The sequence below is a fragment of the Microcoleus sp. T3_B1 genome, assembly GCF_036700445.1.
Taxonomy (GTDB): Bacteria; Cyanobacteriota; Cyanobacteriia; order Cyanobacteriales; family Microcoleaceae; genus Microcoleus.
The window spans coordinates 57,672-268,777 of sequence record NZ_JAUBOX010000002.1 but is presented as its reverse complement, the minus strand read 5'-3'; the positions used below and the strand labels follow the sequence as shown (position 1 = coordinate 268,777).

Below are 211,106 nucleotides of genomic sequence, written 5' to 3'. Positions count from 1 at the left end.
TCTGGTGGCTGTGGGCTTTTTCATTCCTTTATTTTACCAGATGCCGCCACTTAAGTTTTTTTGACCTGAATCCTTACGTTTGAGCTGATATTTATACAGTAGCGAGTTGTTATTGTACGGTCGATATAGATAACCTAAGTTGTTAAAATTCAATCCAAAAACAAAAAAACTGAGGCAACCTCAGTTTAAATAAGTAAACCTCAGTAAACTTCAGGTTATACTCAAGATCCAATGAAAAATTTTTAACGTTATGAATTTTGAAGAAGGGCTGAAACTCGCAGATACGGCCGTATTTGCCAAAACAAACAGACACTTAAAAGATATAGAAGTAATAATTCTGAGGGGAGCTTGGCAAGGGCAGGAGTATCATAAGATTGCAGAGGCTTACGGATATGCTGCCGAATACCTGATGCAAGATGTTGGCCCCAAGTTATGGAAGCTGCTTTCGGAAGCTTTAGGGGAAAGAGTCAGTAAAAGAAACTTTCAAACGGCATTGGAAAGGCGATCGCACTTCCAGTCAGAGATAGCCGCACAGCCAATTGCACCAGAAATAGCGGAACAATTGGTCAACATCGAGGATTTTGGCGATGTTTCAGGAGTTACAAGCACTCCTTTATGCCAAGATTGGGGTGAAGCGCCGGAAGTCTCAAATTTTTTCGGCCGCGCCGCAGAATTAAATACCCTCAGTCAATGGGTACTCCGCGATCGCTGTCGCTTGGTGGCGCTGTTGGGTATGGGAGGTATTGGTAAAACGGCTTTGACTGCTAAACTGGGAGAACAACTTCAGGGTGAATTTGAATATCTAATTTGGCGCAGTCTCCGTCATGCACCTCCCTTACTCACAATTTTGAGTGAGTTGAATTCATTTGCCAGCAGTTCCCCAGAAACGCAACTGCCAACTACTGTAGACGAGCAAATTTCTTCCCTGCTCAAGAATTTGCGCGATCGCCGTTGTTTGCTGATCCTAGATGATTGGGAAATGATTTTGCGAAGTGGAGACATCGCTGGCTACTACCGAGACGGTTATGAAAGCTACGGTCAACTACTGCGGCGAATAGGAGAAGAACGGCATAAAAGCTGCTTATTACTCCTATCGCGAGAAAAGCCTGTAGAGGTTGCATCTTTAGCAGGCGAAACCTTACCTGTACGTGCATTACAAGTTAAAGGCTTAAAACAAACAGAGGCAAAAATGCTTTTGGCTGCCAAAGGTTTTTCTGACTCAGAAAACGGCTTAGATGAACTGATACAAATATACCGAGGTCATCCTGCTGCACTGAAAATTACTGCTACCACAATTCAAGAGTTGTTTAATGGAAATATTAGTCAATTTATGGGTCAGAGTTCCTTAGTTATTGGCGATATATTTGCCAATTTACTTAACGAACATTTTCAGCGGTTATCAGATGTAGGAAAAGCTGTGATGTACTGGCTGGCCATTGAACAGCAGCCGATTTCCTTGAGCCAATTGAAAGCAAAATTATCAGCAGCCGTTTCTAGTTCCGAATTACTAACAGTATTAGAATCCTTGGTAAGACGTTCCTTAATCGAAAAAGAGCTTTCCCCTTCTAGTGCTGAATCCAAATTCACTCTCGAACCTGTGATGATGAAATATGTTACTCAGAAACTTGTCGAACAAATATGTCAAAATGTTCGAGAAGCAATGCAAGCGCCATCCATCGAACAAATAGGTTTAATCGGAAGTCATGCTTTCGAGCGATCGCCAGAACTCAAGGACACTAAAATTACTCAGCTACACCCGATCTTAACCAAAGTTCGAGAACGCTTAGATTTAACTCGAATAAATAATTATCAAATGCAGCTAAAAGAACTTTTGTCAAAATTGCGCGAGTGTCCTTCCCCAAAGCTTCAATATGCAGAGAAAAATCTTCTCAAACTGCTAGGAGAAACTGAAATATAGAGTGGGGAGGGCGGGTTTATGTAACCGATCTGCAAGCTTTAAATCAGTTGGCGAACCCGCCCCTACAGGTTCTTAAGAGGTTCTATGGTTCCAAATAAGTTAATTCATCCAGGATTCATATTGCAAAATCGCTATCGAGTTATCGATCGCATTGGTGGCGGTGGCTTTGGCGAGATTTTTGAAGTAGACGATGGTGGCATTATCAAAGTATTAAAAGTTTTGAATTTAGATAACTTTAATAACCCAGATATTAAGCAAAAAGCCACCATTTTATTTCAGCGAGAAGCAGAGTTCTTAATGAGCCAAAGGCATCCTGGCATTCCTCATGTAGAAAAAGACGGATATTTTAATTGGCCTGAAGGTAGTAGCAAACCGTTACCATGTTTGGTAATGGAGAAAATACCGGGGCAAAATTTACAAGAGTGGATGTTAGCAAGAGCGAATCAACCAATAAATACAGAAACAGCCATTGAGTGGTTGACACAACTCACACAAATTCTCAATTTACTGCACGATCAGCAGTATTTTCACCGAGATATTAAACCGTCCAATATCATGTTAAAACCGGATGGCAAATTGGTATTAGTTGATTTTGGTGCGGTGCGAGAAGTAACAGAAACTTACTTGCGGCAACAAAAAGAAAATTATACGGGAACTGCGATTATTTCCGCTGGTTATACGCCAAGCGAACAAGCAGAGGGTCATGCAGTACCGCAATCTGATTTTTTTGCTTTAGGACGTACTTTTGTTTATTTACTGACAGGAAAAGTGCCGATCGATTTACCTAAAAATCCTGACAATGGTGAATTAATATGGCGAGATAAAGCAACGCAAGTTTCACCGGATCTGGCAAATTTGCTTGACCGAATGATGGCGATTTTCCCCGGAAAGCGACCGCAAATTTGCCAGGAAATATTGCAGATTTTGGCACGAGGAGACGCGCGCTCGCCCTTGGAAAGATTGGCGAAACCGTTGCCAGAAATTAAACAATCGATCGAGCCCAGTAAAACGAATCCTATCAAAAATAGGATTCGTTTTAACTGGGTAGGCAAACTAGCTCTAGCTAGCTTTTTTTTGGTAGGTGGTTGGTGGACTTTCTCACCCCAAATAGTATATTTTCTTAAGAAAGAAGGTTTTTTAAGTTACAAGAATAAACGTTTAGAGACTGCGGAAATCTCTTATAAAACAGCTCTCTTTTTTAAACCAAATGATGGTCAGACTAACTATAATTTAGGCGTCCTTCATGAAGACAAACAAGAGTACGATCGGGCTCGCGCTGCCTATCAAATTGCTGTCAATGCAGGTTTTAATCAAGCTTTAAATAATTTGGCACGGTTAGAAATTTTAGATAAACAATATGCAAAAGCTATACCGCTGTTAGAAAAAGCTTTACCACTTGCTAAAGATCGCAAAATTAAGTATGCCGTTTACAAAAATTTAGGTTGGGCGCAGTTGGAGTTAGGGCGATATGAAGAGGCTAACAATAACCTGACGAAAGCGATTAATATTTCCAGCGATCGCTCTGTTGCTTACTGTTTGCAAGCGGTTCTTTTAGAACGTCAAGGCAATAAACAAGCATCTATATCTAATTGGAAAAAGTGCTATGATAATTTGCAGTCGGAGTCTTCTGAAGAACAGAGATGGATACGGCAAGAATTTAGCAAAAATTTTCAAAATTTAAAGTTATAGCGTATCTCCGATAGTCCGGCAGGGGTTTAAACCCCTGCCTCAAAGCACAAGTCCTCTTTTAGAGGACTAATGAAGATTTCCAAAGTTTATGCGATCGCGAACAATGAAAAATAATTTAGGTCATGAAAAATAATCATCCATCCAAGCTGACACCAATCAATCTCAAAGGCAAAACATTTACTTACTTTGCTATTTTTGGGCTGACGCCTTTAATCCCGATCGTCACAGCGTCAAGAGTTTATCCGATAATTAATGGATTGCATCCTCAAGTTTCAGGTATCCATCGACGGGAAATGCTAGCGCTCGACTGTGAGGATTATACTGCCGATCCTCGCGGGCCTCTTGATGTCTTAATTCCTTATATTATCAGTCCCCGACGCACTTTATTGCTGAACGATCGACCGAAATTGCGTTGGAATAAAGTTCCCGGTGTTAATAATTATACTGTTAGTTTAGTGAAGGGCGATCGGGCAATTTGGGAAACAAAAGTTAATGGAAATGAAGTAGTGTATCCGGGAACACCACAACTGGAACCGGGATTTGTGTATTTACTGGTGGTAAAAGCAGAAAACGGTAGGACATCTGACGAGGAAAAACTGCCCGATCGAAGCTTCCGAATGCTACCAACGAAGGAAAAGCAACTGGTGAAAGGGGCGATCGAGCAAATTAACAGTCAAAAAATTGCCGAGAAAACCAAAGCTTTGCAACGTGCTTATTTTTACATCGGTTCGGATTTGAAATCTGAGGCGATCGAGACATTGGAAGCATTGGTAGCAACGGGTTTTCGAGAAGCTATTGCATATCGCAAGCTAGGCGATTTATACTGGCAAGAAGGGGTGACATTGCTGGCAGAGAGCAATTATCTAAAAGCACAGGAATTAGCTAGTGCAGCCAAAGACATCGGGGAGCAAGCACAGTTAGAGGAGGCTTTGGGGGAGTTGTACGGGGCGATCGGCGAGAAGCAAGAAGCACTTCGCTGGTTGACGCAAGCCATAAACAGTCACAAAGCTTTAGGAAATACGCCAAGAGTCAAGGAAATTGAAAGGCAGATTGCCAAACTCAAGGCAAGTTTGGCAAAACCGCAACGCTTTGCCGGAGGATTGGGGAGTTAATTTAGAGAAAATTTTGATTTTTTCCGGAGAACAGTTTTTAGAGGGAGTATGAAATTGGAAATCATGAGGTGAGAGGCAAGAAGGAAAATGAGTAATGAAAAATCTGCCAGTCAGGTAGCTGAGGAATTAGTTTCTGTACCAAACGGGTTGAGGCCTGGTGCTGGAGAAACTATTTTAATTTCTCATGTAGCAGATAGCACTCCGGACACACGACCAATCACAGAGCCTCCTAGTGTCAGACCACCCACTCCAGGTAATATAGTCGATCGTACAGGTTAGGAATTTCTTGTTCTTAAGGCAAATGACCTATTGAGGTAAACTTGTTTGGGGTTAGCTAAAAGTGAGGGAATTATCTTTGATATCAACTTTTATTTTTTGCTACCTGCTTTTGCTCGGCTCCCCCCTGTTACAAAGATCGAATGCTTTAGCGCTGGAAGTGCCAGAACAAGCACAAAATGCCCAAAATACTAAAACTGAAGCAGATAGACTGTTTCAACAGGGGAACGAGCAATTAAATAGCGGCGACCTACAAAAAGCACTGGAAACCTACCAACAAGTTTTGGAGATTAGGAGAAAAATCGGCGATCGCCCAGGTGAGGGGGAAGTTCTTCACAAAATAGGCGTTGTTTACCACTATCTCAATCAGTATCATCAAGCAGTAGAGTTTTATCAAAAAGCATTAGAAGTGCGTCGAAATTTAGGCAATCGTACTGGGGAAGCAGCTACTCTCCACAATCTTGGAGACGTATATCGATTATTAGGCGAATACCAACCAGCCCTAGAAGTTTTGCAGCAAGCTCTTGCTATTCGTCAGGAGTTTAACGATCTAACAGGAGTTGGTAACACTCTCAATCATCTTGGTGCTGTTTATCAAGAAATGGGGGATTATTATCGTGCTTTAGAGTTCTATCAAAAAGCTCTTACTATTAGTAGAGAAGAGAGAGATCGAGCTGGTGAAGGACGTGCCTTAACCAATCTGGGAATAATTTACGGAAATTTGGGGCAGTATGTTCGTGCTTTAGAGTTTTATCAGCAAGCGTTAGCGATATTTGAAATTTTAAATAATCCTACTTATAAAGCTCATATTCTCGATCGGACGGGTTCAACCTATAGCGAACTGGGTCAATACTCGCAAGCACTAAACTTATATCAACAAGCTTTAGCTACTTATCAAGCAACAAATAATAAAGGAGGCATGGCAACAACTCTTCATAACATTGGTTTAGTTTATGTTAAAATGAGTCAGTATGCCCAAGCATTAAACTTTTATCAGCAAGCTTTAATTATTAGTAAGGAGATAGGCTACATTACAGGAGTTGGAAATACTCTTAACAATTTAGGCGTAGTTTACCAGCAGTTAGGTCAGTATTCTCAAGCCATAGATGTCCTCAAACAATCATTGTCAATTTTCCAAAATCTTGGCAATCGTAAGGATCTAGGTGATACTTTGGATAGTTTAGGTACAGTTCATCAAAGAATTGGTCAATATTCCCAGGCTTTGCAATTATATCAGGAATCTTTAGCAATCCGTAAAGAAGTAGGCGATCGCCCTGGAGAAAGAATTACTCTCAGTAACATTGCTGACGTAATTTTCAAACAAAATCAACCAGAATTAGCCATAATTTTCTATAAAGAATCTGTCAACGTTACCGAATCAATTCGCAGCGAATTGCGCTCTCTACCCACCGAACAACAGCGCTCTTACACTACTACTGTCGCCGATACCTATCGCCATCTTGCCGATTTATTACTGCAACAAGACCGAGTTTTAGAAGCACAACAAGTCCTCGATTTACTCAAAATTCAAGAAATAGAAGATTATCTCCGTTCCGTTCGGGGAAACGAACAAACGGCACAAGGCATTCCCTTAACTCCTCAAGAACAGCAAATTCGCAACAGGCACAATGAAATTTTAAATAGAGAAATTCAACTAGGCAGAAAGCTTGCTGAATTAGAAAAAATTCCCGTAGCTAACCGCACGCCCCTGCAGCAACAAGAAATTGCCAATTTCAGGCAAATGCAGCAGGAAATGCGCGGCACATTCAATGAATTTATTAACTCCCCTGAAATTGTTGCTATTGTCCAACAACTCAGCCCTAATGCTAGAGTACAAACTGTGAATCTAGCTCAACTCAATACCATACGGGGAGACCTATTGCAGCGGTTAGAAAAAAAAGCCGTATTGATTCAGCCTTTAATTTTAGAAGACCGTTTAGAATTGGTAATAACAACTGCTGACTCTCCCCCATTCCGACGTACTGTAGCAGTTAAAAAACAAGAACTCAATCAAGCAATTGTGGAATTTCGCATGGCTTTGGAAGATCCCAAATCCGATGCCAAAATCCCAGCTAAGAAACTTTATAATTGGTTAATCAAACCCGTCGAACACGATCTGACTGAAGCACAAGCTAAAAGCATTATTTATGCTCCTGATGGACAGTTGCGCTACATTCCTCTAGCAGCTTTATATGATGGTAAACAATGGTTGGGGCAGCGGTTTGCCATTAATAATATTACTGCTATGAGCCTGACAAAATTCAATGTAGAAACTGCAGCTAAACCTCGCATTTTAGCTGGTGCTTTTGCTGCGGGTCGTCATAATTTTGAACGGGGGTCTACTCGATTTGGTTTTTCTGGTTTGGAATTTGCGGGGCTAGAAGTGGAAAATTTAGCTGCGATGATGCCAGGAACTACAAAATTAATCGATCGGGAATTCAATCGTGCCACGATGATTCCGCGTTTGCCAGATTATACAATTATACATTTGGCAACTCATGCTATGTTTGTTACGGGAAAACCCGAAGATTCGTTTATTTTGCTGGGTGATGGGGGTCTAATTACCCTGCCCGATATTCAAACTTTAAACCTACTAAATGTAGACTTGGTAGTATTGAGTGCTTGCCAGACGGGGATAGGTGGTAAACTAGGTAATGGAGAAGAAATTTTAGGTTTTGGCTACCAGATACAGGAAACAGGAGCAAAAGCTGCGATCGCTTCTTTATGGAAAGTAGATGATGGCGGCACTCAAGCTTTGATGGTTGCTTTTTATACGGCGTTGCTGTCGGGAAATAAGAAGGCAGAAGCTTTGCAAAAAGCGCAAATAGCCTTAATTACAGGTGATGATTCAGTGTTGGGTCCATCGACCAATTTATCAATTTTATCTCAAACTCGCAGCGGTTTGAAACGGTCAGTGGCCAGTCGTTTGCATCATCCATACTACTGGGCACCGTTTATTCTAATTGGTAATGGTCTTTAGATAGTTGACAGTTGACAGTTGACTGTTAACTGTTGACAGTTGACAGTTGACTGTTGACTGTTGACTGTTGACTGTTGACTGTTGACTGTTGACTGTTGACAGCGAGGCTTTTAGATCGAACTGTTAATAGATTCCGGGAATTAGTTTTTTGACTTTTTGGCGGTACTCTGAATAGTCTGGATATTTTTTGGTTAACCAGGTTTCTTCTCGGTTGGCTTTGATCTCGAAAAGTATTATTAATAGTGCGCTGGCTATTAAGTGGGATATGCTCATTTGAAAAAGTGTCCAGCCGAGGGCTGCTAAAATTAAGCCGCTGTATAATGGATGCCGCACTATTCCGTAAATGCCTGTTTGGACTAATTCTCCGTCTTCTCTGGGATAGGGTAAAGGTGTCAGGTTTTTTCCTAAGTCTATCAATCCTTTGATGATGAAAATTAATCCGGTTAAGCCGAGAATACTGGCCATAAACCAGATAATATAAAGTAAGTGGGTTGATTGAATTTTTAATCCTGGCAGTTGATAAACTGGTAAGATTACAAATCCTGTGAGCAATCCTCCTTGAAGCAAAACTAAATATTCGCCACGGCTGTTGTTGCGCCAGCCTTCGCGCGTGAAGCCCCAGTCAGTTAAGATTTTCATAGTAAGACGAAGTTCGGCAACGGATTTTGTAACGGATGTAACGGATACAAGGAAGAGGGGTGGAAGGAAGAAGGAAGAGGGAAGAGGGAAGAGGGAAGAAAGAAGAAGGAAATGAACTGTTGTTTCTACTCGTTATTAGGCTCGGCTTGGTAATGCCTAACCGTCGGCTATGCCTCCAATTTTATTTTCGGAAGCGAGGCATAATTTTCGTCCATAAGTGAGGCAGAGCCTCTGGACATGGGTTCCCAGGCAGAGCCGGGGAACCAGCTAACCTACGGCGAACAGCGAACAGCGAACAGTCAACTGTCAACAATTAACAAATTTATTCTCGCCAGGGACGTGTCATTAATTCTAATTGATTGACTTCTTCTTGGCTCAAATTCCAGCCTAACGCGCCTGCATTTTCTTGGGCTTGTTTGGCGGTTTTGGCGCCGGGAATGGGGATGACTCCGTTTTGGCATATCAACCAGTTTAGGGCAACTTGGGCGGGCGTTCGATCGCGCTTTCTGCCCATTTTTCGCAGGGTAGACATGACTAATTCAATTTTTTCGAGGCCACTTTTGCTGAAGCGGGAGTCCATTTTTCTGGCTCCTGTAGGTGGTTCTTGGGCTGTGTATTTGTCGGTAAGCAATCCTTGGGCTAAGGGACTGTAAGCTAAAATTGTGACGCCCAATTCGCGGGCTGCACTCACAATTCCTTGTTTTTCTACTTGCCGCGACAGCAAGGAGTAACGGACTTGATTTGTTGCTAGGGGAACGCCTCTGGCTGCTAGTATTTTGTGGGCTTGGCGCATCTGTTCTGCTGAATAGTTGCTGACTCCTACTGCTTGAATTCTGCCTTGTTTTACTTCATCCGCTAAGGCGTTCATCAGGGTTTCTTGACTGAGTAAAAAAGTGAAGGGCCAGTGCACTTGGTAGAGGGCTATTTGTTCTACTTGCAAGCGTTTTAAGCTGGCACTCAAGGCTTCGGAAACTGATTTTCCTGTAATCCGCCAAGGTACGGGGCCGAATTTGGTGGCTATTTGCACGGGTTGGGTGGTTTTTTTGATAAACTGCCCCAGCAATTCTTCTGACAAGCCGTTACCGTAGACTTCGGCTGTGTCGAAGAAGTTGACTCCGCTGTCTAGGGATGTTTTGAATGCTGCTTCGACTTCGGCGGCGCCGTAGTTGCTGCCGTAGTTCCAAAATAGTTTGTCGCCCCAAGCCCAAGTTCCGACGCACAGGGGAATGACGGCGGGGCCGTTTTGTCCTAGGGTAATGGTTGTCACGGTTGGTAAATCCACAGTTATTGATTCTCTTTATTTTTATATGAATTTATACGAATAATCGCGATCGAGCTTCTAGCCGGGGGAGGAAAGGCGGCTGGTGGCGATATCTCAGTTACTATAAGTGCAAATGATGTGTTTATTTGAGTAGTTATGTCGATCGACCGTTTGCCAGATTCAAGATTAACAGATTCCGCGACTCCTGCTATCAAGAGAGTTACCCTGCTGACTATGTTCCGGTTGGGTTTGTTTCAGATGGGATTGGGCATGATGTCGATTTTGACCCTGGGGGTGCTCAATCGCGTGATGATTAAGGAGTTGGCGATTCCGGCTACTGTGGTGGCTGGTACGCTGGCTATGCACCAGTTTGTGGCGCCGGCTAGAGTGTGGTTCGGGCAAATGTCTGATGCTAGGCCTTTGTTTGGCCATCACCGCACGGGTTATGTGTGGATGGGCGGGGTTTTGTTTGTGATTTCTGCTTTTTTGGCGGTACAAGTGATGTGGCGCTTGGGCAGCAGTTTGGAGGCTGTGGGGTGGACTACTCCTACTTACGGCTGGGTGGGTTTGTTGGGTTTGATTTTTGCACTTTACGGTATTGCTATTTGTTCGAGTTCGACTCCTTTTGCTGCTTTGTTGGTGGATGTTTCGGATGAGGAAGATCGATCGAAGTTGGTGGGTGTGGTGTGGTCGATGCTGATGGTTGGTATTATTATCGGGGCGATTGTTAGCAGTGGTTTGCTGAAGCAAATTGATGGGGATGTGCCACGGGAAGTGTTGCAGGCTTCGATTAACGGTTTGTTTGTGAAGGTGCCGGCGCTTGTTTTGCTGTTGGTGGGGATTGCAACTTTTGGCGTTGAGAAAAAGTATTCGCGGTACAAAGCTCGATCGTCGGCAGTGAATCGAGAAGATAAAATTACTCTGGGAAGTGCGCTGCGGATTTTGACTGCTAGCCGCCAAACCGGTTTGTTTTTTACTTTCCTGCTGATTATGACAATTTGCTTGTTTATGCAGGATGCGGTTTTGGAACCTTACGGCGGGGAAATTTTTAAGATGTCGATTTCGGAAACTACGCAGTTGAATGCTATTTATGGTACTGGTGTGCTTTTTGGTTTGAGCGCAACTGGTTTTTTAATTGTGCCGCGCATTGGCAAGCAAAATACGATTAGGTTGGGCTGTTTGTCGGTGGCGACTTGTTTTGGTTTAATTATTTTATCTGGATTTACTGGTAATCCAATTGTGTTTAAGTCGGCTTTAATGTTTTTTGGTTTGGCTTCGGGAATTACGACGACTGGTGCATTGAGTTTGATGTTGGATTTGACTGCTGCAGAAACTGCTGGGACTTTTATTGGTGCTTGGGGTTTGTCGCAGGCGATGGCGCGGGGTGTGGCGACGATTAGTGGCGGTGCTATTTTGGATTTGGGCAGAAGTTTGTTTGGGGTGCCGATGTTGGCTTATGGGTTGGTTTTTGCTGTGCCTGCGGTGGGTATGATTCTGGCTGTTTGGTTGTTGGGTAGGGTGGATGTTCGGGAGTTTCAGGATAATGCTAAAAGTGCGATCGCGACTATTCTGGAAAATGACTTAGACTGATATTTTGTCAGTTGGCAGTTGGCAGTTGTCAGTTGGCAGTTGTTAGTTGTCAGTTGTTATTGCAATAACGAATAACGAATCAGGAACCAATAACCAATAACTAATGACTAATTTTTGGAATTCAATTTTAACTTTTTCTCAGACTACTGTCCAGACAGTCGGCGAGCAGTTTTTGAAAGATTTCGGTTCTGCACAAGCAGATGAGAAGGATGATGGGAGTTTGGTTACGCAGTCTGACAATTGGGCGGATGCAGAAATTAGAAATGCGATCGCATCTACTTTTCCCAGTCACGGAATTTTGAGCGAGGAAGGAGAACACGTTTTCCCAGATACGGAATGGTGTTGGGTTGTAGATCCTCTGGATGCTACGACTAATTTTGCTCGGGGAGTTCCGATTTGGGGGATTTCTTTGGGCTTATTGTATCGCGGAACTCCGGTTTTTGGCTGCGTGCATTTGCCACCAGTTAATCAATCTTTTCACGGTTTTTATGCAGGGGATTTGGCGGGCCACAACGTATTGGCAAATATGCCTCAAGGTGCGTTTTTGAACAATCGACCGATTTGTCCCACTGCTGATAAAATGAGCGGAAATCATATTTTTAATTTGTGTTCGCGGAGTGTGGGAATCGGGCCTCATCTTCCGAGTAAAATTCGGATGTTGGGCATGGCTAGTTACAATTTTTTGACTGTGGCTTCGGGTGTGGCTATGGGAGGGGTGGAAGCGACTCCGAAAATTTGGGATATTGCCGGGAGTTGGGTAATTGTGAAGGCTGCTGGTGCAGTTTGGTTGCCGCTGGAATCCCAGGGGATTTTTCCGCTGGAAGTGGGGAAGAATTACGGGAGAGTTTCTTATCCGACTTTGGTGATGAATCGGCAGGAGTTGGTGTCGGTGTTTTTGCCGTTTGTGGAGGCTTGGAAGAAGAAAAAAATGGGGTAATTTAGGTGAAGCAAAGCTATCCCGTAGGAAATCGAACAATTATTAAATAAAACTGCAGGGCAGGCGTGACGGAGGAGTCTCCCACGTCTGCCGTGCTGTTTGGAAGAAATATACCGACCGATGACCGATGGTTCAAGTATGCCTACCCTCGTCTATTTCTGCCAATCTGCGATCGGGTGGTTTTATTTTACGTCGATAGGGTGATGCGGTTTCGGTACAATTTGTGGTAATGTTTTCACGAGCTATTATCTGTCGGAAATAAAATTATACCCGTTTTCAAGTAGAGGCACAAGGGTAAATAGATTTACTGCGGTGTGGGAAAAAGTAGATGAGTGGTATCTTGGCTATGCCGAAGAGTTAGCCTGGGGGAAGATACAAGAATAAACCTGGGAAGAAACTCAGAAAATTATGCGGTTGGCGATCGCACTTGATGCAGCCAGCAAAATAACAGATACTGGGATTGGGACACAACATTGCTGTGTCCCAACTCCAAAATGAATTTATTGCCTCATGCGATTAATTTCGACAGCACATTAGACAACTTAGCACCGAGATTCTCAACAGCGTCCTGCAGTTTTGCATCTTTCATCGTACCGTCAGCATTAAATGCTTCAAAAGCTTGGGGAATTGCTTTCTGATCCGGGAGCACCAATACGTTAATATTCCCCAGGATCGATCGCAAATGCACTAATCCCCGCAAACCGCCCATTCCGCCTGGGGAAGCACTCATAATTACCGCTACTTTGCCCGTAAATGCCACCAATCCCGGTTCACCCGGTGCTGGGCGCGATACCCAATCGATCGCATTTTTCAACACAGGCGTAATTGAACTGTTATACTCAGGAGAAGCTATCAAAAACCCGTCATGCGCTACCATCAATTCCTTCAATTTACGGGCATTTTCTGGCACTCCCTCTTTTGCTTCTAAATCTTCGTCAAATAGCGGCATCGGCAAATCGCGCAAATCTACATAAGTAACTTCTGCACCCGCCGCCTTAGCCCCAGCCGCCGCAACTTTAACCAGCAGTTTGTTATAGGATGCTTCGCGGGTACTTCCGGCAAATGCAAGTATTTTTGGTCTGTTTGTCATTGATTTTTTCCTGCTTATTGTTTCCGCGTATAATTGTACTATTTCGAGTCATTCCAAACAAAGTCAGCAATGGGTTTATCTGCCGGCAAAACAGGATTGTCACTGGAATTGAGTAAAACCGATCGCATTTTTACATTCCCGACTCCCAAACGCCTCTCCACGCGACTGGGAATGCCGTAACCGTAAATAATGTGTCCTTTCCCCGCCAACACCACAACTTGATAGTCGGGGTTTGCTTGGACAAAATCTGCTATTTTTTCCGCCATAGTTTCGTCCCACAAAACTTGGGCTTGCAAGAATCTTTCAAAAGCCGTACTATTTCCCTGTGCTGTCTTTTGGTGTTGCTGGAAAACTTCTAGCAGCAGTTGCCGATATTCGGCGTTGTCAGTGCGAATTTCGGATATTGGCGGAATGTGCTTTTTTTCCTCCGCAGTGAGGCTTTCTAAACCTTGACGGGCAACTTTTCTCGTTACTTCGGATGGTGTATTTAAGGCGAGGACGGGTAGTTGATTTTCTTTGGCAAACCGCAAAATGGGGGCGTAAGATTCCCAGGGAAAGCGCCATCTGCGATCGTACTCTGTTTGCTCGACTAATTGCTCCTCAGTTAGTTTACCTGCTAAGTAGTTGTCGATCGCGCTTTGAAAGGGACGCTGAAACATTTCCATCGCGATCGCAATTTTCCGATTTTGCCGCTGCATTTCTCGGATAATCGCCAGTTGAGCTTGGTGATCTTCCGCGCTATCGTGGGTTTCTCCCAGATACACGACTTTTGCCTTCACCAACTGTTGCAGAATCTCTTGGTTCGTGTAAGTCTGCTGAGGTTGAGGGTTCGCCGTCGTTTGCGCTGTGACTGCGCTGCTGCACAGCAGAAAGATACTCAGCGATAAGGCGCACAGTTTGATGAGTTTGGTTGTTTTCATACAGATATTATGCCGTTTCTCGCAGCAGCAAGCACAGCCGAACTCTACTATTTTACCTGAGCAGCTAGAAAGCTCAATCCTTAATTTAACTTCATAATTATCCGCCGTTACTTCTAAAAATGTAAAGTTTAGTTGCAGGTACTTGCGCTTCTAGAAGAAGGTGCTAAATTAATAATATGAAGCGAACAAAAAGCTTCTCTGACAGATACCAAATCTAGATACCGCAGCGAAGTTCACAATAGAATCTAAGGAGTAAAAACGCTGTTTAATCTCACATCTGTCTCATTAAAAACCAATAGCAGCACCCACCAACAAAGCTGATACTTCCTCAACTAATTAGAGGGGAGCAATGCAACTGAATCCGAGGATTATTGCAACTCCACATCGAAGTTGAAAAAAGAGGAAATCACTCGGTACATATGGCTGGGTGCTGTTGTTGTTAAAGTTGTTATTAAAAGAGATTTTCGGTTTGTGATGTTTTTTGCAGTAGAGGCAGAGCCTCTAGATATGCGTTACCGGGCAGAGCCTGGTAACAAGCATACAAGGAGAAAAACTCGAAAATTACGGGAAAATTGTCTCGTCTTCCTTCCGCCACGCGGGATCGACGATACAAATAAATATTAGTGGCTTTGTGCCACAGTTGTAAATAAATTGCTTGGCGTTTGGCGGAATGTAAACTGCATCTCCGGCTTCCACGAATTGATTTTCGTCGTCAATGTGCATTTGTCCAACGCCACTGAGGATGTAGTAAACTTCAGAAGTTGTCAGGGAGTGCAGCGCAGAAGTTTGTCCCGGTGGCAAAGCGGCGTGGGCTAAACTGTAACGCAAATCCACAGCTTGTTTGTCTGGATGCAGCAATTCTCGCAGTTGAGTACCGTCGCCAGCAATAAACTCATCGCAGGCATTTAGCTTTTGAATTAGCATTCTTTCCCCTCTCCTGAAAATCTCTTTACCACAACTTAAGTTTAATTGAAAGAGCAAGAGATGTTAAGAAATATGTAAAGCGGCGATCGGATTTTTTAACCGTAAATTCCCGAATGCCCTCGATAATCAGGACAGTCGATCGCATCTTCAGATAAAGCTATAGTAGGCTGAACGGGACACTTGAGGTGGTAGTCGCCCGTGAAAAATACGCAGTTAGCACAAGGGATTTGGTGCATCCGCTGAGCTCGGCGCATGGAGTCGGTGACAGTACGCCCGACACTCAAACACAGCAAAAAAACTATGCCCCAGGCGGACACAAAACACAGCGGGACTAAAATAGGCTGTATTGCCTTAAGCAAAAAGTAAAGCATAGCAAGAAAATTTAGCGGTATAAGCCACACATACATTACAGTAGTGGAATTGCCGATCGATCGACCAAAAAGTTTAGAATCCTTTACAGCTCGATCGAGAAACCGGGCAATTATGGGATGATAAGGAACAGTCCTTAAATAAAATTAGAGGAAATCCGTTATGACTCTGCGATTAGGCGATACAGTTCCCAACTTTACCCAAGCTTCCTCTGAAGGCGAAATCAATTTCTACGACTGGGCTGGCGATAGCTGGGTCGTGTTGTTTTCCCACCCGAAAGACTATACTCCAGTGTGCACCACAGAACTCGGTGCAGTGGCCCGTCTAAAGTCGGAATTTGAAAAGCGGGGCGTCAAAACCATTGCCCTCAGCGTCGATGATGTGGATTCTCACATGGGCTGGATTAAAGATATTGAGGAAACTCAAAAAGTCACCCTCAATTATCCGATTTTAGCAGATGGCGATCGTAAAGTCTCCGACATTTACGACATGATCCATCCCAACTCGCTAAACAACTTAACAATCCGCACAGTTTTTGTGATTGACCCGCAAAAGAAATTGCGTTTGAGCATTACTTATCCGGCGAGCACGGGTCGGAATTTTAATGAAATTTTGCGAGTAATTGATTCCTTGCAACTTACGGACAAATACAGCGTTGCGACTCCGGTTGATTGGAAAGACGGCGACGATTGCGTCATCGTACCTTCGATTACCGACCCCGCAGAATTGGCAGAGAAATTTCCTAAAGGTTATACGCCGATTAAGCCTTATTTGCGGATGACTCCTCAGCCGAATAAATAGGTTTAGCATTCCTGGACGCAGAACCTAATTAGGTAAGGTGTGCACTGCACACCTTACCTCTATAATTCGCACGTAATATCAAATCCGTTGACATCGGAATTATTATCTCTCTCTTCTCTTTCTCTGTGTCCTCTGTGCCCTCTGTGGTTTAATCATTCCGATACAACTGGAATTTATCACACACCAGCTTGTAGCTAGGACTTGAGTCCTTAATCCTGATTTTTGAGCACTCAAGTGCTAACTACAAACAAAGAAATTGTGCAATCTTGTGTAAACACTTTAGATTGGAGGAAAGGCCAAATGCTGTCATCAACAATTGTGTTGCGAATACCGCCAAAATTGCAAATGACAGACGACGAGTTTTTCGAGTTCTGTCAAATCAATAGTGAGTTACGAATTGAACGCAACAAATCGGGAGAATTGCTAATTATGCCCCCTACTGGTTCGGAGACGGGAAACCGAGAAGGTAATATATTTGGGCCGCTGTGGGTTTGGGCAGAACAAAATGGTACTGGTTTAGCGTTTACTTCGAGTACAGGATTTACTCTGTCCACAGGTGCCCAAAAGTCGCCGGATGCTGCTTGGATAAAATTGGAAAGATGGAATGCTTTGTCACCCGAACAAAAGCAAAAATTTGCCCCTATTTGCCCGGATTTTGTAGTAGAACTCAGGTCGGCTTCTGACAATCTCAAGCCCTTGCAAGAAAAAATGCAAGAATATATGAGAGAACCCGGAGTGCAGTTAGGCTGGTTGATTGACCGAAAAAATCGCAGAGTTTATATTTACCGTCCTGGTTTGCCAGAGGAATGTTTGGAGAATCCTGCTACCGTTAGCAGCGACCCCGTTTTGCCGGGATTCATACTCAATATGAGCAAGATTTGGTAGAACTGGTAGCAATAAATATCAACTTCTTGTAAAAATTAATAATATAGCAATCCTAAATGATTCAGATAAATTTGTAGGGGTAGTGCTACCCCTACTCCCCGTGCCTACCCCCTATCTATCGGGCAACCACGGGGAGTAGGGGTCGGATTGCCCCTACAATAATTATGAGAATGATTTAGGATTGCTATAGGATACACACACGCAAAAAATATGGATATTAAAAACGGCTTTGTAGGCACAATCGGCAACACACCACTAATTCGGTTAAACAGCTTCAGCGATGAAACTGGCTGCGAAATTCTCGGTAAAGCAGAGTTTCTCAATCCCGGCGGTTCTGTTAAAGATAGGGCTGCTTTATACATCATCAAAGATGCAGAAGAAAAAGGCTTGCTGAAACCGGGCGGCACCGTTGTTGAAGGCACTGCCGGCAATACTGGCATCGGTTTGGCCCACATTTGCAACGCTAAAGGTTACAAATGTATGATTGTGATTCCCGATAACCAATCTCAAGAAAAAATCGATGCTTTGAAAACCTTGGGCGCTGAAGTTCGGACTGTTCCCGCTGTCCCTTACAAAGACCCGAATAATTATGTCAAATTGTCGGGAAGATTGGCGGAGGAAATGGAGAATGCAGTCTGGGCAAATCAGTTTGACAATTTAGCCAACCGCCGAGCTCATTACGAGACAACTGGCCCGGAAATTTGGGAACAAACAAATGGGAAAATTGATGCTTGGGTAACTGCTACTGGTACTGGCGGCACTTTTGCTGGGGTAGGAATGTTTTTGAAAGAAAAAAATCCTGCTGTGAGAATTGTCTTGGCAGACCCGATGGGCAGCGGGCTTTACAGTTATTTCAAAACTGGGGAAATTAAGACTGAAGGCAGTTCGATTACTGAGGGAATTGGCACCACTCGCGTCACGGCAAATATGGAGAATGCCCCGGTAGATGACGCCATCCAAATTCACGATACGGAAGCTGTCCGCGTGATTTACCAACTGCTGAGGAAAGAAGGGCTGTTTATGGGCGGTTCTGTGGGGATTAATGTGGGGGCGGCTGTGGCTTTAGCGAAGCAAATGGGGCCTGGACATACGATTGTTACGGTACTCTGCGACGGCGGGGCTCGGTATCAGTCGCGTTTGTTCGATCGACAATGGTTGGCTTCCAAAGGTTTGTCACCAGATTAACCGTAGGGTGCGCTGCGGCGCACCTTAAAATCGGGGCATATAGCCTTTCTCAGAAAGATGAGGTACTATCCGGCATAGGGCATAGGGCATAGGGCATAGGGCATAGGGCATAGGGCATACCTCACTTTTTTGAGAACCGCTATATATAAAATTTGGGCAAAATCTGGGCGTATATGCGCGCACCTATTCCCATGATAAAAAAATAGCATATATGTAGCAGAATGTCAAGTGAAAAAACATGAAAATCACAGAATCTTCTAGGCAAGTTCTTGTTTGCCAAAACCGCACTTGTCGCAAGCAAAATTCAGCAAAGGTACTGGCAGCTTTTCAGCAATTGTCGCCCTCAGAAGTTGAAGTTGTTGCTAGCAGTTGTTTGGGACAGTGCGGCAACGGGCCGATGGTGTTGGTGCTGCCAGAAGAGGTTTGGTACAATGGTGTTTGCCCTGAAGAAGTTGCGACCATAACTGAGCAACATTTGCGGGGAGGAAAGCCAGTGGAAAGGATGCTTTATCGCAAGTTTCACCGACTTTCTAATTAGTCGATCGCCCGCGTTTAAAATTCTTCCGCAAACAACCGGCGGAGAATTTCCGTGACTTCGGCGCAAAATCTGGCGTCGAGTTCGATCGCTAGGCGATCGACACTAGTGGAACCGCCTACAGGTTTTTCTGCCCGCAAACTCATGGCTAAAGTTCTGAGTTTTGCCGGCTTTCCCGCCGCTTTCGGCCGCTCGTCAACAAACCGCACTAAAGCCACATAAACTGTTTCTAGGGTTCCCCTGATCGAGCTCAGTCCGTAACCCAATTTTGAGATAATTACTGGAGAAGTGATCAGGCTATCCATCCCCAAAGTTTTAATTGCTACATCTACATATCGAGCGCTGTCATGTCCCATTGCTCTGACAATGCTTTCTAAGCTGTTCCACTGAGATGCTTTCATGCGCGATCGCTGTTCGATGTGGAAGTGCCATCCTAACATGGAAATTAGCCTGGTCAAATCATAAGCAGATACGGTATTACTTTGTTTGGTACTGTTTAATGCCGCACTTAGCAGCACTTGTTTTTTGGTGAGATCGAAGATTTTGGGGTTGTTGTGATAAGGATTTTCGCCGTAATCGCCACGAAAAATTATGTCATTATTGCCAGTAGCGCTTTTCAGCCATTGCTCTAGTCCTATGCGAGTATCGAAGCGTTTGAACATCGCAGCTAAGGAGTTTGAACTTGCTATATTTGAGGCATAGTTAACCATGTCTTTTGCTACATCGTAAAAGTAAAAATCGTGTCTTAGCCCGTTACCATCTCTTACAACGCAGTTGTCAATGTCGCAGTCGGGATATTTGCTATTTACTTGGCTGACGATATTAAGGAGTGCAATAATTTTAGTGGCACTCCACTGCTCAGCATTGGTAAGCGCGTTTTTTCCCAGCCACTGTGCCTGAATTTTGCCGTCTACAAAAGTACCAATGCAAACGCAGGCTTCCTTAATTTCTGCGTGCAAAAAATTTAAACCTTGAGAGTTAATTTGAGGTAGTTCTCCCAGGCTGGGAAACGGAGTAGGTTTGAGGGGATTATTGGGGCCGGGAATAGAGCTAATTACTTTTAAGCCGTCGGGTTTCTGTTTGAGATAATCGGGATAGTTTTTAATGTGTTGTTGGTAAGGAGATTTTTCAATGCCCCGGTCTAAAAAAGCTAGTTTGTTGATGTTAGCTTGGGCATCTATTTGCATTTGGAGGTAGTTTTTGTAGATGCGCGATCGGTCTTTTGCGAGTTCGAGGGAGGTGAGGTTCATGATAATAGTTGGCAGCTTGTTACGAATCAGTAAATCACTATACTAGGATTTACGCAAACAAACCGGGCTGCGCTGCAAAATTTTGGGTTGGGAAACTAAAAATTAATGAAGAAACCGGGCTTCAGAGAGTAACTGCGTCCAGGACTATATATATGAGTTGTGGCCCTGCGATCAAGCTTTTTTGCTGCGTACTTGAATGCGTTTGTCGGTTTTTTGTTTCTTAATCCAAGAGACAAATTTCTGGAGTTCAGGGTCATTTTTGAGCTTTTCCAGGGTGTTGAGCTCTTGGGCGAGGTGTTTGTTCTCAAATAGAGAGTGAATCTGGCGGTGACAGGCTGAGCAAATGTCGATTGTCGGGCTTGGATCTTCGTTTTTCCGCTTGGTGTTTTGTTTGGGGATGAGGTGATGGGCGGTTAATGCTTCCATTTGTCGATCGCACAATTCGCACTGCATAATTTTCTCAATGCTGCTGGATAGGAGAATTGCTACTTTTAGTTTATAGCCTTTCTCAGTAACATGGGGCATGGGGCATAGGGCATAGGGCATAGGGCATAGGGCATACCTCACCACGCTTGAGAACCGCTATAGCGCGATCCGCTTTGATTCATGTGAATGAAGGTCGAGCCTACTTCTGCACAAAAAAAACCCCCTAAAAAAGGGGGCATCCAAGCAGAACCTAGGCGTCACAAAATATACAGTAACAGAAACAAAACAATCCAAATCACATCGACAAAGTGCCAGTAAATCTCAGTCGCTTCGATTCCGAAGTGGTGCTCGCTAGAATAGTGACCTTGCGCGCGCGATCGCCACACCACACCGGCCATCAGGAGCACTCCAAACGTAACGTGCAAGCCGTGAAAAGCAGTCAAAACGTAAAAGCAACTGGCATACAAATTCGTCGTCAAGCCAAACTCTAAATGAGTGTATTCGTAAACCTGACCTGCCAAGAAAACTGTGCCCATAGCAATAGTTACGAGCAACCAATTCCGCATTCCGGTGGCATCATTCTTTTTGATTGCACTATCAGCATTGTGAATCACAAAACTGCTAGCAATCAAAATCACCGTATTGATTCCCGGCAGCAATAACTCTCGCGCGGGCGTACCTTCAGGAGGCCACACGGGGGCCATCGCCCGATAAATCAAATACGCGGCAAACATACCGAAAAATATCATGCCTTCAGCGCACAGGAACACAATTACCCCTAACATCCGGTGGTCGGGATGCTCGACGCCGTGTGCTTCTACTTCGCCCTCGTGGTGGTAATTTAGGGCTGTTTTTGTCGGATCGATCGCTGGAATTTGCATAAGAAATTGGTAATGAAGAAGTCAGTTGTCAGTTGTCAGTTGTCAGTTGTCAGTTGGCATTAGTCATCAGTCATTAGTTAACAGTCAACAGTCAACAGTCAACCGTCAACAATGCCCAATGACTAATGCCTGATGACTAATAACTATTCGCCATCTTGACTTTCATCAGCAGGAGAATCAACATTTATCTCTGATTCAGGAGCGACCAAAGTTGCAGTACCGCCAAAGAAAGTTGAAGCTTGAGCCTCCGCAATAGGAATACCTGTTTTCTGGGCGTTGCGGGTGGCATTTTCCCTCAACTTAAGTCTGAGACGTTCCCCTGTATTCTGAATTTTTTCCATGCCGTAATCGTAAGGCCCTGTTGCCAATACCGGCACTCCTTCAAAATTTTCGATCGGGGGCGGCGAAGTCGTCATCCATTCCAAACTCAAAGCTTGCCAAGGATTGTCACCTGCTTTGGGGCCGTACATCCAGCTCCAAATCACATTAATGATAAACGGGATTGTAGACACTGCCAGCATATAAGAACCGACAGTACAAATGACATTAATTGTGGTAAATTTCGGGTCGTACATTGCCACCCGCCGAGGCATTCCTTGCATCCCCAAAGCGTGCATCGGCAGGAAAGTTACAGTAAAGCCAACATAGGTTAAAACAAAGTGAACTCTACCCCAAAATTCATTAATCATCCGCCCCGTCATTTTGGGGAACCAGTGGTAAAAAGCAGCGTAAATGCCAAACACTGAGCCGCCAAACAGCACGTAGTGTAGGTGAGCGACGACAAAGTAAGTGTCGTGAACGTGAATGTCGAAAGGTACGGAAGCTACCATGATCCCGGTGATGCCGCCGAGGACAAATGTTGAGATAAAACCCATCCCAAATAGCATCGCGCTGACAAGCCGGAGTTTGCCTCCCCAAATAGTTGCCAACCAGCTAAATATTTTAATCCCTGTTGGTACGGCGATGATCATAGTCGTGATCATAAAAAACATCCGCAGCCAGCCGGGAGTACCGCTGGTAAACATATGGTGCGCCCACACGATCAAGCCCAAAAAGCTGATCGCGAGACTGGAATAGGCGATCGCCAAATAACCAAAAATTGGCTTGCGGGAATGCACCGGCAAAACTTCTGAAATCACCCCGAAAAAGGGCAGAATCATAATGTAAACTGCGGGGTGCGAATAAAACCAGAATAAATGCTGGTAGACGATCGGATCGCCGTTGCCGGTCGGGTTAAAAAATGCCGTCCCCGCTAACAAGTCAAACGACAGCAAAATCAAAGCTGCGGCTAAGACTGGAGTAGCAATCAAACTCAGCGCTGAAGTCGCAATCATCGCCCAGCAAAACAAGGGCATATCATTGAGACCCATGCTCGGAACCCGCATGGTAAAGATGGTAACGGCAAAATTCAGCGCCCCCAAAATCGAAGAAGTTCCCAGAATCAAAACGCTGAGAATCCAAATTTCTTCCCCGGCTTGAGCAGTAACTAAACTCAAAGGCGGATAGGAAGTCCAACCCGCCTGCGGAGCTCCTACAAAAAAACTGCTCAATAGCAAGACGCCACCTACGGGAATCATCCAAAAGGCAACGGCATTCAGGCGGGGAAATGCCATGTCTTTGGCCCCGATCATTAAGGGGATCAAAAAGTTAGCAAACCCGGCTCCGGCGGGTACGATCCACAGGAAGATCATCACCGTCGCGTGAACAGTAAATAAACTGTTGTAGAGTTCGGGGGTGACAAAATCGGAGTCGGGGGTGGCGAGTTCTGTTCGCACCAAAGTTGCCATCACGCCGCCGATTAGATAGAAAATAAATGTTGTTACCAGGTATTGAATACCGATGACTTTGTGGTCGGTATTAAAAGTGAAGTAGTCGCGCCAATGTCTATCGGCGGGCGCTGTTCCGCGAGCCTCAGTGTTTGCACTTTCTTGGAACTGTGCTTGTGTCATAGTTATTAGTCATTAGTTATTAGTCATTAGTTATTAGCTCAGGATCGAAGACCCAGTGCCAGGAACTAATGACTATTTTTAGTGATGAGTTGGGTGAAGTTGTTCGAGGGTTTCGGAATTAATTTTTATTTCCCTGACGTAGGGAGCCAAAAATTCACCGTCTGACAATTCCCCTGGATTGACTGCAACTGCTTGCTCTAAGTTTTGACTGCTAGCAACTTGCTGGCTTTGCAGCCAACCGTCGAATTCTTCGGGCGTGTGAACGACTGCTACAGCTTTCATCGCTCCGTGATAAGCGCCGCACAATTCAGCACAAACAACCCGGTATTCGCCGGTTTTAGTTGGTGTAAATCTCAGTTCGCTCGGCCGCCCGGGAATTGCATCTTGTTTGAGGCGAAATTCCGGCAGCCAAAATGCGTGCAGCACGTCTTGGGCTGAGATATTTAGCTGTACGTCGCGGTTGACTGGCATATGCAGTTCGCCAGAACTAACGCCGCTTTCTGGATAGCTAAAAATCCAGGCGTACTGCAAACCAGTGACATTGACAACTAAGTCTGCTGGTTTGTCTTCATTTTCTGGGGAAGCGCCTACCCCTAAAGCAACGAGTTTTTGAGACGGAATTTGAGGGGCGTTTTGGGGTGTATCTGAGAGTGTGGCTGCGATCGCACTTCCCCGCATTTTAGAGTGCGCTTGCATGGTGCCGTGGTCATGATTGCCCATCGGATCGAGGCCCCCCATTGAGTTGTAAATCTCAAAACTGTAGACTCCGATTCCTAAAATAATCACCGCCGGCACGGCTGTCCAAAGAATTTCTAAGGGAAAGTTGTCATGCCAAGGCGGCCCGTCTGTATTGTCTCCTTGACGGCGGCGATATTTAATTGCAGCAAAGATGAGAATTCCCTGCACCATGATAAATAGTCCAGTGGAAATGGTCATCATTGTATTGAAAAGTGCGTCTATGTCGGATGCTTCGTCAGAGGCGGCGATCGGCATCAAACCGTGATTCTGCCCGTACCAGAGACTGATCAGAGTCACTCCGATGCCGGCGAGCATGGTGAGGATGGAACTTGGAATGTTCACGCTGGTACTTCTTAATAGCGACACTTCTTCGCTTGAAAAATGAAGGAAGCGCCTCTGGGTTATCAATTTTTAATTGTAAATGGTATTTTTAGTAAAATGTCTCTCTTAAGGGTTACTTAAGGCTTAGAATTTTTGACCGATCGCCCGCGCGCCTCAAAAATACGTCTTTTGTACCTTGACAAAAATGAGTAAAAATGGTAAACAATCGCTCTATTTGGCTGCTAAATTTGAGATTTTTTCTCAAACACCATCAAATGCTGCTGGGGCAAGATATCTTTTGTCTCTTTCCATACTAAACCGACGGCGGCCATTTCTTTTTTCACCTGCTTCTGCGTCATTTTGTGCAAACCTTTAATGGGAATCAGCGGGTTTTCGCCCCGATACTCGATCGATACCGTGCGGCCTCCCGGTTTGAGTGCTTTCACAATTCCTTGCATCATTTCTCTGGGATATGCAAATTCGTGATAAGCATCGACCATCAAAACTAAATCTACGCTGTTTTCCGGTAAATTCGGATTGTCGATACTTCCCAAAACTGGCTCAACGTTAGCGATATTTTTTTCTTGTTTATTCAATTCTAGAAAATTCATCATTTCCTGCTGCACGTCAACTGCTAAAACCTTTCCTTCTGGAACTAAGGGAGCGATGCGAAAGCTAAAATATCCTGTTCCTGCTCCAATGTCGGCGACAATATCGGTGGGTTTTAAATCGAGATTATTGACTAATCGAGCTGATTTTTCTTCCATGCCGCGAGACGGTCTTTCTAGCCAACTAGCGCCTTGATATCCCATGACTTGGGCAATTTCTCGACCCATGTAAAATTTGCCGATGCCGTCGGGATTGTGGACTGTTCGCTGCTGATAAATGGAGTCGCTGTTGGCGGTTTTACTTGCTGCCGCACAGGCATTGAGCGGCAACAGGCAAATTATTGCTAAGATAATTGCTGCTAGCGGTTTAATGAATTGTCGGTTTTTCACGATCGTCCTAATTGTATATTTAATTTTTTCATGATCGGCATCGGCCCGTTGGTGACGATTTAACGTTAAACGTAATACCGGTCTGCTGGTTGATGATTAGGCCCAGATCCCCCCTAACCCCCCTTAACAAGGGGGGAACCGGAAATGGATCAAAGTCCCCCTTCTTAAGGGGGATTTAGGGGGATCTAGACTCGGCTGTGAACGAGAGATACAACGGTTTTTAGTCTTAAGTTGTCATTAATGGTCAGAGCCCGGTAATGCAGAACCAGAGGAAGAGCCGAGCGAATATCCAGAACAGTTCAAGATTTAATTGACAGCGGATTCTAACAATTTAATTGTACCAGAGTCAGCGTCGATTTCGACTTCTTGACCGATCGGCAAAGTGAACTGTTCCCGGATGTGTCCCACCATTGAACCGTACCACGCGGGAATCTTCAAAGGGCGAATGTGGTCGGACAAGACTTGAGGTAAGGTTAGGGACTCTTGGGGTTTTTCAGCTTCGCACTTGGTACACTGTCCGAAAATAAAACCTGATATTTTATCAAGAATGCCCGCTAATTTGAGCTGCGTCAACATTCTATCGATGCGATAAACTTCTTCGCCAACTTCCTCGACAAACAAAATACTGTTTTCCCACTGCGGTAAATATGCAGAACCCACCATTGCTGCTATTACTGATAAATTTCCACCGATTAGTTTTCCCCTAGCTGTTCCGCGCCCGATTGTTTGAACTTGCACGGTGTGGGAGTTTTGCATCATCACAGAACCTCCGTCAAACAAAACTTTTTTGACGTAATTTACTGTGAATGGACTCCAAGTTGACACACCTAAAGGGCCGTGAAAAGTAACTATATTAGTTTTAGCATAAATCGCCAATAACAGCGCAGTAATATCGCTGAATCCCATAATAATTTTGGGATTGTTGCGGATAATATTGTAATCCAGGATCGGCAATATCCGAGCACAGCCCCAGCCGCCCATCCCGGTAAAAATAGCTTGCACTGAGTCATCGGCAAAGGCTGCGTTGACATCGGCGGCGCGATCGGCATCCTTGCCTGCTAAATACCCGTAGCGATCGTAAAAATGCTCTCCCAATTTAACTTTTAAACCCAGGTTATCGAGAACTTTAAAAAATGGCTGCACTTCTTTTTCGTAGTTGAAAGCGGCAGGATTGATTAAGGCTACAGTATCGCCGACTTGCAGGCGGCGCGGATTAGCGATCGCACTTTGGGGAGATAGGCTAGTTTGGGCGAGCGGCAAAAGCTGAGTACCAATAGCAGTCAGCCCAAAAGTTCTGAGCAGAGCACGGCGGCGGAGAGTCATAGGTGTTAGGTAATTTTTGCTATAATTGTATAGGAAAATTTCTGTCATATCAGTTTAAAATTGCCAGTTTCAAATGAAAACAGACACTAAAATCTCCGCTAAAAAATCTTGGGCTAAATCTTTAGCGCGTCCGGCTGCAGAGTTTCCGCTGACTCAGCTATCGGTTAAAAGCGGTAAAATTCCCGAAGGATTGCGCGGCACTCTTTACCGCAACGGGCCCGCACGTTTGGAACGCGGCGGTGTTCCTGCCGGACATTGGTTTGACGGCGACGGTGCAATTTTGGCAGTACATTTTACCGATGTCGGTGCTACGGCTGTTTATCGCTACGTGAAAACAGCGGGATATCTAGCTGAAGAAAAAGCTGATAAATTTCTCTACAGTAATTATGGCATGACAGCACCGGGCCCTGTGTGGTTGCGGTGGACTAAAACTGTTAAAAATGCTGCCAATACTTCTGTTTTAGCTTTGCCCGATCGCCTTTTGGCATTGTGGGAAGGTGGCCCGCCTCACCGCCTCGATTTGCAAACCCTGGAAACTCAGGGAACGGACGATTTAGGAAGTTTAGAGAGTGGATCTTCTTATGCCGCTCACTGCAAGCGCGACCCGATTACTGGCAATATTTTTAACTTTGGAACTACACCGGGTGCCAGTACAAAGTTGAATCTGTATAAAAGCGATCCTACAGGCAAAATTGTGCAACAAGCAACTGTTGCTTTAGATGGAATTCCCCTGATTCACGATTTTGTTCTGGCTGGGAAGTATCTAATATTTTTTGTGCCGCCAGTACGAGTAAAATTTTTGCCCGTGTTAGCTGGAATTAGCAGTTTCGGCGACTCTTTTGAATGGAAACCGGAGTTAGGAACGCAGATATTAGTTATTGACTCGGAAACTCTATCTTTAGTTAGTCGCGGCGAAACCGAACCTTGGTATCAGTGGCATTTCGCTAACGGTTTTGTCAAGGAAGATGGTTCGGTAGCGGTAGATTTTGTGCGCTTCGCTGACTTTCAAACTAATCAGCGACTGAAAGAAGTACCGACTGGTGAAACTAGCACCGATGCGGAGGGTACTCTTTGCCGAGTGCATCTCAATCCTCTGACGGCGAAAGTGACAGGAATAGAAGAATTGTTGGATAAACCTTGTGAGTTTCCGATCGTACCTGCTGCCGAAATAGGGCAAGACGCACGATATATTTATCTGGCAATGTATCGGCCTGACGTTGATATTGTACCGGAACGTTTCGGTGCGATCGCCCGTTTGGACACGCAAACCCGCAATCTCACAATTGCCGACTGTGGCGAAAATCGCTATCCCGCCGAGCCCATCTACGTTCCAGATATTTCGTCGGAGAAAGGTTGGATAGTAACAGTTATTTATGACGGCAATTCTGACAGCAGCGAAGTCTGGATATTTGACAGCGACGGACTTTCCCGCGAACCTATTTGCAAGCTAGAATTGCCTGGTGTCATACCTTTGGGCTTTCACGGCACTTGGAAAGCGGCAGTCTGAGAAAATTGTAAAGAAGTGTTGCGGAAGATTTATTAAAAATTGTTGCCGCTTCTCTGTCAAGTTGTTAAGGTGTGTGTAGATAGGAAATTCTCATATCTAGGAGGTGTGGAATTGATAATCTGCATTGCTCAATTATCCTGTGCCAATTCGCACGAATCCCCGGCGATTGTAAGTCGCGGCGGCACAGGATATCGTCTGCCTCTGCGGACTAAAAAAAGAGGGGTAATTAAGCCCTGGCGAATAACCCATCCGGGCGAATATTCCCGGCCAGTTTATTCGCAGCTACACAGGCAAAGTCCGCCTCTGCAGACTGAAGGAAACCAATACCCGGCGAATAAATTCGCGGCTACACAGGCAAAGTCCGCCTCTGCAGACTGAAGAAAAAGCGGTAATAAAGCCCGCTTTGACATGATTCTCGACTAGGTTGGCCCATCTCAGGTTTGTCTGCTTGAATGAGGTTAAATGACCAGATAATTGACTGATTTCTGGCGAACCCAAAGTTTAGTTCAACTCACGCGCACGTTAGCGATTCAACAGTTTTTAGTTTTGAGTTAACCCCACGAATAAATTAGGCTTATCGGAACAAGATAGCCTTTTAAACCATTATGAATTATGAGTTGTTACCGCCAAAAAAATCAACTCATAACTAATAATTCACAACTCACAACTCATAACTCCGTGCCGCAGTGAGCATCTACCAAAAGGTTTAATCTATGCAACTTCAAGGAAAAACAGCTCTTGTTACAGGAGCTTCGCGCGGAATTGGGCGATCGATCGCCCTGGCATTAGCGAGACAAGGAGTCAAACGCTTGTTGATTGTGGCGCGCAACCGCAAGCAATTAATTGAACTGGCAGAGGAAATCGATGTTTTTGGCACAGAAGTAGTGCCGTTAGCTTTGGATTTAACTCAGTCAGTTGCGGTGAATATTGCGATCGCCCAAGCTTGGCGAGATTGCGGCCCGATTCACCTGCTAGTCAACTGTGCAGGCGTCGCCCACCAAGCATCTTTCTTGCGTTCCCCGCTGCCATTAATCGAGGAAGAAATCGCCTTAAATTTGCTCGGAACCTACACAATTACCCGCTTGATAGCTCGGCGAATGGCGACTCAAAAAGAGGGAACAATCGTCAATGTTTCTAGCTTAATGGGCAAAATTGCCGCTCCCACAATGGCGACTTATTCTGCTACCAAATTTGCCATTTTGGGATTCACCCAAGCTTTGCGTAGCGAGTTAACTCAGTACAATGTTCGAGTCACAGCTTTGCTGCCATCCCTAACAGATACCGACATGGTGCGAGACTTGGAACAATTCCGGTGGGTAGTGCCCACAACTCCCGAAAAAGTGGCCCTAGCACTTGTCGCGGGATTGCAGAAAGATGCGCCGGAAATCTTGGTAGGATGGCAAAGTCATCTAGCAGTTTGGTGTCACCGAATTGCGCCTTGGTTGCTGGATTTTGTGTTGCGGATGGCGACTCCAGAACTTCGGGATAAATCGCGGGGCCGCAAATTGCGGGAGGCTTTAGCTAGCGGGCGATAAACCCTTTTATGGGCGGGCTCTCCGGCCCAACCCCTACTCCCCACAAAAAATTGGATGTGTTGTGGAACGGGCCGGAGAGCCCGTTCCGGGATCTTCGGCTTATTGGTGTCAACTTAAGCTGTCAGCCCGCCCACCCGGTAGTCCGCCCACCCGGTAGTCCGCCAGGGATTGAAATCCCTGTCTCATAGCGAAAGTCCTCTCAAAGAGGACTGAGAAGAAGAATTTTTGACGTTGCTGATTCACGCCGCCCACCCGTTAGTCCGCCAATCCGGCAGGGATTGAAATCCCTGTCTCATAGCGAAAGTCCTCGCTATGAGGACTGGGAAAAAGAATTTTTGACGTTGCTGATTCACGGTAGGAATCAACTTTTTGCTTGATGTTAAAAAACTCACCATAGTTGTCTTATAGCAATTGGGAAATCTAAATTCCTACCTGTATTTAGCAACAGCAACGCCGAATTTTTAAACTCATTAGTCCTCATAGCGAGGACTTTAGCTATAAGCCCCGTGGAATTAATTCCCTGTCGGACTATCTAATTCTAGCTCAGTTACAGGAAACTATGCCTGTTCATTTCTTGACTAACAGCAACGGGCTGATGAATGATAGAAACTTCTATTTGGCAAGTCGCTCTTTTGCTAGCGACTTTCCCAATATTGTTAAAATAGTGATGGGAGAAACGCGACAGATGGCTACTTGGATAACTAAGAATCCCGAGCCAGCAGCGAAATTTATCAGCGCTCGAACGGGAATGAAAATAACCACAGCTATCATGTTAACAAAAAGCCGCCGCTACGATTTGCTGCCAATTCAGGACAGGGCAGTTGAAGAACAGCAGCGGATTGCTGAAATTTTATTTCGGTTGGGACTGCTTCCCTATCGCATTTGGATTGAAGATGTTATCTGGAAACAAAAATTAGATTTATAGTGAATATTCAGGTATTGGCTAACAATTTACTTCTCGAAAAATATGCGCTCGCCCACGCTAGCAGCGGTAGAGAAGCTTTAGCCATTCTAGACAGAGGCTACAAGCCGGCTCTAATTTTGCTATATCTCATGAGGCCACGGATGACTGGTTACGAAGTTGGCGAGAAAATCCGGGATAAATTCACGGGTATCGAAGGGCAAATTGTGATGCTAACCGCCAAAATTCAAGTAGCTGACTTAGTGCAAGGTTTCAATGCAGGGGCTAATGATTTTTTAACTAAACCGTTTGTCAAAAATGAATTGCTAGCCAGAATCAAACTCACATCAGTCTGGCAAAAATCAATGCAGCTTACGGTAAATTTGTCCCCCACGACTTTCTGCGATTTTTGGGACACGAAAGTATTGTTGATGTCCGACTAGGCGATCAAATTCAGAAAGAAATGACAGTTTTATTTTCTGAAATTCGCTCTTTTACGACTATCTCAGAAGCGATGACTCCCTAAGAAAACTTTAGTTTTATCAACAGCTACCTCCGCCGAGTGAGTCCTGTAATTCGCGCTCACCAAGGTTTTATCGATAAATATATTGGCGATGCGATTATGGCACTATTTCCTGAGTCGGCAGATGATGCTGTTCGCGCGGCGGTGGAAATGCAAAAACAAGTTATTATTTACAACCAGGAGCGACAACGGAGCAATTACCCACCGATTACTAGTGGCATCGGTTTGCACGTGGGTAGTTTAATGTTGGGTACGATTGGGGAGGAGGAACGGATGGAAAGTACAAGGATTGCTTATGCGGTGAATCTCGCGTCTCGTTTGGAAGGATTGACTAAGGTTTACGGGGCGGGCATTCTAGTTAGTGACTCCATTTTAGAGCGTTTGGGCGATCGAGAAAAATATATGTGCCGATTTGTCGAGCGAGTCACAGTAAAAGGGAAAAAATCTGCCGTATCGGTGTTTGAAATTTATGATGCAGAAACAGAACAAAGCATTCAACTAAAACAGGCAAGTGCTGCTGAGTTCCAAAAAGGTCTGGAGCTTTATTTCGAGCAAAATTTTACTGAAGCGCAAAAATTATTCAGTAAGATTTGCGCCATAAATCCTCAAGATAAGTTGGCAGCAATTTACTGCCAGCGCTCTCTAAAGAAGGGAATGTATGGAGTGCCTGGAGGATGGTCGGGGATAGAAGCTTTGGATGAAAAGTAGTACAAGTAACCTCTATTATGGAAAGTAGTGATACAGATATATTGTATGTGAACATCGGTAGGGACAGGGCAATGCCTTGTCCGCCGCCGGGAGTAGGACACGGAAATGCCGTGTCCCTAGGGTTCTCTTTGACTTTTAATAATTTGGTATAAGATTGAGGATTGTAGAAACAATACCAGGTCTTCCGGGCGTAAGTTGTGTTTAAGTACAAAATGGTTTATAATACTTACCAGCGGTAAGCCTTGGCTCCAAGTATTAACTGGTTGTTCAACCTAAACTAATGTTATGTCCACTCTTTCTCTCAAGCGCTTAGTGGCAAAACTTTCAAGAAAAGCAACGCTGCAAACTGTACTCATAGTTCCCTTTGTCTTGCAAGTATTTGCAGCGGTAGGAATTGTGGGGTATTTATCATTTAAAAATAGTCAAAGAGCAGTTAATGACCTGGCGGATCAGTTGATGGGCGAGGTGAGCAATCGCATTGAGCAAAATTTGAGAACTTATCTGCAAACTCCGCACCAAATCAATCAAAGCAAGCTGGATGCAGTGAAACTGGGTTTTGTGAACATGAAAGACTTGTCAGCTTGGGAAAAGTATCTGTGGCGACAAGTGCAATTATATCCTTATATCAATTTTACATCCATCGCTAATTCAGATGGAGAATATCGCACTGGCGAAAAGATGTCTAACGGCACTTTATTGATTAACGCATCGGGCCCATCTACAGGTTTTGATTTTTATTCTTACAATACTAATGATAGGGGCGATCGCGCGACATTAGCAGCCACCGTCAAAAACTTCGACATCCGACAGCACCCTTCCTACACCTATGCGGCTCTCGAAGCCAAACCAACTTGGAGTTCAGTTTATATATCCTTCCTAGAACCCACCTTGCTCCTCAGCGCGCTGCAACCAGTTTACAACAGCCAGAAACAGCTAGAAGGAGTATTAATTGCTGCTTTGCGTCTCGACAGTATCGGTCAATTTTTAAACAGCCTCAAAATAGGTAAATCTGGTCAAACTTTTATTATCGAAAGAAACGGCACGCTGCTGGCAACTTCCACACCCGAAAAACCTTTCCGCACCCAAAACGGTCAAAAAGAACTGTTTAAAGTTACAGAAAGCAGCGATGCAGTAACGCAAACTACAGCAAAATATTTAGAAACTCACTTTCAAAACTTGAACAAGATTACAAAAGCACAGCAACTAAATGTTGAGATAAACGGTCAGCATAAATTTTTAAAAGTCCTGCCCTTCCAAGACGACAAGGGTTTAGATTTGCTGATTGTCGTCGTCGTTCCGGAAGCCGACTTTATGGAACAAATTAATGCGGGCAACCGAACTACAGTGTTACTATGTCTGGCAGCTTTGGGCATGGCAACTGTGTTAGGAATTCTCACTTCTCGCTGGATTATCAAACCTCTTATAAAATTAAAAAATGCAGCAATAGCTTTATCAGAAGGACAATTTGACCAAACTGTAAAGCTCGATCGCTCCGACGAGTTGGGCGTACTTGCCGCTGCTTTTAACAGCATGGCAGCACAACTGCAAGCATCTTTTACTGCCTTAGAAACTAAAAATACCGAATTGCAGCGACTCGACAAACTAAAAGACGAATTTTTAGCCAATACTTCCCACGAACTCCGCACTCCCCTCAACGGCATTATTGGGATTGCAGAATCTTTAATAGACGGTGCTACAGGACAACTACCAGAACCAACAAATTTTAACTTAGCTTTGATTTCATCCTCTGGCAAAAGATTGTCTTCTTTAATTAACGATCTTCTGGACTTTTCTCAGCTCAAACACAAAACGATTGAACTGCAAATTAAGTCCGTCGGTATTCGAGAAATAGTCTCTGTAATTCTCACTTTGTCTCAGCCATTAGTAGGCAAAAAACACTTGCAGTTGATTAACTCAGTAGCTCCGGAATTGCCGCCAATAGCAGCCGACGAGAATCGCTTGCAGCAAATACTTTATAACTTAATCGGCAATGCGATTAAATTTACCGAAAGCGGCAGAGTTGAAATTTCAGCAGAATTGGTAACGGGCAACGCACAATCACCGTCTAACTCACAATTAGCCATTAGTGTATCTGACACGGGTATTGGCATCCCCGAAGATAAATTAGAGCGAATTTTTGAATCCTTTGAACAAGCTGACGGTTCCACTGGTAGAGAATATGGTGGCACGGGTTTAGGGTTAACGGTTGCCAAGCAATTAGTGGAATTGCACGGAGGTAAAATTTCGGTATCTTCAACTGTAGGTGTCGGTTCCCAATTCACCTTTACTTTGCCCGTATCTGAGAGTCAGCCGGAATTTAGCAGCACACAGCCGCATTTAATCGAGGGTTATCGCATTTTAATCACTCCTGAACTAGCCCGCCAATCCTCTATAATAAATTCTCCTCTATCAGACAATAGCGACTTGCTAGAAAGTGAAAAATTAAAAATTTTGGTAGTTGATGATGAGCCGATTAATATTCATGTCATCATCAACAGTCTTTCTGTAGAAAACTACGAGATTACTCAAGCGAGCAACGGCTTAGAAGCTTTAAATCTGATTGAATCAGGATTTAAGCCCGACTTAATTTTACTCGATGTAATGATGCCGCAGATGACCGGTTATGAAGTGTGTCGAGAAGTTCGCAAAAAATACTCGCCTTTAGAAATGCCGATTCTGATGCTGACGGCAAAAAATCTAACTACCGACTTGGTAGAAGCTTTTAACTTAGAAGCAAATGATTATGTAACTAAACCTTTTATCAAAAAGGAATTGTTGGCGAGAATTAACACGCAAATTCGCCTAGCAAAACTGAATGCAGCCTACGGTAGGTTTGTGCCGCACGATTTTCTAAACTTGCTGGAAAAGCCGAGTATTATTGAAGTAAAATTAGGGGAACATCAGGAAAGAGATATGACAGTGCTGTTTGCTGATATTCGCTCGTTTACGGCGCTTTCGGAAAAGATGACACCGGATGAAAATTTTGCATTTATTAATACTTATTTGGGAAGGGTTAGCCCTGCAATCAGGAAAAATAACGGGTTTATTGACAAATACATTGGAGATGCGGTCATGGCACTGTTTCCTACATCTCCTGAAGATGGTGTGCGAGCAGCAATTGATATGCAGAAAGAAGTAAATATCTATAACCAGCAGCGACAAAAAAATGGCTTGTTTCAGATCGCGATCGGCGTCGGTTTGCACGCGGGCAATTTGATGTTGGGTACAATTGGCGAGCGAGAACGGATGGAAAGTACGGTGATTGCTGATGCGGTGAATCTCGCGTCTCGTTTGGAAGGATTGACTAAGGTTTACGGCGCGGGCATTCTAGTTAGCGGTGCAATTATCGATCGCCTAGACGATCCTGAAAAATATAAGTACCGATTTGTCGATCGAGTAACGGTGAAAGGAAAGACAAATGCTGTGTCAGTGTTTGAAATTTACGATACAGAAACAGAGCAGAGCATTGTACTCAAGCAGCAAACTGCGGAGGTTTTTCAAGAAGCTCTCAATTTTTACTACGAGCAAAAATTTGTGGCCGCCCAAAAAGTATTTCAGAATATTTTACAAATCAATCCGGACGATCGGGTAGCAATGCTGTATTTCCAACGCTCTCGCAAGTATCGAATGTACGGCGCCCCGGATGGGTGGTGTGGGGTGGAAACTTCGACGGAGAAATAGGGCGCACAATGCACGCCCTACTATTTTTAAAATATGGTTGTACAAACTTTAAAATATAGTTGTACAAACGCCTAATTTATTCCAAGTTTTAGGGCCGACAATGCCATCAGCAACGAGTTGTTGTTGCTTTTGAAAATTGATTACTGCTTGTTGGGTTTTCGGGCCGAATCCTCCATCAGTAGTTACGGAAAATCCGCTGGCGTTCAAGAGCCGCTGGAGGTAGCGAACGTCCTCATTTTGGGTGACGCCATCGTTGCGTTTGAGTAGGGGAAAATAACGGCAGGAAGGTAATTCCATGTGAATTGCGTTTGTGGTTTGCATAGTTTGAGTCTCCATTGGTTGTTTGCAAGTTGTTTGAAAGCAGAGAAGTGCGGAAATGATGTTAATAGTCCTGGATGCACTTTTGACGGGCAGAAACGGGGTTTTGGCTTCGCTCAACCACCAGTTTTTTTAGCGTTTCTGGGGGCTGAAACGAAGTATTGTTGTGAAAAAACCCAGTTTCTTGCTAGCCGTGCGCCTAGGATTAGTTAACTTGGATTTAACATCCGGGTTCATCTGTATAACAAGCGCCTAATAGACTCCAAGTTTGAGGGCCGACAATGCCATCAACAGCAATCTTATTTTCCTTTTGAAATTTGATGACTGCTTGTTCGGTTTTTGGGCCGAAGAATCCATCAGTTGCGACGGAATATCCCTTTTTAACTAAGGATTGTTGGAGATAGCGCACGTTTTGATTGGCAGTGGTGCTATTATTTCGTTTCAGTGTGGGCAGTGAAGAGCAAAGAGGCAATTGAGCGTAAATTGAATTTGTGGTTTGCATGGTTTGATTGGGGATTAGTGGTTGGCAAGTCGTTTGAACTTGCTATTCCCCAGTTGTAGCTGTGGGGGGAAGTGCTTTAACAGTCGCTTTTTATAGTGACGCTTATCTGGGGTAGCTCAGATGAGTGACAGCCAGCTATCAAATCCGTTTTGTACAGAGTAATTGTCAAAGGCAAACAGCAGCGAATTGGGAGCATCTCACCTTTGCAGCCCTCCGCTAGAAATTGGAGCTTTGAGGCAGGAGGCAGGAGGCAGGAGGCAGAAGGAAAGAAGAAGAAGGAAGGAGCCAGAAGAAGGAAGGAGCCAGAAGAAGTATTTTTACAAATATGAGATGCTCCCAGCGAATTTCCATTTTTTATCAACTTTTAGCATCTTGGCCGGAAGCCCCACACCATATCTGTAGGGCTGTTGGTGTCGGGATGGATAGCCAGATTGACGTAGGTTGGCTAGGCAATCAATCCTGTCACGGTGTAATCGCTGCACTCTTGTATAAGGTGAGTAATAGTTTTTTATCTAGAGGAGGCAAAAATACTGTATTTAAAGCTCGTTAACCATGTGAGCGAAAAGGGCGATCGGGAAAATTGCTCTGGGGTTGCGACTTTAACTTAGAAGTGATATCGTAGTATCGGTAGATAGTAGATTTCCGGCTGTCAAACAACTTGAGAATTGAATCTATGACAATTTCTGTAACTATCGGGTTAAAGTCGGAAATAAAGTCGTCGGCGTTGAGATTTTCTCGAAAAAATTCCTTAGCTCGATCGCACTGATAGCGCATTTCGTCAAAGCCAACAATTTTTACCACAAACGTTGTCAGGGGCGAACTCTCCAAATCCGTATTAGAAGTGCTTTTAGCCCGCCCATTTTCTAATAAATTCAATACTTCCGCTTCTAAACTAATTTTAGGTTTATAAGGTTTCTCTATTTCGGGAAAAAAGCTTTCCAGGCGCACGCAGTTAGGAGCTCGATCCGGAATTCCTCCCGTCATCATCGCCAGAGAAACCTCAATCCCCACATCCGAAGAAAGAGCTTCTAGCAGGGCTAGGGCAGCCAGTTTGCACCCCAAATAAAGCTTCGCAATTTCGAGATTGTACTTAGCAGTAGTTTCCCAGCGCTGATAGGTGCGATCGTCTGGATATCCTTCAAACTGCCGGAAAATCATCTCTGGCTTGAGATAATTGAGAAAACCTTCCATCTTCACCAAAGCAACTCGGTAGTCGCGAACCGTGTAAAAACCGCAGGAGATGAGATTGTGATTGGTTTCCGGCAGTAAATTCCAGGTATTTGCCAAAAAATGGGCTGAACTATGGTGAGCAAAACTCATCACATCCCGGTTAGAGATTCGCACAGCTTTTTTGACCGTTTCCCGCATTTCATCGTCAGTCAAACTAAGGTTAAACAGGCTATTTATGGCTTGCAATCGCTCATAAAGGCGCTGGCTTACCGTTACTCCAGAATCGGCGACGCGAAAAGGAATTGTTGCTTCAATGCAGCCTGCAATTTGAAGCAATTGCTCGCGTTTGAGAAAGGGTTCTAGAGCTTTTGCTGCTACCACAGCGCTGAGAAATTCGTTTTGTCCGGAGAAAGGATTGAGGACTTCGCCCGGTACAAAATTGAATACCAGCATTACCATCTCGAAAATAGCATCCGCCGGCAGTTCAGATCGATCTCGAATTTGTAGTTGTTTGTTAACCTCTTTTGCAACAGGAGTGATGTAGTAGCTGACGTTAAAGTTAATGCTGCGATCGACTTGCACGTAGACGGTATCGTGAAATAAAGCTGCCAAAACCTCGATCGCGTCTTCATCTCCCCCCACATCAAAAATATGTTCGGGAGTGTGAAAAAACCGCCAGGGCCCCATCATCGGCTGAACAATCAGTTCGGCAATCCGAGCGAGTTCACTTGGTTCGACTTTTGCTTCCAGGCGATCGATCGCCCAAATCAGCCTTTCTAAGCACTGTAAGTAGGCTTGTTTGCTATCCATCACAGTCTTTCCCAATAACATTGCTGTCAGTCGATTTTAGATTTTAAATTTTAGACTTTAGATTTACTCCACAGATGAATCTGGAAGCTGGAACCTTCGTCTAAAATTTTTAGATATCCACGACTGGAGTCCACGGCTTGTATCCGTTTTTGGGCTGGTCACGTCAGCCAACCTGCTGTTACAGCATATTCCATATATGTGTAGTACAGAGAAACCGGGTTTCTTGAACAGAATCAGTTTAAAGGCTAGAACTGTAAAGAAACCCGGTTTCTGAGGTGTACTTCACAAACCTGGAATATGCTGTACTTTGATTGTCCTAGATGCGCCCCGGCTGTTTTTATTTGGGATTTATGAGCTTTTTGTGAAATACTTTAGCTGCAATTTAGGAGGGAAATACTAACTTCAAATAAACTTAATTTCCGGTAGCTGACCTCCCCTGTTTTCCTAGTCTAATTAGCACAAAATATGACAAGTAAAGTACATAAATTGCTAAACCGATCATACCCAACAATCCCAAAAATTGAGGGTTTGCCGTAGGGTGAAACATTTGTTTGTACAGCCAAGGTGGATCTAACCAAACGCGGCAAAAAGGTTCATCAATTATCTGAATTTGAGATTTAAAGGCACAGCTTAAGAAGAAAAGTTGAGCTAGAGCGCCCAAACCGCTGTAAACAGTAATCGCCCACCGCCAAGCTGTAAAAGCCAGTTTCATGGGCGACTGCGGTCGATCGGCAATTTCTTCGTTTAAATCCTCCCAAAACCACAGACTAGCAGGAATTAAGGCCCTGGCAATCACCGACGACACAAAGCTCACAGGCAGCGCAGCCATCATCAGGTAAAGTGTAATTGCCAGCAAACTCGCCACCCGCCAATAAATAATTGACAAACGGACGATCGGCTCAGCTTTTGCCACAACAGCCCAAATCAGCACTACCAGCGGGATCGAAATTGTTAATAACACAGACAACCGGTAATCCATCCAGACTAAGGTTAATAACGTTTTTTCCATACTTTCAGCCTTTAAGTACCTGATTTCTATCAACACTCTAGCAAAACAGCCATTTTAGGGGCTTTTTGGGCCTCATTTTTGGCTGTTCACCTGTCCCAGTGTCCCTTATCCGATAGTCACTTACAAGCAAGCTCTTCTATCAATCTTCTAGCCTACCCCTTAGCGATATTTGCGATCGGCTTAGGATACACGGGTGAGGTAGTGCTTTTGTGTGTATTTCCTAAAGTAGCCGCCTACAGTTGGCGGCTACTGCTTTAGAATGCTATCCCGTCCCGGTCAGAACCCAAAAACCTACAATCACAACATACACATAGCGTGAGTGATGCGATCGCACTCCCCGTGCCAGTCGTTCGCTTGGTTAAGGCAGTCTTCATGCTAGAAGTCACCCAGCATATCCAAAATCGCTTCTACGTCCGCTAGGTCGCATTTAGACTTTTTGCGCTTAGCTTTCAATTGGTTGAGTAAGACAGCAGCATCAGGTAAATCACTTGTGTAAAATGATTCTCCATTATCTAGCTGTCGAGCTATAGTCAGCACCCGATCTGCTAGGGCGATCGGTACTCGGATAGTGCGGGTTTTCCCGTGTTCCCATTTACCCTCATAGTGCTTGAGGTTGGCTAGGCTAGCGTCATTAATGTTTTTAGTCATTTCACTTGTGTCAGGTGATTTACTATTAACAGGTTGACACGAATGCTTTAGTTCTGTCAAGTATTTAGTCACGTGACACAAGTGACTAGAGGGAGAAAGTTAGACTTTAGGGAGCCAAAACCAAAAACTACTAGTACAGCTCGGCGTAAATACACAGACTATTATACCGCCAAGACTTTACCCTTATATGTCCACTTAAAAGGCTTTGCCATTGTTTGATTAAAGTAGTTAATAAAATTGAGGATGCGATTTTTCAGATCGTACTGACTGGTGAAACTTGCTATGCTTGAGTAATTTCCGCACTAAAATGCTGAACCAAATCTCTATTTGATTAAGCCACGAAGAATGTTTTGGCGTGTAGTGGAAAACAATTTGATGTGTTGGGTCACTTAAAAAAACAGCACGAGATTTCATGGATTGAAGTATGCCGCTTTTTCCCTTAATACCGAGGTCGATATCTAAGCCTTCTTTTTCGGCGACCAAACGCACCAATGATTCAGATTGGTGAGTATTCAGACAATCCATAATCAGATGCCATTTTTGGGCATCGGGGTCAGTTTCAATGATGTGACGAATATTCAGTACAAAATCGGATTCTTTTCTCGAATCTCCGCAAGTTGGCTCGATTATCTTACCATTCGCAATATTGAAATTAGCGATCAAGGTCTGCGTACCATGACGAATATATTCAAACTCTCTTCTTGCAACTTTCCCTGGTCGCATTGGTAAGTCTTTTTCGAGACGCTCAATGGCTTGAATTCCTGTCATCTCATCAACCGATATAGTGTGTTCTCCATTTTGACTGCGTTCAATCGCAGTCAGATATAAGCCTGTAATATCTTTAACTTTTGCATCAAATTCTTCATCCACAGGGGGGGGTTAACCAGTAGCGCGAGGCGTGTGGTTTAATTTCTGCTTCTTCTAATAATCTGCCAACATGGCGGAATGATATACTTTCAATAATGCCTTGAAACATGATTTCCTCCGCCAGTTCTCTAGCTGTCCAGTGACTTATTGGTCGTCCATAATCGGACGGTGAGGAACAGGCAAGTGCAAATAACTCAGTTACTTGTTCCATGGTAAATTTTACTGGTGCGCCAACACGCTCTTGATCTTGCAATCTTTGCAAAATCGATAAGTCTTTTCCCTCGCTTTCCAACCATCGGTTTCGCCATAAGCGAGCCATCTGTCGGTTAATCTCTAGGCTTCGGGCTATTTCACGATGGTTTTGACCATCTGATGCCATGAGAATTATTTTGGCTCGTAGCACTAGCTGTTGGGGCGTTTTGTGTTTGTCGATCAACTTCTGAAGTTGATGACGCTCGCCATCGCTTAAATTTAATATTTTAGGCATTAATAAGGCCATCTCTGACTCCTCGATCACCCACCTAAACGGGTCTCAGCTAACTATGTTCTTCTACCACAAATATAGTCTGTGTACTTACGCCGAGCTGTACTAGAGCTTGCGTAAGTCCTCCGGCTTCAACCAAGTTGTGTATCCGCCACTATCCGGGAGGGAGCAACAAAGTTCGTTCTGGGCGTTAGCTCCCTCAACTGTTAGCACGACCCCTTTATACTGTTCCGCAAACTTAGCCCCGACATATTGAACCGATGTGCCTTTAGTCAGGTCAAAATCCCTTAAGAGACGGATATTGAGACTTTCCTCCTTAGTAAAAGCTTTAGCAAAAAAGCCCCTTACTTGCAGCCCCGACGCAGCGACACGCTCCATAACTTCTTTTGCATCTTCCCGGCTGCCTTTAGCTATTGCCTCTCGCATCTGGTCTGCTAGTTTTTCGCCACGAAATTTACTTTGTGCGGTTGCAGGACTTTGGGGGGGGTTTGCAGGACTTGATGCAGGACTTGATGCAGGACTTAAATCCTTGTCTTGTATAGGGTTTGCAGGACTTGCAGGACTTAAAGGGGTAACTTTCTTTACTTCTACTTTTTCCTGGTTGTCCTGGTTTTGACTTTCCGGTTCACCTTGCTTTTTCTCGGTGTTTTCACAATTTCCCAAAATGTTTGGAGGTAAGTCCTGCAAGTCCTGCAAATCTATATCCTGTATGGGCGGAAGTCCTGCAACAAGTCCTGCAGAAGTGCTGCTAGTGCTGTCAGAAGTCCTGCAAAGCGGTGCTAGTTGTTGGGAGTAAGTAGGGTGATAATCATTTTTACCCCTCAACCTTAAACCGACAAAAGTAACGTGACGACCGCTCCGATCGCGAACGACTGGCAGGTGCAGTTCAGTGCAAAGTTTCTCTAGACCCGGCGAAAAAGTTGTCAGGCTCATCGCAGGTTTTTTAATTTCCTCACAAAAATCTTTATAACTGTCAAACAGATCGCCCGCACGGGTTTGTGCGCCGTCCTCAACAATTAGCTCCATCTCGAAGAACGCGGCCAAGCTATCCATCCGTACTTTCATATCCCATTCAGCAGCCTTGAAATCTGCAATCTCAGCATCACCGATACCCTGAATTGCCTGCTTTACCTCACTACTGGGGAGTGAAAGTGCGATCGCGATTAGCGCCCCTATTTCCGGATCGAAGCTGGCTTCCATCTCTGAATTCCGCAAGTGTTTGGGAATGGCGTTTTCAAAATTAACCAGACACAAGCGCCGCTCTAGCCCGGTGGTATTTCCCATGAAGATAGGGTCATTGCTACAGATAAGGAGTAGTCCATAAAAGTGTGCGCTTGCCACTGGCTGGTACACTTCCCGGTAGTTGACGCTATCCCCACCAGTTAGCCGGAGAATGCTATCAACTCCCACGGGTTTACGTTCATCGCCAAAAACTACTAATTGCTTGTCAATAATGCTGGCAATAGTTGAGCCGTCTTTTAGGCTGTCAAGACTGCAAGGTTGGGTATTATCCTTCCCTACTACCTTCTCTATTAACCGAGCGCAAGTACCCTTGCCGGAACCAGGAACCCCGATAAAGTGAACAAACTGCTGATATCCGTGAAAGCTAAACCGGAGACAACTATTGATGATTGCCAGTAGCTTGAATATTTTCTTGGCGTCACCCTGCATCGCCGTCCGGAAAAATTTGTGGATACTAGGGCAGTTCACCCGTAGTGCTTCCAAGGGGTCACTTAGATCGCCTGTTAGTGGCTGGTAGGGAAAGGGTAAATAGGAAGTAAACCCCATGCCGGGTGAGTGTGGCAAGGTTCCAAGGGTATCGCCGTCGAGTACGCAATTCTCGAAATTGATGTATCGGGACTTATCCCATGTTTGCCAGTAAACCTCTCGCAGGTAACACTTGAGCATCTCAATGACGTTATTAACGTACTCAATCCCGCTGTAGTTTACGCCCTTTGCGTCCAACGTAGTGACAATCAGGCTTTTAAACGGCCCTGGTTTTATCTTTTCCCAACACTTGCCAGTCCATCCCCGCCATGTTTGCTGTTCTTCGTGGTATTTCCACTGGGGGCGATATTCTTCGGCCAGTTGTGCTGCAATCTCGCGCGGTGTCGGTGTTTTTTTACTCCGAGTTGTCGAGCTGGTGTCACTTGTGTCAAGCGATTAAACTACATTGCTAGCTTTCATCAACACCGCCCTGAAGGCCTCAATCCCTTGATTATTGATGAAATCATCCATCCCCTTGCCGTCCTCGTGGTTCCAATTGCCTGTAACCGATAGTACCTCGCAGCCATAGGCTTTCAGGTGTTTAGTGAGGGTTTTTTCGGCACGGCGGACATTTTTTACGGTTTCCACCTTCTCAGGTGGATCGGAATCGTAAGCGATGATAAAGTTAAGACCCGCTTCAGCTAATCGTTTCAGCCCTGGTATCAAGTCGGGTGTACCCTTTGCCGCTGGTGTTAGGGCTATGTCAACTCCCATTACCGCTACCGTAGGGATATCCCACATACAGCCTTTTATTGCCTTTATGCACCCCTCGGTAATGAGGAGGTACGGTTTGCCGTTAATGGTGAAGCATCGGGCTTTAAGGGCTTCTAAATCAGTCCAGTACGTTTCGATTTCTGGATGCTTGGCAAGGAAAGCATCATATTCACCTTTAGGGAACTGTCCACCCCGTTCGTAGTGGGTAAGCAACCGACTGTAGGTGATGCCCGACTTCAAGTCCCCAAAGTGTTTGGCGTAAGCGTAAAGCCCTAGCTCTTGCGCTTCTTGTACCATTACCAATTTATCCTTTGGGGCGGTTCGCCGTTCGACTACCTTGTAGTGTTGCGTCATCCTCACCGGTTCCGGTAGTGGCTCATATGCCTTTTTTGCGATCGCTTCGAGGCACGTTAGTACCCGCAGCACCTCGGTAGTTGCTGGCATCCAACAGGCCAGCTTAAGTACGGCCCGTGGGGGCAACAGGTAGTTGAGGTGGGGTTTACCGATCCAGCAGATACCGAGTACGGGTTCCGAGTGTTCAATGAAGGTTTCGGGACAACTGAACAAGCCATCCCCTACCAGTTGTGGTTCAAAGTTGCGGATTAGGCGATCGGTAGTTTTTGGCTCAACGCCATAAAGGGCATCTACCTGTTCCGGTAATAGCACGGGAGCCTGGTAGTAGTGCAACCACGGCTTAACGCCAGTACCGATATCAATGCAGGCAAAAGCCTCGGTGTGGCGGATACCATCAAACACGGCATCTCGATACCAACGGAGTGCAAGGGGCTTATCCCACGAATAGTTAAGACAAGTCGATCGTGGGGCGCGCGAAGCGGACTGTTGTGACATAATAAAGTTCTCAATTGGTGACACAATTGAGAAAACAGCAGTCATCGGGGCCAACCCGGTGGCTGTGTTGCTTTCTCTTACTTTTGACGATCGCAGTATTCAGGCTAAAGTGTCAATACTGCAACTGTTAAGTTTTGTTGCCAACAGAACGGGACTACTTACCGTCACTCACGTGACACAAGTGAATATTTGATATTAGGTTCACTGCCTATTCATCTCTATTTTGAATAGTAGCCGCCAACTGTAGGCGGCTACGCCAAGAAATGTAAGCAGATACAGAGGCAAGCTCCCCTACTCTCAGTCACACTATGCAGATAGTTCGAGCAAGGGTTTCCTTTTTCCGTTCCGTGCGATCGCCAATAAAAAACCGCCCTTTTTAGGGGGCGGTCAGTAGGGGCGGTAGGTTAGATGTTTAACGGTGTAGCCGACTTATCGTGTTCTAAGTAATGTTGATGGATTTTATCGACACCCGTGCTACATATACTTGCCAACAAAGTCAAATCAACGCCCGCACGAGCTTGCAAGGTTATAAATGTATGCCTTGTATGGTAGGGACTCAAATAGCAGCTAATGAGTCCCGAATTGACCAATTGAGTAACAACACCAGGGTAGTAATGTTGACTACTGTTTGGTGATGCGTTGTGCATCCAAACACGCCCTAAGCCATCTGTATTATATGGGTTGCCATTCATTTGCCTAAAAACTAAATCGCTCATCTTAGTATTTTTAGTTTTTAGGCTCAACAACAGTTCACGTAATTTTGGATACATGACAAACAATCGAGCGTCATTATTTTTGGTAGCCTTAACCCCTTTAATACTGGTAGCGTAAGACTTGTAAATCACAATTTGATTACTTTCAAATTTGATGTTATTCCAAGTCAACGCGAAAGCTTCCCCGCTACGGCATCCAGTTAAAAACAAAAATTCAATTAGAGGGGCTGCATGAGAAAAACTAGGAGTAGCAGATTCATAAAAAGCCTTGATAATAATGTCTCGCTCTTCCTTAGTGAAAGCACGTCTATCACGTTCATTAGGGTTAGATTCTAAATCCTGTATCTCATACCACGGACGGATAGTACCATCAACGTCAACTGTTGATTTATACTTTTCAGTTTTGTTCTCTGCACCTTTACTGCCATTGGCAAACGGATTGACCGTAAGTTTTGTTTTCCCTTGAGACTGTAAACGATCGAAAGCCTCGGAGAGAGCCGTTAAAAGTTTATCTTTTGTACGTTTACTTACAGGATGGGTAAGTAGTATTTCCGTACACAAAGCAGATATAGGCATCAAATAAATGCCATCTTGAACTTTATCGAAACATTGACAATGGTTATTCCACAACAGTCCTTTTAAAGTATTTGTGTAGGTTCCAGCAGTTCTGACCTTACTACTGGGTTTATATTTACCGCCCATTTACGCACGCTATCACATTTAAGTCAAGGATTTAAGATTAATAGCATCGCGCTCTACCGATTGAGCTACCCCCCTGCGTTTGGTAGAGGGGGCTGGATATGAGCCAGCAACCTCGATGATGTTATTTTTTCCTGACATTCGTTTTTGTGATCGGCGGTGAATGCTGAGTTTAGAGTATTGACACTCCCCAACCTAAAGGTGTGGGGATTCTTAATTCAGCGACTGACCTTTAAGTGCTACGTCCTTGCGGCAATACTCAGACCTTTTAACCGTAGAAATCCTACCCATTAACGAGCCTGATTCGCAGTCACCCGCCTAGGGTCTATCTCCAAAAGCGTACTAGGATATTGACAAGCGAGTTCGGGTATGCCCTACCCTACCTAACAAAAAGTGAATTGTTTGTTTTTCTGGTTATGAGGCTGTATTAAGCCCCTAGCTGTATGGCGAGTTTTCGCCGCTCTTTGTCCCCCGGTTTACGCCTAAAAGTGTGTCTGAGTCCCTGTTTCACGAGGGCGTTTCGAGTTTAACCTTGACTTTTATAGTCAACCACAAAAACCAGCAATTCCCTAAATTTTTGGAATGGGTTTAAGGAATTCAAGCCGTCCTAGAAGGACGGGGTTTTAAAGCCAATTTCCCGATAACTTGCTGTTGAATTTGTACGCAATGCTGCCTCTGCCAATTGGGCTACCCCCCTATTTTGGGTAGAAGGGACAGGAGTCGAACCTGCACTATCACATTTGTACGGTTTAAGTTGAAGTTTGAGTTTGAACTTGTACTCTGTTTATATCTTAAAGCATAACTATCAAAAAAGCAAGCACTTAGCGGAAAATAAACTGAAAAATTCGCTCTCCCACTCTCTGTTCCTCAACTTCAGAATTGTTAGCTTCTTCGCGGGCGAACATAACAGCTTGCTGCAAGATTTCCACCCTTTGCAGCAACTCATTGATCCGCCGCGCAGCAGGCAAAGCTCCAGAAAACTTGACAGTCCGCCAATAGCCGATCGTAATATCTTCGTAATAAACATCGACTTGCGCCAGGTGGTGTTCGGTAGCTTCAGCTTTAACGTGATTGCGCGGAGTTTTAAAAGTCTTGAGAGTTTGCACCGGTTCAGTTGCCCAACAGTCTGCCGAAGCATCAAAGTTCCACGTCTCGGAAGCATCTAAGACTGGAAGTTTTTTGATGAATGTTTGCAAATCTGCTAACTGCTTTTCAATGAATAGCAAATAGCTGACAGGAACTTGGCTCAAAAGCACGTTTCCGTCTACAGTTACGTCAGCACGAGCGCTACAATTTGTCCAATCTTTGGTTGCGGTTACGTCGAAGAGTTTGGTCAAAACTTCAGTCGTTTTGCGGATAATCTCTTCTGCTTTGACTTCAACTTTTTTGGACTCTGGCGGCAGTTGTTCGCCTTCTTCGTCTTTGGGACGGTAAGTGCGGGAGATTCCAGAAAGCACAGCGGGCTTCTGGAGCGCTTTTTGAGCTTCTGCTAGTTCTTGGACGGAGCGGCTTTTGATGCCTTTTTCGATCGCAATAATCTGATTTAAGCGTGGCATTGTTCGATTTTATTGACGCTGAACTCATATCAAGCCTGGTTAATACTGATAATCGAATTGTTTGTCCTGTGGCTTTTAGGGCTTTGATAACTTTCCCTCCTCAGTACAAACCTCACGATCGTTCTTGAACCAAACTTGCTCGTTATGTAGTATGACACACTTCAAAATAAATTACAAGCTTTCTTTTCTAGGCGCGGTGCCAAGAGAGCCTGCCACTACCGTACTCAGCAATTTACCCCTCAAAAACTCGGCAAAATCTCTAGCGTGGCTACCAAAGTGTAGCAAATATCACTCTTTTTTAGCGCTGGGGCTACCTCTTGAGATAGATGCGGAAATCCCTCCCAGGGCGCGTTGTCAGATCGGGAAACATTTCTTAACATATAGATAACAAAGGGAATCCGAGGAGACACCAAAAATCCTTAAGCCCTTGGGGTGCCCCCGTTAATCAGATTCTTCGCAAACAAGGGCTAAATCAATGAAGAAGCAGCAAAACTCCGAAGTTTCAGCATTTTTGCCCATGCTCCAAAAAGGCATTTGGCTGTTTGGGATTCTCTCTTGGATATTCGGGCTGACAGATAGAACTATTGCACTATTATCTGACGGATATTTGTCGGCGATCGATATTGTCCAGCTATTTACAGCATCCTTTTTCTTCATTAGCTGGCTGTTGTTAAGCCCGTTTTGGGGTATTAACTCCCAGAGTCAGCCGAAGGAAGAAGCATCTCCCTAGTTTTTAAGTTGTAATGTTAGTTTCTCGATCGCTATGAGTTTCTTCTGGGGCAAAGCGGGCCGGCCAAATGCGATCGCAAAAAAACAAAGTTCCCGCCGTCACGCACAGCGGAATCGCCAACAGATTCAACAGCGGAATGCTCACCAAACCCAAACAAACCAAACCAAAACTCCCGCTGGCCGGCAAACTCGCCCAAATTATCTCCAACTTCTCCTGAAAAGGTCGCCTCCGTCTCTCCAAAGGTGCATCTAAAAAGTCCAAACAGACAATAGTCGCGCCCAAAGCTACGCCACCCAAACTGCTAAGAATAGAGCCGACACCAGGGATAAAATTTAGCAGCAGCAGGGGTATACCGACGCTCAACAAAATTTGTAGTTTTCGCAGTTCAAAGGCGATCGCCCTTTGAATATCCCCAAAACTACTCGCCAGATTCATTGGTGCTTCTGCGGGCAATTGACCGTTCCGCAGCAGTTCCAATTGTTCGGAAAGTTTGCCGTACCACGGCGAACCTAAAATCACGCCAAACTGCACTAACAAAAATCCAATTATCAGCAAAAGTCCTGACACTAGGAGTAAGCGCAGCAGCCAGCCGAAAGCAACTGTTAACACACCGAGAAAGCTCAGCCAAGCGGGAAAACTCGCAATTAGAGCGTTAAATCGGACGGATAAATCGGCAACTAAAACGTCTATCCCTGCCAAACTGGGAAATAGCAAGCTTAAATAAAGACCAATACCAATTATAAAATTTAGCACCACGGGAACTAATACATAACTCCACAGCTTGGGAGTTTGCAAAATCAGCGTGAAAGCTCGCAAAGGATAGGTGAAGCCTGCCAGGAGTCGAATTGGTGCGGTAATGGCGGCGTGGGCGGGGTTTGAATTTAGCTGTTTTGACATATAGGTGAAGGAAGAAGGAAGAAGGAAGCAGGAAGAAGGAAGAAGGAAGAAGGAAGAAGGAAGAAAGCCCTTCGACTACGCTCAGGGTACAAATTCTATTATTATTGCTGATGAGGATTTATCGCAGGTAGCCCAAAAGTGAAGCTTTTTATTTACCATACCCCGGAACTTACGCCAGCCGACAAAATGCCGGCTTGCGCGATCGCAGTTGATGTGCTGCGGGCGACTACGACAATGGCAACAGCCCTGAATAATGGGGCGGAAGCTGTCCAAGTTTTCAGCGACTTAGATAAGCTGATGGCCGAGAGCGAAAAATGGCCTGCAGATAAGCGGATTCGCGCTGGAGAGCGCGGCGGCGGCAAAGTTGACGGATTTGACATGGGGAATTCCCCCTTCGACTGCACGCCAGAAAAGGTGACTGGGAAGAGAATTTTTATCAGCACAACTAACGGTACTCGGGCTCTGCAGCGAGTGCAAGCTGCTGCAACTGTGTTAACGGCGGCTTTGATTAACCGCAAATCTGTGGTGCAGTTTTTGTTAAATAAACGGCCGGAAACTATTTGGATTGTGGGTTCTGGTTGGGAAGGGAGTTATTCGTTGGAAGATACGGTTTGTGCTGGTGCGATCGCCCAAAGTCTCCTAGCAGAAAGCGGTATTCCTGCGAGCGATTTTGCTGGTAACGATGAAGTATTTGGGGCTATTGCTCTTTATTTGCACTGGCAAGATAGGTTGCACGAATTGTTGGAAAGAGCCAGCCACGGCCAGCGCCTCCTCGGTTTAGGTGTTATTGAAGATTTAAAATATTGCGCGCAAACGGATACTTTAGATGTGCTGCCAGTGCAGCGAGAACCGGGAGTTTTGGTTAAGTCGGATTTTAAAATTCCTCAAGCTAATTTCTGGGATCAATCTTCGGAACAAACGGCGAATTAAATTTTTATTCCAGTGGTGTATTAGTAAGGTGCGCGGCCCAGCACACCCTACTCGAACAACCACAATAAAATTGGTTGGCAGTATTGGAATGCAAGTCCTCATAAAAATCAGAGGACTTGCATTCCTCACTATAGCAATCCTAAATGATTCGTGTAATTCTTGTAGGGGCAAACCCACGCCCGGTTGCCCCGCCTTGGCTGGGGTAGGCACGGGGAGTAGGGGTAGCACTACCCCTACATATTTTTACAAATGATTTAGGATTGCTATACATACAACGGAAGTTAGTAGTTATATCATGTCCGGTCGATTACCCGGATTCCTGTAGGGGCGGGTTCACCAATAATATTGGCCAAAAACGGACAATCTCACAAACCCGCCCCGGCTTATGTATTATGGGCGATCCATCGGACATGATATTAGCGAACAAGATTTTTTTTAACTACCTGCCGGGAAGTCCCGGGCGTATATTTAGAGGGGATTAATCTGAGCGCAGCGCCCCGTACCCCGTTGGGAATTACGCCCGCGTGATGAAAGGCTCGTCGGGTGTAGGTACCGAAACCGACAATTATTCTTTTATACCCCAAGATGCTCTGGAAATACTCTGATACTATATTAGCAAGTGGGGGTGGAACTACCTCACTATAAAAAGCATGAGAAAAAAAAGGAAAAAGAAGCCTGCGGTCTAACTGTACTCAGTTGACCGTCAGGTTTGTTCACAGAAAGTAGAATTAAACATACTTGGTAGGGACAAAACATTGTTTTTTCCCTAGTCTATTGGAGGCAATTGAGAATTGCTGGATTCACCGCCGAACCGCTGAATTAAACACTCGGCAATTCTGGCTGCAGCACCGGGTTCTCCCATGCGCCGCCAGCCATTTTCAGCGATTAGCTGCAACCTGTCGGGGTCGCGGAGCAAAGACTGCACGGCGCCGGCAACTTCGGCGGGATGTTTGACTAAAATTAATGACGGGCCTAACAGGCGACTTTGAGCTTCTGCAAAGGCGGGAGTAAATTGCGGGCCGTTTCCGGGAATGGCGATCGCCGGTTTTCCTAAACCTACAAATTGTTCTGTAGCCGTTCCGGCCATTGCTATTGCTAAATCGGCTTCGTACAAACAATCGTTAAAACTTTGCTGAGTCAAAATCATCGTGGCGTTTCTCTGCACAAATGTCAAGGGCAATAGCAAATTAGGAGATTCTTTCCGAATTTCTTGAGCACTAGAAACAGGAGGTCGCAAAATACTTCCTTCACGCCGCTGCGTTCTAATTTCGCCGTCTTGTCGCCAGCCGAAAAAATCTAAACTCGGTCGCAAAGCTTCTAAGTTTAACTCTGGAGAAATGGCTCCGAAAAATAACAATTTGCGATCGGCAAACAGCGATAAAATTCCGGCTACAGCCTCTACTATTAGCAGCCAATTAGCATAGGCTTCCGGCGCTCTAGAACCGGGGAGTAAGGTGATGATGAGCGATCGCTCGATTTCCCGAAACTCTGCGTCAGGCCCGTAAAAACCGGCTGGGTTTTCCGGTTCGAGTCCGTCCATCATCGGATTTCCGAGATTGTAAGCGGGAATTCCCAGCTTTTGTAAAGTCTCGGCGGTCAGCGCGTCCCTGGCAAAAACGGCTCGACAGCGCGATCGAGTCATCAACCAGCGCTCCCAAGGGAAATAAATCGATCGCGACCAACCCCACCCACCAAAGACCCTGGATTTGCGAGCCAGAGGCCCGTCCTCGTCCCGCAAATAATACTCGGACTTGGCAGTACCGACAAAGGCATAGGGGGCGCCGCTGAGCCAAGCAAACAGCAGCGGTACAATATCCCCGCAGGCTAAAATAACGCTGTCTTGATTCCCAGACTGTTTTTGGGCTCGCACCCAAGCGCGGATGGCTTTCAACTGAGCGATTGTCAACTGAAGCAGGCCGCCTTTGACATCGCGCAAAAATTCTCTCCCGTCCATGTAAATAAAGCCGCCCGAAGGCATCCGCTGCACCGGGCCGATGATGCGGGCGTTTTCTAGTTGAGCGAAAGCTTGCCCTTCACCCACTAGCGGAAACACGGCTAATTCTGGCGGATGCGGGTGCTGTTGCAGTTCCTGCAAGATGCGAAGGGCGATCGCGTCTTCTCCGTGGCCGTTACTGAGGCAAAGTAATTTCAATCCCAACTCTCTCAAAAACTCTCTTGTCAAAAAATAGCCGGCAAACCCTGGGACTTCAGTCTAGGGATGGAAAGCAACTTTCCACTTTAGTTTACCAGAAAAATCTTGTTTGAAAGAGTACAAAACACGGTAGGATCGAACCCGATCCGGCGCTACTCAAAATCTCTGGTTTACCCAAAGATATCTGGCATTTAACAGCAGTTGCTCGGACTCTGGGATACAACTTCTGAAGCGGTAAAATAACTTGTTTAATGTTGGGAGTTACAGCGGCCTGCACTGACAATTGCGCGATCGACAATTGCCAGATATCCGGCTCAATAACGCGGCGGTAAGTTGCTGCACATCTAAATTATATGTATCCAGCCAAGCTCTCAACCATGATAGTCATACTATTTTTCGTCGATATATTGGTTTAAAGTATTCCGAATTTGTTTGAGCTGAAATCCCTTAGCAAGTTGGCGCAGCTTCGAGACAAACGGCACTAAATTAGGTTCTAAACTCTCCAGCTTAGCACTCTCCTCAAAAATTTCTTCAATGTCGCCCATAGCTGCGAGTTTCAAAAGTTTTGCTACTGACTCAGAAGCTGCTGGTAACAGAGAAGAATAAGCAGGCAAATCAGAGGCTGGTGACAAACTGGGAGTTTTGCGCTTTTTGTTTTCCGAAGATTCCCCATAAATCCATTCTAGTCCCAAATGCACGCGCAACTGTTCCAAAAAGTGATTTGCTTCGATCGGTTTGGGAAGAAAAGCATCGTACCCTGCGAGGATGCTATCTTGCTGCGTAGCCTCGAAAACGCTAGCTGACATAGCGATTAACACAACATCTTTTACTTCCGGCAACTGCCGCAGTTTTCTGGCACTTTCTAAGCCATCCATTACAGGCATCCGCAAGTCCATTAAAATCACATCCGGTTGAAATTCAACTGTTTTGCAGAGGCATTCTTGACCGTTTTGGGCCTCTGCAACCTCAAATCCCAAACGCCGCAGCAGCCTGCACAACAAATCGCGATCCAGTTGATTGTCATCCACGATTAGCACTTTCCGCTTGTTGCCGATAAAACCGACAAGCCAGCGTTTTTCCTGCAAAGGAGACACCTCCAAGTACCGTTTAGCTGCTGGTAATTCTAAATCTACCCAAAAAGTGCTGCCTTTTCCCAAAGTGCTGTGGACGCGAATTTCGGCACCCATTAGTTTCGCTAATTTCTGGCTAATCGAGAGTCCGAGACCTGTACCTTCAACAAATGTATTGCCTCCTACTTGGTGGAAAGGCAAAAATATTTCTTCTAACTTGCTTTGGTCTATGCCCGTGCCGGTATCCTCGACTTGAAAGCGGATTTTTAAAGCGTGTTTGGCTGCGATCGCATTGTGGGCGAAGCGCATATAATTTTCTTTCAGTTCCGAACTCAAAGTCGAGAACTCATAATTTTCTCCTTGCCCTCGACTCCAGGCCCCTGTGCCGACATAGCCGACTTTGAAAGTCACACCACCACTGTTAGTAAATTTAACGGCATTGCTGAGTAAATTTATGAGAATTTGGCGCAATCTTTTGGGATCGACACGAACGCAGCTAGGCAGGGGAGAGACTTGTTCGTAATTGAATAAAATTTCTTTTTGAGAGGCCCGCATCTGAAAGAGATCGGCAATGTTTTTGATAAAATTTATAAAATTTAACTCTTCCGGGTAGAGTTCCATTTTTCTAGCTTCAATTTTGGAAAGATCTAAAACATCGTCGATTAACATCAGCAGGTGTTGACCGCACTGTTGAATATTGCTGAGACTTTCTTGGTGATCTGAGCTTAAGTCTTTGTCGGTTTTGAGGATTTGAGTGTAACCTAAAACCCCGTTTAAAGGGGTGCGTAGTTCGTGGCTCATATTGGCAAGAAATTCGCTTTTGGCGCGGTTGGCGCTTTCTGCGGCTAATGCAGCTTGTTGGAGGGCAGATTCTGCAAGTTTGCGATCGACAATTTCCGTTTGTGCTTGTTGAAATAGCGTCGATTGCTGGATCGCGATCGCCAATTGCACGCACAATTGCCGGAGGGATTCTATTTCTGAGGAATCCCAGGAACGGGGGCCGCTGCAATCGTGGGCGATCAGGAGTCCCCAGAGCTGATTTTCTGCCGTCTGCTGGACCTGGGAAATGCTTTCTCTGGCTTGTAAAATCGGCACTATTAAGTTAGCTTTAACTCCAAATTGTTCTAGAAATTTAATGTGACATTCGCTCATATTTTCCGCGTAAATATTTTCTATAGCGCGAATATAGCCTTGCTGGTAAACATCAACAAATTTTTCTCCAAAACACGGATCGAAATTGTCAAAGTTTTGCAGCAAACTTATATCTTTTGCTACAGATTCGACAACTACAAGACCGCTCCAGTCGGGATTGAATCGGTAAATAACTGTGCGATCTGTTTGCAAAAATTGCCGCACTTGTTCGACAGCAGTTGTCAGGACTTCTTCTAAATTTAGGGAGGAGCGAATGCGATCGAGCATGGCAACTACCAGCCGTTCTCGCCTTAATTGCTGCTGCAGTGCCATCTCCGCTTGTTTGCGTTCGGTGATGTCGGTAATTACTCCCACTAACCCGATTAAATGACCAGTTTCATCTTTAATGCCGTCTGCGCGAAATAAAGTTGTTACCAGTTTGTTGTTTTTAGTGTTGATTTTGAGTTCGCCTTGCCAAGATTTGCCTTTACGGATCGTTTTAAACATTTCTAGCAGCACTTTAGTTTGGGGGTAAATTGCTGTTAATCCGCCTGCTGTGTTTAGTTCTTCTGCGGTGTAGCCGTACTGTTGAACAAAGGCTTGATTGTGGTATAGCGATCGCCCTGTCAAGTCAGCAATGCCGATCGCATCGCTGGTGCTTTCCACCGCTTGAGTAACTCGCAGCAAATCTAATTCTGCTTGTTTGCGATCGCTAATATCAGTAATAGTGCCGATATAGCCTTTAATTTCCTGCTTGTCTCCGATTTCTGCAATTGCCTGACCGATCACCCAAATTACCCGACCGTCTGGGCGCTGAAAGCGGTATTCTGATTTAAAAGGAATTTTCTCACTAATTGCTCGATGCCATTCATTTTTCACCCGATCCACATCATCGGGATGTATGGCATTCATCCAGCCAATTTCTGCTGCTAATTCGGCGTTTAATCCCGTAATTTCGCTCCACCGTTGATTGACATAAAGGCAATTTCCCAAAGTGTCGGTGTGAAATATGCAAACTGGCGATGCTTCTGCTAAAGTTTGGTAGCGGCGCTGGCTCGCTCGCAGGGCTGATTCTACCTGTTTTCTATTAGTTATATCGCGGACTATAGAAATTATTTCGCCACCCGAAAGCATTGTTAGCGACAATTCTTGCGGGAACTTAGTACCGTCCCGGCGCTGACCGGTAGCTTCTATATTGCAGTACCCTTTTTGCAGGAGCCTCGGCATTATTTGTAGTTCAAAAAATAGATTTTCTGCTTTGCTGTAGAGCATTTCCCATTTCTTACCATACAGTTCGCTAGGGCTAGCCAAGCCGTACATTTTGAGATAAGCCTCGTTGGAATAAATACATTGTTTATTATTATTAAAAATGGCGATTCCGTCATAAGCAGCGGCCATTGCTACTGCTTGTCGCTGGAGTTGGGACTCTGCTTGTTTACGAGAGGTAATGTCGTGACCGACTGAGTAGATTAAACCTTCTTCGCTAAATGGCGATGCCGTCCACAGGAAGTATTTGTAAGAACCGTCTTTGCAGATGTAGCGGTTTTCAAAGGAGATACTGGACGTACCCGCTATTAGTTTTGCTCCTTCGGCTGCGGTGGCTTTTCGATCGTCTGGATGAACAAATTCGATCATTGGCTTGGCAAACAATTCACTAATACTGTAGCCTAAAGCTGTTGACCAAGCTGGGTTTAAACGTTTAAAATAACCGTCAAAACCTACAATACAAAGCAAGTCTAAGGAGATGGTAAAAAAACGATCTCGCTCTGTTTGTGCCTGCTTTAATTCAGTGATATCCATCACTAAACCGTCCCAGATAATATCGCCTTCGCTGCCAGATTTGCTTTCATTAGTGAGCCTTTCTGGTCTCGCAGCTCCTTGCAGCCACTTAACTTTTCCAGATGGCAAAGTCTGTCGCCACTGCTGCTGCCAAGGTTCCAGCGTAGTAGCTGAAATTGCCATCGATGCTTTTAAATCTAAGAGGTCGTCTGGGTGAATTCCATTGGAAATTAGTTCCGCATTTTCCTCTATGGCTTCGGCCTCTAATTCGTAGAGTTGCCGGCTGCCTGAAGAGATGTAGGGGAAAGACATTTTTCCATTGGCTGACCTTCGTAATTGATAAATTGTTCCCGGCAGGTTAGCTACCAATTTTTGAAAGCGAGCTTCGCTTTGTTCCAGGGCTTTTTGTTGCTGTCTGTATTCGGTAAAATCTCTAATTGTACCCACTATTACTTTACTGCCGTCTGCTATTTTGAAGACGCTTTTTTTTGTAGAAATTATGTGTTCTTTCCCGGCCGAGTCTGTGAATTGTTCTTCGGTTTCCCAGCAGATCCCCGTTGTCAATACTTCTTCATCTTTTGTCCAAAAAACAGCAGCTTCTGATTGGGGAAAAAAGTCATAATCGGATTTGCCGATCAGTTCTTGGCGCGATTTGCCGACCAACTGACAAAAAGCATCATTTAATATCATCCAGCGGTGTTGCTCGTCTTTGACAAAAATTGGGTCGGGCGTAGCATTTATGGTGTGGTTTAAAAATTCTTCTGACGCTTTCAGTTTTGCTTCGTATCGGTAGCGATCGCTCACGTCCAACACTACTTCGATGATCCGGTCGATAGACCCGTCCTGGCGGCGGATGCAGCGCAGGGAAACTCGCGTGTGAACTATTTCGCCGTTTTTTCTGAGCCACCTTTTGTCTAAGATGTAACCGTCGAGCCTACCTGCTAACATCTGAGAAAAATTTTCACAATTAGCCTCCAAATCCTCTGGATGAGTCAACTCTAGCCAATTCTTTTGCAAGAGTTCGTAGCGCTCATAGCCCAGCAAACTGCACAGGGCATCGTTAACTTCTATCCAGTGGCCATTGAGAGGAATTTCGCTGTCAATAATTGGAGCGATGATGGCAATGCCGATCAGGGAATTTGCCACCACCGAGCGATATTTTTCTTCACTTTTTCGCAAAGCATCTTGACTGTTCTGGCGTTCTATGGCGTAACGGAGCGATCGAATTAACAGTTCGCTGTCGATTTTTCTTTTTACCAAATAATCCTGTACGCCCACCGAAATCAACCGCAGGGCAAGTTCTTCGTCGTTTTGGGCGGTCAGAACTACGATCGGCACATTTACCCCGTACTCTTGTACCCGAGCCACCGTCTCGATTCCCAGACTATCTGGCAGTGAAAGGTCTAATAAAATTATGTCAAAAGTTTCTTCATTCAATCGCTGCTGCGCTTCGCTGAGGCGCTCTACTTTCGTCAGCACTATACGCTGCGCGCCGCCAATTTCTGACAGCAAATCTTCAATCAGCTCAGCTTCGTGATGGTTGTCTTCTACTAAGAGAACTTTAAAGCAGATAGGAGGCAAAGCTAAGTTAAAAACTGCTTTCATAATATTTTTTCACCCAGAAAATATTAAACTAACTTGAATTTTACCTTTTATTTTTAGGGCAGTCATTCAATTGCCCGTACACATACATCTATCCTCAGATTGGGGAGAGTAAGCAAGCGTTACAAAAATCATGTTTAATAATTAAAATTATATCACGCACGAACTAGACTGTCAACGGAAAATAATTTTTATTATAACTGGTAATTTATACCACTAAAAAAAGCAATGCAACTGTAGCCCCTCTCCCCACCCCAATACTCACAATCCTTCCCAATTATTCAAGGCTTTCCTCTCCCATATTAAATATTATTAACTTCGAGATTATATCATCTCGTTTAGGGTTTATAAGAGAGAAAGTAATTAATTTTTTCTACCTTATAGCTGATACATTTTACCGAAATTACGCCTCAATTAAGCGAGAGTAAAGTGAAACGTAGAACCTTGCTCCGGTTCCGATTCCACCCAGATACATCCGCCGTGAAGTTCCACAATTTTTTGACAAATTGCTAAACCAATACCTGTCCCAGAATATTCTCTTTGAGTGTGCAAGCGCTGGAAAATTTGAAAGATACGTGTTTGATGCTGGGGAGCAATCCCAATTCCATTATCTGAGATAGAAATTAACCAGTTTTCCTCCTGTTTGCCAGCGGTAATATGAACCACAGGCGGTGCATCGTGGCGATATTTAATCGCATTGCTGACTAAATTTTGAAATAGCTGTACGAGTTGAGAAATATCCCCCATTACCGTTGGTAATTCGCTGTAGGTGACAACGGCTTTATTCTCGCGGATCGCCCCTTGCAGGTTCGCGAGTGCTTGCTCGACTGCGTGATTGCAATCTGTCAGTTCAAAAGGTTTCCGACTCCTGCCAACGCGCGAATATTCGAGTAAATCGTCAATTAAAGTTTGCATTCGGGTGCAGCCCTGAACGATATTGCCGATAAACTTACTACCTTGGCTGTCGAGTTGGTCTTTGTAGCGTTTTTCTAAAAGTTGAGCGTAACTAGCAATGGTTGCTAAAGGCGCTTGCAAGTCATGAGAAGCCACATAAGCAAATTGTTCTAGTTCTGCATTTGAACGCGCCAATTCTTGGTTAGATTTTAAGAGAGCAGATTCGGCGCGCTGGCGGTGGGATATCTCTTGTTGGAGTACCAAATTTTGCTCTTGCAAAGCTTTTTCAACGGCGCAACGCGTGCGGATTTCTTGTTGCAAAATTTGGTTTTTTTCCTGAAGAGTTTTTTCGACTGCTAAGCGGCTAGTGATTTCTTCTTGCAGCAGCATATTTTGTTCTTTTAGCTGCTTTTGTAAATTCCGTAGGCTGAGGTGACTTTCGATACGGGCGAGCACTTCTTCAAACTGAAATGGCTTGCTGATATAGTCAACAGCTCCCACAGTAAATGCGTTTACTTTGTCAAATACTTCATCTTTAGCGCTGATAAAAATTACCGGGATTTCGCGAGTTTTTGCTTCTAGTTTCAAGTGCTGACAGACTTCGTAGCCGTTCATTTCCGGCATCATTATGTCGAGCAAAATTAAATCTGGTGGATTAGAATTGCAGGCTCTCAAAGCCATTTTTCCGTTAATCACGCAGCGGGGGGTGTACCCCCTCTGAGTCAACATTGTAGACAAGAGACGCAGGTTTTCTGGTGTATCGTCTACTACTAAAATGTTTCCTAGCGGCGTCCCTGGTTGGTGATTGTTCATTGATTATTTCCCAGTTCCTGTTTTCTACACAAAAAATGTTGGCAGCTATTGTATTTAGGACTTACGGAAAACACCCGGTTTCTAGTAGGAATATTGGGAAAAGAAAACGAGGAATCCGCTCATAAACCGGGTGTTTAGCCGTTTGTGCATAAGCAAGTCCTGTTATTGTTCGTTTACCAATCCTCAAACCCCCAGCAGCAGAGTCAGAGCATTATTGTTCCAAGTCAATCCTTTATCTAAAACCTTAAATCCCGCGACTTCGCACATAGCTTCTAAAGCAGTAGCTGTAGGTAGCCACCAGCACGGCGCAAAATCGTTCATGTCAAAAACTGCTTTCTCAGTTATCCCTATAAGTTGGTTGTTGTTGATGTATGGTCGCCAGTAAGCTGTTAAAAGAGCTCGTTCAGCGTCGTCCAAAGCTGGAATAAACATTACTCCAGAAGCGGGAATTTCATAGCGTCCCAACTCATTTTCTATTACTTCTTGGGTAATAACTGAAGTGAAAACTAAATGCTCGCGAGTTATCTGACGCAAGGCAACTAAAATCTGCAACGGATGGGGGTGATGGTACAAAACTCCTGCACAGTGAGTTACATCGTAAGGCTCGCCAATGTCGGCAAGCTGAATCTGAGTGATATCTTGATTGATACAGTGATAATTAGCAATATTTAAACTTGTCATGCGATCGTGAAAATCTTGCCACCACTGGAGGGAGGCCGGCATGGCATCAATCATTGTCAGAGAAACAGCACCGTATTTGCTAGCTACAGATACTTTTTCGCTGACAGTTCCCCACAAGCCGCCGACTTCTGCAAAAGTCTTGCCTTTGGCGACTCGGGCGATATAGCGATCGCGAATATCCTTAGCCTCTAACTCTAATAATATACTAGATTCCCCTGTTTGACGCTGTTTTTCTAAAATATCCTCTAATTTTTTGGATATTTCTGGATCTTTGGGTCTAATTTCTAATGCCATCAAGTACAACATTATGGCTTCGTTAAGCCGATCGCTATCAGCAAACTTTTGGGCTATTTCGCAGTAAAATTCAGGAGCGTGCTGCGGCTGCATTTGGTGGTGATAGTAGCTAGTTGCTACATCTGAATCTACCGGAGTTCTTTTAATTAGAGCCTCACCTAACTTTAGGTAAATTCCCGGTAGAGACGGCTCGATTTGAATCGCACAAAGGTAGGCGGAAACAGCATCGTTCCATGCGTGACTTCCACTCAAAGCATCGCCTAAATTGTAATAAGACCACGAAATAGTGGGATTAAGTTCAATAGCACGTTGGTAAGCGGTAGCTGCGGCTTTCCACTGTTGGGTTTTTAACAGCGCTGCTCCTAAATTGTGGTAAGTCCAAGAGAATTCTGGATTGAGTGCGATCGCCCGCCGATAAGCGAGTGTTGCGGCTTCAAACTTTTGAAGTTTAACTAAAGTCAAAGCTAAGTTATAATGAGACCAAAATAAATCCGCATTTAGTGCGATCGCCCGTTCGTATGCAGCCTCAGCTTCTGACCACTTTTCTAGTTTAACAAGAGCATCCCCTAACTGGTGAAAAGCTGAGAAAAAATTCGGATCTAATTCAGTAGCGCGCTGGTAAGCTGCGGCGGATTCAGACCATTCTTCTAATCGATCGCAAGCTGCACCGATGCTGTAGTAAGACCAAGAATAATCCGGGTTAATTTCAACAGCCGTGCGGTAGGCGATCGCAGCTTCTTGCCATTTTTCTAACTTGAGCAGCACGCTGCCTAAGTTGTAGTAGGACAAAAAAGAATTGGGATTTAAATCAATACTTTTTCGGTAGGCAGCCTCCGCTTCGCGCCAGAGTTCCTTAGCTTGCAAAACATTGCCTAATTTGTAATGAAAATCCGAAATATCCGGCTGGAGTTGAATAGCTTTGCGGTAGTGAACAATAGCTTCGTCCCACTGCTTTAGCTCGCTAGCCGCTTCTGCTAATTGGCAGTAAGCTTCGCAAAAACTCGGGTTTAAATAAATCGTGCGGTGGTAACAAGTCAGCGCTTTTTCTGGCTTGTTTTGCGCCAATAAAGTATTACCTAAATCGAGATATTCTTCCGCTATCTCTATCGGTTCCACCATGAGTGCTTGATACCAACAGTCTGCTGCTTCTTCAGCTTTACCGACTTGGGTAAATATCCGGCTCAAGTTACGGTAAAATCCTGCAAAGTTTGGTTGCAGGGAGATGGCTTTTTGGTAACAGGCGATCGCCTCTTGCCACTGTTCCAAAGTAGCGCAGAGAGTGCCGAGGTTAGCAAAAGCTTCGGCCAAATCTGGTTGCAGAGCGATCGCAACTTTATACCAATACCTTGCGTCTTCTAGTTTACCCTGAGCTTGCAGCGCCTTTCCCAAGGTCTTGCAAGTCTCTGCTGAATTGGGTTCAGATGCCAAAACTTGTTGGCAAAGTGCGATCGCCCGATCGAAGTTCCCTGTAGCCAAATAAATTTCTGCCTGCTGCTGGAAATTCACTTGCACTGTTTCTGAATTCATTTTTTATTTTCCTTTTGAGTAATCATTCCATGTAAAATTATATGCTACAATTTCCCAATGTTCAAGTTTTTGTAAGTAGAGCTACCGAACACAGAATAATGCTGAATGTCCGCGACATTAATATAAACTAGATAATCATAGGTTAACAGCGAGCTAAATAATGTCAACACCTACTCGAACACCGCTAGTAAGCGTAATTATACCTGTATATAATGGATCTCGCTACATCGTACAAGCGGTGGAGAGCGCGCTGTCCCAAACTTTTACTAATTTGGAGATTATAGTTGTAGATGACGGTTCTAGCGATCGCACGCAGGAAGTATTGCAGCCTTATTTTGACAGAATTCGCTACATATACCAGGAAAATCAAGGAGTAGCAGCCGCCAGAAATATTGCTTGCCAACTAGCGCAAGGGGAGTTTTTAGCCTTTCTAGATGCCGATGACTATTTCCTACCATCCAAGCTAGAGAAACAACTAGCTTGCTTTGACGCTGACCCCACCTTAGATATGGTGCAAACAGGTTGGCTGATGGTCGATGAAACAGGGAAAGATATTTTTGAAATTAAGCCTTGGCAGCAAGCGTCTAAATTAGATTTAGAAAGCTTTATTATATTTAAATGTGTGCGTCCTAGTGCGATGATGCTGCGCCGAAAGTGCTGGGAAGATTTGGGCGGTTTCGACGATCACTTTCCGCTAGCAGAAGATTTAGATTTTGCCTTGCGTTTGACTTTAAAGGGGTACAAAGCAGTTTGGTTAGAAGAGATTCTTACCTGTTATCGCCAGCATAAGTCTAATATCATGTCAAGCGGTTTGCCGCTAATGAAGAATACAGAAATTTTGATGAAAGAATTCTTTAATCGACCTGATTTGCCTGAGTCAATCCGCCAGTTAAAAAACCAGGAACGCTATCTATGCTTCAAGTGGCTGGCCTGGCGTATGTACCGCGACGGTCATCTAGCAGAGATGGCCCAGTGTTTGGAAAAATCATTGCAATATACGCCTTTTTCGCCCACAAAAACAGTGGTGAGTTGGCTGGAAACTTTTAAGATAGCTTCTGAAGAATACGGTGAAAATTTTGATGCTTATTCGCTGAGTAAGTTAGTGGAATGGCAAGAGATAATTCTGATGGTGATGACTAATCCGCCCCAATCTCAACAGAGTTCTATTCCCACACCTTCAAAACCGCGTGAAGCGAAGCTATTCCGTAGGGAAACGCACATTCTACTCTACAACGCCGACGATCCGGGCGTGGGAGGATTAGCGCAGTACAACCATGCCATTCTCTGTCAGTTAGCCTTGTTGGGCTATCAAGTCACTTGCGTGCAAACCAAACATTCTAGCCCCTTGCTTGAGCGAGAACGAGAGTTAGGTATAGAGCACTTGTGGCTGGATTTTAGCAGCCATAGAGATTTAGCGCGGGTGTTAAGAAATACTGAGGATGCACAAGAGATTTTTTCTACTAATAAACCTGATCTGATTATTTTTAGCGATGGCTGGCCCTATTCCAATTTTGCAGTTAAACAGGTAGTTATTCAGATGGGAATACCATACATGATGGTAATCGGGTTAGTCATGCCAGATCACGCAAATTTTGCCTACGGGGATGTAGTGCCTTATCGAGAGGGAGTGCTGTATCAGTGCCTGCAAGCTAGAGCGGTGATTGTTGGCGCTTATGAACATTTGAATTTATTGCGCGATGACTTTGATTTACCCAAAGATAAGGGGCAAGTGATTTACTTGGGGCGCTCTCCTGAATATTTTGCACCTCCTAATCCTTCGGCTCGCCAACGCCTGCGGCAAGAGTTAGAAATTCCTGAAGATGCGATTGTCTGTTTCACATCTGCTCGATTGGCACCCGTTAAGGGGCATCGGTATCAGATCGAAGCAATCAAGCAGTTGAAACAATCTCCCGTGTGGTCTAAACTGTATTTTGTATGGGCCGGGAATGGTGAGGGAAGCTATTGCGATGTAGAAAGAGAATTGAGGGAAGCTGTTAGAGAGTTAGGAGTGAGCGATCGCGTGAAGTTGATCGGACAGCGCTGGGATATCCTAGATTGGCTGGATGCTAGCGACATATTCATTTTGACATCTCTCGGCGATGCAGCACCTTCTTTTGCAGTCATGGAAGCGATGGCTAAAGGATTGCCCGTAGTTGCTTCGGCAGCGGGCGGGATTCCAGAAGGACTCGGCGATACTGGGAAGTTGTTGCCCGATCCGAATACCGATCCGGAGGGAACAGCGAGGGAATTGGCGGAAACTGTAGAAGCTTGGGCGATGAATCCACAATTGCGGCATCAAATCGGTCAAGCTTGCAAGCAGCGGGCCGAGAAACTGTTTAAAGAGGAACGGATGTTGGCAGAGTCGATTGAGGCGATCGAAAAAGCTTTACTTTCCGATTGCGAAAGAAATCAATTTGTTACTCAACCACAGGTGCAGGGGTGGATGGCTAAGGTAGAAAGCCGGGTGCGCTACAACTTTTTAGTGTGGAAAGCGTGGCACGCTTACTGTCAAGAAGATCTAATCGGGATGCAAAATAGCCTTCAAGAATCTTTGCAGTGTACGCCTTTTTTGAGTACAGAAACGATGTTAAACTGGATAGAATGTTTTGGCAATTTTTCATCTGCAAAAGGGCATCATTTAGATACATATTCTCTGACTAACTCAGCAGAATGGCAACAATTGGTACAGGGGTTACAGGGCATTGAATCTGTATTTTTTCTCCCCTAAAACACCCGAGGAACATTTTAAATTTAGGTTGCTGTCAGCAGTATAGCCACAAATATCAGTAAAATTGTATTTTACAGGCCCAACAACGATCAAAAATCTGTGTATCGGCGTCTAAATCTGTGTTGTGTTCCCAAACCATTCGTTATCACCGAGCAAACTCATGTCAATAGCAAATCCGACACCGCGAGTAAGTGTAATTATTCCAGCATATAATGGAGCTCGCTACATCGCGCAAGCGGTAGAAAGCGTCATCAGCCAAACCTATAAAAACTGGGAAATTATCGTCGTAGACGACGGCTCAACCGACGACACCCGCCAAGCATTGCAGCCTTATGTTGAAAAAATTCGCTATGTTTATCAGGAAAACCAAGGAGTAGCTGCCGCCCGCAACCGAGGAATTCAGGAATCCCGAGGTGAATTAATTGCTTTTTTAGATCAAGATGACTTTTTCTTGTCCGATAAGTTAGCTGGACAAGTTGCGTTATTTGACGCTCAGCCATCACTAGGCATTGTTAATAGTGGCTGGCGAATTGTTAAAGAGCAAGGCGAAAGTATTTGCGATATAAAACCCTGGGAATACTTTCCTCAGCTCGACTTAAAAACCTGGATTGTTTATATGCCCCTACTTCCCAGCGCCATGATGTTTTCGCGGGCGTGGCTGGAACGAGTCGGTGGCTTTGATTCTCAGTATGATTCAGTAGATGATGCCGACTTAATTGTGCGTTTATCACTATCTGGGTGCGAAGCTGTTTGGTTGCCTCAAGTGACAGTATGCTACCGCCAGCACGGGCAAAATGTGTCCATCCAGAGAGCGATAAAACAGGCAAACCTTTGTATTAAATTAAAGCAAAATTTCTTCAGTAGAGCCGACTTACCAGAGGACATCCGCCAATTAGAAAAGCTTGCTTTTTATGAGGCTCTGACATGGATGGCGTGGCAACTCTACTACAGTGGCTATCCGGCAGAAATGACTGACTATTTGCAAAAATCTTTGGATTATACCCCGTACTCCCTGACAGCAACTATAGCAGATTGGGTAAAGCGCATCACCGGAATTGCTAAGACCTACGGCTGCCAAATCGAGGCTATTGCTATGGGAAAATTACCAGAATGGAAACAGTTAATAGCTAGTATCATCACTCCCAAAAAAGTACGCGTCAGTGTCATTATCCCGACTTATAACTGCGAGCGCTACATTCTCAAAGCCGTAGAGAGCGTTCTCAGTCAGAGTTATGAAAACTGGGAAATTATCGTCGTAGATGACGGTTCAACAGACAATACCAGCCAAGTTTTAGCACCTTACCTCGATTTAATTCAATACATCTATCAAGATAACCAAGGATCAGCAATTGCTCGAAATAATGCTTGCAAATTAGCCAAAGGGGAATTTTTAGCTTTTTTAGATGCTGACGACTTCTTCTTAGCAGAAAAACTAGAAAAACAAGTAGCTTGCTTTGACGCTGACCCCACATTAGATTTGGTGCAAACAGGTTGGCTGATCGTTGGCAAAAACGACGAAGGCATCTATGGAGTAAAGCCTTGGGAAGAATCACCAAAATTAGATTTAGAAACTTTTGTTTTGTACAAATCAGCGCGTCCCAGCGCCATGATGCTGCGGCGAGAGTGGTGGGAACGCTTGGGGGGTTTCGATCATCGCTTGCCGCCAACCGAAGATTTAGATTTTGTTCTACGTTTAGCTTTAAAAGGCTGCAAGTCAGTTTGGTTAAAAGAGATATTAACCTGCTATCGCCAGCACGACAGTAATCTCATGTCCAGCGGCTCCAAACTAATGAAAAATATGGAAATTGTGATGGAGCAATTTTTCGCGCGGCTAGACTTACCTCAGTACATCCGCGACTTGAAACGCGAGGAACGTTACAGGTCTTTAGTATGGCTAGCGTGGCGGATGTACCGTGATGGATATTTGGCAGAGATGGTCGAGTGTTTGGAGAAATCTCTTCATTACACTCCTTTTACAGGTACGGAAACAGTATTTAGATGGTTAGAAACTTTTAGGGGTGTTTCGCAAGAATACGGGTTCGACTTTGATACTTATGCCTTAACCAATTTAAAAGAATGGCAAGATATCGTAGTGGTTGCTGCTAACAATACTCCTCAGTTTCAACCTGCACATATTTCGATTTCCCAACCGCAAAAAGCCCGCCTACTACTGTACGCGGAAGACCACGGAGTGGGAGGTTTAGCTCAGTTCAACCACTCGCTGATGTGTAAATTAGTAGCCGAAGGCTACCAAGTTATTAGCGTTCAAACTAAAGCTTCTCACCCTTTAATTGCCGAACAAAAACAGTTAGGTATAGAACATATTTGGCTGGATTTTGACACAATAAAAGAGTTTTTGCGAGGTACTTACAATTTAGGCGATGCTGAAAAAATTTACGCGCAGGCTCAACCGGATTTAATTATATTTAGCGACGGCTCGCCGATAGCCAATTTTGCGGCCAAACAAGTTGCTATTAAGCAGAATATACCGTACATAGTTACTCTCGGTTATATCGATCGCAATTATGAAACTTTCGATCGGGGCGATCAAATTCCCTATTTGGAGGCTGTCTCCTATCAGTACGGTTTAGCCAAAGCAGTAGTAGCAGTGTCCCAGGAAAATTTAAACTTGTTCAAAAGAATTTTTAAAGTGCCTCTAAAACGAGGCAAACTTATTTATTATGGGAGACCTAACAGTTATTTTGAACCGCCGAATCTTTCAACACGCCAACGCCTGCGTCAAGAACAAGGAATCCCTGAAAATGCTGTCGTTTGTTTTACAGCGGCGAGATTGACTCCACTTAAAGGATATCAGTATCAATTGCAGGCGATCGCCCAATTGAAAAATCGTCCAATTTGGTCCAAAATTTACTTTGTTTGGGCCGGGCCTGGGTCTACTACTCACGACAATCTGGAACCTGAATTAAGAGCAACTGTGAGCAAATTGGGAGTAGAAGAACAGGTTAAATTCTTAGGACAGCGCTGGGATATTGCTGATTGGCTCGACGCCAGCGACATCTTTATTTTATCTTCCCAAGCAGAAGGAATGCCGCTAGCAATTATGGAAGCAATGGCAAAAGGATTGCCTGTAATTGCCACAGCAGTCAGCGGGATTCCTGAAGAATTGGGAGATACAGGAAAGTTGCTCCCCGATCCTACAATCGACCCAGAAGGAACAGTAAAAGAGTTAGTAGAAACGCTGGAAATATGGGCCGAAAATCCCGAATCGCGTAGACTTGCAGGACAAGCGTGCAAAGCGCGAGCCCAAGAACTATTCAAAGAAGAACGGATGCTTCGGGAATATGGAGAAATAATTGAACAGGCATTGGTAAGTGACGATGAGAACGACAGTTTCTCTATTAGTCCGAAACTCAAAAAGCAGCTACAGCAAGTGGATAGCCTGCTGAAACACTATTATTTAGTGTGGAAAGCTTGGGAGGCTTACGATCGGGGAGATATGTCCGAGATGGTGAACAATTTGCAATCTGCTTGGGCCTGCACACCTTATTTGACCACAGAAACTATCTTTCATTGGGTGCAAAATTTTAGTGTTTTTGCTGCGGAAAAAGGAGTTAATTTCGATATCAACGAGCTGATCAACTCCCCATCGTGGCAACAAGTGATAGAATCAATACAGGGTTTTGAAGTGTTTTCATCGGTTCGTTAAAACTGAGCTCTTGCAGCATTCTTAGGAACGGGCTCTCCGGCCCCTTCCACAAAACATCAACCAAAGAAAAGATATGCAATTTACATTCAAGTTCCCACGTATTAATAAACTGCTGCCAATTTGTTTAGCTATTGTCACTGTTCTGTTAATAGCCTATTTGGGACAGCCAAGAGCGATCGCCCAACTGCGATCGAACGTTACAGTAGATTTTGGACAGCCAGCCACCGGTACAATTTCCATGAGCGGCATCCTGCACGGAATCGATACCGCAAAACCCCCGGATAGTTCTATCAAACCCTTGCAGCCCAAACTTTGGCGGGCGGGGAGACTCGATATCTACGATCGCATAATCGCCAGCGGAGCCGAGTTTCAGTTAGTAGTTAGCGACTTGTGGGGCTACGGTAGCAATCCCAATGGCTGGCCCTATCAAAACTACCCCGCCTGGGAAGCATTCGTGCGGCAATTAGCTCAGCAAAATAAAGGCAAAAAAATTATTTGGGATGTATGGAATGAGCCAGATTGGAAAGATCCATTTTGGAACGGAAGCAGAGAACAATTCTTTGAAACTTACAAAAGAGCTTACAAAATCTTGCGGGAAGAATTGGGGCCGTCAGCAATGATTGGCGGGCCGAGCCTCGGCCGCTACAGCAAAGAATATCTCGCCGCTTTTTTGGATTACTGCAAGGCTAACAAACTTGAAGTTAATTTCCTCTCATGGCACGAACTTAACGACACGATGATTTTATTTGTTGACGATCACGTAATTGAGGCTAAACGCAATTTTCAGCAAAGTCCCTCTTACAAGGAACTGAAATTGCAAAAAATTTACGTCAACGAAATTGTCGGGAACTTAGCGCAGTACCAGCCGGGGGAAATCTTAGGTTATTTGTATAACTTAGAGTATGCAAAAGCTGACGGTGCTTGCAGAGCTTGTTGGGATACTAAAGGGCCAAATAAAGTTAGCAATTGCTTCAATAATACGCTGAGTGGGATGGTCACGCCTAATACTTTTGAGCCAAGAGCAGCTTGGTGGGCTTACAAAGCTTATGCTGACGGAGTTAATTCGCGGGTGCGGAGTTGGTCAAATAACAATCGCCTTGTCGCTTTAGCCAGCAAGTCAAATCCTGAAGGTAAAGCACAGGTACTTTTAGGTTATTTCGACCCCAATTTTTCCTCAGCAACAACGGTAACATTAACCCTCGGCAATTTGGAGCAGCTAGGTATTCAAAGGGGTCAGAAAATAACTCTAAAGTTAGAAAAGATTCCCAACAATCAAGAAGGATCCGTGCCAAAGCTTGTCACCGTTAAAGAAGAAAGTTTTTCCGTGGGTAGCGGCAGCTTGGCTTATGTTATCCCTAATTTCAACGTCCACGAAGGCTACTTATTGACGGTTAGCAAGTGAGCTAGCTATCCTATTAGATTGTGAACAACTTGTAGAGACACTCCAAAAGCCCATTGGTGTCTACTTAACGTTAAACCGATAGTCCGACAGGGGTTGAAACCCCTGCCTCAAAGCTGAAGTCCTCTAAAAGAGGACTAATGAATTATTCAGTCCTCTTTTAGAGGACTTTGGCTATAAGCCCCGTGGAATTCATTCCCTGGCGGACTGGCGGGTAGGCGCGAGGACTAGCGGACGAAAAGCTTAATTTGACACGCATTGGGCACGGCGCCGTGTCCTTACAAATATATAGACAAATTGTGGGACAGGGCACTACCGCGTCCTTACAAATATATAGATTTTAGCTGGGATTATTCAAAGATTTTTGCACCGATTCCAACCATTCTCGGACTGTTTGATTTTCGGATTGTGGGTCGTAGTAACACCCTAATTCATCGAGGATGAATGCTTCTAAATCGGCGGGGGCGATCGGCATTTCTAGCAGTTTGCTGATCTCTTGCGATGCAGCTTCAACACTTGGGCGCGGTTCGCTGCTGCGGTAGTTGTTCACTACATCGCTGGGAGTGTCAGCTTCTAACGGCCAGTCTTGGTGAAAGTAGGAACTGAAAAATTGGGTTAAATGAGGAAATTGATCGATCATTGGGGATAAGCTGTGAGAATAAAGTATCCGGGAGGTAATTTGGCGCGGCGCTGGAGGACGATTCTCAGGCGAGATGTTGAAGTTGCTTTGGAGGCGCGGCGACGCACAGTAATGCCAATTATTCTGTTGGCATTGTAGTCGATCGTATAACGATTGCCTCGACTTTTCACCCAAGAGTCGATCGCACTTTGATTTCTGTTCATTGCTTCTGCAATAGCCGCTTCGGCGACGGAACGATCAGTAAAAGAAGATGCGGCAGGAATTCTCGTTTCGCTTGCGAGTCGCTGTGCTAGTTGTGCTTCTGTTTTACCAACGTGTCTCTCTAAAGTGTGTCCTCCTGCTGATTCGTGAAAGTCTAATCCGCCGCCCGGTATGTTGGGTACAAAAGCTACGGTGGTTTGTGGTATGGTTGAGATTTTCGGTGCAACAACCGTGGCGTAAACACCAGGTATAGCCGATTGGAATAATATAATTATTGAGGCGATCGCACACAGGATACCTAAAAACTTTTTTAGGCGATCGAGTTGAGTTTTCATTGCTGTTGAATCTCTTCCTTATATTTAGTAGAGGTGTTGGCTTTGTTTGTCTATTTCCTAATCTACCATTCGTAATACCAATTTAATGTGAAGTTGCACATATCTCGATCCCCCTCGCATACCCCCTACTCCCCCTTAATAAGGGGGACGAAAGAGAAGAATCTTGTCCCCCCCTCCGGCGGGGGGCTAGGGGGAATCGGATTCTATGCAACCTCATAAAAAATTGGTATAAGTTAGAAATAGCGCGCCGCATTTAAATATACGGTGTGCAGTGCGCGACCTACGGTTAAGTAGAAATTGCCCGCAATATTTAAATACATGGTTCTCCGCGCGCACCCTAGGATTATTCATAAATAGACGCAAATAGAGGGGGCTGGGCACCCAGCATACGATTATTGAGAATAGTTTGTGATTTCTGTGGTTTACAAAGCTTCACTCACTATGAGAAAAAGTTAATAATTCTTTGACTAAATCACTGATTATTGATGATAAATTAATTGATCATCTTTAAAAAATTGAAAAAATGCAAGTAGTTATCCTAGCAGGTGGTCTCGGTACTCGTCTCAGAGAAGAAACAGAATTTCGTCCCAAACCCTTAGTTGAGGTGGGGGGGCATCCAATTATTTGGCACATCATGAAGATATATGCACACTACGGTTTCCAAGACTTTATTGTGTGCTTGGGCTATCGCGGCAACATGATTAAAGAATATTTCCTCAATTATGAAGCCATGAACAATGACTTTACTATCTGTCTGGGACGCCAAAATATCATCACTTATCACGAGGAACATCTCGAACAAGATTTTAAGGTGACACTGGCTGAAACTGGCGCGGAAAGCATGACGGGAGGGCGGGTAAAACGGATCGAAAAATATATCGATCGCGAGAATTTCATGGTGACATACGGGGATGGAGTTGCTGATGTCGATATTGACGCCTTGATGGATTTTCACAAGTCTCACGGGAAGCTGGCAACTGTCACTACATTTCGCCCGATTTCTCGCTTTGGAATTTTGGATGTAGACAGCGATAGCCGCGTAGTACAGTTTTCTGAGAAACCTCAAATAGATGGCTGGATCAGTGTTGGATATATGATATTTAACCGCCGGGTATTTGACTATTTGGGGGGAGATGATTGTATTTTAGAACAGGAGCCGATGCAGCGTTTGGCTGCAGACGGACAGTTGATGGCTTACCGTCATGACGGCTTTTTCTTTGCGATGGATACTTTTCGAGAGTACAAGTATTTAAACGAACTTTGGGATGAAGGGAAGGCTCCTTGGAAAGTGTGGCAATGAGTTAGTTTTGGCATTCTCAGTCAGCCTTTTATGAACAGGCAAGATGCCCGTTCCACAATAGATAGAATTTATTTCTTGTGGAACAGGCATCTTGCCTGTTCTTGATAAGGGTGCACAATGTGAGGAAATAAGTAGGGACACGGCACTGCCGCGTCCCTACCTCTGCTATAAAATAATTATAAAACATGGATTTTCAAGATATTCTAAACAGCACAGAAACTTACCTGCAAAAGTGCGTTTCACCCCACGCGGAAATTATCGACAGCGACTCGGAAGCGCTAAAAACAGCAATTGCTGGATTGGAAGCTCGATCGCTCTTAGCATTGCGAGTTCCCCAAAAATGGGGCGGTGCCGAAATTGCACCGGAGATTTTTTACCAATATCAGGAATTGACGGCTCGATATTCCGGCGCTTTGTCTTTCCTGCAAACTCAGCACCACAGCGCAACTGCGATGATTGCCAACAGCGACAATGAAATGCTAAAAAGCAGATACTTGCCCGCGATCGCCCAAAAAGAGTTACGCTTGGGTATTGGGTTTTCGCATTTAAGGCGATCGGGCAATCCGGCCGTCACCGCAACTCCCACAAAAGCGGGCTATTTACTGTCAGGAAAAGTTCCTTGGGTAACAGGTTTTGGCTTGTTTCAAAAGTTTATTGTAGCGGCGGTGCTTCCTGACAAACGCGCTGTTTTCGGTTTAGTGCCTTTTGCCAATATTGAACGCGAATATGGTAAAATAGTTTGTAGCGAAATCATGCAGTTAATTGCCATGAACTCGACTAATACTGTGACAGCAACTTTCGATAATTGGTTGCTGCATGAATCGGAAATAATTTCAGTTAAACCTGTCGGGTGGATTTCGGAAAACGACAGCAAAAATATACTGAATTTTGTTCCGGGTACTTTTGGCTGTATTCGAGCGGGATTGGATGTAATTGCAGCAGCGGCGGCTGCTAAGAATTCACCTTTTATAACGGCGGCTTGTCAAAAACTAGAGCAAAAGCTCGATCGGCTAAAAGAGAATTTCCCACAATCTCAACATAGCTCCAAAGCAGAACAATTAGCGCTGCGAGCTCAAGCCATTGATTTAGCGGTGCGTTGCGGGCACGCTGCGGTTGCAGTTTCTAGCGGCGCTGCTAACGGTGCGGTACACCCAGCCGGGAGAGTTTATCGAGAAGCTTTGGTGTATACTGTTTCCGGGCAAACAAAGGATGTGATGGAAGCAACGCTCCATCGACTAATCCAATTTTAGATTTTAGATTTTAGATTTTAGATTGAGATCGCAAACGGTCAAAAAATCAACCAGGTTTAATAAATAATCAATCTACTTTACCTAATGATATCAAATCCATTCGTATCCGAATTATCCATCCCTCTCTTCTCTAACTCTGCGCCCTCTGCGCCCTCTGCGGTTAAATACTTCAAAAACAATCGCCAACGATATGACAAACCAATTAAACTTAAATAATCTCAAAACGATCGCCTACAGCAAAATTGTAGACTTAACCCATTCAATTCACCCAAATATTCCCATTTGGCCAGGAGATCCAGCGACAGAAATTGCCACAGTATCTCAAATAGAAACAGACGGGTATTTCCTGCGAAAATTTTCGATGGGTGAACACAGTGGCACTCACATCAACGCACCCAACAGCTTTTATGCAGGAGGCGCCAGCATTGATAATTATTCCCCGCAGTCGCTCGTTGTGCCCGCAATTGCGATCAACATCCGAGAGCAAAGTCTTGCCAATCCCGACTACACTTTAACAATTGATGATATATTGACTTGGGAACGGCAGCACAAACTTATAGAACCGGCAAATCTAGTTTTATTGTATACTGGGTGGCAAGAAAAATGGGAGGACGAGAAAGCATTTTTCAACCGAGACGATCGCGGAATTTGCCACTTTCCGGGATTTGGCAAAGCAGCCACTCAATTTTTGCTAGAAGAACGCTCTATCGCGGGAGTTGGAACCGACACTCACGGAGTCGATACCGGGCGAGATGAAAGTTTTGCGGTTAACAAATTGGTATTGGAAAAGCAGCGAATAGTGCTGGAAAATCTAGCAAATCTAGACTTGTTACCTGCGGCTGAAATGACTTTAGTTATCGGAATATTGCGCCTTTTGGGAGGTTCCGGTTCACCCGTGTCGGTGTTAGCTTTTGTTGCTTGAGGCGGTAAAACTTAGATATTGCATTATGCTCCAGAACGGGCAAGATGCCCGTTCCACAAAGAGTCAATTTTTTTTGTGGAACAGGCCGAAAAGCCTGTTCCTAAACGGAAAGCCGGATGCCCTTTCCACAAAGAGTGAATTTTCTTGTGGAACGGGCATCTTGCCCCTTCATAAATAGGTAATTGAGAATGGTGCAATATCTCAGGTAAAATTAGATTGAGAGAAGTCGAGTAAAAACAATAAGATTAATGACAGAACTGCCCAAGGATCTCAACGAGGCGATCGCCCAATCCCGCATTGCAACCGCCGCTGCCCTCTCGGACGGCAAAACTCTACTGCAAGTCGAATTAGTATTTCCAGAAATCGCCCTGCAAGCACAGTCTATCACCCTACAATTCCTCCCAGAATTTGAGGAAATCTACCCCGGAGTAAAAGTATTTTTTCCCGACACCGGTGCGGCAGCCCTCGCGCGCCGTGACTGGGGAGAAACACCGTTTAAAGTCACTGATTTAGGCAGCAGTCGCACTCCTGTTGAAGATAAAATAGCGCCGGAAGATCAACTTTTCATTTTGATCAATCCAGCAGCCGTAGAAGTTGCCCAAGTCGAAAAACTTTACATAGCTGCGGCCGGTCGCCCAGTAATTCTACTCAACCCGCGCCTCGAAGATGTTGCCACCATAGGTATAGGCTATGCGGGCCGCCAATTGCGCGATCGATTCCTCAGCAAAATCGAATCCTGCTACTATATCAGACCCCTAGACACTGCTGCTTTATTCCGCTGCTACCCCCAATCCTGGCAAGTGTGGTTGGAAACAAACGACGAATACAAACTAATTTCTGAAACCGCCCAAAAACCTGTCGGAGACGATTTAGAGCGGATTTTAGCCGCTTCTCTCCCAAGCGCCGATCCTGACTCCACCGCACCTGCAAAACCTCTAAAAAAGAAAGGTTTTTTGGCAGAACTCCAGACATTCCTCAAAGCTTTGACTCAGTAACAATAGTTAAGGCTCGATCGTATTTTAGGGGGTATCAGCTAGGATTATTTTCGACTTAATCGGTCGGCTAATCGCTGATGCACCCTACACCCTAGCGCGTGAAATAACTCAAAGCTTTGCCTCAGTAACAGCAGTTGCAGAAGCACAATTAACAGCTTGCCTGTGTTTCTACCAGTAGCTACGCAAACAGAGACTGGCGAGCTTTACAGAATCTTTATACAAAGCAGTATAATGGGTGACACCCCTCCACCGTAAAAGAGGGGAGGCAAATAGCAGCAAAATCAGATGCTATAAGCTAGAGATGGGGCTTTTGAGTCAGGGAAGCGGATAAACACAATGGAGCATCGGCGCATTGTTATCGGGGACGTACACGGGCATTACGACGGCTTAATGACCCTGCTAGAGGCACTTGCCCCCAGCTCGAACGATCGCGTCTATTTTTTGGGAGACTTAATCGATCGTGGCCCCAAAAGCGCTCAGGTATTAGATTTTGTGCAGCAAAGCCCCTACCAAACTCTGTTGGGCAACCACGAACAACTGATGCTGGAGGCTTTGTCGGGGACGCCTATGGATATGCGAGCGTGGCAATCTTGGCTATACAGTGGTGGCGATGCGACAGTAGCGAGCTACAGAGATACAGGGATGATGCCGTATAAACACTTAGAGTGGCTGCGATCGCTCCCCACGCACCTGGACTTAGGGGACATCTGGCTGGTTCACGCCGGCGTTGACCCCCATCTGTCGATCGATGAACAGTCGATCGAACAACTGTGTTGGATTCGCAGGGAATTTCACACCATGTCGAAACCCTATTTTCCCAATAAATTAATTATTACCGGTCACACGATCACCTTTACCTTTCATGGGGTCAGACCGGGCGAATTAGTCAGGGGCGAAGGGTGGTTGGATATTGACACGGGTGCTTATCATCCCAAAAGCGGCTGGCTGACAGGATTTGACCTCAGCTACCGCAGAGTTTATCAAGTAAATGTATTTAACAATCAAGTCCGAATTTTGCCGTTTGACGAAGTTGTCAGGCAATTGAAGCCGCAGCCGATTGCACCCCCCCAAGCTGCGATCGATTCTATTGTTCAACAGCAGTGTTAAATCAATTTGTAGTTTTAGGGTATGTCAGTTTAAGTCGGATCTATCTTATATCTTGCACCATTGTCAATAATTCTTTTATGAACAGGCTTTCCGGCCTGTTCCACAAGAAAATTTATCTCTTGTGGAACGGGCCGGAGAGCCCGTTCTTGAGAATGGTGCAAGATGTGATATCTATTAAATCGCAATTAACTTGCTGCTGACTTACCCTAGTAACTGGATTTGTTTTTTAATCAACCGCGAAGACGCGAAGATCGCGAAGTAAGAAAAGAGAAGAGAAGAGAAGAGATTGCCTGACTGATTTACATTTCTACGAGCCCAAAAGCCTGCGGATTTCTAGCCTGTAATCCTCATTATTCAAACCTTCACCGCTAGCAAGATCCGGATCTATAGCCTGTGAAATAGCAGCAATGCGATCGCCAGTTGCCGGGTGAGTGCTCAAAATGCTAGGAGGAGAAGGCTTGTTGAGCAACTTTTTCATAAAATCAACCATCCCAGATTGAGCGTAGCCCGCTCGCCCCATAGTTTGCAATCCCAACTGATCGGCTTCATACTCAGCTTGGCGACTGTGGGGGCGCCGCAAGGCCAATTCCACCCCAATCTGAACCGCCTGAGAGCGATCGAGTCCAGTCGCCGAAGCTACACCTGAAGCTATGGCCATTTGACGCATTTGTTTAATCGCGTGGCGAGCATTAATGTGAGCGATTTCGTGGGCGATCACACTGGCCAATTCTGCCTCATTGTCCGCCGCCGTCATCAAACCTTTATTCACATAAACAAAACCGCCCATAGTTGCAAAAGCATTAATCGCGTCGTCGTCAATGACTTGAAAAGTATAAGGAATATTCGGGCGAGTGCTTTCTTGAGCGAGTCGTTGACCGATGCGGTTGATATATTCTGTAGTGTCCCGATCGCGGTCAATCTTAAACTCGCTGTTGGTTAACTGCTGATTAATTTGTCGGCCAATAGTCACCTCTTGGCGATCGGACATATTCGACAATTGAATAACTTGAATGCCTCGGAAAATCAGTTCAGGCAAAGAAAATGCTTGAGTCGGTTCCGGGGAAACCACCCAGATACCCGCAGCCACCATCAGGGACAGAAACAGATAAATCCCCCGGCCACAAGTACGCCGGCAAGTCAACCAAAAATTTTTTAACATGAGTGATACGTGCCAGAAGTTAGATAAAATTGTAGGAAAAACTCGAAAAGTCACTAAATAGGCAGACGCAATTTGAGGCTGCTTAGTTGCTATTCTAGCTTTTTGCCAATTTTTCACCCCCCCACCAGCTTCTGGGCGATCGGCCCGCAGCCCAACCAACCGCCGTCAACTGCCTTCTGGGTTAAGTGCCCCAGTCATGCGGATTTGGGGCGATCGTTGTGGTAATATCTTTTAGCTTCAGGACTTACGCATCAATAAAGTATGTCATTGCCAGCGGTAGCTCAGCAATAGCAGCATCTGTTTTTCATCGATGTCTGTGTAAGTCCTGAGCTTGTAAACATACTCCTGTCGCTATCAGTATAATAGGCGATTTATGAAAATTTTGGATTCTCAAGGCCGACTGTTCGGCAAACTCAGCATCCTAGACGTAGCTGCAGCTCTAATCGTACTGCTAGTTGCAGTCGGAATCTTCTTCTTTCCCGGCACTTCTGGCGGTTCCGTCGCCCAAGTCGGCACCAGTGTCAAACCTGTAGAAATTGATGCAATTGCGATCGGTCTCAAAGGAACAAACGTTCAAGATTTGTTCAAAGCTGGCGATAAAATCAATGTAGTGATCCGCAATCAACCCTCCGGTCAGATTACCATTAAATCTGTCAAAACTCTCACCAGAACCCTAGCAGTTCCTCAGCCCAACGGCACTCTGAAAGCTCTCCCCGATCCCAGAGAAGAAGAATCCTTCAGCAAAAATATGATGTTTACCTTAGAGGGAAAAGGTCAACTTACTGAAAATGGCCCGGTTTTAGGTAATACGAAAGTCAAAATTGGCACTACGCTAGAGCTTGAAGGCAACAAGTACATTTTCAACGCCAGCGTTATCGACGTGCGAGTAAAAGAGTAGTCAGTAGTCAGTAGTCAGTAGTCAGTAGTCAGTAGTCAGTAGTCAGTAGTCAGTAGTCAGTAGTCAGTAGTCATTGCTAATGGGAAGAGGGAATTCATATTCCTTCTTCCTTCTATCCTTTACATCCTTTACATCCGTTACATCCGTTACATCCGTTACATCCGTTACAAAATCCGTTGCCGAACTTCTTTACCCTTCCGAAAGCAATTTTAAGTATTGCTTAATTAAGCCAATCGTGACAGCGGGAATTTCTAACTGCGGAGTCAAACCTACGTTTTCCAGACGTTGAAAAACTTTGATTACTTCGGGGTTGAGATTTGCCAACCGCTGGCCGATATCGGGCCCGGTAAACTGCGATTTTTCTCCCCAAATAATCGCTGTCGGCGTTGTTAGCTGAGTGATGTACAGCGACAAATCAAAGCACAAATCTCCCCGCACAAAAGACAGGGCTGCGTATTCTGCATTTGGTTCCAAAGCAGATTCGAGGTAAGCATCAACAATTTCTTGGTAAACGCGACGCGAATCGGCAAATTGGCGTTGTTCTAGGAAGCTACGGATGCCGCCGTCTGTGGCGATTCCGGTACTGTAGAGCAAGCGATCTAAAATCGGCGTGTTGACTAGCTTAGCGAAGAAACTGCTGCCGTAATCTTGTCCGAAGTCCGACAAACCGCTGGGTATGGTCAAAATTAGGGATTTGAAGAGATCCGGCCGTGCGATCGCAGCTCGAATCGCGATCGCCCCTGTTAGCGAAGAAGCAATCACCTCTGTCGGACTACCGCAAGTTTTTTCGATAAATTCGATCAACGTTGTGATATAATCTTCAACCTGATAATTTCTTGCCGGATGTTCCGATCGCCCCCAACCGATTAAATCCGGTGCTAAAATTCGATATTCTGTCGCAAAAGCCGGATAAACTTTCGACCATTCGTAGGCACTCGACCCGCCGCCAAAACCGTGAAAAAATACTAAGTTGGGCTTATTTTCCGAAGTTGAGGTCGGCAACCCCATCCAAGGCATTTTTTCAGCAGTGTAGTAGACCATTCTGCCGAGAGAAGTAACTATCGAGCGCTGACCGAAGCCGAGGGGTACAAGCATAAACTAACCTTAATCGCTGTTATATTTTAGATTCTTTTCCGTCGCCCCGTCTTTATTTAAAAAACTTGCAAAGCTGGTGGCGTTTTTGTAAAGATTGAGTAATGATTTAAATCTATTTTAGTACAGGTGAAGCGTGAAACTACAGACAGCAAGTAAGTTTTGCGATTTGGGCAATTCGGCTGTGTAGTTATCCTTACCCTTGCAAACTACCGCCGATCGGAGATAATAGCAAAATGATGGGTAAGACCCCTCAACAAAATAGAGTCGGTTCGCCAACCCCGAAAGCAAGCGCTCGGAAAGGAGGACTATTAGAACTCGCTTTCAGGCAGGCGGCAGGTTTGCCGACGCTCGCCAATCACAAATCATTAATCACGATATTTTGCGGAGCAGTGGCTTTTGAGGTCGAAAGTCTTTGTTGGAGGGCGGGTGATGGGGTTTCGATTCCTAATTGCAGGTTTGGCAATCACGGGCCTCGCCGTTATCAATTCCAAAACAGAAGAAACAACTAATCTCAGGGAGGTCTACTAAAATGCAACTGCTCAGAAAAAGGGATCGCGAGGGTTTTATGGTTGATGCGAAAAGTCTTCAATCAGACGGGTTTGCAGAATTTGATACAGCCTATCGAAGCATGGATTTAAACAGCAAAAAGTCTTTTGTCGCCACTCCAGAACGCTCAGCCGCCGGGTCAGAGGTGCGATCGCGCGCCACGGTACCTGCGATCGTCCGGGTAGCTTTAGAAGACTTGAAATGCTTTGAAGTAGTAGAACACCAGTTTGCACATTGGGGGGTTACTTTTAGCAATGCCGTCGCCATCCAACCTTCAAACCCAGCATTTTTCACAGGTTCTGGGGCAACAGTGTTAATGGGAGCCCCCAAAAGCGGACTGATAGAAGTAACTTTTAAGTATCCAGTTCGCTGGGTGTCAGGACTTGTCACCAGTTCGCGACGAACTGTTTTATCTGCTTGTGATATTGACGGCAACCCAATTGTTCAGGATGAAATGCCGGCGCCCAATCTGATCGGGTCTAATTCTCCGATCGACCCTAGGGCTCCCCTGCGCGTAAAAGCTCCGAATATTCATCGAATTAGTTTTTACGCTTTTGATGGTCAGCTAATAGTCGATGACTTGACTTTTGGATTTTAAAGCCATGCCATAAGTAGCGTCCCAAGTCTGCAAACCTTCGAGAAGGGCATTGCGGACTAAAGCTTCTGGTTCCCGACTCAGCATCAGGCGAAAGCACTCGGCAGCGCGGGAACAGGCGATCCTCTGCGAGGGCTTCGCTAACGAACTTTTGACAGAGCTCACAGGGCCAAACCCACCCTGATTCACCAAATCGGTCATTTGCCGCACGGCAATCAAACGCTTCACGGGGTCAGCATCAGTCAAATCCGCCAAGATGCGATCGAGCGCCACTTCATCTTTGGCGGCCCCCAGACTCAACCCTTGCCGCAGCAACAGCCAGGGAATCGCGATCGTGCCCAAATTCTGCAAAATTAGGCTCAAAGCCATCCAGTGGCTCTCGGATTCCGCCCAAATCGCCAAACTCATGTAAGCGCCCAAGGTAGCAATACCACCGGTGCCGACGGCTAAAACGAATCGGCGGTTCGGGCCCTCCCAAAATTGTTCGCCTTTTGCTCGCAGCAATTGCCAGTCCCACGACTGCCCTCGGTAAACCAGCATCATCGCTGCTATCCCCAGGCCTGTGGAAAACAGTAACTGACTGTTCCACCACCCCCAAACTGCTGCCAGGGTGACAACTGCCAGCCAACCTTTCGATCGAGTCAAACTCTCTAGCAGCCACTTGAGAAACGCAGTAGAAACCACAGGCGATCGGGCCCACTCGCTCTTGCCATCTGCCCCCCAGCGCATTGTTTCGGCAGTCCGACCTGTGGCTGTTGGGGTTCCCGGCGGGCGATCGTCCGAACTAAATTTCCTCAAAGCTTGGCCATCCGTCATTTCTACAGACAGGTCGCTCAAGGGGAGATTACCGAGTTCCAAAGTGCGATCGGACACTTTCACAGGCGATCTATTCAGCTTGCTTGTAGTTTTTTTAACTTGATTCATACTGACTTTTTTGAAAAAAAACTTAAAGTTATCCAGGCGTTTTTAGCAGTGATTTAGATTCTCGGCAAACAAGAGTCTAAGACTCTATGATACCCGAAATTCAAACCCGTGGCCAGTACCGCAACTGCGCCGAATTCCGAGAAATCCTTACCAAAAATAGAGCTATTGAAGATAGTTGAGAAAAGCACCACAGGTTAACAGGGAATATTTCTGCATCACTCTTGAGACAGAATGCCGATCGGAGTTGGCATGATGGCAAAAACTCGAAATTTTTTAATTTCCGAAAATAGGGGAATTTTGAGTGATTCAATTCGTCCGCCAAGAAATGCAGGACGAAAATTTAGCCTTTTGCCCGCAGGCTGGGGATGTCGCTGCTACCCGGTGTCAGATGAGGCTGGGTTCAGCTTGACCGCTAGCGGGACGAACCGCCGCCTCTGGGCGGGCAGACAATCCAGACAGTATTGCTTGATAATTAATAGCAGAAGCATTCCTAAACTGCTAAGATTTTGGAATTAATGGGAGTTGAGTTAGTTAAACCGGGTTCTGCTAAAAAGGAGTCCCTGATGCTCATGGGCAGGGGTTAAATGGCGGGACCATCTCAAGTCGGGTAAATTAACCGTCATTCTTGTAGAGGCGCCTTTAGGCCCGATCGGCAACATCAGCCAGATATCGGCGCAAAACAGCCCCGACACCTGCATATTATGGTCGCTAAACCGGACTAGATAGCAGGAAAGCCATCATCCGCGTTCCAACCCGTAAAGCAGCAGGGCAAACAAGCAACCGCGCGATCAGGTTCGGCAAGTGCGGAGGCTGGAACAAACAGCGGCTTTTGACCAAACTCAGACAGAACTGCTGCCCCAAAGTGTGTCTGCGGAGGTTAGGCTAGTGAAGAGAGGAAAAGAATAGTTACGATCGAGACTTGATTAGTCTACCTTGTAATTTATTGCTCAGTTGTCAAGCCCAACAGTTTTGCATTCTCGCGATGAGCGAGACTCTTGGCACTTCCAACAAGTGGGGAACTCGACCGTCAAAGAGCTTGGGTTTGATGGTAAAGCCCTTAGTAATATGTAAACACCTTATCGATAACTCGCCGGAACAATCTTGCAAGAAAACCCATGTCTAGTATGCACAACCAATTCACGGTTCACTTCTGGGGCGTTAGAGGTAGCATAGCGTCTCCCGGAGCAGAAACAGTACGTTACGGGGGCAACACGCCCTGTGTAGAAATGCGAGTGGGTGACAGTCGCCTAATTTTCGATGGCGGTACTGGATTGCGGGTTTTGGGACAAACTCTCCTGTCCCAGATGCCCGTAAAAGCTCATATGTTTTTTACTCACTCTCACTGGGATCACATTCAAGGATTCCCATTTTTTGTCCCAGCTTTTATTCCTGGGAACTGCTTTCACATCTATGGGGCTATTGCTCCTAATAAGGCTACTATCCAGCAGCGCCTCCACGACCAGATGCTGCACCCCAATTTTCCGGTACCCCTGCAAATTATGGGGGCAGACCTGAAATTTAACGATATAGAAGTGGGCAAACCGCTGGAAATCGGAGAGATTAAGGTGGAAACTGCTTTGCTCAACCATCCGGGCGAAGCTATAGGCTACCGCGTAAACTGGCGGGGGTATTCGGCTGCTTACGTGACTGATACCGAACATTTTCCCGATCGTTTAGACGACAATGTGCTGTATTTAGCTCAGGATGCTGATGTGCTGATCTACGACGCTACTTATACCGATGAGGAGTATTATGCCCCGAAGAGCAGCAAGGTCGGCTGGGGACATTCGACTTGGCAGGAAGCGGTGAAGGTGGCAAAGGCTGCTAATGTCAAAAAGTTGGTGATTTTTCACCACGACCCGCTGCACAATGACGAGTTTTTAGACAGGGTGGGAGAAGAAGTGGCTCAAAGGTTCCCGAATAGTTTGATGGCGCGGGAAGGTTTGTCGTTACAATTGCTGCCTCCTGATAACGATTTGTCTGAAGCGTTGGTGCAAGCGCCTCAAGTGTCTGTCTGATGGATTTGAGATTGTCAGATGGTTCTGAAATCTAGATCTGTGAAATCTGACATTTAAGCGAGGGCTGACCGAAAGCATCCAGGATACAAGCCCCCGGATTCATTCCGAAAGCAGACTCAGGACCGGTGAAATAAAAAACCTGTATCCCATGAAACTTGCCCCCCGAATTTATCCGTGGGGTCAATGCTTCAATCGAAAATCTAAAATCTAAAATCTAAAATCGATTGACCTCAGTCAAAGACGGATACCGTGCCACGTACTCCTGTCGTGGAAAACCAAAAAGTTTAGACCCTAGTTCAACCTTCCAGATTTATCTGTGGAGTAAAATCTAAAATCTAACATCTAACATCTAACATCGACTGGCGATCGCAATCTGGCTAAGTATGTCAAAATTTTAAGCGTGTGGGTAACTTCTTCTTGTACCGCTGCTCTGACTCCAACTTCTGTTGCCTTGGGAAACTTTGATGGTTTGCACCTAGGGCATCGACAAGTCGTGCAGCCAATTTTAAATCGATCGCCAGGGCAAAATTCTGCGACGGTTTTTGCGTCGGGGCAAAACTTGCTCTCCAACGCTGGCAAAGATCAAAATTGGGAAACAGAACATCCGGCGACCTGCGAAAATGACTCAGCAGCACCGCCCGATCGAGCCGACAGCCGCCATAATTTCGATGGTTTGATAGGCCCTAGGGCAGAGGGCAACAGCCTCTCTGGGATCGATTCTGATAGGGTCGATCGGCTTTACGGCACTGTGGTGACATTCGATCCGCACCCGCAAGAATTTTTTACGGGTCAACCGAAAAAACTGCTGACACCTCTGGCAGAAAAGGTAGAATTGCTCGCAGCAATGGGCGTCGAGCAACTTGTGCTGCTGCCGTTCGATCGAGAATTGGCGGCTTTGACTGCTTCTGAGTTTGTCGAGGAAATTTTGGTGCGGCAACTAAAAGCGAGTCGAATTAGTGTGGGGGTTGATTTTCGGTTTGGACGGGGACGCGCTGGGACGGCTGTGGATTTGCAGTCGATCGCCTCTGGTTACGGTATTGATGTTGCTCTTGTACCGCTGCATAATTGCGGTGAGGGCGATCGGATCAGCAGTTCTGCAATCCGCGAAGGTCTGGCATCCGGCGACCTCACAAGAGCGAATCAGTTGTTGGGGCGACCTTACAGTTTAGTCGGAACTGTGGTTGGCGGACAGCGGCTGGGTAGGACGATCGGATTTCCTACTGCTAATATCGAACTGCCGCCGGAAAAATTTTTGCCACGTTTTGGCGTGTATGCAGTGCGAGTCTCGGTGAAGCAGGGAGGGGAAAAGATGAAAGAGGAAAGTTCTTCTGATCAGCGGGAAAATCCCAAATCTCTAATTCCCCGCACAGCATCAAATTTATCTTTTGTCAATGGGGTGATGAATGTTGGTTGCCGCCCGACAGTAGACGGCCTGCAACCCACTGTGGAAGTTCACCTGTTAGATTGGTCTGGGGATTTGTACGGTCAAACCTTGAGCGCGAGTTTGGTAGAGTTTTTGCGACCCGAACAAAAATTCGCTTCTCTGGATGCTCTCAAAACTCAAATTCAGGCAGATTGTGATATTGCTAGAAGCGTATTATAGCCTAGGGCATAGGGCATAGGGCATAGGGCATAGGGCATAGGGCATAGGGCATAGGGCATAGGGCATAGGGCATAGGGCATAGGACTCGTCCCCATACCTCACCACGCTTGAGAACCGCTATAGCTGCTAAAGTCTAATAATTATGTGATCTAGAACAGGCGATCGGTTTTAAAAATGGTGCAAGATGAGTCAGACTAAATTCTAGTTGTACAAATCCGAAGTCCGCAAGGCAAAGACTCAAGATTTTGGCATTTTGATGTTCGATAAAAAATTAGCAATTAGCAATTAGAAATCAGGGATATGAGACAACATATTGAGCGACTCAAACAAAATCTAGGCAAAACTATGGTCGGCAAAGCCGATGCTATTCGCTTGGTATTGGTAGCGGTGCTATCGGGCGGGCACGCGCTGCTGGAAGACGTGCCTGGTGTGGGAAAAACGCTGCTGGCGAAGTCTTTGGCGCGATCGATCGATGGGAAGTTTCAGCGGATTCAGTGCACTCCCGATTTGTTACCGACAGATATCACGGGTACTAATATTTGGAATCCGCGCAGCGGAGAGTTTGAGTTTTTGCCAGGGCCAGTTTTTGCTAATGTTTTGCTTGCTGATGAAATCAATCGGGCGACGCCACGAACTCAGTCAGCTTTGCTGGAAGTGATGGAAGAAAAGCAGGTGACAGTAGATGGAGTTTCTCGAAATGTTCCGACGCCGTTTTTTGTGATTGCGACTCAGAACCCGATAGAATATCAAGGCACTTTTCCGCTGCCGGAAGCCCAGATGGATCGGTTTACTTTGTCTTTGACTTTGGGCTATCCCGCTGCGTTGGAAGAGTTGCAAATGTTGGAACGGCTTTCTGATAGTTTTGCTGTTGAAGATTTGCAGCCTTGTATTTCTTTGGAAGAAGTGCAGGAATTGCGCCGTTTGTGCGCTGCTGTGAAGGTGGAAGGCTCTTTGAAACAGTATATTGTAGATTTGGTGCGATCGACGCGGGAGGATGAGGAGATTACTCTGGGGGTGAGTCCCCGGGGTGCGGTGGCTTTGCACCGGGCGTTGCAGGCTTTGGCGTTTATGGAGGGCCGGGATTATGGGACTCCTGATGATGTGAAATATTTGGCGCCGCACGTACTTTCTCACCGATTGATTCCGGCAGGCGGAAAGAGGGCTAAGACGATTGTTGACAAGTTGTTGCGATCAGTTCCTATTCCTTAAAAAGTTTGTAAGTAGGTTGCTTTAATTATAGGAACAGGCAAGATGCCTGTTCCACAAACAATTACAGCTTAATTAAAGGAACAGGCAAGATGCCTGTTCCACAAACAATTAATTTTCATGTGGAGTGGACAGGAGATCCAGCCATTGAAAGACTTATTAATCATGGTGCAAGATGTCATATCAAATCCTGTTAGCATCGGAATTGTAAAATCCAGTCAACAGTCAACAATCACGGACGCTGCAACCGGAATCGATATAATTCATCTGCGTTAATCTGTGTTTATCTGCCTCTATCTGCGGTTAAAAAAAGAAAATTTTTGAACAGCAGATGACAATGGATTGACGTTGATTCACGCAGAGGTCGAGAAGAGATATATGAATAATTCCGATGCTAATACCAATTTAAGGTGAAGTTGCACATATCTCGATCCCCCTAAATCCCCCTGATTGTTGGGGGACGAAAGAGAAGAATCTTGTCCCCCCCTTCTTAAGGGGGGTTAGGGGGGATCAGATTCTACGGGGCCTCATAAAAAATTGGTATAACAGATTTGATGTCAGTTAATCAATAGGTTTTGCACCCTTCTCAAGCACTCTCAAACAGCGCCACTAATTTTTTTGCCTCTAAATCAACATTGTGTTGTTGAGCAACTCTCTCGGCTCCTGTTTTCCCCATTTGTTCTAGCTTTTCTAGAGGTGCTTCCACTGCCGCACGCATCGCTAGGGCTAATGCTTCTGCGGAACCGGGAGGAACTAACCAACCGCAAACACCGGGTTCTACGAGCTCCGGGATGCCAGCAACATAAGTGCTAATTACGGGTCGATTGAGAGCGAGGGCTTCCATAATTACGACGGGCAAACCTTCAGCAAAACTCGGCAATACCATTGCCCGTGAAGCTAAAATCTCTTGCTGAACTCGATCGCCACTGGCCCAGCCGGTAATTTCTATATGGTTTTGCAGGCCGAGTTGCTGAATCTGCTTTTCAATATCCGATCGCAGCGGCCCGTCTCCTACGAGTACCAACTTAAACTCTAAGCCTTGAACTGCTAGCAAGTTAGCAGCTTCTAGCAATAACAAATGACCTTTTTGTTCGCTGAGACGGCCAATGCAAGCTAAGCGGGGTGCTGCGGGTATGGGGACGTAGGGTGCAGCTAAAAATGCAGCATCTACGCCGCAGTGTATGACGTGAATTTTTGACCAACAAGTGCGATCGCACCACCGAAAAAGCTGACTTTTACCGAAGGAACTAACTGCTGCTACAAAGGTCGATCGCTTAATTTTTTCGTTTAAGGAAAGAAGTGTCGCTTTATCAAATTCTTCAGGGCCGTGAACGGTGAAACTGTAAGTCGGGCCGCCAAGCACGCGGCACAGCATTGCGACTGTTGTGGAATTTGTCCCGAAGTGAGCGTGAACGTGTGCTGTACCCGATTCTGCAAACCAATTTAAAAGAATGCAAGCTTCTGCTAAATAAGCTAGATGCAGCAAAATCCCCCGTTCCGAGTGCCAGCCAACTTTGAACATTAACCTCACAGCTTCGATGAATCGAATGGGCCTAGTTGCGGCAACGCGCAGCAAAGCCCACGCTAACCCCTGTACACCAACTCCTAAGATTACTTTAGTCAATTCTTGCTCTAGTTTGTCGGCCTCATCAACGAGTTCTGACTCGCACGATCGGATCGAAAAACGTGCGACTTTCAGGCCGCAATTTTCAACGGCTATAACTTCTCTGCGGACAAAGCTGTGGCTGACTTTGGGATATAGGTTGACTAGATAAGCGATGTTCATGAACGGGGAGAAACTTTTATAGTAAAACTTAGATTAGTTTAGCCTTTAATCGATCGAAGTCAAGACAGGATTTTGGGTGGGGTTATTTATTCTGTTATGTTTTGATGGATTGGTTCGCGATTTAAGATAAGGGCATCAATGGTTTTATAAACACTGAAAGGCATAGCGACTTCCCAAGCAAAAAAATCTGTTTTTTGTCAGGGATTGTCTCAGCTTAATTATAGGGGGCTAAATTCTAGCCACCTACTTTGTCAGGTGGCTAGAAAAAAATGCAAGATTACGAATTGGCTAAGCAAAGTTGTTGCCGAAGTTCTGGGGGAATCGCTTCAAAATGCTCTAACAGAAAATTCATCAAGGCGAGGTGACGCAAGTCGTGCAGTTGGGGATGGCGGTGCTTGCGTCCCCTGGTAAACCAGCGACGCACAGTAGAAAGCGATCGACAGCAAATGAGAGCTAGAGCTTCTTGCGGGACATCCCATTTTGCGTAGAATTGCTGCGGAGTCATCGCCAGTTGACAGTCAGCGTAAAGCTGAATGATTCGTTTTTCCCGATCGGTAATCGGGCGAGGCGTCAAAGAATGGTGTATCATAGAGGTGATTTTTTAATTTTGAATCGGCCAGTGCCCAATTTGCGGCGCTGGCTTTTGTTTTTGGGGGCTTTGTTTTTTGGCGCGATCGCACTTGACAATCGCCTAGCTAAGCCTTACTCTAACAATATACAACTTAGAATAGTAAAATGTCAACAACTTAATCTGTGTTTTTAGATTCTGCCCTAAAGCTGAAACCAGCTACTTCGGCGACTAAATTCAGATGTTTTAGCGTGGAACGAGCTGGTGACTGTCCGTTCTCCCATTTACTTACAGTCCTCTGGTCAACCCCCAACCGTTCTGCAAATTCTGCTTGTGTCAACCCCATATGGAGACGCAATGCGTTGATGAGTTCGCCATTCCACTGCACCCGATCGCCCGCCTGCTGAACCTGAATTTTCTGGATTAACTTGCGAAATGTTACCCGTTGTGCGTCGAAATCGACTGTTTCCACCCGATATCCTGCCTCCATCCAAGCGGTAGCTTGCAGAGCGCCCTTTTTGCGGTTGCTCCACCAAGCTTGTTGAGTGCGTGCGGAAGGGGGGAGTGCGTCGTTTAGCAATGCCTCTATTTCGGCGAAGTTGAGGGTTACTTCGTCGAGATGGCGATTTTCGCGCAGATAATCTAAGAGCGACTGGTACTTGCTGCCCTCCTTCATGCGGTGTTTTGTGAGGTTTTCAGATATAGAATGCCACAAATCGGGTGAAGGGCAAAATAGCAGCGCGCGATCGCTTTTTTATTTAGGCGCTCGCTTGCGACAGAGGAATCGGAGCAAAAAGAGCGGGTTGGCGATCGTTTCGCGGAATGAGAGCAATTTGGACATCATAGCCTAACTCATTGGCATATTCCGCCAGAGTTTTCAACTCTATGCGATCGCGCGTTCCCTCAATTTGAGATATCCTTCCAGGGCTTTTTTGCACTTCGCGAGCCATTTCTCTAACTGTCAATCCGCGAGAGTTGCGAATTTTTTGCAGCAATTCTCCCAAACTATCTAAAATGAGAAAATATTCTAATTTTTGTTGTAATTCCTCTGCCGTAGTAGGTTTGAGAGTTTCAGGAGGATTGACATCTACCATTGCTTCTGGTTCGGCTAGGAGTGCCGCCAATAAATCGCTTGCTTTGCCATCAATTTTTGTCATATTTTTTACCTCGGTTAGTTTATACTAACACTTGTATGCCATTCCGCGCTGCTTGGATAACTTCGGCTGTCCAATTTAGGAATGCAGCACTAGCAGCATCTTCTGTTTTGCACTCAGCGCGACAGAGAGCAAATTCTGTGTGAGAAATTTGGAAAAAATAAACTCGTGCGCCACCTTCTTCTGCCCGATATTTGAGTTCGTAAATCGGCCCTCCTAAATGCTTTTTGTATCTGCAATTCATACCGTTGGCTTGTAAATCCGAAATCATTTCGATGGCTTTTTTCAAGCAGCTATGCTTGCTGAGTTTCGCCAACTCCAGCAAGTCTGTCAGAATTTGGGGTCGTATTCCTGGTGGATCGTTGGGATGGATGGTGTTATAAGTTTTATAGGACATTGGTTTAGTCTAAGCTAAACGCTTTGTTTAGTCAAGGCTAAACAAATGTGTCGTGAAAATGCAAGATTACGAATTGGGCAAGCAAAGTTGTTGCCGAAGTTCCGGGGGAATAGCTTCATCATGCTCTCAGAGAAAATTCATTAAAGCCAAGTGACGCAAGTCTTGCGGTTGGGGATGGCGGTGGTTGCTTCCTCTGGTAAACCAGCGACGGACGGTAGAGACCGATCGACAGCAAATTAGGGAGATCCTGCGAGATCCTTTGGTGCTGAGTTCCCCAAATCGCACATTCTTCCTAAGCTGACGCGATCGCCCTTGACCGAATGGAGGATTGGGAAAGGGCGATCGCGCGTCTGAAAAAGTACGGGAAGTAATTAGCTCGATCGATTAAAGTCCCCTTGCGGGGAAGAGGTGAAAACTGAAACAACTGTTCAATCACCATACTAGAGGCGTGTTTCCATCCTCTTGCGGGGTAAGTTGAAAGACTTGTTGAAGTCTTTGGAAAATTTTCACTCTCCAGTCTTCTAAAGAATAGCTGTCATTTTGATAAAAGTCAAGCCCTTCTCAGCGAAAAAAGAGCCGGATGATTATAATCTCCCGAACTCTTTTTTCTTCTCGATACTATTGAGTATTGCTTACTCGAACTGAGCAAGAACGATTTCCTGGTCAGGGAAATTAGCGACTAATTTTAGACTCCCACCAAGAGCATGGATGTAGCGAGAGAGGGCAGAGAGTTGAATATCCTCTGCGTTATCCAAGTCAGAAAAAGCAGACTCAAAAGTGCTAAGTTCTTTTTCCAGATCCTCATCTGTATAACCCAACGACTTTAGCTGTTCCAAAAAGGTAAGATGAAGTAAGGCGAGTTGAACTCGCGTTTCATTTTTTGCTCTTCGCTCTGGCGTCATCCGCTCTCGTAATACACTAAAAGGCTTTGTTCTCATGTCTTATATCAACGTGTGTCCACTTTGGTGTTCTGATGGTGGTGAAGAGTTGGCAATTTACAGCCATGCTTTATTCTCGTATCAACGCTTCTTATACCCCAAAATCATCAGACCTTCAGCAACGCTCAATATTCTTATTCACAGTATTTGACTTTTCTAAGACTGCCATCTTCCTTAAGGTCTAAAACCTCAACTTTCACCACTTGATTTTCAGAAAGAGATTGTGCTTTTTTCGGTTCTTTTTCAGTTAGCCTGATAGTTCCCAGAATTTCATATGTCACCTTGTTTCCTTTTACAGCAGTAACTTTGGCTTCGACAATTTGACCCATTGCAAACTCATGACTGCCGATCGCCTTAGCAATTTCAACTTGCCTCGCTGACTCTACAACTGGAGTCACAACTTCTCCAATCGGCCCTGCTTCTTTGTAGTAACGCATCAAACGAGATGCCCAACCTAAAATTTGCAGCAAAGTGCTAGCATCCCCTTGAAATCCTTTGAGACAATCGCTACAAGCTTTATCGATGCTGCGGTAATAATCTGTGGTTTTGCCACTGTGTCCGATTTGTCTGCCATTACCGACTAGGGTTTTAAGATACTTGAAAAACCTGGAATTGGCATCAGCTCGATCTTGATTAACTGCATTGCGGAGATAGGCGATCGCCTTTCCCAATTCATTTACATCGGTTTGTTCTTTAACTAAAGTTTGAGCGATTGCGTGGGCAATTCCCCACTGGTTTTCGGTCAAAGATTCTGTCACTAATTCAGTATTCGACATCTTTAATACATTCCTGTTGGAGGTTCGCGATCGGTCGGATATTTCAACACTTTAGCTAGTTGTTGCAGTTGAGTTGCTTGCACTAAACTAGAATGAGCAGCTTGAATATTTTTTTGCATAAATTGTTGCAATTTTGTGCCAGTCATGCTGTCAGATTCTGGAGGATTGTAGGAGGAATAGCGATCGCGCAAATCTCCCTTGTTCTGCAACACCCTCGCCGCTGTCACCTCCACAGTCATTGTTCCCATGCCGATCGGCTTCCCGCCGCCTACCTTGAGGGCGATCGGATACTTTGGATCTTGCCCCAACACAATCAAAAGCGTTCCTAACTCTGCTGCTGTTAAGTTTTTGAATTGTATCTGTGTTTGGAAAGTATACTCTTTAGCCGCTTGCTGAACGGTAATTCCTTGATTTTGACCTTTGTCGATCGCCCGAATTGTGTGATAGTAAAACTTGCGCCCTGCTACGTTGCCTCTTGCGTCAAAATATGCTCGTCTTTGATCGGGACGGGGACGATATAAAGATGGCATAAATCCCGTAGCAAAGCCTGTATTTTCGCATTTAGCATCGCTGAATTCAATTAGCCCTTGCCAATCTAAGGCACCGAATACTTGACTTGCCGGACAGAGTTCTTGTTTATTTTTACATGGCAAGCGTTCTTGCGGAATTTTATCTCTGTATCTTGATGTAATTACTGCTAAAGTGCTGTTAGTAATGGCTTCGTATGCTGACCGGATGCAGCCTTTGAGAGAACTACCTTGAATTGATAACTTTTGGTCAATATTTTGAACCATTGTTTTGATTAAAGGGACGCGACTGCCTATGTCGCTACCCATGACAACTACGCCTGTAGAGACGTGCAAAGTAGTCTGAACTTTCAGAGTTAGAAACAAAGTTCCGTGCAGGCGATCGCCCAAATATTGGTGATGTCCGGCCGGAGGTTTTTTTGGCGGTCGTTCCTTGGGGAAACTAATTAATTCATAAGGTTTAGGTTCTCCAGTTTCAGCGGGATTATTATTAGAAACCGGACTACTTGGCGGCGGTGTAGAACGTCGGGGCTTGGGTGGGAGATTTGTAGTCATGTTAACTCCTGACTGTGAGGGCGACAAAATGAACCGTAGCAGTTCTTTTTTCTTGAAAGTATCGCTGACCTATGCTAATATTGTTAGAGAGAATTTTTTCATCATTTTCTCCTTTATAGACAAAAGTTTTAGGGAATTTTGGTTCGTCAAGGGGGTGAAAGTAAGCCGTGCGATCGCACCATTCCCAATTTTCACCGATCGGCTCAAATCCTTCTAAATCGGCTTCAACTCGACTCAGCAGTAAGGCTTGATATGCACTTCCCTGCTTTTTCCAGCGCAATTCGCGATCGGCATTAAACATTTGCCCTTCAAAACCGGGGAAAAACTCTTCGGGCAATTTCATGCAAATGCCGCTGACTGCGTGGGGCGATCGCACAAAATAATAACTTTCCTCAGTTGCTAACTTTTCTAACAACTCTTTAACTTCATCTTGTGACAAACCCGATCGAACATATACAAAACCTTTCTTCATGCTGCGGCACCTGTTAAAAGCTTACTCCAAGCACAAACTGCACATTTAAATAAATTCGGTACACCAGTCTCACCGTCGCCTTGCCATTTTAGCTGCACTCCAAAACCTAAATCCATCGCTTCAGCAGCAATAGGGGTTTGTTCGCGATCGGGTTTAGAAAAGCCATAATTTGCGGCTTCTTCAGTGTCTAAAAATTCTCCTGCACCCAGCAAGAAAGCCTGTCCCCATCGACCGGGTTTGACTATTTGTTGAATTTGGCGATTATCTTCATCTAATTTACAACCAGGATATTGAACTACGGCTTCGTTATATTTGACTGTCACCGTCCCCAAACCGCGAGATTTAGCAAAACCGATTCCAAACCAGCCCTCATTTAAGTCTCGCAAAACTAAGCCAATCAAGCCTAATTGTGCTAATGAAAAGTTTTTGAGATGTATTTTAGTGCGAAATTCTCCGGCGGTGCAGACTTGGTAGTTAAAGGGGCCAACGGCTACGGAACCGAAAACGCGATCGATCGCGACTCCATTGCGTTCTTGAATTTTGAGCTGTTTCTTATCAATTGGGTGAGCATCTTGGATTCTAAGTCTGCTAGCAATTGAAGTATTTCCAAACATTTGGTCTGTAAAAGAAGATAACCGATAAATATCTTGGGAATCAGGGATACTCTCAAGATACTTTAATTCATCCCGATTAAGAGGATTGCTCGCCCATAAAGTATCTCCATTAGTAGGACGTTTGTCTGTACCTACTGTCCTGACAATTCTCTCAGCATGAGCGCGAATAGCACCTTTTAAACTGCTTCCCGGTAGATAAATTGACTTTCCTCCTGCATGGTAAGTCTCGACAAATTCCATATCTGGTTTAGTTGGGTCGGCTCCTTCTTTGCCGGATTTGATGAGAATTGGGCCGTCGGGAATGAGAGTTAAGTCAATTGTACAGTGGTTGACAAGTCGTTTGTGCATAGTTTAGTAGGTCTAGGGATAGTTTAAGATTAAGCCGTTACTAACTGATTTAGCTGAACTTCACACTGTTGGAAAACATAGTTAACGGCAGCAAAGAGTGGATCTAGCTGTTCTATTAAATAGCGGTTAACATTTTTGGTAAAAACTGTTTCTTCCAATTTGCCAAACTCCCAATCTTTGCCGTTGGAAACAATACCAAAAATTATTACCTGAAGTTCATTGTTAAGTTGCTGTGCTGCAACCATTTCAGCTAGGCACTGCGCCCAACCTTCATCGAACTTGTCTTGCTTGGCCTCAACTAATAGAAAATAAGGCTTGCCAAACACAAATTTTCCTAAAGGGGAGCGTTTAGTCAAAATATATTCAGGAAAACCACACAGATTCTGGTCGTAAGTAAGAGACTTATGGCTCCATAAAACAAACTTAGTATAATAAGATTTCCAAACTTCTTTGAGAACTGGATAGATCAAATTTTCGCACACAGCAAACTCTGAATTGTCCACAACTGCTTCCCGCATCATAAATGCTAAGTCTTCCCGAAAATAGTCAGGGATACTAAATGCAGTTTCTCCCATAAAATTAGCTTCAGTGTAAGTAATCTGAAACTCTTGGAGAACTTCACCGATATCTTTATAATTGCTGAAACTCATATTGACCTCCTGTGTGGGATGTTTAGTTTTAGCCTTGAACTATTTGAGTTGGAGATGATTGAGAAGTTTTATTTTTCAGGAGTTTATCGATCAGCTTTTGTACCCAGTCATCTTTATAATCGGCTGCATCTTCATAAGCCGTTTCATCTCCCATCACTAACTTTTTTAAGTATTCTAACAAAAATTCGGGATGGTCTTCGACATCAATCCAGCGCATCTTATCAATTTCTAGTTTAACCACTCCTAAGCCGCGCGATCGCCCTCCTCCGAGAGGTATTTGTTCGGTCTCAAATTGATGCAAACCAATCATTAATAAACCCAATTCCCAATCATGAGCATTTTCAACTACTGCTTTAAAATCAAAGGGAGTTGCGGCGGGGACAACTTGGTAGTCGTAAAGTTTGCCATCGGCGGCGGTTTCTGTGTCTCTGTCAATGGCTACGCCATCTCGTTCTTGATATTGCCCGAACCACGCATCGGGTTGTACAGTTAAGTCGCGAACTTGAAATTTGCTGGCCATCCAAGGAGTGCCAAATAAACTGCCAATATCGTCTGTTATTTTGATGAGCTCTTGTGTTAGCTCAAAGTCATTATTCTTGTGTTCATTTTTCAAATCTTTGACTTGATTGTTTCTAATTGAACTTGTGTAGTTAGCCGGATCTTCGGCTAGATTTGGGTCGATACCTCGGAGGAAGCTCTCTAAGCGCGATCGTAGTGCACCTTTAAAGCTTGAACCGGGAATCAAAGGTCTACCCAAAGCATCTTTGATTACAGGTAGATCGGAGCCAGTGGGTTCGGTCGATCGACCTTTACTAATGCGTAATGCGGTTACAGTTATGAGCGTTCCTGTGATTTCCAGTCGGTTTTTGAAGGTGTCAAACATTTCTTCTTTGCCTAATTTAATTTGTTTCTTTTCCTTCTACATAATCATGAGTTCCATAATATCGCAGAGTTAGATTTCCATTTGAGACTTTACAACTAACTCGCCAATGTATTCCAACATAAAAATGATAAACTTCTTTTTCTTTTGCTCCTTTGTAGGGAGAATAACTAACTGATTTCACTAAATCTCTAGTATCACCGTTAGATTCTTCGAGTAAGCCCGAAACTTTAGCCAATGTTTCTTGGAGTTTAACCTTTTCTTGTGCCGTACTAATGTTGTTATAGTCTCTGGGAAACCTATTTTCGTCGTAAGATAGCCTGGGAAACTCTTGTAACTTCTGTGACAAAAACTCATCTTTACACTGATTCCAAATAAGCTGTCCCCAATTAGAAATGGTCATTTTGCCATCAATTTCTGCAATCATAGCTTCTGGAATGTTTTTTGTTTTTGATGGAAGTAGCCCAGCACCAGCATCGAGTAATGCTAGAGTAGGTACATGATCTGTCAGCCGGGAATAATCTACGGTTATGGGTAAGCGAGGTATAGTAATTAAATTTGAGCTCGCTCCTTCAAAAACATAGATAATTTTATCGGCATAAAACATCCCCATTGTATTCATACATCCTTGCAATGCTTTAAATCCACCTACCAAATTGAAATAGATTTCATAGTTTTTTTCCTTGTCTTCCTTTACTCGTCTATCAAGCCAATCTAGTAAATTGTCAATTCCCTGATTGAAAACTTTATTATCTGCTGTTGAAAGTTTTTCAGGTGTATACACTTCAACACTAATTTTTCGATCCCGTAAAAATTTTTCAACAAGATTTGCTGTAACTTGTCCCTGTGCTGTATCTGTAGTAATTAGAACATGATGGTCTAGCTTACCGTTTTCTAGTTGATCATTATACAATCCATAAATACCATTCAGTTCAGCACTCGCTTCTTTAATTCCGATTGTATTAACTTCATTGAGTTTGGTTTCAGCACTCTGCTTTAAGCTTTTAATTATCTTATCAATATCCGAACCCTTTTCAAGGTTTTTTTCAGTTAGATTAGCATTATCCTGCAAGCAAAAATACCAATCTGATTGAGACTTTTTATTACTATTAATTTGATTAGTAAGTAAACTTGTACCAACAGTTGAAATGACTAAGCGACGTATCTCTTTATCTTTAGTAGACATAAATTTTTCTCCTAATTTTTGAGCGCTCGATCTTGATGTCTGTTTAACTTTCTTGACCTAAATTTTTCTCTCCTACCATTGCTGTATGCTCTCGTGCTAGATAGCCTAGATAGAGCTGTGCAATTTTGAGATGAATATTTCTTTCTATTCTCTCCCGATTCTGAGTATCGGTCAGGTAAGATTCCAGAGGATTACTTTTAGGTAGATTCTTTCTCATTTTTTGTAATATCTTTGTAACGTCCTCATTTAATTTGTCAAGTTCTTTAACTAATGCTATCGCAAACATATCTTCCTCGTTGAGGATTTTCCAGATAGGACTAGAATCTTTGCGACCTATCTGATAGCGAATGTAGTTTTTGATAACTTCAAGGGAAGAACTGGAATCAGTAGCAACAGCCAGAACATTTTTGAAGGGAGATTTTTTATCTTTTGTGGCAATGGAGAATTTTTTAGCTATCCTGTTTACTTTTTCAATTATTGCGTCCATCTGGTTACTGATTTCTCGCTCAATTCTGAGTTCTAATTGTTCTTGTAAGGATATATCTAAAATTTCTAACATATCTACACTGCCTCCTCTCTAAATATATTATGAAACTGGTTGCAAATTTTAATTTGTCCGAAACCTTCGCAAGTGCGATCGCCCAATCCCCTCATTTCCAACTCTCCCAATCTCTTAATCCAAAGCTCGGGTTGAGTTGTACTGAACAAATAAACCGCTCCTTTCGTGGTAATCAACTCTACATCTTTCATCAACCCCCAGCCCGCATTCCAACCAGACATAAAATCATAACTGCTATAAGCCGCCTCCAAATGCAAAGATTTATCTTGAGCTTCAACCCCTGCAAACTGGTGCAACATCTTTTTGGATATTACAGTGGTACGCAGCCAATTTTCAGTCAGTATAGCATCGGATTGCAAGTCCAGGGTGAAGTAAGTGCGGTTTGCTGGTGACTCTTGAATAGGATTGCCAAAAACTTCCCATTTGTACCAACGATCTTTTAGCTTTTGATTGAATTTAGTGATGCGATCGCTCACATCTATCTTAGCATCAATAGGCTCTTTTGTCTCAATTTCAACTTTCCCCAATCCTCGGGAAGTCGAACCGCCTAACCGAAAGCTTTGATGGCGTCGATCGATAAAATTCCGCAGAGATTCTGCTAAATCCTGTTCCACTAAAATCGCACCTAGATAGTAAACAGGATCTTGTTTGGTTTCCTGAGATTCATTCAAAACCTCCAGACTGTAAAGTATTTCTTCCTCAGATGTAGCCCTGCGACGATTAATCCCCACTCGCGTTAGTAGGCGTTTGTTGACCTTAAGACTGTGATACATATCGTCGAATTTACCATAAAAAGTAATGCCAGCAGAATCAACTCTCCCTCCATCTTTTGGGCAATTTGGATCGTAGGGATATCCATAAGATTCAGCACAAAAGCGATCGATTAAAGTGTCAAAAACGCCATTTCTTTCTGGATCGTCCTCTTCCTCTTTGAAACCCGGCTTATTTTTAGAACTAAGTGCTGTTGCAGGTAAAACTCCATATTCTTCAAATGTATCTTTAGAGACTAGATCGCCATCAAATATCAGTGCTGGATAAGCATTTTGAAAAATTGCGGGATTTTCACTCAAGAATAAAGCTTGAAAATCGCCGCCATTTTTGGTCAAATCAGTCGATAGCCCATTCGATAGATCCAAAATTTGAGCAGCCACAGCACCCCGAATCACCGTACCGGGGATATAGTCTACAGCTTCGCCGATCGAACCACCCGGTTTCTGACGGGCGATCGCCAAAGGAGACAAAACCTTAATTTCCAGTTCAATTCGCTGCATTTTCCCCTCCCTTCGCTAGACAATCCCAATCTGCATCAGTAACTTCAAAATTCGGTAAAGTTTCCCAACTCAGCCATCCCAAACCAGCCGATTTACTTCCACCTAATGCGTGAATGTGCTTGAAACCCGCCAATATCAAAGGTTTGGCATAATCGGGACAATTTGGTAACAGATGAATTTGACCCTCAAACCTCAGTGAAGCATGAGGTGGAGAAGTCTCTAAAAAGTAAAGTTTGTTTTCTTCCGCGGTGCGACGGCGGCGATTCATTGTGACTCCCGGACGTATAAAATCAGCTAAATTTTCCGGATTTTCCGTACAAATTAAATCTTCAAAAATTACCCGCGATGGCAAAACAGGATCGCCGAAAATTTGACTAATCAAACAGTGATAAGTCTCATTATATCCTAAAACTTCGTATTCGCTGCGCTTAAATTTATCCGGTGCATTTTCTCGGCGAATTACCATGTTTCCAGGACTAGGAGACTCGGAAATCTCCCAACCCAAGCCTCTAGCAATTTTCTCGCATTCGTGGCGGAGGCGACCTTTGATTTGAGAACCGGGAATTAACAGATTTCCTTCTGAATTGCGGACAATTGGTTTATCTGCAAGGGAACCGGAAGAACCGCCCGCGCCTACACACAAAGCTGTATCAATTACTGCTGTAAGTGTGTAAGGCTCAATTGACCTTGATAAATTCGTGAGAACAATCATGATTCAACCTCCGCATCTACCGATATTTCTGAACTAAATTGGGAATCTTCTAATTCAATTAAATCGTAAATATCTACAATTTCTCGCCAGATGGTTTCATATACGGTTCGTTTGTTTTCCTCTATCACAGACATCCAGGGAGCTAGATTACCATTATTTTCGGGATCTTTTGGTTTGCACCAAGCTTCTTCAAACTCTTTTTTAAGTATTTCTGAATTACCATCTTTGAGTCTGGTTCGGAAATAGCGGTAGTTGAGAATTGTTGTGTTTTTCCCTTGTTCTAGGAAACTGCGAATTTGGTAGAGTTGCGATTTGGGAAATTCAGCTTTTTTCAAGGCTTTGACAGACTCAATCAATCCACCAATTTCATGCAAAGTGTACGGTGCGGCGTACAACTTAAGTTCTTGAGGACTGTCTTTGGTTAATGCTTTCTTGCGGAAGTCCTCGATGCTAGATGAAAGCGCAGTTACAGATTTCATCACAAAAAAATCCACTGTACCTCCACAGTATCCGTGCTGTCTTAAATCTTTAGCACGTTTTTTGGCTGACTTGAGCAATTGTTCGTAAAGTTTTTTTGCGTAGTAAATCGGAGTTTTATAGTCGGCAATCAACACGCCGATAGATGTACTTAATTGACAATTAGTAGTTCCTGCATTTTGACTTAAGTAGCGGTGACACTTACTGAGATCGATAGGTTTTTCTGATGGCTGAGTTTGATAGTCACCTTTGATTTCCACATTGGGTATCTGAACTTGTCTGAGCAAAATTTGTTCAAACTGTTCTCCGATGGTTTTGGCGATCGCCAATGCCCGATCTGCTGGTACAATCAAGATAATATCATCGCCACCAATGGTAATAATCTCAAAGGGATGAATCCAAGCACCCTCTGGAAGAGTCGATTCTGACTTGTTATTTTCTTTAAGCTGGTGAGGATGAAGATGCTCGGCTAAGGCTTGAAAAACAGCATATCTAGTAGCATTGTCAACATCTTCGCTAAATTCTTTATATTTTTGGGGAGTGGTAATTTTTTGAATATAGCCACCCATGTTATTGCCGTCAGCATAGATGTAGGCTACAAAGCCATTACTCACACTGCCAAGCTGAGTTAAAGATTCAGATATTTTAACTTCTTCAAGGTTGTAGTTGTAACTGCCGCAGTATTTATTAAGTTTTTCGGGATGCTTTTTTAAGAAATCCTCAAACTTGTCAACCCAACCTTCAATGACATCAGCAGCCCATTCTTTGTTTGTGTACCAATGAGTTTCTTTGATTTCCCCCTGCTTAGCCCGATCGCCCGCTTTGCGTTTGCGCGCAGAAACCTCCGAAAACCAAGGATTGCCCGGAAGACCTTTTTGATTGGGATTTTCGGGATGGTCGGTAGCCCGAGTGATAGCCGATCGGCGATCGGCCTCATCCCTTTGCAGATAAGGGTGCGTTTCCAACATCGGCGGGTAGCGACGGCTGGGGCGCTCTTTAAAGTCATTGCCGCTGCGCCGCTGATTAAACATCACGGCCAATTTAGTAGTTAATTCATTAAAACTCTTGCGATTTGCAAACGCCTCTTCCACACAAGATGGATCGACAGGTTCGTTTGAGTCTTTATCCAGCTTGCCAAAGTAAGCCTCAACCACGGGATTTTTATATTCTTGGCGGTATCGATCGAGCCAAAAGGTTTGTTCTATCGGGTCTCGCAGCAAACCAAATCGAATTTCTAAAAGCTTAAACCTATCTCCAACCGCGCATGAATTAGCAGTTAGGGTTACATAGGAATAGCGTTTTTCAATGGCATCAGCTAACTCATCCACAAAAGCTGCTGGACAGAAAGCTAAGATATTGCCACCAGTAGAATAAACAATCATTTCAGGAATCAAAGCTTCTGAAAGCTTGGCTTCGTCAAGCTCGGGTTCGCCTGGAAAGTTTTTATCCACCCACTCTCTTACTTTTGGCAAGTAAATATTGTAACGTTGAGATTCAGGACGTTTGTCAAAAAAAGCAGGTAAATCAACTAAGTTGATGCGGTCTAGCAGTGCGGATGCACCGCGAATATCTGGCAGTTTAGCGTCTTCAAATACATACTGCTTAACCTTAGTTACACCACCGTAAACTAAGCCAATTTTTCCCGGCTGATTCCACAACTTCGGGTATTTATTTTGCAAATCAGTAATTGTTTCGGGAAACTCTTCTCTGGAAATCTTTTCTGGAATAGCGAGAAGTTCCTGAACCCGATCGACAATTTCCCTCACATCCTCCGGCACTTCCTCCCCAGAATTCAAAGCCCCTCGCATTTCCTGCAACACGCCGATCTCAAATTGAGGTTCGCGTTTATCGCCCCAAGCCAGACACCAAGCAATACCAGTCGCGATCGCACTCCAACAACTTTTCATATGCAAACCACTCCCAATCAGGTTTAACAGCCCCCAGATTGCCTCAATAATTGGTAATTATTCAACCTGCAATTCCATCTAATTTCCTATTGTCACCTAAATTTTCCCGAAAATCACCAGCCCGAAAAATAATCGCCCAAATCCCCAAAAAACCAGCCACTCTCGCAACACTCACAACTCCCCCAACTCTCACCACCAAAAATTTTTCTGAAGCGACTTGCTCTGCATCTACCCAAGATGACAGCAAATAAGGTAAAGTAAACGGCACAAGAGTCTAGAACTCTCCAACGATCGCAACTCCGCAAACCCGCCCCTGACCAGCAAAACTGGTCGGTACAGGCGGCATTAACTGCTAACCGTCAACCCCTAACAACCGAGAAAAATGCAAACCTACTACTACGTTTTAGCCAGCCAACGCTTTTTGCTAGAAGAAGAAGCCCTAGATGAAGTGTTTAAAGAAAGAACTCGCAACTACAACGAACAAGAAAAACAAATAGACTTCTGGTTGGTCAAACAGCCAGCTTTCCTAGAAGCACCGACAATGGCAGAAGTTAAAGCAAAATGCCCTCAGCCAGCCGCCGCTATTATTTCTACAGATCCTGTCTTCATCACTTGGTTGAAACTGCGATTAGAATATGTACTGACAGGTGAATTTCAAGCACCATCACCAACTATTCCCGATGCCCTTGCCTCCCTACAGACAGCATGAACAAAATAGCAAAATATCAGACAAAACAACTAACAACAATTAGGGGTAAACTGTACAAATTTATTTTGTCTCTACCCCTATTTTCTGCTACTTCGATCGCCCTTTTGGTATTGACAATTTTCTCGACTTCTGTTAAAGCTGAGTCGAGCTGCCAACCGCCCCAGTCCGATGAATATCTACTGTTAATTGTCACCCCAACACCCGAACAGCAAGAAAGAGCAAAACGCTCTTTCCCTGGAAATACTAACAACACAGTTTGTCAGTACATCAACGACACGGTGACGCGAGTTGGCGGCTTTCGCGACTCGCAAATCGCCAGCGATTGGGTTAAATACATCGAAGATGTTGTCGGATTGCAAGCTTACGTAGTACGATCGCCCGCAGCGGCACTACCCCAAAATTTGCCAGTCTACAACCCTCAGCCAGCACCAGGTTCTGAACCAATCACCAATCCTTCAACCGGCAATCTTGCCTTCAATCCCCAACCCCTGGGGCCTGGTTATGCAGTGTTAGTCGATTACTTCAACCAACCCGAATTAGCCTCGCAAGTCAGGGAAGCATTAGGCACGCAAGTAGGCTTAGCTTCCTACGGCCAGCGTCCCTTTTTATTCGTCGCTTATACAACGGATCAAAACGCCGCTACTGCTGCCGTAAAAGCATTGAGCGATCGAGGTTTTTGGCCGATGTTAGTAGACAGCCGCCGAGTTACCGTAATTTCTCCCGCTGTTCGTTAAAAGATAACCTACCCCCACCATCATTCGGATCGTGAAATCGCTACTAAGCTGAGGCGCATCTAAATTTTACAGTCAACTTTGATGAAATTATTGTGGGGTGGGCGTCTCGCCCGCCCGAAAAATACAACTTAGGATCGCGAATTAAATAACTTACAATTTTAATTGTTATTGTGGGATGGGCGTCCCGCCCGTCCAAAAAGGACGGGCGGGACGCCCATCCCACAAACTTGTGGAAGTTATTTAATTCTCATTCCTTAGATGCGGAATAACTTACACAAACAAAGTCCGCCCACGCGGGTTAATAACAATTATTGTTGTTGTTCGGATTCTAGCGGGCTGCTTCCTAGCTGACTTTCTGCCCGCTTTTTTGCTTCCATTGCCGCTCCGTAATCCGGTTTGTAGCGAATTGCTTTGTCATAGGAGGCGATCGCATCTTCGTATCTTTTTACCGCCACAAGCGCATTGCCGCGGCTGTACCAGGCTTCCGAGTAGTCAGGCTTGACATAGACAGCTTCATTGTAAGAGACTAGCGCATCTTCGTACCGCTTTAAATTGGACTGAGCATTGCCTCTATTGTACCACGCTTGATATTCTTTCGGGTTTAAATCTAAGGCTCTGCTGTAACACTCAATTGCTTGTTCGTACTTGCGTAATTCGTGGTATGACCAACCTAAATTATACCACGCTTGATAATAATCAGGTTTTAATTTAACAGCTTTTTCGTAAGCTTCTACCGCTTCTTCATGCCTCCGCATTTTCAGGAAAGCGATGCCTTTACTGTACCAGCCTTGATAAAACTTGGGCTGAAATCGCACGGCTTTTTCGTAGGCTTCAAAAGCTTCTTGGTTTTTGTTTAATTCTAGGAAGACATTGCCTAAATTGTACCAAGCTTCATAATTATCGAATTTGATTTCAACTGCTTTTTGATAGGATTCTACGGCTCGATCGTACTGTTTTAATTTTTGGTGAGCTTGTCCGCGATTGTACCAGGCACGGTACAAATTGGGCTGAAATTTTACGGCTTTTTCGTAGGAAGTGATGGCCTCTTCGTACCGCTGCGAATCTAAGAGAACATCGCCTCTGCCTTCCCACGCTGCAGCATAGTCGGGCTGGATTTTCAAAGCGTTATCAAAAGATGCGATCGCCTCTTGAGACTGTTGCAACTTATCCAAAGCATAACCGCGTCCCGTCCAAGCTTCCAAGTATTCCGGCTTTAATTCTATGGCTTTATCATAAGCTGACTGCGATTCTTGGTATTTTTTCAATTCGTACAAAGTTTTGGCTTTTTCCTGCCAAACTTCCGCGTAGTCCGGTCTGAGAGTTATTGCTCGCTCGTAAGCTGCCAGAGCTTCTTCAAATCGGCTTAAATTGTAAAGAGTATTACCTCGGTTGTACAGGTCAGTTGCATTGGCCGCATTAAAAGTATTTACACCATAAATAGATGCTATAATACTGATGCCAATTAAACTGGCGATCGACAATATTTTTAAATACAGTTTTTTTCGGGATTTTACCGGCCCCTTCGCAGCAGCAACCGGAGGCAATACAGGAACTGTACCGCTGAAAGAATTTTTCAATTCTTTAATAGCTTGCAGCGTTTCGCTGGCACTAGAATAACGTTGCCTAAAATCGTACTTTACCATCTTATCTAAAATCTTCGCAAATTCAGGACTGACTGATGTTTTGTCCTGCCAAATAATTTCCTCTGTATCGGGGTTCCTTGGCATTTGGTGAGGATTTATGCCAGTGAGGAACTGAATTGCGATCGCACCGACGGCATAGATATCGCTGCTGAGTTTCGGGTTGCCGTGAGCTTGTTCGCTGGGCATATAACCGGGAGTACCGATGCTGACACTCAAGCTATTCTTGGGCTGAGGAGTGGTGATTTGAGTAGTAATTTCTTTGACTGCGCCGAAGTCAATTAAAACTAATTTTCCGTCTCTATCTCTGCGGAGGATATTGCGGGGATTGACATCGCGGTGAATCACATTTTGTTGGTGTACAAAGTCTAAAATTTCTAGAAGTTCTTGCAATATACAAATGACTGCATCTTCCTGCATGACTCCCGCAGTTCCCGGAGAAGCTTGCGTAATTTCTTGACTTAAATCGTGGCCTTCTATAAATTCTTGAACAAGATAAAATTCTTGATTTTCTTCAAAGTAAGCAAAAAGTCGGGGAATGCGATCGTGATTTCCCAACTTGTACAAAACTTGTGCTTCCGTATCGAATAAACGTCTTGCTACCTTTAAAGTTTCGGGATCGGTTGCGTGAGGTTTAAGCTGCTTGACGACGCAGAGGTGATTGCCTGGTAGCTGCTTATCTTCCGCTAAATAAGTTTGAGCAAATCCGCCGCCTCCCAAGTGACGGATAATACTGTAGCGATTGCCGAGTGTTATTCCAAGCATGAGATTTACCTAATATTCCTAGTCTTTTGGAGAATTAGCTTCCAACCAAGCTGTTAAATCTTCGGCATTAGAAAAATCTAACATGGCTTCTGCAAGATTCTCTAATTTGTCGATCGGCAATTGGCTAATGCGGCTTTCAATATCCGGGTTTATTTGACCTAAACGGCGACTCAGCAAACGCATAATTAACCCTACTTGTCCTTCTTGTCTGCCTTCTTGTCTGCCTTCTTGTCTGCCTTCTTGTCTGCCTTCTTCCCGACCTAAAGCCACTGAACCCTCTTGATCTTGAGCAAAAAACTCTTGCTGTTGTAATATGTTAAATTCCTCCTGTGTCAAACTAACTTGATTGGCAATTTCAAAGGCTTTCTGAATTTCCGGGACTGTGACCATTGTTTGAGGTACTTCATCCAAAGTGCCAGTAGTTTTGATAAAGTAAATCCACTTGTCCGTAAGAGTTTCCAGTCGATCCAATTCTTTCTTAAATTTTGGCAACTCTACAAAGACTAACTCAATGTCATTTTGTAGATAATCAGACAAGCGATTTCTTTCTTTGAAGACAAAATGCGAAATCACATCTTGCTCGCCGCGAAACATTTCAAAATCAGTGATAGTCAAAGCAATCACAGGTCGCAATTGCTTGTAGAGTTCTCCCCTTGTTAATTGGAGTGCATAGGTTTTTGCTGCATTGTACAAAACTCGCTTGCCAAATGCCTGTACCTTCAAAACTTGCATTTCAATAATCACAAATGTGCCGTCATTAAGTAGCGCTTTGACATCTAAGTAACTATTTTTAGCTCCGGCTACTTGAGGGCCAAGATAAGGATCGAGGATTTCTAAGCTTTTAATGATCGATTCTTCTTCATAGAGTATGGCATTTAAGAAACTAATCAAAATCTCTGTACTTTGGCTGGAGCCAAATATTTTTTTGAAGGCAAAATCCATTTTGGGATTGATAAATCTCATGTTATTTTTCTCCTTCGAGATTTGGACTTAACACGGCTGCAAACCTTACTGTGACAGTGTGTTTGCTATGTTTCTTGTTCCCTCCCCTTACTAAGGGGAGGGTTAGGGTGGGTGCTAGATTTTTGCTATTGAGATGCTCCCACTATAACTTAACTTCAAACGGCTTTCAAAATCTCGTCATCGACTGAAAAATCTATCTCAGCTTTGTCCCGCCCCGAAACTACATAATCATGCTGAAAAGAATCTTTCAATCCAGAAACTAAGTCAAATTCCGGCTGCCAGTTAAGATCGGTGACAGCTTTATTAACTGAAGCAAAAAAGTGCTGCAATCGCATTGGGAAAGCTTTCTTTTTGCCGAAGTCAAATTGTTTCGGATCGTAGTGTACAATCTTAATAGCATCAGGGGATTTGCCTGCCGCTTGAATGCAGGCGCGGGCTAAACCGTCAAAGGTGACAAATCGATCGCCCGAAACGTTGTAAATTTGCCCGATCGCCCTTTGGTTCCCCAAAACCGCCGCCATTGCTTTAGCCAAATCCTGACAGTGCCCCAACTGCGTGAAGTGCATTCCGTTACCGGGAATCGGAATCGGTCGATCGCGCACAATGCGATCGAAAAACCAAGCCTCCAAATCGTTATAATTTTGGGGGCCGTAAATGTAAGTCGGGCGAATCGAAGTCCAAGGCAAACCGGACTCGGCCAAGTAATTTTCGGTTTCGCATTTACCCAAATGCCGGCTTTTAGGATCGGTAGCGTCCCCTTCAATATGAGGCATTTGATCCGATTTCAAATAAACCCCCGCAGAGCTCATGTAAACAAAGTGCTGCACCCGCCCTTTAAATATTTCAGCTAAAGGCTTTGTATCGCTGAGTTCACGGCCGTTGTTGTCAAAAACCGCGTCAAACTCGACCGTCGATAACTTTTCTTGCAATTGTTCAACATTTGTGCGATCGCCCTGAATCTGTTTTACGCCCGCAACCGGTACAGGCTTGTTGCCCCGGTTAAACAACACCACTTCATGCCCTTGTGCTGCTAAAATCTTAGTAAGATAAACCCCAATAAACCGAGTACCGCCCATCATTAAAATTCGCATTATTTTCGATGCTCCTTACAGTTAGTGTAAATATCTTACAATAAAGTTATGCCCTAGGGCGTGTTTTCTATCCCCGGAGATCCCCCTAAATCCCCCTTAAAAAGGGTGACTTTGACACTGATTATTTCACCTTTTTAAGGGGGCTGGGATTTTGAATCTCATGAGAAATCACTCAGACTAGATAATTCATCCGTGTATCCGTGTCCTCATCCGTGTAGTGCTTTCCTTCTCCAATAATTTCAAGTTGCCTAAAATAGCCCTATGCAAGTTCCCCGGCTGCATCCAGAAACAATCGAAGAAGTCAAACAAAGAGCCGACATAGTAGACGTTATTTCCGGTCGCGTCGTCTTGCGGAAACGCGGGAAAGAATTCGTAGGTTTGTGTCCCTTTCACGACGAAAAATCTCCCAGCTTTACAGTCAGTCCCGGCAAACAAATGTATTATTGTTTCGGCTGCGGTGCCGGCGGCAATGCTTTTAAGTTCCTCATGGAATTGGAGAAACGCCCTTTCAGCGAAGTAGTATTAGAATTAGCTAAAAATTATCAAGTCCCAGTCAAAACAGTCGAACCAGAACACCGACAAGAATTGCAGCGGCAAATTTCTCTGCGGGAACAACTCTATGAAATCTCAGCACTAACAGCCAACTTTTACGAACACGCTTTGCGACAAACTCAAGGAGAAGAACCCTTAGCATATCTCAAATCAGAGCGCCAGCTAAGCGAAGAAACTATCCAACAATTTCAATTAGGTTATGCACCCCAAGGTTGGGAAGCACTTTACAGTTATTTAGTAGAACAGAAAAACTATCCGGCGCAATTAGTAGAACAAGCTGGATTAATTGTACCCCGAAAAAATGGCGGCAGCGGTTATTACGATCGCTTCCGCAATCGCATTATGATTCCCATTCGCGATACCCAAGGCAGAGTCATCGGTTTCGGCGGCAGAGCTCTCGGCGACGAACAGCCGAAATACCTCAATTCTCCCGAAACAGAACTCTTCGATAAAGGCAAAACTTTATTCGCCTTAGATACGGCGAAAACAGCCATTAGCAAAGCCGATCGCGCAGTGGTTGTAGAGGGGTACTTTGATGCGATCGCACTTCAGGCAGCCGGCATCTCCAACGCCGTCGCTTCCCTGGGAACAGCCTTAAGTTTAAACCAAGTACGGCAGTTATTGCGGTACACTGACTCCAAACAAATTATCCTCAACTTTGACGCCGACAAAGCAGGAACTCAAGCAGCAGAACGCGCTATTGGGGAAATAGAAAAACTCGCTTATCAAGGAGAAGTGCAACTGCGGGTGCTCAACATTCCCGACGGCAAAGATGCGGACGAATATCTCAAAACATACTCCCCAGAACAATATCGAGACTTGCTGGAAAATGCTCCGTTGTGGCTCGACTGGCAACTGCAACAAATGCTCGTCAATCAAGATTTGAAGCAAGCCGATACTTCCCAGCAAGTCACAAAAAAAATTATAAAATTATTAACCAATATCACAGACGACAATCAGCTAGCACATTATTTGCAAAAAAGCGCCGAAATTCTCAGCAAAGGAGATTTTAGACTCACAAAAATGCTCGCTGAAAACTTGCTCAATCAAGTAGTCAGCGATTGGGCAAAGCGGCAGAGTCAAGACGAATCATTGACAATGCCCCTGTTAATTAGAAACAAGCTGAAGCCGACCAAACAATATAAAAAGCAGCGTGCAAGCGGCGAAAACAAAAACTCAAAATCAAGCTTATCTGCCGTAGCCCGCAGTCTTTTAGAAGAAGCAGAAGCGCAATTATTGCAGATTTATTTGCACTGTCCCGAATACCGCCAAGATGTCAGAGAGGCAATAGAAGCTAGAGACGTGCAGTTTAGCCTTTCTCACCACAGATTTTTGTGGCACCAGATTGTGAATGCAGAAATATTGCACAAAATGTCTTTACAAGTAGCGCCTTCAGAGTTAATATTGAAATTGCAAGATAGCTTCATTGAATATCCGAATCAACTCAATCAAATCTCCCATTTATTTCACTTAAATGAGTTCTCAGAAAGAAACGTTTATCGCGCCCCTCTAGTAATTAGATCTGCCCTCGCCTGTATCGAGCAAATTATCAGCATGAAGCGCCGCCGGATTGCACTCAATATGTGGGAAAAAGCCAAGGCCGCTAGCAGTGGCGAAGAGGCTATAGAATATCACCAACTATTCTGTGCCGAACAAGAATGGCTCAAGGAATTAGAGCGGCTGCGTCAAGTTAATTTTTACGATTTAACATCCGTGCCTTGGGGGGGAAATTTCTAGAATTTCAGGACTTTAGTCCCTACTACGAACCAAAATCAGCTACCAACGAAACAGCCAGAAGATGGAAATGGAAGCAAACTTAGATGGGATATGCGATCGCCATTAGCATTGTTGTTGTTCGAGGATGACGAGTAGTTAGATCCTTGGGAGTCTGGTTCGGTGGTTGTCCAGGTTTAGTTTGCTACTCCGGCGAAACGGAAAGCTTCAACAAAGCTTACTTTGGAGAAGTTTCCCGTTCAAAGTTTTCGGACCTTAGTGACTAATTTATCGACGATGCTAAAAATCGAGTGCAGCCTAAACTAGCGGGTGTTTCAGTTAGTTTCGACCTGACGATGCCAACTCCTTTACAGCAGAAAGCCTTCGATTTGCTGGCGGTTCCGCTGACATTCTAGTCATGTATCCGGCGGGGGCTAAAGCCCGATCGCCTTACTGACGGGGGCAATACTAGGAACTTTAAGAGTACGCGGGGGAAGTTCCGTTTCAGGTGCCGTTACCTTGAGGTAATCGGCGATAAACTCACCATACTTTTTCCTGATTTCGTCAGGGAGAAATTTATATCCAAGGAGCTTGGATCGACATTCGGTGGAGCCACAACAACATTTGGGAATGTCAATGAAACTGTACTCTGTTGAAGAGTAATCCCAGGTAATCTCGCTTCCAGAAGGAATATCAACCAATGCCACGAAATCGTAGGCTCCGAATTGATTATTCCGAACCCCTGTGTTTGCGCTACAAGAATGATTGATCACTGATCCCGGTTCATCTGATTCTATATGCAGGTCAAAGTCCATCTGAAAGGTGTGAGTAGTTCTTTCGGGCAAGATATCGACTCGGCGTCCAACCACCACAGTCTCACCTTTACAGAAGTCTCGGCTGGCAAAAACGCCTCTACCTTTCTCTGTTTGCTGGATGAAAATATCGAAACCCATTTTCCTCACTCTTAATACCAATTACAAATCTAATTCTACTTCCACGAGGTTACTCGGAAGCGACGCTGGAGGGTTAATGGGCTCAGTATCCGAATCTGGCAGCGCTGCAACAATCGACTCGTTAACCTGTATTTCGCCATTCTGCTCAGTGCCCTGAGATTTGCTTTCACCAAAAACCATTGCCACCACTACAAGAGCTGCGCCAATCAGACCGCGTACTCCCAGTTTCTCTCCCAGTAGTAGAAACGAGAAAATCGCTGCGGAAATCGGCTCGAAAGTATACATGAGCGCCGTGTCCTCAGCCTTAACCCATCGTTGAGCTAATACTTGAAGCACAATCGTAGCAGCAGTATCAAATAAGCCAATATATAAAAGAATACCAAGATTCGCGCCAATTGCCTCCTGTTGTGCAAGCAGATCGGGAGCGGCCCAAATTAAAGAAAATATTGTTATCACCCAAAGCTGGATCGCAGCGAGTGGCAAAATGGGGTGGCGCAACGTGGTGGACTCAAGCTTAAGAATGTAGATCGAGTAGAGAAAAGCCATGCCCAACATCAACAGATCGCCGAGCACTAGCTGTTCACTCTCCCAACACATCACTCCAATGCCAAAGATGGCAAGTCCTGCGGCGAGGAAAGTTTTTGGGAACACCTGCCTACCTAGCAGTTGCCCTAGCAGAGGAACTAGGATGACGTTGAAACTGGCAATGAATGCAGCACGATCGGCAGAAGTCGTCTCAAGGGCAAGGGTTTGGAGGACTGATGCAGGAAACAGTATGAGTGATAAGAAGACTCCATCCCGTAGCAGGGAAAAATTCAGGAAGCGCAAATAGGGGGTAAACGGCAACGCTGCTATTACGTAGCGGGTTGCAAATATTGCAGAAGGAGAAAGACTGCTGAGAGCTCCCTTGATAACCGGATAGCTTGTACCCCAGATTAGGGTGACAAGGAGCAACACTGCTATACCCCAAGCATGGAGAGTGTTTGGCGATCTTTGAGAACCACTATTTAATTCTGTAGTCATTGAGTAGCCTAATTCATTAGCAATGGAACTAAATTCCGTTAGTTAACCGTCAAGAGGTTGACTAAAGTAATAAAATTCAATATTTTAAACTCGAATGCAGCCTAAACTAGCGGGTGTTGCAGTTAGTTTCGACCTGACGCCGACTCGTTTACAGCAGAAAATCTTCGATTTGCTGGGGGTTCCGCTGATATTGCAGTCATGTATCGGGCCGTGGCTCAATCCCGATCGCCCTACTGCCAGAGAGTTTACATGGAACTTACCCCGCACGCGGGGTAAGTTTTGTTTAATTAGCCTTTTAATAATCGCAAAAAAGAGTTTCGCGAGTATCTCTACCCGTCACCGGATTAGTACCTTTTGCCACTTTACAAAGTTTTTCTATCATATCGTCTCGCAGCAGTGTCTCTGTAAAATCAGCACCGTCAATAATAGCTCCTTCCAGCCTGGTATTGTAAGCGAAAGCACCCTCAAGGATAGCATTAGTTAAATTTGCTTTCATCATGCGAGCTAAATCTAAAGTAGCACCCGTGAAATTAGCGCCTTCAAAATTTGCCTCTTCCATATTGGCCGCAAAAAAGCTGACACCCCGCAAATCTGCCTTAGTAAAATTGCTGTTGCGAAGATTAGCTTTATTAAAACTGTCGTCAGTCAGAACTTGTCCACTAAAATCAGCCCCGACTAGGATTTCTTTGTCGTGATCCAAAGCCAAAGCAGGTGCGGGATTAATGCCGATCGCCCCAGCGGCAATTACTGCTAAAATAACAAAACTCAGCAAGAAAGTATAAATATGTTGGCGAATTCGAGAAATCATCATACAAGTTCAAGCTAATGGGCAGTCGTGACAGTTCAGAATTGAATTCTACCAGAAAGAGCGTCAAGCGTAGCTATCCCGTAGGGAATCGCCCGTTAGCCACCGCTGACTCCAATTGCCCCCAATCCCCCAACTCTAGGGATATCGGCACATTGGGAGAAAACTTAGTCGCCGAGTGGTTGCAGCAGCAAGGTTGGGAAATCCTGCACCGCCAGTGGCACTGTCGCTGGGGAGAGATTGACATCATCGCACTCGGAAGAGATGAAGAAAGCGCAAAAAACCAATTTCTTCCCAATCACCACTCCCCAACATTAGCATTTGTAGAGGTAAAAACTCGCCGCCAGGGAAATTGGGATGCTGGTGGAATGCTAGCTGTTAGCACAACAAAACAAGCCAAACTGTGGCAGACAGCCGAAATATTTTTAAGCACTCACCCAGATTTAGCAAATAATTCTTGTCGCTTTGATGTCGCCTTAGTCAGGTGCGAACCTTCACAACAAAACACTAAGCGAATATTACCACCATTAACTGCAGCGAACTCTCAATCCGCCGTTGCCGGAAACTACCGACTCACCCTGCAAGAATACATTCGCTCGGCTTTTAGCATTTAAAAGTATATAATTAAAATTTAGAGGGTAAAATCTCAAAGCAAGGCCACTAGGTAATTTTTAATTGTTAACTTGCCTAGGCTGTCGCGCATTTCTCTCTTGAGCTTTAACGGAGCTGAAAAAAGCGTTAAATCTTCTCCCGCTTTCCCCTTCTCTCCCTCTCCTGTTCTGTCATATAGCGATTCTCAAGCGTGGTGAGGTATGGGGGCTTTGTCCTATGCCCTATGCCCTATGCCCTATGCCCTATGCCCTATGCCCTATGCCCTATGCCCTATGCCCTATGCCCGCCAGAGCACCTCATGTTACTGAGAAAGGCTATAAGAGTTAATTTATATGCGTAGCAATCTAGGCGAGAGTTTCCGGGCAATATCCCAGACCCTTGACAAACTGCTGGCGAAAGGCTTCAATTTCCTTACGGTCAGGGCTGCCGTGACAAACCACGGCCACCTGGTAGCGGCGCATCACGCTCAGTGGCGACTGTCCGGTTTCCAAACTCCAAAGCGCCATTTGCAAGCGAATTTCAGGATCGTAAGGAATCCCGAGTTCGTTCATAAAAGCCCGAAAATCCCCGTGCATTTCTGGAGTTAAATATTGGCTCATTTTCACCTTTACCACCCAGCCGTCAATTTGGTGAATAACAGTGATAAATTGCAAGGGAAGATGATGAGCCGTGCGTAGGTAATCCACGACTCTCAGAGTAAGGCTAGTATTGGCGATGTAGTAGAGGTATTCCATAACGATCCTTCGAGCAAAGCTGATGCTACACCTCTATCATGGCGGGCTATACCCGCTGCCACAAGGGGAAAAGCACCCGACTTTGGATGGGGGTTTTTACCCAATTTGTTACCCAGTTGACAGATCGATCGCACAGGAATTCACTCGATGACAGAGATGGACTGGTCTTTGGACGGCTACGACTACGAACTTCCGCCCTCGCGCATTGCCCAAAATCCCGTAGTGCCGAGGGACAGTTCTCGCTTGCTGGCTGTAGATTCTCCCAGCAGCCACCAACACCGGATTTTTAGGGATTTACCCGATTTGCTGCAACCGGGCGACTTGCTGGTGCTCAACAACACCCGCGTGCTGCCAGCGAGGCTCTACGGGCACAAACCCAACGGCCCGGCTGTGGAGATATTGTTGATGGAAGAACGGCAGCACAACTGTTGGCTGGCTTTGGTTAAACCGGGGAAACGCTTAAAGTTGGGAGCAAAAATTGAGTTTGATCCCATCGCCCCTGCCTGTGAGGACTCGATCACAGATCCTTGCTGTTGCCGAACCGATGCCACGATGCCCCCCCATCGTCGTCGCTTGACTGCAACAGTTATAGACAGGGACGAGGCAACAGGGGGACGGCTGTTGGAGTTTGACATCCCCACAGATGAGAATCTGGCGAAGTTTTTGGACGAATACGGCCACGTACCCCTGCCGCCCTACATCGAAAATTCCCAAGCTTCAGCCGAACAGTACCAAACTGTTTATGCCGATCGACCCGGGGCGGTGGCGGCCCCCACAGCAGGCCTGCACTTCACCGAAGAATTGTTCAGCCGCTTGGAACAGCGGGGAATCGAAAAAACTTTTGTCACCTTACACGTCGGAGTAGGGACGTTTCGCCCGGTGGAGGTGGCAGACGTGACGGCTCACAAAATGCACGGCGAATGGGTGGAAGTACCCGCCGCCACCGTCGAGAAAATCCGGGAAACTCAAGCCAGAGGCGGGCGGATCATTGCGGTGGGTACAACAGCAGTGCGAGCTTTAGAGGGAGCAGCCGCCGCGAGTGGCGATTTTTCCTTGCAACCTTTTTGCGGCCCGACCAATTTGTTTATCTACCCTGGTTACAAGTGGCGGGTTGTAGAGGGGATGATTACCAATTTTCACTTGCCCCGCTCTACTTTGATGATGATGATAAGTGCGATGATTGGAAGGCCTCGGCTGTTGGATTTGTACCGAGAAGCGATCGAGCATCAGTACCGCTTTTATTCCTTTGGCGATGCCATGCTGATTTTACCAGCAGCAAAAAAGGATTGATCGATCGGGCATCGGGTTCGCCCCATGCCCGGTATGCCGTTTCTATTCTTCCTCCTCTTCTTCATTGCCGGGATACACGAAGCTGTTGGAACGCCCAGTCAGAACAGATTTGCCCAGAGACAGAGCTTTCTGAGCTGCCACTACAGCTTTGCGCTTCCATGTGGCCTTACGCATATTCTTCTTGGATTTGGAGGTTTTCTTCTTAGGGACTGCCATGACGCTAAATACTTTCTGCTTATATAGACAAACAAACATTCTAGCCGATTTTGTCGGCAATGCTTACTCGAAAAACCGCAACAACTGCTCGCTCAGCAATATCAAGTAGTAGGGTGCGTCAGCGATTAGCTTCTGGAAAAATAGACAAAATCCCCTAGGCAACGCACCCGCAGCAGCTAAAGTTCGTGAAAGTGGTAGATCACGACGCCAGTGACGGGATCGTTCTCGATACTCACATAACCGGTTTTGAGCAGTGCCGTGAAAGCCTCTTCCACTTCGGCAAAAGTAGCGCCGGTTGCCATCACCCCTTGGGTGACAGATAATCTTCCGTTCTTGGTATAAGCTGCCTTCAGGAGTTTAACCCCTAACTGGTCTGGAGTTGGCTTGGGGTATGTCGCGGCGATCGCCCCGCTGCTGGGATATAGGGGTATACCTTCGCGAGATACGCCGAGTTTGCCCCTGAGACTGGCATTGTGTTCGTCCACCATGTTCGGCAGCAACAGCAAATCAAACAATTGCCCAAACCCAAACAAACCAAAGGTAAACAGCCACAGCAAACCCGTACCAATCTTGCCGTTGTAGAGGCGGTGGAGTCCGAATGGGCCGAAAAAACAAGCTGCCCATAAAAGGTAACTAACACCTAAATTGCTCATTTTCTGACCGTCCTGCCTGATTATTCTAAGAATTGGAGTCCCTCTATACATTTTGTACTTTCTATCTCGTGTTTAAACAGCTTGACACCAGCAGATATTTGTGTATTGTCCGAAGTTATTGGTTATTTACTACCAATTCCCCAATTCCCCATGCCCCATGCCCATGCCCCATGCCCCATGCCCCATGCCCCATGCCCCATGCCCCATGCCCCATGCCCCATGCCCCATGCCCCATGCCCCAGGCCCAATGCCCCATGCCCCATGCCCCAGGCCCCATGCCCATGCCCAGTGAGTAATTTTGCGTAGCAATTCTTAACGCCAGCAACATATTTGCGCGGGCGAGAGCTTGGTAAACTGGAGGGCGTGGAAATTACAGCAGCTTAGACTTAGATTCCACACGGAGCGCCAAACCAAGCGCGCCGCCAGCGCTGGCCGGAAATACACGAGCGCGATCGCCCGCAGTACCCGACAATGGAAACAAGCGAGTAGTTATAAGCAGAAATCCAATAAAAATATGGTAGATTCCCTCAAAAAACCCACTTTTGAAGAACTGCGGCCGGGAGTGAAAGCCCCAGCCAAAGAAACTATTCTCACGCCGAGATTTTACACAACCGACTTTGACGAGATGGCCAAAATGGACATCTCGGTAAATGAAGCCGAACTAGAAGCAATTATCCAAGAGTTCCGCGTTGACTACAACAAAAACCACTTCGTGCGGGATGAGGAGTTCGCTCAATCTTGGGATCACATTGACGGCGAAAAACGCCAGTTGTTCATTGAGTTTCTAGAACGTTCATGCACCGCTGAGTTTTCTGGGTTCTTGCTTTACAAAGAATTGGGACGCAGGCTCAAAGACAAAAATCCAGTGCTCGCCGAGGGTTTCAACCTGATGTCCCGCGACGAAGCGCGGCACGCCGGATTCCTCAACAAAGCGCTGTCCGACTTTAATTTGTCCCTGGATTTGGGTTTCTTGACAAAGAGCCGCAGTTACACATTCTTTAAGCCGAAGTTTATTTTCTACGCGACTTACTTGTCGGAAAAAATCGGTTATTGGCGCTACATCACGATTTATCAGCACTTAAAAGCCCATCCTGAAGACCAGATTTATCCGATTTTCCGATTCTTTGAAAATTGGTGCCAGGATGAAAACCGCCACGGAGATTTCTTCGATGCGGTGATGAGAGCTCAGCCTCAGATGTTGAATGATTGGCGCGCTAAGCTTTGGTGCCGTTTCTTCTTGCTGTCAGTGTTCGCGACAATGTATCTCAATGATATCCAGCGCGCCGGTTTTTATCGATCGCTCGGACTCGATGCTCGCGAATACGACATCGAAGTGATTAAAAAGACCAACGAAACAGCAGGCCGCGTATTCCCTGTCATGCTTGACGTGAACAATCCAGAATTTTATGAACGCCTGGATATTTGCCTCAAGAACAATCAGCAGTTGACTGCAATTGTTGCTTCTAATACTCCGAAATTCTTGCAGTTCTTCCAAAAATTGCCTTTGTATCTGTCGAACGGCTGGCAATTAGTGAAGCTGTACTTCATGAAAACAATTGAATCACCTTCAGTACAGGGTGCTGTGCGTTAAGTTTTGATTTTTCATCCTCTGTGACGGCGGTTCTGCGACAAGCGGAGCCGCTTTTTTTGGATATAATGTTAGATTAGTCTTGATGGGCGTCGCTCTGAGGATATTATGGTTGTACAAACAGAAAAACGCTACTGCACTCCCGAAGAATATCTGCAATTAGAGGAAGCTGCGGAGTTTAAAAGTGAATACCGCGATGGAGAAATAGTGCCAATGACAGGTGGAACAACCAATCACAATGAAATCGCAGGTAATTTTTATGCCCGCTTTAAATTGACTTTGGGAATGCCGAACTATCGCGTGTATATGGGTGACGTGCGTTTGTGGATGTCGCAATATCGCCTTTACACTTATCCCGATGTCATGGTGATTTCTGGAGAGCCTGCTTATGAGGGCAGCGGTACGACTACGGTAACTAATCCGGTGCTGGTTGTTGAGGTTTTGTCAAATTCAACCAAAGATTATGACCGAGGCGATAAATTTCAGTATTATCGATCTATCTCCAGTCTTCGAGAATATATTATGATTGACCAATATAAATTTTATGTTGAACAATTTGCTAAGAATTCAGAAAATAAATGGGTATTAACAGAATATACAACGGCGGATGAAGTTATGACATTAAGTGCGATCGAGTTTCAAATTCAATTAAGCGAACTTTACCAAGGAGTTAATTTTGAGATGAAGGGTGAGTAATATGATATCGGGAAGACGCAACTCTTTTGCAGACTACAAAGCAGATGGACACAACTGGATCACCTTGACTGCCGGAGAATACTATCCCGATATATTGCAGGAGGCTTGCCAACTTTACGAACCTGTTCTAGTAATGTTTGGGCAATTACTCAGGACTTCTGAATCATCAGTGCGTCTATTTATACAGATTTCAGAGGTTCCCAGCACATGGATGCGAGTTCAACTTTTTAGGGTGTTTCGCAAGTATGTTAGCCCTGAGATTCCAGTTGAAATGCTCAGAAGGAAAAAAAAGACAGCGGATATTTGCAATCAGTTTGGAGCACGTTTTAGGTCTGTTCAAGAAGTTCAAGCTGCTTATATGACCAAGAATTTCAAAGGTGGTACCCGCCACGTGATTTATCCGTGGAATCAATCCAAAATCTAAAATCTAAAATCCTCAAGAAAGAGCATTTATCTCGCGCAAGTCAATCTAAAATCTAAAATCTAAAATCTAAAATCGATTGACTCGTCCAATTCCCGATGAGGCAATGTCGGCTCTATTGTGGGAATACAAAAGTCGCGGAAAAAAGGGATACGACTTAACTGAAAGATTTTTCTCCTTATTCCGCTTACACTTTCCCTACTTGGCAATCAGAGGGCCAGAGCGAGCTGGAAAAGATATCCTGATGGGAAATGTCTTCGTCAACTATCCCAACCCAAAACGTCCTGTTGATTTTGTGATTTACGATATTAATGAAAATGACTTGCTGGCAATAGGATTGGCAAGATATGATTCAGATAGAGGCGGTGCACAAGAAGACGACCGAACAGGTGGTTATCGTAGCTGCGCTGATGAAATCCTCAGTTATACACAAAATCATAACTTAAGAACTAAAGTAATTTTCCTGAATGATGGGCCTGGTCTCTTACTCGGATCGATGTGGGATGACTACGCAAATATTGAAAATAGCTGGCCAGATAAGATTATTGTATTGACACTGCGTATGGTTCCAGATCGGATTACAGTGGAATGGCTGCGTTCTTGAAAATAGGAGTGACAATGGCTACGGGTATTTCAAAAAAACAATCGCAGGGTGAAGCTGCATCTAATTTTAGTGAAAGCCCATTAAATAATAGCTTGGATGCGTGCTTTTCATATCCAGGAAAAGTGCCTGCAAGTGAAGTTTTAGACACTCATCAAGCTGAATGTGTAAAACTGTGGTCTAGCAATGAACAGCTATGTCTGGCAAATGAAAACCGTCTTTACTATGGAGATAATTTACCAATTTTAGCATCTTTACTTAAAGATAGTTCAGTAAAAGGTAAAGTAAGATTAATTTATATAGATCCGCCTTTTGCAACTAAAAGTGTGTTTCAATCACGTTCTCAGACTGAGGCTTATTCTGACTTATTAGGAGGGAACAGCTATATTGAATTTATTCGTCAGAGGTTGATACTCTTGAGAGAGTTATTAGCTGATGACGGCTCAATATATGTCCATCTTGATGATAAAATGGCCTTTTATATCAAGGTGATTATGGATGAAATTTTTGGTCAACGTAATTTTAGAAATTGGATTACTCGGAAAAAATGTAATCCAAAGAACTACACAAAAAAGACTTACGGCAATGTTTCAGATTTTATCCTGTTTTATAGTAAATCAGATACTTATGTCTGGAATCGTCCTGTTGAAGAATGGACAGATAAGCGCGCCAACAAAGAATATGAATACATTGAAAAGGAAACTGGACGGCGATATAAAAAGGTTCCGATTCATGCGCCTGGAGTGCGAAATGGCGAAACTGGAAAGTCTTGGCGAGGGATGAATCCGCCACCAGGAAAGCATTGGCAATTTCCACCTCAAACACTAGATGAAATGGATGCTAGAGGGGAAATATATTGGTCTGCAACAGGAAATCCCCGTCGCAAGATATATTTGGATAGCAGTAGCGGGATTCCCGTACAAGATATTTGGCTAGAGTTTCGCGATGCTCACAATCAGAATATTAAAATTACAGGTTATCCAACAGAGAAAAACCGCGATCTAGTTAGTAGAATTATTCGAGCTTCATCAAATCCTGATGATTTAGTGCTCGATTGCTTTGCCGGTTCGGGTACGACTTTGAGTGTTGCTTCGGAGTTTGGGAGGAGATGGATAGGAATTGATAATAGTTCTGAGGCGATCGCAACTACTTTGCGCCGTTTTGCTAAGGGTTGCGAACGGATGGGCGATTTTGTCAGCCAGCAAACATCCCTACACCAAAATCCATCGGATGACGAGTCTCGCCAATTATCGCTTTTTAACTTAGATGAATCTATATTTCAAGCTGAGTCTCCCTTAGAAAAAAGCGAGATGATTAATAACTTTGATCTTTATGCAACTGATTCGTTTGCTGGGGAACTAGAAAATATTGTGAGGCAATGGATAGAATGGCAGTAGCAGCGTACAAAAACAATCACAAAAAGCATTCTGCCACATCGCAAAAATTTGCTCGACTATTACCATATAAGATTTATCAGCAATTAACCTGACTTGATATCATAACTGTTTTCCCTAAAATTTATCGCCATTCCCCCTGAAGCGTAAAAGCCGCCCAATAATAAGGAGAACGCCACTCTTCCTGCTTCAACATTTCCAGTTGCGCCGCCCTCAAGGCTGCCGCTGGCGTTAACCCTTTTTGCAGCATTCCCTGATAGAAACTCGACATTAAGTTAGCCGTTCCTTCATCATCCACATTCCATAAACTCACCACAACTCGCTTCGCCCCAGCATACATAAATCCCCGCGTTAATCCTACCATGCCCTCGCCTTGAATGTTCTGCCCTAATCCTGTTTGACAGGCACTTAACACTACTAAATCTGCTGCTAATTTGAGATTGAAAATATCAGTCAGTCGCAGGAATCCGTTTAAAGGGTTGCCCTTTTCATCTATCAGCGACAAGATGATTCCTGATAGTTCCGGGTTAGTGCTATTCGCTAAACCGTGAGTGGCAAAATGAATGATTTTATATTGGCTTAAGTTCTGACTGGTTGCTGCGGCGCGGCTGGCTGCAAAATCCAAGGATTGGGTGCGAGAATTAGCTGGTACTAACGCTTGAATGATTTGAGCTTCTTGGCGAGTGAATTTTAAACGGTCAAACTGTACGTTATTGTCCCCTCTGGAGCGACTTAAACCGAGATTTGCTGATTCTACCGCTTGCTGAGTGGTGGCTGAAGAAGAATTTTTAACTCGTTCATCGTTAGGACTAAAAACTGGATCGGCGAGCATTGCTAAAGTCCGAGTTGGGGGTTGTCTGTCATTGTAGTTTTGTCTTAAGATTCCCAAGGTGGAAGCGGAAGGCAGCAGCACGATTTCATGGTCTACAATTAAAGGCGGATTCGGATTTTTACCGGGTGTTTCGGGGAGCGAGAGGGCGGCAAAGGGGAGGTAATTGAGAATGCCATCGCCAACAATCAGCAGGCGCTTTTGAGCGAGTTGTGCTGCTACGGGCTGTAAAATAATTTGACTAAGCGTGTTGTTAGCTTCAGCAACTCGATCGGGAATGTTTCGGTAGCGCGGGTTAGTCACAGCATTGCGGAAATTGCGGACGGCTTTTTCGATGTCAACCTGTTTGGGCAATTCATAACTGGTGATACTGGTTTTAGTCACAGCCCAGAGATAGCTACGATGTTTCCCTAAAGAATACTGGAGTAAAATGGTATTGTCATCGAGGATTTGTTGTTGAATCTGTGCCAGCGTTAGAGGTTGCGGTTGGGTGAGGGTGGCGTACCGGGGACTGGTGGAGCGGATTTGGGCTTGAATGTCCTGATATTGTCCTAGTAAAGTTTGCCGTTTTTGGTCTAATTCTACTTTTTCTGCGGGGGTATGATTGGGGCGGCTTAGAGTTTCGATTCGGCGTGTTTCTAAGGCATCGAGTTGCTGTTGTAAATTGCGTTCTTGCTGCAATAATTCCGGGGCGACACCTTGCCGAATATCGGCGTTTGCTTCTTGAAGAAGTTCGAGAAGGCTGCGGGCACGGGAACTTTCGCTGGCTTCTAAGGCTTTGCGATCGTAACCAGAGTTGGGATTGGTTTTGTGCAGTTCCATTAACAGGTCAATGTATAACTGGTAATAGTGTTGTACCGTGGCAAAGTATGAGATACGGAGTTCGTGGTTGGTAATTTTGGTGCGGAGGTTTTCGATGATTTTGATGGAGGTTTCAATGTCAGTGAGGGCTGCGATTAAATTGCCTCGATCGCCTTTGAGAATAGCCCTATTGTAGAGGGTGAGGGCTTCCCCAGGACGATCGCCCACAGTGCGAAACAGCGGCAGGGCTTGGTTGAAATATTCTTCTGCTTTCTCCAGTTTTCCCAATTCTGAGTAAGTATTACCTACATTGTTGAGGCTGTTGGCTTCTCCACGCCTATCGCCCGCTTTTTGTCTCAAATCGAGGGCTTGTTTGTAGTAGTCGAGGGCTGTTTGTTTTTCTCCCAAATCATAGTAGACTATGCCAATATTGTTGAGGATAGTGGCTTCCTTAGTCCGATCGCCCATAGCCCGGAATAAGGGAAGGGCTTGGTTAAGATACTCTTTTGCTTTCTGTTTTTCTCCCAAATCGTTGTAGGCTAAGCCGATGTTGTTGAGTGTGGTGGCTTCCGCAGTGCGATTGACCAAAGATCTATCGCTGTTTGCGGGTAGGTTCGAGATGTTGCTGAGGTTGATACTTGCTTCAGGGCGATCGCCCATTTCCCGAATTAAGGAAAGGACTTGGTTATAGTAGTCGATGGCTTGCTGTTTCTCTCCCAAAGCATAGTAGACGGCCCCAATGTTGTTGAGGATGAGGGCTTGCACAGGGCGATCGCGTATAGTCTGATGCCAAGAAAGAGCTTGCTTGTAGTAGTTCAGGGCTTGCTGTCTGTCTCCTAATCTATTAATAATGAAGCCGATTTGATTCAGCGTGTAAGCTTCGTCCTCCCAATTTCTAAGCATTCGATAAAGCGAACGCGCTGCATCAAACTTTTGCAAGGCATCCTGGTAAGATGCTGCTGTTTCCTGAGCCAATAGTCGCTTAGCTTCCTGAAGCAATCGCTCGGCTTCATCTGTTTTTTGATTTAATAGTTGTTGGTTTTTCTGAATTAATCGATCGGCTTCTCCATCCGGGATTTGATTTCTACTGAGATCGAGGGTTGTCAGATATACCAATCCCGCTAAAGGTTTGATATCTGCGATTTGATTTCTACTGAGGTCTAGGTTAGTTAGATTTGTCAATCCCGCTAAAGGTGTGGCATCTGCGATTTGATTTCTACTGAGGTCTAGGGTGGGCAGATTTGTCAATCCCGCTAAAGGTTTCACATCTGCGATTTGATTTGATGCGAGGAAAAGCACTATCAGATTTGTCAATCCCGATAATGGTTTCACATCTGCAATTTTATTGCCACTCAAATAAAGAAAGTTTAACTCAGTCATTCTCGATAAAGGTGTCACATCTACAATTTGATTAGATGCGAGGGACAGCCCTGTTAGATTAGTCAATCCCGCTAAAGGTTTTACATCTACGATTTGATTAGCTTCGAGGAAAAGCTCTGTCAGATTAGTCAGTCCCGATAATGGTTTCACGTCTGAGATTTGATTGAAATTGAGGACGAGATATCTCAGATTAGTCAGTCCCGATAAGGGTTGCACATCTGTTATTTGATTTCTACTGAGGTTGAGCCTTCTCAGATTGGTGAATTTTGATAATGGTTTGATATCGACTATTTGATTGTCAGCTAGGTAAAGTAGTGTGAGATTAGTCAGTCCCGATAATGGTTTCACGTCAGAGATTTGATTGGAAGTGAGGGTGAGAAATCTCAGATTAGTCAGTCCCGATAAGGGTTGCACATCTGTTATTTGATTTCTACTGAGGTTGAGTTCTCTCAGATTGGTTAATTTTGATAATGGTTTGATATCGACTATTTGATTGCGAATTAGGGAAAGTTCTGTGAGATTAGTCAGGGTTTTTTGAGCGCGATCGCACTCTTGTGTTTTTGCTTTTGATAGCAACACCTCCACCGTATGTCTGGCTTCAGGGGTCAAATTCTCTTTGTGGGTACAGAAATCAGCAAAACTTTCAAATGTCTGGGGAGTTGGCGCGGCGGCAGATCCCATCAGGATAGTCGCACCTACAGCTAACCCCCAACGCCCCCAAGTCGAAAGTATGGGATTCATAAGCACTCGCTCAAAAAAGACATGATTAGCTGCTATCATAATCTATCGCACCTTGTGATGCACCCTTTTCCTTCCTGCTTGCCAATTAGATCGGGAGCATTTGGTGAAACAATAGTCGCTACTGCTTCTCGCTGCACTCTCCAAGCATTATTAGAAGCCGGGTTTAAGAAACTGGGTATTTCAAAAAAACCCGGTTTCTCCTCAAAAATTCGGTTTCTGCAAAAGTCCTATTTTACGTTACTCTATACTCAGGAATTTTAAATTAGCGATCGCCCTCAAATTTAGGATCTATTATTTGCTGCTGTTTTATGAAAATCAAAAAACAACAATTTAACAAATCGAATGTTATTTTCTCCCTAGCCATGCTCGCTGTGTTCCTCCTATCCTTAACTCTCCGCTTTTGGGAACTAGAGCGATTTAACACTTTAGTATTTGACGAGGTTTATTACGCTAAATTTGCCAACGATTATCTCACAAAAACTCCTTTTTTCAACGCTCACCCACCTCTGAGCCAGTACATAATTGCGATCGGCATTTGGATCGGCACTCACCTTCCCTTCGGCAAAACTGCCGTCAACAGTATGGCTGGCTCCCTGCTTTCCCCTTGGGATTACCGCTGGCTGAATGCTCTCACAGGTTCCTTTATTCCCCTAGTTGTGGGAGCCCTAGCTTATCAGCTAGTTCGGCGCCGCACCTTTGCTTTTATTGCTGCTTTATTGATGGCCTGCGACGGTTTGTTTTTAGTTGAGTCTCGCTACGCGCTGAACAACATTTATCTGGTTTTATTTGGGATTTTAGGTCAGTTATTTATTTTAAAATCCGTAGAAGCAGAAGGGAAAAAGCGCTGGCTTTGGCTGGTACTAGCCGGGATAGGCTTCGGCGCATCTGCGGCTATCAAATGGAACGGATTGTGGTTTCTTTTCGGTACTTATCTAATTTTAATCTGTGCTTGGGCAGTTCGTTTCATCCAGGGTAACAGAGGAAATGAAGAACAAAGCCGCGAGGGAGATTCACCTCTAATTCCTGCCGAAAGTCCAGTACAAAAACTGACTCAACTCAATTTTATAGAACTCGGCTTGAGTCTAGCTATTATTCCTATTCTAGTTTACAGCATCTCTTGGATTCCTCACCTGCACTTTAATCCAACTCCCAATTTCTGGCAGATGCAAACGGAAATTTTGACTTATCACCAGCGGATTAAAAGTGGCCCAGATGTACATCCTTACTGTTCCACGTGGTACAGTTGGCCTTTGATGCTACGCCCCATAGTTTACTTCTACAAAACTGCTAGCAGCAATGCCCAACCAGATCCGGTTTTGCCGCCTTTACCTGAAGGTGCAAATCAGGCAATTTTTGACGTTCACGCGATGGGAAATCCCTTCCTTTGGTGGCTATCAACCTTAGCTTTACTGCTAGTAATAGGAGTTTTAGTTCACCGGATTTTGGTGTGGCTGCAAACGCGCAGCGAGGCTTCTGTTGACACGATAGAACAGCAGTGGCCGATTTTGTTTCCGCCGACTGCTGAAATGTGGCTGGCGTTATATTTAATAGTTAATTGGGCTGCTAATTTGCTGCCTTGGGTGAAGGTGACTCGCTGCATATTTTTGTACCATTATATGGGCTGTTCTGTGTTTTCAGGCTTAGCACTTGCTTGGTGGGTTGACAGGTGGCTGCACAGCCCTCAAACTCGACTCCGAGGGATGGGGGTAACAATTATTTTTCTGGTTTTGGGTGCTTTTATTTTCTGGATGCCTATCTATTTGGGACTGCCTTTGTCGCAAATGGAATGGAAAATTCGGATGTGGCTGCCGTCTTGGGTTTAAGTTAAAAATAATTCCTTTATGAACGGGCAAGATGCCCGTTCCACAAGAAAATTAAGTTTTGTGGAACAGGCCGGAAAGCCGTTTCACAAGAAAATTAAGTTTTGTGGAACAGGCATCTTGCCTGTTCCTAACGGGCAAGATGCCCGTTCCACAAGAAAATTAAGTTTTGTGGAACAGGCATCTTGCCTGTTCCTAACGGACAAGATGCCCGTTCCACAAGAAAATTAAGTTTTGTGGAACAGGCATCTTGCCTGTTCCTAACCAAGGTGCAAGATGTAAGTTATAACATTTATGACAAAGGTGAGTTTGCCAAAGCAAGCATTATTTTTGATAGAGTGCTCGATAAACTGGTTCGCCCCGTTTCAGAGTAGCAATTTCTCTTTCTGTAGCAACAGGCAGGGGATTTTCGGTTAACCATTCGCCATCATTTTGACGTTTAAAACTGGGGTGAGATGAAAAGCGATCGCACATTTCTCTTTCTACTTCCTCAATATCTGACTGGATAAAAACTTCACCGCCAATTGCCAGATAAGTTGCCAATTCATTAACTAATTCCTGCTGCACCACCCGCCGTTTGTGGTGCTTTTTCTTGAACCACGGATCGGGAAATTGAATGCTAACGTGCTGCAAAATACCTGCGGGTAAAGTTTCTAAAATGGGCTTCAGGGAACTATTCGCATTGCAAAACAAATAGTGCAAATTTGTCAAGCCTTTTTCGTCGCGCCAAAGATTCGCCTCTTCTACCAGAGGTTCGCGAATTTCTAATCCGAGAAAGTTCCAGTCTGTTTGGATTTGCGCCATGTGCCACAAAAACCGTCCTCTGCCGCAGCCAATATCTAAATGCAGCGGTAAATTTAAGTCGGAATAGATTTTAGTCCAATCCGGGGGACTTGCAGATGCTTGATATTTAATTGATAGGGGATTGACGTGTTCCCGCACTCTTACTCTTGCCAATTTTGCTGTCTCCTGAATGTAATTTTTAACCGCTGATGAAGGCAGATGAACGTAGATTTACGCAGATAAATATTGATTTTTGCGATGTTGTTCCCTACTTTTTAATTAATGAGCAATCTTAAATTGCCGAGTGACAATTTTAAATTGCTCATTATTGCATTAGGCCTCTGGTTCGAGGCCTGCTGCTCTTAATTGTGCAGCTAGTCGATCGGCTCGCTGTTGAACATTTGCTTTTTCCTGCCGTTCCCTTTCTACCATTTCTGCTCCCCACAATAACATCTCTCCGCTTTCATTCCACCACCGCAACCAATATCCCGTTCTTTCGCCTTTTGTTCCCTGCCAAACACCCAGAAATAACCCAAGTCCGGCAATCCAATAACGATTGTTTGCATCGGCTTGCTGTTTTTCATACTGTGCTGATGAATTCAAATGATATACTATTAAATCTCCGCTCGCAGGTTCAAAAATTACATAGATTGGAGCTTGTAATATTTGTTCGTAAAAATGCCATTTTCCGGGGAGATAAGTTTGTTTTGCAGAATATTCATCCTGATAACTAGGAGGATTCTCTGGCAAAAACTCCATGACAATTGCCGGAATGTCTCCTTCTAGGTTGGGGGTATAACTGCGACGAATTTCTCGATCGGGAAGGGGGTGTACGTTGGTGGCATAAAACAGATCGGGAGTTTTTATAACTAGCTTATCGTTGAAATTTACACAAATCGCCAGATGAGGCGCAACTAATGTTCCCTCCAAAATTAGCCCCGCAATTTCTAAGCTTTCCCGTAAGGCGGCGGCGAGCAAAGGCTGGTCGATATCTTGCAGGGGGTGCTCGTCTAAAATGAAATCTTTTGGCAATTTTTCCCAGGATATTTTGAATTGAATTGGATTGAATGTCATGGTATTTTACCTCTTACTAAGAATGCGGTAGAACTGCTGGCAATGATTTTCGCTAGAATAGCCTCGCCTATTTTTTAAGCTTCTGGTTCAATGCCTAATGCTCTTAATTGTGCGGCCAATATGGACGATCGTTCTCGTTCTTGTTCGGCCCGTTCCCTTTCTTGTTCGGCTTGTTGTTGAGCGATAGCCCTTTCCTGCCGTTCTTGTTCGGCTTGTTGTTGAGCGATAGCCCTTTCCTGCCGTTCTCTTTCTACCATTTCTGCACCCCACAATAACATCTCTGAACTTTCATCCCACCACCGCAACCAATATCCGGTTCTTTCGGCTTTTGTGCCATACCAAACACCTAGAAATAATCCAACTCCAGAAATCCAATAACGGCCGAAAGCATCGGGTGGTTGTACTTCATACTTTCCTGATGAATCCAAATGGTAGACTTCTAACACTCCGGCGGCTGGTTCAAAAAGTGCATAGACTGGCACTCGCAATATTTGCTCGTAAAAAAACCATTTGCCGGGGGGATAAGTTTTTTTCCGAGAATATTCATCGTTGGCAGTAGCTGATAAAAATTCCATCACGATCGCCGGAATTTCCCCTTCTAAGTTGGGAGTGTAACTGCGGCGAATTTCTTGATTTTCCAGCGGCTGGACGTTGCGGGCATAAAACCAATCTGGTGCTTTGATAACTAGCTTGCTGTCTACTGTCGCACAAATTCCCATGTTTGGGGCAACTAATATTCCTGCTACTATTAGCCCCGCGATTTCTAAGATTTCCCGCAACGCTGCAGCGAGCAAGGGCTGGTCGATATTTGCCACAGGTTCCTCATCTAAAATGAAGTCGTCTGGCAATTTTTCCCAGGTAATTTTTAAGTCGGCTGTACTGGCTGTCACGGTATTTTACCTCTTACGGAGACTGCTGGAGCGCGGCTCGCAATACTTCGCGGTGAAAGAGCGATCGCTCTACTATAAATTTTATCCTGTCTGGCGATAAGGCGTGGCCGTTAGCATAGTGTTCGATCCAGATTTTGCTGATTAAATAAGGATCGTCTGGCAATTCTGATAATAAGTATCCCGGCATTTCTAACTCATCCATCAATTGACTGACTTTCGGATCGTAGCTGAGGGCAAAACAGCGGCATTCTTCGGATGCTGCCATAATTAAACTGTGGTAGCGCATCCCGATCGCCATTTCGACTCCCCGGAACACTCCTTTCAATTTTCTGGGGTCTTCTAAACTGAGAATGCGGCTCGTTTTGGGCAGGGCTTCGTGCAAATGTTTCGCGATTTCTAAGTCGTAAGACGCTTGAAAAGGCAGCAGCAAAATTAAGGTGCGTGTTGCTTTTTGAAAGTCAACTAAAGCTTGAGTTAAGATTGACAAACGGGCGGGAGTTAGTGTAGAGTGAGAACGCAAACAAACAGCCACTCTGGGCGCAGGTAAATCCCACAAACCCGACACGGGGGAATTCTCCAAAGCCCACACGGGATCGGGCGCTAAAGTAAAGGGAATTTGCCAATCTGCAAGTAAAGTAGCTGAACCTTTATCCCGCACGCTGACGCCGGTGCATCCAGCAAAACAGCGCTGAGATAACTTGCGAGTCATTTCGCGCTTCAAAGGCCCAATTCCCTGGGCCCAAGCAACAGTTTTTAAGCCCATCTGCTGCGCTAATCCCATTAAACCCCCATAATAGAAAGGGCTCACAATGCTAGTAGCGTCTTGGATTAAACTACCGCCGCCCCAGATTAGGGCGTCGGAGGTGCGGAGTGCTTCGATAACTTGAAAGGCATTCATGCGATCGCGCGCAGCTACCCCGTACCGCTGATTGGTCTCGACAGGATTGCCAGACAGGACGATCGGCGTCACGCCATCTGGTAACATTTGCAGTAGCGATGCCAACAGCGCCTCGTCGCCGCCGTTGCCTTTACCGTAATAGCCGCACAAAATTGCTCGCATTTCTACTCTTTTATTTGTTTGTGATGGGGAATCTAACGATTTTAGATTTTAGATTTTAGATTTTAGATTTTTTTGAGATTTGAGATTTGCTCCTACTACCAAAAAAATGCTACTGTCATCAAGCTTCAAGGCTTTACGTCATCAGTCAGCTCAAATCGCAAATCTAATAAAATCTCGAATCGCTAATCTAAAATTATATGACCAGCCCAAAAACAGGTACAAGCCCCGACTTAAGTCGTGGATGCTCCTAAAATTTTAGACCAAAGCTCAAGCTCCAAGATTCATCTGTGGAGTAGATCTAAAATCTAAAATCTAAAATCTAAAATCGACTGACTCATCATATTTTATATGACAGTTGCGTAAGTCCCGATCGATAAATCTTTCATCTTCCTTCACCATACAAAAAATGCACGCTTTGTCAATTCCCACCTGGATTATTCACGTCTCTAGCGTCGTCGAGTGGATTGCCGCCATCTGGTTAATTTGGACTTACGGCGAAGTCACTCAAAACCGAGCTTGGTGGGCCCTTTCCGCCGCAATGCTGCCCGCTCTCGTCAGCGCTATGTGTGCCTGTACATGGCACTATTTTGACAACTCTCCCGCCCTAGAATGGATCGTTACCCTGCAAGCCGCGATGACTCTCATCGGCAATTTTACTTTGTGGGCGGCAGCTTGGTGGATTTGGCGATCGGCTCAGCCAGCAGAGAAAATTAAAGATTAAAAAAAGGAGAAACTAAGTGAAAAATAGCACTATTTGGGTAAAATTTGTCGCAAGTTTGCTGTTGTTGACAGCCGGATTATTGCTTCCCAGCCAAGCGAGCAACATTCCCGTACAAGTCGCCCAACAACCTAACTGCAAAAGTCCTCAAACCACGCTAGACATGAATATGTGTTCTAGTCAAGAGTTTGAGGCGGCCGACAAAAAGCTCAATCAAGTCTATCAGCAACTGCAAGCAAAAATCAGCAGTAGACAAAAGCAGAGGTTGACTGCGGCACAGCGTACTTGGATTAAATTTCGAGATGAAAATTGTGAGTATGCAAAAGGGCAGTTTGAAGGCGGTAGTTTGGCGGCTTCTACCTACGGTTATTGCAGGGCCAGAGTGACGCAAGAACGGATTAAAGATTTGGAAGGTTATTTGAAACAAGCAAATTTGTAAAAGCTCGATCGATATTTAGGGGTCTACACAGTGCTAACCCTAGGATATGGAACTATGGTTTTTTTGCACTTACCTAGTTAGCGAAAGAATTAGTAGCAATTAAACCTGCCTCAATCAACAATCCATCGAGACTGTCCACCAGTCCATCAAGACAATGTAAAATTTGCCGATCGCCTGCAGGTAACGAAATAGAATTAGTTAGACTGTGAATCTGCCTCTCCAAATCTTCCGGCAATTTTGAACACAAAGCTGTTGCCCTTTCTACCAGACGCTTTTCGCCCGGATGAGGGATAGAATTAACAGCAAAAACAATATCAAAATAACTGCCTAAAAAAGCTGCTGTTCGATGGATAATACTTACTGAATCGCGGCGCAAAACAGCGGATTCTAGCTGGTGGCGAAATGAAAAAATCTGGTGGCGCAAAATCGGATAATTTTTGGCAATTATTGCTTGACGGAGTTGTTCGGGATAAGGTCGATCCACATTGGCTTGCAATTGCTGAAACCAACCGTCTCTGTCATACAATGATAATGAGGTGAGAACGTTCCACCAAAAACAGGTTGAATAACCTACTGATGCTTGATGTTTGACCAGGATGCGATCGAGTTCTTCTTCGATCCATTCGGGCTTGCGGTACATAATATCTATACCGCAACCAGTGTTAATATCTATCCACTCGTCACCGGGTTCCCAAAATTGATTGTTGATGGCGATGCGATCGGAAAATTGTCTCGCTATCGCCTCCCGTATGTCAACAGAAATTTCATCTTTAACATACACGTAAAAATCAAAATCAGACGACTCATCCGTAACTATAGTTGTTCGAGAACCTGCTAAAACGACGGCTACAACTTGAGGCAAACTGCTAAACTGCTGCCCAATAGTTTGAGCCAGTGGGGGAATTTCTTCGAGAGCTAATTGATAATTGTGCAGCATTTAATTACCTTGCTTGGCACTTAAAAAATTCCAGCTAATGCTTAACTCTAGCACTCAATATTTTAACGCATAACTGTGAACTCGTAACTCAACAATTGATAATTGTTAACAAATACGGCGGAGGCGAACTGATGCGTTGCGACATCGTATCCCCACCAAAATTATCTCAAAAGTAACATAAAACTTTGTTTTTTTATTTTACCCTTTGACACGCGGATAGTGTAGAATCTAAAATCTAAAATCTAAAATCTAAAATCTAAAATCCCTATGTCCTTCGTTGGTTTGCACATTCACAGCGATTATAGCTTACTAGATGGGGCTTCTCAGCTACAGCAGCTCGCAGAACGGGCGGTGGAATTGGGGATGCCCGCGATCGCCCTTACTGACCACGGGGTGATGTACGGGGCGATCGAGCTAATCAAAGTTTGCCGAAATAAAAATATCAAGCCGATTATTGGCAATGAAATGTATGTCGTCAACGGCGACATTGAAGTAAAAGTTCGAGGTAGAAGAAAATACCATCAAGTTGTTTTAGCTAAAAATACCCAAGGTTATAAAAACCTCGTCAAACTAACCACAATTTCCCATTTAAAGGGAATGCCTGAAAGAGGTATTTTTGCCCGACCTTGCATCAACAAGGAACTGCTAAAACAATACTCCGAAGGTTTAATTGTTACCAGTGCTTGTTTGGGTGGCGAAGTTCCCCAAAACATTCTGCAAAACAAGCTAGATAAGGCCCGCGAAGTCGCCAAAGAGTATCAAGAAATATTTGGGGAAGATTACTATTTAGAAATTCAAGACCACGGTTCCCCGGAAGACCGGATTGTTAATGTTGAAATCGTTAAAATTGCCCGCGAACTCAAGATTAAAATAATTGCCACCAATGATTCTCACTATATTTCCTGCAACGACGTAGAAGCACACGATGCTTTGCTGTGCATTAACACCAACAAACTGATTGAAGAAGACAAGCGGATGCGCTACAGCGGTACTGAATATCTTAAGTCCGCAGAGGAGATGGCGCAACTGTTTCGAGATCATTTGGATGATGAAACAATCAAAGAGGCGATCGAAAATACCCTAGAAGTCGCAAATAAAGTATCGAGATACGAGCTCACAGGAGAAGCTCGGATTCCCACAATTCCAATTCCCCCCGAACATACAGCCGATACTTATGTAGAAGAAATATCCTGGCTGGGACTGTTAGAACGCCTCAAAGCCCGCACCAGAAATGAAATCCCCCCAGTCTACAAACAAAGACTAGAATACGAACTGAAAATGCTTCAGCAGATGGGCTTTTCAGAATACTTTTTAGTAGTTTGGGACTACATAAAATATGCGAGAGACAACGATATTCCAGTAGGGCCGGGACGCGGTTCGGCCGCAGGTTCTCTAGTGGCCTACGTCCTCAAAATCACCAATATAGACCCCGTACATCACGGACTACTATTCGAGCGATTTCTCAATCCCGAACGGAAATCCATGCCAGATATTGATAGCGATTTCTGCATAGAAAGGCGGGACGACATGATTAAATACGTTACTGAAAAATATGGTAGCGACCGCGTAGCGCAAATTATTACTTTCAACAGAATGACATCAAAAGCTGTCTTGAAAGATGTTGCCAGGGTGTTAGGTATTCCCTACAAAAAAGCCGACGAAATGGCAAAATTAATTCCCGTGTCCAGGGGAAAACCGGAAAAACTTAAAGTGATGATTTCCAATGAAACACCTGCACAGGAATTTAAAGACAACTATGAAAATACAATTTGCATAAATGCAGAAACAGGTACTGAAGTCCCAGTTCGTCAGTGGATTGACATGGCAATTCGTATTGAGGGAACTAACAAAACCTATGGTGTTCACGCGGCAGGTGTGGTAATTTCTTCCGAGCCGTTGGATGAACTTGTACCGCTGCAAAAGAATAATGAGGGGGCTGTGATTACCCAATATTTCATGGAAGATTTGGAATTTTTGGGGCTGCTGAAAATGGACTTTTTGGGATTGAAAAATTTAACAACGCTCCAGAAAACTGTTGATTATATTAAGCAAACCCAAAATCTAATTGTAGATCCAGAAATGTTACCTTCTGATATAGAGCGCAGAGCTCAAGAGACTTTTGGCCGAATCAAAAAGTTACCCGATGATGTAGATAAAACCTATAGACTTTTAGAAAGAGGAGATTTAGAAGGTATTTTTCAGCTAGAATCATCGGGAATGCTGGATGTAGTGAAAAAACTCAAACCTTCCTGTCTGGATGATATTTCTTCTATTTTGGCACTTTACCGACCTGGGCCGCTGGATGCAGGTTTGATTCCTCAGTTTATTGACTGCAAGCACGGTAAAACAGTTGAGTACGATCATCCGCTATTAGAGCCGATTTTAAAAGAGACTTACGGAACGCTTTGCTTTCAAGAGCAAATTATGCGGATGGCTCAAGATTTGGCGGGATATTCTTTGGGGCAAGCTGACTTGCTGCGGCGGGCAATGGGCAAGAAGAAAGCTGATGAAATGCAGAAGCAAAAAGAAACGTTTATCGACGGCGCAACTAAGAATGGAGTCAGTCAAAGAATAGCTGATAAACTGTTCGCACAGATGCTGCAATTCGCGGAATATTGCTTGAGCTATGACACGAAGATATTGACTGTGGAATATGGGCCGATGGCTATTGGCAAAATTGTTGAGGAAAAAATTGAATGTACTGTTTATAGTGTTGATAGCAACGGTTATATTTATACACAGTCAATTGCACAGTGGCATCGCCGGGGGCAGCAGGAGGTCTTTGAGTATTGCCTGGAAGATGGCTCGATAATTCGCGCCACAAAAGATCACAAGTTTATGACTGTTGGCGGTCAAATGCTGCCCATTGACGAAATCTTTGAACAAGGATTAGACTTAAAACAAATCAACTCTAGCTCAGATATATAAAATGTATCTCGACTATAGGCAGCTAAAATCGGAACACAAGGAACAAATCATTTCTGCTTTTAATCACGGCATGGAGTGTCGAGACATTCCTAACTACCTTGGTGTGAGCGAAAGAGCAGTTTCAAGGGTTTTAAAAGAAGCCGACATTAATACTAAGCGGCGAAACCGCTATACTTTAAATGAGAGCTATTTTGATGTAATTGACTCTCAAGCTAAAGCTTATTTATTAGGATTGATAGCTGCTGATGGCTGCGTTACTCAAACTAATTATGTAGCTTTTGAATCTATTGACAAAGAACTTACAGAAATGCTCAGCATAGAGCTACAATACTCTGGTGAAATTAGAGTTATTCAGCCTCAAAATTATGCTCCTCACTACCGAATAAATTTTTCTTCTGAAAAGCTGGCCAGCTCTTTACAGGGCTACGGCATCATAACAGGAAGAACTTTTTCGGAAGTTACCTATTTCCCTAACTTAAAATATTTAGGGTCTTATGTGTTAGGCTATTTTGACGGTGACGGTTGTGCTTATGCAAACAAAGGTAGAAGTGGCGGTTTAGTCTGCATTGTTGGTTCCTTTGAATTTGCCCGCGAACTAGCAATGCACCTAGGGATGGGTTCTGTACAAGAGCATCAATTAAAAAAAGTTTATTATTGGAGAATCTTTAGTCGAAAAAATATACAAGCATTCTATGATTTTGTGTATCAATATCCCCGCTTGGGATTGCAACGAAAGAAAACTAAAATAGAGGCTATTCTCAGGAGTTACAAACATGGTAAAAATTATTAGTCGAAAATCCCTAGGAACTCAAGAAGTCTATGACATAGGCGTTGAACGAGAACATAACTTTATCCTAGAAAATAGTTTGGTGGCATCTAACTGTTTTAATAAATCCCATTCAATGGCCTATGCCTATATCACGTATCAAACTGCCTATTTAAAGGCGAATTATCCTCTAGAATACATGGCTGCGCTGCTGACTGCTAACAGGGGCGATCAGGATAAAGTACAGAAATATATTGCCAATTGTCTCAAGCTGGGTATTGAGGTGGAGCCGCCCGATGTTAATAGTTCGGAACTTACTTTTACACCGATGCCGAAACAGATGACTGGCGCTGCAAAAGATAAAATTTTGTTTGGAATTTCGGCTGTTAAAAATGTGGGAGAATCGGCAATTGAAAATATTTTGGCGGCGCGGCAGGAAGGAGGTAAGTTTAAATCGTTGGCTGATTTGTGCGATCGCGTAAATCTCCATTCTGTCAACCGCCGCGCTTTAGAAGCATTAATTCAATGCGGTGCTTTTGATAAAATTGAAAACAACCGCAAGCAATTAGTAAACGACCTCGAAGGAGTGATGAAATGGGCGCAAGAGCGCAAAAGAGACCGAGAAAGCGGCCAAGGCAATCTTTTTGACTTGTTAGGTGCGAATAGCTTCGGGAAGTCAGTCAATACCTATGAGTCCGCGCCCAAATCTAAATTAATAAAAGATTATGAAAAACAGGAGAAATTGCGTTTAGAAAAAGAACTGCTTGGCTTTTATGTGTCAGAACATCCCCTAAAGTTTCTCATGCAAGTAAACGAAGACCCCGATGTTGTGACTCTCGAACAGTTAGCAGATAAAAAGGGGAAAGTATCAGTTATTGTCATGCTCAGCGCTATCAAAATGGTAGTGACAAAAAAAGGCGAGGCGATGGCAATTTTGCAATTAGAAGATTTGACCGCTCAAATAAAAGCTGTGGTGTTCCCCAAGGCTTACGAACAAGTGAAACCTTACATTGTAGAGAATGCTATCTTACTGATTAGTGGAAAAATAGAGAAAGATGGCGAGGAAATTCAGATAATTGTAGACACTGCAAAGCCCGTTGAAACAGTACAGGTTGAAGAGGAAATCGAGAAGGCGGAACCGGAAATAAATAACCATTGGCCGGCGGAACCAGTCAACGTTGTACGATCGACAAAACCTGTGGAAGTTTTAGAAATGGTGATTGTCAAGCTTACACTGCAGCAAGTACAAGACGGCGAAAAACTCAATGACCTCAAAGCCCTTTTGGAAGAACTTTCCTATGGGGGAGAAGATGCTAGCGTTTCTGTGGGGGGAATTGTTGTCGGTGAATATTCGTGTCAACCCTTTCGCATTAACCGTCAATTGTGGGTGCAAGATGGCGAGGGAACTGTTAGCCGTCTCAAGTCGGCTAAATTTGATGCTTGGGTTTTTCCTCTAGACAATCGCGGGGAGGCTGCGGTGTTTCGAGAAATGCGATCGCAACTTAATGTATATTCTTGGGCCAGTCGTTTACTTGACACTGACACCGATCGCCTTCACAAGTATGTCACTTATCTCGCCCAACTAAACAGACGCCCGCCAAACTAACACTTCGCCGCCATCCCCACCGGTGACTAAAGTTTGACCGTCTGGACTAAAAGCCACCGGATTGCACCCAGCAAGAGAGCACAAACATTCTCCTGTTTCCAGGTTCCAGAGTTTAACTGTACCGTCTCGGCTGCCACTAGCCATAGTTTCGCGATCTGGACTCATCGCCACCGAAATCACCGCATCAGAATGCCCCCTCAAAGTATTAATCAATTCCCCTGTATCGGCATTCCACAATTTAACAGTAGCGTCGGCACTTCCACTGACAATCGTCTTTCCATCTTGACTAAATGCGATCGCATAAACCCAATCTGAATGACCGACAAAAGTCCGTACACTCTCCCCAATACCTACCAGCCACATCTTGATAGTTGTGTCAGCACTACCACTGGCAAGCATCATACTTTGAGGGCGAAAACTAACAGATAAAACCTTGTCAGAATGTCCCGAAAGTTTTTGAACCAATTCTCCGTTGCGCTGATTCCACAATTTAATACTCTTGTCGCCGCTGGCACTCGCGATCGCTCCAGAGTCGCAACTAAAAGCCACCGAGTACACGGGGCCGTATCGGTGACTGTACGGCGAACCAAAATCGCTGTAAAATTCGCGAATCATCGCCTTTTTATCCAGCTTCCACTCAATGACTTTTCTGTCAAAACTGCCGCTAACCATCATTCTCCCGTCTGGGCTGATTGCCACAGCATCAACCGTTGCGGAATGGCCGAAAAAAGTATGGATGAATTCACCTGTTTCCAGGTTCCACAGCTTAATTGTTTTATCATCGCTGGCGCTAGCGAGAATATTGCCTTGAGGATTAATAACCACAGCATTAACCGAGGCTGAATGACCGTGGAGAATGCGATCGCACCGCCAGTTATTAGACGACAAAAATGTCGGATTGCCAGCGGATGGCGCAACATGAATCTTGGCGGGCGGCGCGGCTGAGACGGCGGTTGCTTTATGGGGCTGCGAGTTAGTTACTGGCGAATTAATAGCTATTTTCGTGGGCGAATTATAACTGATTTGAGAGCGGGGATATTGCCCAACATTTACCAAGTCTTGCAAGACTTCAGCAGCGGATTGATATCGCTCTCTTACCGAATCTTTGAGCAATTTATTCAAAATAGTTGCTAATTTTTTGCTGACTTTTATGCCTTTTTGCGCCAGGTGCGATCGCCAAATCCATTTGCATTCCAAAGCATCGAACAAATCCTTCAGTACCGCCCCTGTTAGCAGGTGAATGCAGGTAACGCCCAAACTGTAAAGGTCGCTCGCCGGATACGCCTTGCCGCTGCGAATTTGTTCGATGGGCGCATAGCCAGCAGTTCCAGTTATCGTTCCAGTTTGCGCCTCAGAAAGGCCGGTAATGTGCTTAGCAACTCCAAAATCTACGAGCACAAACTGACCCCCCCTGGCCTTGCCCTCTACAGCAGGAGATTCAGCGACAATTATCCCTTTCATACCACCAGAAGATGGAGGTAAATTTGCCCCTCCTTTTCCTTTACCAGGAGTTGAGGTGCCATATCCCGCCGCCGCCCACAAGGTTTGGGGAGTTCTTCGCAGAATATTTTCCGGCTTAATATCCCGATGAATCACCTGCTGCTCGTGAACAAATTGCAAAACAGGCAACAAATTGATCAACAATTCCCAAATCTGTTCCTCGCTAAAAGCTCCCCGCTGCTGCAACTCCTGAAACAAATTATTTCCATCGATTAACTCTTCCACAAGATACAGACGTTTGGCTTGTTCAAAAGAAGCCAGCAAACTTGGAATTTGCGGGTGTTCTCCGAGTTCGTGTAGTCGGTGAGCTTCTTGTTTGAACAGTGCAGTTGCCTTTTCTAATTCAGCTTTTTCTTGTACTTGGGGGAAAAATTGTTTGATGGCGCAGGGAGTTTTCAACCTATCTTCATCGACAGCTAAAAAAGTTCTGCCAAATGTTCCTTCACCGATAGGTTGAATGGCGCGATAACGCTCTTTCAGTAGCAATTTAGAGCCGCACGCCAGACAAAACTTGGTTGAGTCAGGATTCTGCGGCTTTTGGCAATGGGGATTGAGACAATAGCTCATCTTTTTTTCTGCCTGGAGATTCCCACCACTGCTAAACTTAGCAACATGGTAGTCTGTTTCCACTCACGCCCAGAGCACCATTCTCGATAATACCTGAGAAACTCGCTTTCTTAACCCAAAATCTCGGCTCTCAGGTTGAGCCCGTGGCAAGAAACCAAGGTGACGACACTAAAAGTGCTTGATGTGAGTTTCCATATATTGTAGTGCTTTCCTAAAATTTTGCAGGTTGGCGGAGCACAAACTGATAGGTCAACACTTAACTGTTAACTACGGCTATTCTGGAGCATTTCTGCAGAGAGCAAATACCAAACTGAGGTGATCCCGGCTATTCTCCCCCATCTAAAAGACACTCTTGCTCCTCGTCGCCCTTCTGTGACGATGCTTTGGCTTTAATCACCGCTTCTCTAAAGCCTAAAACTAATAAAATATTGGCAAGTGTTAAGAATAGTTCCGCAGAACCGTGCAGCCAATCGACATTTGCTAGTGACTCGTTGTAGGCAACTTTTGCGTAAATTGCGGCGGGAATAGTCACCGCTACAAAAACGAGAGTGCCGTAAAAGCCCATCAGAGCTAAACGGGGTGTTTTTCCCGATCGAGTCAAAAACCAGAGAAATCCCAAGTAGGGAAATAGAGAGAGAACAAATAAAGTTTCTTTGGAAATCATTAGTAATGGGTGAGCGACCAGATACTATGATAAATTAAAAGCTCAAAAATTAGTGTGAATAATTTTTAACTTTTAATGTTTAGTTTTTTATATTTAATTAGACAGATGCACCCGTTTCTCTCGAACCGCTATAGAATCACCCAATACCATAGCTCTTAACCCAAGCCGCAGCAGGTTTGCCGTATTCAAAACCCCTCACCCACGCGGAGACAAAACCCGTAACTTTTCCCCTAACACCGTTTTTACCATAACACATTTTTCACCGTGCCAGTCTGTTAATTGTCCCTCACCCCAAAGCTACCCAGCAATTAGGAATAGAGACGGTTCCAAAGTTTTCTGTCTGCTAGGCATCAAGGAAGCATCGTTCAAAACCTCTAAATCCAAGCAGTTATTTCTCTCGGCTGCCATAATTTCCTTCAGCTTAGCATCAAAATCAAAACACGGCCCGCAATCCCAAACTTTGAGTTCCAACCGTCCGTTAAACACCCTAATTTCCAGTTGAACAGGAGTTTCTACTGGCAGATTTTTGTGAGCGTGGCGAACTGCATTTCTGAAACCTTCAGCCAAAGCTAACTGAAGCTTCCCCCAAACCTCATTAGGAATCGATAAATCTTTCAACTGTTCAAACCACAACAAAACTTGAGTTAAAGCATTCACATCTGTGTTGACTTGCAGGCTAATATGTTGAATACAAGTTTCATGCAGCTCTTCTTCCTGCTCTGTTTCAGTCTGCCAATCCCAGGTGTTTAATAAATTCATTAACCCATCTAAAACGCTAGCATTTTTTATATTTTGCGATCGAGTGCGATCTTCTACTTCGTAACTTTTACTCAGCCACAAACAATTTCGATTGTCGAGAGTCCGGGTGTAACTGAGATCGTCTGCAATCTGCCACATGAGTTTGATCCCCCTCCCGCCTTCTGCAAGTTGATCTATGCTGTTCGACATCTATTTTCCTCGTCTGAAAGTATTAGCTGTACCCAATTTTCCCACCCGCCGAGACATTTGGTATTTTTTTTATACTTGCTTGCTCGGTATTATTTCGGGGATCACACAAAAATGCTATCTTTTTTAGAGAAGGCAGCGCATCAGCAATATGTCTTAAGAGTCTAAGCCAATTGGCTTATTTACCGATCGCCTGTACGGAGAACGATCGCCCTCGGCAGCAAAATCCAACTGCATCTATTACAAATACTTATCCGTTGTCGGAGTCGGTCACTTGCCGCAGCCGTCGCCAGCTCCAGAATCCCTGGTATTCAGCGCCTTGTGACGGCCGTTGGAAGCTGTTCGGGAGCCGGGAAGTGGGCGCTGCGATCCCAAAGGCGTAAGTAATATCCGCGAGGGTGAGGGCGAGCGAACCTTACACCGTCGAGTCGCGTCCATCCACTAGACTAGGACTTACGCAAACAACCCTGTTTCTGCTCAGAATATTGGGTTGGGCAGCGAGGAATTAACGAGGAAACCGGGTTTTTGGTCCCCCGCGCGTAAGTCCCGCAGACAAATCGTTGATGAAAGGCAGTTACAGAACTTACCCCGACTATGACCAAAATCCAACTGAAAATTCTGACTGCAGCGATAATGCTACTCCCATTTTGCGCCGCACTTCCCTTACAAGCTCAAAATCTGTCTCTAGTCAAGCGGCTGCTAGAAACCAGAGGATGTCCCGGATGCGACTTATTTGGCGCTTCCTTGAGCCGTGCAGATTTGTTTGGCGCTTCCTTGAGCCGCGCCACTCTCAACAGGGCCGACTTAGTTGATGCCGACTTGACTGCGGCTGACTTAATGGAAGCTAATTTAAACAACGCCAACATGAGAAACGCCTTTTTGGCTGACGCCGACCTCAGCAAAGCCGACATGAGCAGGGCAGACATCAGGGGAGCCAACTTAGAAAATGCCAACCTCAGCGAGAGTTTTCTGCGAGACGCATCGCTCCAGTTGGCTAATTTAAAATGCAGTAATTTGAGCGCCGCCAAACTAAATAGAACCGACCTGAGAAATGCCGATTTAAGCGGTGCAAATCTCAGGGGTGCCGACCTCCAAGAAGCCGATTTAAGCGGTGCAAATCTCAGCGGTGCAGACCTGAGAAATGCCGACTTGAGGGATGCGAGATTGAACAAAACTAATCTCACAGATGCCAATCTTTGCGGTGCCCGGATGCCAGACCAAAAAACATCTCGGCGAGGCTGCGAAGTTAAGAAAGAACAAGCTATAAGCACGAACAATTACTGTAGTTACTGCTATGCCTTAAATGACTGGTGGCTGAATGTATTAAGGTTGTACTAAGCGGTATCATCGGGATAACTGCTCCGCTTTAGATATGTACAGTTAGAAGGGCGAGCAGGCGGTACAGATATTAAACTTAACCTGTTACCGCCAATAGCTTTTATCTACTGTGAAGAACCTAAAAATTGGCTCAGTATTTGCAGATATTCTTCGCCCCCGATATGTGCCACATTAGTGTGACCTCCATCAGGAACTATGTACAACTGTTTGGGCTCAGGTGCTGCATCAAACAGTTTTTTGGTCATTTCCACTGGAACTACATTGTCAGCAGCCCCGTGAATAAACAGCACAGGCATTTGCAGGCGATCGACTTTTGAAAGAGAATCAAACCGCTGTGTCAGCAAAACATCGATCGGAAACATCCAAAACAGCCCTTTTTGGAAATTCACCATCGCCCGCGTGGAAGTAAAAGAGCCTTCTACAATTACCCCTGCCGCCTCCGGGTGACGCACGGCTAGATCGATCGCGATCGCCCCTCCCAAAGAATGACCGTAGAGATAAATTTGATTCGGGTTAATCCCCCGCTGTTTCACCAAATAATCCCAAGCAAGCTGAGCATCCTCATAAACCTGAGATTCACTCGGAAAATCGCCCTGGCTTTTTCCATAACCACGATAATCCATCACAAATACCGACAAACCTAACCCATGAAATCGATAAGCGTGTTCGACATTTGCTCCCACATTTGAAGCATTGCCGTGTAGATACAAAACTACCTTCCCTAGCCCCAGGGCGGTTTCATTCTTGGTAGGGGCCGTGCCCCCGTGCCGGCCCTTTTTGCCAGAAACCCCCATTCGATGGTTGGTGGCGGGGGTAGGCACGGGGGCACTACCCCTACAAAAACCTCGTTTTTGGTGAGAATCAAACAGCCCTGCCCCTAACCCCCCCTTGTTAAGGGGGGGAACCGGAGCGACGGCCGGTCTCTCACTTTGCGGGGACGTTCCGACTCCTCTAGCTCCCCCCCTTGGCAAGGGGGGGCTGGGGGGGGTATCCAAGTCTGGGGTGTTAACAGAGGGAGAGGGAACAGCCTCCCCCTTTCTTGCTCCCCCCCTTGGCAAGGGGGGGCTGGGGGGGGTATCCGAGTCTCCGGTGTTAACAGTGTTAACAGAGGGAACAGCCTCCCCCTTTCTTGCTCCCCCCCTTAGCAAGGGGGGGCTGGGGGGATTTTCCGAGGCAGGAATCCACCACCCGTGCACGCTGTCCACCGCGCCTGTTTTAGTTGAAATTGGCAACCAAACATCTTGATATTTCAACTGAAAAGCATCTGGCGTAGTTTCGATCGCGCGCGCGGGAAAAAAGATAAACTTACCTTGCGCTACAAAGAGGAATACACAAGCAGCAGAATAAGCAACGGCCAAAACTATCCCAAAAGCTATTAGCGATTTAGACAAAAGGAATACTAGCAGATTGTTCATAGATAGAGCACGCGGGAAATTAGATATCGCTCAAAAGCTAATGGCAAATTATTAATTCAGACAATTAGCCAAGATCGATTACTAACCTCCGCCACCGTATTCCGCCGAGTTTCAAAAATTAATGCAATTCGGGGTGGTGTAAGTGCCAATTCGTAGACTGTTCGTAAGCGTGAGCCACCTGAAACAGCCGAGATTCTTGCAAAACATTACCAATCAGTTGTATACCCACGGGCAGTCCTTTATCATCAAATCCGCAGGGCAAACTCAACGCTGGCAAACCAGCAAGATTCACGGGAATAGTCATCAAATCTGACAAATACATACTCAGGGGGTCATTGAATTTTTCGCCTGCCTTAAATGCGGTAGTAGGAGCAGTGGGACAGACTAAAACATCAACTTGAGAAAAAGCTTTTTCAAAGTCTTCTTTAATCAAAGTCCGAACTTTTTGAGCTTTTAGATAATAGGCATCGTAATATCCAGCCGACAATACGTAAGTGCCGATCGCAATCCGGCGTTTAACTTCCGCACCGAACCCTTGAGAGCGGGTTTTGGCATACATATCCAAAAGATTATCGGAGTCGGGAGACCGGAAACCGTACTTAACTCCATCATATCGCGCCAAATTTGCCGAAGCTTCCGAGGGAGCAATAATGTAGTAAGTGGGCAAACCGTAGCGGAACCGGGGACAAGAAATGACTTGAATTTCTGCGCCCAATTGTTGAAATTGCTCGATCGCCTTAGTAACAGCGTCTTTAACCCCGGAGTCCAGCCCTACACCAAAAGTTTCTTTAATTACACCAATTCTAATCTGACCCTTTGGTCGCAAACTGGGTCTTAAAGCTTGAGCGTAGTCAGGAATTGGGACATTAAGACTCGTGGAATCTCTCGGATCATAACCGGCGATCGCCCCCAACAAAATCGCCGAATCCTCAACAGTCCGGCCAAAGGGCCCGATTTGATCGAGAGAAGAAGCATAGGCCACCAAACCGTAGCGAGAAACCAACCCATAAGTCGGTTTCAGCCCCACCAACCCGCAAAAAGCAGCAGGTTGGCGGATTGAGCCCCCAGTATCCGAACCCAAACTCACGACGCATTCTCCAGCGGCTACCGCTGCGGCAGAACCGCCAGAAGACCCTCCGGGCACGCGCTCCAAGTCCCAAGGATTCGCGGTAACTTGATAGGCAGAAGTTTCTGTCGAGCTCCCCATTGCAAACTCGTCCATATTCGCCTTACCCACAATCACCGCACCGGCTGCTTGGAGTTTCGAGACGACGGTGGCATCGTAGGGAGGCACAAAATTCTCCAAAATCCGAGAGGCGCAGGTTGTGGGAACGCCCTCGGTGCACATATTATCTTTAACGGCGATCGGGATGCCGGCCAACAGGCCAATTTGCTCTCCGGCTGCGATTTGGGCATCCACTTTATGGGCCTGCGCCAATGCGCTGTCTGCCGTCACGCACAGAAAGCTTTTCAACTTCGGCTCTAGCTGGGTAATTCGGTCTAATGCTTCTTGAGTAATTTCCACAGCAGAGCGTTCTTTATTGACCAGTTGTCGGTGCAACTCGCGGATGGATGCCATGCTCGTACCTTTATCATTTCTACTTTGAGACAATACAGTTAATATAACTGGCAATTGTACCTGCTTACAGCCCGAAGGCAAAGTCGGCTATTTTTGTGGCGAAAGTTCGAGCCTCGAAGAGGGCTCCGCTAACGGGCGATCGGTCATTTTATATACAATAGATTAAATTCCCAAAATCCCACGGGCCACCAAATAGCGATCGAGTTTTTTACCTAATTTTTTAACAAACCAAGAATGCAACTGTATCAGGACTGATGCAAAAAGTGGTTTGACCCGATATTTATATGAGTAAGGGGTAAGGTGTGCAATGCGACCCCTACATAATTAGGTTCGGTCTCCAAGAATGTCTATGCAAGATCGCAATCATTAGGAAATCAGTCATTCCAAATTCTGTAATCTAAATTCTAAAATATTACAGCCCAGTTTGTCCTCGATGCAACCCAGGATTTATGGTAGAAAAATATAGTATTAAAAATTAACTCATCCTAGATTATGACTGCTTTATTCCGGGAACTATTCAGACTCTAATAAAATTTTTGTTTTAACCAATTCCCAATTGTGTTAGATTAGATATATTTAATGTAGCATATGAGCCTGATTTTTTAGGCAATTAATCGCGTCCTGAAACTCACGCAAAAGATGAACGAAAAAGAGAAAATGATGCTAAGAAAATATTAGAGTATGGCGGTCTATACCCTAATAATTAGGGTCAGATTATGAAGAGCAGTTTTTTAGTCAACAATGACTGAAAGTTATCAGTCAGCCGAGTGAATTAATGGCGGCGGCGCGATCGAAGAAAATAGCGATCGACCTTTTCCGATCCACGCCCATTGTGCCAAAGGTCAAAAAGCCTGTCAGAAATCTGAGGTTCACAAAAAAGCTCGGAACGCTCACCGCCACGCCGAAGTCTCCTGTTGCGCGCACCTGCAAAAAAACAGCAGTCCTTCCTCAAATGCGACTAGCTGCGTGCATCTGGGGTAAAAAAAGCTACTTATTTGCCCGAACGATCCCCAGGAAAATAATTTCATCCGGAATTATCCCCAAAACCAAAGATATATGGTAAGAAGTTCCCGATGCCCCGTTGGAGGAATGCCACCTAAAGCTCACTTAGAATCCCACCTGACGGCAGAGGAACTCAAAATTCGCTACCGGCAGGCACAAAACACCACAGAGTCGCGCCGCTGGCACTTGCTGCTGTTAGTGTCCCGAAATTGGACTATCAAACAAGCAGCCCAAGTCGTAGGCCTCAACTACGACTACGCCAAAGAAATTGTCCAGCGCTATAACCGAGAAGGGCCTAACTCTGTCAGAAACCGCAGCGGAGACCGCCAGCCCCCTCCTGCAAAATCCTTGCTGAATCCTGAACAGCAAGAAGAACTGCGACAAGCCCTGCTAGGCCCTGCCCCCGACGGCGGAGACTGGACAGGCCCCAAAGTCGCTCACTGGATTGCCGAAAAGATCGGTAGCGATCATGTCTGGCCCCAACGCGGCTGGGATTACCTCAAGCGGTTGGGTGCTGACTGGCGACGGCGGCGCAGAAAGTAGATAGTTCCCAATATTTAGAGGGGGTTGATTGCCTTCGTGCGATCGCTCCCTTTATTTTAGTTATCTTGCCACATTGGCGCGAGCGAACTATTTTAGATTTCAGATTTTAGATTGAAGAAAAAATCTAAAATCTAAAATCTAAAATCTAAAATCGTTTGACTGATGTAACAATAGCTGCTTATATAGAATTTGGTTGTGTTGAGGATGTTAAATATGCCAGAACTCAGGCGTTTTTTGTCGATCGCCAACAAGATGGCGGCAGTAGTAGCCGGCATTGGACTGGTTCAGATGTTAACCATCGCAAGTTCATTCTCTCAATCATCTAACCCACGTTCCCTAGACGAACTCTACAAAATTCGCGATGGGCTAATCGCCGAATTAGAAAAACCCTCCTCTCCCTCCCCAGAACCAAGCATCCTTTCCGGCTTAGTTCCCTTCGCAGCCAATCCTCAAGAACAACTGCTACAGCAGTTGCAAGCAGTAGAAGCTCAAATATTAGTAGAACAGAGGGCTAAGGACAACTTACAGCAAGCAGTCCGTTTAGCCAACAGAGCCGTAGAAACTAAAGGGCAGCCAAATAAGTCGATCGAATCTTCGCAGCAAACTCAATTTTTCTGGCATCAAGCCCTCAACAACTTGCAGGAAGTTCCTCAAAATTCATTTTTAGCTTCCCTCACTGCCTCAAAAACTCAAGAATACCGGGAAAATTTAACAGCAGCAACCTTTCAAGTGCAGCAAGCAAAATCTGATTTGTTGGGTGCGCTTGCCAGGGAAAGCGGTTTGTCGGCTCAAGCTTCGATCGGCATTTGCAACCTTTCTAGAGAGTGCGTAAACCTCCGGGGCGATGTGCCTCCTGCCAGTCCGGCCAGCTTAATTAAATTGCCGATTGCTGTCGCCCTGATGCAAAAAGTCGAAAAAGAAAAAATTAGTCTGAACCAGGAAGTATTAGTCACTCGCGGTAATTTCACCGAAGACGCATCGGCAAAGATTAGGTCTAATCGCAATTACCCGCTACAGCTACTGTTAGAAGAAATGATCTATCGCAGCAGCAATATCGCCACCAATCAACTAATCGATTATTTAGGTTCGGATTACATCAATCAATATTTAGATAATAGCGGCTACGAAGTCACCCGCGTCAACTTCAAATTAATGGGGGAAAGAATTATGCCCTCCAACCCCGGTTCTGGTCGCAACCGCCTGACTGCTAACGAACTCACGGAAATGATGGTGCAAATTTACAACGGCGAAACACCCGGTGCTAAACTGTTAATAGAAACTCTCAACCGCCAGTACGATCACGCTCTGGGATTTGCCGCTTTAAAAGGAACTAAAGCTCAGTGGTTGGGCGAAAAAACTGGCCAAAATTCGCGGGTACTCGGCACAACTTTAGCGATGAGCATTGACGACGAGGCCTATGTGATTACTGTGATTGACAGCCGCAGCGGCGAGCTACAAATGCGCCAGTCTATTTCTAAAATTGCCGATTACATGGTCCGAAACCCCAGCTTTTAAGCGCTGGAATATACAATTTATAGCGGGGACAACGCACCGCCCAAACAGTTAAAAAATGCCGCATCAACAACTCAGTGTTTCCGTCAAAGGCAAAGGGTTTCCTATTCTCTGCTTGCACGGCCATCCAGGTTCCGGCGATTGTATGTCGGTCTTTACAGAACACCTATCAAAGCGGTTCCAAACGATCGCCCCAGACTTGCGCGGATACGGCAACAGCCGCACCTCAACTTTCTTTGAAATGACCGATCATCTGGTCGATTTAGAAGCACTATTAGACAGATTAGGAGTCGATCGGTGTTTGGTGATCGGATGGTCTTTGGGAGGGATTTTAGCCCTAGAATTAGCCATGAAATATCCCCAGCGAGTCACCGGTTTGATTTTACTTGCATCCGCAGCCAAACCGCGAGGAAGTCATCCTCCCATCTCTTGGCAAGATAACCTTTACACCGGTTTAGCCGGAATTATAAATTGGGTGATACCGGGTTGGCAGTGGAATATTGATACTTTTGCTAGGCGATCGCTCTTTCGCTACTTGATACAGCAGCATACCGCCACCCCTTACCGCTACTTAGCACAGGCAGGTACCCCCGCCTACCTAAAGACTTCCAACACGGCCACCAAGGCGTTAAATACCGCTCTGAGGGCTGGATACGATCGACTGATCCACCTGGGCGACATTCAATGTCCCAGCTTGGTGCTCGCCGGAGAGGGCGATCGGCACATCACCTCAGCATCCAGTTTAGAAACCGCCCGCCACCTCCACGATTGTCAGTGGCAGTGTTATCCCAATACAGCCCACTTGTTCCCTTGGGAAATTCCCGATCGGGTACTCGCAGACATCGATCGTTGGATGGAGAGTCACCCCGAAGCAGTGGGCAATTGCTAGTCTTAAGTTTGGAGTTTGTCAGAAGGAATTAATCACCCAACACTCAACAGTTTTGAAGTTATAAATCACAACTCAAAACCGCACAGCGTTGCGAGGGAAGCGTAGGCCTCTCAAAACTCAAAATTCCCCTGCTTCTACTGACTGCTCAAAACCGGCCACAGCCCTCCATCACCAAGCTTTCCCAAATCTTCTGCAACTGTCAAAGTAATTGGTTTGCAGCGGTGAATCGAAACACTAACACCTTCTGCCCCTTCATTTTCTATGTCTTCTACATATCCTGCTTTTGCAGCTTCCGCCTCTCCATTGGTTAAGAACGGGCCAAAATAGTAAATGCACCGCGGCGCTGAAGTTTTAACTTCAACCCACCAAGCCAATCCGAAAAAATTGAGCAAGCTAATCAAGAATTCTTTCATCTGCTTTTCTTCTAATGTATTTGACGGTGTTTTCAGGGTGCTGCGAACACGCCTAGGCTTTTGTTATTTACACGTGGCTGACTGCTACCAAGGACCGACACAAACCTATTTAAATATATCTAAATAGATTTGTGTCGAATTCCTGTTTGAACCTAGGGGCCAGGCCCCTTCTACTTTCGCCTGAACAAGTAACGACAGTCGATCGGCTATCCTTACTTGTTCCGGGTGTGGTGCTGCTCAATTCTGGGCAGCATTCACAATAAACTACTCTGTTGTGCTCTTTTTTTCAAGCACCTTTACGATCCGTGTACGTGAAACTTTTTGGGCCCGCGCTGACGGTAAATTTCGTATAAAGCCATCCCCGTTGCTACCGAGACATTCAGGCTAGGAGTATGGCCCCTTAAAGGAATTGAAACTAATCCGTCACATCCGCGCTGTATCAAAAGGCTCAAACCGTCAGCTTCACCACCCACCACTAAAACAGTGGGCCCGGAGAACTTGACTGTCTCTATAGATTGACCGACGCCTGCTGCAGTCCCATAAATCCAGAATCCAGCCTCTTTGAGTTCTTCCAGCGCCCGGTTAAGATTGACAACCCTCGCCACGGGCAGGCTTTCCAATGCCCCTGCTGCCACTTTTCTCACTGCTGAGGTAATCCCAACAGCCCGTCGCTGCGGAATCACCATGCCCTGAGATCCCAATGCTTCTGCGGTGCGAATAATCGCCCCTAGATTGTGCGGGTCGTTGAGTCCTTCTGCTACCACAATTACTGGATCTTCGCAAGCCGACTTAGCCTTTGCGATCAGTTCGCTCAAATCCAGGTATTCGTAGGCTGATACTTGAGCTGCTACGCCTTGATGGTTTGCTTTGCGCGTGATGTAGTCGAGGCGCAAATCGTCAACTTCGTCAATGATGCTGCCGTTGGCTTTGGCTTCGGTTAGCAAGCTGTGAAAGCGGGGATCGTAGCGCAGGTGGGGGACAACCCAGATCCGGTTGAGGACTTGGTTTGTTTCTAAAGCTGCTTGCACCGCATGGCGGCCGTAAATCATGTCGTCTGTGTCTGCGTCTGGTTGCACGACTGTATTTGAGGCAGTGTCAACAGGGCGAGTGTCTCTGTCTTTGTCTCTGTCTCTGAAATGGTTGCCCCGGAATTCCTGCGGGCTATTGTCTTTGTCTCTGTCTTTGTAATAATTGCCCCTCGATTCCTGCGGACTGCTGTCTCTGTTTCTGTCTCGGAAATTGTTGCGGGCCGGCTGCGGGCTGCTGTCTCTGTCTCTGTCTCGGAAATTGTTGCGGGCCGGCTGCGGGCTGCTGTCTCTGTCTCTGTCTCTGTCTCGGAAATTGTTGCGGGCCGGCTGCGGGCTGCTGTCTCTGTCTCGGAAATTGTTGCGGGCCGGCTGCGGGCTACTATCTCTGTCTCTGTCTTGGTAATAATTGCCGCGGGATTCCTGCGGGCTGCTGTCTCTGTCTTTGAAATGATTATTTCTGCGAATTTCCGGTTGGCTGTCGGAATCGACTCTCCGTTTGAAAATTGCTCTCACGGGCATTTCTCGCGATTGCGGGGCGAAGGTCGATCGCTTTTGAGGGGCGTCTACTCCGCGAGTATCGGGACGGGGCTTGCGTTCAAAGCGGGGAGAGGATGGTTGTGAGTCCTGACGGCGGCCTTCGCTTTTGAATGGCTTGCTGTCGGAATTCGATCGCGAAAAGTTGGGTTTGGTAAATTTTCTCATTGGTTTCTTGTGGTCAAAAGGTTTTGGCTGAAGGCTAGTCGATTGTAGATTGTAGATGTGAGATTCTTGATTGAGGGAGCAATCTTTGGGCTTTGAGATTTGAGATAGTCTAGCGAGGGAGCAAGGATTTTGCTGTGTTCAAATAGCTAGTTAATAACTGATAAATCTTGTTTTGCCGATCGAGATTTTTGCGGTTTTATGTTAGCCGTGCCAGGATGGTTAATTCATCCCTCCCCATTCCCAACTCTTAACTGCTAAATCATTTCATTCTCAAGTTCTAAAAGTGCCAGAATCTCGGTCAATCTTTCGGGATCGGTGAGATACAAATATCCGATCAAAGTTTCTAAGCTGCTGGCTTGTTGGTATATCTCTGGATCTGCTCGCTTAGAACGGCCTGCAGCAGCATTGCGGCCGCGCTTGACAATTGCTAATTCTGTACTGTTCAAGTAAGGAGAGAGCGATCGCAAGTGACGCGCTTGAGTTTCGGCTCGTACTTGCCCCACCACCAATTCGTGATAAGCTTGCAATCTTCTGGGCGGGACTAAGTACGAACTCCGAATGTAGAGTTCGTACACTGCATCTCCCAAATATGCCCAGGCTGCGGGCGAAATTCTTTCTATTTCTGCTGGTGTAGCCCTCGCAGGATGCACTCGATTTAAACTGATATCCGTCAGACTCAGTTTGAGTCCGTCATCTGCGATCGGCGACATACTTTTTTAAATAAAACTTCCGCACAGCTTGGTTTTTCTAGTCACTTACTTATTGCGTCTTTCACTACTTCAGCAATTATAGCTTTTACAGGAGTGTTCGCTGTCCGATCGCGAAACGAGATATATAGGCAAAGCTTGGCGCGACGATCGCACTCCTAAAAAAGGCTTTTTACAATCATCGGGATGCTCTACTTCTTATACCATTTTTTCGCGTGTTTGCCACACATATTTTACTGCCCATCCACCGAAACTCTAGGAATCGGGGAAATAGCCGCTGGCGCGTGTCGCAGCTTCTGGGAAAATCGGTATTGTTTTACCCGCACAAAAATAAAAATTTGCTATCCAGCGTTGAGAACCGGATAGCTAATTTAATTCACTTTGGCGTCAAGCATCCTTGACGTTTTTTACCGCCTCATCAACCGAAGGCTGCAAAGACAAAAATTTCTCTAAGCGAACCAGTTTAACAGTCTGAGTTACGCGGGGATTTGAGACAATTTGCAATGTCCCTTCCAAGGTTTGGGCTTTTTTGACAAGCTGCACAAGTGCGCCCAAGCCTGAACTATCCACAAAGTCTATCTGAGACAAGTCCAAAATTACGTGTTTTGGGCCCTCGTCAATACATTTGCTTATTACCTTCCGAAAAGTGGCCTCAGAAAAAGCGTCCAGCAGGCCCGTCAGGCGAAATAACTGACAGTTATTCCTGACTTCGCGAGTGCCTCTGAGGCTAACGGTCAGGGTCAATGACTCAGAAATGACACCCTCCTAGCTAGATATTGCTTAAAGTCGAGGCTTCATTATAGGAGTTTTTTGGTATTTTGTCTACAGTTTTTTAGTCATTAGTCATTAGTCATTAGTCATTAGTCAGAAGCGATCGACACAAACAGCCTCTGAGGACTACTGACTAATGACTGCTGACTGCTGACTACTTACTGCTGGCTACTTTCTGATTGTCTCGCATGGACTGCACGAATCGATCGAATAAATAATCGGCGTCGTGCGGGCCCGGACTGGCTTCTGGGTGGTACTGCACTGAGAACAGCGGCAGAGTTTTATGCTTCAATCCGGCTACGGTGCGATCGTTCAAATTGAGATGAGTAATCTCTACTTCGGGGGCTAAGGAATCGGGGTCGATCGCAAAACCATGATTTTGGCTAGTAATTTCTACTTGCTCAGTTAAACCCGCTGGATGATTCAATCCCCGATGGCCGAACTTCAGTTTAAAAGTTTCTGCACCCAAGGAAAGTCCCAAAATTTGGTGTCCCATGCAGATGCCGAATACGGGTTTGTCCGACTTTAACAAAGCTTTCGCAGTCGCGATCCCTTCCGTTACCGCCGCCGGATCTCCGGGGCCGTTGGACAGAAAAATGCCGTCCGGGTTGTATTTGAGGATTTCCTCCGGCGACGTGTCAGCCGGGACAACGATGACCCGACACCCGTAACTCGCCAGACGCCGCAGGATGTTGCGCTTGATCCCAAAGTCTAGCGCTACCACCGTCCACATTTGGCCGTTAGCAGGTTTGACTGTAGGACTGAACTCCCAAACCGAGTCCGTGGCTTCAGACCACTCGTAAACCTCGCGAGTGGTGACTTCCTGCACCAGATTCAGCCCGTCCATGCTGGGGGCATCTTGCACTAGCTCCAAAAGCTCTGCCTGGTCGAGAATCGTCGTCGAAATGCCGCCGTTGATCGCTCCCACCGTGCGAATCTTGCGAGTCAGGGCGCGGGTGTCGATCCCGTAAATTCCGGGGATATCGTACTGTTTCAGGTAGTCTTGCAGAGATTGTGAGCAGCGCCAGTTGCTGGGGCGACTGCATACGTTCCGGGCGATCGCACCCCGAACTTGCGGGCGCGAGGATTCTTCGTCTTCAAGATTTACGCCGGTATTGCCCAATTCTGGATAAGTAAAAGTTACAATTTGACCGCAATAGCTGGGATCGGTCAATACTTCTTGATAGCCCGTCATTCCAGTATTAAATACTACCTCGCCAACGACGGTGGCGTCAGCGCCAAAAGACCAGCCGCGGTAAGCAGTACCGTCAGCCAGGACTAGGAGAGCGGGTTGTGCAGTTGAAAGTGACATGGCATCCTTAATTACTTTCGTTTGGTTTAATTCTTACCACTGCCAGGGATTTGATGCTAGTCGGCAATGTACAGATATTATTTTAATTTGTGCAATGGTTCGCAAAAGCAAGGCACTTATGCCACAGGTAATCAAAAAGCAGCCATACAGCAGTTCTCAATCTTGGTGAGGTATGCCCACGGAGGCCTATGCCCACGGAGGCCTATGCCCTATGCCCGCTTATAAAGCGTGCACCTCATGTTACTGAGAAAGGCTATAAGTGCAAACTCTCCATCTCCCCCGCGCCAGCAATTTATCTGCCAGCAGCTTAGGATGCGGGCGGAAATTCTATATCTATACCAAAAGGCAGTTGTCGCTGTTACGATCGAGCTACTGCGTTTAATCAAACTATGGCCAGCAAATCTCCCTTGCCTTTACTCTCCAACTCAAAAAAGCCTCTACCCATCCCTCAAAACCTGCGCCAACCTTTACTGGTGTTAGCAGGAGTTATTTCTCTGAGCAGTTCAATTTTAGTAGGAAGTGTTGCCAACTCCTCGCCAGCAGTGGCTCAAGAAAGTGAGGGATGCTTCATGCGGAGCTCGTCAGGCCGAACCGTCAACCTCAGCCAATCAGTCTGCGGTTTTCTCCCCAAAGAATTGACTCCGCCCACTTCGGCGGCAGCAAAGTCGGGAGTGTTTCAGGCAAAAATCAAACGCCGGGAGGCTAATATCCCCGTCATAGAAGTCACGTTTAACGGCAAACAAAAGTTCGAGATGATGGTAGATTCTGGAGCTAGTGGCACAGTAATTACACCAGCAATGGCTAAAGCCTTGGGGGTTGTTCTCCAGGGCACAGTGCAAGCACAAACTCCCAACGGAGTGGCTACTTTTCCCCTCGGTCGCCTGACTTCTATGGAAGCAGGTGGTCTGGCCGTTAACAATGTAGTTGTCGCTGTCTCGCCATCCCTAGAAATCGGACTGTTGGGTCACGACTTTTTTGGTAATAAAGATGTGACTATTAAGCAAGATGTCATTGAATTTCGATCGCGGTCTTAAAAAGAAGTTAGTGGTTAGTTATTATTTGTTAGTTGTTATTTGTTATTGATTACTGGTTATTTGTAGCAACTGCTTTCCTAACAACTACCAACTGCTTTCGGCTCAACTAACAACTAATATCATGTCCGATCGATCGCGCATCATACATAGTCGGGGCGGGTTTTTGAGATTGTCGGTTTTTGGCGACTATTGCTGGTGAACCCGCCCCTACAGGAATCACGGTCAATCGACCGAACATGATATAACAACTGTCAACTGTCAACTGCCAACTGTCAACTGCCAACTGCCAACTGCCAACTGCCAACTCCCAACTGACAACTGACTTCATTTCAAAAACTCAATCAACTCTTGCAACTTCAACCAAGATTCACCGCTAAATAAAATCTCCTTAGCCATAGAAACTCCTGCTGCGTGAGAACCCATAGGAATTGCACCTCCCACCTGAAAAGCCAAAGACGCATTCAAAGCTACAACATCCATTTGTGCGGGCGTACCTTTGCCTTGCAAAATGTTCCGCAAAATCTCGGCGTTTTCCTCAACATTTCCGCCTTTTAACGAGCCGATCGCACTTGGTGTCAATCCTACCTTTTCCGGGTCTAAAGTAGTGAGTTCCACTTTGCCATCAGACAAAACCGCCAAATCAGTCACATCTCCCAAACCCGCCTCGTCCAATTTTTCTCTGCCGTGAACGACTACAGCTAACTCAGTCCCCAACTCGCCCAAAGCTTGAGCAATAGTTGATACCAGACTAGGATCGAACACCCCGATTACCTGCCCTGTAGGGCGCATAGGATTGACAAGGGGCCCTAATAGGTTAAAAATAGTCCGCACCTTCAAAGTGCGCCGGAGCGACGCTACAGCCTTAAGTGCGGGATGCCACCCAGGGGCAAATAAAAAGGTGATGCCCACGGAATCTACCGCACATCTCACCTTCGCGGGATCGGCGTTGAGGTTGACTCCCAGTGCTTCCAACACGTCAGCAGAACCCACTTTGCTCGATGCGGAGCGATTTCCGTGTTTCGCGACTCGAACTTTGCCGGCGGCGGCCACAAAAGCTACAGCAGTGGAAATGTTAAACGTGGAAGCGCCGTCGCCGCCTGTGCCGCAAGTATCAATTAATTTGAGATTGGAGATTGAGGAGTTGGGATTGACAACGCTCTCCGACTCGCCTGCAAGCGACTGAGAATGCAATACCTGAGCCATTCCTACCAATTCTTGGGCCCAGATGCCTTTGGCTTGGATGGCCGCTAAAATTGCTCCTGAGAGGACGGGGGGAATAGCTTCTGCTAGCCATCCCTGCATCAAGTCGGCTGCTTGGGCGCGTGAGAGAGATTGTCTGTCTAATAGTTGTTGGAGGAGGGCTGGCCACACAGGAGAATCCGCCGTCAGGGTTGAAGCAGGGGATAACTCTGGCGTTGCTAGTAGAGGAGAATCGGTCATTAATATTAGTTTCTAGTCAAATTTAGCTCGATCGAGCTTTGCGGCCAAACCGAGAATCGATCGGGATTTTACCAGACTTGCCGACCACATTTTGCGCGATCGGCCCCAGATTTTTGCCCAAATGCCAGCACCGCTACAGAATTTTTCCGCCCGCAGCAGCAGAATATGAATTTTTTGATACAACAATTACCCTATTGTTGTGCCAACTTTACATACAAACCCCCGATCGTACAACTGCCAGCAGTCTGCTGTATTATTTATCAGCAATAATACTTAACAGTAACTCAGAGCACCCAAAGACCGATAAAAGTTTCCGACAGGAGTTGTGGAAACCAAAAAATTTTAGATTTTAGGAGAGCCCCAGATTCATCTGGGGAGTCAACTTTAATCTAAAATCTAAAATCTAAGATCGACTGACAGCAAGGACAGCGAGCATTTAGCTCTTGCAGGCGGGTTAGTTGCTTCGGGTAAGAGTCGATCGTACTCTCACCCAAATCATAAAAATAGACTCTGGCGGTTGTAGAAGTAGCTGCCTTTTATTGTAACAACATCTTTGCTACTAACTTATTTCAGGGTATTCAACTGCTAATATATTCAGGGAGATTTCAAGGAGCGGGTTTTGAGCGAACACCTGCACCGCAGGCCGAGCTATTTGCCAAGGCGATTGTGACAGCCAGCCACGCCTCAACTAAATAGCGGAGCAAGTAAACTTTCCGCAGCAACGACTAACAACTAACAGCCCCGTAGGACAGATGAATAAACACACTCGTCTCCGGCTGCGAAACACCATCTTTAGCCTAAATAACGGCTCAAAATTAACAGGCTGTAAACCAAAAATATTCAACTCACACACAAGAGCAGGGTATTCACAAGTGGGAAATCAAAAATTAGGAAATAAAGCGATAGAATGCCTGAATGTCGCGGAGGCACTGCACCAAATGGAAGCAAAATATTATAGTATGTTTGAAAATGCTGTGTCTGGTATTTTTCAAACAACCCAATCCGGTCGCTACATCAGCGCTAACCCAGCTTTGGCTCGAATCTACGGATATAATTCCGCCGAGGAATTAATGGGCTGTCTGACTGATATCAGCCATCAGCTTTACGTCAATCCCGATCGCCGCGATCAGTTTGTTTATGCTTTGCAAGAACAGGGCATCGTATCGGATTTTGAGTCGCAGATTTATCGCCGAGACGGAACAATAATTTGGATCGCTGAGAATGCGCGGGCTGTCTGCGATGAAGCAGGTAAATTGCTCTACTACGAAGGTTTTGTAGAAGATATCACCCAGCGCAAGCAAGCAGAATCTGGACTTCGAGAAAGCGAAGAACGCCTGCGCTTAATAATTGAAGGCGTTAAGGATTACGCTATATTCATGTTAGATCCTGATGGGTATGTAGCTAGCTGGAATTCAGGTGCAGAACGCATTTTGGGATACAGAGCTCATGAAATAGTCGGCAATAATGCGGAGTGTTTTTTCACGAAAGAAGATATTGAAATCGGCAAGCCCCAAGAAAAATTAATCAGGGCGGTGGCCGAAGGTCGATACGAAAATGAAGGCTGGCGGCTTCGCAAAGACGGATCGCGATTTTGGGCGAATATTATTGTTACTCCTTTGCGCGATGAAAGGGGAAAGTTGCAGGGCTTTTCTCAAGTAATGCAGGATATTACTGAGCAAAAGCGGGCGGCGGAGGAAAAGATGCAGTTGATTGCTTCTTTGCAGGCGTCGGAAAAAAAGTTTCGCACTTTGTACGAATCGACGACTGATGCGGTAATGCTGCTAGACGAAGAGGGTTTTTTGGATTGCAATCCGGCTACTTTAAAGTTATTTGGATGCAGCACTGAGTCGGAGTTTTGCGGCAAGCATCCTGCCGAATTTAGCCCGCCGTTGCAACCGGACGGACAAGATTCTAGGAGTATTTATCAAGAGCGAATTAATACGGCTATGCGATCGGGAAATTGCCGCTTTGACTGGCGGCACTGCCGTTTGGATGGTTCTGAGTTTCCGGCGGAGGTGCTGCTAACTTCTATGGATATCGGCGGCAAAATAGGGCTGCAAGGCGTGGTGCGCGATATCACTTATCGGGTGCAGGCTGAGGAAGCCCTGAAGCAGGCTAATGAGGTATTGGAATGCCGGGTTAAAGAGCGGACAAGTCAGTTGGAAGAGGCTATTAAAAAGTTGAGGTTATCGGAAGAAAAGTTTTCTAAGGCTTTTCGGTCGAGTCCAGATCCGATGATAATTACTACTTTTGCTGAGGGTCGTTTTATAGAAGTTAATGATAGTTTTCTGTCGATGACTGGTTACAGTTTAGAAGAAACGACCTGGAATACAGTACCGGGGTTAAATATTTGGGTAAGGCCTGAAGACAGACTTAATTTTAGGCGCCGTTTGCACGAACAAGGTGTTGTTCGCAATCAGGAGTGCGAGTTTCGCATGAAGTCGGGATCGGTGGTGGTGTGTTTGCTGTCAGCGGAATTGATTAATTTGGACGGCGAACTCTGTATGCTGGCGGTGATGACGGATATTACCGATCGCAAACACGCCGAAGAAGCCCTACGGGAAAGCCAGCGGGCTTTGGCGACGCTGATGAGCAATTTGCCGGGAATGGCCTACCGTTTTCGGAACGATGCCGATCGCAGTATGGAGTTTGTCAGCGAAGGTTGCTATCAGTTAGCCGGCTATTCTCCTGAAGAATTTATCGGCACTCGGCAAGTTTCTATATCGGAATTGACTCACCCGGACGATCGCGAGAATTTGTGGAATGCCGTGCAAGTTGCCTTACAAGAAAATCGACCCTATCAGCTAAATTACCGAATTACTACTAAAAACGGCGAATTAAAATGGGTTTGGGAGCAAGGTTTGGGAGTGTTTTCCGACTCTGGAGAATTGATAGCTTTGGAAGGGTTAATTACTGATATTTCCGAGCAAAAACGCAGTGAAGAAGCTTTACTGCGATCGCAAACAGAGTTAACCCAACAAAAACTTCAACTCGAAAATACTTTGCACGAATTGCAGCAAACTCAAGCGGTATTGATTCACACTGAGAAAATGTCTACTCTCGGTCAAATGGTAGCTGGTGTTGCTCACGAAATTAACAATCCTGTTAGCAGCGTGTGCGGCAATCTCGTCCACGTCGGCCACTACACGGAAGATTTGCTGGATTTGATCGATATGTACCAGCAGCACTGCCCACAGCCGCCGGCAGCAATTCAAGATAAAATTAAGGATATCGAATTAGAGTTTCTGCTAGAAGATTTGCCCAAAGCGATGTCTTCGATGCAGGTTGGGGCCGATCGCATTCGGGAAATCGTGCGATCGCTCAGAAATTTCTCCCGCAAAGATGATTCTCAAATGAGCAAAGTTAATCTGCACGAAGGGATTGAAGGAACGTTGCTGATTCTGCAAACCCGTTTGAAAGCCAGAGGCAACTATCCCGAAATTGCGGTAATTAAGGACTATGGAAATTTGCCTTTGGTTGAGTGTTATGCTGGGAAAATCAATCAGGTATTTATGAATTTGATCGGAAATGCGATCGACGCGATCGAGGAATACAACGAAGGGCGTTCAGTTGCCGAAGTCAAAGCTAACCGCAGCAAGATTAAAATTAGGACTGAAGTCCAAAACTCCAATGCTGTAATTAGGATTTCTGACAACGGCCCCGGTATGCCAGAAGAAGTTTCCCAGCAGTTATTCGAGGCTTTTTTTACCACCAAACCCGCTGACAAAGGCACCGGTTTAGGCTTGTCCATTTCCTACAAAGTTGTCCAAGAACACGGTGGCAAACTGACTTGCGTTTCTGCACTCGGCCACGGAGCCGAGTTTATCATAGAATTGCCGATCGAACAACCGTAGTCAGCAGTTATTAGTCATTAGTCATTAATCAATAGTCAGTAGTCAGTAGTCAGTAGTCAGTAGTCAGTAGTCATTAATCATTAATCATTAGTCAGCAGTCAGTAGTCATTAGTCATTAGTCATTAGTCAGCAGTCAGTAGTCCTTGGTTATTACTAAAAATCACCAACTAACAACTACCAACTGACAACTGACAACTGTCAACTGTCAACTGTCAACTGTCAACTGTCAACTGTCAACTAACTACTGACACCTTTCCCAATAAATTCGAGCCACCTTATCCCCCGGATTTTGCCCCAAACAAGCCGCAAAAAGTCCCGCAGCTTCCCTAAAATTATTCATATTGTACAAAGACAAAGCCTCAGTAAATAGTTGCAGAGTCGCTAACTTCCCCGCTTTAACTTCCGGCAAATCCGCATCAAAAACTTCATAAACAGTCACCCATTCAGACTTACCCTTAACCTGAACTTTATCAATTACCCGAATTGCATAATCAGCAGGATTTGTCAAGCGAGCGAAAGTCTGCTGAGTAATTAACAGCGACACCCCGTAATTCTTCGTCAAACTTTCAATCCGAGAAGCCAAATTAACAGCATCGCTAATCACAGTACCGTCCATGCGGCTTTTCCCGCCCACTATACCCAAAATCAAAGAACCAGTATTGATTCCCACCCCAATCTGAACCGGCACATAACCCAAAGAAGCGCGCTCTCGATTGTATTCAGCAAGAGTATGCAGCATGGCAATTCCGGCTTTCACAGCATCATCCGCCCCCTCACTAAACAAAGCCATAATTGCATCGCCAATATACTTATCAATAAACCCCTGATTTTCCACAATCAGCGGTTCCATTCGACTCAGATAAGAATTGATAAATTTGAAATTCTCTTCCGGTGTCATCTTTTCCGAGAGAGTAGTGAAATCGCGGATGTCAGAAAACAAAACTGACATTTCCAACTCCACCGCTTCTCCCAATTTAATATCAACAATACTATCACATCCCAAAAAAGCTAAAAACTCATTGGGTACAAAGCGACTTGTCGCCTCCGCAATTTCTAATTCTGCATCCAGTGAAAGTTCCAAATTGCAATTGACCTCAAAGAGATCCTCAATGAACTTTTTGCGTTCGGCCTCAGCTTCTTGGCGTTCCGTGATATCTTGAAAAGTGTTGATAGCATAAACAATATTTCCTTGTTGATCGTAGATGGGAGTAGCGAAGATTTCTAGGGGAATAATCTTGTCGCCTTGATGAACTTCTGCATCGTCAGCCCTAGCACTTTCCCCCTTCAAGGCGCGCACGATGGGCAAATTCTCCGTAGGATACTTTTGATTGGTGCCTGCTTGATAGAGTTGATAAACCTCGGACAATTGCTTGGAACTGCTATCCGGTACAACTCCTTTACCCAATATCTCTTTTGCTTTCCGATTGATGTAGTAAGGTTCTCCGGCCGCATCCAGGACACCCACACCAATCGGCATTGCTTCCAAAAACTGTGTCAACCGATTTTCATTTTCGTGTAGTTTAGCAATGAGTACGGTTTGCTGGCTGTTTAACTCGGCAAACTCCTGATTTATTTGCTGGAGTTGGGCATTTTGTTCTGTCAGTTGTTTATCTTGAAGATAACTATTTAGCGCTTCTCTAATTGTCAATTTCAAGTCTTCAGATTGCCAAGGTTTGGTAATATAACGATATAAGTTTGCAGAGTTGATAGCATTGGCGATCGCCCCAATATCTGCTTGTCCTGTCAGCATAATTTTTATAGTTTTAGGCGAAATTATATGAGCCTGTTTCAACAGCTCATCTCCCTTCATATCAGGCATAATGTGGTCGGAAATAATTAAAGGAATTTCATCCCCCTCCTCTAGCAATTCTTCAATTAACTCTAATGCCTCTTGCCCACCTTCAGCAATTTCGATTATATAATCATTGCCAACAGCCTCTTGCAGTTCTGCTTTGAGGCTCCTGAGTACAGTTTTCTCATCATCAATACAGATAATTACCTGTTGGCTCATAGTTTAGATAAACCAGATTTAATAGTTTCTAGCAAATCGGATTCCAGCCAAGGTTTAGATAAGCAACAATGAAGGTTGGCTAGTTTTTTTGCTCTTTCAATGGCTACTTCATCCGCTTGACCCGTCAGCAGAATTTTAATAACATGCGGGTATTCCTTGTGAATGCGGATTAGTAGCTCATCTCCCTTAATACCGGGCATTAACCAATCCGAAATAATCAGAATCACGTGGGTGTGTTCGTCAGAAAGTTCGCTGATTACATCTAAAGCCTCCTCAGCATCTTCGGCTGCTTCGTAAATGTAGGCATTGCCAAATTCTGCTGCTAGCTGCGTCCTGAGACTGTCTAATACCATTCTCTCATCGTCAACGCACAAAATAACTGGTTTAGACATCTATTTTTTATCCTTTTTAATTGTTATTAGTAGCAAAGGTAGCCAAAGTAGTAAAGTGTATTAGTAGGCCCCATCTTATCTTAAGATGTCACAAGTCAACGGCTCGCCAAATCCTCTCCCCCTCCCCAGTCGCCGAAACCAACCAACTTATCTGCGTAGCACCTTAGCTGAGCATAACGCATCGTACTGCTGTTTTACATCTGTTTCCTGTTGAATCTGAGATATTGCACCATTCTCAATTAGCCGTAGGGGCGGGTTCGCCAACAGCCTTAAAGCTTGCAAATAGGTTCTATAAACCCGCCCGACCCCACGAAAAATCCTCTTATTGATATTGCTGCAAGATGTCAGTTGAATCGGAGTTAGGGGCCTCAAAACGTTTTATCTTTTGAAATCAATCCTCTCTATGGGGTAGATGGCAGCTTACGCGGAACCAAGCAAAATCCGACCGACTTACTACGGGAGCATCTCATATTTGTAAAAATACTTCTTCTGGCTCCTTCCTTCTTCTGGCTCCTTCCTTCTTCTTCTTTCCTTCTGCCTCTTTCCTTCTGCCTCCTGCCTCCTGCCTCCTGCCTCAAAACTCCAATTTCTAGCGGAGGGCTGCAAAGGTGAGATGCTCCCCTTACTACCTTATATCGTTTGCGAACTCCTTGACCTGCTTATACAGTGATCGTTGGCAGGAAAACATTAAATGTAGTTTTGCCCGGAATTGATTCGACTTCAATTTTTCCCTGATGCTTGTCAACAATCTTCTTCACAATATCTAGTCCTAATCCGCTGCCTTCTCCTGCGGGCTTAGTAGTAAAAAATGGGTCAAATATTTTCCCTTTTATTTCTTCTGGTATCCCCTGGCCGGTGTCGCTAATGCTAATCTTAGCCTGATCATCTTGAGCCGTTAACTCAATTGTTAACGTGCCTCGATAACCCATTGCTTGCAAAGCATTGTGAATTAAATTCGTCCAAACTTGATTTAGTTCGTCTGGATAGCACAGTATCGGCGGGATTTCGGCATAGTTTTTGATAACCTCAACTCCCTGTTTGAGGAGATTTTGATACAGGGTTAAGATTGTTTCAATACCTTCTGTAATACTGGCTGCTGTTTTTGCGCCAGACTGTTCGTAGCGGGCATAAGTTTTCAATGCAAAAACTACTTTTGATGCTCTATCTGTAGCTGTGTTGATAGTAGCAATACCTCTTTTTAATTCAGAAATTTTGTATGCTAGGTCTAGGAGATGTAAACTATCATATCTTTGCAACAAAGGGACAAAGGTATCAATTTCATTATAAACGCCCATGATCGTTAGGCGATCGGCTACGGTATCGGCACTGTCAATTCCTAATTCTTCCAATTGGCTTCTCAAAGCTCTCTTCAATTTGCGTTCTTCTTTGGTTGATAAGCTTGCTTCTTGTTGGAGGGAACGCTGAAGTAAACTCAAGAAATTCTGTGCTTCTTCTGGGGAGAGAGATTGAAAAAGTGCCGGCAACTGTTCTAAAGTTTGATTTAAGAACTTAGAAACATTTCCTGCCGACGAGCGAATTGCACCCAGGGGAGTGTTAACTTCGTGAGCAACTCCGGCCACAAGTTGTCCTAAAGCTGCCATTTTTTCTGATTGAATCAATCCTTCTTGGGTGGCTTCGAGATTGCTTAAAGCTTGTGATAATTCTTGGGTGCGTTCTTCGACTTTGGCTTCTAAGTTGGCATAGAGTTGGGCATTTTCTATGGAGATGGCAGCTTGGGAGGCTAAGATATTTAAGACTGCCAACCGATCGGGAGTAAAGGCATTTGTAACGAGAGTATTTTCTAAGTAAAGAATGGCGATCACCTTTCCTTGATGTTGAATCGGCAGACACAAAACCGACTTGGGGTGATGCTGGATGATATAAGAGTCAGCAGCAAAGGTAGCCTCAGTCGTCGCATCATTAATTACCAAAGTTTCTTGGGTGCGCGAGACATAGTTAATAATCGCGATCGGAATTACGCTAGAGTCAACAACGGGAGTTGAGAGAAGGTTGCACGATTTACCGATCGCACATTGAGCCGCGACGAAGAAAGAATCTCTTTCTCTCAAAATCATAGCTCCTTTTTCTGCTCCCGCATTCTCAATCATCACTTGCATCAAAGTGGAGAGCAACTTATCGATGTTGATTTCTCCTGAAAGTGATTGAGATGCTTTGATTACTGTTGCCAAGTCCAGAATTTGTGAAACACCTGAACTGGTACTGGCAACAGTTTCCGCAATCATTTTGGCAAGTGTCTGACCTCTTTTTAAGCTCGTTTTAGGGTGAAAAATAGGCGCAAGTAATTGGAGATAGCGCTTTTCTAAATCCTCAACTTTTGCCTGGGCGCCCCAGCGTGCATAGGCGTAGTAAGCATCAGTTAGGTACACTTGGGCAATTTTTTCTTTTCCCCAGGCTAAATAGAATTTAGCTGCCAGCTCATTGCTAAGTGCTTCTTCATTAATGTACTGATTTTCTTTAGCGAGTTTAATAGCGCGATCGTAATAATCCATCGCCTTCATATTTTGACCTAAAACTCGATGTCGTTCTGCTTCCACTAAATACCATTTATGCAGATAATTCATCGGAGCATTTTGCGCCCACTGTTGCAGCGTGCTTTGATGGGTTTCCACTAAGGCAAGATTTTCAGTTTGCTCATCAATTGCTGGCTGTGCCGGAAAAAGTGCCAGGTGGGTGAGGGCGGCATAAAAATGGAAAATGGGGACAAAAACCGATCCCGATACTCCCATCAAATACTGTTTGACTTGAGTAATGTTGTCTAGGGCAGCCGTGTAATTGCCATAGCAGTAAGCAAGCAGCAGTTTGAAGATGCAGGCACAGGCGATCGCCGTGAATTCATTATCCTGATAGTGCTTGGGAATCATCACCGTTTCATCGTAGGCGGAGCCTATTAACAAATCCGGCCGAATATGGGTTTCCCTCAAGTTCTGCACCGTCTGCTGAACCATATCCAAATAAATCTGAGCAGAATATTGTTTCAACTGCGCCATAACAGCCCTGTAACCTGCTATTTCGGGTTCCCAAGTGTCTAGTTCTACCCCAGCGAATAAATGCGTATAAAAATAAATATATATGTTGTAGCCAGCGTCTACAAAGTCGCCAGTTTCCATGCCAGCCGTAAAGCCATCTTTCAGCGTCGGTATCGTTGCCAAAAGAGATTCTTGATGATGCTGAATCCAGCCACCAAACAAAAGTAGAACTGTGGGCTTGAGTTCGGGCACATTCAACCTATCGAGTAATGAGAGTGCCAATTGCCCAAAGCCATAGCCGGTTTCCACCTCTTGTAAAAAGGCACACAACACCATCCCGTGCATCGCATACCCCACCGTCGAGGCGGGCGCATTCCCAAAGGAGAGCGATAAACTCACCATCGTTGAGCTCAGCAGGGGCAGTAAACCGGGCATTCCCTGGAAAATGGGTGGAAACAACATACCAGACAGTTGCATAGCTGCCTGAGTCTGTGGATTTGTCATCACAGGTAGGTCAACCAATTCCTCAATCTTTCTGCTGCCGAGGAGGGCCGCAAGGGCTTGTAGCGCTTTGCCAATCAAGGCTTCATCAGGTTCGGCAGGGAGTTCAATCCCCAATTGTAAGAGTGCCTCTCTTGCTACGGCGATCGTTTCTAACACCTTGCTCTGGGCTGTCTGAGCTGCAATTTGAATTTCGTAAATTTTAACTCGATCTAAAATTGTTTGGGCTTCTTGCAAAACCAGTGCTGCCATCTGTTCCATACCCTCAAGGTCAGCATTCAAATAGGCAGCTTCAGCAGCAGCAATATAGAGATTCAGGGTTAATTCATATTGAGTTTGCCAGCAGTTTGCCCTCAAGAGTTCAATCCCTGTTTGCAGATAAATATTTGCCGCAGCATAAGCAGTTGAAGCTTTAGCTTTACGTCCGGCAATTAAATTTAATTGAGCTAGTTGATCTCGCTCAGTCTGATACTCAATTAACTCCACCCCCATATTCAACTGGTTGACAATATCAAAAATTTTCTCTTGTATTTCTGCTTCCGTAGGGGCGGTGCCCCCGTGCCCGCCCTTCCTCAACAGCAGTTGCCCAATTTCGAGATGGGTGGACTGTTTCTGGGATTCGGGAATCAGAAAATATGCTGCTTGCTGCACTCGGTCATGTAAAAACTTGTAGGGAACCGATAACTCCGACGCTTGTGCAACTTCAACTGATTCCGAGTCCTGAAAAAACTTGTAAACTTCAGTAATCGGAATAACTAACCCTTCTTGCAACGCTTTCCACAAATGGGCCGCTGTCTCACTCTGAGATTTTTTATGAACAATGGCCAGGGTTGCTAAGTCAAATTGGTTGCCAATACAAGCTGCTAGTTTCAGAACATTCTGGGTATCTCTGGGCAAGTTTTGCAACTGAATCGCCATAAACTCGACCACATCATCGGTAAAAGCTAGCGTCCTCACTTGGGAAATATCGCATTGCCAACCCCCCATTGCTTCCCTTAGCCAAGGGGGGGTTGGGGGGGTAACATCAAACTTAATTAACCCATCTTTATGAAGAAATTTTAGAAATTGAGTAGCAAAAAAAGGATTCCCTTTGGTTTTGGTAAAAATTAGTTCTGTCAGAGGAATCGCCCTTTCTGGTGGACAGGAAAGAGTATCGGCAATCAGGCAATTCAGGGAAGTTTTGTCTAGGGGTGCTAAAGTAATTTGGTTGACTGTTGCCGAGTTTTTGCGAATCTCATCCAAGGTCAGGATCAGTGGGTGTGCTGGAAAAACTTCATTATCCCGATACGCTCCCATTAACAACACATAGCGGGTATTCGTCTCGCTCATCAACAATTGCATTAGCTTCAATGAAGCCGAGTCTGCCCACTGCAAATCATCCAAAAAAATTACTAAAGGATGCTCTTTTGTTGCGAACACTCGGATGAAGTTTTGAAATAATAAATTAAAGCGATTTTTAGCGGCGGTTCCCTCTAGTTGGGGTACTTTTTTCTGCTTGCCAATCAGGTGTTCTAATTCAGGAATGACATCAATAATGACCTGACCGTTTTCACCCAAAGCCTCCAATATTTTGACTTTCGCTTTCTGCACCTGGGCCGCACTTTCGGTGAGTAATTGCCGCATCAAATTCTGGAATGCTTGTACCCATGCAGAAAAGGGAATATCACGCTTGAATTGGTCAAATTTTCCTTTGATAAAGTAACCCCGTTGGCGGACAATGGGTTTGTGAACTTCATTCACTACAACGGTTTTACCAATGCCGGAAAAGCCAGCCACTAGCATAATTTCGACTCTCCCTTGCTCCCCGTTGGTAAGGGTGGGGTGACTGATGCGATCGAAGGCTTCTAATAGCGTCTTAACTTCAGTTTCTCTACCGTAGAGTTTTTCGGGAATGACGAAGCGATCGCAAATATCCCTATTCCCCAAGGTAAACTGGCTAATATTGCTATTTTCTTCCCATTGCTGCCAACAGTTTTCTAAGTCGTATCGCAGTCCAACAGCACTTTGATAGCGTAACTCTGGAGTTTTCTCCATCAATTTCATAATGATATTATTCACCATCACTCCCATAGATGGAACCCGATTTATTGGGGGAGTTGGAATCTTGGCAATATGACAGTGAACTAACTCCATTGGATCGGTCGAGTTAAAAGGTAATTGCCCTGTCAGTAGTTCGTAAAACGTGACTCCCAGCGAGTAAAAATCTGTGCGGTAGTCGATACCCCGATTCATTCGTCCCGTCTGTTCTGGGGACATATAAGCTAGGGTTCCTTCTAAGACGTTTGGATTTTGGATTTGTTGGTTTTCTCTGGGTAAAAGAGAGGAAATGCTGAAGTCAATTAATTTAACTTCTTTAGTTTTAGGGTTAATGATAATATTCTGGGGCTTGATATCTTTGTGAATAATTCGGTTGTGATATAATCCTTCTAGGGTTTGGACAATCTGAATCGCGATGGGCATGAATTCATCTAGCGGTAGGGGCGAATTATGGGGGGAGGAAACCTCAGAATTACTTGATAGGCGATCGCCCAAATTCTTCGCTTCAGCATTAGCAGTATACTCAGCAAGGGAAACACCGCCAACATCCTCCATTACCAGAGCAAAAGCATGGCGGTAGTTTAAGAGTGCAATGGGTTTGACAATTCCCGGAAGGTCAAGATTTTTGGTAATGGTGTACTGATTCCGCAAATGCACCAGTTCGCCCACAGTTGGATACTCGCTCAATAGCAGTTTGATAATTACTTTTTGGTTTGACTCAGAAACTCCTCGATAAACCTGTGTTCTAGAGCCATTGTAGATTTGCTCAATGATGCGATAGCCGGGAATTGTTAACAAATTATCAGTCATTCGATTTTAGATTTTAGATTTTAGATTTTAGATTGAGCCCACGGATAAATTCGGGGGCGTGAGGATTTTATATTTTTGATTTTGGATTGATTCCACGGATAAATCACGGGGCGGGTACCATCAAGAAATTCTTGGTCCTGCCCAAGAGGTTAAATAAAGATTCTATAGATGCTACCGGAGCCTGAAAATGATAAATTTGGGAATAGACTAAGACAGCTCTATTGCTTAGCTCGTTTCTCTAATATCAAATCCGTTAGCATCGGAATAGTAAATCCGAGTTCACTGTTCACTGTTCACTGTTCACTGTTCACTGTTCACGGCGTCAACAGTCAACCGTCAACAGTCAACCGTCAACATCATGTATGAGTGTAACCGGAAATGATATAACAGGTGATAGACATTGTTCAGCCTGTACTAGCTGAATTTTTTAAGCGGAAATTCTTGGTTTTTCAAATTTTATCAAAGATTTGGGTTTAAAACCCCTTCTTCAGTGGCCGGCTTTAATTGTAAAATTTTAATAACTAGCCTAAAGTTTTATGCTGGAGCGTGTAGTATAAGAGGGGAGGTGAAGTCATGTTAGTTTTTGAGTTCAAGGCATACGGAAAATCGAATCAGTTCAAAGCAGTAGGCGAAGCAATTCGTACCGCTAAGTTTGTCCGCAATAGCTGTTTGCGTTATTGGATGGACAACAAGAAAGTGGGTAAAAACGACTTAAATAAATACTGCGCCGTACTAGCTCGCGATTTTCCTTTTGCCGACGAACTCAACTCAATGGCAAGACAAGCTAGCGCAGAACGGGCATGGTCTTCTATTTCCCGATTTTACGATAACTGCAAGAAAAATATTCCTGGTAAAAAAGGGTATCCACAATTTCAAAGAGATGGCCGTTCGGTGGAATACAAAACCACTGGATGGAAACTTGCTGACGATCTCAAATCAATCAACTTTACCGACAAAAAAGGAATTGGACGATTAAAACTAAAAGGCACACGCGATCTACATTTTTACCAAATTAGCCAAATAAAAAGGGTGAGATTGCTCAAACGTGCTGATGGCGTGTACGTCCAATTCTGTGTGGATGTCGATAGAAAAGAAAACACAGAACCCTCTGGTACTACGATCGGATTAGACGTGGGATTGAAGGAATATTACACCGATTCAAACGGAACTACGGTTGAAAACCCGAGGTTTTTAAGAAAAGGTGAGAAAGTCCTCAAACGCTATGGGCGTCGCGTATCCAGGAAAGTTAAATGTTCAATAAACAGGGGCAAAGCTCGGCAGATTCTAGGTAAACGCCATCTCAAAATAAGTAGACAACGTAAAGACCATGCTGTGAAATTAGCAAGGTGCGTAATCTCATCAAACGATGTAGTCGTCTACGAAGATTTGAGAATCAAAAACATGGTGAAGAATCATTGTCTGGCTAAGTCCATTAATGACGCATCTTGGTATCAATTTCGTGTTTGGCTTGAATACTTTGGGAAAGTGTTTGAGAAAATCACGGTTGCGGTGAATCCCCAATACACCAGTCAAGAATGCTCTAGCTGCGGTCAAATCGTGAAAAAAACGCTATCTACAAGAACTCATGCTTGTCAATGTGGTTGTGTCTTGGATCGTGACGAAAACGCAGCTAAAAATATCCTTAGTCGAGGATTGGGTACGGTAGGGCATACCGGAACCTTTGGTCTTGAACCAAGCAACTCTTTGGGAGAATTAGTCTCTACTGTTGTTGGAGAAATCCTGCCTCAGCAAACTGGCTCGTAGATCAAAGAATCCCCACGCCTTCAGGCTGGGGAGTGTCAAATAATTGCGCTGGAATTAGCTAAGTTTTTCACCGCTATTTTAAGATTTTCGACAAGGGCTAAATGATAATCGGTGAAAAGCCGATCGCCCGCAACGTTCCAAAGCTAACTTATGTTTAGCAGTACCATATCCTTTGTTATTTGTCAAGTCATATTCAGGATACTTAACAGCCAAACGTACTATTAATTCATCGCGCCAAACTTTCGCCACAATACTAGCAGCAGCAATCTGAATCGATCGCGCATCACCCTTAATCATCGTCTCTTGCTCGATCGACAAATTGGGAATCCTTTGATTCCCGTCAACCAAACACAAATCCGGCGTCACCTTCAACTTCAAAATCGCCCGCTTCATCGCCAACAAAGAAGCCTGCAAAATATTGAGGCGATCGATCTCCCGCACCGAAGCCGCACCAATTTGACAGTCAACCGCCACAGCCCGGATTTTCACAGCTAACCGACTCCGGGCTGCGGCACTCAACTGCTTGCTGTCGCGCACCCCGCAACTTGCTAATTCATCGAGAACTTCGTCGGGCAAAATGCAGGCTGCAGCCACCACCGGCCCGAACAAAGCGCCTCGTCCGACTTCATCCACACCCGCAATTAGTAGAGTGTTCGAGGGAGAGGGGGAAAGGGGAAGATGGAAAGATGGGAAGAGAGTAAAAATTTCTACTTCTTCCTTCTTCCCTCGAACCTCTGACTTCTTCCTTCTTCCCTCTGACTTCATATCACTCATCCACAACGGCTGACGAGCGGCGGCGGCGGCGGCGGTTGATAGCCGGCTCCTCGGGTTCGCTGGGTTCGCTGGGTTGGCTGGGTTCGATCGGCTCATTGAGTTCGATCGGCTCATTGAGTTCGATCGGCTCATTGAGTTCGATCGGCTCATAGGATTCGATCGGTTCATAGGATTCGATCGGCTCATAGGATTCGATCGGCTCATAGGATTCGATCGGCTCATAGGATTCCCCCATCAAATCGCTGGGTTCCTCCATTCGATCAAAACCATCAGTTTGGTCGATCGAACTCTCGCCGTAAATTTGGGCCTCATCATCCTCAGAAAAAGCAGGCTCAACTACCGACCTTTCTGGATAATAATCCCGTTCCTGTGCATTCTGTACAGGCGCCGTCGGTTCAAATTCAAATTCGAGCTGCTCGAAAGGCGGCTTGTTCGGGGCCGCTCCGGGGAGAGTCACCGAAACGATCGCATTCTTAGGATTTTTCACGCTGCGATCCGTAAGCACCAAAGGAGAGACCCCCATCAGAGCATAAACATCCTGCTCCTCCGCCGTCATTTCCACCGAAATCACCTCTGGAGGCTCCACCATCGGCTTCATCAACTCCGACTTAGCGGGACGCACGCGATCGAAATCCTCGCGCCTGCCCACAGTCGCCATATTCACTAGCCCGAAGCCCTCCGACGCGGCCCGGATGCCGGGGGGTGCTAGATACTCAGAGCGCGTATCCGCGACGGGAGCGCTCGAAGTATTCGGCAGCCGCAACTTGCTGCGTACAGGTTCCTCCTCCGCCGGGAGAGCAAAAGGCTCTTCGCCAATCCGGCGGCGGCGGCGCCGTCTAGTTCCGTTCCCCAAATCCTGATAGCTGGGATGGTTGAGCAAGTCCAAAGGCGAGGCGTTACTGCCGGTCTCAAAATCCACACTTTCGCTCTGACTCGGAGGTTCCCAAGCAGCCCGAGCAGGTTCGGGGGGGCGTTCTTCCCGCACTGGTGCAGGAGTTGCAGCCGCCACAGGCGTCAAGCTGCGGCGTTCCAATCCTTCGGGCAAATTCAACAAAACGCGGTTCGACGTAGCAACAGTGCGATCGGCCGATTCCCGCACCGCTGCGGCGAAGTCTTCTTCCCCTGGCAAGCGCACCAGATGACCCAACCCGCTGCAAGTAGGACAACTGTGGCCGAACAACTCGTAAATATTTTGACCTTGCCGCTTGCGAGTGAGTTCTACCAGTCCCAATTCCGACAGTTGAGCGATTTGTGGCCGAGCTTTGTCAGCTTTGAGAGCTTTATTGAAATGTTCCAGCACCTGCAACTGATCGCGGCGGGATTCCATGTCAATAAAGTCAACAATAATCACCCCGGCAATATTGCGTAACCGCAGTTGTCTAGCAATTTCCGTGGCTGCTTCGCAATTTGTCCAGAGTACAGTTTCCCGAGCCGTCGCCGATCGAGTAAACGAGCCAGAGTTGACATCTATCACCGTCAGCGCCTCAGTCGGCTCGATAATCACATAACCACCCGAAGGCAAATCAACCCTTGGTCTGAGGGCTTCTCGAATCGCAGCGTTAACCCGGAAAAATTCTAAAATCGAGGCGCGCTCTCGGTGGTGGTCGATCAAAACTCCCGCAGGCAGTTTACCGCCGTTCCAGCTCATCAACTGCTGCTTCACCCGCTTAATTCCATTTTGCGAGTCCACCACAATCCGATTCACGTCACCGCTGAACATATCCCGCAGCACCCGCTGGATAAAATCGTCATCCCGGTTGAGCAGTGCCGGCGCCCGCGAAGTACCGCCTTCGAGTTGAACGGCTTCCCACTGTTTTTGGAGGACTTCCAAATCTTCCATGATGGCTTCTTCAGTCATCCCTTCAGCCTCGGTGCGTACCAGCAGCCCCATGCCGGCCGGTTTCACCAAAATAGCCAGGGCTCTGAGGCGGTTGCGCTCTGCTTCCGACTTGATCCGCCGCGAGAGATTGACTCCCCTGCCGTAAGGCATCAGTACCAAATAGCGGCCCGGCAGGGTAATGTTGCCTGTCAGCCGGGGGCCTTTGCTGCCCGTCGGTTCTTTCATTACCTGTACCACCACTTTCTGCTGGGGGGTCAGGAGTTCTGTAATTGCTCCTGCCGAGCGTTTAAGGCGCAGGGGGCCGAGGTCTGTTACGTGCATGAACCCGTTACGTTCGGGATCGCCAATATTGACGAATGCCGCATCTATCCCAGGGAGTACATTTTCGACAATTCCCAAGTAAATGTCACTGACTTGGTGGCTGCCTGTGGCTACCACAAGTTCTTGGATTTGATCTTCTGAAAAGACGGCAGCAATGCGATGCTGCTCTGCTATAACTATCTGCTTTGTCATTCAATTTCCTCAAAAAACTGGCAGCAAGTTAGAGACACTTACGCACTCATAGTGCCTCTGACTTAGACTGTAATTAGTAGTAGCTTGAAGAGTTATTAGCTGTGAGTTGGTGCAGGGTGGAAGGAAAGTTAACTGTTGACCGTTCACTGTTAACTGTTAACTGTTGACTGTTCACTGTTCACTGTTAACTGTTACAGATAAAGTAGTTAAACCCGCCCGTACAGAGTTATGAGTTATGCTCAGCAGATAAATCTGAGAGATAGAAATAAGGAGGCTTTTATCGAGTTAGCACTATTGAGGTTTGAGTTGAGAATTGCGACATCAATACTCAAAATTCAACACTTACAACTCTTCCTTTGAACGAGCGCGAATAAATTCATTGACACCGTACCAATTTCTTAACACACAACTTAACACTACGAACTGATAACTCCGCTTGCGTGGTGGTAGAGGGCTGGTTTTGAGGGAAGTAGGTAGGAGTGAAAGCGCCTAGACTTTTGTTGAATTCTTGCGCGATCGCACTCAACATACCCCAGCTTGGCATTCGACTGCAACCTCCGCCCCGGCCAACCCTAAAACCTCGTCAGTCGATTTTAGATTTTAGATTTTAGATTTTAGATTTACTCCACAGATGAATCTGGGAGATTGAAATTTAGTCTAAAATCTAAAATTTGGATTCTCCACGAATTAAGTCGGGGGCTTATTTCCGTTTTTTGACGGGTCAGTCGATTTTAGATTTTAGATTTTAGATTTTAGATTTACTCCACAGATGAATCTGGGAGATTGAACTTTAATCTAAAATCTAAAATTTTGGTTCTCCACGAATTAAGTCGGGGGCTTATTTCCGTTTTTTGACGGGTCAGTCGATTTTAGATTTTAGATTTTAGATTTTAGATTTACTCCACAGATGAATCTGGGAGATTGAACTTTAATCTAAAATCTAAAATTTTTGGTTCTTCACGACTTAAGTCGGGGGCTTCTCTCCGTTTTTTGACGGGTCAATCGATTTTAGATTTTAGGTTTGAGATTTTAGATTGACTCCACAGATGAATCTGGGAGCTGGAACTTTAATCTAAAATCTAAAATTTTTGGTTCTCCACGACTTAAGTCGGGGCTTCTCTCCGTTTTTTGACCCGTCAAAAACATCTATTGTTGAATACCCGCTCTGCGGTTTGAACCGTGAGATTTTTGAATAAGCCGACCACCGACAACCAGTCGATCGATCGAAATTAATCGCTAAATTTGGTTCACACCCTCCGGCGGGTTTGGCGCTAGATTTAGCCCGTGAATGTACAACAAAAAGGCTTGAAGTCTTGAACAGAAGCAAATTGCACCCAGCCCGCGTTGCTGGTTGACGAGGGCGACGAGCGACTAAAGCGCTCGAGCCGCCGCGGCTTCCATAACAAGCGATTATAGCGTGAAACGACACATCCCGATCGAGAGCCGAAGGTGAAAAATTCCACCACGGCTTCCCTATCTTAACCATAACCTAGGATTAGCTGACTACGCTCAACCTGCAGAAGCTGAATTTCCTGCTGGCTGACTTGTTCGAGCATGAAAACAATATGTTCTGGCTTTAGCAAGTTGCCGTCGCTGCGACAACTGCCGGTAAAGCGCAAGACGGCTCTACCTTCGGATGTAGTACCAGAGGCAGAGGTGCTGCTGTCTGGTTTGTGCTCTACAAGTTCTAGTTTGTGGAGTCGATCGCGCAAATTGACATTGTGCGTCTTTCCAGACTTAGTAGTATGCACCCGCCAAAAAGCCTCGGTTTCGGCGATCGTCTTGACCCAAGCATCCCAATTGGCATCAGGAGCCACGGAGACAGGAGCAGTATTTTCCCGGTCTAATTGGTCATTTTCTGTCAAGGAGCCTGCCGAGGTCACAGTAATTACGTACTCCGCTGCTTCTAACAACTGGTTAGCAGAAGGAGCCTTGAGATCGATCGACTCAACCTTGTAAATCGGAATATTTTCCGGCAGCTTAGCGGCCAACTTTTCCCGAAAACTCTCAATATCGATCGACTCAGTTAGCTCAAAATCGGCAATTTCCCCAGTGCTGGTAACACCCAGAGGCAGAGCATTTGCCAGAGAAATCCGAGGGTTCGGGTGAAACCCGCCGGTAAACGAAATCGGCAAATCGGCTCTGCGGACTACTCGATCGAACAATCGGATCAAATCCAAATGACCAACCAAAGCCATATCGCCCACCTTCCCGAACCAAACCCGAAAACGCTGTTTCCGCTCAGTATTCGGGACAAACTCCCCAGCAAACTCAGGAATTGGCAGCGCATCCACAACCACATTGTGTCCGAAATCGGTGCCACACACCCCGCAGCGCGAACACCCTTCAAAGGAACAGTCGGGAACAGTCGCTGCTTCTAAAGCCTTTTGCAAGTCAATTTTCAGCCAGTTTTTGTCGATTCCCGTATCTAAGTGATCCCAAGGCAGGGCCTGATCGAGAGAGAGAGAGGGGGAGGGGGAGAGGGGGAGATTGGGGGAGGGGGAGAGGGGGAGATGGGGAGAATTGGGAAAATCTTCCTTGATTTCTCTTCCTTCTTCCTTCTTCCTTCTTCCGACTTCCATCGGACTGACATCCGTTACATCCGTTACAGAATCCGTTGCCGAACTTCCTTCTTCCTTCTTCCTTCTTTCTTCTTCCTTCTCCTCTTCCTTCTCAAAAAGATTCCACTCGCCGCTTTCGACTTGGCGGTATTTCCAGGTAAGGCCCGATTCATCGATCGCCTGAGTCCAAGCTTTGTAAGCCTGATCCAAGCTTTCCCACCACGCATCCATACCCGCGCCAAGTTCCCAAGCGCGGCGGACTACAGCAGCCAAACGTCGATCGCCCCGTCCGACAAAATCCTCCATTGCCGAAATCCGCACATCAGTGTAATTCACCTTGACGCCCCGCATCCCCCGAAACTCTTCCTTCAGGAGTTTTTGCTTGCGGGAAAACTCAGCAGTAGAAACCGAGTGCCACTGAAAAGGAGTGTGAGGCTTAGGCGTAAAATTAGAAATTGTCAAGTTAAAAGTCAGTCCCCGCCTGCCATTGATCCTGCATTCCCTGTGCAGCCAGCGGACTGTTTCGGCGATGCCGAGAACATCAAAATCTGTTTCTCCCGGCAAACCGATCATAAAGTACAGCTTGATTTTATCCCAGCCGCGATCGACCGCAGTTTTGACACCCCGAAGCAATTCTTCGTTTGTCAAACCTTTGTTAACGATGTCGCGCATCCGCTGAGTACCAGCTTCCGGCGCAAAAGTCAAACCGCCTTGTCGCGTCCCGCCGAGAATGTCGGCAATATTATCGTCAAATCTGTCAACTCGCTGGCTGGGTAGAGACAGAGAAATATTTTTATCTTTCAGGCGATTTTTGATTTCCATCCCGACTGCTGGGAGTGCCAGATAGTCGGAACAACTCAGGGAAAGCAGGGAAAACTCGCTGTGCCCGGTGGCTTGCATCCCCTGTTCTATCGCCTCTACGACTTGCTGAGGTTCGACATCGCGCGCTGGGCGAGTCAGCATTCCCGGCTGACAGAAGCGACACCCGCGGGTGCATCCCCGGCGGATTTCTACTGTCAGTCTGTCGTGTACTGTCTGGACGTAGGGAACCAGGCCGATCGAATAAGCTGGTATGGGAGTTGCCACGCGGCGCAGAATTCGTTCGGGAACTTGCGGGCGGTTGGGATGAACAGAACCGTCGGCCGCCATATCGTAGAATTGCGGGACGTAGACGCCTGGAATTTGCGCTAAATCCAGCAGCAATGCTTCTCGGCTCAAATTATTTGTTTTGCCTTCTGCCAAAATCAAGCCAATTTCTGGCAGCAACTCTTCTCCATCTCCCAAAGCGATGAAGTCAAAAAAGTCAGCGTAGGGTTCGGGGTTAGAAGTTGCCGTTTGTCCGCCAGCAAAAATCAGCGGCATTTGACCGTTTTGGCGATTAGTCGCTCTTTCTTGCCAAGTTAGTGGAATGCCGGCTAAATCCAGCATTTCCAGAATGTTTGTTGCTCCGAGTTCGTAGCTGAGGCTGAAGCCCAGAATATCAAATTCTGTGAGCGATCGCCTCGATTCTACGGCAAACAGGGGAGTTTTGGTCGATCGTAGTTTTGCTGCCAAGTCGGGGGCGGGCAAATAAGCCCGATCGCACAACTGCCTCGGCAAAGCGTTCAAAATGTTGTAAAGGATGATGTGCCCCAGATTGGAAGCACCAACTTCATACACTTCTGGGTAAGTGAGAACCCAGCGCACAGACGCCGCGTCCCAAGGCTTGTGCGTAGCACCCAATTCGTTTCCCAGATAACGAGCAGGCTGATTAATCTCTGCTGTAAGTAATTCTTCGACTTTTACTGCCACGGCTCGACTCGCTAAATAGTTGCGACTCTTAAGCAGCCTACCTTAAAATCTGCCAATACGCCAACGACAGTCGTCTGTCTTTTCGGCCATTTAACCGAATTTGCTGTGTTTTGTTGCCTGTTCTCGTCGATGAGGAGGCTTTATCAAAGAAATGGGTTTAAAACCCCGTCGTTCTAGGACGGCTTTAATTCCTTCTGAATTTTCCCGATCGTGTTAAAATAGTATGGCATACTAAAGTAGTAAAACAGCTAAAAATAATGAAAGCAAGGTTCCAATACAGATTCTATCCAACCGATAGACAACGCCAGAGTTTGGCTCAGTTGTTTGGTTGTGTAAGAGTTGTTTGGAACGATGCTTTGGCTGTTAGCAGATGTGGCAAATATCCTGGGTACAACACTCTATCCAAGTCTCTAACTATATCTAAAAAGACAGAACAAAGGGCATGGTTGAACGATGTTTCATCCGTGCCGCTGCAACAATCCCTCAAACAGTTAGAGGTTGCTTACAAAAACTATTTTGATTTCCTAAAAGGGAAGAGAAAAGGCAAGAAAGTGGGTCAACCCAAATTCAAAAAAAAGACTAACAGTCAGTCTGCAACTTTTGCTAAAACAGGTTTCTCTATCAAAGGTGAGTCCGTGTATCTGGCAAAAATTGGAAATGTTAGCCCTATTTGGTCTAGGGAGTTACCATCAGAGCCTAGCTCTGTAACTGTACTAAAGGACTGTGCTAATCGCTATTTCTTGAGCTTTGTAGTAGAAGTTAAGCCCGTTCAAATTGATGCTAAAAACCCAAGTGTCGGAATTGATTTAGGGATTAAAACTTTTGCTGTGATGAGTAATGGGGAGAAAGCTAAAAGTCCAGACTATAAAGTGTTAGATCGAAAAATTCGTAAACTCCAAAAAAAGCTAGCTCGGCAATCTAAAGACTCGAAACGCAGAAATAGAACTCGGATTCAGATAGCCAAACTGCACAATCAAATTGCAGACACCCGTAAAGATTTCTTGCACAAGCTGTCAACCAAAATTGTTAGTGAAAACCAAACTATCGTTTTAGAAGACTTGAATGTGTCTGGAATGGTCAAAAACCGCAAACTTGCTAGAGCTATTAGTCTTCAGGGATGGAGAGAATTCCGAACTTTGTGCGAGGCAAAGTCTGAGAAATTTGGTCGAGACTTTAGAGTAATTAGTCGCTGGGAGCCTACCAGTCAAATTTGCTCGGATTGCGGCTTTAAGTGGGGAAGACTGGATTTAAAAATCAGATCGGTTCAGTGTTTGAATTGTGGCACTGAACACGAACGCGATGAGAACGCTGCAAAAAATATAAACAAAGTCGGGATAGGGCATTGCCACGACTCTAAACGGAGTGCGACTCGTTTCTAGGTAAATCAATAACCTAGAGTCCTTACATCGCCTGGGTTTCGACCCTTAAATAAAGTAAGGACAACTGTAGAGGGATGGAGGTGCAAGTCCTCCCCATTAAGGATGATGTGACGCCAAACCTACCCACACAGAGACTGATCATCAAAGTGAAGCTGGGAATAGGACGGGAAAAACAAGGGCTGTGATGCCTGGATACCCGTTAGGCAGGCTGACATGGATAACAAACGTGAATCTTCGGAAAAAGCATCCAAAGAGTACCGATGGAAACGAACATCGGATAACCACACAAGACCCGCACTGAAATTCCGTTAACAAGTGCAATCCTGGGTTGTGGTGGGTGAAGTGGAGAGTCCTAAATCAGTAATTATCACTCTACGGAACGAAGAAAAACGCTTAAATCTCCTGGGGTGGTCGAACAACCCAGGTAGGGCAAATCAAAGCCACATATGAAATAAGCGGGTAGGATGTGACCGAAACGGCAAGAACTAAGGACTCAAGCCTAACTGGTCACGGTCGATAGAGACTAAATCACTTAAGTAGTTGGCTCAGAAATGAAAGTTATGGCGACTCAAGAAATTGAAGTTGATAATTGGAAAGCATTGCCGTGGAAGAAATTCCAGAAGCTTGTCTTCCGCCTGCAAACAAGGATTTATAAAGCTCGGAAGAATGGCGACCGCAAGCTAGTGTGTAAGCTTCAGAAGTTATTACTCAACTCCCAGGCGGCTAAATATTTAGCCGTCAGGCAAGTCACCCAATTAAATCAGGGTAAAGCCACAGCAGGGGTAGACGGCAAAACTGCACTGAACTACAAAGAACGGATGCAATTAGCCCAAGACCTTCTAAAAGGCTGGAAGAAGTGGGAACACCAAAAACTACGAAGAGTAAATATCCCAAAAAAGGATGGCACTCAACGGAAATTAGGAATACCCACTATTAGTGATAGAGCGTATCAATGTCTACTCAAGTATGCGCTTGAACCCGCCGCCGAGGCAACATTCCACGGCAATTCATACGGGTTTCGACCAGGAAGGGGGGCGCACGATGTCCAGAAACGACTGTTCTCAGCCTTAAGGTCTACCAGCGATGGAATATCCAAAACCATACTGGAAATGGACATTGAAAAATGTTTTGACCGGATAAGTCACGAGACAATTCTGGAAAAGACAGAACTGCCAAAAATCGCTCTTAAGGGTTTAAGACTTGCCATTAAAGCAGGAGTTAGAGGGGAGTACCCATCGTCAACGGCAGGTACTCCACAAGGGGGGGTAATTTCCCCACTATTAGCCAATATAGCTCTCAACGGAATCGAAGATTGCTTCAAGAATAAAAACATCACCTGTTTAAGGTATGCTGACGACCTCGTATTTCTCTGTAAACCAGGGGTTGACCAATACGGACTACGTTTAAGCATCAATTTATTTCTTGAAGAACGAGGGTTGCAGGTTAAAGAAAGCAAAACCAAGCTCGTAAAGGCAACAGAAGGATTTGATTTCTTAGGATGGAACTTCAAAGTCAAGCCTAATGGAAAATTCATCAGCACTCCATCCCAGGAAAATACCCAAAAGGTAAAAGCCAAGATTAAAGTGACGATGAAAGATAGTAGATTCACCCTCCTTCAAAGAATCGCCAAATGCGGCTCATTGGTAAGAGGCTGGAGAAACTATAACCAATTCTGTGATATGACCTCACACGACCTATGGGCACAAGCCTATTGGACATGGAAATATATCCGCAAACAAGGGAGTTTCGACCGTCAAGGTACAACTGAAGTAATCCATAAGGCATTCCCTATGGTACCTTGGAGAGCTTGTTCCCATAACAATGTGACCGGAGATAAATCCCCGTTCGATGGCGATTTAACCTACTGGGCTAAGAGAGAAAACAAGAATTACTCAGCGATTAACACATCACTTCTGAAGCAACAAAATCATAAATGCAAAGCTTGTGGACTGTCATTTCTCAGTGGCGATAAGGTAGAGCTACATCATGCGGATGGAAACCATAATAATTGGCAGAAATCTAATTTACAGATGCTCCACCGTCAATGTCACCAACACCAGCCTATCCACGGAGAAGCCCGTGTAGCTCGAAATTCTCAAAAGGAAAAGTAGATATTGACGCTTGAGCTGTATGCAGTGAAAGCCGCACGTACAGTTCTGAAGGAGAGGTGTCCTGTGGCAACATAGGCATCGACTCTAACCACAGAGACAGAGTAAGACGACTTCGGTTGCGTCAGTCAGTGAAGTGTCAAGAATCACCGCACTTTTAGGGCGGTGAGTATGTCAACAGTGTTGTTTTACGCAGGAGTTTTCGGCATCAAAGCTATCGACATTTTCAAATATCTCAAAAACTCGATCGAGTTGGCTGAGTTCCAGAATCATCTTAATCCCAGGGGATACCGAGCAAAGACTAAACCTGCGCCCCATTTTTTTCGCCTGCTTGAGGCCCGAAACCAATGCCATCAAACCTGCACTGTCAATAAATTTTACTTCGGCCAAATCTACGAGTACCGCTACAACTCCGGGGGCTGCAATTGCTGTCGTTAGTTGTACGTCGAATTCTCCGGCGGTGGCTGCATTCAGGTAGTCTAGGGGTCGAATCACCGTAATTGGTTTATGGGCAAGAAGTGTCTGCATATGTCAAACCTATGATTGCTACGTATTTTCAACTACTGCGCTGGACGGATGTAAGCCTAAACCTACTTGATTACTCTGAGCCTAACTTAATTTGAGGCAAACTGACCAGTTGTTGTCAGTAGTTTTACTGAATCTTTATTTATTGACTCTTTTTTATGAAGTTTTGCGTAAGATTTGGGGAGGAAACGTAAGCTACTATACTATTTTTTATTTATGCCTGTAGGTTTAGTCTTGGCAACTATAAAAATTGCGATTGACTTTGCCGTAGCTGTTAGATAAAACTGAACAATGTAATTTAAATCACTTATTAGTTCTGATCTAGATCACCTGTTTGCTCGACAGTTTAGAGGAGAATAAAACTGTACGGAGTTCTCCGACTTACTATGCAAGCAACTCATGCTATTCGTCAACTTGTAGAAAAAGCCCTCTACATTAAGCAGTTGACGCCTGACATTGAAAACGAAATCAATTACGAGCTCACCCGTTTGGGGTACATCTCGGATATTGATTATGAGGCTTTAGAGTTATTAATGGATGAAATGGATGCCGGTCGGGTGCAATTGGTATCTAGTCGTCGATAGTGGGAATCGGGCGGCGAGTCCACATCCAAGAATCAAAAAATCCTTGCACGGCGGGCAATAGAGGAGTGTTATAAGCATTTACGCCGGCCGAAGATTTTTCTAATGAAGCATCTCGTTGCTGAACTTGATATTTGAGGAGATACTGTTAAGGGCGATCGTCCCTGCACCTGTGATCAAAAGCTAAAAACTTTGACTTAAATTAAATCTATAACTTTTGGGGTATGACAAATTAGGTTGATTGTGATCCACTTTTTGGCTTAATGAAGCACCTAGTTGTGAACTTGATGTTTGAGGAGATACTGTTAAGGGCGATCGTCCCTGAACCTCATACAATTTTAGATTTTAGGTTTTAGATTTTAGAAGTCGGACTGCTGATGATCAGGGTTTGAAACTTTTCTACAGTTGCATTCTTTTTAAAAGCTGTTATCAGTATCAAAAACTACAGACTGTGATCTAAATTAAATTTATAACTTTTGGGGCTTGACAAATTAGCTCTAATTCTGATTAATACTAAAAAAAGTTTTTCTTGGATTCGAGCGATCGCTCGAATCCAAGAAAATTGATGTGTAGTTACGACATCGGTCATCGCGGAGTCAATCTAAAATCTAATATCTAAAATCTAAAATCGTTCGATCGCGCCGCCAAACTTGCCACCACCGCCACCAACTCAGCAGGCTCGATCGGCTTGGGCACGTAAATTTGAAAACCCTGCTGCAGTGCCCGTATCCGTTCCTGTACCCTACCAACCGCCGTGAACGCCAACGCCGGAATTTCCCTATCCACCAGGAGCGATCGCACTTGCTGCAGCAAAGCCTCTCCATCAGGGGCCTGCATCTCGATATCGATCGCCAACACATCTGGATTCAGCCTTTCAATCGCCTCCAGGGCTTCGATTCCCGACCTAGCGGTCTCCACCAAGGCCCCGCAATCTTCGAGCACTGTACAGGTAAAATCGAGGGAATCAGCGTCGATATCGACCACCAACACCCGCACTCCCGAAAGATTGCTGCTGACAAAAGACTCCTTTACAGCGGCTGGCGTCTGGCTTTGAGGAGCCCCAAACTCCCCCGACCCGGAAACAGAAAATCCGCCGTCGCCACGCGGCTGTTTAATTGGCAATCTCACCAAAAAGCTCGCTCCCTGTCCCTTCCCAGCCGATGCCGCTTGCACCGTCCCCCCGTGCATTTCCACACAATGACGCACTAGCGCCAAACCCAAACCCAATCCGTTGTACGATCGCCTTATAGAGCTGTCAGCTTGGCTGAACCGCTCGAAAACATGGGGCAAAAACTCTTGTGAAATCCCTTGTCCCGTGTCGCTGACCTCAATTTCCACACAAGCGGGCGACAAATTTTTACAGCAAGCGGATTCCTCACGGGCCATCGTCCCCTCCACCTTCCGCACCGCCACCCTCACCTGTCCGCCATCGGGAGTAAACTTAATCGCATTCGACAGCAAATTCCACGCCACCTGTTGCAAGCGGCCGGCATCGCCACAAATCCGCCCCACAGTTGGGTCGAAATCCGTCACAATTTCAATATTTTTTGCCCCAATCGCGGGCGCGAGAGTATTTATCGCAGCCTCAACAGTCGAAATCACATCCACCCACCGCAAATTCAGCGACAATTTCCCGGTAATAATCTGCGACACGTCCAGCAAATCGTCGATCAGAGTTGCCAGCGAGCGCGTATTGCGGTCGATCGTTTCCAGAGCGCGAACAGTCGTTTTTTCGTCAAACTTGCGGTTTCGCAGCAGTTGCGCCCATCCCAGCATCGCATTCAGCGGCGTCCGCAATTCGTGGGACAAAGTTCCTAGAAACTCGTCTTTAATCCGGTTCGCCCGCGCCAATTCCTCGGCTCGATCGTGCAGTTCTCTTTCCAACTGCTTGCCAACCGTCAAATCGAGAATAAAAGCCACAGATTCTTGTCGCTTTTGCGCCAGCAAAACATATCCGATCAGCACCGGAATCCGGCTACCGTCTCTCCTCCAGAATTCCTTTTCGTAGGGAGTGCAAACTCCCGTTTCTTGTGCCTCTGCAATCCCCTTCTCGTCGAGAGACTGGTACTCCGGCGGCGTGCTCTCAATCCAGTTTAATTCCCCGCGCTGCAACTGTTCCCGCGTGTAACCAACTATTCGCAAAAATTCATCGTTGGCCTCCATGATACGGCCGTTAACATCCCCGAACATAATGCCGATCAAGTTAGCTTCGACCAACATTCTCAGCTTTTCTTCGCTAGCTTTGAATGCAGCTTCTGCTTGCTTGCGATCGCTAACGTCTTGAATGTAAGCCGACAAACCAGAATCCGAAGGATAAAAACGAACCTTCAACCACTTATTCCATAGCTGCACGAATTCTTCATACTCGACCGTTACATTTTCTGCTAATGCTTTGGCAGCCATTTTGTAACACTGTAAATCGACCGCCCAGGGAAATATCTCCCAAACATTTTTACCGATCAGTTCAGCTTGTGACTTGCCTAAAAGCTCTTGAGCTTTCTGGTTGACATAGGTATAGTTCCAATTTAAATCTACTGCGATAAAAGCATCGGTAATGCTTTCGAGAATGTTAATAATTTGATCGTTTGCCGATTGCAGCGCTTTAGCTGTTTCTTCTGCTTGCAACCTCGCTGCTTGTTCGCGGGACAAAGCAGCAGCGCGTTCTTGTTCTGCCTGTTTCCGATCGCTAATATCGATGTAAGAACCGATGTAACCTGCAAAAGTGCGATCGGGCCTGTACCGGGGTACGCCAGTACCCAACACCCAGCGGTATTCCCCGTCATAGCGTCTCAGCCGGCATTCGAGCCGGTACTCGCTGCCAGCGTCGAAGGCTTTTTGGTAAATATCCAAACATTCTGGCAAGTCATCAGGGTGCAAGTTTTCCATCCAACCCGTGCCCATTTCTTGCGCCAAAGTTCTACCGGTAAACTCCAGCCAAACTTTGTTAAAGTAATCGCCAAGTTGGTCAGTGTCCGACATCCAAATCATCACCGGCGCGGTATCTGCCATAATCCGAAATCGAGCTTCGCTCTCCTGCTGCTGTGCTTCGGCTTGCTTGCGCTCGTTCCGTTCTTGAACTTCCCGCAGGGCCCGCTGAATCGACGGCACCAAGCGTATCAAACGGCGTTTGAGAACATAATCAGTAGCGCCGCTTTTCAAAGTTTCGATCGCCACTTCCTCGCCCAAAGTAGCCGACACAAAAATAAACGGCACTCCCGGACAAGTAGTGTGGGCGATTTCCAATGCAGCTATCCCGTTAAAACAAGGCAGCATATAATCTGCCAAAATAATGTCAAAACGTTGTTTTTCCAGCGCCGTGGCAAAGTCTTCTCGATTTTCCACACACACCAGAGAAAATTGGAGCCCGCCATCCATTAGATATGCCTCAATCAGTTCGGCATCTAGGGGACTGTCTTCTACTAAGAGGATATTGAGCGTTTTCACAAAAATTCCTTTTACTTAAATATTAATTATCGGATACAAAATTTTATCGGGCTGCGGCTGGTTAAGTGAAGCCCAAAAAAGTCTTGCGTTTTGAATCGCTTAAAAAAATGTAAAAATCAATTGGTTTCATGAGTTGAGCATTCACATCTCAATCCTAACTTCTCATCAAGTCTATTGCTGCTTGCCGCGAGGTAAATCCCCCCTCTGACTTGATTGGCTAGTACGCTTGTTTTTCCTTAACTTTCGTCTGCGTCCCAGGAATCGGCACCGCTGGAGTCTTGCTTCTATGCAACCGTTTAGCTATACCCTGTTGAACAAATAGTTTCGCGCTTCTGGCTAGAAACAACTAGCTATGTAGTAATTTATCTCGCTTGCTACTAACTACTGCTACCTCGTTTGGCAGATTATTTTTTTGTAGTGATGCCCATGTTAATTCTATATTGTTTTGTCGCTCCTCTCAAACTCCAATTCCCTTGAATTCTCCCCTTATTTCCTGAATATCGATCGATCCTGTCAAAAAAAGTCAAAGTTCCTGGTCTGTCTGCTTTACTTTTTGCGGGATTTGCCTACCATGCAATACTTGCAACCGGGCCAACAGTTGGCTTGTCGATCGCCGTCGCCCCTCAAAAATTAAACACTACTTACTAACAATATTCATGCTGCATCTATCTAAAGATAGATTGTTGCAGAGACACTGAACTCAACCTGCAGAGATTCCCCTGAATTCGGTAAAACTCCTATGTTGCACCTTTTTCGAGAACAGGCAAGATGCCTGTTCCACAAAGAGTGAATTTGATTGTGGGATGGGCATCCTGCCCGTCCCTAAAAAGCTTATGGAAAATGGTGCAAGATATAAGTAAAACGAAGTGCCACCCCACCGAAAATCTGAGAAAGTTCGATCGACCAATTAATTCCCGATACAAATCACAGAAAATTTTATTTGGACTCGCTACACTTCGACTCCCCGGCTGTCTCAGACCACGAATTTCAAAGGTGGTACCCGCCACGTGATTTATCCGTGGAATCAATCCCAAATCGAAAATCTAAAATCCTCAAGCCCCCGCATTTATCCGTGGGGTCGCCTCTAAAATCTAAAATCTAAAATCTAAAATCTAAAATCGATTGACCGATCGGCTTATTGATTGAACTGACCCAAAATGTCTTAAAATATACAATACGGTGAGCTGCTGCACAGCCCGCATATATTAAAATCAAGCGCCAACTTGCAATAATTCTTTAAAATAGAGGTACAGCACCGGCGATCCCTAACTCTTCCCCCTCAGAAAGGGTAGGGTTTAGCAGAATTGAAGACGATCGTCTATGGTGACATCCAGTAAAGCCCGTGCAGTTGCTTTAGTCTCAGCTTTATTCAGGTTATTGGGAACCAGTTACGAGGAGATTTGACCCGCCGTGCTCCAACGCATCAAACAAGACTTAAAAAACGACCTGATCGCAGGACTATTGGTAGTGATACCCTTAGCTACAACCATCTGGCTGACAATTACCATCGCCAGTTGGGTGATCAATTTTCTCACCAAAATTCCCAAGCAGATCAACCCTTTTGACGGACTCCACCCGATTTTGGTGAATCTGCTAAATCTTTTAGTAGGGCTGGCTGTACCCCTGCTGAGCATTTTAGTCATCGGCTTAATGGCCCGCAACATTTTCGGCAAGTGGCTGCTAGACTTTGGCGAACGGCTGTTGCAGGCAATTCCCCTAGCCGGTTCGGTTTACAAAACCCTCAAACAACTGCTGGGAACCCTCCTCAAATCAAACGACAAATTTCGCCGCGTGGTGTTAGTGGAATATCCCCGGCGGGGAATCTGGACTTTAGCATTTGTGACCGGTACGATCGAGAGTAACGATATCCCGCCTCACCTTTCCGGTGAAACCCCGATCGGCATTTTCATCCCCACCACTCCCAACCCCACCACCGGATGGTACGCTATAGTCCCGGAAGCAGATTTAGTCAATTTGTCAATGTCGATCGAAGATGCCTTTAAAGTCATCATCTCCGGCGGCATCGTCAACCCCAGCAACTCAGTTCCAGTAAACCCCGAAAACATCAAGGGCAAAACACTCGAACCCTTGGTATCCGAATCAAGATACCAGGCTGTCCCAGTCGAAGAAGACTAAACCAAGACATCTTTAGTGGCCCTTCAGTTGACAGTTGACAGTTGACAGTTGACAGTTGACAGTTGACCGCAAAAGGGCGACCTCTAGCTGGAAGGAAGAGGATTGGAGTAATGAATAGTCTTCTTTTAATTTCTCCCGATCAGGCTTGGGGCTTTAAACCAATTCTTTCTGGTAAGGCCGTGTAAACTTTCCCCATAGCAGATAATATTTCGACAAAACCAGCCCAAACCGAGAAAGCCTATACTCAGAAACCCGGTTTCGAGCATAAATCTTGGGTTTGACAGCGAAGTATCTGTAAACTACCCGCCGCTGGCGAGTCAGACGGCTGGTTTTGTACCGCTTTTAGTCGAGTTTTCTGCTAAAGTTCAAGTCCGCGCGCGATCGAAAAACTTCCTAAATTCTCAATCCCTATCTAAAAATTATGAAAAAAGCCCGCGAAACAGCACGCGAACTCGCACTCCTCGGCATCAGCCAACTGCCGACGAATCCAGAACTCTTAGAAGCCAAGAAACTGCAAGATGTTCTCCTCGCGGCCATCCGCACCCTGACAACAGAAGTTCAAGAATCCCTAGAAGCAGCAGCATCCGAAGTGCAGCGGAGTAGCGACAAACTGCTTGCCAGCGAAATCCGTGCCGCCGATATACAAAGTGCTAGAGCAATGGTGCGGGAAGCAGTCGAACTCACCCAAACCGCCATCAACCGTCTCGGTTCAGCAATGGAGTTTCCAGAACTGATCCAGCTAGCCAACCAGCAAGATGTCCGCACCTATGCTTTGCAAATCCTGACGAAAGTCAGCGCCAACCGTGTTCAAATTGACGAATTGCTCTCGGAAGCCCTTGTAGACTGGCAAATAGAACGGTTGCCCCGGATCGATCGAGATATCATGAGAATCGCGATCGCCGAAATGCTATATCTCGGCTTACCCGAACAAGTGAGCGTCAACGAAGCCGTCCAACTCGCAAAACGCTACAGTGGCGACGAAGGACATCGCTTCATCAACGGAGTCCTCCGCCGAGTAGTCGATAAAATCAACGCAGAAGTTGTTAGTCCCTAGTCCTTAGTCAGTAGTCCTTAGTCAGCAGTCATTGGTCATTAGTGATTGGCAATCGGCAATCGGCTCTACACTAGGGACTGAGGACTAATGACTAATAACTATAGTCCTTAGTCAGTAGTCCTTAGTCAGCAGTCATTGGTCATTAGTGATTGGCAATCGGCAATGGGCTCTACACTAGGGGCTGAGGACTAAGGACTAATAACTATAGTCCTTAGTCAGTAGTCATTGGTCATTAGTGATTGGCAATCGGCAATCGGCTCTACACTAGGGACTGAGGACTAATGACTAATAACTATTCTCTATTCCCAATTTCCTATGGTATTTAATTGGTTTCGTCGCCAGTACAGCGAAAATAAATCTTCTGAAACAGAAGCAACCCCCGAACAGCCCCAAGATGAGTCGGCAAAATCCGCACCGGTTGAGCCTCAAACAGATGCAACGGAGCAAGGCTCTCCTGCTGTAGCGGAAGATTATCTTAATTGGGCAAAAGCTGCTTACAAAAATATTCAAAAACAGCAAAAACCCGAAACAGAAGTTTCTGAGACAGCAGCGCCGGATGTTCCAGCAGCCGAAGCAGAAATCGCGACAGTTGAAGAAGTTGCAGAACCGGCGACTATTGAAGCAACCGAGCCGATCGAACTTGAACCAGCACCCACAGCAGCAACTGTTGCAGAAGTTCCAGAAGTTGCAGCACCAGCAACAGTTGAAGCTACCGAGGCGATAGAACTCGATGCAGCAACGCCCGCAGAAATTGCAGAAACTCTGCAACCAACAGCCGGGGCGATCGACATTGCACCTATAGCTCAACAATTAGAAGTTACAGCAGAAAATATAGAAATTGCCGAACCTGCAACTGAGGTTGTAGAAACCGAATCACTCGCATCCGACGGCGAAGCAGCCGAAGCCCTGCCGTTTTGGGCCAGAGCTCAGGCCGATCGCATGGAGCGCATCGAACGCCTCAAAGAAACCGCAATTGAAGAACCCGACGTAATTGCAGCCGCCGCCGAGAGAGCGGCAATTATCGAAGAAATTCCCGGTTTCGCCTTTGACGAAGGCTTCCTGTGGTCTTCAGAAATCTTAGCCAGTCAAGGCCGCCGCCCAGACCAAGTATCAGTTGAAGAAATCACTTGGCTGCAAAAACTGCGGAAAGGCTTAGAAAGAACTCGCCGCAGCTTAATTAATCAACTAAAGGCGATCGTCGGTCAAGGCCCGCTCAATCAAGACGCAGTAGCCGAAATTGAGACTTTGCTCCTACAAGCCGATGTCGGAGTCGCAGCCACCGACATCATTATCACTCGCCTCCAAGAAAGACTCAAACAAGAAGTGCTGCCGCCAGAACAGGCTCTAGCCTACCTGAAAACCATCCTGCGCGACATTCTGGACGCTCCCTGTGCCGAAACCGCCGCCGGTAATCCCGCCTACAGCCTGACATTTGCCCCGGAAAAAGACACTTTTAACATCTGGTTAATCGTAGGAGTCAACGGTGCGGGCAAAACTACGACGATCGGCAAACTGGCCCACATTGCCCAAAAATCCGGCTACAAAACCCTGATTGCTGCCGCCGACACTTTCCGTGCCGCCGCCGTCGAACAGGTGAAAGTTTGGGGCTCCCGCAGTGGGGTCGAAATTATTGCCAACCCAGGGAAAAATACCGATCCGGCTGCTGTCGTGTTTGATGCGATCGCCGCCGCCAGCGCCCGCGGCACAGAACTCCTGATCGTAGACACCGCAGGCCGCCTGCAAAACAAAAAAAATCTGATGGACGAATTAAGTAAAATCCGTCGCATTGTAGATAAGAAAGCCCCAGGCGCTACCGTAGAATCTCTACTGGTCTTGGATGCGACACTAGGTCAAAATGGTTTGCGACAGGCAGAAGTGTTCGCAGAATCGGCAAAATTAAGCGGAGTAGTATTGACAAAACTCGACGGTTCTGCTAAAGGTGGTGTTGCCCTAGCCGTAGTGCAGCAGCTTGGTCTGCCAATCCGCTTTATTGGAGTCGGGGAAAGCATCGAAGACTTGCGCCCGTTTTCTAGTTACGAATTTGTGGAAGCCCTACTCGATTTTAGATTTTAGATTTTAGATTTTAGATTGATCAGGTATCTGTGGTCGTCCCGATTTTTGGAGGCGGATACAGAGGTTCAACATCTTAAATCCTTAACCTCAAACTACCATCGCAGGACTTGCGCCGATCGCCACCCGGTGGCGAGTAAAAACTAAATATCTAGAAACAATACCTTCGTTCTGTTATTGCTTGGTTGCCCTCAAAGCGCGAGCTAAAGCAAGGGCGTAAAATTAAGCTCAAATGTAGTATCAGTCTGCTGTCTGATTGCATAGTCTTCCCGATCCCCCTGGCGCCCCCCTAATAGTGGGGGGGGACGGGAAAGGGTCAAAGTCCCCCTTCTTGTTAAGGGGATTTAGGGCGTATCTAGACTAAGCTATAAACGAGATTTCTTGAGAATTTCCCACTTAAGTTGATACCAATGTCCTAGTACCCAACTTACTTCCTCAAACCAAACTGCTTGCTCGAAAAAAAACGGGTTTCTGTTCAAGGGGCCCGTAATATCAACTCCGCTAGGATCGGAATTGTAAAATCGAATCAACAGTTCATACTCAACTATCATTCAGTTCTTCGACTGACAGTTAACAGTTAACAGTTAACAGTCAACAGTCAACAATAATTCCGGTGCAACCGGAATTGATATAACTCCTCAATCATTACTCCGTCTAAGATCGAAAATCACAAATTTAAAATGACTGCTGTGCCTTTGCCTCGCCCCTCACCTCAACCTGCTGACCGCCCTCCGGGTCGCAATTCCACCGACGCGACGCCAGTATTTGCCCTCAAAGAACTGGTGGCGCGTTTGCACCGATATCAGCACAACGTTCAAGATATGTTGGGTTCGCTGGGATTTGCCCTGCGAAGTTTTAACAATCTCAACCAATTTTTGGAGTTGGTGCCTTTGGTGGCGACTCGCGTTACGGACGCCGACGGCGGAGCTTTAGTGCTGTTCAAACCCAACGGTCAAGTCAGGTTCCAGCAGTTGCATTGTCAGGAAGGACGGCAGTGCCAAGATATGCGAAAAGCGCTGGAAATAGCCACCAGGCAAGCTACAGCAGGTGCGGGCGCTACTGCTGGAACGTTTTCGGAAACCTCTGGGCAAACTTCTAGTCTAGACTTGCAAGTCGGTCGTTATTTGGGCCCGGATGTTCATTTGTTTGGGGCGCCAATTTTAGTCAACAATTTGGAACGGGGACGGCTTTATGTTTTTAGCAGTGATCCGCAATATCTCTGGACTCCCAGCAGACAGAAATTAGTTCGGTTGGTGGCGGATCAAACCGCCGTGGCTATTTGCAAAGACGAACTTACTGTTAAGTTGGCGGAAAAAGACCGCTTAGACAGAGAGTTAGAAATCGGGGCGGAAATTCAATTGCGGCTGCAACCCCGGAGTTGTCCGAAAATTCCCGGCCTTGACGTGGCCGCCCGCTGCCAAACTGCTAGCAGAGTCGGCGGAGATTATTATGATTTTATTCCCGCTGACTATGACCCGATCGGCAAGGAGAATGAGGGGGAAAGCCCCCCATCCCTAATTAAAAATCTCAAGTCCAAAATCGACAAGGGCCGCTGGAGCATTGTCATCGGCGATGTGATGGGCAAAGGAGTACCAGCGGGCCTGTTGATGACGATGACACGGGGTATGCTGCGGGCGGAGGTTTTGAACCGCCACTCGCCGTCGAGAATTTTGCAACATTTAAACCGGGTTATGCACGCGGATTTGGAAAATTCCCACCGTTTTGTGACTCTGTTTTATTCGGAGTATGACCCGAAAACTCGCGTTTTGGCTTACAGCAATGCTGCTCACCACCCGCCTTTGCTGTGGCAAGCTGCAACTAATTCGATTCTTCAGCTTGATACTTTGGAGGGAATGTTAATTGGGCTGGATGCTGATTCGCATTACCAAGAAGCAAGCGTGCAATTGCAGCCAGGAGATACTATTATTTATTACACAGACGGATTTACCGATGCTGCTAATCAAAGGGGCGATCGGTTTGATGAGGATAACTTGACCTCGGCTTTTCAGTGGGCCTGTCAAAATTATCAGCAGTCTGAAGAAATTTTGGATTATTTGTTCGATCGCGTACACCAGTTTATCGGCATCGGCAATCGTAACGAAGATGACATGACACTGGTTGTACTGAGGGTAACACCTTTAGCAGGAGAAAATCACCATGATAGTTAATTTAATGCCGGAAATTACTGCTGGATTAACCAGTTCGATTAATTGGAACGATGTGGCTCACGTGGTAGTTGTGAAATCTCATTTGAGTTCGACGGTGGTTTTGGCTCAAAGTTACGAAATTTTTACGAATTTCCAGAAAGCTTGGAAAAATTTTGTTGACACTGGTCAAATAGGAGCTTTTTTTATAGGTATTTTTGTTGGCTGGTTCTTTAAAGGGATTTTTCGTTAGAGTTCTTGTCGAAGAAGCTATCGGTAACTGATTTAAAAGGTTTGTCGCCCAAACTTCACTTCTTTCTGATGCAGCAAAAGTTTCACAATTTTGTAGTCAAGACTTCAGTTTTTTCTGGTCAAAAGATGTATAAAAACTTTGTAGTCAGGACTTGAGTTTTTTCTTACAAAATTTGGGAGGACTAAAGGGCTGACTACAAACCGGAGGAAAGACTAAAGTCTTTACTACAAATCGGTTTATATAGACTTCGGCAACAGAGATATAATCTAGTTTTAGCTTCAGCAATGACAACACAACAAAAAACTTGGAGTCAAAGATTTGAATCGGCGCTGCACCCGGCGATCGCCCGATTTAATGCTAGTATTGGCTTCGATATTGAATTGATTGAGTATGACTTGACGGGTTCTGTCGCTCACGCTAAAATGCTGGCCAAAACGGGGATTATTTCCGCAGCCGAAGGCGAACAGTTAGTCAATGGTTTGGAACAGATCCGCCGGGAATACCGCCAAGGACTTTTTGTTCCGGGAGTTGATGCAGAAGACGTTCACTTCGCTGTAGAGAAGCGGCTGACGGAGATTGTGGGGGATGCTGGGAAAAAGTTGCACACTGCCCGATCGCGCAACGATCAAGCCGGCACTGATACTCGCTTGTATTTGCGCGATCGCATCGCCGAAATTCGCGAGCAATTACGGGAATTTCAAGGGGTTTTGCTCGATCTTGCCGATCGTAACGTGGAAACTTTAATTCCCGGTTACACTCATTTGCAGCGCGCTCAGCCGATCAGTTTGGCTCATTACCTGTTAGCTTATTTTGAAATGACCGATCGCGATTGGGAACGTCTCGGCGATATCTGCAAGCGGGTGAATGTTTCGCCTTTGGGTTGTGGCGCGCTGGCGGGGACGACTTTCCCGATCGACCGACATTATACTGCAGAACTCTTGCATTTTGACAAGGTTTATGCTAATAGCTTAGATGGAGTGAGCGATCGAGATTTTGCGATCGAATTTCTCGCTGCAGCCAGCTTGATTATGGTACACCTGAGCCGCTTGTCAGAAGAAATGATTTTGTGGTCTTCTCACGAATTTGGATTTATTACGCTCAAAGATAGCTGCGCTACTGGTTCTAGCATCATGCCCCAGAAAAAAAATCCCGACGTGCCGGAGTTGGTGCGGGGCAAAGCGGGGCGGGTGTTCGGTAACTTGCAAGCCTTGTTGGTAGTAGTGAAGGGACTTCCTTTGGCCTACAACAAAGATTTACAAGAAGATAAAGAGGCTTTGTTTGATACCGTAAGAACGGTACAGGGTTGCTTGGAAGCAATGACCATTTTGTTGCGCGAAGGAATCGAGTTTAATGGCGAGATCCTCGCTGCTGCTGTTACGGAAGACTTTTCTAACGCTACAGACGTAGCCGACTACTTGGCCTCCAAAGGCGTTCCCTTCCGGGAAGCTTACAACCTTGTCGGCAAAGTCGTCAAAACTTGCCTTTCGGGGGGCAAACTCCTCAAAGATTTGACACTTGAGGAGTGGAAAGACTTGCACCCAGCCTTTGAGACAGACATTTACAGCGCGATCGCACCTCAGCAAGTGGTGGCAGCTCGCAATAGTTACGGGGGTACCGGGTTTGAACAAGTGAGAAAATCACTTATCGCTGCGCGCGATCGAATCGCCTAAACATCGTTGAATTATTGGACAAATTCCGGCTGGCTATCTCTCCTTAGAACGATCGTGTTTTCCACTCTGGTTCTAAGTTCGGCAGATAGCCTGACTCAATTAATCTTCAGCAGCCGCCATGTCTTTGTCTCTGCCGCCACCGCTCATGGCGCCCATGCCACCGCCGTTACCGCCGTCAAATCGCCTTCTCTTGTTGGAGAACATATCTTGATTTCTCCGCTTGCGAAACTTGCGAGCGTATGCTTGATTTCGTTGTGCCTTCTCTTTCTTGAGATTGCGGCGCTTAGCCATTCTGACCTCACTAATAAACATTGACAGTCCCCGGGCTTTCACGCACGGGGATTCTTAAGTTTGACACTCTGTGCACTCTTGGTGACTGAGATTCTTGGTTCAGCGAAGTCACTTGCTTGCGACAGGATTTCTCCAGCCAAAATATAGGTGTCTTCTCCCCAAGCGTAAATTCCGGTATGCCCTACCGTACTCGATCGGTTCTCTTTCTGTAGCTAGGTTTTGTTCAAATTTAGCTTTCGTGACGCTGCCACAACAATCGCAAGCGATATGGTTTAGGCTTCTGAGTCCTGTTAAGGAGATCGAGAACTTCCTTCAAGGTACTCCAATCGTTTCCCTCTACGGCGTTTTAAAGTGAGGAACACGTCCAGCCCCACTGATATTATCAAAAGGAATTGGTTCGTCTCGTTGTCCACCCGTCCACGGCTCACAGCTATGCTTATGAGATTGTGGAGGGGTGGAATCAGGAGTCTCACGCGCCTTTTATCCCACACTAACCTTCGATCGGTATAGTGTGGGGATTCCTGTCTGCCTAGCTAAACCGCAACACCGTTAGGTGTGACTACGCACTCAACTAATCCAGTTAAGTTATTACGTTGGCTAGTTATACTCAATTTTAGACCGATGACGATCATAGCACACCCGGTACAAGACCCAGAAAAAAGAGCACCGGGATTCAAGTCGCTGGGAATCTGGGTGCGATGGGACGCAATGTAGTCAATCTTGCAGAAGATTTCTATAAACTCTTGACAAAATACGACAATTGACATCCACCCAGGCGTAAACGCACGGGGATTCCTCAACCTCACGATTCAGGTTTCTGCTTCTGTCCCTTACGGGGTTTCGCACCAGCCTTAACAGATTTACTCTGTTGGGGTCTTACAGTCGCTCCACAGACTGACACGGCAAGCCCTGCCGCCAAAATATTTTTTGCCGCATTAATATCTCGGTCATGGCGCGTCCCGCAATTAGGACAATCCCATTCCCGGATATTCAACGGCATCTTGTCAACGATATGTCCGCAATTGCCACACCGTTTTGAACTCGGAAACCATCGGTCAATCTTAATTAAAGTGCGACCGTACCAATCGCACTTGTAATCAAGTTGTCTGACTAATTCCGCCCAACTTGCATCACTTATTGCAAGGGCCAGTTTGGGATTTTTTACCATATTCTTCACAGCTAAGTTTTCTACGGCGATGGTTTGGTTTTCACGCACCAACCGTGTTGTTAGCTTATGAAGATTATCTTTCCTTGCATCAGTGATTTCTTGATGCACTTTCGCTACTTTAAGCCGTGCTTTGTGACGGTTGTTTGACCCTTTTTGCTTGCGACTTAAAGCTTTCTGCGCTCTTAAGAGTTTGCGATACTTTGCCTTGAATCCTTTGGGATTGGCAATCTTTTCGCCGTTGCTCAAAGTGAGCAAGCTTGTAACTCCCAGGTCGATACCGACTTGATTATCTGTTCTGGGTAATGCTTCAATTTCAACCTCTACCAGCAGAGAAACTGACCACCTACCTGATGGTGCAAGCTTTACTGTAATTGTTGATGGTCGGCAACCATCAGGTAGTGTCCGGCTCCAGCGAATTGGTAACGCTTCTGTGCTTTTTGCTAGGTAGACTTGTCCATCTTTGAACTTGAATGCTGACTTGGTAAATTCTGCACTACCACCATTGCGTTTCTTTTTGAAGTTAGGATATTTTGCCCGCCCATCAAAAAAGTTGGTATAAGCCGTTTGTAAATGTCTCAAGCATTGCTGTAATGGCACACAGCTAACTTTGTTCAGAAAATCTAGTTCTTCGGTTTTCTTCCATTCGGTTAACATTGAAGAAGTCTCAGCATAGCCTACCCGTTTCTGTTGTGCGTACAAAGCTTCCGTTCTTGTGGCTAAAGCACGGTTGTAGACCAAACGAACACAACCCAAAGTACGTCGCAACAAACTTTCTTGTTCCGGCGTTGGGTAGAATCGATAGCTGAAGGCTTTTAGTGTCATGCTGACCTTAAGTACGCTGTTTCACATACTAGCACGTCTTGTGTGAAATGGTATATCTTAACAAAAATTCAGGTAAAGCCTTCCTAAAAGGACGGGGTTTGAACCCTCCGCTTCGCTCCGCCCATTTTTTTTGATGACTATTTATCCCGGTGACATAGCTCCTCTCTTCAGCCTGCCCGACGCGCAAGGCAATTTCGTCAGCCTTGCAGATTTTCGAGGGCGACGAGTTGTACTTTACTTTTACCCTAGGGACAATACCCCTGGCTGTACTAAAGAAGCTTGCGGCTTTCGCGATATTTACTTAGACTACGAGTCGCGCAATATAGCAGTCCTCGGCGTCAGTACAGACGGGGCAGGGGCCCACGCCAAGTTTGCAGCTAAATATCAACTGCCTTTTCCGTTGCTGTGCGACTTAAACGCCGAAGTTGCTACCGCCTACGGCTGTTACGGACTCAAAAAGTTTATGGGAAAAGAATTTATGGGAATTACTCGATCGACCTTCGCGATCGACCCTGATGGTAGGATTGAAAAGGTTTACCGCAAAGTCAAACCAGAATCTCACGCAGCGGAGATATTAGCAGATTTGCCAGACCTCTGGCCTGAATGAAAAATTAAAAATTAAGACTCCGGAGCTGCGAGCTAGGAGGTCTGAATTTACTTTCTCCTAAACAAGCTTTTGAGTTTATGCGTCGATTGTGGCAAATTGTACAAACTGTGCTGGGACTGATTTTCCGACATCCCGTCACTGGTGCTGCGGTGATTCCCGTATTGCCTGACGGGCGAATTGTGTTAATTCGCCGCCGCGACAACGGTCGCTGGGGACTGCCGGGAGGTATGGTGGATTGGGGAGAGGATATTCCGACGACAGTGCGGCGGGAATTAGCGGAGGAAACAGGACTCGATTTAGTCAAAATCCGTCGCTTGGTGGGTGTTTATTCGGCTGCCGATAGAGACCCTCGCCTGCACTCGATTTGTATCGTGGTGGCAGCAGAGGTAGAGGGAAAGATGCAAGTTCAGGATACCATTGAAGTCAGCGAGGTTGAGGCTTTTTTGCCCGGATCGCTGCCGGAGGGCGCGCTCAGCCACGATAACGACCAACACTTACAGGACTATTTTCAAGGCCTGACAACTTTGGCGTAAATCGGCGGGGTATCCAAATTTGAGAAAAGTCGGAAATTACCTCGCCGTCAAAAGTTGTCTGTTATAAATGTGGAATTAATTTTCAATGTTTTCCTACTTTTATTCACAAACTCTGAACATTAAATTAATCATCTTTTTATTGCTAAATATTTAACCGGATGTACTCACCGCTACGCAATTCTCGGGTCAAACTCTCTGTAGGGCAAATCTTTTGGCACGAAGTCGGTCAAGGCCCGAATTTAGTATTTTTGCACGGTTCTTGGCACGACAGCAGTCAGTGGCTGAGGACGATCGAACATTTGAGCCCCTACTACCACTGCTTCGCACCGGATTTGCTGGGGTTTGGCGACTCGGAACGCCCGAATCTTCATTATTCGATCGACTTGGAAGTAGAATGTCTCGCCCAATACCTCGATACTTTGAAGTTGCGACAGGTTTATTTAATCGCTCACTCTCTGGGCGGCTGGGTGGCCACCAGCTACGCTATCAAATATCCCGATCGAGTTCAGGGTTTGGTGTTGTTGGCCCCAGAAGGCGTCAAGGTTGGCAAGCGGCGGGGGCGGTGGCAGACGGCTAGCTGGCTGATCGGTCAACCTCCGCTGGCTTTGTGGTTGCTACGATCGATCTATCCAATTGCTAAGTTGCTGGGTAGCCAAAACAAGATTGACGGATTGCTAAAGTTCAGACAGCAGTTGATGCAGTCCCCAGTTGCCGTGCAGTTGCTGTTCGGGCGGCGGCGGGCTGAAATTACAGCGGAATTAGTTGAGGAGAATTTGCCTTTGCTGAAAGCGCCTGTTTTGCTGTTGCACGGTTCTGAAGATACTCCCGCAGCTTCGTCTTTGTGTCAATCCTATGCTGCTCTGGCTCCTAATGCCGAACTGCAATTGGTCAGTCCGGGGGAAAGCAATTTGCCGCAGGAAGTCCCGGATGTTGTTGCTAAATATATTCGCCAGTTTGCAAAGTGAATTGGGCATTGGGCATTGGGCATTGGGCAAACAGGGCAAACAGGGCATTGGGCAAACAGGGAATTGGGCATTGGGCATTGGGAATTGGGCATTGGTAACAGTCAACAGTCAACAGTCAACAGTCAACAGTCAAGAGTCAACAGTCAACAGTTAACAGGCTAATTCCCCAAAAAATAGCCTCTGGTGCGTCAATTAAGCCGGAGGCTGTATCAGGAAAGGCTGCTGTGAGGTATTTTAAAAGCATAGTGCGATCGCCCCCCGTGAGTGCAATTTTGCTATCAGGAAACAAACACCGCCAATCTTCAATAAAATCCCTAACTCCTGCCACCGCCGCATACACAACTCCGCTTTGAATTGCCCCAGCAGTGTCTTTCGCCCAGCGGTGCGGCAGATTTTGTGGTAGGCTGATTAAAGGTAATGCAGCAGTTTTTTTACCTAACGATGATAACTGCAAACCCAAACCTGGTAAAATTGCGCCCCCAACTAAATACCTATTGACATCAGCGCCAGTAAATGTTAAAGCTGTACCAGTATCTATAAGTAAAACTGGCCAACCAAATTGGTTGCCAGCACCCAGTACAGCCAAAGCTCTGTCAATTCCCAGGGTAGGATAGAGTCCCCCGATCGGTAACTGGTCTAAAGTAATAATCCCGACATCTGGATAACTCTGCCAAATTGCTGTTTGCTGGGGAACAACGGAGGCTAAAACTAGAGGCAGGGGAACTAAAGAAAGTGTGTGAGGACTAGAAAATGCGGGAGTAGCAGGAAGACAAAGGAGATTTTGAGCAGATATTTCCTCGATCGACCTCATTACTATTTGCACTAAATATTCTGCTTTTTCCTGCTCCGAGAGCCGGGAAACAGTATCAGCATTGAGATGGTCTGTATCCCATGTTTTCTCCAGGGTTTTGCCCACAAATAATCCCCAGTGCAGCCGGGAATTGCCGATCGCCAAAGCTATTTTAATCTGGGCTTTTCCTGTCCATCCAGAAGTAATGTTGTCGCTGCTTGCTGGCGAACGAAAATTGTCGGGAATTGAATTTTCCATGTTGTGCTAGCCGGCGCAAACATTGAACTAAAGATAGATTTTAGATTGATTTTAGTCGATTTAACGGGCGGTTAACTCTATTTGACATCTGACCAAGTTCCATGCCACGCACCAATTAGTATTGTCGGCTGCAGAGGGCATACTTGCTAAATATAAATATTTGTAAAGCAAATAATTGCTTTGCTCAGGCTGCATCCTTTATAATGTCTTAAGATATTCCAAAGTCCTGGTAGCTGCGATGGGGCTTTTGGCGGGGTAAGCACAGGTTTAAAAAACCCGACTCAATCAAAATACTGTACAACGGCTGAGTAAATATGTCTTTAAAAATACAAGAACACGAAAACCCCTGGCAGAGAGTAACTTCGCGGTTGCCTGAATCTGAAAATTGGAGGCAGGAAGAAAGTCTTTCGCTGCCGGAAGTAGACCAACAAAAAGCCCTAATCGTGCAGATGCAGCAGCAAGTTCAGTTATCAAACTTGCTGAACCAAATTAATAACGAAATTCGCAGTACACTTGACATAGAAGAAATTTTGACATCGGCCTGCAGATTGCTGGGGCAAGCGTTACAGTGCAGCCGCGTCAGCATTTTAGTCAAAGAATCAAATACAGAAAAAACTTTAGTCACGCGCGGAGAGTACAACGCGGGGGACTATCCAATCCAACTGGGAATGAAAGTACCGATGAGTGACAACCCGCATTTGGCAGCCGTCGTGTCTCAGCAAGAGTCCTTAGCAGTGACGAAGTTTCTCGATTTTCCGGGATTAAATCCACAAACCCGAAAAATTGCCGAAGCTTTGGAAATTAAGTCAATGCTGGCAGTAGCTACTCGCTATCAAGGTGAAGTGAATGGCATAATTGGTTTGCATCAGTGCGATCGCGAACGGGAATGGACTGATTGGGAAAGGCAGCTTTTAGAAGGGGTAGGATCGCAATTGGCGATCGCGATCAATCAAGCCAAACTCTACAGTAAAACCAGGCGCCAAGCCGAACGAGAATCGCTGCTACGGCTGATCGGCAACCAAATTCGCAGTACCCTGGATCTGGGAACTATCCTGGAAACAGCGGTGAGGGAAGTCCGCCAACTCTTGCAGTGCGATCGAGTAATTATCTATCAGTTTCAAGACAACTGGCAAGGAAAAGTTGTTGTTGAAAACATGACTGTTCCTTGGCCTTCAATTTTAGGAGATATGGGGGCTGATAAGTGTTTCCGGGGAGATTACGCCGATCTTTACCAGCAAGGGCGAGTCAAAGCAATTAATGATATTTTTAATGCTGGTTTAGAGCCTTGTCATGTCGATTTCTTAGATAGTTTGCAGGTAAAAGCTAATCTGATTGTGCCGATTGTTACATCCAGAACTGAAGAAAATACCTCCGACACAGCCGGAAGCTATAATCCTAAATATCCCGGTAGGCTGTGGGGTTTGCTGATTGCTCACGAGTGCGGGGATACCCGCAATTGGCAGCGGCAAGAAATGGAGTTGCTATCCCAAATAGCCAACCAAATGGCGATCGCCATTCAGCAAGCAGAACTTTACAGCCAAGTCCAAGACGCTGCGGTAAAATCTCAAGCTCAAACCCAGCAGTTGCAGGCTGCGTTAGAAGAATTGCGATCGGCGCAGCAGCAATTGATTCAAAGCGAAAAAATGTCAGGTTTGGGGCAAATGGTAGCGGGAATTGCTCATGAAATTAACAACGCCAACAATTTCATCCACGCTAACTTGTTTCACGCTCAAGAATATTTTAAAGCCTTGAACGAAGCTCTAGAAGTGGCAGGAAATGCCTGCCCGGAAGCAGCGGCAGCAATTGTCAGAATCAATGAAGAACTAGAACTCGATTACATTCGAGAAGACTTTGGTAAACTGCTCAATTCTATGCGGGAAGGAAGCGGGAGGATTCGCTCGATCGTGATGACGCTGCGAAATTTTTCTCGTTTAGACCACGCTGAATTAAAACCAGTAGATTTGAATGAAGGTTTAGAAAGCAGTTTCTTGATGCTGCAAAATAAGCTAAAAACCAATATCAAAATAGACAAGCAATACGGCCGTTTGCCGCCCGTCCAATGTCATGCCAGTCAAATTAACCAAGTATTTTATAATTTGATTGACAATGCTTTAGATGCGCTGCAGTCAACGAGCAAACCGGGGGAATTAACTATCCGCAGTTGGCAAAGCGAGCCGGACTGGGTAACAATCTCTGTCCGCGACACGGGAAGTGGAATTCCTGCGGAAATTCAAGACAAGATTTTTGACCCATTTTTTACTACTAAACCTGTGGGGAAAGGCACTGGTTTGGGACTTTCAGTGTGCTATCAGGTAATTGTCCAAGCTCACGGTGGCAAGATCCGTTGCGTCAGTCAGGTTGGCGAAGGAAGTGAGTTTATTGTAGAGTTGCCTCTGACAAATCAGAGGAGGGTAAGTGCATAATTCCTGCTTTAGTCAGATTAACCCTGTTTTGTCACTCTGGCAGTAGTATAGAACCCATTTGACATCTTGGCGTTGCTTAATGAGGGTATGAAAAAAATAACTTTAAAATCCAAAAGCTTTGTGGATAGTGGTTTCTAGGACGGGCATATTTAGCGTTTCATACCGTAAATCAGCAACGCCGCCTACGGCCAGCTTCGCTAACGCATTTTTAACTCCCAGCCGGGAAGTCCCTCGGTATATTTAGAGGGGATTAATCTGAGCGCTCGCGAAGTACCCCGACTAAATTACCGAGCGTGATGTCCAGAAGCGTTGGGTGGAGGAACGGAAACCAACAATTAAGCTCGCCTATCACGAATCAATCTTCGGGAACATCTTGATTTTAGATGCTTTTTCCAAGTGTTGAAATAATATTTTTTGGGGTGGCATTTTGGACGTACATAAACTATACTATTCAAAGGTCGAAAACAGGAAGTTTAGAAATGCAACTCACTTACAAATACCGCCTCAAACCCACGAAAGCTCAATCAACAACGATTGTGGCTCACCTAGAACTTTGTCGGCGGCAGTACAACTACCGATTAGGCGAAAGATTCAGGTGGTGGGAAACCACGAGAACACCCATAAACGCTTGTCCCTTGATTGTTTCGATAGTCCCCGTTGAGGAGATTTATCGAAATATTCCTTTGACGAGAGTCCAAACTAGGGATGGCAGGAAAAAGGATGAATCAGGCAATCCTTTGACTAAAAAAGGTGATGTTTTCTCAAACATTGAAGGCGGATATGTACAGTGGCAGACAATTCAACTTGCTGACTTGAAAAACACAAAAAAACTGTTTCCTGATTACAAAGTGTTGGATTCTTAGGTTTTGCAAGATGTGGTCAACAGAGTTGAAACTTCCTTTTCAAACTTTACTACACCCGATAAGAATGGCAATCGTAGAGGCAAGCCAAGATTTAAGGGGCTTCACTATTACAAATCATTTACTTATCCTCAATTAGACAATTTAAATATTGTTAAGGACGAGCAAAATAGGATTTGTATTGACCTGGCAAAAATAGGTCAAGTGCCGATGGTGTTCCATCGTCCAATACCAACGGGTTTCAAGGTCAAGACGGGTACAGTTATCCCAGAAGCGGATGGGTGGTATATTTCCTTAACGCTAGAAGATAAGACGGTTCCCGTAACGGTTGCAGAAATTCAGCCGACGGTCGAAAACACTTTGGGTATCGATTTAGGAATTACTAATTACGCTTACCTTTCTAATGGTGAAAAAGTTGAGAATCCTAGATTTTTGAGGAAGTCGGCTGAAAAACTAGCAAGGCTTCAAGTGAAATTAGCTAAAAAAGTTAAGGGTTCTAAGCCTTGGAAAATTATCAAGGATAAGGTTTCCAGACTCCATCAATTCGTAGCTAGATCCCGACTAGATTTTCAATTCAAAACGGCACATGAGCTATTCGGTAAATGTAATGTTTTAGTTGTTGAGGATTTGAGTGTCAAAAATCTAACTAGACGTGCTAAGCCGTATACTGACATTGAAAATGGTAATTTGGTTTATTTGCCGAACGGTCAATCAGCTAAAAGCGGTTTGAATAAATCCATGCTTGATGCTGCTCACGGGCAATTCGCCAACGTCCTGAAATATGTCGCTTGGAAATTAGGTAAAAGCGTTTTGTTTGTTGACCCAAAGGGCACATCTGGGCATTGCTGGAATTGCCTCAATAAAGTCCCGAAAGAATTATCGGAACGGTGGCATTCCTGCCAATGTGGGGAATCTTTGGATCGGGATGAAAACTCAGCCAAACTTATTAGAAAGATTGGTCTGAGTTACAAAAGTGGCGGGGGAACTCCGTCACTCAAAAAAGCATGAGAAAAAAAAGGAAAAAGAAGCCTGCGGTCTAACGGTAATCCGTTGACCGTCAGGTTAGTTCACTGAAATCAGATTTAACTTACGCCCGAACCCCAATTTTCAGAAATTCCCAACTGGGTGATGCTTAGAGATATAAAATCATAAGTATTTTTACTCATAATTGTCTCTGCGGATTCACTTCTGTCCGCTGAAGCAGTGAACGCGGCCTTTTGGGGGGCCCGGAATGTGGGATTTAAGCTCTCCTCTACAGATGTGGAAAACCCGCTTTTTATAGGGCTGAAAAAAAGATCGCAATTTGTCCGGATAAAACTTATTGAGGATGAAAGTTAGACATATCTATGTAAATGTGTCTAAGTAGGTGTAATTATTTACACTCAACATTTAATCGGGGGCAATAATACCTTCAGAGGCTTATTGGGCAAGCATTTTTACTTGATTTACCTGCATCTATGAGGGAATTTTTCTTGCAGTGACCGATCGCTACAAGAAAGCCCAACCTCTGGTTTTCACTCACTTCTAATCCTTAATTACTCATCATCAAAGGAGAAGCTATGGCTACTTCAATCACTGGTTCTTTGGGTCAAAACACTAATTACAGCAGTGTCACTGACCTAATTACACAATGGCCTACTGCCGCCAAGAATCAAGGCATCCAACTGTCTGGGATAGCTTTTGATGGCTTTGAAACGAACTACACTAACCCTATTCCCATCAGCAACCTCACGTTAGCAACGAACGAAAACCCTAAAAGCGGGTTGAGCTACGGCGCTGAGCCTGGTATTGGTGTCCTAGGCTCTTATAGTGGTTGGTTTACCGACCCCACTAAAATTCGGGCGGAAATCAACCATGACCCCAACACCAATCAATCTCAGACGCTGAGGGTGAAATGGGCAGATAACAAAGACATCACTAGCGCCACGATCGGCCTCAGTGCATTGGGTGTCAAAACAGATCTGGGCGATCAAGGCAATGAAGTTGGTTTGCTGAAACTCTTTAATAATGGGGCGGAGGTATCGGCAAGCAATTTTACGATCGCTCGCGTCAACGCTCCTGCCACTCCAAAACCTCTCTCTGTGTCTTCAGATGGAGTGACTTTCATTGGCGATCGTACCGATGGCAATTTCACATTCCAGATACAAGCAAATTCCACTAGCGTTGCTTTTGACGAATTACGGTTCTCCGCCAAAGCCTACGATAGCCCCACCGCTGCCTACCTCGGCACATCCCCCAAAAGCGATAGTTCCGACTACCTAGTGCGGAGTATTCAATATCAAGGCCTTGATGTGACGCCGACGCCGACGCCGACGCCGACGCCGACGCCGACGCCGACATCTCCAAGTATCTTCCAATTCGCCCAACCAAATTACACGGTGGCTGAAGGCGGCCCGGTTACGATTAACGTTACTCGCACCGGTGGCACGGCGGCTGCATCGATTAACTACGCTACTCTTGACGGTTCGGCAAGTTCACCAGCGGATTACACTGGGACGGCGGGGACGTTGAATTTTGCTGCGGGGGTAACTACCGCTAGTTTCACCGTGACGGCTTTGACTGATTCGATTTTGGAATCGCCGGAAACGGTGAATTTGGTGCTCTTCGGTGGCAATGTCGGCAGTAGTCCGTCAATTTTGACGATTAATGATGTGGTGTCAACAACTGTGGCGCCAACTCCGACGGTGACATCTCCAAGTATCTTCCAATTCGCCCAACCAAATTACACAGTGGCTGAAGGCGGCCCGGTTACGATTAACGTTACTCGCACCGGTGGCACGGCGGCTGCATCGATTAACTACGCTACTCTTGACGGTTCGGCAAGTTCACCAGCGGATTACACTGGGACGGCGGGGACGTTGAATTTTGCTGCGGGGGTAACTACCGCTAGTTTCACCGTGACGGCTTTGACTGATTCGATTTTGGAATCGCCGGAAACGGTGAATTTGGTGCTCTTCGGTGGCAATGTCGGCAGTAGTCCGTCAATTTTGACGATTAATGATGTGGTGTCAACAACTGTGGCGCCAACTCCGACGGTGACATCTCCAAGTATCTTCCAGTTCGCCCAACCAAATTACACGGTGGCTGAAGGCGGCCCGGTTACGATTAACGTTACTCGCACCGGTGGCACGGCGGCTGCATCGATTAACTACGCTACTCTTGACGGTTCGGCAAGTTCAACAGGCAGTGCCCCGGATTACACTGGAACGGCGGCGGGGGTGTTGAATTTTGATGCGGGGGTAACTACCGCTAGTTTCACTGTGACGGCTTTGACTGATTCGATTTTGGAATCGCCGGAAACGGTGAATTTGGTGCTCTTCGGTGGCAATGTCGCCAGTAGTCCGTCAATTTTGACGATTAATGATGTGCCGCCAACTCCGGGGACAACTCCGACTCCAGCAACATCAACAGCAACCCAGTTTGTTTTTAGTGCGCCTACTTTCAGCACTCAGGAATCATCTGGCTTTGCTACGGTGACAGTCAATCGCATCGGCCCTAATACGGGGACTGCAACGATTAGCTACAGTACTCTTGACGGCACCGCCCTATCAACTGGAACTGCGGTTGATTATTCCTCTCGTGCTGGTGTACTCAACTTTGGCCCTGGGGTAACTTCCACGACGTTCAGCATCTTTGTCAATCCTGATACTGTGCCTGAAATGACTGAGACTGTTAACCTATTTCTCAACAACGGCCCCGTCGGCACTCCGTCAACAGCAAGACTAGACATTATTGACGGTAGCGGCGGTGCATCTGGCAATGTCTTCCAGTATAGTGCGTCTAATTACGGCACGATCGCCACTCAGGGGGGCGACACAACGGTTACAGTTACCCGCTCAAGCGGCTTAGGTGCAGCATCGATTGATTATATTATTCTGGCGGGTACTCCAGGCGCCGGTCCTGCACCTGTATATGGTTCCGACTACCTGCTTGACCCGGGCGGCCCCACTGGCGGCACGTTGTCCTTCGCCGACGGCCAACTCAGCCAAACCTTTACTCTTCAAGACAACGCATTTAGTACCAATAATGGGACTGTGCGCTTAGGTCTTGCTAACCCCACTGCGGGCTACAGTTTCGGCAGTACAGCGGCAACAAGTATCACTCTCATCTAAGGCTGTTAGTAGGGCGAGGAATCCTTGCTCTACTAATATGTCCCGCAAGTAGTTAAATGCTTTTTATCAGTCTGATTCCTCACTACAGCTTTTTTCAAGAAAGTGAGGTGCGCGGGTAAAATCTTCGCTGTGTGACAGTCGCTGGCACCGACAACTAATGGGATTCACCTACATGGCTGATTGTGGGCTGCCTCGACCAGAATCCCATTGGTGGTGCTAGTTTCCTGGCTTTCAACCCATTTGCTACTTCGGTCTGATAGCACCCTTTCAAGGTCGTACTCTTAGATGCTACGCGCATTATTCGAGTACGACCTTGAACTCTTGTATATTGAAAAAAGTAGATTGCAATTGGCTATTGGGTGGGGGTTTTTGAGATTGTTGGTTTGTGGTAATTATTGTTTGTAAAACCCGACCCTAAAATTATCGATTGGATATTATTGTTTTTTTGCGTTTACTTACTTAATCCTTAATTTGTTGATAAGCTTGCTGACACTGTTCAAAGGTTGAGGCGTCAGCTTCCCTATTCCCAAAATATAGTTGCTCATGTATTCTTATCAAAGTTTCGTAAGGCACTGGCTGGGGTAATTGCTGGATTAATTGCAAATATTCGCCATCAGTGCGGCTGGGTTGGTCAACCACGGTTCCCGCATCATTTAACCGCTGCAACATCGCCATGTAAAGACAGCGGCAAGCTTGGCGGTATTTCCCTTGTTGCTGCAATTTTTGCGATCGCAACAACCACTCTGCTACCGACAAATCTTTAATTGTGTTTTTCGCACTTCCATCAGTTGTTTGATTCCTGTTTTTGAAATTATGAATATAAAAACGTAAAAGTTGCCAAATCTGCCAACTCGCCCAGACTGCGAGCAATGCTAAGATTAACCAAAAGGCGGCTTTAGCGATCGCCCCCAAGATGGGGGAATCAAACCAAGATGGCAATTTGACATTGGGTATATTTTGGGCAGTTTT

At 45.4% G+C, this 211,106-nt stretch carries 170 protein-coding genes (1 of these 170 only partly in view); 75 read left to right on the top strand and 95 right to left on the bottom strand.

What is annotated here, in order from left to right; genetic code table 11:
* The first annotated feature begins 250 nt into the window (after nt 1-250).
* The 5 genes from QT990_RS02470 (at nt 251) to QT990_RS02450 (ending at nt 7,975) form a co-directional block, all read left to right on the top strand.
* Nucleotides 251-1,918: an NB-ARC domain-containing protein gene (locus tag QT990_RS02470; protein WP_333145743.1), complete on the top strand. Its 1,668-nt coding sequence runs from the start codon at nt 251-253 to the stop codon at nt 1,916-1,918.
* A gap of 84 nt (nt 1,919-2,002) precedes the next feature.
* Complete coding sequence (locus QT990_RS02465; protein ID WP_333307901.1) at nt 2,003-3,607, top strand: serine/threonine-protein kinase; 1,605 nt, start codon at nt 2,003-2,005, stop codon at nt 3,605-3,607.
* Between the two features lie 122 nt (nt 3,608-3,729).
* Nucleotides 3,730-4,719 (top strand): tetratricopeptide repeat protein, encoded by a 990-nt coding sequence (locus tag QT990_RS02460; RefSeq protein ID WP_333464877.1) that lies wholly within the window; start codon nt 3,730-3,732, stop codon nt 4,717-4,719.
* 87 nt (nt 4,720-4,806) lie between these two features.
* Entirely contained in the window at nt 4,807-4,998 is a 192-nt protein-coding gene (locus QT990_RS02455) for a hypothetical protein (protein ID WP_333145738.1), read from the top strand.
* A 76-nt stretch (nt 4,999-5,074) separates the two neighbouring features.
* Nucleotides 5,075-7,975: a tetratricopeptide repeat protein gene (locus QT990_RS02450; RefSeq protein WP_333145736.1), complete on the top strand. Its 2,901-nt coding sequence runs from the start codon at nt 5,075-5,077 to the stop codon at nt 7,973-7,975.
* A gap of 123 nt (nt 7,976-8,098) precedes the next feature.
* On the opposite strand, the gene QT990_RS02445 is transcribed toward QT990_RS02450, so the two are convergent.
* A complete protein-coding gene (locus QT990_RS02445; RefSeq protein ID WP_333145734.1) occupies nt 8,099-8,614 on the bottom strand; it encodes an isoprenylcysteine carboxylmethyltransferase family protein in 516 nt (171 codons plus the stop codon).
* A 322-nt stretch (nt 8,615-8,936) separates the two neighbouring features.
* Nucleotides 8,937-9,881, bottom strand: coding sequence for an aldo/keto reductase (locus tag QT990_RS02440; RefSeq protein ID WP_333145780.1), 945 nt, complete (start codon nt 9,879-9,881; stop codon nt 8,937-8,939).
* Between the two features lie 150 nt (nt 9,882-10,031).
* On the opposite strand from QT990_RS02440, the gene QT990_RS02435 reads away from it, so the two are divergent.
* Both QT990_RS02435 and QT990_RS02430 read left to right on the top strand, forming a co-directional pair.
* Complete coding sequence (locus tag QT990_RS02435) at nt 10,032-11,465, top strand: BCD family MFS transporter (RefSeq protein ID WP_333145732.1); 1,434 nt, start codon at nt 10,032-10,034, stop codon at nt 11,463-11,465.
* 103 nt (nt 11,466-11,568) lie between these two features.
* Entirely contained in the window at nt 11,569-12,402 is an 834-nt protein-coding gene (locus tag QT990_RS02430) for an inositol monophosphatase family protein (protein WP_333464876.1), read from the top strand.
* Between the two features lie 508 nt (nt 12,403-12,910).
* Here the strand turns inward: QT990_RS02430 and QT990_RS02425 are convergent.
* The 4 genes from QT990_RS02425 to QT990_RS02410 form a co-directional block, all read right to left on the bottom strand.
* Nucleotides 12,911-13,492 carry an NAD(P)H-dependent oxidoreductase gene (locus tag QT990_RS02425; RefSeq protein ID WP_333464875.1) on the bottom strand — a complete coding sequence of 194 codons (582 nt, stop codon included), beginning with the start codon at nt 13,490-13,492 and terminating at the stop codon, nt 12,911-12,913.
* 38 nt (nt 13,493-13,530) lie between these two features.
* Nucleotides 13,531-14,412: a ChaN family lipoprotein gene (locus QT990_RS02420; RefSeq protein WP_333464874.1), complete on the bottom strand. Its 882-nt coding sequence runs from the start codon at nt 14,410-14,412 to the stop codon at nt 13,531-13,533.
* A gap of 561 nt (nt 14,413-14,973) precedes the next feature.
* Nucleotides 14,974-15,336, bottom strand: coding sequence for a cupin domain-containing protein (locus QT990_RS02415; protein WP_333464873.1), 363 nt, complete (start codon nt 15,334-15,336; stop codon nt 14,974-14,976).
* 95 nt (nt 15,337-15,431) lie between these two features.
* Nucleotides 15,432-15,707 (bottom strand): hypothetical protein, encoded by a 276-nt coding sequence (locus tag QT990_RS02410; RefSeq protein WP_333145777.1) that lies wholly within the window; start codon nt 15,705-15,707, stop codon nt 15,432-15,434.
* A gap of 160 nt (nt 15,708-15,867) precedes the next feature.
* On the opposite strand from QT990_RS02410, the gene QT990_RS02405 reads away from it, so the two are divergent.
* From QT990_RS02405 to QT990_RS02390, 4 genes are all read left to right on the top strand, one after another.
* Nucleotides 15,868-16,506: a peroxiredoxin gene (locus QT990_RS02405; RefSeq protein WP_333145723.1), complete on the top strand. Its 639-nt coding sequence runs from the start codon at nt 15,868-15,870 to the stop codon at nt 16,504-16,506.
* Between the two features lie 300 nt (nt 16,507-16,806).
* Entirely contained in the window at nt 16,807-17,391 is a 585-nt protein-coding gene (locus QT990_RS02400) for a Uma2 family endonuclease (RefSeq protein WP_333145721.1), read from the top strand.
* 210 nt (nt 17,392-17,601) lie between these two features.
* Nucleotides 17,602-18,576: a cysteine synthase A gene (locus QT990_RS02395; RefSeq protein ID WP_333146687.1), complete on the top strand. Its 975-nt coding sequence runs from the start codon at nt 17,602-17,604 to the stop codon at nt 18,574-18,576.
* A 238-nt stretch (nt 18,577-18,814) separates the two neighbouring features.
* On the top strand, nt 18,815-19,114 hold the full coding sequence (locus QT990_RS02390) for a (2Fe-2S) ferredoxin domain-containing protein (RefSeq protein WP_333146685.1): 300 nt from the start codon (nt 18,815-18,817) through the stop codon (nt 19,112-19,114).
* Nucleotides 19,115-19,128: 14 nt separating this feature from the next.
* Here QT990_RS02390 and QT990_RS02385 read toward each other — a convergent pair whose 3' ends face one another.
* The 7 genes from QT990_RS02385 to QT990_RS02355 form a co-directional block, all read right to left on the bottom strand.
* The gene (locus QT990_RS02385; protein ID WP_333146684.1) at nt 19,129-20,361 is read right to left on the bottom strand and encodes a hypothetical protein; all 1,233 of its coding nucleotides are present in this window, start codon (nt 20,359-20,361) and stop codon (nt 19,129-19,131) included.
* 171 nt (nt 20,362-20,532) lie between these two features.
* Nucleotides 20,533-20,886, bottom strand: a complete 354-nt coding sequence (locus QT990_RS02380) for an HNH endonuclease (protein WP_333146682.1) — start codon at nt 20,884-20,886, stop codon at nt 20,533-20,535.
* A 158-nt stretch (nt 20,887-21,044) separates the two neighbouring features.
* Nucleotides 21,045-21,668, bottom strand: coding sequence for a heme-copper oxidase subunit III (locus QT990_RS02375; protein WP_333146680.1), 624 nt, complete (start codon nt 21,666-21,668; stop codon nt 21,045-21,047).
* 143 nt (nt 21,669-21,811) lie between these two features.
* Nucleotides 21,812-23,617 (bottom strand): cytochrome c oxidase subunit I, encoded by a 1,806-nt coding sequence (gene ctaD, locus QT990_RS02370; RefSeq protein WP_333146678.1) that lies wholly within the window; start codon nt 23,615-23,617, stop codon nt 21,812-21,814.
* Between the two features lie 78 nt (nt 23,618-23,695).
* Entirely contained in the window at nt 23,696-24,697 is a 1,002-nt protein-coding gene (locus tag QT990_RS02365) for a cytochrome c oxidase subunit II (protein ID WP_333146676.1), read from the bottom strand.
* A 221-nt stretch (nt 24,698-24,918) separates the two neighbouring features.
* A complete protein-coding gene (locus QT990_RS02360) occupies nt 24,919-25,677 on the bottom strand; it encodes a class I SAM-dependent methyltransferase (protein ID WP_333307912.1) in 759 nt (252 codons plus the stop codon).
* 303 nt (nt 25,678-25,980) lie between these two features.
* A complete protein-coding gene (locus tag QT990_RS02355) occupies nt 25,981-26,997 on the bottom strand; it encodes an LD-carboxypeptidase (RefSeq protein ID WP_333409137.1) in 1,017 nt (338 codons plus the stop codon).
* Nucleotides 26,998-27,070: 73 nt separating this feature from the next.
* Here QT990_RS02355 and QT990_RS02350 point away from each other — a divergent pair, with 73 nt between their 5' ends.
* The 6 genes from QT990_RS02350 to QT990_RS02325 all read left to right on the top strand — a co-directional run bounded on the left by QT990_RS02350 (nt 27,071) and on the right by QT990_RS02325 (nt 35,852).
* On the top strand, nt 27,071-28,504 hold the full coding sequence (locus tag QT990_RS02350) for a carotenoid oxygenase family protein (protein WP_333464872.1): 1,434 nt from the start codon (nt 27,071-27,073) through the stop codon (nt 28,502-28,504).
* 713 nt (nt 28,505-29,217) lie between these two features.
* Nucleotides 29,218-30,039 (top strand): SDR family NAD(P)-dependent oxidoreductase, encoded by an 822-nt coding sequence (locus tag QT990_RS02345; RefSeq protein WP_333146671.1) that lies wholly within the window; start codon nt 29,218-29,220, stop codon nt 30,037-30,039.
* A 559-nt stretch (nt 30,040-30,598) separates the two neighbouring features.
* On the top strand, nt 30,599-30,964 hold the full coding sequence (locus QT990_RS02340) for a hypothetical protein (protein ID WP_333307880.1): 366 nt from the start codon (nt 30,599-30,601) through the stop codon (nt 30,962-30,964).
* Nucleotides 30,964-31,383 carry a response regulator gene (locus tag QT990_RS02335; protein ID WP_333307878.1) on the top strand — a complete coding sequence of 140 codons (420 nt, stop codon included), beginning with the start codon at nt 30,964-30,966 and terminating at the stop codon, nt 31,381-31,383. Before QT990_RS02340 ends, QT990_RS02335 begins: the two co-directional genes overlap by 1 nt.
* Nucleotides 31,384-31,502: 119 nt before the next feature.
* Complete coding sequence (locus QT990_RS02330; RefSeq protein WP_333146665.1) at nt 31,503-32,171, top strand: adenylate/guanylate cyclase domain-containing protein; 669 nt, start codon at nt 31,503-31,505, stop codon at nt 32,169-32,171.
* A 285-nt stretch (nt 32,172-32,456) separates the two neighbouring features.
* Nucleotides 32,457-35,852, top strand: a complete 3,396-nt coding sequence (locus QT990_RS02325; RefSeq protein WP_333146662.1) for an ATP-binding protein — start codon at nt 32,457-32,459, stop codon at nt 35,850-35,852.
* A 48-nt stretch (nt 35,853-35,900) separates the two neighbouring features.
* Here the strand turns inward: QT990_RS02325 and QT990_RS02320 are convergent, their stop codons facing one another.
* Together QT990_RS02320 and QT990_RS02315 are read right to left on the bottom strand one after the other, a co-directional pair.
* Nucleotides 35,901-36,173, bottom strand: coding sequence for a peptidoglycan-binding domain-containing protein (locus QT990_RS02320; RefSeq protein ID WP_333106594.1), 273 nt, complete (start codon nt 36,171-36,173; stop codon nt 35,901-35,903).
* Between the two features lie 217 nt (nt 36,174-36,390).
* Entirely contained in the window at nt 36,391-36,672 is a 282-nt protein-coding gene (locus QT990_RS02315) for a peptidoglycan-binding domain-containing protein (protein ID WP_333146660.1), read from the bottom strand.
* 149 nt (nt 36,673-36,821) lie between these two features.
* Here QT990_RS02315 and QT990_RS02310 point away from each other — a divergent pair, with 149 nt between their 5' ends.
* Nucleotides 36,822-37,001, top strand: a complete 180-nt coding sequence (locus QT990_RS02310; protein ID WP_333146658.1) for a hypothetical protein — start codon at nt 36,822-36,824, stop codon at nt 36,999-37,001.
* A 217-nt stretch (nt 37,002-37,218) separates the two neighbouring features.
* Here the strand turns inward: QT990_RS02310 and QT990_RS02305 are convergent, their stop codons facing one another.
* The 9 genes from QT990_RS02305 to QT990_RS02265 all read right to left on the bottom strand — a co-directional run bounded on the left by QT990_RS02305 (nt 37,219) and on the right by QT990_RS02265 (nt 47,958).
* Complete coding sequence (locus QT990_RS02305) at nt 37,219-38,673, bottom strand: hypothetical protein (RefSeq protein WP_333146656.1); 1,455 nt, start codon at nt 38,671-38,673, stop codon at nt 37,219-37,221.
* A gap of 391 nt (nt 38,674-39,064) precedes the next feature.
* On the bottom strand, nt 39,065-39,661 hold the full coding sequence (locus QT990_RS02300; protein ID WP_333464871.1) for a DUF3177 family protein: 597 nt from the start codon (nt 39,659-39,661) through the stop codon (nt 39,065-39,067).
* Nucleotides 39,662-40,036: 375 nt separating this feature from the next.
* Complete coding sequence (locus tag QT990_RS02295; protein WP_333146652.1) at nt 40,037-40,309, bottom strand: hypothetical protein; 273 nt, start codon at nt 40,307-40,309, stop codon at nt 40,037-40,039.
* 228 nt (nt 40,310-40,537) lie between these two features.
* Nucleotides 40,538-41,179: a transposase gene (locus tag QT990_RS02290; protein ID WP_333464870.1), complete on the bottom strand. Its 642-nt coding sequence runs from the start codon at nt 41,177-41,179 to the stop codon at nt 40,538-40,540.
* The gene (locus QT990_RS02285) at nt 41,172-41,663 is read right to left on the bottom strand and encodes a helix-turn-helix domain-containing protein (protein WP_333464869.1); all 492 of its coding nucleotides are present in this window, start codon (nt 41,661-41,663) and stop codon (nt 41,172-41,174) included. The genes QT990_RS02290 and QT990_RS02285 overlap by 8 nt, the downstream gene beginning before the upstream one ends.
* Nucleotides 41,664-41,765: 102 nt before the next feature.
* Entirely contained in the window at nt 41,766-43,748 is a 1,983-nt protein-coding gene (locus QT990_RS02280) for a DUF5906 domain-containing protein (protein WP_333307908.1), read from the bottom strand.
* A 75-nt stretch (nt 43,749-43,823) separates the two neighbouring features.
* The gene (locus QT990_RS02275; RefSeq protein ID WP_333409053.1) at nt 43,824-44,990 is read right to left on the bottom strand and encodes a DUF3854 domain-containing protein; all 1,167 of its coding nucleotides are present in this window, start codon (nt 44,988-44,990) and stop codon (nt 43,824-43,826) included.
* Nucleotides 44,991-45,394: 404 nt separating this feature from the next.
* A complete protein-coding gene (locus tag QT990_RS02270; protein ID WP_333143714.1) occupies nt 45,395-46,405 on the bottom strand; it encodes a tyrosine-type recombinase/integrase in 1,011 nt (336 codons plus the stop codon).
* Between the two features lie 818 nt (nt 46,406-47,223).
* Nucleotides 47,224-47,958, bottom strand: a complete 735-nt coding sequence (locus tag QT990_RS02265) for a DUF7873 family protein (RefSeq protein WP_333464868.1) — start codon at nt 47,956-47,958, stop codon at nt 47,224-47,226.
* 475 nt (nt 47,959-48,433) lie between these two features.
* Here QT990_RS02265 and QT990_RS02260 point away from each other — a divergent pair, with 475 nt between their 5' ends.
* On the top strand, nt 48,434-48,688 hold the full coding sequence (locus QT990_RS02260) for a hypothetical protein (RefSeq protein ID WP_333143716.1): 255 nt from the start codon (nt 48,434-48,436) through the stop codon (nt 48,686-48,688).
* Between the two features lie 3 nt (nt 48,689-48,691).
* Here QT990_RS02260 and QT990_RS02255 read toward each other — a convergent pair whose 3' ends face one another.
* The gene (locus QT990_RS02255; protein ID WP_333143717.1) at nt 48,692-49,585 is read right to left on the bottom strand and encodes an EI24 domain-containing protein; all 894 of its coding nucleotides are present in this window, start codon (nt 49,583-49,585) and stop codon (nt 48,692-48,694) included.
* A 4-nt stretch (nt 49,586-49,589) separates the two neighbouring features.
* Here QT990_RS02255 and QT990_RS02250 point away from each other — a divergent pair, with 4 nt between their 5' ends.
* A complete protein-coding gene (locus tag QT990_RS02250; protein WP_333409050.1) occupies nt 49,590-49,727 on the top strand; it encodes a hypothetical protein in 138 nt (45 codons plus the stop codon).
* Nucleotides 49,724-50,515 (top strand): 2-phosphosulfolactate phosphatase family protein, encoded by a 792-nt coding sequence (locus QT990_RS02245; RefSeq protein WP_333143719.1) that lies wholly within the window; start codon nt 49,724-49,726, stop codon nt 50,513-50,515. The genes QT990_RS02250 and QT990_RS02245 overlap by 4 nt, the downstream gene beginning before the upstream one ends.
* Nucleotides 50,516-51,281: 766 nt before the next feature.
* On the opposite strand, the gene QT990_RS02240 is transcribed toward QT990_RS02245, so the two are convergent.
* From QT990_RS02240 to QT990_RS02225, 4 genes are all read right to left on the bottom strand, one after another.
* A complete protein-coding gene (locus QT990_RS02240) occupies nt 51,282-52,697 on the bottom strand; it encodes a lipid-A-disaccharide synthase-related protein (RefSeq protein ID WP_333464867.1) in 1,416 nt (471 codons plus the stop codon).
* Between the two features lie 359 nt (nt 52,698-53,056).
* Nucleotides 53,057-58,252, bottom strand: a complete 5,196-nt coding sequence (locus QT990_RS02235) for a PAS domain S-box protein (protein WP_333464866.1) — start codon at nt 58,250-58,252, stop codon at nt 53,057-53,059.
* A 411-nt stretch (nt 58,253-58,663) separates the two neighbouring features.
* Nucleotides 58,664-59,956: an ATP-binding protein gene (locus QT990_RS02230; RefSeq protein WP_333143721.1), complete on the bottom strand. Its 1,293-nt coding sequence runs from the start codon at nt 59,954-59,956 to the stop codon at nt 58,664-58,666.
* Nucleotides 59,957-60,139: 183 nt separating this feature from the next.
* On the bottom strand, nt 60,140-62,458 hold the full coding sequence (locus tag QT990_RS02225) for a tetratricopeptide repeat protein (protein ID WP_333143722.1): 2,319 nt from the start codon (nt 62,456-62,458) through the stop codon (nt 60,140-60,142).
* A gap of 160 nt (nt 62,459-62,618) precedes the next feature.
* On the opposite strand from QT990_RS02225, the gene QT990_RS02220 reads away from it, so the two are divergent.
* The 3 genes from QT990_RS02220 to QT990_RS02210 all read left to right on the top strand — a co-directional run bounded on the left by QT990_RS02220 (nt 62,619) and on the right by QT990_RS02210 (nt 70,255).
* On the top strand, nt 62,619-65,186 hold the full coding sequence (locus QT990_RS02220; protein ID WP_333143723.1) for a glycosyltransferase: 2,568 nt from the start codon (nt 62,619-62,621) through the stop codon (nt 65,184-65,186).
* Between the two features lie 160 nt (nt 65,187-65,346).
* Nucleotides 65,347-68,853 (top strand): glycosyltransferase, encoded by a 3,507-nt coding sequence (locus QT990_RS02215; RefSeq protein ID WP_333143724.1) that lies wholly within the window; start codon nt 65,347-65,349, stop codon nt 68,851-68,853.
* A gap of 73 nt (nt 68,854-68,926) precedes the next feature.
* Nucleotides 68,927-70,255 (top strand): GH39 family glycosyl hydrolase, encoded by a 1,329-nt coding sequence (locus tag QT990_RS02210; RefSeq protein ID WP_333143725.1) that lies wholly within the window; start codon nt 68,927-68,929, stop codon nt 70,253-70,255.
* A gap of 337 nt (nt 70,256-70,592) precedes the next feature.
* Here QT990_RS02210 and QT990_RS02205 read toward each other — a convergent pair whose 3' ends face one another.
* Nucleotides 70,593-70,892, bottom strand: coding sequence for a contact-dependent growth inhibition system immunity protein (locus QT990_RS02205; RefSeq protein ID WP_333143726.1), 300 nt, complete (start codon nt 70,890-70,892; stop codon nt 70,593-70,595).
* On the bottom strand, nt 70,889-71,428 hold the full coding sequence (locus QT990_RS02200; protein WP_333464865.1) for an RNase A-like domain-containing protein: 540 nt from the start codon (nt 71,426-71,428) through the stop codon (nt 70,889-70,891). The genes QT990_RS02205 and QT990_RS02200 overlap by 4 nt, the downstream gene beginning before the upstream one ends.
* A 523-nt stretch (nt 71,429-71,951) precedes the next feature.
* Between QT990_RS02200 and rfbF the strand changes: the two genes are divergently transcribed.
* The 5 genes from rfbF to QT990_RS02175 all read left to right on the top strand — a co-directional run bounded on the left by rfbF (nt 71,952) and on the right by QT990_RS02175 (nt 77,002).
* Nucleotides 71,952-72,728, top strand: a complete 777-nt coding sequence (rfbF, locus tag QT990_RS02195) for a glucose-1-phosphate cytidylyltransferase (protein WP_333309453.1) — start codon at nt 71,952-71,954, stop codon at nt 72,726-72,728.
* Nucleotides 72,729-72,913: 185 nt separating this feature from the next.
* Nucleotides 72,914-73,978: an acyl-CoA dehydrogenase family protein gene (locus QT990_RS02190; protein WP_333464864.1), complete on the top strand. Its 1,065-nt coding sequence runs from the start codon at nt 72,914-72,916 to the stop codon at nt 73,976-73,978.
* Nucleotides 73,979-74,168: 190 nt separating this feature from the next.
* Nucleotides 74,169-74,900, top strand: coding sequence for a cyclase family protein (locus tag QT990_RS02185; RefSeq protein ID WP_333464863.1), 732 nt, complete (start codon nt 74,169-74,171; stop codon nt 74,898-74,900).
* Nucleotides 74,901-75,148: 248 nt separating this feature from the next.
* The gene (locus tag QT990_RS02180) at nt 75,149-75,895 is read left to right on the top strand and encodes a DUF1995 family protein (RefSeq protein WP_333309461.1); all 747 of its coding nucleotides are present in this window, start codon (nt 75,149-75,151) and stop codon (nt 75,893-75,895) included.
* A 336-nt stretch (nt 75,896-76,231) separates the two neighbouring features.
* A complete protein-coding gene (locus QT990_RS02175; RefSeq protein WP_333199212.1) occupies nt 76,232-77,002 on the top strand; it encodes a metallophosphoesterase family protein in 771 nt (256 codons plus the stop codon).
* Between the two features lie 307 nt (nt 77,003-77,309).
* On the opposite strand, the gene QT990_RS02170 is transcribed toward QT990_RS02175, so the two are convergent.
* Nucleotides 77,310-78,161 carry a M48 family metallopeptidase gene (locus QT990_RS02170; RefSeq protein ID WP_333309492.1) on the bottom strand — a complete coding sequence of 284 codons (852 nt, stop codon included), beginning with the start codon at nt 78,159-78,161 and terminating at the stop codon, nt 77,310-77,312.
* Between the two features lie 373 nt (nt 78,162-78,534).
* On the opposite strand from QT990_RS02170, the gene QT990_RS02165 reads away from it, so the two are divergent.
* A complete protein-coding gene (locus QT990_RS02165; RefSeq protein ID WP_333143735.1) occupies nt 78,535-79,059 on the top strand; it encodes a DUF4330 domain-containing protein in 525 nt (174 codons plus the stop codon).
* A 189-nt stretch (nt 79,060-79,248) separates the two neighbouring features.
* Here QT990_RS02165 and QT990_RS02160 read toward each other — a convergent pair whose 3' ends face one another.
* Nucleotides 79,249-80,154, bottom strand: coding sequence for an alpha/beta hydrolase (locus tag QT990_RS02160; protein ID WP_333309464.1), 906 nt, complete (start codon nt 80,152-80,154; stop codon nt 79,249-79,251).
* Between the two features lie 565 nt (nt 80,155-80,719).
* On the opposite strand from QT990_RS02160, the gene QT990_RS02155 reads away from it, so the two are divergent.
* Nucleotides 80,720-81,298: a hypothetical protein gene (locus tag QT990_RS02155; RefSeq protein ID WP_333464862.1), complete on the top strand. Its 579-nt coding sequence runs from the start codon at nt 80,720-80,722 to the stop codon at nt 81,296-81,298.
* Here the strand turns inward: QT990_RS02155 and QT990_RS02150 are convergent.
* A complete protein-coding gene (locus QT990_RS02150; RefSeq protein ID WP_333464861.1) occupies nt 81,266-82,219 on the bottom strand; it encodes a hypothetical protein in 954 nt (317 codons plus the stop codon). The two genes, QT990_RS02155 and QT990_RS02150, sit on opposite strands and share 33 nt — an antisense overlap.
* A 1,115-nt stretch (nt 82,220-83,334) precedes the next feature.
* Here QT990_RS02150 and QT990_RS02145 point away from each other — a divergent pair.
* From QT990_RS02145 to QT990_RS02135, 3 genes are all read left to right on the top strand, one after another.
* Entirely contained in the window at nt 83,335-84,237 is a 903-nt protein-coding gene (locus QT990_RS02145; protein WP_333143739.1) for an MBL fold metallo-hydrolase, read from the top strand.
* Between the two features lie 400 nt (nt 84,238-84,637).
* Nucleotides 84,638-85,840, top strand: a complete 1,203-nt coding sequence (locus QT990_RS02140) for a bifunctional riboflavin kinase/FAD synthetase (protein WP_333464860.1) — start codon at nt 84,638-84,640, stop codon at nt 85,838-85,840.
* A gap of 300 nt (nt 85,841-86,140) precedes the next feature.
* Nucleotides 86,141-87,049 (top strand): MoxR family ATPase, encoded by a 909-nt coding sequence (locus QT990_RS02135; protein ID WP_333464859.1) that lies wholly within the window; start codon nt 86,141-86,143, stop codon nt 87,047-87,049.
* 583 nt (nt 87,050-87,632) lie between these two features.
* Here QT990_RS02135 and QT990_RS02130 read toward each other — a convergent pair.
* The 19 genes from QT990_RS02130 to QT990_RS02040 form a co-directional block, all read right to left on the bottom strand.
* Nucleotides 87,633-88,832 carry a glycosyltransferase gene (locus QT990_RS02130; protein WP_333464858.1) on the bottom strand — a complete coding sequence of 400 codons (1,200 nt, stop codon included), beginning with the start codon at nt 88,830-88,832 and terminating at the stop codon, nt 87,633-87,635.
* Nucleotides 88,833-89,109: 277 nt separating this feature from the next.
* Complete coding sequence (locus tag QT990_RS02125) at nt 89,110-89,421, bottom strand: helix-turn-helix domain-containing protein (protein WP_333409450.1); 312 nt, start codon at nt 89,419-89,421, stop codon at nt 89,110-89,112.
* Between the two features lie 157 nt (nt 89,422-89,578).
* Nucleotides 89,579-90,076 carry a helix-turn-helix transcriptional regulator gene (locus QT990_RS02120; RefSeq protein ID WP_333464857.1) on the bottom strand — a complete coding sequence of 166 codons (498 nt, stop codon included), beginning with the start codon at nt 90,074-90,076 and terminating at the stop codon, nt 89,579-89,581.
* A gap of 82 nt (nt 90,077-90,158) precedes the next feature.
* A complete protein-coding gene (locus QT990_RS02115) occupies nt 90,159-90,557 on the bottom strand; it encodes a helix-turn-helix transcriptional regulator (RefSeq protein ID WP_333106184.1) in 399 nt (132 codons plus the stop codon).
* A gap of 19 nt (nt 90,558-90,576) precedes the next feature.
* Nucleotides 90,577-90,951 carry a hypothetical protein gene (locus tag QT990_RS02110; RefSeq protein ID WP_333464856.1) on the bottom strand — a complete coding sequence of 125 codons (375 nt, stop codon included), beginning with the start codon at nt 90,949-90,951 and terminating at the stop codon, nt 90,577-90,579.
* A 292-nt stretch (nt 90,952-91,243) separates the two neighbouring features.
* Entirely contained in the window at nt 91,244-91,390 is a 147-nt protein-coding gene (locus tag QT990_RS02105) for a hypothetical protein (RefSeq protein ID WP_333464855.1), read from the bottom strand.
* A gap of 193 nt (nt 91,391-91,583) precedes the next feature.
* On the bottom strand, nt 91,584-91,853 hold the full coding sequence (locus QT990_RS02100) for a transcriptional regulator (protein ID WP_333464854.1): 270 nt from the start codon (nt 91,851-91,853) through the stop codon (nt 91,584-91,586).
* 170 nt (nt 91,854-92,023) lie between these two features.
* Nucleotides 92,024-92,665: a hypothetical protein gene (locus tag QT990_RS02095; protein WP_333464853.1), complete on the bottom strand. Its 642-nt coding sequence runs from the start codon at nt 92,663-92,665 to the stop codon at nt 92,024-92,026.
* Nucleotides 92,666-92,667: 2 nt separating this feature from the next.
* On the bottom strand, nt 92,668-93,747 hold the full coding sequence (locus QT990_RS02090; RefSeq protein ID WP_333464852.1) for an RAMP superfamily CRISPR-associated protein: 1,080 nt from the start codon (nt 93,745-93,747) through the stop codon (nt 92,668-92,670).
* Between the two features lies 1 nt (nt 93,748).
* Nucleotides 93,749-94,219 carry a hypothetical protein gene (locus QT990_RS02085; RefSeq protein ID WP_333464851.1) on the bottom strand — a complete coding sequence of 157 codons (471 nt, stop codon included), beginning with the start codon at nt 94,217-94,219 and terminating at the stop codon, nt 93,749-93,751.
* Nucleotides 94,216-95,181 carry an RAMP superfamily CRISPR-associated protein gene (locus tag QT990_RS02080; protein ID WP_333143752.1) on the bottom strand — a complete coding sequence of 322 codons (966 nt, stop codon included), beginning with the start codon at nt 95,179-95,181 and terminating at the stop codon, nt 94,216-94,218. The genes QT990_RS02085 and QT990_RS02080 overlap by 4 nt, the downstream gene beginning before the upstream one ends.
* Before the next feature lie 29 nt (nt 95,182-95,210).
* A complete protein-coding gene (locus QT990_RS02075) occupies nt 95,211-95,831 on the bottom strand; it encodes a hypothetical protein (protein WP_333143753.1) in 621 nt (206 codons plus the stop codon).
* A 28-nt stretch (nt 95,832-95,859) separates the two neighbouring features.
* Nucleotides 95,860-96,714 (bottom strand): type III CRISPR-associated RAMP protein Csx7, encoded by an 855-nt coding sequence (gene csx7 / locus QT990_RS02070; RefSeq protein ID WP_333309478.1) that lies wholly within the window; start codon nt 96,712-96,714, stop codon nt 95,860-95,862.
* A 16-nt stretch (nt 96,715-96,730) separates the two neighbouring features.
* Entirely contained in the window at nt 96,731-97,897 is a 1,167-nt protein-coding gene (locus tag QT990_RS02065) for a putative CRISPR-associated protein (RefSeq protein WP_333309482.1), read from the bottom strand.
* Between the two features lie 43 nt (nt 97,898-97,940).
* Nucleotides 97,941-98,456 (bottom strand): hypothetical protein, encoded by a 516-nt coding sequence (locus tag QT990_RS02060; RefSeq protein WP_333309485.1) that lies wholly within the window; start codon nt 98,454-98,456, stop codon nt 97,941-97,943.
* A gap of 2 nt (nt 98,457-98,458) precedes the next feature.
* A complete protein-coding gene (gene csx10, locus QT990_RS02055) occupies nt 98,459-99,727 on the bottom strand; it encodes a type III-D CRISPR-associated RAMP protein Csx10 (protein ID WP_333309488.1) in 1,269 nt (422 codons plus the stop codon).
* A complete protein-coding gene (locus QT990_RS02050; RefSeq protein WP_333106169.1) occupies nt 99,714-100,439 on the bottom strand; it encodes an RAMP superfamily CRISPR-associated protein in 726 nt (241 codons plus the stop codon). Before QT990_RS02050 ends, csx10 begins: the two co-directional genes overlap by 14 nt.
* Entirely contained in the window at nt 100,436-102,823 is a 2,388-nt protein-coding gene (gene cas10 / locus QT990_RS02045; RefSeq protein WP_333309490.1) for a type III-B CRISPR-associated protein Cas10/Cmr2, read from the bottom strand. The genes QT990_RS02050 and cas10 overlap by 4 nt, the downstream gene beginning before the upstream one ends.
* Nucleotides 102,824-102,884: 61 nt before the next feature.
* Entirely contained in the window at nt 102,885-103,091 is a 207-nt protein-coding gene (locus QT990_RS02040) for a hypothetical protein (RefSeq protein WP_333143760.1), read from the bottom strand.
* A 114-nt stretch (nt 103,092-103,205) separates the two neighbouring features.
* Between QT990_RS02040 and QT990_RS02035 the strand changes: the two genes are divergently transcribed.
* A complete protein-coding gene (locus tag QT990_RS02035) occupies nt 103,206-103,532 on the top strand; it encodes an MgPME-cyclase complex family protein (RefSeq protein WP_172192102.1) in 327 nt (108 codons plus the stop codon).
* Nucleotides 103,529-104,266, top strand: coding sequence for a hypothetical protein (locus QT990_RS02030; RefSeq protein WP_333143761.1), 738 nt, complete (start codon nt 103,529-103,531; stop codon nt 104,264-104,266). Before QT990_RS02035 ends, QT990_RS02030 begins: the two co-directional genes overlap by 4 nt.
* Nucleotides 104,267-104,574: 308 nt before the next feature.
* On the opposite strand, the gene QT990_RS02025 is transcribed toward QT990_RS02030, so the two are convergent.
* The 3 genes from QT990_RS02025 to QT990_RS02015 form a co-directional block, all read right to left on the bottom strand.
* Nucleotides 104,575-106,671 (bottom strand): tetratricopeptide repeat protein, encoded by a 2,097-nt coding sequence (locus QT990_RS02025; protein ID WP_333141339.1) that lies wholly within the window; start codon nt 106,669-106,671, stop codon nt 104,575-104,577.
* An 18-nt stretch (nt 106,672-106,689) separates the two neighbouring features.
* Nucleotides 106,690-107,634, bottom strand: coding sequence for an Rpn family recombination-promoting nuclease/putative transposase (locus QT990_RS02020; protein ID WP_333141341.1), 945 nt, complete (start codon nt 107,632-107,634; stop codon nt 106,690-106,692).
* Between the two features lie 155 nt (nt 107,635-107,789).
* Complete coding sequence (locus QT990_RS02015) at nt 107,790-108,725, bottom strand: NAD-dependent epimerase/dehydratase family protein (RefSeq protein ID WP_333141343.1); 936 nt, start codon at nt 108,723-108,725, stop codon at nt 107,790-107,792.
* 261 nt (nt 108,726-108,986) lie between these two features.
* Here QT990_RS02015 and dnaG point away from each other — a divergent pair, with 261 nt between their 5' ends.
* Nucleotides 108,987-111,014 (top strand): DNA primase, encoded by a 2,028-nt coding sequence (gene dnaG, locus QT990_RS02010; protein WP_333141345.1) that lies wholly within the window; start codon nt 108,987-108,989, stop codon nt 111,012-111,014.
* Nucleotides 111,015-111,424: 410 nt separating this feature from the next.
* On the opposite strand, the gene QT990_RS02005 is transcribed toward dnaG, so the two are convergent.
* From QT990_RS02005 to QT990_RS01995, 3 genes are all read right to left on the bottom strand, one after another.
* Complete coding sequence (locus tag QT990_RS02005; protein ID WP_333141347.1) at nt 111,425-111,943, bottom strand: SET domain-containing protein-lysine N-methyltransferase; 519 nt, start codon at nt 111,941-111,943, stop codon at nt 111,425-111,427.
* A 21-nt stretch (nt 111,944-111,964) separates the two neighbouring features.
* A complete protein-coding gene (locus QT990_RS02000) occupies nt 111,965-112,966 on the bottom strand; it encodes a DMT family transporter (protein WP_333141349.1) in 1,002 nt (333 codons plus the stop codon).
* Between the two features lie 295 nt (nt 112,967-113,261).
* Nucleotides 113,262-113,777, bottom strand: coding sequence for a pentapeptide repeat-containing protein (locus QT990_RS01995; RefSeq protein WP_333141352.1), 516 nt, complete (start codon nt 113,775-113,777; stop codon nt 113,262-113,264).
* A gap of 14 nt (nt 113,778-113,791) precedes the next feature.
* On the opposite strand from QT990_RS01995, the gene QT990_RS01990 reads away from it, so the two are divergent.
* Complete coding sequence (locus QT990_RS01990; RefSeq protein WP_333141353.1) at nt 113,792-114,385, top strand: YraN family protein; 594 nt, start codon at nt 113,792-113,794, stop codon at nt 114,383-114,385.
* A gap of 342 nt (nt 114,386-114,727) precedes the next feature.
* Here the strand turns inward: QT990_RS01990 and QT990_RS01985 are convergent, their stop codons facing one another.
* Entirely contained in the window at nt 114,728-115,117 is a 390-nt protein-coding gene (locus QT990_RS01985; protein ID WP_006632408.1) for a hypothetical protein, read from the bottom strand.
* A gap of 147 nt (nt 115,118-115,264) precedes the next feature.
* Between QT990_RS01985 and queA the strand changes: the two genes are divergently transcribed.
* On the top strand, nt 115,265-116,407 hold the full coding sequence (gene queA, locus QT990_RS01980) for a tRNA preQ1(34) S-adenosylmethionine ribosyltransferase-isomerase QueA (RefSeq protein ID WP_333141355.1): 1,143 nt from the start codon (nt 115,265-115,267) through the stop codon (nt 116,405-116,407).
* Between the two features lie 42 nt (nt 116,408-116,449).
* On the opposite strand, the gene rpmF is transcribed toward queA, so the two are convergent.
* Nucleotides 116,450-116,623, bottom strand: coding sequence for a 50S ribosomal protein L32 (gene rpmF, locus QT990_RS01975; protein ID WP_006632406.1), 174 nt, complete (start codon nt 116,621-116,623; stop codon nt 116,450-116,452).
* 176 nt (nt 116,624-116,799) lie between these two features.
* Nucleotides 116,800-117,276, bottom strand: a complete 477-nt coding sequence (locus QT990_RS01970) for a TM2 domain-containing protein (RefSeq protein ID WP_333141357.1) — start codon at nt 117,274-117,276, stop codon at nt 116,800-116,802.
* Between the two features lie 514 nt (nt 117,277-117,790).
* Here QT990_RS01970 and acsF point away from each other — a divergent pair.
* The 5 genes from acsF to QT990_RS01945 all read left to right on the top strand — a co-directional run bounded on the left by acsF (nt 117,791) and on the right by QT990_RS01945 (nt 121,979).
* The gene (acsF, locus tag QT990_RS01965) at nt 117,791-118,867 is read left to right on the top strand and encodes a magnesium-protoporphyrin IX monomethyl ester (oxidative) cyclase (RefSeq protein WP_190738830.1); all 1,077 of its coding nucleotides are present in this window, start codon (nt 117,791-117,793) and stop codon (nt 118,865-118,867) included.
* Nucleotides 118,868-118,972: 105 nt separating this feature from the next.
* Nucleotides 118,973-119,560: a Uma2 family endonuclease gene (locus QT990_RS01960; RefSeq protein ID WP_333141360.1), complete on the top strand. Its 588-nt coding sequence runs from the start codon at nt 118,973-118,975 to the stop codon at nt 119,558-119,560.
* A gap of 1 nt (nt 119,561) precedes the next feature.
* Nucleotides 119,562-119,984, top strand: coding sequence for a hypothetical protein (locus tag QT990_RS01955; RefSeq protein ID WP_333141362.1), 423 nt, complete (start codon nt 119,562-119,564; stop codon nt 119,982-119,984).
* A 76-nt stretch (nt 119,985-120,060) separates the two neighbouring features.
* Nucleotides 120,061-120,585 (top strand): hypothetical protein, encoded by a 525-nt coding sequence (locus tag QT990_RS01950; protein ID WP_333141364.1) that lies wholly within the window; start codon nt 120,061-120,063, stop codon nt 120,583-120,585.
* Nucleotides 120,586-120,599: 14 nt separating this feature from the next.
* Complete coding sequence (locus tag QT990_RS01945; RefSeq protein WP_333464850.1) at nt 120,600-121,979, top strand: site-specific DNA-methyltransferase; 1,380 nt, start codon at nt 120,600-120,602, stop codon at nt 121,977-121,979.
* Between the two features lie 121 nt (nt 121,980-122,100).
* On the opposite strand, the gene QT990_RS01940 is transcribed toward QT990_RS01945, so the two are convergent.
* Complete coding sequence (locus QT990_RS01940; protein ID WP_333141369.1) at nt 122,101-125,766, bottom strand: CHAT domain-containing protein; 3,666 nt, start codon at nt 125,764-125,766, stop codon at nt 122,101-122,103.
* Nucleotides 125,767-126,035: 269 nt separating this feature from the next.
* On the opposite strand from QT990_RS01940, the gene QT990_RS01935 reads away from it, so the two are divergent.
* Together QT990_RS01935 and QT990_RS01930 are read left to right on the top strand one after the other, a co-directional pair.
* Entirely contained in the window at nt 126,036-127,550 is a 1,515-nt protein-coding gene (locus QT990_RS01935) for a phospholipid carrier-dependent glycosyltransferase (RefSeq protein WP_333141371.1), read from the top strand.
* 18 nt (nt 127,551-127,568) lie between these two features.
* On the top strand, nt 127,569-127,778 hold the full coding sequence (locus tag QT990_RS01930) for a hypothetical protein (RefSeq protein WP_333464849.1): 210 nt from the start codon (nt 127,569-127,571) through the stop codon (nt 127,776-127,778).
* A gap of 93 nt (nt 127,779-127,871) precedes the next feature.
* Here QT990_RS01930 and trmB read toward each other — a convergent pair whose 3' ends face one another.
* From trmB to csaB, 4 genes are all read right to left on the bottom strand, one after another.
* Complete coding sequence (trmB, locus tag QT990_RS01925) at nt 127,872-128,504, bottom strand: tRNA (guanosine(46)-N7)-methyltransferase TrmB (RefSeq protein WP_333141375.1); 633 nt, start codon at nt 128,502-128,504, stop codon at nt 127,872-127,874.
* Between the two features lie 159 nt (nt 128,505-128,663).
* Complete coding sequence (locus tag QT990_RS01920) at nt 128,664-129,404, bottom strand: Uma2 family endonuclease (protein WP_333464848.1); 741 nt, start codon at nt 129,402-129,404, stop codon at nt 128,664-128,666.
* Between the two features lie 74 nt (nt 129,405-129,478).
* Nucleotides 129,479-130,294, bottom strand: a complete 816-nt coding sequence (locus tag QT990_RS01915; RefSeq protein WP_333464847.1) for a Uma2 family endonuclease — start codon at nt 130,292-130,294, stop codon at nt 129,479-129,481.
* Between the two features lie 13 nt (nt 130,295-130,307).
* Complete coding sequence (gene csaB / locus QT990_RS01910; RefSeq protein WP_333464846.1) at nt 130,308-131,354, bottom strand: polysaccharide pyruvyl transferase CsaB; 1,047 nt, start codon at nt 131,352-131,354, stop codon at nt 130,308-130,310.
* A gap of 406 nt (nt 131,355-131,760) precedes the next feature.
* Between csaB and QT990_RS01905 the strand changes: the two genes are divergently transcribed.
* Both QT990_RS01905 and QT990_RS01900 read left to right on the top strand, forming a co-directional pair.
* Nucleotides 131,761-132,075 carry a DUF2499 domain-containing protein gene (locus QT990_RS01905; protein WP_006632397.1) on the top strand — a complete coding sequence of 105 codons (315 nt, stop codon included), beginning with the start codon at nt 131,761-131,763 and terminating at the stop codon, nt 132,073-132,075.
* Nucleotides 132,076-132,091: 16 nt separating this feature from the next.
* Nucleotides 132,092-132,511: a lysozyme inhibitor LprI family protein gene (locus tag QT990_RS01900; protein ID WP_333141384.1), complete on the top strand. Its 420-nt coding sequence runs from the start codon at nt 132,092-132,094 to the stop codon at nt 132,509-132,511.
* Between the two features lie 73 nt (nt 132,512-132,584).
* On the opposite strand, the gene QT990_RS01895 is transcribed toward QT990_RS01900, so the two are convergent.
* On the bottom strand, nt 132,585-133,448 hold the full coding sequence (locus QT990_RS01895; RefSeq protein ID WP_333141386.1) for a DUF4037 domain-containing protein: 864 nt from the start codon (nt 133,446-133,448) through the stop codon (nt 132,585-132,587).
* A gap of 267 nt (nt 133,449-133,715) precedes the next feature.
* Here QT990_RS01895 and QT990_RS01890 point away from each other — a divergent pair, with 267 nt between their 5' ends.
* Genes QT990_RS01890 through QT990_RS01880 form a run of 3 tightly spaced genes read left to right on the top strand, consistent with a single transcriptional unit; the run spans nt 133,716 to nt 138,748 of the window.
* Nucleotides 133,716-136,376, top strand: coding sequence for a DNA polymerase III subunit alpha (locus QT990_RS01890; RefSeq protein ID WP_333141388.1), 2,661 nt, complete (start codon nt 133,716-133,718; stop codon nt 136,374-136,376).
* A 1-nt stretch (nt 136,377) separates the two neighbouring features.
* The gene (locus QT990_RS01885; protein WP_333141390.1) at nt 136,378-137,166 is read left to right on the top strand and encodes an LAGLIDADG family homing endonuclease; all 789 of its coding nucleotides are present in this window, start codon (nt 136,378-136,380) and stop codon (nt 137,164-137,166) included.
* Nucleotides 137,150-138,748, top strand: coding sequence for a helix-hairpin-helix domain-containing protein (locus tag QT990_RS01880; RefSeq protein ID WP_333141392.1), 1,599 nt, complete (start codon nt 137,150-137,152; stop codon nt 138,746-138,748). The genes QT990_RS01885 and QT990_RS01880 overlap by 17 nt, the downstream gene beginning before the upstream one ends.
* Here QT990_RS01880 and QT990_RS01875 read toward each other — a convergent pair.
* From QT990_RS01875 to QT990_RS01865, 3 genes are all read right to left on the bottom strand, one after another.
* On the bottom strand, nt 138,725-140,815 hold the full coding sequence (locus tag QT990_RS01875) for a serine/threonine-protein kinase (protein ID WP_333141394.1): 2,091 nt from the start codon (nt 140,813-140,815) through the stop codon (nt 138,725-138,727). The two genes, QT990_RS01880 and QT990_RS01875, sit on opposite strands and share 24 nt — an antisense overlap.
* A 325-nt stretch (nt 140,816-141,140) precedes the next feature.
* Complete coding sequence (locus tag QT990_RS01870; RefSeq protein WP_333141396.1) at nt 141,141-141,479, bottom strand: DUF3593 domain-containing protein; 339 nt, start codon at nt 141,477-141,479, stop codon at nt 141,141-141,143.
* Nucleotides 141,480-141,776: 297 nt separating this feature from the next.
* Nucleotides 141,777-142,427: an ATP-binding protein gene (locus tag QT990_RS01865; RefSeq protein ID WP_333464845.1), complete on the bottom strand. Its 651-nt coding sequence runs from the start codon at nt 142,425-142,427 to the stop codon at nt 141,777-141,779.
* A gap of 630 nt (nt 142,428-143,057) precedes the next feature.
* Between QT990_RS01865 and QT990_RS01860 the strand changes: the two genes are divergently transcribed.
* Nucleotides 143,058-143,762, top strand: a complete 705-nt coding sequence (locus QT990_RS01860) for a pentapeptide repeat-containing protein (RefSeq protein ID WP_333464844.1) — start codon at nt 143,058-143,060, stop codon at nt 143,760-143,762.
* Nucleotides 143,763-143,866: 104 nt separating this feature from the next.
* On the opposite strand, the gene QT990_RS01855 is transcribed toward QT990_RS01860, so the two are convergent.
* From QT990_RS01855 to QT990_RS01845, 3 genes are all read right to left on the bottom strand, one after another.
* A complete protein-coding gene (locus QT990_RS01855; protein WP_333464843.1) occupies nt 143,867-144,583 on the bottom strand; it encodes an alpha/beta fold hydrolase in 717 nt (238 codons plus the stop codon).
* Between the two features lie 712 nt (nt 144,584-145,295).
* A complete protein-coding gene (gatA, locus tag QT990_RS01850; RefSeq protein ID WP_333306328.1) occupies nt 145,296-146,756 on the bottom strand; it encodes an Asp-tRNA(Asn)/Glu-tRNA(Gln) amidotransferase subunit GatA in 1,461 nt (486 codons plus the stop codon).
* A 759-nt stretch (nt 146,757-147,515) separates the two neighbouring features.
* A complete protein-coding gene (locus tag QT990_RS01845) occupies nt 147,516-147,686 on the bottom strand; it encodes a hypothetical protein (protein ID WP_333306300.1) in 171 nt (56 codons plus the stop codon).
* Between the two features lie 159 nt (nt 147,687-147,845).
* On the opposite strand from QT990_RS01845, the gene QT990_RS01840 reads away from it, so the two are divergent.
* From QT990_RS01840 to QT990_RS01830, 3 genes are all read left to right on the top strand, one after another.
* On the top strand, nt 147,846-148,301 hold the full coding sequence (locus tag QT990_RS01840; protein ID WP_333287548.1) for a helix-turn-helix domain-containing protein: 456 nt from the start codon (nt 147,846-147,848) through the stop codon (nt 148,299-148,301).
* Nucleotides 148,302-148,514: 213 nt separating this feature from the next.
* Complete coding sequence (locus QT990_RS01835; protein WP_333306302.1) at nt 148,515-149,816, top strand: serine hydrolase; 1,302 nt, start codon at nt 148,515-148,517, stop codon at nt 149,814-149,816.
* A gap of 55 nt (nt 149,817-149,871) precedes the next feature.
* Nucleotides 149,872-150,702: an alpha/beta hydrolase gene (locus QT990_RS01830; protein ID WP_333306304.1), complete on the top strand. Its 831-nt coding sequence runs from the start codon at nt 149,872-149,874 to the stop codon at nt 150,700-150,702.
* A gap of 134 nt (nt 150,703-150,836) precedes the next feature.
* Here QT990_RS01830 and QT990_RS01825 read toward each other — a convergent pair whose 3' ends face one another.
* From QT990_RS01825 to carA, 5 genes are all read right to left on the bottom strand, one after another.
* A complete protein-coding gene (locus QT990_RS01825; protein ID WP_333306306.1) occupies nt 150,837-151,115 on the bottom strand; it encodes a DUF1816 domain-containing protein in 279 nt (92 codons plus the stop codon).
* Nucleotides 151,116-151,411: 296 nt separating this feature from the next.
* Complete coding sequence (rlmB, locus tag QT990_RS01820) at nt 151,412-152,845, bottom strand: 23S rRNA (guanosine(2251)-2'-O)-methyltransferase RlmB (protein ID WP_333306308.1); 1,434 nt, start codon at nt 152,843-152,845, stop codon at nt 151,412-151,414.
* Between the two features lie 254 nt (nt 152,846-153,099).
* A complete protein-coding gene (locus QT990_RS01815) occupies nt 153,100-153,555 on the bottom strand; it encodes a ribonuclease III domain-containing protein (protein ID WP_333102974.1) in 456 nt (151 codons plus the stop codon).
* Nucleotides 153,556-153,939: 384 nt separating this feature from the next.
* The gene (locus tag QT990_RS01810) at nt 153,940-154,296 is read right to left on the bottom strand and encodes an STAS domain-containing protein (RefSeq protein ID WP_015176627.1); all 357 of its coding nucleotides are present in this window, start codon (nt 154,294-154,296) and stop codon (nt 153,940-153,942) included.
* Nucleotides 154,297-154,477: 181 nt separating this feature from the next.
* Nucleotides 154,478-155,635, bottom strand: a complete 1,158-nt coding sequence (gene carA / locus QT990_RS01805) for a glutamine-hydrolyzing carbamoyl-phosphate synthase small subunit (RefSeq protein WP_333141419.1) — start codon at nt 155,633-155,635, stop codon at nt 154,478-154,480.
* A gap of 389 nt (nt 155,636-156,024) precedes the next feature.
* On the opposite strand from carA, the gene QT990_RS01800 reads away from it, so the two are divergent.
* Complete coding sequence (locus tag QT990_RS01800) at nt 156,025-156,669, top strand: retropepsin-like aspartic protease (RefSeq protein ID WP_333141421.1); 645 nt, start codon at nt 156,025-156,027, stop codon at nt 156,667-156,669.
* Nucleotides 156,670-156,775: 106 nt separating this feature from the next.
* On the opposite strand, the gene QT990_RS01795 is transcribed toward QT990_RS01800, so the two are convergent.
* Genes QT990_RS01795 through QT990_RS01785 form a run of 3 tightly spaced genes read right to left on the bottom strand, consistent with a single transcriptional unit; the run spans nt 156,776 to nt 158,295 of the window.
* Entirely contained in the window at nt 156,776-156,997 is a 222-nt protein-coding gene (locus tag QT990_RS01795) for a hypothetical protein (RefSeq protein WP_333141423.1), read from the bottom strand.
* The gene (gene trpD / locus QT990_RS01790) at nt 156,994-158,109 is read right to left on the bottom strand and encodes an anthranilate phosphoribosyltransferase (RefSeq protein WP_333141425.1); all 1,116 of its coding nucleotides are present in this window, start codon (nt 158,107-158,109) and stop codon (nt 156,994-156,996) included. Before trpD ends, QT990_RS01795 begins: the two co-directional genes overlap by 4 nt.
* Nucleotides 158,110-158,121: 12 nt before the next feature.
* A complete protein-coding gene (locus QT990_RS01785; protein WP_333290005.1) occupies nt 158,122-158,295 on the bottom strand; it encodes a hypothetical protein in 174 nt (57 codons plus the stop codon).
* 686 nt (nt 158,296-158,981) lie between these two features.
* On the opposite strand from QT990_RS01785, the gene QT990_RS01780 reads away from it, so the two are divergent.
* Nucleotides 158,982-161,963 carry a PAS domain S-box protein gene (locus QT990_RS01780; RefSeq protein WP_333306310.1) on the top strand — a complete coding sequence of 994 codons (2,982 nt, stop codon included), beginning with the start codon at nt 158,982-158,984 and terminating at the stop codon, nt 161,961-161,963.
* Nucleotides 161,964-162,204: 241 nt separating this feature from the next.
* Here QT990_RS01780 and QT990_RS01775 read toward each other — a convergent pair whose 3' ends face one another.
* From QT990_RS01775 to QT990_RS01765, 3 genes are all read right to left on the bottom strand, one after another.
* Nucleotides 162,205-163,974 carry an adenylate/guanylate cyclase domain-containing protein gene (locus QT990_RS01775; protein WP_333141430.1) on the bottom strand — a complete coding sequence of 590 codons (1,770 nt, stop codon included), beginning with the start codon at nt 163,972-163,974 and terminating at the stop codon, nt 162,205-162,207.
* Entirely contained in the window at nt 163,971-164,366 is a 396-nt protein-coding gene (locus QT990_RS01770) for a response regulator (protein WP_333141431.1), read from the bottom strand. Before QT990_RS01770 ends, QT990_RS01775 begins: the two co-directional genes overlap by 4 nt.
* Before the next feature lie 659 nt (nt 164,367-165,025).
* Nucleotides 165,026-170,701, bottom strand: coding sequence for an AAA family ATPase (locus tag QT990_RS01765; protein ID WP_333306312.1), 5,676 nt, complete (start codon nt 170,699-170,701; stop codon nt 165,026-165,028).
* A 573-nt stretch (nt 170,702-171,274) separates the two neighbouring features.
* Between QT990_RS01765 and QT990_RS01760 the strand changes: the two genes are divergently transcribed.
* Entirely contained in the window at nt 171,275-172,465 is a 1,191-nt protein-coding gene (locus tag QT990_RS01760; RefSeq protein ID WP_333306313.1) for a transposase, read from the top strand.
* A 78-nt stretch (nt 172,466-172,543) separates the two neighbouring features.
* Here QT990_RS01760 and QT990_RS01755 read toward each other — a convergent pair whose 3' ends face one another.
* From QT990_RS01755 to QT990_RS01745, 3 genes are all read right to left on the bottom strand, one after another.
* Nucleotides 172,544-173,230: a ribonuclease HII gene (locus tag QT990_RS01755; RefSeq protein ID WP_333141485.1), complete on the bottom strand. Its 687-nt coding sequence runs from the start codon at nt 173,228-173,230 to the stop codon at nt 172,544-172,546.
* Between the two features lies 1 nt (nt 173,231).
* Complete coding sequence (locus tag QT990_RS01750) at nt 173,232-175,592, bottom strand: Rne/Rng family ribonuclease (RefSeq protein ID WP_333141436.1); 2,361 nt, start codon at nt 175,590-175,592, stop codon at nt 173,232-173,234.
* Nucleotides 175,593-177,070: 1,478 nt separating this feature from the next.
* The gene (locus tag QT990_RS01745) at nt 177,071-179,944 is read right to left on the bottom strand and encodes a TIGR03960 family B12-binding radical SAM protein (protein WP_333464842.1); all 2,874 of its coding nucleotides are present in this window, start codon (nt 179,942-179,944) and stop codon (nt 177,071-177,073) included.
* Nucleotides 179,945-180,201: 257 nt separating this feature from the next.
* Between QT990_RS01745 and QT990_RS01740 the strand changes: the two genes are divergently transcribed.
* Nucleotides 180,202-181,323, top strand: coding sequence for a transposase (locus QT990_RS01740; protein ID WP_333141442.1), 1,122 nt, complete (start codon nt 180,202-180,204; stop codon nt 181,321-181,323).
* A gap of 560 nt (nt 181,324-181,883) precedes the next feature.
* Nucleotides 181,884-183,434: a reverse transcriptase domain-containing protein gene (locus QT990_RS01735; RefSeq protein ID WP_333141444.1), complete on the top strand. Its 1,551-nt coding sequence runs from the start codon at nt 181,884-181,886 to the stop codon at nt 183,432-183,434.
* Between the two features lie 171 nt (nt 183,435-183,605).
* On the opposite strand, the gene QT990_RS01730 is transcribed toward QT990_RS01735, so the two are convergent.
* Complete coding sequence (locus QT990_RS01730; protein ID WP_333141446.1) at nt 183,606-183,959, bottom strand: STAS domain-containing protein; 354 nt, start codon at nt 183,957-183,959, stop codon at nt 183,606-183,608.
* Nucleotides 183,960-184,342: 383 nt separating this feature from the next.
* Here QT990_RS01730 and QT990_RS01725 point away from each other — a divergent pair, with 383 nt between their 5' ends.
* Nucleotides 184,343-184,540, top strand: coding sequence for a hypothetical protein (locus tag QT990_RS01725; protein WP_015176637.1), 198 nt, complete (start codon nt 184,343-184,345; stop codon nt 184,538-184,540).
* A gap of 612 nt (nt 184,541-185,152) precedes the next feature.
* On the opposite strand, the gene QT990_RS01720 is transcribed toward QT990_RS01725, so the two are convergent.
* On the bottom strand, nt 185,153-187,981 hold the full coding sequence (locus QT990_RS01720) for a PAS domain S-box protein (protein ID WP_333464841.1): 2,829 nt from the start codon (nt 187,979-187,981) through the stop codon (nt 185,153-185,155).
* A gap of 1,410 nt (nt 187,982-189,391) precedes the next feature.
* On the opposite strand from QT990_RS01720, the gene QT990_RS01715 reads away from it, so the two are divergent.
* The 3 genes from QT990_RS01715 to ftsY all read left to right on the top strand — a co-directional run bounded on the left by QT990_RS01715 (nt 189,392) and on the right by ftsY (nt 193,244).
* A complete protein-coding gene (locus QT990_RS01715) occupies nt 189,392-190,117 on the top strand; it encodes a DUF502 domain-containing protein (RefSeq protein WP_333141452.1) in 726 nt (241 codons plus the stop codon).
* 421 nt (nt 190,118-190,538) lie between these two features.
* Entirely contained in the window at nt 190,539-191,171 is a 633-nt protein-coding gene (gene nusB / locus QT990_RS01710; protein WP_333103525.1) for a transcription antitermination factor NusB, read from the top strand.
* Between the two features lie 315 nt (nt 191,172-191,486).
* A complete protein-coding gene (ftsY, locus tag QT990_RS01705; RefSeq protein ID WP_333141454.1) occupies nt 191,487-193,244 on the top strand; it encodes a signal recognition particle-docking protein FtsY in 1,758 nt (585 codons plus the stop codon).
* Nucleotides 193,245-193,606: 362 nt separating this feature from the next.
* Here ftsY and QT990_RS01700 read toward each other — a convergent pair whose 3' ends face one another.
* A complete protein-coding gene (locus QT990_RS01700) occupies nt 193,607-193,792 on the bottom strand; it encodes a hypothetical protein (protein ID WP_333464840.1) in 186 nt (61 codons plus the stop codon).
* Nucleotides 193,793-193,921: 129 nt separating this feature from the next.
* On the opposite strand from QT990_RS01700, the gene QT990_RS01695 reads away from it, so the two are divergent.
* The 3 genes from QT990_RS01695 to argH all read left to right on the top strand — a co-directional run bounded on the left by QT990_RS01695 (nt 193,922) and on the right by argH (nt 197,308).
* Entirely contained in the window at nt 193,922-195,409 is a 1,488-nt protein-coding gene (locus QT990_RS01695) for a PP2C family protein-serine/threonine phosphatase (RefSeq protein WP_333141458.1), read from the top strand.
* Nucleotides 195,399-195,638, top strand: coding sequence for a hypothetical protein (locus QT990_RS01690; protein ID WP_333141460.1), 240 nt, complete (start codon nt 195,399-195,401; stop codon nt 195,636-195,638). Before QT990_RS01695 ends, QT990_RS01690 begins: the two co-directional genes overlap by 11 nt.
* A gap of 284 nt (nt 195,639-195,922) precedes the next feature.
* Nucleotides 195,923-197,308 carry an argininosuccinate lyase gene (gene argH, locus QT990_RS01685; protein ID WP_333141463.1) on the top strand — a complete coding sequence of 462 codons (1,386 nt, stop codon included), beginning with the start codon at nt 195,923-195,925 and terminating at the stop codon, nt 197,306-197,308.
* Nucleotides 197,309-197,407: 99 nt separating this feature from the next.
* Here argH and QT990_RS01680 read toward each other — a convergent pair whose 3' ends face one another.
* The gene (locus tag QT990_RS01680; protein ID WP_190738786.1) at nt 197,408-197,599 is read right to left on the bottom strand and encodes a hypothetical protein; all 192 of its coding nucleotides are present in this window, start codon (nt 197,597-197,599) and stop codon (nt 197,408-197,410) included.
* A gap of 802 nt (nt 197,600-198,401) precedes the next feature.
* Nucleotides 198,402-199,589, bottom strand: a complete 1,188-nt coding sequence (locus QT990_RS01675) for an RNA-guided endonuclease TnpB family protein (RefSeq protein ID WP_333141465.1) — start codon at nt 199,587-199,589, stop codon at nt 198,402-198,404.
* A 133-nt stretch (nt 199,590-199,722) separates the two neighbouring features.
* Here QT990_RS01675 and bcp point away from each other — a divergent pair, with 133 nt between their 5' ends.
* From bcp to QT990_RS01655, 4 genes are all read left to right on the top strand, one after another.
* Complete coding sequence (bcp, locus tag QT990_RS01670; protein ID WP_333141467.1) at nt 199,723-200,196, top strand: thioredoxin-dependent thiol peroxidase; 474 nt, start codon at nt 199,723-199,725, stop codon at nt 200,194-200,196.
* A gap of 77 nt (nt 200,197-200,273) precedes the next feature.
* Complete coding sequence (locus QT990_RS01665; protein WP_333141469.1) at nt 200,274-200,729, top strand: NUDIX hydrolase; 456 nt, start codon at nt 200,274-200,276, stop codon at nt 200,727-200,729.
* A 158-nt stretch (nt 200,730-200,887) separates the two neighbouring features.
* Nucleotides 200,888-201,694, top strand: coding sequence for an alpha/beta hydrolase (locus QT990_RS01660; RefSeq protein ID WP_333141471.1), 807 nt, complete (start codon nt 200,888-200,890; stop codon nt 201,692-201,694).
* Nucleotides 201,657-201,848, top strand: coding sequence for a hypothetical protein (locus QT990_RS01655; protein WP_333464839.1), 192 nt, complete (start codon nt 201,657-201,659; stop codon nt 201,846-201,848). The genes QT990_RS01660 and QT990_RS01655 overlap by 38 nt, the downstream gene beginning before the upstream one ends.
* On the opposite strand, the gene QT990_RS01650 is transcribed toward QT990_RS01655, so the two are convergent.
* Nucleotides 201,831-202,742: a pantothenate kinase gene (locus QT990_RS01650; protein WP_333141473.1), complete on the bottom strand. Its 912-nt coding sequence runs from the start codon at nt 202,740-202,742 to the stop codon at nt 201,831-201,833. The two genes, QT990_RS01655 and QT990_RS01650, sit on opposite strands and share 18 nt — an antisense overlap.
* 314 nt (nt 202,743-203,056) lie before the next feature.
* Here QT990_RS01650 and QT990_RS01645 point away from each other — a divergent pair, with 314 nt between their 5' ends.
* The 4 genes from QT990_RS01645 to QT990_RS01630 all read left to right on the top strand — a co-directional run bounded on the left by QT990_RS01645 (nt 203,057) and on the right by QT990_RS01630 (nt 210,137).
* Nucleotides 203,057-205,165, top strand: coding sequence for a GAF domain-containing protein (locus QT990_RS01645; protein ID WP_333141475.1), 2,109 nt, complete (start codon nt 203,057-203,059; stop codon nt 205,163-205,165).
* A 479-nt stretch (nt 205,166-205,644) separates the two neighbouring features.
* Nucleotides 205,645-206,028: a helix-turn-helix domain-containing protein gene (locus tag QT990_RS01640; RefSeq protein ID WP_333141477.1), complete on the top strand. Its 384-nt coding sequence runs from the start codon at nt 205,645-205,647 to the stop codon at nt 206,026-206,028.
* A gap of 12 nt (nt 206,029-206,040) precedes the next feature.
* On the top strand, nt 206,041-207,033 hold the full coding sequence (locus tag QT990_RS01635) for a transposase (protein WP_333141479.1): 993 nt from the start codon (nt 206,041-206,043) through the stop codon (nt 207,031-207,033).
* Between the two features lie 551 nt (nt 207,034-207,584).
* On the top strand, nt 207,585-210,137 hold the full coding sequence (locus QT990_RS01630; protein ID WP_333464838.1) for a Calx-beta domain-containing protein: 2,553 nt from the start codon (nt 207,585-207,587) through the stop codon (nt 210,135-210,137).
* A 459-nt stretch (nt 210,138-210,596) separates the two neighbouring features.
* Here QT990_RS01630 and QT990_RS01625 read toward each other — a convergent pair whose 3' ends face one another.
* Nucleotides 210,597-211,106, bottom strand: the 3' portion of a protein-coding gene (locus QT990_RS01625; RefSeq protein WP_333464837.1) for a DUF4129 domain-containing protein. It continues 84 nt past the right edge of the window; the window shows 510 of its 594 coding nt (coding positions 85-594); its start codon lies beyond the right edge, outside the window — the gene reads right to left on this strand; its stop codon occupies nt 210,597-210,599.

Bases quoted from the DNA above. Each gene is read 5' to 3' on its own strand.
- QT990_RS02470 (WP_333145743.1), top strand. From the start codon at position 251: ATGAATTTTGAAGAAGGGCTGAAACTCGCAGATACGGCCGTATTTGCC.
- QT990_RS02465 (WP_333307901.1), top strand. From the start codon at position 2,003: ATGGTTCCAAATAAGTTAATTCATCCAGGATTCATATTGCAAAATCGC.
- QT990_RS02460 (WP_333464877.1), top strand. From the start codon at position 3,730: ATGAAAAATAATCATCCATCCAAGCTGACACCAATCAATCTCAAAGGC.
- QT990_RS02455 (WP_333145738.1), top strand. From the start codon at position 4,807: ATGAGTAATGAAAAATCTGCCAGTCAGGTAGCTGAGGAATTAGTTTCT.
- QT990_RS02445 (WP_333145734.1), bottom strand. From the start codon at position 8,614: ATGAAAATCTTAACTGACTGGGGCTTCACGCGCGAAGGCTGGCGCAAC.
- QT990_RS02435 (WP_333145732.1), top strand. From the start codon at position 10,032: ATGTCGATCGACCGTTTGCCAGATTCAAGATTAACAGATTCCGCGACT.
- QT990_RS02430 (WP_333464876.1), top strand. From the start codon at position 11,569: ATGACTAATTTTTGGAATTCAATTTTAACTTTTTCTCAGACTACTGTC.
- QT990_RS02425 (WP_333464875.1), bottom strand. From the start codon at position 13,492: ATGACAAACAGACCAAAAATACTTGCATTTGCCGGAAGTACCCGCGAA.
- QT990_RS02420 (WP_333464874.1), bottom strand. From the start codon at position 14,412: ATGAAAACAACCAAACTCATCAAACTGTGCGCCTTATCGCTGAGTATC.
- QT990_RS02415 (WP_333464873.1), bottom strand. From the start codon at position 15,336: ATGCTAATTCAAAAGCTAAATGCCTGCGATGAGTTTATTGCTGGCGAC.
- QT990_RS02410 (WP_333145777.1), bottom strand. From the start codon at position 15,707: ATGCTTTACTTTTTGCTTAAGGCAATACAGCCTATTTTAGTCCCGCTG.
- QT990_RS02405 (WP_333145723.1), top strand. From the start codon at position 15,868: ATGACTCTGCGATTAGGCGATACAGTTCCCAACTTTACCCAAGCTTCC.
- QT990_RS02400 (WP_333145721.1), top strand. From the start codon at position 16,807: ATGCTGTCATCAACAATTGTGTTGCGAATACCGCCAAAATTGCAAATG.
- QT990_RS02395 (WP_333146687.1), top strand. From the start codon at position 17,602: ATGGATATTAAAAACGGCTTTGTAGGCACAATCGGCAACACACCACTA.
- QT990_RS02390 (WP_333146685.1), top strand. From the start codon at position 18,815: ATGAAAATCACAGAATCTTCTAGGCAAGTTCTTGTTTGCCAAAACCGC.
- QT990_RS02385 (WP_333146684.1), bottom strand. From the start codon at position 20,361: ATGAACCTCACCTCCCTCGAACTCGCAAAAGACCGATCGCGCATCTAC.
- QT990_RS02380 (WP_333146682.1), bottom strand. From the start codon at position 20,886: ATGCCCCATGTTACTGAGAAAGGCTATAAACTAAAAGTAGCAATTCTC.
- QT990_RS02375 (WP_333146680.1), bottom strand. From the start codon at position 21,668: ATGCAAATTCCAGCGATCGATCCGACAAAAACAGCCCTAAATTACCAC.
- ctaD (WP_333146678.1), bottom strand. From the start codon at position 23,617: ATGACACAAGCACAGTTCCAAGAAAGTGCAAACACTGAGGCTCGCGGA.
- QT990_RS02355 (WP_333409137.1), bottom strand. From the start codon at position 26,997: ATGACTCTCCGCCGCCGTGCTCTGCTCAGAACTTTTGGGCTGACTGCT.
- QT990_RS02350 (WP_333464872.1), top strand. From the start codon at position 27,071: ATGAAAACAGACACTAAAATCTCCGCTAAAAAATCTTGGGCTAAATCT.
- QT990_RS02345 (WP_333146671.1), top strand. From the start codon at position 29,218: ATGCAACTTCAAGGAAAAACAGCTCTTGTTACAGGAGCTTCGCGCGGA.
- QT990_RS02340 (WP_333307880.1), top strand. From the start codon at position 30,599: ATGCCTGTTCATTTCTTGACTAACAGCAACGGGCTGATGAATGATAGA.
- QT990_RS02325 (WP_333146662.1), top strand. From the start codon at position 32,457: ATGTCCACTCTTTCTCTCAAGCGCTTAGTGGCAAAACTTTCAAGAAAA.
- QT990_RS02320 (WP_333106594.1), bottom strand. From the start codon at position 36,173: ATGCAAACCACAAACGCAATTCACATGGAATTACCTTCCTGCCGTTAT.
- QT990_RS02315 (WP_333146660.1), bottom strand. From the start codon at position 36,672: ATGCAAACCACAAATTCAATTTACGCTCAATTGCCTCTTTGCTCTTCA.
- QT990_RS02305 (WP_333146656.1), bottom strand. From the start codon at position 38,673: ATGTTATTGGGAAAGACTGTGATGGATAGCAAACAAGCCTACTTACAG.
- QT990_RS02300 (WP_333464871.1), bottom strand. From the start codon at position 39,661: ATGGAAAAAACGTTATTAACCTTAGTCTGGATGGATTACCGGTTGTCT.
- QT990_RS02295 (WP_333146652.1), bottom strand. From the start codon at position 40,309: ATGACTAAAAACATTAATGACGCTAGCCTAGCCAACCTCAAGCACTAT.
- QT990_RS02285 (WP_333464869.1), bottom strand. From the start codon at position 41,663: ATGCCTAAAATATTAAATTTAAGCGATGGCGAGCGTCATCAACTTCAG.
- QT990_RS02275 (WP_333409053.1), bottom strand. From the start codon at position 44,990: ATGTCACAACAGTCCGCTTCGCGCGCCCCACGATCGACTTGTCTTAAC.
- QT990_RS02270 (WP_333143714.1), bottom strand. From the start codon at position 46,405: ATGGGCGGTAAATATAAACCCAGTAGTAAGGTCAGAACTGCTGGAACC.
- QT990_RS02265 (WP_333464868.1), bottom strand. From the start codon at position 47,958: ATGCCACGCTTAAATCAGATTATTGCGATCGAAAAAGGCATCAAAAGC.
- QT990_RS02260 (WP_333143716.1), top strand. From the start codon at position 48,434: ATGAAGAAGCAGCAAAACTCCGAAGTTTCAGCATTTTTGCCCATGCTC.
- QT990_RS02255 (WP_333143717.1), bottom strand. From the start codon at position 49,585: ATGTCAAAACAGCTAAATTCAAACCCCGCCCACGCCGCCATTACCGCA.
- QT990_RS02235 (WP_333464866.1), bottom strand. From the start codon at position 58,252: ATGAAAGCAGTTTTTAACTTAGCTTTGCCTCCTATCTGCTTTAAAGTT.
- QT990_RS02230 (WP_333143721.1), bottom strand. From the start codon at position 59,956: ATGAACAATCACCAACCAGGGACGCCGCTAGGAAACATTTTAGTAGTA.
- QT990_RS02225 (WP_333143722.1), bottom strand. From the start codon at position 62,458: ATGAATTCAGAAACAGTGCAAGTGAATTTCCAGCAGCAGGCAGAAATT.
- QT990_RS02220 (WP_333143723.1), top strand. From the start codon at position 62,619: ATGTCAACACCTACTCGAACACCGCTAGTAAGCGTAATTATACCTGTA.
- QT990_RS02215 (WP_333143724.1), top strand. From the start codon at position 65,347: ATGTCAATAGCAAATCCGACACCGCGAGTAAGTGTAATTATTCCAGCA.
- QT990_RS02210 (WP_333143725.1), top strand. From the start codon at position 68,927: ATGCAATTTACATTCAAGTTCCCACGTATTAATAAACTGCTGCCAATT.
- QT990_RS02205 (WP_333143726.1), bottom strand. From the start codon at position 70,892: ATGATCGATCAATTTCCTCATTTAACCCAATTTTTCAGTTCCTACTTT.
- QT990_RS02200 (WP_333464865.1), bottom strand. From the start codon at position 71,428: ATGAAAACTCAACTCGATCGCCTAAAAAAGTTTTTAGGTATCCTGTGT.
- rfbF (WP_333309453.1), top strand. From the start codon at position 71,952: ATGCAAGTAGTTATCCTAGCAGGTGGTCTCGGTACTCGTCTCAGAGAA.
- QT990_RS02190 (WP_333464864.1), top strand. From the start codon at position 72,914: ATGGATTTTCAAGATATTCTAAACAGCACAGAAACTTACCTGCAAAAG.
- QT990_RS02185 (WP_333464863.1), top strand. From the start codon at position 74,169: ATGACAAACCAATTAAACTTAAATAATCTCAAAACGATCGCCTACAGC.
- QT990_RS02180 (WP_333309461.1), top strand. From the start codon at position 75,149: ATGACAGAACTGCCCAAGGATCTCAACGAGGCGATCGCCCAATCCCGC.
- QT990_RS02175 (WP_333199212.1), top strand. From the start codon at position 76,232: ATGGAGCATCGGCGCATTGTTATCGGGGACGTACACGGGCATTACGAC.
- QT990_RS02170 (WP_333309492.1), bottom strand. From the start codon at position 78,161: ATGTTAAAAAATTTTTGGTTGACTTGCCGGCGTACTTGTGGCCGGGGG.
- QT990_RS02165 (WP_333143735.1), top strand. From the start codon at position 78,535: ATGAAAATTTTGGATTCTCAAGGCCGACTGTTCGGCAAACTCAGCATC.
- QT990_RS02160 (WP_333309464.1), bottom strand. From the start codon at position 80,154: ATGCTTGTACCCCTCGGCTTCGGTCAGCGCTCGATAGTTACTTCTCTC.
- QT990_RS02155 (WP_333464862.1), top strand. From the start codon at position 80,720: ATGGTTGATGCGAAAAGTCTTCAATCAGACGGGTTTGCAGAATTTGAT.
- QT990_RS02150 (WP_333464861.1), bottom strand. From the start codon at position 82,219: ATGAATCAAGTTAAAAAAACTACAAGCAAGCTGAATAGATCGCCTGTG.
- QT990_RS02145 (WP_333143739.1), top strand. From the start codon at position 83,335: ATGTCTAGTATGCACAACCAATTCACGGTTCACTTCTGGGGCGTTAGA.
- QT990_RS02135 (WP_333464859.1), top strand. From the start codon at position 86,141: ATGAGACAACATATTGAGCGACTCAAACAAAATCTAGGCAAAACTATG.
- QT990_RS02130 (WP_333464858.1), bottom strand. From the start codon at position 88,832: ATGAACATCGCTTATCTAGTCAACCTATATCCCAAAGTCAGCCACAGC.
- QT990_RS02125 (WP_333409450.1), bottom strand. From the start codon at position 89,421: ATGATACACCATTCTTTGACGCCTCGCCCGATTACCGATCGGGAAAAA.
- QT990_RS02120 (WP_333464857.1), bottom strand. From the start codon at position 90,076: ATGAAGGAGGGCAGCAAGTACCAGTCGCTCTTAGATTATCTGCGCGAA.
- QT990_RS02115 (WP_333106184.1), bottom strand. From the start codon at position 90,557: ATGACAAAAATTGATGGCAAAGCAAGCGATTTATTGGCGGCACTCCTA.
- QT990_RS02110 (WP_333464856.1), bottom strand. From the start codon at position 90,951: ATGTCCTATAAAACTTATAACACCATCCATCCCAACGATCCACCAGGA.
- QT990_RS02105 (WP_333464855.1), bottom strand. From the start codon at position 91,390: ATGGTGATTGAACAGTTGTTTCAGTTTTCACCTCTTCCCCGCAAGGGG.
- QT990_RS02100 (WP_333464854.1), bottom strand. From the start codon at position 91,853: ATGACGCCAGAGCGAAGAGCAAAAAATGAAACGCGAGTTCAACTCGCC.
- QT990_RS02095 (WP_333464853.1), bottom strand. From the start codon at position 92,665: ATGTCGAATACTGAATTAGTGACAGAATCTTTGACCGAAAACCAGTGG.
- QT990_RS02090 (WP_333464852.1), bottom strand. From the start codon at position 93,747: ATGACTACAAATCTCCCACCCAAGCCCCGACGTTCTACACCGCCGCCA.
- QT990_RS02085 (WP_333464851.1), bottom strand. From the start codon at position 94,219: ATGAAGAAAGGTTTTGTATATGTTCGATCGGGTTTGTCACAAGATGAA.
- QT990_RS02080 (WP_333143752.1), bottom strand. From the start codon at position 95,181: ATGCACAAACGACTTGTCAACCACTGTACAATTGACTTAACTCTCATT.
- QT990_RS02075 (WP_333143753.1), bottom strand. From the start codon at position 95,831: ATGAGTTTCAGCAATTATAAAGATATCGGTGAAGTTCTCCAAGAGTTT.
- csx7 (WP_333309478.1), bottom strand. From the start codon at position 96,714: ATGTTTGACACCTTCAAAAACCGACTGGAAATCACAGGAACGCTCATA.
- QT990_RS02065 (WP_333309482.1), bottom strand. From the start codon at position 97,897: ATGTCTACTAAAGATAAAGAGATACGTCGCTTAGTCATTTCAACTGTT.
- QT990_RS02060 (WP_333309485.1), bottom strand. From the start codon at position 98,456: ATGTTAGAAATTTTAGATATATCCTTACAAGAACAATTAGAACTCAGA.
- csx10 (WP_333309488.1), bottom strand. From the start codon at position 99,727: ATGCAGCGAATTGAACTGGAAATTAAGGTTTTGTCTCCTTTGGCGATC.
- QT990_RS02050 (WP_333106169.1), bottom strand. From the start codon at position 100,439: ATGATTGTTCTCACGAATTTATCAAGGTCAATTGAGCCTTACACACTT.
- cas10 (WP_333309490.1), bottom strand. From the start codon at position 102,823: ATGAAAAGTTGTTGGAGTGCGATCGCGACTGGTATTGCTTGGTGTCTG.
- QT990_RS02035 (WP_172192102.1), top strand. From the start codon at position 103,206: ATGCAAACCTACTACTACGTTTTAGCCAGCCAACGCTTTTTGCTAGAA.
- QT990_RS02030 (WP_333143761.1), top strand. From the start codon at position 103,529: ATGAACAAAATAGCAAAATATCAGACAAAACAACTAACAACAATTAGG.
- QT990_RS02025 (WP_333141339.1), bottom strand. From the start codon at position 106,671: ATGCTTGGAATAACACTCGGCAATCGCTACAGTATTATCCGTCACTTG.
- QT990_RS02020 (WP_333141341.1), bottom strand. From the start codon at position 107,634: ATGAGATTTATCAATCCCAAAATGGATTTTGCCTTCAAAAAAATATTT.
- QT990_RS02015 (WP_333141343.1), bottom strand. From the start codon at position 108,725: ATGCGAATTTTAATGATGGGCGGTACTCGGTTTATTGGGGTTTATCTT.
- dnaG (WP_333141345.1), top strand. From the start codon at position 108,987: ATGCAAGTTCCCCGGCTGCATCCAGAAACAATCGAAGAAGTCAAACAA.
- QT990_RS02005 (WP_333141347.1), bottom strand. From the start codon at position 111,943: ATGGGTTTCGATATTTTCATCCAGCAAACAGAGAAAGGTAGAGGCGTT.
- QT990_RS02000 (WP_333141349.1), bottom strand. From the start codon at position 112,966: ATGACTACAGAATTAAATAGTGGTTCTCAAAGATCGCCAAACACTCTC.
- QT990_RS01995 (WP_333141352.1), bottom strand. From the start codon at position 113,777: ATGATGATTTCTCGAATTCGCCAACATATTTATACTTTCTTGCTGAGT.
- QT990_RS01990 (WP_333141353.1), top strand. From the start codon at position 113,792: ATGGGCAGTCGTGACAGTTCAGAATTGAATTCTACCAGAAAGAGCGTC.
- QT990_RS01985 (WP_006632408.1), bottom strand. From the start codon at position 115,117: ATGGAATACCTCTACTACATCGCCAATACTAGCCTTACTCTGAGAGTC.
- queA (WP_333141355.1), top strand. From the start codon at position 115,265: ATGACAGAGATGGACTGGTCTTTGGACGGCTACGACTACGAACTTCCG.
- rpmF (WP_006632406.1), bottom strand. From the start codon at position 116,623: ATGGCAGTCCCTAAGAAGAAAACCTCCAAATCCAAGAAGAATATGCGT.
- QT990_RS01970 (WP_333141357.1), bottom strand. From the start codon at position 117,276: ATGAGCAATTTAGGTGTTAGTTACCTTTTATGGGCAGCTTGTTTTTTC.
- acsF (WP_190738830.1), top strand. From the start codon at position 117,791: ATGGTAGATTCCCTCAAAAAACCCACTTTTGAAGAACTGCGGCCGGGA.
- QT990_RS01960 (WP_333141360.1), top strand. From the start codon at position 118,973: ATGGTTGTACAAACAGAAAAACGCTACTGCACTCCCGAAGAATATCTG.
- QT990_RS01955 (WP_333141362.1), top strand. From the start codon at position 119,562: ATGATATCGGGAAGACGCAACTCTTTTGCAGACTACAAAGCAGATGGA.
- QT990_RS01945 (WP_333464850.1), top strand. From the start codon at position 120,600: ATGGCTACGGGTATTTCAAAAAAACAATCGCAGGGTGAAGCTGCATCT.
- QT990_RS01940 (WP_333141369.1), bottom strand. From the start codon at position 125,766: ATGATAGCAGCTAATCATGTCTTTTTTGAGCGAGTGCTTATGAATCCC.
- QT990_RS01935 (WP_333141371.1), top strand. From the start codon at position 126,036: ATGAAAATCAAAAAACAACAATTTAACAAATCGAATGTTATTTTCTCC.
- QT990_RS01930 (WP_333464849.1), top strand. From the start codon at position 127,569: ATGAACGGGCAAGATGCCCGTTCCACAAGAAAATTAAGTTTTGTGGAA.
- QT990_RS01920 (WP_333464848.1), bottom strand. From the start codon at position 129,404: ATGACATTCAATCCAATTCAATTCAAAATATCCTGGGAAAAATTGCCA.
- csaB (WP_333464846.1), bottom strand. From the start codon at position 131,354: ATGCGAGCAATTTTGTGCGGCTATTACGGTAAAGGCAACGGCGGCGAC.
- QT990_RS01905 (WP_006632397.1), top strand. From the start codon at position 131,761: ATGCACGCTTTGTCAATTCCCACCTGGATTATTCACGTCTCTAGCGTC.
- QT990_RS01895 (WP_333141386.1), bottom strand. From the start codon at position 133,448: ATGCTGCACAATTATCAATTAGCTCTCGAAGAAATTCCCCCACTGGCT.
- QT990_RS01890 (WP_333141388.1), top strand. From the start codon at position 133,716: ATGTCCTTCGTTGGTTTGCACATTCACAGCGATTATAGCTTACTAGAT.
- QT990_RS01885 (WP_333141390.1), top strand. From the start codon at position 136,378: ATGTATCTCGACTATAGGCAGCTAAAATCGGAACACAAGGAACAAATC.
- QT990_RS01880 (WP_333141392.1), top strand. From the start codon at position 137,150: ATGGTAAAAATTATTAGTCGAAAATCCCTAGGAACTCAAGAAGTCTAT.
- QT990_RS01875 (WP_333141394.1), bottom strand. From the start codon at position 140,815: ATGAGCTATTGTCTCAATCCCCATTGCCAAAAGCCGCAGAATCCTGAC.
- QT990_RS01870 (WP_333141396.1), bottom strand. From the start codon at position 141,479: ATGATTTCCAAAGAAACTTTATTTGTTCTCTCTCTATTTCCCTACTTG.
- QT990_RS01865 (WP_333464845.1), bottom strand. From the start codon at position 142,427: ATGTCGAACAGCATAGATCAACTTGCAGAAGGCGGGAGGGGGATCAAA.
- QT990_RS01860 (WP_333464844.1), top strand. From the start codon at position 143,058: ATGCTACTCCCATTTTGCGCCGCACTTCCCTTACAAGCTCAAAATCTG.
- gatA (WP_333306328.1), bottom strand. From the start codon at position 146,756: ATGGCATCCATCCGCGAGTTGCACCGACAACTGGTCAATAAAGAACGC.
- QT990_RS01840 (WP_333287548.1), top strand. From the start codon at position 147,846: ATGCCACCTAAAGCTCACTTAGAATCCCACCTGACGGCAGAGGAACTC.
- QT990_RS01835 (WP_333306302.1), top strand. From the start codon at position 148,515: ATGCCAGAACTCAGGCGTTTTTTGTCGATCGCCAACAAGATGGCGGCA.
- QT990_RS01830 (WP_333306304.1), top strand. From the start codon at position 149,872: ATGCCGCATCAACAACTCAGTGTTTCCGTCAAAGGCAAAGGGTTTCCT.
- QT990_RS01825 (WP_333306306.1), bottom strand. From the start codon at position 151,115: ATGAAAGAATTCTTGATTAGCTTGCTCAATTTTTTCGGATTGGCTTGG.
- rlmB (WP_333306308.1), bottom strand. From the start codon at position 152,845: ATGAGAAAATTTACCAAACCCAACTTTTCGCGATCGAATTCCGACAGC.
- QT990_RS01815 (WP_333102974.1), bottom strand. From the start codon at position 153,555: ATGTCGCCGATCGCAGATGACGGACTCAAACTGAGTCTGACGGATATC.
- carA (WP_333141419.1), bottom strand. From the start codon at position 155,635: ATGTCACTTTCAACTGCACAACCCGCTCTCCTAGTCCTGGCTGACGGT.
- QT990_RS01800 (WP_333141421.1), top strand. From the start codon at position 156,025: ATGGCCAGCAAATCTCCCTTGCCTTTACTCTCCAACTCAAAAAAGCCT.
- QT990_RS01795 (WP_333141423.1), bottom strand. From the start codon at position 156,997: ATGAAGTCAGTTGTCAGTTGGGAGTTGGCAGTTGGCAGTTGGCAGTTG.
- trpD (WP_333141425.1), bottom strand. From the start codon at position 158,109: ATGACCGATTCTCCTCTACTAGCAACGCCAGAGTTATCCCCTGCTTCA.
- QT990_RS01775 (WP_333141430.1), bottom strand. From the start codon at position 163,974: ATGAGCCAACAGGTAATTATCTGTATTGATGATGAGAAAACTGTACTC.
- QT990_RS01770 (WP_333141431.1), bottom strand. From the start codon at position 164,366: ATGTCTAAACCAGTTATTTTGTGCGTTGACGATGAGAGAATGGTATTA.
- QT990_RS01765 (WP_333306312.1), bottom strand. From the start codon at position 170,701: ATGACTGATAATTTGTTAACAATTCCCGGCTATCGCATCATTGAGCAA.
- QT990_RS01760 (WP_333306313.1), top strand. From the start codon at position 171,275: ATGTTAGTTTTTGAGTTCAAGGCATACGGAAAATCGAATCAGTTCAAA.
- QT990_RS01755 (WP_333141485.1), bottom strand. From the start codon at position 173,230: ATGAAGTCAGAGGGAAGAAGGAAGAAGTCAGAGGTTCGAGGGAAGAAG.
- QT990_RS01750 (WP_333141436.1), bottom strand. From the start codon at position 175,592: ATGACAAAGCAGATAGTTATAGCAGAGCAGCATCGCATTGCTGCCGTC.
- QT990_RS01740 (WP_333141442.1), top strand. From the start codon at position 180,202: ATGAAAGCAAGGTTCCAATACAGATTCTATCCAACCGATAGACAACGC.
- QT990_RS01735 (WP_333141444.1), top strand. From the start codon at position 181,884: ATGGCGACTCAAGAAATTGAAGTTGATAATTGGAAAGCATTGCCGTGG.
- QT990_RS01730 (WP_333141446.1), bottom strand. From the start codon at position 183,959: ATGCAGACACTTCTTGCCCATAAACCAATTACGGTGATTCGACCCCTA.
- QT990_RS01725 (WP_015176637.1), top strand. From the start codon at position 184,343: ATGCAAGCAACTCATGCTATTCGTCAACTTGTAGAAAAAGCCCTCTAC.
- nusB (WP_333103525.1), top strand. From the start codon at position 190,539: ATGAAAAAAGCCCGCGAAACAGCACGCGAACTCGCACTCCTCGGCATC.
- ftsY (WP_333141454.1), top strand. From the start codon at position 191,487: ATGGTATTTAATTGGTTTCGTCGCCAGTACAGCGAAAATAAATCTTCT.
- QT990_RS01700 (WP_333464840.1), bottom strand. From the start codon at position 193,792: ATGATAGTTGAGTATGAACTGTTGATTCGATTTTACAATTCCGATCCT.
- QT990_RS01695 (WP_333141458.1), top strand. From the start codon at position 193,922: ATGACTGCTGTGCCTTTGCCTCGCCCCTCACCTCAACCTGCTGACCGC.
- QT990_RS01690 (WP_333141460.1), top strand. From the start codon at position 195,399: ATGATAGTTAATTTAATGCCGGAAATTACTGCTGGATTAACCAGTTCG.
- argH (WP_333141463.1), top strand. From the start codon at position 195,923: ATGACAACACAACAAAAAACTTGGAGTCAAAGATTTGAATCGGCGCTG.
- QT990_RS01680 (WP_190738786.1), bottom strand. From the start codon at position 197,599: ATGGCTAAGCGCCGCAATCTCAAGAAAGAGAAGGCACAACGAAATCAA.
- QT990_RS01675 (WP_333141465.1), bottom strand. From the start codon at position 199,589: ATGACACTAAAAGCCTTCAGCTATCGATTCTACCCAACGCCGGAACAA.
- bcp (WP_333141467.1), top strand. From the start codon at position 199,723: ATGACTATTTATCCCGGTGACATAGCTCCTCTCTTCAGCCTGCCCGAC.
- QT990_RS01665 (WP_333141469.1), top strand. From the start codon at position 200,274: ATGCGTCGATTGTGGCAAATTGTACAAACTGTGCTGGGACTGATTTTC.
- QT990_RS01660 (WP_333141471.1), top strand. From the start codon at position 200,888: ATGTACTCACCGCTACGCAATTCTCGGGTCAAACTCTCTGTAGGGCAA.
- QT990_RS01655 (WP_333464839.1), top strand. From the start codon at position 201,657: ATGTTGTTGCTAAATATATTCGCCAGTTTGCAAAGTGAATTGGGCATT.
- QT990_RS01650 (WP_333141473.1), bottom strand. From the start codon at position 202,742: ATGGAAAATTCAATTCCCGACAATTTTCGTTCGCCAGCAAGCAGCGAC.
- QT990_RS01645 (WP_333141475.1), top strand. From the start codon at position 203,057: ATGTCTTTAAAAATACAAGAACACGAAAACCCCTGGCAGAGAGTAACT.
- QT990_RS01640 (WP_333141477.1), top strand. From the start codon at position 205,645: ATGCAACTCACTTACAAATACCGCCTCAAACCCACGAAAGCTCAATCA.
- QT990_RS01630 (WP_333464838.1), top strand. From the start codon at position 207,585: ATGGCTACTTCAATCACTGGTTCTTTGGGTCAAAACACTAATTACAGC.